The organism is Staphylococcus caprae (assembly GCF_003966625.1).
GTDB lineage: Bacteria > Bacillota > Bacilli > Staphylococcales > Staphylococcaceae > Staphylococcus > Staphylococcus caprae.
On the sequence record NZ_AP018587.1, the window covers coordinates 1,038,087 to 1,268,772 of the forward strand.

Consider the following 230,686-nt stretch of genomic DNA (forward strand, 5'->3'; position numbering starts at 1 on the left):
AAGTAATCGGTGTGATTTAATAGACATAAAGCGTACGATAATATGTGGTTGACCGAAATATCCTAATCCCCAAGAGAATAATGAGATAATCCCTAATACAGTTGTACCTCTAAATAAATCTAAGTTGGTTGGTTTCATCTGTGCAACTTCACTAAACGTATCCCATCCGTTTAATTTCATTAAAGCAACGACAGGAACCATCACCATTGCAATAAGCATAATCACACCTTGAAAGAAGTCTGTGATAGATACGGCTAAATATCCTCCGAAGAAAGTGTAAAAAATGACTATCACTGCAACTAAAATTAATCCAAAGTGATAGTTAAGACCAAATGCACTTTCGAATAATTTCCCACCTGAAACAAATCCTGAGTGCGTATATAACGTAAAAAAGATCACAATAATCAATCCAGAGATAATCTTAATAATATTCTGTTTATCGTCTAATCTGTTCTTAAAGAAGTCAGGTAAAGTGATGGCATCTCCAGCAATTTCTGTGTATACACGTAACCTTGGTGCTACAACGAAATAGTTAATATATGCGCCTAATGTTAAGCCAATCGTAATCCATATAGCTGAAAGACCAGTGCTATAGACAGAACCTGGAAGCCCCATAATCATCCAACCACTCATATCTGAAGCACCTGCTGATAAAGCTGTAATATAAGGACCAATATTACGTCCTCCTAGCATAAATTCACTTAAGTTACCTGTAGCTTGCTTATAACCATAGAAGCCGATAATTAGCAAAATAATAAAATAAACGGCAATCATTATATAGGTTTGCCAGTTTGCGTCGACTTGATTACTAAGTGTGGAACCTAATGTCAGCATCGTAAACACTCCCTTTATGTAGTTTTAATTTAGTTACATGTAATATTATACAATATAACTAAATGTTCAGAAAAGTAAAATTTTAATTATAATGCAAATATAAACTGTTGTAACAATTAAGTAAGCGCTTTCTATTTAAATGTTAGAATTCTTGAAAATGAATATAACTGTATATATATCACATTATTTAATTATTAACTGAATTGAGTCACTATAAGAAAATCCAAAATATATAAATATGTAACTTAATATAATAATGAGTATAAATGCTGATATATCAAGCATTGATTTTATGCATGATAATCAGAAATACTTAGATTTTTATTGCGAAATTTGATACAATTTGGTGATGAATGAGTATTAAGGAGGCTATTATTTAATGACTAAAGTTACACGTGAAGAAGTTGAACACATTGCTAATTTAGCTAGACTTCAAATTACTTCTGAAGAAACAGAAGAAATGGCTAACACTTTAGAAAGTATTTTAGATTTTGCAAAACAAAATGACAGTGCTGATACTGAAGGTGTTGAGCCAACTTATCACGTATTAGATTTACAAAACGTGCTACGTGACGACAAAGCAATCGAGGGCATTCCTCAAGAATTAGCATTGAAAAATGCAAAAGAAACAGAAGATGGGCAATTTAAAGTGCCATCCATCATGAATGAGGAGGACGCTTAAGATGAGTATTCGTTATGAATCTGTTGAGAAATTAACAGAAATGATTAAGAACAAAGAAATTAAACCTTCTGATGTGGTTAAAGATATTTACGCAGCTATCGAAGAAACTGATCCTACGATTAAATCTTTCTTAGCATTAGATAAAGATAATGCTATTAAAAAAGCAGAAGAATTAGATGAATTACAAGCGAAAGACCAAATGGAAGGTAAATTATTTGGTATCCCAATGGGTATCAAAGACAATATTATTACAAAAGATGTTGAAACAACTTGCGCAAGTAAAATGTTAGAAGGTTTCGTACCTATTTATGAATCAACAGTAATGAATAAATTATACGATGAAAATGCTGTATTAATTGGTAAATTAAACATGGATGAATTTGCGATGGGTGGTTCAACAGAAACATCTTACTTCAAAAAGACATTAAACCCATTTGACCATACAGCAGTACCAGGTGGTTCTTCTGGTGGTTCTGCAGCAGCGGTTGCAGCTAGCTTAGTGCCATTCAGTTTAGGTTCTGATACTGGTGGTTCTATTAGACAACCAGCAGCTTATTGTGGTGTTGTAGGTATGAAACCTACTTATGGTCGTGTGTCACGTTTTGGTCTTGTAGCATTCGCATCTTCATTAGACCAAATCGGACCTATCACTCGTAATGTAAAAGATAACGCACTTGTACTTGAAACGATTTCAGGTGTAGATGCAAATGATTCAACGAGTGCTCCTGTAGAAGATGTAGATTTCACTTCTGATATCGGTAAAGATATTAAAGGGCTTAAAATTGCTTTCCCTAAAGAATATGTAAGTGAGGGTATAAGTGAAGAGGTTAAAGACGCTGTTAAAAATGCAATTGAAACTTTAAGATCTTTAGGTGCTGAAGTAGAACAAGTTTCACTACCAAATACTAAATATGGCATTCCTTCATACTACGTGATTGCTTCATCTGAAGCATCAGCAAACTTGGCTCGTTTCGATGGTATTCGTTACGGTTACCACTCAAAAGAGGCGCAATCATTAGAAGAATTATATAAAATGTCTAGATCAGAAGGATTTGGTGACGAAGTTAAACGTCGTATTTTCCTTGGTACCTTCGCATTAAGCTCTGGTTATTATGATGCATTCTATAAAAAGTCTCAAAAAGTAAGAACATTAATTAAAAATGACTTTGATAAAGTATTTGAAGAATATGATGTTGTTGTAGGACCAACTACACCAACAACTGCATTTAATATCGGCGAAGAAATTGATGATCCATTAACAATGTACGCTAACGACTTATTAACTACACCAGTTAACTTAGCTGGTTTACCTGGTATTTCTGTTCCTTGCGGACAATCTAACGGACGACCAATTGGTTTACAATTCATTGGTAAACCATTCGATGAAAAGACGTTATATCGTGTAGCTTATCAATATGAAACACAATACAACTTACATGACGCATACGAAAATTTATAAGGAGTGGAAATCATGCATTTTGAAACAGTTATAGGACTTGAAGTTCATGTTGAGTTAAAAACAGACTCAAAAATGTTCTCTCCATCACCAGCGCATTTTGGAGCTGAACCTAACTCAAACACAAATGTTATCGACTTAGCATATCCAGGTGTATTACCAGTCGTAAATAGACGCGCAGTAGATTGGGCTATGAGAGCTTCAATGGCATTAAATATGGATATCGCTACGAATTCTAAATTTGATCGTAAAAACTATTTCTACCCAGATAATCCTAAGGCATATCAAATTTCACAATTTGATCAACCGATTGGTGAAAATGGTTATATCGATATCGAAGTAGACGGAGAAACTAAACGTATCGGTATCACTCGTCTTCATATGGAAGAAGATGCTGGTAAATCAACACATAAAGATGGTTATTCATTAGTTGACTTAAACCGTCAAGGTACGCCGTTAATTGAAATTGTTTCTGAGCCAGACATTCGTTCTCCTCAAGAAGCGTATGCTTATTTAGAAAAATTACGTTCAATTATCCAATATACAGGTGTATCAGATTGTAAAATGGAAGAAGGTTCACTTCGTTGTGATGCCAACATTTCATTACGTCCTTATGGTCAAAAAGAATTTGGTACAAAAACAGAATTGAAAAACCTTAACTCATTTAACTATGTAAGAAAAGGTTTAGAATATGAGGAAAAACGACAAGAAGAAGAATTGTTAAATGGTGGAGAAATCGGTCAAGAAACACGTCGTTTCGATGAATCTACTGGTAAAACAATTTTAATGCGTGTAAAAGAAGGTTCTGATGATTACCGTTACTTCCCAGAACCAGACATTGTACCTTTATACGTTGATGAAGAATGGAAAGAACGTGTTCGTCAAACAATCCCAGAACTACCGGATGAACGTAAAGCTAAATATGTAAATGATTTAGGATTACCTGAGTATGACGCACATGTATTAACACTTACGAAAGAAATGTCAGATTTCTTCGAAGGTGCGATCCAACATGGTGCCGACGTTAAATTAACTTCTAACTGGTTAATGGGTGGCGTAAACGAGTATTTAAATAAAAATCAAGTTGAATTACAAGATACTCAGTTAACTCCTGAAAACCTTGCCGGCATGATTAAATTAATTGAAGACGGTACGATGAGTAGTAAAATTGCTAAGAAAGTCTTCCCAGAACTTGCTGAAAATGGTGGAGATGCTAAACAAATCATGGAAGACAAAGGTTTAGTTCAAATCTCTGACGAAGCGACATTATTAAAATTTGTTAATGAAGCTTTAGATAATAACCCTCAATCTGTTGAAGATTATAAAAATGGTAAAGGGAAAGCGATGGGCTTCTTAGTTGGACAAATTATGAAAGCTTCAAAAGGCCAAGCAAATCCTCAAAAAGTAAATGGCTTATTAAAACAAGAACTAGATAAACGTTAATCAATCATATACTTACTTTAAAGCTTCTACTGTATGTTTAAAAACATGTGGTAGAAGCTTTATTTTTTGAAAAGTAGAGATTAAGTTATTTCTAAAAAATCATCATAATATAATACAAAAATTGAAAAAAGAAATCATTTTCCAATTAAAAAGACTTGGCAAAGCAGATTAGTTAAGAGAATTAGTAATAAATACTTTCAACTGATGTTTAAATCATTTAATATAATGTATGAGTATATGAAGTCGAGGGATTAACAATGAGAAAACGTGCAAGAATTATATATAATCCGACATCAGGGAAAGAACTATTTAAACGCGTATTACCAGATGTATTAATTAAATTGGAGAAAGCTGGTTACGAGACTAGCGCATATGCAACGGAAAAGGCTGGAGACGCTACAATTGAAGCAGAAAGAGCGTTAAGTAGTCATTATGATTTACTTATTGCTGCAGGTGGCGATGGAACGTTAAATGAAGTCGTCAATGGGATTGCTGAACAACCTAATCGTCCTAAATTAGGAATTATACCAATGGGTACAGTCAATGACTTTGGACGTGCACTACACTTGCCTAACGACATTATGGGTGCAGTTGATGTCATCATTGATGGTCATACAACTAAAGTAGACATTGGTAAGATGAATAATCGTTACTTTATTAATCTTGCGGCTGGCGGTCGATTAACTCAAGTATCGTATGAGACGCCAAGTAAACTGAAGTCTATTGTAGGCCCATTCGCATACTACATTAAAGGATTTGAAATGTTGCCACAAATGAAGGCAGTTGATATTCGTATTGAATATGATGATAAAGTATTCCAAGGCGAGGCATTACTCTTCCTTCTTGGTTTAACAAATTCTATGGCTGGCTTTGAAAAGTTAGTACCCGATGCGAAATTAGACGATGGTCATTTTACTTTAATTATTGTGGAAAAGGCCAACTTAGCAGAGTTAGGACATATCATGACATTAGCTTCAAGAGGAGAACATACGAAACATCCGAAAGTAATCTATGAAAAGGCTAAATCAATTAATATCTCATCCTATACAGAGATGCAACTTAATGTCGATGGAGAATATGGTGGTAAACTACCTGCCAATTTCTTAAATCTAGAGCGTCATATTGAAGTCTTCACACCGAAAGACGTTTTCAATGAGGAATTATTAGATAATGGTACGACGCCAGATATTACTTCTGAAAAGCAACAAACAACGACCGAGCAATGAGAATATAAATCAAAAGGTTAGGAGACCCAGAATTTGCTGTCCTAACCTTTTTGCATGTGGGGGAAACGTTTTGGAAACATTAAAAAAGAACGATGTGAGAATTGGGAACGTTGTCGATTTAACACACGAAGGGCATGGTGTAGTGAAAATTGATCGTTATCCAGTATTTGTACCGAACGCATTAATAGATGAAGAGATCGAATTTAAACTCATTAAAGTTAAAAAGAACTTTGCGATAGGGAAGTTACTTGAAGTTAAAAAGGAAAGCAAAGATAGAATAACTCCACCGTGTATGTATTATTACAAATGTGGAGGTTGTCAGCTGCAACATATGACATATCAGGCACAACTTGATATGAAGAAAGAACAAGTCGTCAACCTTTTTCATAGAAAGGGACCTTTCAAAGATACGCCAATAAATCCCACGGTAGGTATGGAACAACCGTGGAGATATCGTAATAAATCTCAAATACCTGTAGGCAAGAATAAAGATGGGCAAGTGATCATGGGATTCTATCGTCAAAGAAGTCATGACATTATCGATATGGATCATTGCTTAATTCAAGATGAACAACACCAAGAAGTGATGAATCATGTTAAACAATGGCTTAATGAACTGAATATTAGTATCTATGATGAACAATCTAAAACAGGATTAATCAGACATCTCGTTGTGAGAACTGGGCACCATACTAATGAAATGATGGTTATATTTGTAACAAATGGTAAGAAATTTAAGCATTCTGAAATGCTTGTTGAAAAGCTTAAAAATGCCTTTCCTAATATTACGAGTATCAAACAAAATATCAATGACAGTCATTCAAATGTCATTATGGGCCGTCATTCTGTGACATTGTATGGTAAAGAGAAAATTGTCGACCAATTGAGTGAAGTGACGTTCAATATCTCAGACCAATCATTCTATCAAATTAATTCTGCCCAAACTGAAAAGCTCTATCAAAAAGCAATCGATTACGCGCAGTTAACTGGCGAAGAAATTGTATTAGATACGTATTGTGGCATTGGTACAATTGGTTTATACATGGCACCACAAGCGAAACATGTATATGGCGTCGAAGTCGTACCTTCTGCAATTAAAGACGCAGAAGAGAATGCGACTAAAAACCAATTAAATAATACGACTTTTGAATGTGGGAAAGCAGAAGATATTATTCTAGAATGGAAAGCACAAGGAATTAAACCAGACGTTGTCATGGTTGATCCACCAAGAAAAGGTTGCGATGAGACGTTTATCAAAACATTACTCAAATTGAACCCTAAACGTATCGTGTATATATCTTGTAATCCATCTACTCAACAAAGAGATGCACAAATGTTAGCGAGTCATTATCATTTAGTTGAAATAACGCCAGTAGATATGTTCCCGCAAACCACACATATTGAGACCGTGGCATTGTTTGAGCGAATGTAAAAGATTATATAAATAGAATGCAATTAATTGCAAATGTATATTGAATGTTAAGGTTATATTACAAGCAACTTACTTTCTTGAAAAGAGTCTTTTTTAACCTAAATAAAAGTTGTATACTATGGTTGAAAAATAGAGTATTGGAGGGTTGGTTGTGCATAAAATAGATTTATCAGAAAATAAATTTCAACTTCAGCGATTTATTTTATTGCAAATTGTTTTAGGATTATTTGTCGTACTATTCACTTATAAATGGGCATATAAAGTCACGCACGTGATTGAACAAAATTTAGTAATGAATCTGCTATATGGCTTTATTGGATTTATTGTTCTATTGATTGTTCACGAATTGATTCATCGTGTATTATTTATCGTGTTTTCAAAAGGTGAAAAGCCTATATTGAAATATAAGAAAAGTACTATTATCGTACAATTCTCTAATACTTGTTTTAATAGATGGCAATTTACAACGATTCTATTAGCACCACTTGTAATTATCAGTGTAGCATTACTCACTTTGATACAACTCTATTCCTATTCTTCATTAATCTTTATGTTTAGTATACATACTAGTTACTGCATGATTGATGTATTTTTAGTCGCACTTGCTCTTACAAGTAAATTTAAATATATTCAAAAATATGATGAAGGTTTATATTTATATCAAAATAAACCAACCCAAGCCAATCACGAATAATCAATAGGCCACTTATCCATTGAAGCGGATAAGTGGTTTTTAGTTTTCGAAAATAATGGAATGATAATCATAGTTAAAATACGAAATATAGAAATATTCGTTTTATATAATTACTTCGTATTGGATGGCCGCGCTTTCCTAGGGACAACTTCAGCCTGTAGTCTTCAGTTTGTTCTGTTCCCTCAGGAGTCTTGCCATCCATACTTCATTTGTTAAGAATATAAGGTTTGGCTTTAACTTATTTTTTAATTAAAGTTGGGTTATGGTATTTAAAGTGTGCACAATACATGTAAAATATCTATTTAAAGCGTATAATAATATAAAGCTATTTTGAGAATCGTGGAAAGTGGGGTGAGACAATGGCAGAAAGAAGGATTATTCATATTGATATGGATTATTTTTTCGCACAAGTTGAAATGCGAGATAATCCCAAATTAAAAGGCAAACCCGTCATCGTTGGAGGTAAAGCAAGTAATCGTGGTGTCGTATCGACAGCATCTTATGAAGCAAGAAAATACGGTGTACATTCCGCAATGCCAATGTCTCAAGCTCACAAACTTTGTCCTAATGGATACTATGTCACAAGTCGCTTCGGTGCTTATAGAGAAGCTTCTCAACAAATTATGGAAATATTCCGCAGCTATACAGAAATTGTAGAACCCATGTCACTTGATGAAGCTTACTTAGATATTACGCATCTAGTTAGACCCGATATGCCAGCTTCAAGAATTGCTAATTATATTCGACGTGATATATATGAACAAACGCAACTTACAGCATCTGCTGGGGTTTCATATAATAAATTTTTAGCTAAATTAGCAAGTGGGATGAATAAGCCTAATGGCATGACGGTGATTGATTATCAGAATGTGCATGAGATTCTAATGCATTTAGATATTGGAGATTTTCCTGGCGTGGGTAAGGCTTCAAAGAAAGTGATGCATGATAATGGAATCTTTACAGGACAAGATTTATATAATAAAGATGAATTTGAACTCATTCGCTTATTTGGGAAAAGGGGACGAGGTCTATATAACAAAGCGCGGGGCATTGACAATAATGAAGTTAAAGCGACACGCGTACGGAAATCAGTGGGTACCGAGCGTACATTTTCAACTGATGTGAATGATGATGATGAAATCTTGAGAAAGGTCTGGGAGCTATCTGGAAAGACAGCAGAAAGACTCAATAAATTGCAGAAATCTGGTAAAACTGTAACTGTTAAAATTAAAACATTTCAATATGAAACACTCTCAAAACAAACAAGTTTAAGAGATTCTGTTCAATCTGAAACAGATATTTATAACATTGCTTATTCACTTTATAATGAGTTAAAAGATCCTGATGTTCCGATTCGTCTTATCGGCGTAACTGTCGGCAATTTAGAACAATCGAGTTATCGAAACATGACCATATATGATTTTATATAAAAAATAAGGCTGATTATCACTTGAACATAGTGGTAAATCAGCCTTTATCTTTAAGATTCTTCCCATAAATATTGAGCATACTTGGAAGATCATCATAATGTTTAAGCAATCTAAATGTAATCATAGCACAAGCTTTCGCATCATTTAGTGCATCGTGGTGACCATGAAAATCTAATTTATAATGATTCATCAGGTGTTTCAAACCATAACGATATGCATCAATCGTGCGTTTAGCAAGTTGATACGAACAAAAATAAGTCATCGAGGGCGTTTCTATATTAAGTTGCTTTAAACTTTGGTGTAAGACATTCATATCAAAAGCTGCATTATGGGCAACAACTGGTAATTGATCGATAAATTGTAACATGTACGGATAGACATATTCGAAACTTGGAGCACCTTCAACATCCTCTGGCTTAATACCATGAACGTTAATATTTGTTTCAGTAAAATAATCAAAAGGATTCACAAGCGTGTAGAATGATTCGGTTATTTGATTATCAATGACCTTAACCATCCCAACAGAACAAATACTCGTGCGTTTTCCATTAGCTGTTTCAAAGTCTAACGCTACAAATGCATTATGATTCATTGCAACATTCCTTTCAATATAACCATTTAATACTTTGTGATTAAACGTTTTAATTATATATTTTATAACACTTCTTACAACCTGCATAGTAAAAACAATTGCACATTCACATCATCAATTCATTTTCATCACAGAAAGGGAACTCCATAACAACGCGCTATAAAATTAAAAAATAAACTGTCAACGAAGCGTATCACTTCATTAACAGTTTAGTTAAATCACTCTCTCATAAAAATACGAGTATTAAATTAAAATTACTCTTCGTCAAAAGAACGTGCAGCTAATTCTTTTTCATATAAGTAAAGTGTATTGCAATCATCGCCAATACGAGTTAGATAATCAATGTGTGTTTCAAAAGTTGATTCTTCTTCAACTTGTTCATCTAAGAACCAATTTAAGAATGAAATTGTAGCATAGTCTTTATCTTTGTGTGCAAGTTCAGATAAGTTATAGAAACGTTTAGTTACATCTCTTTCTTGATCTAAACCATCTTTAAAAGTTTCTAAAATAGATGAGAATTCTACTTTAGGCGCTTTTAATGTATCGAATACTGCATGTTCGCCACGGTCGTTGATATAGTCGTAGATTTTTTTACCGTGATAACGTTCTTCTTTAGCTTGTTCAATATAGAAATTCGCAAATCCTTCATAAGACTCTTTATCGCAATAAGCAGCCATTGCCATATAAGCATGCGCAGCGAAATATTCGTGGTTCATTTGTTCATTTAATGCTTTGAGTAGATCTTTACTTAACATCTTTTTTCACCTCATATAAAAATTTAATTAATTAATAACACTTATGAGTATAACAGACCTTTTCTCAATAGTAAATAATAATTATTCTAATCTAGAGATAACCATTCTCAATTACAGATAATAATTATTCTAATCTATAAATAGCTAGCCCCATAAGAATTGAGAATCTTTTTTGTTATACCCTTTACATGTTATAATTATGCGAGTGGAATTAAGAGGAGGAAACGCATGAGACAATGGACTGCAACCCACATGGCTAAGTTGGCTCGTAAGGCAAGTATCGCTGTTGGTAAAAAGGGAACGGACTTACCTGGGCAAATTGCACGTCGTGTGGATCAAAATATATTAAGAAAATTGTCTGAACAAGTAGATGATATTGTGTTTATTAGTGGGACAAATGGAAAGACAACAACATCTAACTTAATCGGACATACGTTAAAAGCAAATCAAATTAAGATTATTCATAATAACGAAGGCGCAAACATGGCTGCTGGGATTACATCTGCCTTCATTATGCAAATTTCTAAAGAAACTAAAATCGCCATCATAGAAATCGATGAAGGTTCAATTCCGCGTGTGTTAAAAGAAGTCACACCGTCAATGATGGTGTTTACGAACTTCTTCAGAGATCAGATGGATAGATTTGGTGAAATAGATATTATGGTTAACAATATTGCGAAATCAATTAGTAATAAAGGAATTAAATTATTGTTAAATGCCGACGATCCATTTGTTAGTCGTTTGAAAATCGCAAGTGATTCACTTGTATATTATGGTATGAAAGCACATGCACACGAATTCGAACAAAGTACGATGAATGAAAGTAAATATTGCCCTAATTGTGGTCGTCTATTGCAATATGATTATATACATTACAATCAAATCGGCCATTATCATTGTCAATGTGGTTTCAAACGTGAAGATCCTACATATGAAGTATCATCTTTTGAAGTTTCACCGTTTTTAAATATGACAATTAATAATCATTTATTTAATATGAAGATTGCTGGAGACTTTAATGCATATAATGCAATCGCTGCGTATACTGTATTACGAGAATTAGGTCTTAGTGATGAATCAATTGAAAAAGGTTTTGAAACGTACACTTCAGATAATGGACGGATGCAGTATTTTTCTAAAGATAATAAAGAAGCGATGATTAATTTAGCTAAGAATCCGGCTGGTATGAATGCAAGTTTATCCGTTGGAGAACAGCTAGAGGGCAAGAAAGTCTATGTGATTAGTTTGAATGACAATGCTGCAGATGGCCGTGATACTTCATGGATATATGATGCTGACTTTGAAAAGTTAAGCAATCAAGATATTGAAGCAATTATAGTGACAGGTACGCGTGCCGAAGAACTTCAATTGCGTTTAAAGCTGGCTGAAGTTAATGTACCTATTATCGTTGAAAAGGACATTTATAAAGCAACTGCTCAAACAATGAACTATACATCGTTTACGGTGGCTATACCAAACTATACATCTCTAGCACCTATGTTAGAGCAACTCAATCGCTCATTTGAAGGAGGGCAGTCGTAAATGAATGAATTAACGGTTTATCATTTTATGTCGGATAAATTAAATTTATATAGTGATATTGGTAATATTATAGCGTTAAGACAACGCGCTAAAAAAAGAAATATTAAACTTAACGTCAAAGAAATTAATGAAACTGAAGGCGTAACATTCGACGATTGCGATATCTTCTTCATTGGCGGAGGTAGTGACAGAGAACAAGCACTTGCTACTAAAGAATTAAGTAAGATTAAAACGTCTCTTAAAGAAGCGATTGAAGATGGGATGCCAGGACTCACGATATGTGGAGGATACCAATTCTTGGGTACTAAATATATTACGCCAGATGGTACTGAGCTTGAAGGTTTAGGTGTGCTAGATTTTTACACTGAATCTCAAACGGATCGTTTAACAGGTGATATTGTCATTGAGAGTGACACTTTTGGAACGATTGTAGGTTTTGAGAATCATGGTGGAAGAACATATCATAACTTTGGAACATTAGGACATGTGACACATGGATATGGTAATAATGACACTGACCGTGAAGAAGGTATCCATTATAAAAACTTGTTAGGCTCCTATTTACATGGTCCTATTTTACCTAAGAACCATGAAATGACAGATTATCTCCTTGAAAAAGCATGCGAACGTAAAGGTATTCCTTTTGAACCTAAGGAATTAGATAACACCGAAGAAGAAGCAGCTAAAAGCGTCCTCATCGAACGAGCAAAAGGAAACAAACACTAATGTGTAAATAAAGTGAAAATCGAATATTTTTATAGAGAGTTAGGTTGAATGACCAATTGTGGTTTTCAATTTAACTCTTTTTTTATGAGACACTTAGGATGCTTAGATGTCCTAAAAATTTTATATTTAGACAGTAAAGTGCTAAAACGCTTAATATAAGAAATATAATTAATTATAAATTAATCGATTGATATACTGAACTCGTAAGGGAGAATTTTAAATTTATACAACTAAAATAGGAGTGAGAAAATGAAAGGTTTAAAATTGATGGGTCTGACACTCGCTGCATCAACGATTGCTTTTTCACTTTCGCAAGTTGCACACGCTGAACAAATGGTTAAAGGGGAAAATAACGAAACACATTATGGTGTTCACATGAACGAAGCTGAAGGTGGTTATACACATAAAGGTAACGCTGGACAAAACGCTTCATATCTTGCAGATTCAGATTTTGTTAACGCATTAGATAGTGGACAGTTGAATTTTAACGGCTACTCTATCGATCAAGATAACGACGACAATGTAGAATACAAAAAAGTTTATGACCAAGAAGTTAGAGCAACAAGCGACGATACTGCTGTGAGTATTCGCTTTAAAGTAACAGATCAATCAGTCACTTTAGATCAGATGAAAGATGCTTATCCTAGTGATAAATTAAATCATATCCCACACACAAGTTCGAATGCAGATCAACCTGATGACGGTACATACGTATATCACGGTGATCAAATCAAATTACAATTCAAAGTTGAAGACGGTTATGTAACTTCAGTTACAATCGGTCAAGGCGAAACAGAATAAATTTTACTAGTAAATCATAAAATAATACCTCAGAAAGACGTATAATGATTCAGTCTTTCTGAGGTATTTGTATGTTCAGAGCTTTTCATTGTTAATCATGCTATTTCATTTTGCCCCCCAAAAAAACTCCTTTTAATATCTTTTTATTTGGCATAGCGTGAATCTAAAATTTTATAAATCAGTAGCATTTCATATATGAGATGACTTTTCATTTGATTTTGATCAAATTCCTCTAAGCGCTTCACTGATGTCTTCAAAGTTGAAGCTGATTTCTTCTGCCGTTTAAAGCTGCCATTACTAATAATTTCATTGATACTATTGCTAATATTAATGATTGCCATTTTTTCATTAGGTGTAAAAGCAACGTGCGTGTTCTTAGGTAAATAGATGATATTAGATAAATGTGAAATAAATAAACGATTATTATATGCACGATTTGTTATTTTATTTAGCAACTTCCAGTCGTCTTCTTTATTTTTATGATAATGGAGTTCATCTCTTTGATAGCTTGTTAATGTTTCAATTTTTTGAGCGATAATATTTAATTTAGTGAGTTGTTTATTACTCTTTTCTGAGCTGAACTTACCTAGTAATAACTCTTGGCAACGTGCGTAAAATAACTCGTACATCTTTTTCTCTGAAAGTGATAATTGGTCTTCAAGTTGATGATAATACTTGGGAGGTAAGATGATAAAGTTAACTAAGCCAGCCGTCACAAGTCCTATCAGGGCAGTTAATAATCTAGAAAAGAAATTGAAATAGTACGCTTCATGGATACCTGGGATCATTGCGACTGATGTAAGTACAGCAACATTTGTCCCCACTTGTAAATTGAGCTTAGTGCAAACTAAAATTGTAAATGTTGCAGCTAGCGCATAACTTAGAGGGGATTGATCTCCAAAAATATATGTAAAGATTACCGCAAATAACGCACCTATTACCGTTGCAGGAAGACGTTTATATCCTTTTTTGATGGAAGCCTTAGCAGTAGGTTCAATGGTTACAATCGCAGTTAATATTGCGAATATCGGGGTGAGGTTAAGCAACATACAAAACACCGTTGTTAGGAAAGTTGCAAGACCGGTTTTAATTGTCCTAGCCCCAATAATATGTTTATACCATTTTACGTTCATACTTATATGACCCCTTTGCAGTAAAAGGGAATTCGAAAAGCTAATACTTTATACAAATTCTCTTTCTCTTAAAAATAATTTTACAATGTAACGTGATATATGATTCATGTTTAGTATATCAAAAAAAATTTGCTATAATAAGATGTAATAAAATTTATAAAGGAACGGGATAAAATGATTGTTAAAACTGATGAAGAATTACAAGCGTTAAAAGAAATAGGATACATTTGTGCTAAAGTCAGAGACACAATGCGAGAAGCAACAAAACCTGGTGTCACAACTCGAGAGTTAGACAATATCGCCAAAGAATTATTCGAAGAACATGGTGCAATCTCTGCGCCAATCCACGATGAGAACTTTCCAGGTCAAACATGTATTAGTGTGAACGAAGAGGTAGCACACGGCATTCCTGGTAAACGTATGATTCGTGAAGGCGATTTAGTAAATATTGATGTGTCAGCATTAAAAAATGGCTACTATGCCGATACAGGCATCTCATTTGTCGTTGGTGAATCAGATAATCCTATGAAACAAAAAGTGTGTGATGTAGCAACGATGGCATTTGAAAATGCAATGACTAAAGTTAAACCTGGTGCGAAATTAAGCAACATTGGTAAAGCTGTGCATGCTACTGCACGTCAAAATGACTTAACTGTCATTAAAAATTTAACTGGACATGGTGTTGGACAATCATTACATGAATCACCAAAACATGTCATGAATTATTATGATCCTAAGGATAAAACGTTATTAAAAGAAGGTCTTGTTATCGCTGTAGAACCTTTTATTTCATCACGTGCTACATATGTGACTGAAGGTAAAAACGAATGGGCTTTTGAAACAAAAGATAAAAGTTTTGTGGCTCAAATAGAACACACAGTCATTGTTACAAAAGACGGTCCAGTATTAACAACTAAAATTGATGACTAATCGTTGCATCATTTTCAGATTTAATGAAGTAACTAAAATAATCATATAAAATCCTCGTCGGACTAAAGTATGAACTCAATATGGTTCCGGAGCCTATTACGTTAGGTTTCGGAATTGTTTTATAATAAAGCTTAATCAGTGACGAGGTGGTACTATGAATTATATGGATTTATACTTACAACATTTTCTAAAATCAACAATTAAAGTTAGTATCAATGAATACAGAATGATACTCGATAAAAAATTAAAAAGTATTGAGAGTTATATTAATTATTTAAGTGAAAAAAGAACGCAACTCAAGAAGTTAATTGACAGCTTAACACTCTCATTAGAAAATAAATATATCGACATCGTAAATAATCATGACATTTATTGTGCTGAGGAAATTCATGATACAGAAATTGAAAGTATTAAAACAAAACTTGATGATATAGAAGCGTATTATGCGAGAATAGAAGCGGATATTCATCAACAATCTAAAGAAAAAATTACTACAGAAAATGAATGTAACTTAATTTATCATATGAGTGCTGTAGCATAGAAAGGTGGCGAAACATGACGCATAAATATATATCAACTGAAATGTTGATAATTTTTACAGCTTTAATGATTATCGCTAATTTTTATTATATATTCTTTGAAAAAATTGGCTTTCTTCTCGTCTTATTATTAGGATGCGTGCTCGTGTATGTGGGGTATGTATTCTTTCATAAAGTAAGAGGTTTACTGTCATTCTGGATAGGTGCGTTACTTATCGCCTTTACTTTATTATCAAATAAGTACACGATTATCATTCTTTTTATATTCTTAGTTGTACTCATTATCCGCTATTTAATTTATAAATTTAAACCTTTAAAGGTAGTTGCAACAGATGAAGAAGTGACATCACCTATTTTTATTAAACAAAAATGGTTCGGTGAACAACGTACACCCGTATATGTGTATAAATGGGAAGATGTGCAAATTCAACATGGAATTGGTGACATCCATATTGATATGACCAAAGCGGCTAATATTAAAGAAACGAACACAATTGTCGTGCGTCACATCTTAGGTAAAGTACAAGTGGTTGTGCCGTTAAATTACAACATTAATTTACATACAGCTGCTTTTTACGGAACGGCATATGTAAATGACAAATCATATAAAATTGAGAATAATCATATCCAAGTTGAGGAAAAAACTAAAGATGACAACTATACAGTCAATGTTTACGTTTCAACATTTATTGGAGACGTTGAGGTGATTTATAAATGAATCACTACTTAAGAGCAATTGGATCGATGCTAATACTTGTCTATAGCATGCTCACTGCTTTTTTATTCATTGACAAAGTTTTTGTTAATATTATTTATTTTCAAGGGATGTTTTACACCCAAATATTTGGAATCCCTGTGTTTTTATTCTTAAATATATTAATTATCTTATTATGCATCATTGTAGGGTCTGTGTTAGCGTACAAAATCAATCAACAAAATGATTGGATTAAATCTCAAATTGAAAGATCGATTGAAGGGGAAACAGTTGGTATTAACGATCAAAATTTAGAGTTATATAGTGAGACTTTAGATATTTATCATACATTGGTACCCTTAAATCAAGAATTGCATCGATTGAGAATGAAAACGCAAAACATGACGAATGAAAACTATAATCTAAATGATGTGAAAGTGAAAAAAATTATAGAAGATGAACGCCAGCGCTTGGCTAGAGAATTACATGATTCGGTAAGTCAGCAATTATTTGCCGCAAGTATGATGCTTTCAGCGATTAAAGAATCTAAATTAGAACCGCCTTTAGACCAACAAATTCCTGTTCTAGAGAAAATGGTTCAAGATTCACAGCTTGAAATGAGGGCGTTACTTCTACACTTAAGACCTATAGGATTAAAAGATAAGTCTCTAGGTGAAGGAATCAAAGATTTAGTCATTGATCTTCAAAAGAAAGTGCCTATGAAAGTAGTTCATGAAATTCAAGATTTCAAAGTACCTAAAGGTATTGAAGATCATTTGTTTAGAATTACTCAAGAAGCGATTTCCAATACATTAAGACATTCGAATGGTTCGAAAGTAACGGTAGAATTATTTAATAAAGAAGATTATTTACTGTTAAGAGTTCAAGATAATGGTAAAGGTTTCAATGTAGATGAAAAATTTGAACAAAGTTATGGTTTAAAAAATATGAGAGAACGCGCATTAGAGATTGGTGCCACATTCCATATCGTATCGTTACCAGATTCAGGTACACGTATAGAAGTCAAAGCACCATTGAACAAGGAGGATGAATCAAATGGCGATTAAAGTATTATTTGTGGATGATCACGAAATGGTTAGAATAGGTATTTCTAGTTATCTTTCTACACAAGAAGATATTGAGGTAGTAGGCGAGGGTGCTTCAGGAAAAGAAGCCATTGAGAAAGCACACGAATTAAAGCCAGATTTAATTTTAATGGACCTACTGATGGACGATATGGATGGTGTAGAAGCCACAACCGAAATAAAAAAGGATTTACCTCATATTAAAGTCGTGATGTTAACAAGCTTTATTGAAGATAAAGAAGTTTATCGTGCGTTAGATGCCGGTGTAGATAGTTATATTTTAAAAACAACAAGCGCAAGTGATATTGCTGAAGCAGTACGTAAAACATATCAAGGTGAATCAGTGTTTGAACCTGAAGTACTTGTGAAAATGAGAAATCGAATGAAAAAACGTGCGGAATTATATGAAATGTTAACAGAACGTGAAATGGAAATCTTATTATTAATCGCAAAAGGGTATTCAAATCAAGAAATTGCGAGTGCATCTCATATTACAATTAAAACTGTTAAAACGCATGTGAGTAATATTCTAAGTAAATTAGAAGTACAAGATAGAACACAAGCTGTTATCTATGCTTTCCAACACAATCTTATACAATAAAATAACAAAAATAAAAGGCGAAAGTCACGGTGAAACGTGTCCTTCGCCTTTTTTAGTGGTTTATTTTTGATTTTTTTCATCGTTGTCATGGTTGTTTTTAAATTTATCAACGATTTTATCTTTAAGTGTTTCCTGATCTTCAGGTTTCTCATTATCAGCATTTTGATCTATATTATAATTTTCATCTTTATTCTGAGGTGTGTCATTGTTGTATTCATAAGTTGTGTCTTCATTATAATGATTTTGATTGTTGTCATCATGGAGTAACGCAGCTTCTTCAGGAGTATGACCTTTGATGACTTTTCTTTGGTGAATAATCGCATTGATTTCTGCACCAATGATGATAATGAAGCTTGTAATGTACAACCATAAGAATAAGATAATGATGCCGGCTAAACTTCCGTATGTTTTGTTGTAATTACCAAAGTTTGAAATATACCAACCAAATAAGAATGAACCAACTAACCAAATAATAGATGTAAATAAAGCACCAGGAAGTACTGAACGTAATTTCGTTTTTACATTCGGTGCAACAGAATATAATACTGTGAATAGAATAATGATGATAATCAGAGGTAGTACGATTCTCACTACATCGAAGATCCATTCTACTTGTTTATCTAAGCCTAAAGGTCCAAATAAGAATTTGCTAATCACAGGTCCTAATGTAATCAACACAATTGCCACTACAAATACGATGCCTAAAACGAGTGTATAAATGACACTTAGAATCTTAAGCACAATGCCATTTCTTGCATCTTCTACGTCATAAGCGACATTAAATGAATTGATAATGGCAGACATACCATTAGACGCAGACCAAATGGCTAAGATTAAACCAATGGATAGAACGCCACCATTGGCACTATCTGAAATACTACTAAATATCTTAGTGACAACATCAGCAGTACTTTGATCAGGTATATATTGACTGACCTTGTGGTTGATTTGGTCAGTGTTAATAGTTATAAATTGTCCTAATAAAGTAAGTAAGAAGATGAGCATAGGGAACATTGCGAGCACGAAATGATAAGTCATTTGAGCCGCTAGACCGGATGCATCGTCTTTACCGATTCTATAAATTAAGTATTTTAGAAAATTAGAATCTTTCGTGTACTTTGCTGGCTTGTTTAAACGAGATAGAAAGAATACTTGGTCCTTTTTCTTAGGTGACTTTGACTTGAACTCTTGAGGTTCAATGTATGTACGATCGACTTTAATTTGTTTGTCTTTATCGTCATTCTTTTTGTGTTGACGTTCTTCTTGTTCCTTAGCTGAATTAAGGAATTTTGAAGTCGTTTTTTCTTGTTTTGACATGACAATCTCCTTTGCTTTGTATAATCGAAAAATGTATGACTGTTATATTCCCAAGTTAAGTTAGAATTAAAACAATAAATGGCAAATTATGTCATTTATTTTAATCATCACCTTAAAGTTATAAGTAAATTAATATTTCATTCAATATTTTGTCTTAAATTGATAGGAAAGGCAATAGCTATAAAGTGAATTTTAAACAGAATATCTTTCAAATCAATTCAATGTATGAAATATATGAAGACAATTAGATTTCAATATATAGTCACTCACGATGAGTCAATATAAAAAGACGCCCATAAAGCGAGATATACAATCTCTAACAATAAAGGCGTCTTGTTATAAAGTATAGCTAAGTCGTGCTTGTTCTATCGATTATTTACCTAAACGTTGGTTTTTACGATTAACGAATGTATCCTTAGCATCTTTGATAGAACGTTCTAATTCTGGATTGTTACGACGAATTTCTTCAATCGTATCTTTCCAGTACATTACTTCATCTTTAATGCTATTAAATTTAGAAGGTTTACGTGAACGATTGCCTTCTTTAGCATCTTTGAATGATTGTTTTAAAGCGTTACGTGTAGATTTATCGGCTAAAGTAGCAGCGCCGCCGATAATTGCACCAATTAGAATACCAGGAACTAATTTATTTTCCATAGTGATTACCCCTCTTTCAAATTTGCATCTTTAACGATGTAATCAATTAAATTATCACATGATGATTGTACCATTTCAAATACACCTTCAAAATTGTTTGTGTAATACGGATCTGGCACATCACTTTCTTCCATGTTACTAAATTCTAGCAATTTGAACAATTGTCCGTGTAGATTTGGATTGATTTGGCGAATATTATCCACGTTACTTTGATCCATTGCTATAATATAGTCAAAATCATCATTTGGTTCAAAAAGTTCACTAATCATATGATCGAAGGGGATATTGTGTTCTTTCAATATCGCTTGGGTACCTTCGTGAGGTGGTTCGCCTAAATTCCAACGTCCTGTACCTCGTGAGTGAACTGTAATACCTGAAATGCCTCTGTCTTGCAGCCTTTGTCTCATGATAGCTTCAGCCATTGGAGAACGACATATATTACCGAGACATACAAATGCTACGTCTACCATAATTATTCCTCCAAACTATGTAACTATATCCCCATTTTATAGAGTATTTAAACAATAAGAAAGTACTTAACCTCAAATTCTATTAAAGTTTAATAAAGTATGGTAATTTGATAGAATATTGAATTAAAGAGGTGAATCCCATGTCATTATCAAATGAAGAAATGATTGCAGAAATCAGAAAGAAATTAAATATAGTCAATCAAGGGTTACTGAATCCAGATAAATTCAAATCTTCAAATCATGAAGAAATCACTGAAATATATGAATTTGTAATGTCTAAAGATTCGTTTTCTCCGAGTGAGGTCACTGCGATTGCAGACCATTTAGGACAACTTAGACAAGATTAGGGGGACTACAGTATGGCTAATTATCATGAAAAGTTACAACAATATGCAGAACTACTTGTTAAAGTAGGCATGAATGTTCAAGAGAATCAACCTGTATTTATTCGCTCTTCAGTTGAAGCCTTAGAATTAACGCACTTAATAGTTGAAGAAGCTTATAAAGCAGGTGCATCTGATGTTCGAGTAAAATATGCTGATGCGCGTTTGAAACGTCTTAAATTCGAACATGAATCTGTTGAGCACTTTGAAAATAATGAATTAAAGCAATATGATATTGATGAACGTTTAGATTATGTTAAACGTGGTGCGGCTAATTTAGCATTAATTGCTGAAGATCCAGATTTACTTAATGGTATTGATGTGAATAAATTAAAAGCATATCAAGCTCAGTATTCAAAAGGCTTTAAACCATATATGGAAGCGAGTCAAAAAAATCAGTTCCCATGGGTAGTTGCAGCATTCCCAACAAGAGATTGGGCACGCCGTGTTTATCCAGACTTGGATGAAGAAGAAGCATATGAAAAATTCATAGATGAAGTATTCGATATTGTGCGAGTGGATGGCAATGATCCTATCGAAAACTGGAATGCCCATGTAAAATCTTTAAGTGTTCATGCCAAAAGACTTCAAGAAAAGAATTATAAAGCACTTCACTATATCTCTGAAGGTACAGACCTAACAGTTGGTTTACCTAAAGGACACTTATGGGAAGATGCGACAAGTTATGTCAATGGAGATGGACAACCGTTTATTGCCAATATTCCTACAGAGGAAGTGTTTACTGCACCTGATAGAAATAATGTGAATGGTTATGTCACAAACAAATTACCTCTAAGTTATAATGGTAATATTATCGACGGATTCACATTAACATTCAAAGATGGTGAAATCGTTGAAGTTAAAGCTGAAAAAGGCGAAGAAGTTCTTAAAGATTTAATTAACACAGACGAAGGCTCAAGAAGATTAGGCGAAGTCGCTTTAGTACCTGATGATTCGCCAATTTCAAATCGTCGTACTATTTTTTACAATACACTATTCGATGAAAATGCTTCTTGCCATCTCGCTATCGGTTCTGCATATGGTTTCAATGTTAAAGGTGGTACCGAAATGACGACAGAAGAAAAAATTGCAAGTGGATTAAATGATTCGAACGTCCATGAAGACTTTATGATTGGTAGTTCTGATTTAACGATTTATGGCATTCTACAAGATGGTACGAAAGAGTTAGTCTTCGAGAATGGTAATTGGGCCTAGTAATGCAGTACGCACATTACTTTTCAAAATTAAAAAGGTATAATAATAATTAATGAATTTAGCTTACTGGGAGTTAAAGTTCTGGTATATAAAGATGGGGAGAAATAGAGTATGTCTAATGAAAATAGAAAAATGAAAGCAATGTCTGAAGCAAAATGTATCAAACATAGACAAGTATTTCCACAAGATACGAATCATCATCATACAATGTTTGGTGGTTCTTTGATGGCAAATATTGATGAAATAGCAGCTATTTCAGCTACAAAACATGCGGGCGCACAAGTGGTGACTGCTTCCACAGACTCAGTAGATTTCTTAAGACCAATTAAAACAGGAGACATTCTTTCTTATGAAGCGATGGTGTCATATGCTGGAACAAGTTCAATGGAAATTTGTGTGCAAATTATTATAGATGATGTCTTTAATAATGAGCGTCATCTCGCAGCCTTAAGTTTTCTAACATTTGTAGCACTAGGCGAAGACGGGAAACCTATAAATGTTCCAGGTGTCTATCCTGAAACAGATGTTGAAAAGTGGTTCCATGAAAGTGCACCTTCACGTGTTGAAAGACGCAAAGAACGTCGTTCAGAAAGCAAGAAAACGATTGAATATCTATCCAGAGTTAGACATATTGAAAAATAAACAATCAGTCAGAGTCATCATTCTCATAAATAATAGCAGTAAGAGGATTTCAGTTAGAAACTTCTTACTGCTACTTTTATATTTTATACTTCGTATTGCTTGGCTCCCTTGCCGCGGGCATGGCTTGGGAGTGATCCAGAATTCTAGAATTTAAGAATTCGTATTATCACCCCCGCAAGGATGATTAGATGTTGAGCCATTTTATGAGCTCAATATCAATCAGCTACTGCGTAGCCTGTCTTTTAAAAATCGACTGACTTACAAGTAGTCTCAAGACGCATGCTATTCCTGCAGGCGTGTCGCCATCAATACTTTGTTTATCTTTTAAGAATAATGCTACTTATTCTAACGTCTTTGTATGTTGTTATTACTTAAGAAAAAATGTGGCGTGAATGCATTTCTTTTTCTTTGAGTTTGAAGTCTGTTTGAGGATAGTACATATTTTTAACTAATACATTAGGACCTAGACATTGGAATTCAGGGCAATGACAGTTAAGTGATTGTGCTAATTCTGAATTAAGCCATTGATCAAATACATCAGTGAGTTTATCTTTTTGAATGTTTGAAATTGTACCATTTTCATCACCGAAGTCAGTTACAATAACATTGCCTGTAAAGACATTGACATTTAATCGACTACGTCCATCAGGGTCATTTCTCATTGTGACATTCTTCGCGTTTCTTAATCTCTGTAGTAATTTTTGGTCATTTTCATCATTAATACAAGGATAAATAGGTAAAGTTCCAAATAGCATCCAAGTCTCTTCATCGCGAATATCTAATAAGTAATGAATGGCGTCTTTCATTTCTTTAAGTGAAAGAACATTCAGTTGACTCGCGAAATCAGCAGGATACATAGGATGTACTTCGTGACGGCTACACTTCATATCATTAACAATTTCATGATGAATTTTATCTAAATAAGGCAATGTACTTTGATTCAGCATTGTTTCAGCAGAAACAAACATACCTTGTTCCGATAAAGTTCTCGAATTATCTAACATTTGTTCATATAATTTAAGTTTTGCTTTTAAAGGTGGTTGCTTCTTCATTGCTCCGAAACCAACATCGGTAAACTCTTGTATTGTTCCCCAGTTATGAGAAATATGCATGACATCGATATACTCTGCAATATCTAAGTATCTGTCTTGTGGCAATGTTAAATTTGAATTCATTTGAACGTAAATGCCTCGATCATAAGCATACTTAAGTAAAGGTTTAACAACATTTTTAATCGATTTCTTGGAGAACATTGGCTCGCCACCAGTAATCGACATCGTTCTTAAGTTCGGGATTTCATCCAGTCTTCGATAAATAATATCCATTGGAAGAGGGTCTGGATCTTTTGTTTGAAGTGTATAGCCAACTGCACAGTGACTGCAGCGCATATTACACAGATTGGTTGTTGTAAATTCTATATTACTCAGTGTTAATCCACCATGATCAATGATATCGTTATACGCTTCCCATGGGTCATTTTGGATAGAAATAGGTTTTTTATTTGTGATCAACATGAATTATTACTCCTAAATATAAACTTTCCATCTACTTTGTTTATTACGTAAAAAGTACAGTAAACATTATTAAGATTATATCGCTTTTTGTCAAATTCTGTTAGGATATGAGTATCTTAAAAAAATATTTAAAGAAGGAGCGCTTATTTTAAATGAATGAACAACAAACAATTGATCAGATTAAAACACGTCTAAATAAATTTATAGAGGATATTGACCATGTGAATCCTGACGAAGTACGTGTAGAAGATATTGACGAATGGATTGGTCTATTAGATCAATTAGAAGAGAAAGTAAAGCAAGTTTCAAAATAAGGCTCATACTATAATAATGATGTATATTTAACAAGAGGCTGGGACATAATTCATTGTCTCAGCCTTCTTAACATATTGGCAGTAGATGTCTGAATTAAAAGTGCGCTTATATCAAGCTTCTTTTAATCCTAGCCATCCTTGCCGGCGGGGCCCCAACATAGAGAATTTCTTAAAAAGAAATTCTACAAACAATGCAAGTTGGGAGAGGGACAACGAATATAATTTTGTTAAATTATATTTCTGTCCCACTCCCTTGTTTTTTATTTTAAGAAAAGTGATAAATGAAAGGACTTAACATCTTATGTTTAAACATTAATCATCTTGTCTATATATAGATTAGAATTAATTAGAGAAAGGTGATTATTAATTATGACTAAAAAAGTAGCAATCATTCTTGCAGATGAATTTGAAGATATTGAATTAACAAGTCCTAAAGAAGCTTTAGAAAATGCTGGATTTGAAACTGAAATCATTGGGGATACTGCAAAACATGAAGTTGTAGGTAAACATGGTGAAAAAGCGACAGTTCAAGTAAGCATTGCAGATGCTAAACCAGAAGATTATGATGCATTATTAATTCCTGGTGGTTTCTCACCTGACCACTTACGTGGCGATGCTGAAGGTCGATATGGCACATTTGCTAAATACTTCACTAAAAATGATGTTCCAACATTTGCAATTTGCCACGGTCCATTAGTATTAATCGATACTGATGACTTAAATGGCCGTACATTAACTGGTGTATTAAATGTACGTAAAGATTTATCAAATGCGGGTGCGCAAGTTGTTGATGAATCAGTAGTTGTTGATAACAACATCGTAACAAGCCGTACACCTGATGATTTAGACGATTTCAATAGAGAAATTGTTAAACAATTAGAAGCATAATTCAGTATTCTAAATTATTTAATATGAGATATGAGGCTGTCGACAGAGTATTCACTCTGTCGGCAGTTTTATTTTTATTTAAAAGTGATTGAAATAAGCATTCTTAGCTATTTTGGAATATAGCTAAGCCAACGGGTCCAGACACGGATACACCTTGGGACTGATTTTTATCATAAGCTATAGCTAAACGATGAAACTACTGGTAAACTCACTTTAAGAGGGTGAGTTTAAGAAAAAAGGAGCAAACGCATGAAAAGAAGCGAAAAGTATGCGGATTCTTATAATGATCAACGTAATGAAATGCGAAGACCTCATTATAATACGTATTATCAACCAGTAGGTAAACCACCAAAAAAGAAGAAAACTAATAAAATCATATTAAAAATATTGTTCGTCATCATTATCGTGTTTGTTTTATTTGTAGGTTTGATGTATTTCTTATCTTCAAGAGCGAATGTTGATGATTTGAAGTCAATTGAAAATAAAAATAGTTTCGTACCTGCAGATAACATGCCTAATTATGTTAAGGGCGCATTTATATCGATGGAAGATGAACGTTTTTATAAACATCATGGTTTTGATTTAAAAGGAACAACACGTGCATTATTTTCAACCATTAGTGACCGAGATGTTCAAGGCGGTAGTACCATCACACAACAAGTAGTCAAAAATTATTATTACGACAATGAACGTTCATTTATGAGAAAGATTAAAGAATTATTTGTTGCGCATAAAGTTGAACAACAGTATAACAAGAACGAAATTTTAAGTTTTTATGTGAATAATATTTATTATGGTGACAATCAGTATACGGTTGAAAGTGCAGCAAATCATTATTTTGGTACAACAGTGAATAAAAATAATCAAAGTATGCCACAAATAAGTGTATTACAAAGTGCCATTTTAGCGAGTAAAGTGAACGCGCCTAGTGTATATGATGTCAATGATATGTCTGAGAATTTTAAAAACCGTGTTAAAGCTAATTTGGAAAAGATGAAACAGCAAGATTATATCACAGACGCACAATATAAAGAAGCTATGTCACAATTAGGAAATTAATTACAAAATCAAGCACCTGCTTTCTACAGAAAATGATAGAGCGCAGGTGTTTATTTATATCGTTACATAATGGTTCTCAAAAAAGGCATAGTTGTTTATGAATATGTAATAAATGTGCCATAATAATGGTAATTCATGTTTAAAACATTTTCAGGAAAGGGAGGGTGAGACGTGCCTAAAGTTACAAAACTTGAAGTTCAGAAAAAGAACAAAGAACGATTTAACTTATATTTAGACGGTGTATTTGAAATGGGTATTGATATCGATACGCTCGTTAAATTTAATTTAAAAAAAGATCAAATACTAGAAGCGGCTGATATGGAACAAATTCAAAAATACGATCACTATAGACGTGGTGTAAATATGGCGATTCAGTATTTATCTTATAAAAAACGTACTGAGAAAGAAGTTCGGCAATACCTAGAAAAAAATGAAATTTCTGAAGATGCAATTGAGCAAGTAATTGATTATTGCTATAAAGAAAAGTTTATTGATCATGAAGATTATGCTGAAAGTTTGAAAAACACAATGATTCGTACGACAGATAAAGGACCAGAGATTTATAAACAAAAGCTTTATCAATTAGGTATTGAACCTAAAATCATTGATCACTATACAGCGCTTTATGAACAAGAACAACATCTTGAAGATGTCATTAAAGTAGGCAATAAAATAATGAAAACGAAGAAGGGGCCTGAAGTTAAAGTAAAACAAAAAGTTTCACAAGCTTTAATGCAAAAAGGCTTCACATTTGAGACGATTCAGGCTGCGATGTCTGAGCTCAACTTTTCCCAAGATGAAGAGACATTAGATAATTTATTGCAACGTGATTTAGAGAAAGTCTATAATAAAAATTGTAGAAAATACGATGGTCAAAAATTAATGATGAAAACCATTGAAGCGCTTATGAGAAAAGGTTATAAGTATGATAAAATTAAAACAAAATTAGAAGAAAGTGGTATTACAAATGGTACAGAAGAAATTGAGTGAGATGTCAGAACAAGAATTAAGACATGAAATTCAGACATATAAAGAAAAAATGCGTAAAGCTGAAATGAATGGCATTATGAATGAATACGATGTGTACCAAAGTAAAGTCATCATTGCAGAAAGTTATCTGGTTGATCGTAATAAAGTTGAAATAGGAAAGATTTATAAATTAAACGATGGCAGTGAACAATACTTCAAAGTAGAAAGACTGAAAGGTGTTTTTGCTTGGGGGTTCAGAATTAAAAGTAGTGAACCAGAAGAAGGTCTACCATTAGCATTATTAAAAATTTAGAAGGATGTTTAATCAATGGGAAGCTCAATTGTATTAAGGTTACTTAAAGTGACACATTACTATAGAAATAAAAGCTCAAAGAAATGGTATCTGCCCTTTGGATATGATGCAGAAGATATCAATTTAAATAATATCTCTTTACATATTTATCAAGGTGAATCACTTGGTATTATTGGTGAACCAGGATCCTCGAAGACGTTAATTGGTAGAATTTTGAGTGGGACTGTTAAACCTGATAAAGGGAAAGTCATTCGTACTGAGAATCTATTTTACGGAGATATGGAGCACCGTCATGTTACATATCAAACTGTTCAAGATTTTGTAGACAGCGCTGTGCAATTATTTCCTTACAAAGTAAATGACCACAAGGCAGAACAAATCATTCAATGGGCACATTTAGGAGATAAAGCGAAGACAAGTATTTCAAATTTATCTCCAACTGAGTATGCTCAATTATTACTGAGTATCGCCCGTTCTTCTAAAAATAAAATCATCATACTTAGCCACGTATTGACACATTTAGATGATGTATTCTTCAAAAGAGCAATTGAATTATCAGATGATTACATACAAAGTAACCAAACATTAGTATTGATTGATAATGATATAGACAAGATTAGTGAAACAGCTAACTATATCACTTGGGTGTCTCATGGACAAATTCGTAAAGAGGGTTCGCTAAATCAAGTTTTACCTGTGTTTAGAGAACATGAAAAGGACCGTCAAAGTATTGATTCTAAGACGCAATTGGAAAGCTTCGATTTAGACTGGAAGAAAAGCCGTACACGTATACCAGAAATGACGTATAACTTTAAGAGAATTGAGCGCTATAATCATGCTAAACCACCTGTTTTTTTAGTAAGGTTCTGGACATTATTTGCGAGTTTCTTAATCGGTCTAGCATTGATGGGGGTATTACTCTTCAACAATTTAGGCAAAGTTCATATTTCTGAAAATAATACCCAAGCCGCAATACAAAACCAAAGCAAAGATCCATATGAAGATAAATTAGCTTATGGCCTTGCGCTTGATGGTTCTACCACATTAAAAGGTACAAAGAATACGGAATTACCTAAATATGGATTAGCGACAATTACAGGTGAGAATAGTAAAAAATATCGAATAGAAATGAACCAAAAGACGTATACGGTTGGAAAAAGCGACTTATTCTATTTTAACCCAGCTGGTTTATATGAATCACACAGTTTTAAAAAGCTTTCACCTTATATTAAAACCAACTATAGTACATACATAGAGTATTTCAATAGTCATTTACACCAAAAGCATGACAAAGTTACGAAGACCCTTGTTCCAGAGAAAGATAGTCGTTATGTCGTACCAATCACTCAACAACCGATTAAAATGATTTTCGGAGATGAAGATACACTTTCAGGATTTGTGGTACCTATGGAACATAAAACAGAATTGAAGAAAAAATATAATATAAAAAAAGATGTATGGATTACGAAATCTGGCAATGGTTATTTCATAGCAGATATGAAAGATAACAAATGGATATATATTGAATTGTAGGTGTGAAAATGATAGATAATATAATCTTATACTTTAAAAACTTGCCACATCTGATAGGTTACTGTACTCAACGGATAAAGCAAACTTGGCATTGGTTTGTCATTAGTTTTGTAATAGGTCTTGTGTTTATTTTAGGTTTAGAAGGCATCTTCAATTTGAATCATAATACTGAATTGGTACAAGTGCGTTGGTTATTCAGAGTAACAGCGCTTGTTGTCTTTGGGCTTATAGTGTTTTCTATATACTTAGGCTATAAATATTATAGAAAAGATTATATGGTAATGAAGTCTTTCCATATTTCAGCTGTCACACCGTTAATTGTCATTGCATTGATGACTTTAGTGACGATGTTAGTTCTTGGTTTAATTATCGCATTTTTAAAGCCAGTCAATTTTGATACTTCAATCTTTGCGTTTATTTATTATAGCGTCATGGCAAGTATATTTATTGTAATTGCAGCTGTCATGTGTGGTTTATTACAATTCATTGTTAAACGATTTCATCTGCTATACTTAATTGCTAGTGCGATTTGTTTCTTTATCGTGCCGATATTATTTATACCTAAGACACATTCAACAATAATTGAACATATATTAATGTTGAATCCAGTTTATTATCTTGTGAATGGTAGTGCAGAGTCGGTGGTATTTGGAGCAGTAAGTATGAATAATATTCCGTATCATATTTATTTTATTTTCCTTCTGGCAATCATGTGTGTGATAAATTATGCGCTAGTTCGTCACATTGCTTTTGATAAATATGATAGTCAAATTACTTTGGGTGATAATGACACTTCAAAAGCTATCGAACATGAAGATGAAGACAAGAAGAAAGATGAGCATATTAAAGGTGAAAATGGACGTCATGATGGTAGCGTGAAAGGGCATGTCACTCGTGATGTAGATGATTATGATGGTAAACGTTAACGTTAAGGTGAATGGTGGTTTGAAGGTAAGTGGTCATTGGTCATTTGAAGGAATGTGATCATTTGCAAGTTAACGGTAATTTGTTAGCGTATTGAAGATAGGTTAATCATATATTTGTTTACAGTTTGAAAATACTTAGACATTAAGTGTTTAGATAAATTTAGATAAAAGCCAAGGCACCCCTTATCATTGGTTGGAGGAAGGGGTGCCTTGGTTTCTTTGTATGTTATTGTGAGTATAGTTTGCGTTGTAGTTTGTCTTCGCTGAAGACCCAGCCGATGTAGGAGTGGTCGATTTCGTTATCTTGCGTTAAATGTGCTATTGCGACGAATGAGTATCGACCATTGTTAAGATATCTTAAATCCATTAATCGTATTTCTGTTGCACCATCTTCTAAAGGTGTTGTTTGCCAACGATAAATAGAAGAGAAGTTTAAGAAAGTAAAGATATCTTTGTTTCCTTTTACTTTCCATAGTAATGTGTCTGGCGTCATAGATTGACGTTTTACTTTATCAGTAAATTCAACGTCTTTCCAACGTGCAGTACCTACATAATCATGTTGTTCAGTTTGAATCGCAACACGCCAAACATGAAATTTGATTGTAGGGGCGACAAAGACTTTCACAGCATTATGCGAACGATCGATGCGTTTGAGCGCTTCTTTTTTAATTGTTGCTTGCATCATGAAACGCACGATATAATAAACGATTAAAATTGCGACGATAGGAAAGAAAGCAAGATAAGGATGAACACCAACAATCCAAAGTAAGACGCCAATACATAGTAGAGTGAAGATAATTGGATCAAAGGTGCTTATCACACTTAGTTGTATCCACTTATTTGTAATAGGTCTTAGTGCCTGGGTGCCGTATGAATTAAATATATCTACAAATACGTGTAAAAAGACGGCAAGTTGTGCCCATAGCCACACGTGTAGTGGCTCAGTATGATTAAAAATCACAAATATTAGAAATGTTATTAAAATCGGCCATAAAATGGTAAAAGGTATAGAATGTGTAATTCCTCTATGGTGGGAGATATAGGTCGCGTTATCCTTTAATTTTAGTACTGTATCGCCATCAGGTATTAATGAACCTGCTACTAATGTTGTAGCAGTAGCTGCAAATGAGCCTGCCATAACTGGATCTTGAGTAGCTAACGCAGTGAGACCCACACCCATAACAATGTGCGTGGCTGTGTCCATAATTGTTCACTCTTTTCATCTTTATTTAATATATATTATAATCTAAAAGTCACAATAACAAAATTAACTTACTTCAATCGATTATTGTTTTTAAAAGTAAAGACTAACATCAAATGAATCAAAATTGAAAGAGTAAAGAAAGGATTAATTGCATGTATCAAAACGAATCTTTTAAAAAGAATATTGTAGATTGGTTTGAGAAGAATCAACGGGATTTGCCATGGAGAGAAACGACAAACCCTTACTATATATGGCTGAGTGAAGTAATGTTGCAACAAACACAAGTCAATACAGTGATCGATTATTACTATAGATTTATTCATCGCTTCCCGACAGTTGCAAGTTTAAGTGAAGCTCATGAAGATGAAGTGCTAAAGTATTGGGAAGGTTTAGGCTATTATAGTCGAGCTCGAAATTTCCACACTGCTATTAAAGAAGTTGAAGCACAATATGATGGTGAAGTCCCTTCTGAACCAGAACTTTTCAAAAAGTTAAAAGGAGTGGGACCTTATACGCAAGCGGCAGTGATGAGTATCGCATTTGATCAACCGCTTGCAACTGTTGATGGCAATGTCTTTCGTGTATGGTCAAGGTTGAATAATGATTATCGTGATACGAAGTTGCAATCGACACGTAAAGCATTCGAGCAGGAATTAAATCCTTATGTACAAGAAGCCTCAGGGACATTTAATCAAGCAATGATGGAGTTGGGTGCATTAATTTGTACTCCGAAATCACCATTATGTCTATTTTGCCCAGTTCAAGAAAATTGTGAAGCTTTCCACGAAGGGACCACACAGGAACTTCCTGTAAAAACGAAAAATATTAAAAAGAAAACAGTAAATCAAAAGGTTCTACTTATTAGAAATAGTAAAGGACAATACCTTCTCGAAAAACGACAAGAAAAATTATTAAATGGTATGTGGCAATTTCCTATGAGAGAAGAAAGTGATGCAGATGCGCAACTTTCTGATTATCTTGGATTACATGTTCAATCTTTAGAAGAACCTATTTATGAACTTCGACATCAATTTACGCATATGACATGGAATATTAAAGTATATAGTGTACCTGAGACACATGACATTCCAGATGATGAATTGCCTTCAAATATGAAATGGTTTGATTTAGATGATAGAGAGGCTCATACTTTTCCAGTTTCAATGGATAAAATATACCGTTTCATAGTGGGATAGATGTGTTAATTCACTTATAATGGAAGCGCCTTTATTTATTAAGCATGTAGATTAAAATATGATATAATCTAAATGGCTAAAAATATTAAAGGTGGTGTGGAGTATGGTTAAGGAATCCATACCGAAAGAAGGAGAATCAATTAAGATTCAAAGTTACAAACATGATGGAAACATTCATCGTGTGTGGTCGGAAACAACAATCTTAAAGGGTACTGACCATGTGATTATAGGTGGAAATGATCACACGTTAGTGACTGAGAGTGACGGGCGTACATGGATTACTAGAGAGCCGGCAATTGTATACTTCCATTCAGAGTATTGGTTTAATGTTATCTGCATGTTTAGGGAAGACGGCATTTATTATTATTGCAATTTATCATCACCTTTCGTGTGCGATGAAGAGGCACTTAAATATATTGATTATGATTTGGATATTAAAGTTTATCCAAACGGTAAGTATCATTTATTAGATGAAGATGAGTATGAACAACATATGAATCAAATGAACTATCCTCATGATATTGATGTGATTTTAAGAAGAAATGTTGATATCTTACAACAATGGATAGAACAGAAGAAGGGGCCATTTGCGCCAGATTTTATTAAAGTATGGAAAGAACGTTATAAAAAGATTAGAGATTATTAAGCAAAATAGATGTAATACATGGAGCAATGCTTTATATTGTTAAAGGTGTTAAACAATAAATCGTATTCATGATTTAAATGTATTACAATCTTGCAATGAGACTATTCCACCATTATAAAGAATGACTTAACATCGTAATATAAGCTTGTATAGTATTTTATATCAGAGGTTGAAACATTATCATGACGTGGCTTACAAATAGAGGTAAGCGATTGAAATGTGTTCAACCTCTGTTCATTTTTGATAAATAAAATCTGCGTGCATCACAGGGGGTAAATACGCATGATTAAACGATATTTAAAATTCGTTCAACCGTATAGATATCGTATTATAGCAACAATTATCGTGGGTATTATCAAATTCGGTATACCTATGTTAATTCCATTGCTTATTAAATATGCGATTGACGGCGTGATTAATAATCACTCACTTTCAAATAGTGAGAAATTCAGTCATCTCGGTGTGGCGATTGGCATAGCGCTATTTATATTTTTAATTGTTCGACCACCTATTGAGTATATAAGACAATATTTAGCTCAATGGACAAGTAACAAAATTTTATATGATATTCGTAAACAATTATATAATCATCTACAGGCATTAAGTGCACGTTTTTATGCTAATAATCAAGTGGGACAAGTCATTTCTCGTGTCATTAATGATGTAGAACAAACGAAAGACTTCATCCTTACAGGATTAATGAACATTTGGTTAGATTGTGTAACAATTATTATCGCTCTATCAATCATGTTCTTCTTGGATGTGAAATTGACAATTGCAGCGATATTCATCTTCCCATTCTATATTTTAACGGTCTATTTCTTCTTTGGAAGATTAAGACAATTAACTCGCGTACGTTCACAAGCGCTAGCAGAAGTTCAAGGATTCTTACATGAACGTGTTCAGGGTATGTCTGTGATAAAAAGTTTTGCAATTGAAGATAATGAAGCGAAAAACTTCGATCATCGAAATGGTCACTTCTTAAAGCGTGCTTTCCAGCACACACGATGGAATGCATATTCCTTTGCAGCAATTAATACTGTTACAGACTTAGGGCCAATCATTGTCATTGGTGTTGGCGCTTATTTAGTGATTAATGGCTCTATTACTGTTGGTACTCTAGCAGCTTTCGTAGGCTACTTGGAACAACTTTTTGGACCATTAAGAAGACTTGTATCATCATTTACGACATTGACTCAAAGTTTCGCCTCAATGGATAGGGTATTCCAATTGATGGACGAAGATTATGATATTAAGAATGGCATCGGTGCACAACCTATCGAAATTAAAAAAGGTCAAATTGATTTGAATCATGTGAGATTTAAGTATAATGAAAATGAATCAGAAGTGTTACATGACATTAACCTTACAATTAATAAAGGTGAAACAGTGGCCTTTGTTGGTATGAGTGGTGGCGGTAAATCGACACTCATTAGTTTAATACCTAGATTTTATGATGTAACTGCTGGAGAAATAAATATTGATGGAAATAACGTTAAAGACTTCTTAACTGGCAGTTTAAGAAATCAGATAGGGCTCGTACAACAAGACAATATTTTATTTTCAGATACAGTGAGAGAAAACATCTTGCTAGGTCGACCTGACGCGACAGAAGAAGAAATCGTCGAAGCGGCTAAGATGGCAAATGCGCACGACTTTATTATTAATTTACCAGAAGGTTACGACACTGAAGTTGGAGAACGAGGTGTGAAACTTTCCGGCGGTCAGAAACAACGTCTTTCTATTGCTAGAATCTTCTTAAATAATCCGCCTATACTAATCTTAGACGAAGCAACGAGTGCACTTGATTTAGAAAGTGAAGCCATCATTCAGGAAGCACTTGATGTATTAAGTAAAGATAGAACAACCTTAATTGTGGCACATCGTCTATCTACGATTACACATGCTGATAAGATTGTTGTTATGGAAAATGGACAAATCGTGGAAACGGGTACACATCAAGAATTAATTGCGAAAAAAGGTGCTTACGAACATCTATACAGCATCCAAAATTTATAATGAGAATGATGCAACTTTAACGCTAATATAATTATTTATAAACAAAACCACCTTTATTCTATGGTTGATTTTTAGAATAAAGGTGGTTTTGACATATGTTACAAATCAAAATCTTCGTCGGAAATATCAATGTCTGAATCTGAACGATGATAGGTGAAGAAACTTAATCGAATTCTATCTAAATGTTCAAGGTGATATCTGTATTCCTCGATTGCTGCAATAATCTGCATCATATTACCATAGGAATAACGAGTTTGATGAGGATTGTTAATTAATTCTTGTTGGAAGGCATCCATCAAGTTTTTCTTTTGTGGATTATCTACTTCGTAATCTAGCTGTGTAACATCATATTTTGCCTTTTTAGATAGACTTTTATAAATTTGTTCATGAACTGCAACTAACGAATCCAATTCAAGTTTAATTTGTAATAATAATTGATTGTTAAGTTGATGTAAGTCATTTTGAAAACGTGACATACGATTTAATACTTCATAGGCTTGTCTAGTCGTTCTTACTACTTCTTTAAATAGTATCTTCTTTCTATTCTGTTGATAGATATGCTTCTTAGTTAAAGGTTTCTCTTCATTATAATAATCATAGATTTGCTCTAATTTAGTGATACGTGAGTTAAGTTGTGAACAGTCTTGCTTAATATTATGAAATTCTGAAGTATCATTAAGCACAAGTTTAAACCACACAAAGATATCAGATGAAATATTCATTGAGTTGTAATAAATTTTGGTTTCAAATTTTGGAGGTAGAAATACTAAATTGACAATTGAGGAACTTAGTACACCTATCATTACGAGAGCGAATCTAAAGAATGCCGCTACATAGAAAGAACCAGTGTGTTGCCCCATAATTACTAGAGCAGTCACACTTGCTAGGGTAGCAACGTGGGCTAGGTTAAATTTGAATAGAATTGCGATTAATAAGATAACCGTAACACCCATTATGATGAAGTTATTACTAAAAATAGTTACCATGGTCACGGCAAGTATGGCACCAATAATATTACCTATGGCTTGTTCTGAAACAGTTTTAATAGAGCGATAAACACTGGGTTGCATCGCTACAACTGCACTGACACCAGCGAGTGCTTTCAGACCAATATTTGCCGGAAGTAAAGAAGCGATAGACATAGCTAATATGATGGCTATACCAGTTTTGAAAATCCGAGCTCCTAGTCTCAAATATAACGCTCCTTCGATTTAATTTTGAATTATATAATTATATATTCTCATTCATTATTGTTATACACCGAGATGCTAAAATTTTCAAGTTAATACAAATGATCTTTGCACATTCTTTTTGAAAATTTTGTGATACAAAAAAGACCTCTGCCCGGATTGAGCAGAGGTTTGAATCTAAGACTATGATTATAAACACTTCGTATTGTTTAGCTCCCTTGCCGCGGGCATGGCTTGGGAGTGATACAGAATTCTAGAATTTAAGAATTCGTATTATCACCCCCGCAAGGATGATTAGATGTTGAGCCATTTTATGAGCTCAATATCAATCAGCTACTGCGTAGCCTGTCTTTTAAAAATCAACTGACTTACAAGTAGTCTCAAGACACATGCTATTCCTGCAGGCGTGTCGCCATCAATATTAAGTTTATCTATCCTCAATAAAGTTTTTGTTCTGGCCAATAAGATTATTTTTAAGAAGGGTGATTAATTTTTCATTTGGCTAAATGCATAATCAGCTGCTTCGAGTGTTTGATCAATGTCTTCTTCTGTGTGTTCTGTAGTTAAGAACCAAGCTTCAAATTTTGAAGGTGCTAAATTAATACCTTGATGTAACATTAATTTGAAGAACTTAGCAAAGGCTTCGCCATCTGAATTTTCAACTTGTTCATAATGCGTAATTTTTTCATCTGTGAAGTACAATGTCAGTGAGCCATATATTCTATTAATTGTGGCTGTAATATTGTGTTTTTCGATTAATTTAAGTAATCCTTCTTCGAGGCGTCGACCTAATTGATCTAATTTTTCATAGACACCGTCTTGTTCTAATACTTCTAATAAAGCAATACCTGCTCTCATAGATAATGGATTTCCAGCCATCGTTCCAGCTTGATACGCAGGTCCTAATGGCGCAACATGTTCCATAATATCTTGGCGACCGCCGTAACCACCAATAGGTAAGCCACCTCCAACGATTTTACCGAATGCAGTTAAGTCAGGTTTAACACCTAATAAATCTTGGGCAGCACCATAATGGAAACGGAATGCTGTAATCACTTCATCGTAAATTACTAATGTACCATTATCATGTGAGATTTTATTCACTTCTTCTAAAAATCCTGGCTGAGGCATAACCATACCAAAGTTACCAACAATCGGTTCAACAAGTACAGCCGCAATTTCATCTCCCCAATAATCGATTGCTTCTCTGTATGATTCGATATCATTGAAAGGTACAGTAATTACCTCTTGAGCAACGCTTTGAGGGACACCTGCTGAGTCTGGAGAACCTAATTGAGAAGGACCACTTCCAGCAGCAACAAGAACTAAATCAGAATGACCATGATAAGATCCGGCAAACTTAATAATTTTATTTCTCTTAGTATAGGCACGAGCAACTCTGATCGTTGTCATCACTGCTTCAGTACCTGAATTGACGAAACGTATTTTCTCTAGTGAGGGAATAGCTTCTCTTAACTTTTTAGAGAAATCAATTTCAAGTTCAGTAGGCGTGCCATATAGAACACCTTTAGCAGCTTGATCCTGAATTGCCTCAGTAATATGTGGATGTGCATGACCAGTAATGATTGGTCCATATGCTTGAAGATAATCAATAAATTTATTGCCATCTACATCATATAAATAAGCACCATGACCTTCTTTCATCATAACTGGAGCGCCGCCACCAACTGCCTTATAAGAACGTGAAGGTGAATTAACGCCACCTAATATATATTCATTAGATAGTTCCTGAAGACGTTCGCTTTCAGTAAAATTCATATCTATCAACCTCTTTTAATTTAATATTTTCATCTAATATCGTATCATAAAATCAACATTATTAAGAAATAGGTGAGCATATGTTAAATAAAGGCGAACAATTTCCTTCATTTTCATTAGAAAATCAAAATGGAGAGGTAATTACTAATGAAACATTAAAAGGGCGTAAAGCAATCTTATATTTCTATCCAAGAGACAATACACCGACATGTACAACTGAAGCATGTGACTTTAGAGACCATTTATCAGATTTTAATGAACTTGACGTAGATGTTTATGGAATTAACGGAGATTCTAAAAAGAAACATCAAAACTTTATCGAAAAGCATCAACTTAACTTCGACTTATTAGTCGACGAAGATTATAAGTTGGCAAATGAAGTAGGTGTTTACCAATTAAAGAAATCTTTCGGCAAAGAAAGCATGGGTATTGTTAGAACGACGTTTGTGATTGATGAAAATGGATATATTATGGATGTTATTGAAAAAGTTAAAGTCAAAACTCAGATAGAGGAATTAAAAAATATCCTGGGGTGATTTAAGTGAAAATCGTAAGCCTGATTAGATTGAAAGATTTAGAAGATGAACTTATTAAAAAGTTTCCTAATGAGGAGTTTAAGTTTTATAAAAAAGCGGAAACCATTCCAACTGAAGATAGGGAAACATTAGATATACTCATTGGGTATGATGGAAGTATAGATAAAGCATTCATAGAAGAATGTAAAAATTTAAAATGGATTGCTTGGTATGCTACAGGAGTAAATAACCTTCCATTAGACTATATTAATGAAAGAGGAATTATCGTTACAAACGGGAGAGGCGTACAAGCTAAACAACTATCAGAGTATATTATTGCATTTATTTTAGATGATTATAAAAAAATGCGAACTTCATATGAGAATCAATTGGCACATCGATTTGACTCTAAATTGACAGGTCATAGGGTGAACGGTGAAACACTTTTATTTTTAGGCACTGGTGCTATTGCGCAAAAAACTGCGTATTTGGCCAAAGCGTTTGGAATGAAAATTGTCGGAGTCAGTAAATCAGGTCATATGAAAGATCACTTTGACGAAACATATACTATAGAAGAAATTGATAAAGTGATTGGAGAAGCAAATATTATTGTTAATTCTTTACCTGAAACGAATGAAACAATACACTTGCTTCAGAAACACCATTTTGAACAAATGAGAGACGATGCATTGTTTATTAATATAGGACGAGGTACTGTCGTCGATGAATTACTATTAATAGATGTTTTAAGAAATCAAATCATTAGACATGCCTATTTAGATGTATTTGAAAATGAACCGCTCGCAAGCGATAATCCATTATATGATTTAAATAATGTAACAATTACAGCTCATATCACAGGTAATGATAAGCATATTAATCGAGATGTTACAGCAATTTTTGAGAAGAATTTAAAGCATTTTCTCAATAAGAATGATGTAATTGAGAATAGGGTGGACTTAAATAAAGGCTATTGACTGAAAACAATACGTACTTATTGACATTCATTATTACGAACAGTTATATTAATATTAAGTAATAATAATTATTAATTAGAAAGATGGTGAATTCAATGAGTGCGGATTTAGAGTCAATTGAACATGAACTTGAAGAATCAATTGCGTCTTTAAGAAAAGCAGGCATACGTATTACACCACAAAGACAAGCAATTATACGTTATCTCATTTCTTCACATTCACATCCAACTGCGGATGAGATTTACCAAGCACTTTCACCTGATTTTCCTAATATAAGTGTAGCAACTATCTATAATAATCTAAGAGTATTTAAAGATATTGGCATAGTTAAGGAACTCACATATGGTGACGCATCAAGTAGATTTGATTTCAATACACATAATCATTATCACGTTATATGCGAAAAATGTGGTAAAATCGTAGACTTCCATTATCCTCAACTTGATGAAGTTGAACACTTAGCACAACATGTTACTGACTTCGATATTACACATCATCGAATGGAAATTTACGGCACATGCAAAGAATGTAAAGAAAAAGATAATAACTAAAAACTTTAGACTAATGAACTAGGCAACTTCTCTTGAGAGGTTGCCTATTTTTCTGTATGAACTCATGTAATTGTGAGGCAAATTAGAAACAGATGATAAATGGATAAATGGGTGCGTAGAAAAAGCTAATTACACTATAAAGTCTAATTGTTCTTAATGAAGAAATTAATTCACTGATAAGGTAAATTTAACCTTAAAAACTCTAATAAATTGATTGACGATAGTCTTATTACTTGATACTATATAAAAGTCGTCAAAAACAGATTAATTAATTGAAAACTTTAAGTAAAAACCTTAAAGTTAATGTTAATAAAGTGTAATTTTGACTATTGAACTTTTAAACGAAACATTATAAGATATTATTTGTTGAATTAATTAACAAGAAACAAGAAATAAACGAAAGAATTTATTCTTGACTTATTAAATTGATTTAGATACAATAATGTATTGTAAGTGTTAAATGAACATTGAAAACTGAATGACAATATGTCAACGTTAATTTCAAACAAACAGTAACGAGAGTTACAAACTATTTAGTATTTATGAGCTAATCAAACATCATAATTTTTTATGGAGAGTTTGATCCTGGCTCAGGATGAACGCTGGCGGCGTGCCTAATACATGCAAGTCGAGCGAACAGACGAGGAGCTTGCTCCTCTGACGTTAGCGGCGGACGGGTGAGTAACACGTGGATAACCTACCTATAAGACTGGGATAACTTCGGGAAACCGGAGCTAATACCGGATAACATGTTGAACCGCATGGTTCAACAGTGAAAGACGGTCTTGCTGTCACTTATAGATGGATCCGCGCCGCATTAGCTAGTTGGTAAGGTAACGGCTTACCAAGGCAACGATGCGTAGCCGACCTGAGAGGGTGATCGGCCACACTGGAACTGAGACACGGTCCAGACTCCTACGGGAGGCAGCAGTAGGGAATCTTCCGCAATGGGCGAAAGCCTGACGGAGCAACGCCGCGTGAGTGATGAAGGTCTTCGGATCGTAAAACTCTGTTATTAGGGAAGAACAAATGTGTAAGTAACTATGCACGTCTTGACGGTACCTAATCAGAAAGCCACGGCTAACTACGTGCCAGCAGCCGCGGTAATACGTAGGTGGCAAGCGTTATCCGGAATTATTGGGCGTAAAGCGCGCGTAGGCGGTTTTTTAAGTCTGATGTGAAAGTCCACGGCTCAACCGTGGAGGGTCATTGGAAACTGGAAAACTTGAGTGCAGAAGAGGAAAGTGGAATTCCATGTGTAGCGGTGAAATGCGCAGAGATATGGAGGAACACCAGTGGCGAAGGCGACTTTCTGGTCTGTAACTGACGCTGATGTGCGAAAGCGTGGGGATCAAACAGGATTAGATACCCTGGTAGTCCACGCCGTAAACGATGAGTGCTAAGTGTTAGGGGGTTTCCGCCCCTTAGTGCTGCAGCTAACGCATTAAGCACTCCGCCTGGGGAGTACGACCGCAAGGTTGAAACTCAAAGGAATTGACGGGGACCCGCACAAGCGGTGGAGCATGTGGTTTAATTCGAAGCAACGCGAAGAACCTTACCAAATCTTGACATCCTCTGACCCCTCTAGAGATAGAGTTTTCCCCTTCGGGGGACAGAGTGACAGGTGGTGCATGGTTGTCGTCAGCTCGTGTCGTGAGATGTTGGGTTAAGTCCCGCAACGAGCGCAACCCTTAAGCTTAGTTGCCATCATTAAGTTGGGCACTCTAAGTTGACTGCCGGTGACAAACCGGAGGAAGGTGGGGATGACGTCAAATCATCATGCCCCTTATGATTTGGGCTACACACGTGCTACAATGGACAATACAAAGGGTGGCGAAACCGCGAGGTCAAGCAAATCCCATAAAGTTGTTCTCAGTTCGGATTGTAGTCTGCAACTCGACTACATGAAGCTGGAATCGCTAGTAATCGTGGATCAGCATGCCACGGTGAATACGTTCCCGGGTCTTGTACACACCGCCCGTCACACCACGAGAGTTTGTAACACCCGAAGCCGGTGGAGTAACCTTTTGGAGCTAGCCGTCGAAGGTGGGACAAATGATTGGGGTGAAGTCGTAACAAGGTAGCCGTATCGGAAGGTGCGGCTGGATCACCTCCTTTCTAAGGATATATTCGGAACATCTTCTACGAAGATGAAAGGAATAACGTGACATATTGTATTCAGTTTTGAATGTTTATGACATTCTTTTTAATAATGGGCCTATAGCTCAGCTGGTTAGAGCGCACGCCTGATAAGCGTGAGGTCGGTGGTTCGAGTCCACTTAGGCCCACCATTAATTTAATATTGATACGGGGGCTTAGCTCAGCTGGGAGAGCGCCTGCTTTGCACGCAGGAGGTCAGCGGTTCGATCCCGCTAGTCTCCACCATGATATATTGTACATTGAAAACTAGATAAGTAAGTAAATTAGATTTTACCAAGCAAAACCGAGTGAATAGAGTTTTAAATAAGCTTGAATTCATAAAATAATCGCTAGTGTTCGAAAGAACACTCACAGATTAATAACATATCTTAAAGATTAAGTTATTAAGGGCGCACGGTGGATGCCTTGGCACTAGAAGCCGAAGAAGGACGTTACTAACGACGATATGCTTTGGGTAGCTGTAAGTAAGCGTTGATCCAGAGATTTCCGAATGGGGGAACCCAACATGAGTGATGTCATGTTATCGACATGTGAATTCATAGCATGTCAGAAGGCAGACCCGGAGAACTGAAACATCTTAGTACCCGGAGGAAGAGAAAGAAAAATCGATTCCCTGAGTAGCGGCGAGCGAAACGGGAAGAGCCCAAACCAACAAGCTTGCTTGTTGGGGTTGTAGGACACTCTATACGGAGTTACAAAAGAACATGTTAGACGAATCATCTGGAAAGATGAATCAAAGAAGGTAAAAATCCTGTAGTCGAAAACATATTCTCTCTTGAGTGGATCCTGAGTACGACGGAGCACGTGAAATTCCGTCGGAATCTAGGAGGACCATCTCCTAAGGCTAAATACTCTCTAGTGACCGATAGTGAACCAGTACCGTGAGGGAAAGGTGAAAAGTACCCCGGAAGGGGAGTGAAAGAGAACTTGAAACCGTGTGCTTACAAGTAGTCAGAGCCCGTTAATGGGTGATGGCGTGCCTTTTGTAGAATGAACCGGCGAGTTACGATCTGATGCAAGGTTAAGCAGCAAATGTGGAGCCGTAGCGAAAGCGAGTCTGAATAGGGCGTTGAGTATTTGGTCGTAGACCCGAAACCAGGTGATCTACCCTTGGTCAGGTTGAAGTTCAGGTAACACTGAATGGAGGACCGAACCGACTTACGTTGAAAAGTGAGCGGATGAACTGAGGGTAGCGGAGAAATTCCAATCGAACTTGGAGATAGCTGGTTCTCTCCGAAATAGCTTTAGGGCTAGCCTCAAGTGATGATTATTGGAGGTAGAGCACTGTTTGGACGAGGGGCCCCTCTCGGGTTACCGAATTCAGACAAACTCCGAATGCCAATCAATTTAACTTGGGAGTCAGAACATGGGTGATAAGGTCCGTGTTCGAAAGGGAAACAGCCCAGACCACCAGCTAAGGTCCCAAAATATATGTTAAGTGGAAAAGGATGTGGCGTTGCCCAGACAACTAGGATGTTGGCTTAGAAGCAGCCATCATTTAAAGAGTGCGTAATAGCTCACTAGTCGAGTGACACTGCGCCGAAAATGTACCGGGGCTAAACATATTACCGAAGCTGTGGATTGTCCGTAGGACAATGGTAGGAGAGCGTTCTAAGGGCGTTGAAGCATGATCGCAAGGACATGTGGAGCGCTTAGAAGTGAGAATGCCGGTGTGAGTAGCGAAAGACGGGTGAGAATCCCGTCCACCGATTGACTAAGGTTTCCAGAGGAAGGCTCGTCCGCTCTGGGTTAGTCGGGTCCTAAGCTGAGGCCGACAGGCGTAGGCGATGGATAACAGGTTGATATTCCTGTACCACCTAGTATCGTTTTAATCGATGGGGGGACGCAGTAGGATAGGCGAAGCGTGCTGTTGGAGTGCACGTCCAAGCAGTAAGGCTGAGTGTTAGGCAAATCCGGCACTCGTAAGGCTGAGCTGTGATGGGGAGAGGAAATTGTTTCCTCGAGTCGTTGATTTCACACTGCCGAGAAAAGCCTCTAGATAGATAACAGGTGCCCGTACCGCAAACCGACACAGGTAGTCAAGATGAGAATTCTAAGGTGAGCGAGCGAACTCTCGTTAAGGAACTCGGCAAAATGACCCCGTAACTTCGGGAGAAGGGGTGCTCTTTAGGGTTCACGCCCAGAAGAGCCGCAGTGAATAGGCCCAAGCGACTGTTTATCAAAAACACAGGTCTCTGCTAAACCGTAAGGTGATGTATAGGGGCTGACGCCTGCCCGGTGCTGGAAGGTTAAGAGGAGTGGTTAGCTTCTGCGAAGCTACGAATCGAAGCCCCAGTAAACGGCGGCCGTAACTATAACGGTCCTAAGGTAGCGAAATTCCTTGTCGGGTAAGTTCCGACCCGCACGAAAGGCGTAACGATTTGGGCACTGTCTCAACGAGAGACTCGGTGAAATCATAGTACCTGTGAAGATGCAGGTTACCCGCGACAGGACGGAAAGACCCCGTGGAGCTTTACTGTAGCCTGATATTGAAATTCGGCACAGCTTGTACAGGATAGGTAGGAGCCATTGAAACGTGAGCGCTAGCTTACGTGGAGGCGTTGGTGGGATACTACCCTAGCTGTGTTGGCTTTCTAACCCGCACCACTTATCGTGGTGGGAGACAGTGTCAGGCGGGCAGTTTGACTGGGGCGGTCGCCTCCTAAAAGGTAACGGAGGCGCTCAAAGGTTCCCTCAGAATGGTTGGAAATCATTCACAGAGTGTAAAGGCATAAGGGAGCTTGACTGCGAGACCTACAAGTCGAGCAGGGTCGAAAGACGGACTTAGTGATCCGGTGGTTCCGCATGGAAGGGCCATCGCTCAACGGATAAAAGCTACCCCGGGGATAACAGGCTTATCTCCCCCAAGAGTTCACATCGACGGGGAGGTTTGGCACCTCGATGTCGGCTCATCGCATCCTGGGGCTGTAGTCGGTCCCAAGGGTTGGGCTGTTCGCCCATTAAAGCGGTACGCGAGCTGGGTTCAGAACGTCGTGAGACAGTTCGGTCCCTATCCGTCGTGGGCGTAGGAAATTTGAGAGGAGCTGTCCTTAGTACGAGAGGACCGGGATGGACATACCTCTGGTGTACCAGTTGTCGTGCCAACGGCATAGCTGGGTAGCTATGTATGGACGGGATAAGTGCTGAAAGCATCTAAGCATGAAGCCCCCCTCAAGATGAGATTTCCCAACTTCGGTTATAAGATCCCTCGAAGATGACGAGGTTAATAGGTTCGAGGTGGAAGCGTGGCGACACGTGGAGCTGACGAATACTAATCGATCGAAGACTTAATCAATTTTAAAACGTTTTGCGACGCAAAATCATTACTTACTATCTAGTTTTGAATGTACAATTCATTCACTTGTCTGGTGACAATGGCAAGGAGGTCACACCTGTTCCCATGCCGAACACAGAAGTTAAGCTCCTTAGCGCCGATGGTAGTCGGGCTTACGTCCCGCTAGAGTAGGACGTTGCCAGGCAATATATAATTGGAGAATTAGCTCAGCTGGGAGAGCATCTGCCTTACAAGCAGAGGGTCGGCGGTTCGAACCCGTCATTCTCCACCATTTAATTAAATAAGCCGGCCTAGCTCAATTGGTAGAGCAACTGACTTGTAATCAGTAGGTTGGGGGTTCAAGTCCTCTGGCCGGCACCATCTATAGAGCCATTAGCTCAGTTGGTAGAGCATCTGACTTTTAATCAGAGGGTCAGAGGTTCGAATCCTCTATGGCTCACCATTAGATACGCGGGTGTGGCGGAATTGGCAGACGCACTAGACTTAGGATCTAGCGCCTTCACGGCGTGGGGGTTCGACTCCCTTCACCCGCATATGCGGAAGTAGTTCAGTGGTAGAACACCACCTTGCCAAGGTGGGGGTCGCGGGTTCGAATCCCGTCTTCCGCTCCATTATTTTGCCGGGGTGGCGGAACTGGCAGACGCACAGGACTTAAAATCCTGCGGTGAGAGATCACCGTACCGGTTCGATTCCGGTCCTCGGCACCATCTTTTAAATTATATGCGCCCGTAGCTCAACTGGATAGAGCGTTTGACTACGGATCAAGAGGTTATGGGTTCGACTCCTATCGGGCGCGCTTATTCTACGGGAAGTAGCTCAGCTTGGTAGAGCACTTGGTTTGGGACCAAGGGGTCGTAGGTTCGAATCCTGTCTTCCCGATAGTACATATTAATATGGGGGCTTAGCTCAGCTGGGAGAGCGCCTGCTTTGCACGCAGGAGGTCAGCGGTTCGATCCCGCTAGTCTCCACCATATTTAATTTATAAACTACATAACGGCGGTGTAGCTCAGCTGGCTAGAGCGTACGGTTCATACCCGTGAGGTCGGGGGTTCGATCCCCTCCACCGCCACTACTTATTAGTTGTAGGATTATATTTAGGACCTTTAGCTCAGTTGGTTAGAGCTAACGGCTCATAACCGTTCGGTCGCAGGTTCGAGTCCTGCAAGGTCCATATAATTTTGGAGGAATACCCAAGTCTGGCTGAAGGGATCGGTCTTGAAAACCGACAGGGGCTTAACGGCTCGCGGGGGTTCGAATCCCTCTTCCTCCGTTTATCAATGGTCCCGTAGTGTAGCGGTTAACACGCCTGCCTGTCACGCAGGAGATCGCGGGTTCGATTCCCGTCGGGACCGCCATTTTAATTAATTTAATAGCGATTTACCTATAAATAATGGGGAATACCCAAGTCCGGCTGAAGGGATCGGTCTTGAAAACCGACAGGGCCTTAACGGGCCGCGGGGGTTCGAATCCCTCTTCCTCCGCCATTATTATTATCGCGGGATGGAGCAGTTCGGTAGCTCGTCGGGCTCATAACCCGAAGGTCGGTGGTTCAAATCCGCCTCCCGCAATATTTTCTTTATAGGTCTCGTAGTGTAGCGGTTAACACGCCTGCCTGTCACGCAGGAGATCGCGGGTTCGATTCCCGTCGAGACCGCCATTACGATTTATTTATTACGGTTCAGTAGCTCAGTTGGTAGAGCAATGGATTGAAGCTCCATGTGTCGGCAGTTCGACTCTGTCCTGAACCATTTAAGCAAGCCGGCCTAGCTCAATTGGTAGAGCAACTGACTTGTAATCAGTAGGTTGGGGGTTCAAGTCCTCTGGCCGGCACCATCTCATGGAGGGGTAGCGAAGTGGCTAAACGCGGCGGACTGTAAATCCGCTCCTTCGGGTTCGGCAGTTCGAATCTGCCCCCCTCCACCATCTGAATAGGGGCATAGTTCAACGGTAGAATAGAGGTCTCCAAAACCTTTGATGTGGGTTCGATTCCTACTGCCCCTGCCATGGCGGTTGTGGCGAAGTGGTTAACGCATCGGATTGTGGTTCCGACACTCGAGGGTTCGATTCCCTTCAACCGCCCTTATTATTAATGGGCTATAGCCAAGCGGTAAGGCAACGGACTTTGACTCCGTCACGCGCTGGTTCGAATCCAGCTAGCCCAGTTATTGGCGGCATAGCCAAGTGGTAAGGCAGAGGTCTGCAAAACCTTTATCACCGGTTCAAATCCGGTTGCCGCCTCCATGTTAATTAAGCGGGAGTAGTTCAACTCTTAGAACACATTCCTTCCCGGAATGAGATATAGGTGCAAGTCCTATCTTCCGCTCCATTAAATTTTATATTAAGCGGGAGTAGTTCAACTTTTAGAACACGTTCCTTCCCGGAACGAGGTATAGGTGTAAGTCCTATCTTCCGCTCCATAGTATACTTCCAGAGGGAAGTTTTTTATTTATCTATTGAGCCGGTGTGGCGGAATTGGCAGACGCGCGGGACTCAAAATCCCGTTCCTTTTTTGGAGTGTCGGTTCGATCCCGACCACCGGTATTATTTTATATACTTTTAGGAACTTTTAGAGTGAGAATGTTGTTAAATCAACGTTTTCACTCTTTTTTTATTCATTTAGACACATATAGGCATTATTTTTTGGTCACATCGTGGTCACAAAACTATTAATTTAAGATTAATTTTGGTCACAAATTTTCAATCAATTTTAGTGCTTTTTTATTGTCTTGTTCGTATGTTTCTTTTAATAAATGTCCGTAATCTTTTAATGTTACGTTTATAGATGAGTGGCTAATCTTTTAGAGATATGATATATATTTAATCCCTCATGTATGAGCATAGAAGCGTGTGTATGTCTAAATGCATGACTAGTTAAATTTCTATGTATATTTAATTTGGAACATGCTTCTCTAATAGATTTATTAACAGAAGAGTTAGTTATTTGTTTATCATTGTTTATAAAAACATATCCCTCAATAGATGAAGTGTGATGATCAATGTAATTAAGTAATAACTTTATTAAAGATTTAGAAACTGAAACATATCTAGGTGCAGATTTATTTTTGGTACTGTTTAAAAATATTTCTAACTTTAATTCTGTAAATCATTTAATTGCTTATTACATGATATTACTTAGTTTTGTTAATTTCATGTTGTAACTTTCTTCAAAAAAATAAGGTAGACTAAGCTACCTTATTACTTTGTTTATTTTTTTTCTAAACTTACTGAATACATGTGATTAAGAATTAAAATTTGTCCACTTTTCAATGTAACAGCGCCTTCTGTATCATATGGTCGGTCTGAATCTTTGCCTACAAGAATGTATTCTTTGTCTAGACTACCGTCTCTATTAAATATTTTGAAATTTCCTCCTATATCATGGCTAAATGTAGTGTAAATTTTATACTTACCAGGTTTAACATCTTTACCAACAATCCATACGCCTGTGGAAATTGGATTTGTAAATGTTTGATGTTTTGGTTTAAAAGTAGTTAGTTCAGCTTTATCAAGATTAATTTTGTCTCCTTCCATTAAATAAGTTGTAATAGTTGGAGTTGTTGCATTATCTAATGTACCGTAATCTTTTCCGAATTTTTCTTCAAATGACCAGTCTTCTACAGTTTTAATTTCAATATAACCTTTATTATTTTTTGATGAAATCGTATAGTGACCTGGTTCGAGATCTTTACCTACTTCATATGAACCATCTTTTAATTCCACAGTTTTTGGCGGATACATTTCTTTTTTATTTCTTTCGTTAATATGATGGAAAAAGATAGTTAAAACTAAAAATATTATTGTTAATACTAAAGTTATACTAGTGCTTATCACATAAGGTTTAATACTTTTCTTATTAACCTTGCTAATGATAAGTAGAATGATTAATACTACAGTAGATACTGCAAAAATGATTAATAGTGTAAAGAATAAATATAATAACATTGATGTCACTTCCTAGATGTTGAAATTTAAAAAAATTATTACTTAAGATAAGACTTTCTATTTTATAAGTGTTCTTCTTGTATTTAATATTAATATCATCGACCAACTCCTATTAGAGGTTAAATAGTGCATGTTTTTTATAAAAAAGAGAACACACCTATACTAATAGTTATTTATTAGTAAATGAGCGTTCTCTTTATTTATCGCTATTTCATTTGCTTTTTATGTATTCTATGAAATTTATAATTTCTTTCATTTCTTCTTCAGTAACATCGGGAGTTATATAAGCTGCTATTGCATTTTTGGTTACAATACTATGTTCTTCAGTCAATTCCGATTTAGGAACGTTAAAATAATCAGCCAATAATTGTATTCTCTTAATTCTAGGATATTTGATTTCTTTTATCCAATTAGAGATTGTAGGTTGTGTTACTCCTATTGTTTCAGCTAATTCTTTTTGGTCTACGTTTTTATTTCTCATTAATCTTTGAAGATTTTCAGAAAAAATTGTTCTAGCACTTTTAGCACTCATATTAAAACTCCTTATTAGCATAAGAATTTAATTTCAAATTAGCACGTCCAAGAAATAATTACAACAACTTAATTAAAATTATATAAAATAAGTTGTTTAAATTTATCGAAACTTTAAAAGATAGCTATTATTTTAATTTTTTCTTCACAGGAATAAATAATTCCAAAGTTTCTTTAACTCATTGGTCTTGCTTGAATAAATTCTATAATACTGCCTTTCAGAAGTAAAAGGGCTTACTATCTAATCATTTTTATAATTCTCAATATACAGTTTCAATAATTAGTTATTGTTTATCTGGTTTATCTATAATACTATTAATCTAATGTGATATTTGGAGGATTCAGAATGAGTAATTCGCATGTTAATGGAAAGTCTTTTTTTAATAATATATTAAATGCTGTAGGTGCTGGAGTTGTCATTGCACTTTTGCCTAATGCTTTGTTAGGAGAATTATTAAAGTTCTTTAAGGAAGGGAACCATTTATTAGAAACTGTATATCAGCTTGTCATTGTTATTCAGTCATTTATGGCATTTATTATTGGTGTATTAGCTGCACATCAATTTAAATTTAAAGGTGCTGGTGCAGCAATCATTGGTACGTCAGCAATGCTTGGTTCCGGTGTTGTTCATTTTAGTAACAAAGGAATTGAATTAAAAGGTATTGGAGATATCATCAATGTTATTGTTGTAGTTGCATTAGCTTGTTTTATTTACATGTTCTTAGAAGGAAAGCTCGGTTCATTTGAAATGATTATTCTTCCAGTTTTAGTCCCAGTCATAAGTGGAGTCATTGGGTTACTTACTTTGCCGTATGTACAAGTGATTACTCAATCAATTGGAAGAGTTGTGAATGGATTTACCGAGTTAAATCCTTTGTTAATGTCTATACTAATATGTGTAACTTTTTCTTTATTAATGGTTACACCAATTTCACTAGTGGCTATCGCTACAGCAATTAGTTTGACTGGTTTAGGTAGTGGGGCAGCGAATATGGGAATTGTTGCCGCATGTGTCACATTCTTATTCGGATCTTTGAGAGTGAATTCAATTGGAGTGAACTTAGTGTTATTAATTGGTGCTGCGAAGATGATGATACCTGTTTATTTAAAGCATCTCATTATCGCTATTCCTCTAACTGTGAATGGCATTATTTGCGGAATTGTGGCATACGTATTAAATATTAAAGGAACGCCTTTATCAGCAGGGTTTGGATATACTGGTTTAGTCGGACCAATTAATGCACTTAATCGTATGTCAGGAGACACGTCTTTTAATATCATCATGCTCATCATTGGTTATTTTGTCGTGCCTTTTACTGGAGCATTTATTGTTCATCATTTATGTAAGAAATTTATTCATTCTTATAGTGATGAAATTTACCAATTTGAAATACCTAAAGAATAATAAGATGAGCTGGAAAGCAATGTGTTCAACATAAACGTTGAGACATTGCTTATTTTTTTGCCTTAATTTTCAGAAAAAGAATTGCATAAAAATAAATAAAAATGTATAATAATGTATATTTATTAAGGAGGGCTCATTAAGTATGAACAAAACTTTCAAGATAATTATAGTCATCGCTATACTTATAAGCTCTGCAATGATATACATAAATCCTATTGCTAGTGCTAAAGAAGATTCAAATTGGAACAAAATTAAACAGCGTGGAGAAATAAGAGTGGGGTTATCAGCAGATTACGCACCTTTAGAATTTGAGAAGACAGTCCACGGGAAAACTGAATATGCGGGTGTAGATATTGAGTTAGCTAAGAAAATAGCAAAAGATAATCACTTAAAATTAAAAATTGTGAATATGCAATTTGATAGCCTCTTAGGTGCTTTGAAAACTGGGAAAATAGACATCATCATTTCTGGTATGACAACAACGCCTGAAAGAAAAAAGGAAGTTGATTTTACAGAACCATATATGATGACAAATAATACTATGTTAGTTAAAAAATCAGAAAAAAATCAATACAAAAGTTTAAAAGACTTTGACGGCAAAAAGATAGCAGCTCAAAAAGGGACAGAACAAGAGAAAATTGCTCAAAATGAAATCAATAATGGTCAAATCTCTTCTTTAAGTCGTTTACCTGATGCGATATTAGCATTGAAAAGTGGTAAGGTTGTCGGTACCGTTATTGAGAAACCAGTAGCCGAAGCTTATTTAAAACAAAATCCTGAGTTAGATTTTGCAGATGTTAAATTTAATGAAGAAAAGAAACCTACGTGTATTGCTTTACCAAAAGATTCACCAGAGTTACTTAAACATCTTAATCAAACGATTGATGAAGTTAAAAGTAAAAACCTAATCGATAGTTATATGAATAAAGCTGCTGAAGATATGCAAGATGATGGTAACTTCTTTACTAAATATGGAAGTTTCTTTATTAAAGGTATTAAAGATACAATTCTCATTTCATCTATTGGGGTCATCTTAGGTTCAATCTTAGGTGCATTGATTGCTTTAATGAAATTAAGTAAATTTAAACCTTTATCTTGGTTAGCAAGTATATACATTGAATTCTTAAGAGGAACACCTATGCTAGTTCAAGTGTTTATCGTCTTCTTTGGAACAACTGCGGCGTTAGGACTAGATGTGTCAGCACTTATATGCGGAACCATTGCGCTTGTGATTAACTCATCAGCATATATTGCTGAAATTATAAGAGCAGGAATTAATGCAGTTGATAAGGGACAAACAGAAGCAGCAAGAAGTTTAGGTTTAAATTATAGCCAAACAATGAAATTTGTGGTCATGCCACAAGCAATCAAAAATATATTGCCTGCTTTAGGAAACGAATTTGTGACCCTTATTAAAGAATCTTCAATTGTTTCAACGATTGGTGTTGGAGAGATTATGTTTAATGCACAAGTTGTGCAAGGTATTTCATTCGATCCGTTCACGCCATTACTCATTGCCGCAGTCCTTTACTTTATTTTAACGTTTGCACTTTCACGCATCATGAGTTTAGTTGAAGGGAGAATGAAGGCTAGTGATTAAAATTAAAAATTTAAACAAAACATTCGGACATAACGAAGTACTTAAAGATATTAATTTAGAAGTGAAACAAGGAGAAGTTGTAGCTATCATTGGGCCATCTGGTAGTGGTAAAAGTACGTTGCTACGTTGTATGAATTTACTCGAAACGCCAACAAAAGGGCAAGTCATTTTTGAAGGTAATGATTTAACTGAAAAGAACGTTCATTTGGACGAATTAAGACAGAAAATGGGAATGGTCTTCCAAAGCTTTAACTTATTTCCACATAAAAAAGTAATTGAAAATATCATGCTAGCTCCTAAGCTTTTACATAAAGATAATCAAGGCACAATTAAAGAAATAGCTTTAAATTTACTAGACAAAGTTGGATTAAAAGACAAAGCAGAGGCTTATCCTAATCAATTATCTGGAGGTCAAAAACAGAGAGTCGCGATTGCGAGAGCTTTAGCAATGAAACCAGATGTGCTTTTATTTGATGAGCCCACATCTGCTTTAGACCCTGAAGTTGTTGGTGATGTATTGAAAGTAATGAGAGATTTAGCCAAAGACGGTATGACGATGGTTATTGTCACGCATGAAATGAACTTTGCTAAAGAAGTCAGTAACAAAGTAGTATTTATGGCAGATGGGGTGGTTGTCGAATCAGGCTCGCCAGTAGATATATTTGAACACCCTCAACACGAAAGAACACAAAACTTCTTATCACGCGTATTATAATATATAAATACTTTTTAAGTAGGGCAGAATTTTGAAATCATTCTATGAGAATTTGATTTCGGTTCTGCTCTTTTTTGTAAAAAATAAAACCCTAAAACGCTATGAAAAGCGAACATGTGTTAAAATGGCATATGTAATTTTTTGTGAGGGGGCAAAGCTGTGGATTACAAGCAGTTAAAAAGAGAGATAATAGACTATGCTCATTCTATAGGTATTGATAGTATAGGTTTCACAACTGCAGATCCATTTGATGAGCTAAAACAGAAATTAGAAAGTTATCATTCCAGAGGGTACGCATCTGGATTTGAAGAGTCCGATATAGCTTTAAGAACTGAACCTAAATTAAGTTTACCAAGTGCGCGTTCTATTATTGCTATTGCGGTAGGTTATCCGAATAAATTGAAGGGTGCACCTAAAAGTGTAAGAGGAGACAGACGAGGTATGTTCGCAAGAGCTTCTTGGGGACAAGACTACCATACAATTATGCGGAAAAGACTTGATAAACTGAGTGAATTTCTTAGAGAACGAGTGCCAAATGTTGAAATACAATCTATGGTAGATACTGGTGTCTTATCTGATAGGGCAGTAGCTGAAAGAGCTGGATTAGGTTTTGTAGGCAGAAATGGTTTTGTTATCTCACCTGAATTAGGTACATGGACATATTTAGGAGAAATGTTAGTAAGCATACCATTTGAGCCTGATGACCCTATTTTAGATAGTTGTGGAGACTGTACGATATGTGTAGACCGTTGTCCTACCGGTGCTTTGGTGGGAAATGGCCAATTAAACAGTCAAAAATGTATTAGCTTTTTAACTCAAACGAAAGGCTATTTAGAGGATGAGTATCGTTATAAAATTGGCAATCGTTTATATGGATGTGATACTTGCCAACAAGTATGTCCTAAAAATAGAGGTATTAATACGCAACATGACGATATCGTTCTTGAACCAGAAATATTAAAGCCGCGATTAGTCCCATTACTTCAAATGAGTAACAAAGAATTTAAAAATACTTACGGGCATTTAGCTGGTGCTTGGAGAGGTAAAAAGCCAATTCAACGAAATGCGATTATCGCCTTAGCGCATTTTAAGGAAGAAAATGCGATTCCTGAACTTAAAGAAGTCGCCTTAAATGATCCTAGACCAATGATTAGAGGAACAGCTTATTGGGCTATAGGACAAATTCAAGGAGAAGACGCACGACATTTTATAAATGAAAATTTTGAAAAAGAAATAGAGGAAGTCCAAGTTGAAATGAAAAAAGGCTTGGAAATGAGGAGAGACTAACTATGACGAATCATATCGTTTTATTCCAACCAGAAATACCTGCAAATACAGGCAATATTGCTAGAACGTGTGCAGGAACACTTACACATTTACATCTTATTAAACCTTTAGGATTTAGTACAGACGATAAGATGTTAAAAAGGGCTGGTTTAGATTACTGGGAGCATGTAAATATTACTTATCACGAAAGTATTGAAGCGTTCTTTGAAAGTACTGAAGGAAATTATTACTTGTTAACTAAATTTGGAAAACAAACTTATAGTGATTTTAATTTTTCAAATACTGAAGAGGAACATTATTTTATTTTCGGTAGAGAAACAACTGGTCTTCCTAATTGGGTGAAAGAGAAATATGCAGATACAGCATTAAGAATACCTATGAGTGATAAAATTAGATCTTTGAACTTATCTAATACAGCCGCATTACTTATTTATGAGGCGTTGAGACAACAACAATTTCCAAATCTTTCATAAATTAATTTTCAGGAAAAATAAAAGTGAATGTAATAATGTAGATAGAAATGTTATATTTAAACATGAAGAATTGACATTAAAGCGTAATAGTTTGGTTTGACAAATAACTCAAAAGGGTATATTTGAAATTAATATCAATCATTCTATGTAAAGAGCAAACTTAGAGGAGTGTAATGAATATGGCAATGAACTTTAAAGTATTTGATAATAATGAAAGAGTAGCAGAATACGCTGCTGATATTATTCGTAAACAATTTAATAACAATCCTACAACAATTGCAGGATTTCATTTAGACAAGGACCAAGCGCCTGTTTTAGATGAACTTAAGAAAAACGTTGATACACACGCTGTAGACTTTAGTCAAATCAATATCTTAGATTATGACGACAATCGCTCTTATTATGAAGCTTTAGGAGTACCTGAAAGTCAAGTTTATTCAATCTCTTATGAAAAAGATGCAATTGAATTTATCTCAGATAAAATGAAAACGAAAGAAAATAAAGGAAAATTAATCCTTCAAGTTCTTTCTATAGATGAAAGTGGCAAATTAGATGTTAGCGTACGACAAGGTTTAATGGAAGCTAGAGAAATCTTCTTAGTAGTCACTGGTAGCAATAAACGTGATGTGATTGAGAAATTATATCGTGAAAATGGTAAATCTAGTTATGAACCAGCAGATTTAAAAGCACATCGTATGGTTAATGTTATCTTAGATAAAGAAGCGGCTGCAGGTTTACCTGAAGACGTTAAAGAGTACTTCACAGCACGTTTTGTCTAACCATAGAGATTGTGGGGGAAAACAATGGCTAAAGAACAAGAATCTAAATTGAATTATCATGAAGAAGAAAATGCAATGGTGACAGATTTAGATGATTTGAAAGAATTAGGTAAAGAAATGGAGCAAATTTCAGAAGAGAATGATGAAGACAAACTGAATCAATCTCATGACGAAGACGTACGTTCCGACCTACAAGATAAATAATTTAATAATGAGGCAAGAAGGATGGATAAAATTGTAAGAAGCTTGTTATAAGCACACTTTCAATTTCACCATCTACTGCCAAAATGTTTAAGGAAACTGAGATCATTAATACATCTCAGTTTTTTTATTTTTGAAAATTTATGTCACCAATCAACTTTGAACAATGCTTATCTCCCTCATCAATCACAATTGTGATATCATACTTAATAGTGATTAACACAAGGAGATTTAAAATATGCTAGGAAAATATTGGATACATTTAATGATAGCGACTGTGATTATAAGTTTAATCTCAGTCAAAGGCTTTCCTCTTGCTTTAGGAGCACTATACTTGCCCTTACTTTTTAAAATTGTGCAATTACAACTTAATCTCTCTAAAGGATTAGTAGATGACGTGAGTGCACAAACGTTTATTAAAAGTAATCAATCTGGTGTAATCATTAGCGTCATTTGTTGTTTAGCAATTACAGGTATACTGATTTATACCTTGAATGATTTTTATAGCCGGCTTACTGGCATTTTAGGATTTTTAGTCCAAATAAGTCCTATTACAATAGTAATAAGCGCCATATTATTCATATTATTAGCAATTGCGATTGTTCAAGCGACTAAAACTAAATATAAACATTCTTAAATTTCACATAGTTGAGACCTTAATTATTTTAGTAGATAAGCAAAGTAATTAGGGTCATTTTTATTATGTAAACGTTTCACCTCATCGTTGCCCATCTAAATTAAATAGTGCTATACTACAAATAAATAAAGACAATAAGGGGAGAGAAATGTATGTCAGTCAGAATTGAACATGATACTTTTGGAGAAATTGAAGTACCTGGAGATAAATATTGGGGTGCTCAAACTGAAAGAAGTAAACGTAACTTTCCAGTAGGTAAAGAACGTATGCCAATTGAAGTCGTTTATGGGTTTGCACAATTAAAAAGAGGTGCTGCGTTAGCCAATCATGAACTTGGTAAGTTAAGTGATGAAAAGAAAGACGCAATCGTATATGCTTGCGACCGTATTTTAAAGGGAGAGTTAGATGAACACTTCCCATTAGTCGTTTGGCAAACAGGTAGTGGTACACAAAGTAACATGAATGTGAATGAGGTTGTCAGCTACGTAGCAAATGAATACTTAAAAGAACATCATAGTGATGAATCAATTCACCCAAATGATGATGTTAATAAATCACAAAGTTCTAATGATACATTTCCTACAGCTATGCATGTCGCTTTATATCATGAAGTTGAAACAAAATTAGAACCAGCACTTAAAAACTTACGTAATACATTAAAAGAAAAAGAAGACCAATATCAATCAATTATTAAAATTGGACGTACACATTTACAAGATGCAACACCAATTAAATTAGGCCAAGAAATCAGTGGTTGGCGCTACATGTTAGACAAATGTGAAGAATTGCTAAGCGAATCTAAAAAACATATCCTTAGCTTAGCTATTGGTGGAACAGCTGTAGGTACAGGTATTAACGCGCATCCAGAATTTGGTGATAAAGTTGCAAAATTCATCTCAGATAATACAGGTTATCCATTTGTTTCATCTGAAAACAAATTCCATGCATTGACAGCCCATGATGAAGTTGTTCAATTACATGGCACACTTAAAGCTTTAGCTGGCGATTTAATGAAAATAGCTAATGATGTGAGATGGTTAGCTTCAGGTCCACGTGCTGGTTTAGCTGAAATTTCTATTCCTGAAAATGAACCAGGTTCATCTATCATGCCGGGTAAAGTTAATCCTACTCAATGTGAAATGTTAACGATGGTAGCAGTACAAGTGATGGGTAATGATACTGTTGTAGGTTTCGCAAGTTCACAAGGTAACTTTGAACTGAACGTGTTTAAACCAGTTATTCTTCATAATACGCTACAATCAATTTATTTATTAGCTGACGGTATGCAAACGTTTAATGATAATTGTGCTGTAGGTATTGAGCCAATCGAAGAGAACATTAATAATTACTTAAATCAATCATTAATGTTAGTTACTGCACTTAACCCTCATATTGGTTATGAAAAAGCAGCTCAAATTGCTAAAAAAGCTCACAAAGAAGGTTTAACTTTAAAAGAATCAGCTATTAATAGTGGCTATGTGACAGAAGAACAATTTGAAGAATGGATTAAACCAGAAGATATGGTTGATCCTCACTAAAATTCATTTAAATAACTAAAGTAAAGGAACATTAGACATTTATAATTTGTCTAATGTTCCTTCTTTGCTTTTATTTTGGTATCGAGCTTCAATCCTCAACTATTTCTTATCATCTAAACTTACTGAAATCAGTTCGTGTGTAAGTGGATGAATGAATTCGATTTGATGACTGTTTAATTCTAATTGACGTAATGTAGAATCGCCATACAGAGGGTCACCAATGACAGGATGACCTATTTCAGCCAAGTGTACACGTATCTGGTGTGTACGCCCCGTGTCTAATTTAATATCAAGTTGACAGACGCCTTCTTTAATCATTTGAGAACTTAAGATATGTGTAATCGCACGTTGGCCAGTATTTGAAATTCTGCGTTTATTAGGATGAAATTTATCCTTACCAATAGGCATATCTATCGTTTGTGGTTTAATAGGCAACAATGCTTTTACATTTGCTTTATAGACACGCGTAATTTGATTATCTTCTAACATTCTATCCAATATTTTCTTCATGATAGGATTCTTTGCTACGATCAGTAAGCCCACTGTTTCTTGGTCAAGACGATGGATTGGCTCAACATAGTCACTATCTATCGTATAAATAATGTGATTCATTAAAGTGTTACTTTCTTTTAAATCATTAGGATGCGTTTTAACACCTTTAGGTTTCATAACGATGGCTAAATCATTATCTTCATAATAGATTTGTGCGTAACGATAACTAGGTAAATAATTACTTTTTTCTTTTGGCGTAGGCACAATGACTTCGTCCCCAGTGACAACTTTGTCAGTTAATTTAGCTTGTTGCTCATTGATTTTTATCTCTTTTGACATATTCAGTTGATGTAAATCCTTCTTAGGAAGTTTCAATTGTTGAAATATCTCTCTTAACGTATATTCATTATATTGTTCAGGTATCGTAAATTTCATAATATCCTCCTATAGTTTCTATATCATCATATCACAAATTATTTATTCTCTATATCATGTTTATTTTTTGAAAAATGAATCCTCAAACACTTTTCAATGATGTATTTAACTCTATTTTTAAAATAAAGCGAACCCATGTATAATGTAAATAATATGGATAAAGTATTGGGGCGATAAAATGGAGAAGCCAACTAGACTCGCATTGCTAAAGGAAATAGCAGAGTTTCTTAATGAGGAAACTGAAATGTATAGCATGATGCATGGGGGTTTACGTTCACTGATAGATGGTAGTGACTTCACTACGGGATGGATATTCTTCATCAATCAGGAAGGTGAGCATGAACTTGTATCAGCAGTTGACCTCCCTGGTGCATTATCGAAAAAAGAGTGCCATTATATGACAGAAGGAAGCTGTTGGTGTGTACAGGCATATCATAATAGGAAGCTAACGAAGGCTTCTAATATCATCAATTGTTCGAGAATTAATTTAGCAAATCGTGCATATCATGAAGAAACGGAAGGTATTACGCATCATGCAACTGTGCCTCTTCGTTCCGGTGAAGAACAATTTGGACTACTTAATGTCGCTTCTTCGAACAAACAACATTATAGTGAAGAAGATTTAGAATTACTGGAGTCCGTAGCATTTCAAATCGGTTCTGCAATTAAACGTATTTTACTTACGGATAGAGAGAAAGAGGCAGCTAAAATTAATGAACGGAATAGGTTAGCACGTGATCTTCACGATTCGGTCAATCAGATGTTATTCTCATTAAAATTAACTGCCCATGCAGCTCAAGGTATGACTGAAGATGAATTCTCTAAAAAGGCCTTTAAAACAATTGAAGAAACAAGTCAAAATGCTGTGAATGAAATGAGAGCACTGATATGGCAGTTAAAACCTGTCGGGTTAGAACATGGGCTGGTGCATGCTTTAAATAACTATAGCCATGTCTTAAATCTTGATTTAGAAGTGCATGTTGATGGTCTGATTGATTTATCCAATTATATTGAAGAAAATGTCTATCGTATGATACAAGAAGCAATGAATAATGTTCGAAAGCATGCGGATACCAATGAAGTATTCTTGCATTTAACACAAGATAAAGCACATTTAATCATTCAAATTGTTGATTCAGGAAAGGGATTTGACCTTAACTCAATCAATGATAATACTTCTAATGGTTTGAAGAACCTTAAGCAACGTACACATGCGATGGATGGTAAAATAGACATCAATTCAACGCCTCAACAGGGTACGTCGATATCAATTAGGATACCTTTAAAGTAATTAAAAAGGAGAAACATTATGCATAAAGTAGTATTAGTAGATGATCATCATATCGTACGACAAGGATTAGAATTTTTACTTTCAACAGTTGAAGATTTAGAAGTAGTCAAAGGCTTTTCTGACGGGCAATCGTTCTTATCATTTTTAAAGGAAAATGAACAACCTGACATCGTATTGTTAGACTTAGTTATGCCGGAAATGAACGGGATAGAGATTACAGAAATACTAAAAAAACAATATCCACAAATTAAAGTATTAGTATTAACGAGTTACGTGGATGACGAACATGTGATTTCAGCCATCGATAAAGGCGCAGATGGTTATGAGATGAAAGATGTCGAACCTCAGAAACTTATTGAAACGATACATAAAGTTTTAAACGGTGAACGTATTATTCACCCAGAAGCTAAAAATGTAATTGAAGCTGTATCTAAGAAACCTCATTTTACAAATAAATTATCCAAGCGCGAAGTAGAGGTCTTGAGAGAAATGGTGAAAGGGAAGACGAATAAAGAAATTGCTCAAACCCTGTTTGTCTCGGAAAAGACTATCAAAACACACGTCAGTCATATCTTTAATAAGTTGCAAGTCACGGATAGAACACAAGCAGCAATTTATGCGATGGAAAATAAATTAATTTAATTGTCATAAAAAGTTCAATTTATTAGTACTCAATTTAAAATTCAAATTAAAGTTGAGCGGATACCGTTAAATGTAAATATTTAATTATTTTGATAATTTTGCCTTTAATAAAAATAGGTAGAAAAACACGATTCACTCTTTTATTTTTATTAAAAATATATTAAGATGTAATTTGTGTTTCAAGAAATGTGTATAATTGCAATTTCTTGTGTCCGGATAAAATATTTCCAATTAGAAAGGTAGATAAATAGAATGGATAGACAGAGTTTCACAGATTTAATTCAGACAAAATTTAAAATGGTTCGTATTGAAGCGGGTTATACGCAAGATACAATGGCCCAAACAATTGGCCTTTCAAAGAAAACATTAGTACAAATTGAAAAAGAAAGAGTTTTACCTAACTGGACGACATGTGTATCAATTTGTGCATTATTTAGAGATTCAGATGTATTAAATAGCACATTTGGATGTGATCCTTTAGAAATCGTACAAACGATTTCAAGAAATCATTGTGCGTATCCAAATCACGCAACAACAAGCGATATTTATTGGAATACAATCGAAACACGTAATGGCTTTATTTTACAAAGCAATAAAGTGAGCAATATTTACCGTGTGTTAAACGCTGATAAACAACCTATCTTCGGTACTTCTAAAATGAGAGAAGCAGAAACATATTTCAACAGAAATGCTAAAGAAGAATTAGTACACATCTAATTCTCTTTGAAAAGTGATAGTAGAATCTAGAAACGATTTAGTCACTTTATTAAAATGATAGATTAACGCTATGATAATAATATTTACACGTAACGATGAACTCAATCTTTTGATTTCATCGTTTTATTTTTATTATTTTAGTTTAAGTCAAAGTTTAATAGCACGAGTGAAAGGTTAAATGGTGTTATAATCGAAACACATTTAAAATGATACAAGGGAGTCAAGGATATGCATGCCTTTTTAATTATTGTTTTTATGGCCATTATTGGCGCTTTAATCGGTGGTATTACAAATGTTATCGCAATACGAATGTTATTCCACCCATTTAAACCATATTATATTTTTAAAATGCGAATCCCATTCACACCTGGATTAATCCCCAAACGACGAGATGAGATTGCGAATAAAATAGGCCAAGTCATTGAAGACCATTTAATTACAGAGGAAATGATTCGCGAGAAACTCAACCAACCTCAATCAAGAGACGCGATTCATGATTTAGTTCTTACACAAATTCATAAACTCAAAGGTAAAGATGCAACAATTGAAAATTTTGCACAGTTCTTTGATATTAATATTCATGAAGTGATAGATGGAAAGGTTAGCCCCGCAATTGAAGGGCAATTGAACGCCTTCTATTATAATCATCAACACGAAACAATACACCATTTGCTTCCCAAAGAACTTATCGAATTAGCTGACCATAAAGTAGAAGATATAGCAGATTTATTATGTGAACGAGCAAAGGTTTATTTAAACTCAGATAAAGGTGCGCATGATATTTATGATATGCTGGATACCTTTTTCCAGGAAAAGGGAAAAATAGTAGGTCTTCTACAAATGTTTATGACAAAGGAAAGTATCGCGGAGCGTATACAGCATGAATTGATTCGTCTTACTCAACATCCGAAAGCACGTACGATTATTAATCAAGTGATTCGAAACGAATATGAGACGCTAAAGAATAAAACATTAATTGAATTAATTGATAAAGAACAATTTGAAAATATTTCCAAGTCAACAAGTGAACTTGTTTTATCGTATATGAATTTGAATGATAAAGCACGAATGCCTATAAGCGAATTAGCACCTCAATTGATTCATTATTTGGAAAATGAAGCAGCAACTAAAATAACATCTGTCATTGTGCATAATATTTCTCAACATCTTACAAAAATTATGCAAAAGATTAATTTACGACAACTCATCGAAGATCAAATTAACACGTTCGAATTAGATTATATTGAAAATTTAATTATAGAAATTACCAATAAAGAATTAAAATTAATCATGTCATTAGGTTTTATTCTTGGAGGTATTATCGGTTTATTCCAAGGTGTGATTGCAATCTTTGTCTAACGGTGACATATATGTTAAAGTTATTTGTGAGTGGTTAAAACACAAATTAACTCAAAGGAGTGCAATGAACTATGGCAGTAAATTTATATGATTATGCAAATCAATTAGAACAAGCTTTAAGAGACAGTGACGAATATAAAGCGATTAAAGATGCATTTGCAAAAGTTAAAGAAAACGAAGAATCAAAAAAATTATTTGATGAATTCCGTGAAACTCAAATCAGTTTCCAACAAAAACAAATGCAAGGTGAAGAAATTCCTGAAGAAGACTTACAAAAAGCTCAAGAACAAGCTCAAGAAATCGAAAAAGATGAAAATATCTCTGAATTAATGAATGCTGAGCAAAAAATGAGCCAAGTATTCCAAGAAATCAACCAAATCATCGTAAAACCATTAGATGAAATTTACGCTGACTAATTGATAGGTCTTTAGATTTAGTTTGGAAGATACAACTTCTAGACTTAATATTTGCCTTAGAAAGGTTATGATTATAATCTTTCTAAGGCTTTTTTCATATGATTAGGCACCATCATTTGAGTTAAATTTCGTATTCAGTTCAATTCCATTATATGACGCCTAATTTTCAGATGAATGATACTCTTAGTCGTCGACTGAACTTTAAGTGTTATGGTAAAATAATTAAATATAAAGTAAAGTTATTTTTCATGATACATAGTTTATTAATTTATTGTCATTCATCTATCTTAATGCTAACTTTTTTTATTTTTATCAATAATTGAAGTACATTCAAATTGCATTATATCTTTTAACTTTACGGCTTTTCTAAGGAGAATTAAACTTATGGTTAAATTTATACACTGTGCCGACTTACACTTAGACAGTCCCTTCAAATCTAAAAGTCATTTGAGTCCTAAAATATTTGAAGATGTTCAAAAAAGTGCATATGAAAGTTTTAAAAATATTGTAGATTTAGCATTACAAAAAGAAGTAGATTTTATCATTATCGCGGGTGATTTATTTGATAATGAGAATCGTACGCTCCGTGCGGAAGTCTTCCTAAAGGAACAATTTGAAAGATTGCGTAAAGAGCAAATATTTGTATACGTATGTCATGGAAACCACGATCCTTTGACTTCAAAAATATCTGCAAATTGGCCTAACAATGTTTCTGTATTTTCGAATCAAGTAGAAACCTATCAAGCCATCACTAAAGACGGGGAAACCATTTTTATACATGGATTTAGTTATCAGAATGATACGAGTTATGAAAATAAAATTGATTCCTATCCTTCAAGTCAGGGACAAAAAGGAATACATATCGGCGTTCTACATGGCACTTATAGCAAATCGTCTATAAATAATCGCTATACTGAATTCCGATTAGAAGATTTAAATAGTCGCCTCTATCATTATTGGGCGTTAGGACATATTCATGAACGTGAACAATTAAGTGATATGCCTGTGATTAACTATCCAGGTAATATCCAAGGTAGACATTTCAACGAGCTAGGAGAAAAAGGATGTTTGCTCATAGAGGGTGACCATCTCAAATTGACTACAGAATTTTATCCTACACAGTATATTAAATTTGAAGAGGCCACGATCAATACAGATCATACCTCTAAACAAGGTTTATATGAGGACATTCAATCATTCAAAGACAAGGTAAGACCTGAAGGTAAAGCGTTCTATCGATTAAAGGTAATGGTTAATAGTGAAGATACCATTGCCCCTCAAGATCTTATCCAAGTGAAAGAAATGATTACAGAATTTGAAGAAAATGAAAATCAATTCGTATTCATAGAGGATTTAAATATTCAATATGTTCAAAATGATGAATCACCTCTTGTGAAAGAATTTTCTTCTGATTTATTAGAAGATGCCTCAGTATTTAATTCTGCTATGAGTGACTTGTATCTTAATCCAAGAGCTTCAAAATTCTTAGATGATTATACAGAATTTGATAGAACTGAATTAGTCAATCATGCGGAAAGTCTGTTAAAAGATGAGTTGAGAGGTGAACAAAATGATAATTAAATCGCTTGAAATATATGGATATGGTCAATTTGTTCAGCGTAAAATCAATTTTAATAAAGGATTCACTGAAATTTTTGGTGAAAATGAGGCAGGTAAATCAACTGTACAAGCATTTATCCATTCTATTTTATTTGGTTTCCCTACTAAAAAGTCTAAAGAGCCTAGACTTGAGCCACGTTTAGGTAATCAATACGGTGGAAAGTTAGCCTTAATATTTGATGATGGTATAGAAGCTGAAGTAGAAAGAATCAAAGGTAGTGCACAAGGCGATGTTAAGGTATATCTCGCTGACGGTACAGTGCGTGATGAGGCTTGGCTTAATAAGAAATTAAATTATATTTCTAAAAAGACATATCAAGGTATATTCTCATTTAATGTATTAGGTCTACAAGACATACACCGTAATCTCGATGAAAAGCAATTACAAGATTATTTATTACAAGCGGGTGCACTTGGATCTACTGAATTCACAAGTATGAGAGACACAATTGGTCATAAAAAGGACGAGTTATACAAGAAATCAGGCAAGAATCCAATTATTAATCAGCAGATAGAACAACTTAAACAACTTGAAAGTCAAATACGTGAAGAAGAGAGTAAATTAGATACGTATCATCGATTAGTAGATGAAAAAGACAAATCCTCACGTCGTTTAGAGCATTTGAAACAAAACTTAAATCAGTTGTCTAAGATGCATGAAGCTAAACAAAAAGAAGTGGCACTTCATGATCAAACTCAAGAATGGAAAGATTTAGAACAAGTGCTTAATATTCAGCCTATCCATTTTCCTGAAAAGGGCATAGATCGATATGAAACTGCGAAGTCTCATAAGCAGTCACTAGAAAGAGATATTGGTCTTAGAGAGGAACGTTTAGCGCAATTAAATAAAGACGCTGAAAGCATTCATCCTGTAGAGCAGAAAGATATCGATGCGTTTAATGGACTGTATCAACAAGAAGAGGAAATTAAACAAAAAGAATATGAACTACGTTCAATTGAAAAAGATATTTCAGATAAACAACGAGAGAAGGACAGTCTACAAGCAAATATAGGATGGAATGAACCTCATCATGAAGTGGACAGTTCTGAAGCAATGAAAAGTCATGTAAGTGAACAAATTAGAGGTAAGCAAGAACAAAGTGCCTATATTTTACAATTAGAGCGTGGCATTGAAGATAATAAAATTGAACGTAATTCCAATACCAATGAGCTCGATCAACTTGAAAATGATTTAGTTCCTGAAGAAACATTTGAGAAGAAAAAAGAATACGCACAACAAGTGTTGGAACTTCATGAAAAAGAGAATTTATATGAAAAATTAAAAGAATCATTTGAAGAAGAACAGGTTCGTAAAAATCAACGTCAGAAACTATTGAGAATTTCATTTATAGTACTAGCACTGATTGGTGCGGCACTTACTGTCTTTTCATTTGTAACAGCAAATATGATATTTGGTATTATTTTTGCAATTTTGACTGTCATCTTTATTGTAGGTATTTTCCTATCAAAAACTAAAGATGTTGATTACAGTACAGCAATGGCTCAAGAAATTAATGACTTAGAGAATCAACTCGATCAACTTGAAAGCAACTATGATTTAGAATTTGATTTAGATCATCAGCATCGTATTCGTGAACAATGGCAAAATGCTATTAAAACTAAAGAAATGTTAGATGAAAAACATAACTATTTAAATCAAACGATGAACGAAGCACAACATCGTCTTCATTCATTAACAGAAAGCATCGATAAAGTAAAAGAAGAATTACATTTATCGCCTAAGATTTCTGATGAACTTATTGTCGATAGCATTACAACAATGGGGAATATCAAATCACATGATAAATACGTACAAGCGTTAAATCAGAAGCGCACACAACTAGTTAATGAAATCGACCAATTTTACCAACATGCTGAAGATGTTACACAATCTCATTTTACTTATTTTAATAAAATGTCATTCTTCCATGATGTTAAACAGTGGTTGAAAAACGCTGAAGAAAATAACGATAGTTGGCGTAAAAATCAAGATGAAACACAATTACTCTCAAGTGAACTTAAACAACTTAAAACGCGTTTAAATGAAAACAACAGTGTCATTAAGGAATTATTTAATCATGTGAGTGTTGAAGATGAAGAAAGCTATTATAAGCATCATCAAGACTATGAAACGTATCATAATAATTTAAATCGTTTTAATGATTTAACAAAATATCTTGAGAATCAAAACTATTCATACGAAATGAGCTCAAAATTAAGTGAAAAAACAACAGCTCAATTAGATGAGGAAGATAGTACTTTAGCTAGACAAGTTGATGAATATAATGACCAATATCTCGAGATGCAAGCTGAGGTAAGTGATTTAAATGCACAAATTAATCACATGGAAACAGATACAACATTAGCGCATTTAAGACATGAATATTATAGCTTGAAAAATAGACTCAACGATATTGCGAGAGATTGGGCAAGCTTAAGTTATCTTCAAAACTTAGTAGAGGAACATATTAAACAAATTAAAGATAAGCGTTTACCTCAAGTTATTAATGAAGCAATTTCAATATTTAAATACTTAACTAATAATGCTTATACGATGATCAATTATTCAGAAGATGATACGATTCGCGTTAAACATGCCAACGGACAAGTATTTGAACCAATGGAATTAAGTCAATCTACTAAAGAGTTGTTATATGTTGCTTTAAGAATTAGTTTAATTAAAGTTTTAAAACCGTATTATCCTTTCCCAATTATTGTCGATGATGCATTCGTTCATTTTGATAAACATAGAAAAGAAAGAATGTTAAATTATTTAAGAGATTTATCTAAAAATTATCAAGTGCTTTATTTCACTTGCACTAAAGATAATATGATTCCATCTAAAGAAATGATTATTTTAAATAAACTAGAGGAAGGCGGGAAATAATGAGAAATGTAGAGAATTTAAATCCCGGCGATTCAGTTGATCACTTTTTCTTGATTCACCGTGCAACGCAAGGTGTAACTGCACAAGGTAAGGACTATATGACGCTTTACCTTCAAGATAAAAGTGGCGATATAGAAGCTAAATTATGGACTGCGACCAAAGAAGATATGCAAACATTAAAACCTGAGGAAATTGTTCACGTTAAAGGTGATGTGATTAATTATCGTGGTCGTAAACAAATGAAAGTGAATCAGGTGCGCTTAGCGAAACCAGAAGATAACTTATCGACGAAAGATTTTGTTGATGGCGCACCTATGACACCCGGGGAAATTCAAGAAGAGCTCTCTCATTTTATGTTAGAAATTGAAAACGCAAGTTTACAGCGCATTACACGACATTTAATAAAGAAATATCAAGATAGTTTCTTTACGTATCCTGCTGCAAGTTCACATCATCATAACTTTGCGAGCGGTTTAAGTTATCACGTGTTAACAATGTTACGTGTAGCTAAGTCGATTTGTGATATATATCCGTTGTTGAATAGAAGCTTATTATACAGTGCGATTATTTTACATGACTTAGGAAAGGTAAGAGAATTAAGTGGTCCTGTTGCAACAACTTATACAGTTGAAGGTAATTTGCTTGGACATATTTCTATCGCTAGTGATGAAGTAGCTGAATCAGCTAAAGAATTAGGTATAGAAGGTGAAGAGGTGATGTTGTTAAGACATATGATTTTAGCGCATCACGGTAAAATGGAATTTGGATCACCTAAATTACCACATTTAAAAGAAGCTGAAATTTTGTTCTTTATTGATAATATCGATGCTAAAATGAACATGTTTGAGAAAGCCTTCAAGAAAACAGACAAAGGGCAATTTACTGAAAGAATTTTTGGTTTGGAAAATAGACAATTTTACAATCCAACAAGTTTAGATTAATTAGAATTAGAAGTGCAAAGCTTTCCTATGAATAATGGTACGAATTTACATCAAATTTGTGACCAAATCATTATTTACATAGATATAGAAGCTTTGCACTTTTTTTATTTCAAATTTAATCCAAGAAAGTTCAATGTTATAATATATAAGTCGCCTATCTTCTCTTCTCAGGCGTCAATATGACAAGGGAAGGAGGTGCATATATGCTTTTTGATATCTTTGTACACATCATGACCACAGCAACAAGTGGTTGTATCGTTGCATTATTTGCGCATTGGCTACGCAACCGCAACGGTAAACGCAAATAGGCGACACACAAGAATAGCCACACCATAAAAAATCCCCTCACTACTGGCATAGTGAGGGGATTTGGTGCATATACGCTTGATATCTTTGTTAACTATAGTATAACACTTTAACGCTTAAATGCAAAAGTTTAAACCATTTAACAACGTTTAGTAAGTTTTAAGAAGCACTGCTTGTTAAACCAGAAGAGCCTGACGCGCCACCTTGAGATGATTGTTGTTGCTGTTGTTGTTGTTTGATTTTATCTGGGTCTAAGATAGAATCTTCTACAGCTTTTTTAATATCTCTGTCTTTATAATCAACTTTGTAATCATCTAGTAAGTCTTTGTAAGCATCAGTTAATAATTTAGGTTTTTTCTGTACTTTTTGTTCAATAATTTTTTCTTTAAGATTAGATTTTTCTTTATTAAAGTCTGTTTCTTTATCTGCTTTGATAATATGGTAACCGTAGTCTGTTTTAACTACTTTAGAAACTTGACCTTCTTTTAATTTAAATAGCGCTTTTTCGAAGCTATCTACCATTTGACCTTTAATGACATAACCTAATGAACCATCTTTCTTAGCTGAAGAACTATCCATTGATTCTTTCTTAGCTATTTCACCAAACTTGCTAGGATTTTTTTCTACTTCTTTTTGGATTTTTTCAGCTTTTTCTTTAGCTTTCTTATCAGATAAGCCTTCTTTATCGCTAGATTTTGATTTTACTTTTATTAAAATATGAGAAGCTTTCTTAGAGTCATCTTTAATTTCTTTATCAGAAACTTTTACTTTATCTAGAAGTAATTGTTTTTGGTAGGCAGATAGTTTTTTCTGTTCTTTATAATCATCTAGTGACATACCTTGTTGTTTAAGCATACTTTCAAATTGATCTTTACCACCATATTGCTTTTCTTCTTTTTTAATATCTTCATCAACATCTTTAGTATTCACTTTATCCTTATATTTATCTACTAAGATTTTGTTTAAAACGATATTGAATGAAGTATTCGCAATTTGCTCTTTACCAATTTTCTTCATTACGTCAGCAACTTTTACATCACCTGCTTTTGAAGAAATAAGCGTGTTGTCTTTAGATTCAGTTGCGTTTGAACCACAAGCACCTAGTAACAGTGCACTAGCAGTCACGGGAACAATAATTTTATTCATTAATTTCATAAGTTGATAGCTCCTTTATGTATTAATCATCGTAAATATAACATATTATTGAATGACTACCAATTAGAAACCCCCTTCCTAGGACTATAGTATGACTAGGAAAGGGGGAGAATGAACTAAATTTTATAATGTTCTAAATTGAATACTATGTTTATATTTATGAAAATTCAATATAAATTCACAAATGAATGTTTAAATACTTTTTAAAGAGATGTTCTAGTGGCACGAGGATTATTTACTTTATTTAAAATATGAAGCCCAGACTGATGTTCTTCGACATAATGACCATCATTTGAAAATAGCAATATTTTTAAATATAAAATATCCATCATTGAGAACCCAATATTTAACGAAAGTAAGAACATGAAGTAATGACCATACTGTGGAAAATGAATACTCAATAATATGAATATGCCAGATAATACAATAATAGGTAAAATTAAATTAATACAATAATAAATTTTATGGATAGGTGTATTCACATATGTATTAAAATATGGAAGCCACTTTTTATTTACTAATTTATGAACTCTAAACGATTTATAAAATGGTAAAAAGAAAACTAAATGCATCACTTTATGAATAGGGTACATGAGTACGATAAATAATAATAAAATCAGAAAGTGTTTGTCAGAGAGTGGTGTGTTAGAGAAATAATACATGATCTCGTAACTGACTAAAAAAGTGATGATTGTAGCTACAATACTTATAAATGTGATTCTCTGAATACCGAATCTCGCATGAATATCAATTTGTCGAGTACATAAAAACATAATTTAATCCTCATCTCTATGTTAATGTTCGTTACGTATTATCTACGTCTTTATGAGAATAGTCAAGGCCTTATAAGTATAGACATTGATAAAAAGAGGGCGCTTAAATATCATTCGTGTTTATACGCGTTATTATAGTTGAAAATAAAAAAGCTATGGGCTCGACCCATAGCTCACAATAATTTAATTACTTATCTTTTGAGAAAGCATTACTCATGTCTTCTCCGCGATTTTGTAAATTCTCTATATGTGATTGTAGTTTTTCGATATTAGGATTAATGTCTGATTTAAAGTTACCAATTAAGTCTTTAAATTCATCACCAATTGAACTACCATATTCAACGCTTTCATTTTTGATTTGTGAACCATAATTAAGAATATCGTTAAATGTTTGTTTCATATTCTCAATTTCACGTTCAAGTTCTGATTGTGCACCAGTGGGTTGGCTAGCATCAATCGTATTATGTTTTACACTATGGTCGTCACGGTTTCTTAAAGCGACTGCAAATCCAGCTGCAGCACCTACACCTAAGCCAAATAATATTCTTGTGACTTTCATTCTTATTCTCCTCACTTTATATGTCGGATAATTGTATTATTTTTATCATACCCAGTATAACAAGGAATATGCATGATTATTAAAATTGTGCTTGAATTTGTTTAGCGATTTCTTTTTTAGCCTCATCATCAATTGTATCTTCATGAGTTTCCCATTTATAACCAAAGCCATCTATATCATTCTCATATCTTGGAATAAGATGGAAGTGTAAATGGAAGACAGATTGATCTGCAAATTCTCCATTATTTTGTATGATATTTAAGCCATCCGGGTTAAAAGCAGCTTTAATCGCATTTGCTACTTTTGGTAAAGCTACGCCAATATGTTTCATTGTTTCTTCATCTGTCTCATAAATATTTGCTGAAGCCTTTTTTGGTACCAATAATGTATGACCTTTAGTCACTTGTGAAATATCAAGAAAGGCATAAACGTAATCATTTTCATAAATTTTAAAACTTGGAATCTCTCCAGAAATAATTTTACTGAAAATAGTTTCTGACATAGCACGACACTCCTCTATAACATGTGATAGTCATTATTATAGCATTCCTACATATAAAACAACATCATAGCAATGCTAATTTTAGGTTTGCAGCACTTTTTTTGGTACAATAGTTGGCATGGAGGTGCCTTATGACAGTAAAAGTTGAACATCTTACCGGGGGATATGGCAAACGACCTGTGATTAAAGATATTAATTTTGAATTGAATAAAGGCGAAATCGTTGGCTTAATAGGTCTTAACGGAGCAGGAAAAAGTACAACGATTAAACACATGCTAGGATTACTGAATCCTATGGAAGGATCTTTATCCATTTCAGATACAAATATTAATGATGATATTGAAGTTTATAGAAGAAAATTATCTTATATACCAGAAGCACCAGTGATATATGAAGAATTGACATTAGAAGAGCATATTGAAATGACAGCAATGGCTTATCACTTAAGTAGAGAAGAAGCTATGCGACGTGCAGAACCGTTATTAAAGGTTTTTCGTTTAGAAAATGAATTAAAAGTGTTTCCTAGTCACTTTTCTAAAGGTATGAAGCAAAAGGTAATGATTATCTGTGCATTTATCGTCGATCCTGAATTATATATCATTGATGAACCATTTTTAGGTTTAGACCCATTAGGAATACAATCCATGCTTGATTTAATGGTAGAAAAGAAAAATGAAAATCGCACAGTTTTAATGAGTACACATATATTAGCTACTGCAGAGCGCTATTGTGATCGATTTATTATTTTAGACCATGGAAAAGTGGTGGCATTCGGCAATCTTGAAGAATTGCGTGAACAAACAGGATTAAAAGAGCAGTCGTTAGATGACATCTATATCCATGTGACACAAGGTGGCAATGCCTATGACTAATGAAGCATTAACCTTGTTCAATAAAAGATACAAGGCGATTCGTAAAGAAAAAAGCTATTATAATAAATTTATATTTAATGGTCACTTTACTGTGTTTTTACTTATTTTATTAGGCGCGTTTATTTTTGGTTATGGTGAATGGCTACAGCATATTCCTAAACACATTGATTATGCTTTATTCTCAAGTATAGTAGTAGCGTTTATATCATTATTTCCAATACGTACATTATTGAAGGACGCCGATAGAATTTTTCTATTACCATTTGAAAAGCATATGCAAGATTATATGAAAGTAAGTTTAATTTATAGCTATAGTGCTAGAATTTTCTTGCAAATCATACTTATTATTGTGCTATTTCCACTTTTTTATAAATTAAATAACCATCATTTTGGATTTTACATTGCATTTGCTATAAGTGCCTTAATATTTCCTTATATAGGCTTATTGGTCAAGTGGCAATGGTTGAAATTGAAATTATCGACGTGGACTGTTAATTTAACTTTATTTGTATTATTTGCTTTAATGTATTATTTAACTTTAAGATTTCATAATTATTTGGCGATTATTTTTATTCTTATTTTAGTTGGTCTTTTCTTTATTTTGAAAATGAAAAGCAAAAAGCAATTGTATCCATGGGAAAAAATGATAGCGATTGAGCAACAACATCACACAAATTATTATAAATTCGTAAATATGTTTACGGATGTGAAACATTTAAGAGCAACTGCAGTACGAAGAAGTTATTTAGATTTCTTACTTTCTAAACCTAAAGGTAAGAAGTTTAATGAGAATCGTATGTACTTATTCTTATTTGTGAGAAGCTTTGTGAGAGGGAGAGATGCGTTTAGTATCATACTTAGATTAGTCATCATTGCTTTAGTGCTAATGATATGGCTATCTAATCCTTTCGTTTCTATAATAATAGGAAGCTTATTTATGTATATTACCTTATTACAAATGTCTCAGTTTTATACACAACAAGCTTATGGATTATGGCCTCAAGTGTGGCCAGTACCTGACACAAAAGTGATTAAAGGATATGAACAATTTTTATATCGTCTGATGATCATAGTAGGAACGATATTTACCATTGCATTCGTGATTAAACATCCTGCATTATTCTTTTTCGCAATCGTATTCTTTATAGTAGGGTGGTTAACGATTAGAAGTACTGTGAAGAAACTGAAATACCAAGAAACACTATTAAGAGATTAAAAATTTTGGGCAACAAGCCCATTTTTTAAAGATAAGCGAAGTATTGATGGCGACACGCCTGCAGGAATAGCATGCGTCTTGAGACTACTTGTAAGACAGTTGATTTTTTAAAAGACAGGCTACGCAGTAGCTGATTGATATTGAGCTCATAAAATAGCTCAACATCTAATCATCCTTGCGGGGGTGATAATACGAATTCTTAAATTCTAGAATTCTGTATCACTCCCAAGCCATGCCCGCGGCAAGGGAGCTAAGCAATACGAAGTATTGAATTAAAAAAAGCAGTAAGAAGATTTCTAATTGAAATCAACTTACTGCTATTATTTTTGGACAACGCTGTCCAAAGCTATTTTATGTTATTACTGTTCTTCAATTGGATATAAGTATCTTTCGAAATAGCTAGAATGCTGCCCACTTGCACCAAAGAATTGACTTAAAGCCACTTTTGAGAAATTATCATTGAAAATATCAGAAGCTTTAAAATCTTCGTAAGCAGTGCGACTCGCAAATCCAAAATAAATTTTATAAGTATTACCTTCTAACGGTCTAAGTAATCGATAACTTTTGAATCCAGCAAATGATTCAAATGGTGCACCTAAATGCAATAACTTTTTCTCTAATTGATTACTATGATCCTCAGAAGAAGGAATAAACATTGCACAGTAGAAATGATCTTCATTAAAATCTCCAACACTATAAAGCACATTATAAGAGCTTGGATGTTTGAGAACAGATTTTTCATCTGTTTCTTCTAAAATGACTGAAGTATCAGATGCTGAGAATTGGAATAGTTGATGATCAGGATTATTAAGTTTAATTTGATTTAAAAATCCGTATGTCCCATAAGATGTATATAAATTCATGATACATTCCTCCCTTGTTTTAATTTATTATACGATTATAATATTTCTTTTGCTACAACAAAACTCTAGATTTTCTAATAAAAAGTAATAGAATTCTTCATAAAATTACAAATTCAACTAAAAATATAATTAAATATTTAGTTTAACTTTATTAGAATGTCCACGAAATAAATACCCGATTTTTAATAAAAATAAAGTATTATTTTAAACTTTATAAAACTAGGATTTACAAATAAAAGTACTATGTCTTTTTTATGACATTTAAGCATAATAAAATACGAAATTGCGTACAATATGCTATTATAGATAAGAATGATTTTAATGTAGGAGGACGCGAAGGTGCATAGTAAAAACGATACGATTTTAAAGACAATAAAAGGTGAAACAACGTCACACACACCCGTGTGGTTTATGCGTCAAGCAGGACGTTCACAACCTGAGTATCGCAAATTAAAAGAAAAATATTCACTTTTCGAAATTACGCATCAACCAGAATTATGTGCTTATGTCACACAGTTGCCTGTGGACAATTATCAGACTGATGCGGCAGTTCTTTATAAAGATATTATGACACCTTTAAAACCAATAGGTGTAGATGTAGATATTAAATCTGGTATAGGGCCAGTGATTTCTAATCCTATTAAATCGGTTCAAGATGTTGAAAAGTTATCTCAAATAGACCCTAAACGTGACGTGCCTTACGTGTTAGATACGATTAAGCTTCTTACAGAAGAGAAACTTAATGTACCATTAATTGGATTCACAGGTGCGCCATTTACATTAGCATCTTACATGATTGAAGGGGGTCCTTCTAAGAATTATAATTTCACTAAAGCGATGATGTATAGTGATGAAGAAACATGGTTTGCTTTAATGAATCATCTTGTTGATATTTCAATCACATATGTAGTTGCTCAAATTGAAGCAGGTGCTGAATTGATTCAAATCTTTGATTCATGGGTAGGTGCATTAAACACACAAGATTATAATTACTATATTAAACCTGCCATGGAAAAATTAATCAGTGGAATTAAAGCCCACCATGATGTACCGGTGATTCTTTTCGGAGTAGGTGCGAGCCACTTAATTAATGAATGGAATGATTTACCAATAGATGTGCTAGGACTTGATTGGAGAACTTCAATTAAACAAGCTGATGATATGGGAGTCAAAAAGACATTGCAAGGTAATCTAGATCCTTCATTATTATTAGCACCTTGGGATGTTATAGAAACACGTTTGAAGGAAATACTTGACCAGGGGATGAATCGTGGTAAACATATATTCAATTTAGGTCATGGTGTATTTCCTGAAGTGAAACCAGAAACATTAAGAAAAGTGAGCGCGTTTGTTCATCAATATACTCAAAAATAGTTCTTTTGAAGATTTGGTGTCTCCCAAACCTTACTTAAGTAACGATAACTAACAATTAAAGGAAGGTTTTATCAATGAGTAAAACAATTGGATTATTAGTAATGGCATACGGTACACCGTATAAAGAGAGTGATATCGAGCCGTATTATACTGATATTAGACACGGTAAAAGACCAACTGAAGAAGAACTACAAGATTTAAAAGATCGTTATGAATTTATCGGAGGTTTATCACCTTTAGCAGGGACTACAGATAGACAAGCTGAAGCGTTAACTCAAGCTTTAAATGAAACGTATAATGATGTGAATTTCAAATTATATTTAGGCTTAAAACATATTTCTCCGTATATTGAGGATGCAGTCAAGAAAATGCATGAAGATGGTATTGAAGAAGCTGTCACAGTAGTTTTAGCACCGCATTATTCAAGTTTCTCTGTCGGTTCATATGATGATCGTGCGCAAGAGGAAGCGGACAAATATGGTATGAAGCTTACGCACATTAAGCATTATTATCATCAACCTAAATTTATTAAATACTGGACTGATCAAATTAATGAAACATTGAATCAAATTCCAGAAAATGAGCATGATGAAACGGTGTTAGTTGTTTCAGCTCACAGTTTACCTAAAGGATTGATTGAGCGTAATAATGATCCTTATCCAGACGAATTACATGAAACTGCTCAGATACTTAAACAAGATTCCAATATCATTCACGTGGCTGAAGGTTGGCAATCTGAAGGGAATACTGGAACACCTTGGTTAGGACCAGACGTTCAAGATCTTACTCGTGATTTATACAATAAACATCATTTTAAAAACTTTATCTACACGCCAGTCGGTTTCGTATGTGAACATTTAGAAGTTCTTTATGATAACGACCACGAATGTAAAGTCGTGTGTGATGAAGTAGGCGCCAATTACTATCGTCCAGATATGCCGAATACGGATCCTTTATTTATCGGTGCCATTGTTGACGAAATTAAAGCGCATTTTTAAAATAATGTTAAAAGCATATATATATAATGTTGAATAGGAGCGGAACACAAATAACATTTAGCAATATTATTTGTATTATCGCACCTTGGTAGTGATGGCAGGTATTGAGAGAAACTTAAAATAAGAATATTTTCAATTTGGAGTTCTATTGCCAATATGTTAAATGAGGCTGAGATAATCAATGATGTCCCAGCCTCATTTTTGAGGAAATTAAATTTAAGAATAATACACATTTTCAGGATAGATTTTTACGGGTCTGAAAGGAAGCGTGAAACAATTGAGTAAAAGAATTGCAATTATTGGAGCTGGAATTACAGGTTTATCGAGTGCATATTTTATTAAAAAGCAAGATCCTTCAGTAGAAGTAACGATATTTGAAGCGTCCAATCGTCCAGGTGGTAAAATACAAACATATCGCGAGGATGGATATACAATTGAATTAGGTCCAGAATCTTATTTAGGACGTAAGACGATTATGACAGATCTTGCTAAAGACATTGGTTTGGAAAACGATTTAATTACCAATACTACAGGTCAATCGTATATATTTGCTAAGAACAAGTTATATCCGATTCCAGGTGGTTCAATCATGGGCATACCTACGGATATTAAGCCATTTATAAAAACGAAGTTAATCTCACCACTTGGTAAATTAAGAGCTGGTCTTGATTTGTTTAAGAAACCGATAGAAATTGAAGATGATATTTCTGTAGGGGACTTCTTTAGACAAAGATTAGGCGATGAAGTGCTTGAAAACTTAATCGAGCCATTGATGGGTGGAATTTATGGTACGAATATTGATGATTTAAGTTTAATGAGTACGTTTCCTAATTTTAAAGAGAAGGAAGAACAATTTGGAAGCTTGATTAAAGGGATGAAAGATGAGAAAGAACAACGTGTGAAACGACGTCAACTTTATCCTGGAGCACCAAAAGGTCAGTTTAAACAATTTAGGCACGGGCTTAGTTCATTTATTGAAGCACTTGCTAAAGATGTGCAAAATAAAGGCGTCAATATTCGTTACAATACGACAGTTAATGATATTAAAGTCTATCAAAAAGATTACGAAATCGTGTTAGATAATGAGAGCGAGCGTTTCGAAGGCGTGTTAGTTACAACGCCACAACAAGTGTTTATGAAATGGTTCAATCATGATCCAGCATTTGATTACTTTAATAATATGGATTCAACTACTGTAGCAACTGTCGTGATGGCATTTGACGACAAAAATATTGAAAACACATACGATGGCACAGGATTTGTGATCGCACGTACCAGTAAGACTGATATCACAGCTTGTACGTGGACATCTAAAAAATGGCCATTTACCACTCCAGAAGGGAAAGTGCTTATCAGAGCATACGTAGGTAAGCCAGGCGATACTGTAGTTGATGATCATACGGATGACGAAATCGTCTCTATTGTAAGACGAGATTTAAGTCAGATGATGACGTTTAAAGGTGATCCTGATTTTACAATTGTTAATCGTTTGCCGAAAAGTATGCCTCAATATCATGTTGGTCATATTAAGAATATTAAAGCAATTCAACAACATATTAAAAACACGTACCCTAGATTACGTATCACAGGAGCTCCTTTTGAAGCTGTAGGATTACCGGATTGCATTCAACAAGGTAAGAACGCTATCGAAGAAATTTTAGAAGAATTGTAAATCTTATATAACACTTTAATAAGAATGATTGCATTTAACTTGGCTCTATGAAAGAGTGATAGTTTATCGCAGTAGTATCATTCCTTTTAAAGTGTTTTTATTTTAAAATAGAGATGAAGTGAATCAACTTATGAGGTGAAGAACATGACAGATGTGATTATCGTACATTCAAAATATGGAAATGCCACAAACCATTGGTATGAATGGTTAAAGCATAATTTAACATTAGAAGGTTATCACGTGACTTTATTTAATTTAGACGCGGATGCACATGCTCAAATCGATGAGTGGGTAAGCCAAATGAAAGATCAAATTCGAATTCGCAAATATGATACATACTTTGTCACTCATGGCTTTGGTACCATTGCAGCGTTAAAATTTATTGAAGGCACAGACCATCATATAGAAGGATTATTTAGCATCGCAGGTTTTAAAGAAGATGCTCATGATATCGATGAGAATGTAAATTTAGATGGCATTTCTATTAATTATGAAAAAGTGAAATCACAGGTCGATCATTTTTATGGACTTTCTTCAAAAGATGACAAATACGTCTCTTATAAAGAAACGAAAAGATTAATGGATACGTTGAATGGAAAAATACGTATCGTTGAAGAGGGCGGACACTTTCTAGAAGATGAGGGGTTCACAACATTTACTTCTTTACAATCAAGAATGCAAGGTTATATGACAAGGTAAATTGTATAGTCTCAATGCTAAGCGTGCTTTAAAAGTAGTAGATGAACTTGTGAAATATATATTTTAGTAAAGAAAAATATAAAAAGATATATGAGGTAATTTTTTACACAATTTAATTTCAAAACAATATTGACGAAATGTATTGTAATTTATATACTAATAAAGTACTTATTTGAGACGTCATTCATTTCAATTATCACAAATTGATTTAAAGTTGAAATGAACGAAATGTTAAATTTCTTTAAAAAAGTATTGACATTGTAAAGACGAAAATGGTAAGATAATAAGGTAGTCAAAAATAATATTGGCGCGGGATGGAGCAGTTCGGTAGCTCGTCGGGCTCATAACCCGAAGGTCGGTGGTTCAAATCCGCCTCCCGCAATACATCATTTTAATAGGTCTCGTAGTGTAGCGGTTAACACGCCTGCCTGTCACGCAGGAGATCGCGGGTTCGATTCCCGTCGAGACCGCCATTACAATTGTGGTTCAGTAGCTCAGTTGGTAGAGCAATGGATTGAAGCTCCATGTGTCGGCAGTTCGACTCTGTCCTGAACCATTCGCTATTTTTGGCGGTTGTGGCGAAGTGGTTAACGCATCGGATTGTGGTTCCGACATTCGAGGGTTCGATTCCCTTCAACCGCCCCATAATCGTATTACACAGTGCGGGTGTAGTTTAATGGCAAAACCTCAGCCTTCCAAGCTGATGTTGTGGGTTCGATTCCCATCACCCGCTCCATTTTTTATTAATCCACAGTAGCTCAGTGGTAGAGCTATCGGCTGTTAACCGATCGGTCGTAGGTTCGAATCCTACCTGTGGAGCCATGGCTCCTTGGTCAAGCGGTTAAGACACCGCCCTTTCACGGCGGTAACACGGGTTCGAGTCCCGTAGGAGTCATACAAACAGAAGTGAAATATCGCTTCTGTTTTTTTATATCTTGATTAAAATAGAATAGGGGAAGGTTGTCCGAGCTGGCCGAAGGAGCACGCCTGGAAAGTGTGTAGGCGCCACAAGCGTCTCGAGGGTTCGAATCCCTCACCTTCCGTTAAGACGCTTATAGTGATTGATTTCATTATAGGCGTTATTTTTATGTGAACTATGTTATACGTTACGTGTACGGTTCAGAATGGTTCTAAGTTTATAAAAAAGCATCTCCTCAAGCTAAAATTAATTGTGGTCAGCCAACCAAAATTTAATCAAGTTGAGGAGATGCTATTTAATGTCATCTGACATAGATAATTTAGCACATACTAATTAAAATTGTAAGTAATGAACGGAGGGGGACGTCATTATTTCTTATCTTTTTTAAAGTACATGAGTGTGATGACAATTGAGTAAACAAACAGAAAGATCATTATCATCGTTGCCATATTAAGTTCCTCCTTTTATCTGTCTGAACTTATTTTGATTTTTTAATGAAATGAATTTAATTAACCATTTTTAGTTATTCATTTTTATTTATTAATTTAACATAGTTAACTTTACTTCATAATATAACATTTATAAAAATTTAGTGAGTGGTGTTCACTAAATTTAAACTATTTACTTTTCAGCACCCTTAATAACTAGATAAACGTGAATTCCACTTTTCAAAATATATATTCGACTACATATACCTCCAACTTATATCCATTTCTTCAATCATAATTTCAAGCTAAAGTACTGATAAATATGTTCTGAATCGTTATAATATACATTGTATTTATTTTTGGAGGAATGTCGTGTGGATTTTTGGTTAAAAGAACAATCTCATATTAATAAAGATAAAATAGCGATAATGACAGATGACCAATCGCTTACATTTGAAGAATTGTATACGCAAGTTTATCAATTAGCGCAATGTATGACATCACTTCGCCAAAACAGAGTAGGGCTATATATTAAGAATGATTTAGATTCTATCATACTGATTCACGCATGTTGGCTTGCGCGTGTTGAAATTGCGATGATTAACACACGATTAACAGAACAGGAAATCATCAATCAAATGCATTCTGTTAATGTCGATACGATCTTACATACGATTCCTCTCGAATTAGACAATTTTAACCTTTATGATATCGATGCAATTAATAAATTAAAGGCTCAAAACATTGAGTCTAGTCAATTTAATATGAATGATATTGCATCTATTATGTTTACTTCCGGTACAACTGGTCCTCAGAAAGCTGTACCTCAAACCTTTCATAATCACTTCGCAAGTGCGACAGGATGCAAACAAAGTTTAGGTTATGACCAAGATACGAAATGGTTATCAGTGCTGCCTATTTATCATATCTCTGGACTTAGTGTCATATTAAGATCAGTTATTGAAGGTTTCACAGTACGAATAGTTGAAAAATTTAAAACCAAAAAAATGCTTAAAATCATTATTAATGAAGACATCACGCACGTCTCATTAGTACCACAAACATTAAAGTGGTTAATGGATGCTGGATTAACTCAACCTTATTCAATAGAAAAGATTTTGCTTGGTGGTGCGAAGCTTTCATCTCATCTTATCAATCAAGCTCTGAACTACCAATTACCTATTTATAATTCATTTGGAATGACGGAAACATGTTCCCAGTTTCTAACGGCTTCGCCTAAAATGTTATCTCAAAGATATGACACTGTAGGTAAACCTAGTGATAATGTAAAGGTTAAAATTAAAAATCCGAATCATTTAGGTCACGGAGAACTCCTTATAAAAGGGGAGAATGTAATGAATGGTTATTTGTATCCTGAGCATTTGACTGATACATTTGAAGATGGTTTCTTTAAAACTGGTGATATTGCAGAAATAGATAATGAAGGCTTTGTCATGGTATATGACCGTCGCAAAGATTTAATTATCAGTGGTGGAGAGAATATTTACCCTTATCAAATTGAATCTGTTGCTAAGCAATTTAACGATATTTCTGATGCAGTTTGTATTGGCGTTTCTGATGAGACGTGGGGTCAAGTTCCAGTGCTTTATTTTACTGCTGAAAATGAAATTAACAAGAGCGAATTAGTTGATTATTTTCAACAAAATTTAGCCAAATATAAAGTACCTAAAGCGTTTTATCAAGTAGAGACGTTACCTTATACATCAACGGGGAAATTACAGCGAAATAAAGTTACAAATGAAGGTATAAAATATGAAAATTAAAGCTATCAATCTCTTTGAATATGAAGAACCCTTTCAATCTCCAATGATTACGCCGAAAATTAAGCTAAACGAACGTAAAAGTTTAATTATCGAAATACTAACGCATGATGATCAATCTTATTATGGAGAGTGTAATGCATTTGCCACGAATTGGTATGATAATGAAACCATCGAGAGAGTAATCGAAACAATCAATACTTGGAAATCGCAAATTATTGGAAAGGTGTTTACATCTTTCGACGCATGGTTACCTTATTTAAGTGAATTGGATTCTATGCCAGCGACACGTGCAACTGTTGTTATGGCAGTGTATCAGATGTATCACACACTACCTTCTTTTTCAGTTGAATATGGTGCAACAGTAAGCGGTTTATCCAACTCGCAATTGTTAACGTTATATCGAACTAAGCCGAAGCGAATTAAACTTAAATGGTCTTCTCAATTAGCTGAAGATTTAAAACGTATACGTCAACTTGATTTCGAGTGTGATATTGCAATTGATGCTAATGAATCGCTAACAGTTGATTCATTTTCAGAAATAACAGAGCTAGAATCGGAAGATATTCTGTATATTGAAGAACCGTTTAAGTCGTTGGATACATTAAATGAATTGAATGCTAGTCATTATCCTTCTATTGCAATTGATGAAAAAGCAACATCTATCAAGCACATTGTATCCATCGTCAATCAATACCCAGTTAAAGTGGTCGTACTGAAGCCATTTAGATTGGGTGGTATCGATAAAGTCATCGAAGCAATGAAGATATTAAAGGCGAAAGGAATTCAATTCGTCGTGGGAGGCATGTATGAGTTTGGCTTAAGTCGGTATTTTACAGCGATGTTAGCTAAAGAGGGGGATTATCCTGGAGATATTACGCCTTCAGGGTATTACTTTAAAGAAGATTTAGCTAAAGATTCAGGCATATTAAAAGAGGGAATGATTGAATTCACTCCCCCTAAAGTTGAGCTATCGAAATTAAAGCCACTTTAATGTTTATGTTCGGTAGATGAATGCTTCTCTTTCTTTAAAGGTACGGGATCAAAGCCGCCTTTATGAAATGGATGACATTTAAGTATACGTCTGATGCCTAGATAAAGGCCTTTAAATGCACCATGATATTGAATTGCTTCTCTAGTATATTCTGAACATGTTGGATAAAATCGACAGGTCGGTGGTGTCAATGGCGATATAAAGCGCTGATAAAACACTACCATCGCTAGAAATAATTTTTTCATCATCGAAATTACGCCTCCAACAATTAATTTAATAAATTTAGTTTAACATAGTATGAGGGGATGTGTGGAATGTGAAGTTTCGTGATAAAGATAATAGAGAAGTAACGCTTACTTATAAGAATCATACAAATGTACCAAATGGAAATCACGTGCTTAGCATTCCAGTGTATAACGATCAGTTATTATTTACACAACATAAAATCCGAGGCATTGAATTTCCGGGAGGTAAAGTAGAGAAAGGTGAAACGCCTTCAGAAGCAGTTTTAAGAGAATTGTATGAAGAAACAGGAGCGATTGCTCGAAGTTGTAATTACTTTGCACAATACGAAGTGACAACAAATGATGATGAATTATTTTTAAAGGATGTCTTTTTCATAGAAGTGAGTCATTTTGAAGCCCATCATACTTATTACGAGACGAACGGTCCTTCTCTTTTTGAAAATGTAACTGATATACCCCATGAGAAACAAAGTTTTCTAGTGCAAGATGCGACAATTTTAAAATGTCTTGAAAGGGTGAGAGCGCTTGGATTTTACAAAAATTAAGAAAATGCCTATAGACGCTCATACACATCGATTTGAGGAAGTTACTTATCAAGTAGACCATTTAAATGTTAAAGCATTGATGATGACACCATATCAATCTGTAGATCGAATTGCCGTTTATCTTAGAGGCGGAAAGGGACAAGTAGGGCGTGTCAGAGCAGCAAGGTTAATGCAGTTTGCAGATGCGCATACATTGGTTGTTGGTCCTTATTATCGCGGTAACAACGGCAGTGAAGGCAAGGATGAATTCTATCGTGGAGATTTAAATGATGTAACACAATTGATAAGATTATTACATCATCAATATCCTAATGCGCATGTTCATATGATTGGATTTTCTCGTGGTGGGCTTCAAGGATTATTAACGTTTCAAGATTTACCTGTAGATAGCTATATTATTTGGGGCGGTGTATCTGATATTCACTTAATGTATGAAGAGCGAGTGGATTTAAGAGGAATGCTACGTCGAATGGTGGGGCATCCTAAGAAAGATATAGACGCTTATAATAAAAGAGATGCATTAAAAAATATTGATGCACACAGTCCTCCTATACTCATTATTCATGGTGGAAAGGACTGGCAAGTTGGTATTCATCAAGCATATGATTTAGAGGAAAAATTAGAAGCCAAAGGAACATATTACGAGACGTTCTATCAATTTAACGAAGGTCATGTGCCAAGACCACCAGCTATGAAAGAGACACTGAATAAAGTGCGTCAATGGATAGAAAATATTGAAAATCATAAACGTAAAAACTGCTAGCAAATGCTAGGTGAATAAATAGAAAAAAGGTAGAAAGCCCAAATTACGTGCTTTCTACCTTTTTCAATTCTGTCAATTTTATTTATTAAAAGCGCCATTTTCAGCAATATGTTCAACTTCAGAACCGAATTTTTTGAAGTTTTCTTCAAAACGGTTAATTAAGTCTTGAGCTTGTTCTTGATATTTATTCGCATCGCTCCAAGCATTGACTGGATCTAAGATTGTTTTAGGAACATCTTTAATTTCAACTGGAATATTTAAACCGAATGTATCATCTTTTTTGTATTCGACGTCTTTTAATTGACCTGAAATCGCTTGGTTCACCATTTGACGAGTATAATGCAAGCTAATACGACGGCCTACACCGTATTTTCCGCCAGTCCAACCAGTGTTAACTAAGTAAACATCTACGTTATGTTTGTCGATAAGTTCACCGAGTAAATCAGCGTAAACTGTTGGATTTAATGGTAAGAAAGGTGCGCCGAAACAAGTTGAGAATGAAGGTTCCGGTTCAGTGACACCGCGTTCAGTACCAGCTAATTTAGATGTGAAACCACTTAAGAAATGATACATTGCTTGATCTTTGGTCAATTTAGAAATTGGAGGAATGACACCAAAGGCATCAGCAGTTAAGAAAATAATTGTATTTGGATGTGCTGCTTTAGAAGGTAGAACGATATTATCAATATGTTCAATAGGATAAGCGGCACGCGTATTTTCAGTAAATTTATTATCATCAAAATCTACCGTACCATCTTCTTTAACGACTGTATTTTCTAAAATAGTACCGTATTCAATTGCATTATAAATTTGTGGTTCTTTTTCTTTAGAGAGGTTAATGGCTTTGGCATAACATCCGCCTTCAATATTGAACACGCCATTTTTATTCCAACCGTGTTCATCATCCCCAATTAATTTACGTTCTGCATCAGCAGAGAGCGTTGTTTTACCTGTACCTGAAAGACCGAAGAATAAAGCAACATCACCTTTTTCTCCAACATTTGCTGAGCAATGCATACTCATAATATCTTGCATTGGTAATAGGTAGTTCATTACTGAGAAGATACCTTTTTTCATTTCACCAGCGTATTCAGTACCGCCGATTAAAATCACTTTATGTTTGAATGAAATGATGACAAATGTCTCTGATTTAGTCCCATCTACTTCTGGGTCTGCTTTAAAGTGTGGGGCAGAAACAATTGTGAAGTTAGGTTTGATATTCTTAGCTTCCTCTTTTGAATCTGGACGAATAAACATATTATGTGCAAATAAGTTATGCCACGCTAATTCGTTGATGACTGTTAGCTTTAAACGTGAATCTTTATCACTTCCCGCATAACCATTGAATACATAGAGTTCATCTTTCTTACCCAAATAATCTAAAACTTTATTGTAAAGTTTTAAAAATGTTTCTTCATCAATCGGTTGGTTGATGTCTCCCCAATTGACATTATCTCTATATGAAGGTTCAGTTACGATGAATTTATCTTTAGGTGAACGGCCAGTATATTTCCCCGTACTTGCGTTAACTGCACCTAATTCAGTTAATTGTCCTTCATTGTTGTTTAAAATCTTGTTGTAAAGTTGAGTTGTTGAGAGTTGAAACTGAGTTGATGGTTTTTCTAGTAAATTTTTAATTTTAATTGTTTCTGTGTATGTGTCTACTGACATACTCAATCCCTCCAAAGCAATAGTAGTTATGTAAGCCTTTACATTTAAATAGTATAACACAACACAATGATTAATCCACAGTAAATATAAGCTATAGAGCGAAATCATAAATTGACATTAAACTATGAATTCGGTAGTATTAATTTTAACGGATTCTCTTATCCTGAGTGGTGGAGGGACATGGACCCAACGAAACCCAGCAACCTCTTTTTAGTAAAGAAAGGTGCCAAACCGTTTGCAGACATATATCGTCTGAACGATAAGAGCGAATGGACGTTTAAGAGCCTTCTCTCTATCTTGATAGTGTAGAAGGCTCTTTTATTTAGCTCACACATAAAAGAGAATTTTCGTAATCAATATATAAAGGAGCAAAACATGACTTATAATAAACGATTATTTACTTCAGAATCAGTCACTGAAGGTCATCCCGATAAGATTGCAGACCAAGTATCTGATGCCATTCTTGATGAAATTCTTAAAGATGATCCTAATGCACGTGTTGCATGTGAGACAACAGTAACCACAGGTATGGCACTTATTTCTGGTGAAATTTCAACTTCTACATACGTAGATATTCCAAAAGTAGTTCGCGAAACAATAAAAAATATTGGCTACACAAGAGCTAAATATGGATACGATTACCAAACAATGGCTGTATTAACAGCAATTGATGAACAATCTCCAGATATCGCACAAGGTGTAGATAAAGCGCTAGAATATCGTAATGAAATTTCTGAAGAAGAAATAGAAGCTACTGGTGCAGGAGATCAAGGTTTGATGTTCGGTTACGCTACAAATGAGACGGATACTTACATGCCACTTCCAATCTTCTTATCACATCAACTTGCTAAACGCTTATCCGATGTACGTAAAGATGAAATTTTAAATTACTTACGTCCTGATGGTAAAGTTCAAGTAACTGTAGAATATGATGAGAATGATCAACCTAAACGCATTGATACCATCGTTGTATCTACTCAACATGCAGAAGATACAGAACTTAAACAAATTGAAGCGGATATTAAAAAACACGTCATTTATCCAACAGTATCTGAAGATCTATTAGATGAAGAAACGAAATTCTTTATTAATCCTACTGGACGATTTGTGATTGGTGGACCACAAGGTGATGCTGGTTTAACAGGACGTAAAATCATTGTTGATACGTATGGTGGTTATGCTCGCCACGGCGGCGGTTGCTTCAGTGGTAAAGATCCTACTAAAGTAGACCGTTCTGCTGCATATGCTGCAAGATACGTAGCTAAGAACATTGTAGCTGCAGAATTAGCTGATCAATGTGAGGTACAATTAGCGTATGCCATAGGTGTTGCAGAACCTGTGTCAATTTCTATTGATACGTTTGGTACAGGTAAAGTTTCAGAAGCTGAATTAGTAGAGGCAGTTAGAAATCACTTCGATTTAAGACCAGCAGGAATTATTAAAATGTTAGATTTAAAACAACCTATTTATAAACAAACTGCTGCTTATGGTCATTTTGGTCGTACAGATGTTTTACTACCATGGGAAAAGTTAGACAAAGTGAATTTACTTAAAGATGCGGTTGAAGCATAACCATTGCTTTCAATTGAGTGAAAGGAAATATCAATTAAATGTCGATAAATTGAGTGTTTTCTATTATAATGGAAGTTATTGAAATGGTTAAAGGAGCGTTGTTGTGATGAGTTTATCTTCACCGATAGTTATAGGCTTAATCGTTGCAATTGTTGTGGCAATTCTTTTCTTTATTCTCTTTTTAGTTGCAATTAGCAGTAAAAAGAAAATTAAAAATCAAACAGAAGCCCAATATAAAGAAAAAGAGCAACATTTGAAAGAATCTCATGAAGAAGCCTTAGAAAAAGAAAGAGTAGAAAATAAAAAGGCTGTCACTAAACAAAAAGAAGATTTTGATGCGACAGTAAATAGTAAAGATAGAGAAATTGATGCATTAAAGCTATTTTCTAAGAATCAAAGTGAATACGTTACAGATATGAGATTAATTGGCATTCGTGAACGACTTGTCAATGAGAAAAGAATTCGTCCCGAAGATATGCACATCATGGCGAATATCTTTTTACCAAGTAATGAATTTAACAATATAGAGCGTATCAGTCATTTAGTATTAACTAGAACAGGATTATATATCATTGACTCTCAACTATTGAAAGGGCATGTATATAATGGTATTAGTGGCGCTCAATTCAAAGAGTTGCCAACCATGTCACAAGTGTTCCAAACACTTGATTTAGATCAATCAAGTCCACAAACATTAGTTTTAGATCAAAATGAGGATCAAAAATCATTGTCATTTGTGAATTACTCTGAAAAGATTCAACAAATTCAAACTCTTGCGGGTGATTTACAAAGTGAGTTAAATACGAAATATACGCCAACATCAATTTTATACTTCAATCCTAAAGATGAAGGCGATGTGACAATTTCTAATTACGCACAATCATCGAATGTCAAAGTGCTTGTAGGTCCTGAACAACTAGATGAATTCTTTAATAAGTTTGTCTTCCACGGACGTATTCAGTACAATGTTGATGATTTACAAACAATTATGGATAAAATCGAATCATTTAATTAAAGCATACAAACGTAAGGAATAGATTTTCTTACGTTTGTATTTTTTTGTTAGAAAAGGGTATAAAGACATTGAGAAACCATGATGAGTTAACATTTTTTACATCAAAAAATGAAGATAGTAACATGTACATCATAGCTTAATAAGGAGTGAGCGTAATGGAAACAATTCAATTTTATAATGGAAGGGAAATGCCTAAGGTAGGATTAGGTACTTATAGAGTTGAGAACAGTGATGAATGTAAGGATGCAGTTAAGCATGCGATTGAAAGTGGATATAGAAGTATAGATACAGCCAGAATATATGGGAATGAAGAAATGGTCGGACAAGGGATTAATGAGGGGCTAGAATCGACAGGTTTAAATCGTGAGGATTTATTTATTACGTCTAAATTGTGGCTTGAAGATTATGGTCGTGCGAATGTAGACCAAGCTTATAATCATTCAATCCAGCGCCTAGGCTTAGATTATTTAGATTTATACTTAATGCACTGGCCGGGGACAAATGAAGCTGTCATGATAGATACTTGGCAAGGTATGGAAGACTTGTATAAGGAAAGTAAGGTTAAAAATATTGGAGTGAGTAACTTTACTCCAGAAAATTTTGAAGCTTTACTTGCGCAAGTTTCTATTAAACCTGTCATTAATCAAGTTGAATTTCATCCTTATTTAATTCAAAAAGAGTTACGTCAATATTTAGAAGCGCAAAGCATTGTAATGGAATCTTGGTCACCATTAATGAATGCGCAAATTTTAGAAGATGAAACAATTAATGATATTGCTAATGAGATAGGGAAATCACCTGCACAGGTCATCATAAGATGGAATGTACAACATGGCGTTGTGGTGATACCAAAATCTGTAACGCCTAGTCGTATAGAAGAAAATTTAAACGTCTTTGACTTTGAATTATCTGATGCTCATATGGAAAGAATTGATCAATTGAATAAAGATGAAAGAATGGGACCTCATCCAGCTGATTATAACGGACATTAATTTATAAACGATTCCAACATCTGATGAGATTTGCTCGTTATGGGTGCAAATCGATAAAACGCGATAGTATAAAATAAGCTCTAAGACATTTTTGTTAATGTATTGTCTCCTTAAAGTTGAGTAACATTCCAACTTTGAAGAGATATAGAACATTTCAGAATTTGTCTTAGAGCTATTATTTTAGTATTTAATCTTAATTTTCATGGATATGATTGGTTTCATACGAAATGAATACATATCATTGATTGGAAATTGGGCGATGCATTACCTTTAATATTAAATGTGAAAGCCGAGATAACAAGCGATAAAGCCAATTAAAAATTGTAGTAATGAATAACCAATAAAATGACCTAATTTAAATTTAGGTGTAAGAAAATGAACCAGCTCGTTTGAAAGTGTGGAAAAAGTAGTTAAACCACCAAGTACACCTGTAATAAAGAAAGGTGAAATCCAATGATGAGAAATTGAAATCCCCATTATAATTCCTATTAAAAAGCTACCAATGATATTGACGATAGGTGTTGCGATTGGGATTGTTGAATTAAATTTACGATTACAAATATCTGTAACAAGTGCACGTAACACTGCTCCAATACCTCCGCCAAGCATAACAAGAAGTATAGCAATCATGATAGACGACCTCCAACTTTAACGCCTAGATAACAAAGTACAATTCCTAAAATGTAACTTGTTAATCCATAAGTGAAGAGCATGATAAAATGCTGCTGATCAAATAGATGTACAAGTTCAAATTGAAAAGTAGAAAAAGTAGTTAATGCGCCTAGGAAACCAGTGGTAATTGCCTTTTTAATGAGGGGATATCTCTGAAATAGAGAAATTGCTAAGGTACCAATCAATCCCATTAAAAATGCGCCTGTAAGGTTGGCTATCAATGTGCCAATCGGTAATGATGATCCTTCATTGAATATAGAGAGGCCATAACGCAAAAGTGCGCCAAACGCACCACCAATAAATACATATAAATATTGCATCGCAAATCACCTTAATATAAATTTGATATCTTTTTAACCATTTTCATAAAAGTCATTATCTTCACAATAACTATTAGATTTAGCTATAAAGTCGTTACTATTTAAAAATAAAACCAAAAGTATGTAACGAAGATAGGATATGAAAAATAATAACAATAAAAATGATTAACGGTAAGAGTCTACTCGCTACTTTAATCCAATCTGTGCTTTCTCTAGAATGTTTAATTGATTTATCTGCAAAAATGATAGATAAAATTAAAATAATAATATTTACTAGTGTTGTAGCAACCATTATTTTCATAAATGAATTGAAAATATGACTTAATAAAGTATTATTAGTGTTAAAAAAGAAACTAATAATAATCATTAGCAAACTCAAGTAAAAGTATTTTTTTGAACGTGCCATATGTTGCCTCCTTGATTAACATCATTACAATATACTATCACATTTTAAGAAGATGAGAATAGTAAAACTCATTTTATTACAATAAACTTATTTGATGCACTTTTTTATAAAATGCGATTTCTAGGCAAATTATTCGCTTACATCATTTACGCATGTTATAAATATGATATAAAGTTTTTATGACTCAACGTGATAATAAGAATTCTATTTACTTTGTAAGTATACATATAGATATGAGTTTCATTTACATATAGATTATCGTTTTGAGCGTAATGTTTAGGAGGAATAGCGAAATGGCGAAATTAAATGTAGAAGTTTTTGCGGATGGCGCAGACATCGAAGAAATGAAGGCAGCATACGCTAATAAACAAGTTGATGGATTTACTACGAATCCTAGTTTAATAGCTAAAGCAGGTGTTAGAGATTATAAAACATTTGCTGAAGAAGCGGTTAAAGCAATTCCAGATGCATCCATTTCATTTGAAGTCTTTGCAGATGATTTAGAAACAATGGAAAAAGAAGCAGAAATATTAAAACAATATGGTGATAATGTATTCGTTAAAATACCAATTGTTACGACAAAAGGGGAGTCCACTCTTCCACTAATTAAGAAATTATCTGCGAACAATGTGAGATTAAACGTTACTGCTGTTTATACAATTGAACAAGTTAAAGCTATTACAGACGCTGTTACAGAGGGGGTCCCAACTTATGTATCTGTATTTGCCGGTAGAATTGCAGATACAGGGGTAGATCCACTTCCTTTAATGAAAGAATCAGTTGAAGTGACACATAGTAAAAAAGGCGTAAAATTACTTTGGGCTAGCTGTCGTGAAGTGATTAACGTGATACAAGCTGACGAAATCGGTGCAGATATCATCACATGCCCTGCTGACGTCGTAAAGAAAGTTAACACGAACTTAGGACGTGACATCGAAGAACTTTCAGTGGATACTGTTAAAGGATTTGCGAAAGATATTCAAAGTTCAGGACTTTCTATTCTTTAAAATATTTGATAAAAATACGGAAAAGCAATCGAGTGTGAATTTAACTGTCTCGATTGCTTTTTTAATTTGTAGAGTCAATTAAGTGATAATTGAAACCTTTTTATAATTAATATATGATTTATAGAAAATGAGAAATATTGAGGAGCGAACTCCAAAAAATGAACAAAAATAAATTCACAGAAAAAGTTCAGAAACAATTATGGTTCTTAAATAGAAAAGAAAAGGACCAATTGAAGCAAAAATTAAATGCTTTAGATGAAAATCAAAATGTTGATTTTAATAAACCGATTAAATTCTCTAATCAATATTTAAAGGACTTTGTATTCAAGGAGAAAACAACGTCTTCTGGAAAGATATTCATGTTGCTTATTGGGATTGTATTGGCTTATGCAGTCTTATTAGGATTATTTTTATTAGGTTTAATTACAAGTTTAGCTGCGGTGCATTATTTTATAAATCCTAAAGTAGCATTATCTAGTATTGTTGTAGTGCTCATTATTGTGGTGGCGATTATAATAATGATTCTAAGTCTGTATTTGATTAAAATAGCTACCGCATTGTTTACGAAGAAATTACTCGAATTGAAGTTTAATAGAAGCTAGTTTTTTCTATGATTTGTCCGAGGGCGAGGCTTTCTTGCCATTTTTTAGTGACTAGGGTATAAGGTGTATCAATATTAAGTGTTGTTGAATTTTCAAAAATAATGATTGTAGCATTAACAGAAGAATGAATACCTATGATTTTACGTGCGTTAATAAAATACTTTATTGACGCGCGTTTTTGCGTAATTGGAAATAAAATCGTGTCGTTATCTATAAAGATAGGGATAAGCTTATTAATGTTTAGAACTCTTTTAGCTCGTGCATTTTGGACTTGTAAAGAGGTGTGATTGAGTTCGAGAATATAATTTATCAATTTATGAGGAGGAAAAGGTAAAGTCATCTCAAAATTTGCGTATTGAATATCTGTAGCTATATTCGTTGAGATAGCAGTTTTTAAATAGAGGAGATTATACGTAGATAGTGATTTCATGATGTTCATTCCTTTATAAATAATTAAATTTGCTTAAACATTTATGTCGAGTATGGGCTTTTATTTTTTTAATTGTTGTTTTTGATAAATGCATGATTTGTGCAATTTCATATTGTTTGTAGCCTTGAAGGTGTAATGAGAGCCAGCGTTTTTCTTGGGAATTAAGATGAAGTGTAATATCTTCTAAATGTAAATTGAAATCGTTGAGGACAGTTGAGGGTTCTTGAAAAGATTCTGTTGTATAGGTGGAACCCATCATTTCCATTCTATAACTTTCTTTTCTAAAAATGTCGATTAAATAATACTTTAATCTAACGAAAAGATATGTGTGTAGCACTGAAGCCTTTTGATTGTCATAGTCTAAAATGAGTTCCCACATTTTAATAAGTAAGAGTTGATAAAATTCATCATAATTATAAGTGATTTGATTGCTTTTTAACAAATGATGAATGATTTTGTTATATTTTTCGTAAGCTAGGTCAAATTCCATGTTGTGTACTCCTATTTATGTACATAAATGTTATTTCCGGATAAATAGAAGTTAACTTAAATTATAAAAATTATCATTTGCGTAATTTTCAAATAAGGTGTTAAATAGTAACCATAGACTTAATAAAACTAAAATATTTAACATGAAAAAGACTGTAAAATAACAATTCGACATAAATAAATTCTGATAAATATTAAGGGAGGTAAACATGGATTACGCACACTTAAACTTAGAACACTTTTTCGCACGTAATGATGATTTAGATGTGATTAGAGATCGTTCTGATTTCGTAATGATTAACAACTTTACGAATGAAATGAAATATCGTGATGGGGAGATCGAGGGAACGATTGATTTAAATCAATATTATTATAAAAATCGTTCTCAAGCAGCAAGCTTCATCATGATGGAATATAAAAAATCATAATCTAATCGTAATAAAATCGAGGTAACTTATCGTCATTAAATGATATTCTGAACTTTAGTTTCACTGTTTATAGAAACAATTGATAGACTGATTTCTACATTATATATGTTGATAGAAATGCATGTTTAAAGGACTATTATTAATGATGATCAAGTAAGACCTCTATTTTTATATAAAGTTTCAATTTTATTACTTTTTATTTATGAATTTGTAACAATACTAATATAAAATTGTGAATCCGAATCAATAATGTTAAACTTTATTATCGTAATGAAATTGAATAGTTTAACAACAATGACCTAAGAGGTGTGAATATGATTAAGCACAAAAAGGGCTCTATTATTTCTATAATAGGACTACTTATAGTATTCGTTGTTGCTGCTTTTATTTTCTTTTCAATGATTTCTGATCAAATTTTCTTTAAACATGTGAAATCACAAGAGAAAGTAGTTAAGTTGGATAAAACTTTAGATAAAGCAGCAAAGAAACAAATACATAATTATACGAGCCAACAAGTATCTAATAAGAATAACAATGCTTGGCGAGATGCATCTGATACTGAAATCAAAACAGCAATGGATAGTAGTAAATTCATTGATAATGACAAACAAAAATATCAATTTTTAGATTTATCAAAATACCAAGGTATCGATAAAAATAGAATTAAACGTATGTTGTTTGATAGACCAGTTTTATTAGAACATACTGATGACTTTATTAATGCAGCGAAAGCCAAACATGTGAATGAAGTTTACCTTATTTCTCACGCGCTTTTAGAGACTGGGGCAGCGAAAAGTGAACTTGCAAAAGGTGTAGAAATAGACGGTAAGAAATACTATAACTTCTACGGTGTAGGCGCGTTAGATAGTGATCCTATCAAAACGGGAGCTCAATACGCTAAAAAACATGGTTGGGATACACCTCAAAAAGCCATTTACGGCGGAGCGGATTTCATTCATAAACATTTCTTGTCACATGAAGACCAAGATACGTTATATAGTATGAGATGGAACCCTAAAAATCCTGGTGAACACCAGTACGCAACAGATATTAAATGGGCAGAAAGTAATGCCAGTATCATTGCTGATTTCTATAAAAACATGAAAACTGAAGGTAAATACTTCAAGTTATATGTTTATAAAGATGACAAAGAACATCAAAAGTAAACGATGAAATGAATAAAGCATCACTATTAAGATAAGTTAACCTTGATAGTGATGCTTTTTCTAATTCATGTCGAATATGCATTATAAATGAGAAAATTATTTAGCTTTATTTTTGTTAGTGAACCATGCGAATAAAACAATAAATACGATAATGATTTTAGTAATTAATTTCATATTTTCACCTCAGTAAAATGATTTTAGCATATCTTTTAAAGATTAAAAGTAGTTAGATAAGGATATGTTAATAGGGAGTCAATGTTTAGATCGTTTAAACACATTCATAAAAGAAGCGAATACATAGATAGAAGGTTGATAAAATGCGTGTAGCAATTATTGGGATGGGAACAGCTGGCGTGAGTGTCTTGCGACAACTCGTTAAACATGAAGAATTCTCAAAATTAAAAGTAGATGTTTATGATGATGAAAAAAATATGGGACAAGGCGTTCCGTTTCAAAATGATAGTAGTGAATTATTAATTAATATGCCATCCAAAAAGATGAGTTTAAATTTAGATGATGATGAAGAATTCTGGAAATGGTATCAAAACCAAAATGATTTTGAATTTCAAAACCCACAATATCTACCAAGATTTGTTTTTGGTCATTATATGAAATCATATTTATCACAATATGACGAGCAATATGAGAATTTAACAATTATTAATGATAAAGTACAGGAAATATTTACTAATTCCGATGTGGATGATACAAAATTGAAGTATTATGTCTGTACATGTGAAGATGATAAGGAATGGAGAGAGTATGACTATTTATTTTTAACATTCGGGACCTTTAGCTACCATGATCCTTATCATTTAAAAGGTAAAAAAGGATTTATTAAAACACCATATCCTACATATAATACATTAGACGATGTGGAAGATTCAGATAGAATCGCTATTGTAGGAACTGGATTGGCAAGTTTAGATGTTGTGAGATATGTTACAGCGCATCACCCTAATTTACCTATAACGATGACAAGTCGCTCAGCGTCTTTGCCTAGTGTAAGAGGGAAGATGATAGACATTCAATTCACGCATTTAACGAAAGACCATTTTAATGGTATTAAGGAAAATCATTACGGGAATGTTCCATTGGATCAAGCAGTAGCATTGTTCTTGAAAGAGTGTGAGGATTATGGCATTGATTTTCAAAAATTAATCCATCGTCGTACTGGAAATCACATTCAAGATTTGAAGTATGATTTAGAGCATGAAACTGAAATGGGGATATTCCAAAGTATTATCGAATATTTGAAAGAAAATTTAAATTGGATTTGGAATAGTTTAAGTGTTAAAGACCAAGAGGAATTTAATCGTAAATATACTAAGATGATACAATTGAACTCAAATCCAATGCCACCTCGAACAGCGAAGTTATTAATTCAATTAATTCAAAAAGGTGAGCTTGAAATTAAAAAGAATTTACATGATGTGCAACACAAAAATAATCAATTCTACTTGACGTTTAATGATGATTCACAGCGCACTGAAGCCTTTGATATTGTCATCAACGCAACAGGATCTAAGACACACTTAGAACAGTTAGATGAAGATGATCAATTAGTGTTGAATCTTGAAAATCGACAAATCGTACAACGTCATCCGATGGGTGGAATTCAAATTATTCCTGAAACCAATCAAGTGATTAGTCCACGATATGGTACTTTGACAAATGTGATTGCAATTGGACAAATGACGAACGGTGTCAATAAACTTCGAAATGGGGTTAAAATGATTGTTGATCAAGTGGTCAATACAGTATCTCAATTATATTTAACTCAAAAAGAAATGGATAAAAAAGAGTAGAACCATTTACAAAGTATAAAATTTCACAATTAATTGAGCTTGATTAAAGCGACTAAATTGAGTTTTCAAAATAATTATAGTACCATTTAACTTGTAGTAATAAACTACAATCACTCAATTAACCAATAACAATTTCATAGCATTCTTTCGGGGCAGGGTGTAATTCCCAACCGGCAGTAAATTAAGCCTGCGACCTGCTAACACATAATGTTAGTGGCTGATCTAGTGAGAATCTAGAGCCGACAGTTAAAGTCTGGATGGGAGAAAGAATAACAACTATCGACAAACACTAAAAAAGTGTAACGATAAGCCAATTTGTATCAGTATGTCTTCTGACATGCAAATCGGCTTATTTAAAGATATACAAGTCTCCTTATGCCTTTTACATTGGTATAAGGTTTTTTTATTTTATTGAGGTGATAAATTGAGTCGATTTATGAATTATGCCATTCAACTTGCACAAATGGTTGATGGCCAAACAGGTATAAATCCACCAGTAGGATCTGTTGTAGTTAAGGATGGTAGAATCGTTGGTTTAGGAGCTCATCTGAAGAAGGGTGACAAGCATGCGGAAGTTCAAGCGTTGGATATGGCTGGACAAGCTGCAAAAGATGCTACGATTTACGTCTCTTTAGAACCGTGTACGCATCATGGTTCAACACCACCATGTGTTGATAAAATTATCGAATTTGGTATTAAAAAAGTCATATATGCGATAAAAGACACGACGTTAGTTTCTAAAGGTGATGAAATTCTGAAAGAAGCAGGTATTGAAGTTGAATTTCAATTCAATGAAGATGCTGCTGAACTTTATAAAGATTTCTTTCCAGCTAAAAGGAAGGGCATACCTGAATTAACTGTTAAAGTTTCATCAAGTCTCGATGGCAAACAAGCCACTGATTTAGATGAAAGTAAATGGATTACAAATAAAGAAGTTAAAGAAGATGTGTATCGACTGCGTCATGAACATGATGCGGTAGTAACTGGTCGAAAAACAATCGAAGCAGACGATCCCTTATATACGACAAGGGTGCCAGATGGCAAAAATCCGATAAGGGTGATTCTATCGAAAACGGGAGATATCAATTTTGAACATCAGTTATTTAAAGATACAACTTCACAAATTTGGATTTATACTGAAAATGAAAAATTAAAAAATAACGATAAACATATAGAAATCATAAACATGCAAGAATGCGAAACGACAGAAATATTAAAAGATTTATATCGCAGAGGTATTGGCAAGCTGCTAGTCGAGGCAGGACCAAATATTACATCACAATTTCTCCAATCTGATCATTTAAATGAACTTATTCTCTATTTAGCCCCGAAATTAATAGGTGGTTCAGGTAAACATCAATTTTTCAAAACGGATGAAGTCATTGATTTACCAGAAGCTACGCAATTTGAAATTGTTTATTCCAAGTTAATTAATCAAAATATTAAATTGAAACTACGAAAGAAGTGAATAGGCATGTTTACAGGTATCGTTGAAGAAATTGGTACCGTTAAACAAGTTCACACCCAACAGTCAGTAAGAACATTAGAAATTAGTGCTAAACAAATTTTAGAAGATATGCATATTGGCGATTCTATAAGCGTCAACGGTGCATGTTTAACTGTCATTGATTTCAATGATTCAACTTTTTCTGTACAGGTGATTAAAGGTACGGAAAATAAAACCTACTTAGCTGACGTACAACGACATTCTGAAGTCAACCTTGAAAGAGCCATGAGTGGTAAGGGTAGATTCGGAGGACATTTTGTCTTAGGTCATGTGGATGAACTTGGAACAATTTCTAAAATTAATGAAACAGCTAACTCAAAAATCATTTCAATTAAAACTTCGAAAAATATATTGAATCAAATGGTAAAACAAGGTTCTATCACTGTCGATGGAGTCAGTTTAACAGTATTTGATCTTCATGAAACGACCTTTGATATTCATCTTATTCCTGAGACACGAAAGTCAACGATATTATCAGGAAAGAAAGTAGGCGATGCTGTTCATTTAGAAACAGACGTCCTTTTCAAATATGTAGAGAATATCATGAATAATAAGAAGAGCGAACTTACTGAAGATAAATTACGTGCATTTGGTTTTTAGGAGGAATTCACATGCAATTTGACAATATTGAGTTGGCTATAGAAGCTTTAAAAAATGGTGAAAGCATTATTGTAGTTGACGATGAGGATAGAGAAAATGAAGGAGATTTAGTCGCTATTACTGAATGGATGGCTGATGATACGATTAACTTTATGGCAAAAGAAGGACGAGGTCTTATATGTGCACCAATTGATCGTTCAATTGCGCGTCGTCTAGAATTAAATGCGATGGAAAGAAATAATACTGACGTATATGGCACTCATTTTACTGTAAGTGTAGATCATAAAACAACGACTACTGGCATTAGCGCGAATGAGCGCATGTTAACTGCAAGAGCATTGATAGATGACAATGCAAGTGCGACAGATTTCAATCGTCCTGGACATTTATTTCCATTGATTGCTAAAGACAATGGTGTATTAGAACGTAATGGTCATACTGAAGCGGCTGTCGATTTAGCCAAATTATCGGGGGCACGACCTGCTGGCGTCATTTGTGAAATAATGAATGATGATGGCACAATGGCTAAAGGCAATGATTTACAAACGTTTAAGGAACGCCATAATTTGAAAATGATTACGATTGAAAGTTTGATTGCGTATCGTAAACAAACGGAGTCTCATGTTGAATTGAATGCTAAAGTTAACATGCCTACGGATTTAGGTACATTTGATATGTATGGCTTCACTACTGATTTGAGTGATGAAGAAATTGTAGTCATTGCTAAAGGAGATATCCGCAGAAATGAAAATGTTCGTATTCACTCTGCATGTTTAACGGGCGATATTTTCCATAGTCAAAGATGTGATTGTGGCGCTCAACTTGAAGCATCAATGAAATATATTGATGAGAACGGCGGTATGATTATTTATCTTCCACAAGAAGGTCGTGGTATTGGGTTGATGAACAAATTACGTGCTTATGAACTCATTGAAAAAGGATACGATACAGTTACTGCGAATCTTGCTTTAGGTTTTGATGAAGATTTAAGAGATTATAATATAGCGGCTCAAATATTGAAATACTTTAATATTGAAAAGATTAAATTACTCAGTAATAATCCTAAGAAATTTGAAGGATTAAAAGAGTATGGTATTAACATTGAAGATAGAATTGAATTAATTGTTCCTGAAACTGAACATAATCATAGCTATATGGAAACGAAGAAGAGAAAAATGGGACACTTGATTTAAGTGACTATATAACAAACCGAACAAACGAGGAGGAAATTCAATCATGAATTTTGAAGGTAAATTAGTTGGTAAAAATTTAAAAATTGCTATTGTGGTAAGCAGATTTAATGATTTTATTACTGGACGTCTATTAGAAGGTGCGAAAGACACGTTAATTCGTCATGAAGTTGAATCGGATCAAATTGATGTAGCGTATGTACCTGGTGCATTTGAAATACCATTAGTTGCTAAGAAATTAGCTCAAAAAGGGGAATATGATGCGGTCATTACACTTGGTTGTGTAATCAGAGGTGCTACGTCTCACTATGATTATGTATGTAATGAAGTCGCTAAAGGTGTATCTAAGGCGAATGATGTTTCTGATGTACCAGTCATCTTTGGTATATTAACAACTGAAAGTATTGAACAAGCTGTTGAGCGAGCAGGTACTAAAGCAGGGAACAAAGGTTCAGAAGCTGCTGTAAGTGCAATTGAAATGGCTAATTTAATTAAACAAATATAGACAAAGCAATACGGCACGAAGAAGTTATCATGGCGGGTGCGTCGACTTCTTCGTGCCGTTTGGTTTGTTACCTTAACGCTTGAGTAGTTGTGTTGCTATGGCGAGGGTGCTGGCGACGCCTGCAGCGATGCCTCCGTAAAGGCCTACCTTTTTTAAAACTTTAGGGTTAGTAAATTCTTTAAAAGCAAGTGATAAATTTTGAGGTCTTTCAGCTAATCTTCTCATAAAGTATGCAAACCAATCATCACCGTATGGTACATAAACTGTAAAATGGTAACCCTCGTTAGCGATAGATTGTGCTAATTCAGAACGGAAACCATATAACATTTGGAATTCCATTTGGTCTTTTTCGATATGATTTTTCTTCATAAATTGTTTAACATGATTAATAATTTGATCATCATGTGTAGCAATAGATGTATAATTACGTGCATTTAATAAACGTTTCTCGATTATACGAATGTAATTTGCATCAATCTCTTCTTTAGTTTGGTATGCGATAGTTTCATTTTCTTTATACGCACCTTTAACTAAACGTAAGCGAAGATCGGGATACTTCTCTATTAAATCTTCAGCTTCATAAAGATATGCTTGTACTACAGTTCCAACATTTCTAAATTCACCTTTAAGTCTATCTAATACCTGTTGAATTTGTTGCAAACTGTCGTATTTTTCAGTATCTATGTTAATATGCATTTTGTCACATTCGTCTGCTTTGAGAAGTATTTCTCGCATATTTTCATAGGCAAGATCTAAATCAAATTCACTACCTAATTGACTTATCTTAACAGACATATGCGCCTCAACATCATAAAATTGTATTGCTTCGATAATTTCTAAAATTTGTTGTTTAGCATGCAAACTTTCTTCTCTAGTACCAACAAATTCACCTAAACAATCTACTGTCACAGCGATTTTATATTCATTTAAATATTGAATAGTTTCTATTAATTCAGGAATTGTATTTCCTGCTACAACTTTATTTGCGCCCATTCTTGGACCTACTTTTTTAGCGGTTTCGTTTAAATAAGTATTGTTAGATAATGCAATAAAGAAATCTCTAAAAAGTGACATATGTAATACCTCCCTTTGCAATGAAACATTTATGTTTAAAAATAGTGTATCACGAAACTTATATATGAGAAAGCGTTTACATAATGCGATAAAACAATATTTGGGTATAATTATACTTTTATTTTTATGTGAGATTTGTATCGTTTAATTGATTTTTAATTGAAAATAAGGCTATAAATGGTAATCAATATGTTCGTTTTGCTATAATTGTACTATTAAAGAATAAATAAAAAGGGGCAGTCTTAGAATGTGGAAATGGGAAACAGAAAATGATGCTAAAGGCATTGTGGTCATTGCTCATAATATTTTAGAACATACCGGACGATATGCGTACGTTATTACCATGCTTAGAAGAAATGGTTATCACGTTATCATGGGAGACTTGCCTGGACAAGGACAAACATCTCGCGCAAATAAAGGACAAATTGAGGATTTTAATACATATCATGAGCATTTTGTAGAATGGATAAAAATTGCCAATGAATATAAACTTCCTACTTTTGTATTAGGTGTTGGTTTAGGTGGATTAATCATATTAAATCTTTTAGAAAAAGTAGACCTACCAATTGAGGGGATGATGTTAATGTCCCCAATGTTAGAACTTCGCAAATCTGGTAAGGATCGTAAAAATAAGATTATATCTAATCTAGGTAAAATGTCTAAAGATACACGTTTTAAAGTTGGTATTACGACGCAAGATTTAACACGTAATGAGGAAATTATTGAAGAAACTGACAATGATGGATTAATGCTAAAGAAAGTGACTTATCGTTGGTATAATTTAATCGTTGAGAAGATGAAAGAAACAATGGATCATATTAAAGATATTAAACCATTACCTTCATTAATCATGTACGGTACAGAAGATAAAATTGTAGATACCGATGTCATTATTGAATTAAAAGATAAATTAGCTACAAATGAACTATACTTTAAATCTTGGGAAGGGTTATATCATGAAATTCAAAATGAACCCGAAAGAGACCAAGTGATGAGATATGTATTAACTTTCTTAAACAATAGTGTAAATACAATGGGATTTGTTGTCGAAGAGGAAGAAATTGAAGATATTTAAATTTTGAGGGAGTGAGACATAATTAAATGTATCAGCCTTCTTTAACATATTGGCAGTAGATGTCTGAATTGAAAGTGCGCTTATATCAAGCTTCTTTCAATCCTAGCCATCCTTGCCGGGGTGGGACAACGAAAATAATTTTGCTAAATTATATTTCTGTTCCACTCCCTTTTTTATTCATAACCACTTCATAAATAGAAATGATTGTTATAAAACAATATTACATTTAAAACTTTTATAGAAATAAATCACAAAAACGTTGCATTTTAATTGTGAACTTGATATATTTTGTTTATATAAATAATATAATTTTAATATGTATTTGGACTAGGGGATGACGTAAAATTATATTATTAATGTTAAAAATTTTCATGCTTTTTATATCTAATTTTCCTAGTCTGCATTGCTTTAAATAGTCTAAATTGATTTTAAATTAACTCGTTCAATTTAATAATTGGGAATGATTCAATCGTTTTTAAATTAGCCGGTGGTAAGTGTAAATTTGGGGAGCCGGTTAACTTAGAAAAATATTTAACAGTTATTTTATTTGGGAGATGTTAATTTTGGCTAAAAGTGAAAAAGATAGAGTTCATGGAATTTTGCAATTAGAAGCGTTACTTAAAGACATTAACTCCATTTTTGATGCAATCAAAAAAGAGTATAATATGTCTAAGGAAGAAATTTTAATTTTGCTCACTCTTTGGGAAGAGGGTTCAATGACACTTAAAGAAATGGATGATTTTGTTCATATCAAACCTTATAAGCGTACACGTACTTATAATAATTTGGTTAATCTTGAATGGATATATAAAGAAAGACCTCAAGATGATGAACGTACAGTAATCATTCATTTTAATGAAAAGCTCAGTAAGAAAAAGCAAGACTTACTTAACTTTATTGGTCAATCCATAGGTAGTAAATCTGAACCAATGCAAATGAGTTTAAAATCAATTTTAGCTGTTTAACCTGTCTTATAATTATTTATTAAAAAAGATCTTATTCCTTCTTACAAAAAGAGGGGATAAGATCTTTAACTTTTTAATTTCGTTTTTCGATTGCACATAAGAAAGGTGCATGGTTTTTCTGATTAATAAATTGATATTGTAATATGTGTGCTTGATGTTGATCAAATTGACTTAAATAATCAATTAAAGCATCTCTTTCAATTTTACCTTCTTCATGACCGTGATAAATAACGAGAATAATAATTCCCTCTACACTCAATACTTCAAAGATACTTTCAATCGCTTTAATAGTAGTCTTAGGTTGAGTCACAATGGCTTTATTACCTTTAGGTAAGTAACCTAAATTAAATATTGCCGCATCAATTTTACCAATATGTTCTTTTGAAATATGTTTTTTAATATTTTCGTGACCATCGAGAATTAATTTAACATTTTCGAAACCGTCAATTTTCAATCTTGTATTGTCTATTGCTTCTTGTTGAATATCAAATCCATAAACGAAACCACGCTCAACTTTACTTGCTAAATAATAAGTATCGTTGCCATTACCACAAGTGGCATCTATCACTATGCTTTCATCGTTAATATGGCTATCTATTAGTGACTTTGAAAAGGGAAGAATGCGTTCTAATTTCATGATTGAACCTTTTGTTTTTGTTCGTATTTTTTACCTTGGTATGAGCCTCTACGTTCTAATTCGTTATCAATTTCATTTAAAACTTCCCATTTATTTACACTCCACATTGGACCAACCATTAAATCAATAGGTCCATCTCCAGTGATACGATGTACTATCATTTCGGGAGGAATCACTTCAAGTTGGTCACATACTAATTGCGTATAGTCATCTTGACTCATAAACTCTAGCATTCCTTTTTCATATTGTTTAACCATTGGTGTCCCTTTTAATAGGTGAAGTAAATGAATTTTAATACCTTGAACATCCATTTGTGCAACTTCTTTAGCAGTTTCCATCATCATGTCATAGTCCTCACCTGGTAAACCATTAATGATATGCGTACATACGTTAATATTATGCTTTCTTAATTTAGCTACACCTTCGTAATACGTTTGCATATCATGTGCACGATTAATTAAGTCAGAAGTAGTTTGATGAACAGTTTGTAAGCCTAACTCAACCCATAGATACGTTCGTTCATTTAATTCTGCTAAATATTCAACAACATCATCAGGTAAACAGTCAGGACGGGTTGCAATAGATAAACCGACGACACCTTCTTCTTTAAGTACTGGTTCATATTTTTCCTTAAGCACTTCTACAGGTGCGTGTGTGTTTGTGAAGGCTTGGAAGTAGGCAATGTATTGTCCTTCACTCCATTTTTCATGCATACGTGATTTAATTTGTTGGAATTGCACTTCTATTGGATCAGCTCTGTTACCTGCGAAGTCGCCACTTCCTGCAGCTGAGCAAAATGTACAACCACCATGAGCAACAGTGCCATCTCTATTAGGGCAGTCAAAACCACCATCAAGCGCCACCTTAAATATTTTTTGTCCAAATTTATTTTTTAAATGATAATTCCATGTGTGATATCGTTTATTTTCAAAAGCATACGGGAAATAATTACCCATAATACATTTTCCTTTCTATTTTAGTTCTAAGTACAGATTTTAACATATTTTAGTGTTATAGTGTCTATTATAGATTGAGAAAAACATAAAGAGAGGGACTCAAGATATGAATATACCTAAATCAGTTTGGTGGCTAGTTATAGGCATGGCCTTAAATATCACTGGCGCCAGTTTTTTGTGGCCTTTAAACACTATTTATATGAAGGAAGAACTTCATAAGAGTCTCACAATAGCTGGTATCGTCTTAATGATTAATTCATTTGGTATGGTCGTCGGTAACTTATTAGGGGGCACCTTATTTGATAAACTAGGTGGCTATAAAACTATTTTAATAGGTACGTTTACATGTTTGTGCAGTACCACACTATTAAATCTATTTCACGGTTGGCCTTGGTATGCAGTTTGGCTTGTGTTACTAGGTTTTGGTGGCGGTATGATTGTCCCGGCAATTTATGCGATGGCCGGAGCAGTATGGCCAAATGGGGGACGTCAAACATTTAATGCCATTTATTTAGCGCAAAACATCGGTGTTGCTGCGGGTGCGGCACTAGGTGGATTTGTAGCGGAATTTAGCTTTAATTATATTTTCTTAGCTAATTTAGTGATGTATGTGTTATTCGCGCTTGTTGCGATTACGCAATTTAATTTAGAAATTCATGCGAAGGTAAAACATCAAGATGCGATTGATTTAAAAAGTAAGGAAAGTAAAAAACGTTTTACAGCAATGATGCTCATATGTGCCATGTTTGCGATTTGTTGGATAGCCTATATTCAATGGGAGACAACAATTGCATCATTTACGCAATCAATAAATATTTCGATGTCACAATACAGTGTACTATGGACAATTAACGGCATAATGATTCTTGTAGCACAGCCTTTAATTAGACCTATAATTGTTATATTAAGAGGAAACTTAAAACATCAAATGTTTGTTGGTATTTTTATTTTTATGAGTTCATTCTTAGTTACAAGTTTCGCACATCATTTTGCTATATTTGTTGTCGGAATGGTTATTCTTACTTTTGGTGAAATGTTTGTATGGCCTGCAGTACCTACAATCGCAAATAAACTTGCGCCTGAAGGGAAACAGGGACAATATCAAGGATTTGTAAACTCTGCTTCAACAGTAGGTAAAGCTTTTGGTCCGTTTATTGGTGGTGTACTTGTAGACACACTTAATATGAGTATGATGTTTATCGGTATGATTGTCTTATTATGTGTGGGCCTCATTTTCCTAAGTATCTTTGATAGAGGTTTGCCTAAAGATGACAATGAATCCCAAACACCTCGAAGACCTAGAAGAAAATCGAATGCTACGAAATAATACGCATTGATTATAAATAATAGGCCTTAACTACTTGCAATAATGGCTTTTATAACATAATATTAAAAATGTATAGATAGAAGTATTTAGAGGCTTTTCTACAGAGAACTAGTAAAGGTGAGAACTAGTGTTAAGGACTAAATGACTTACAATAATTTAATGAATTGAATGAGACATCTCTAACTATTAGAATGAAGTGCGCTATCTTAGCGAATAAGGGTGGTAACGCGGCAGTATCGTCGTCCCTTTAAATCCAATAGTAGAGGTGTCTTTTTTATGAAATAGGAGGAAATGTGTTGAATTACAATCACAAGGAAATTGAAAAGAAATGGCAAGATTACTGGGCAGAGAACAAGACATTTAAAACAAGTGACAATTTAGGTCAAAAGAAATTTTACGCGTTAGACATGTTTCCTTATCCATCTGGAGCTGGATTGCACGTAGGTCATCCAGAAGGTTATACAGCAACGGATATTATTTCTCGTTATAAACGTATGCAAGGATACAATGTTTTACATCCGATGGGGTGGGATGCATTTGGATTACCTGCAGAACAATACGCATTAGATACTGGTAATGATCCTAGAGAATTTACTAAGAAAAATGTACAAACATTTAAACGCCAAATCCAAGAATTAGGATTTAGTTACGATTGGGATAGAGAAGTTAATACGACAGACCCTGAGTATTACAAGTGGACACAATGGATTTTTATTCAACTTTATAATAAAGGTTTAGCATATGTAGATGAAGTTGCAGTTAACTGGTGTCCGGCATTAGGTACAGTTCTATCAAACGAAGAAGTGGTAGATGGTGTATCAGAACGTGGTGGACATCCTGTATATCGTAAACCTATGAAACAATGGGTCCTTAAAATTACAGAATATGCAGATCGTTTATTAGAAGATTTAGACGAATTAGATTGGCCAGAGTCAATTAAGGATATGCAACGAAATTGGATTGGCCGTTCTGAAGGGGCGAAAGTTTCATTTAATGTAGATGGTACAGATGATGAAATTGACGTATTCACAACACGTCCAGATACAATCTTCGGCACTACTTTCCTTGTGTTAAGCCCTGAGCATTCACTTGTAAATAAAATTACATCTAGTGATAAACTAGAAGAAGTCAAAGCTTACCAAGAAGAAGCATCTAAAAAATCAGACTTAGAACGAACAGATTTAGCAAAAGGTAAAACAGGCGTATTCACAGGTGCATATGCAATTAATCCACTTTCTGGTCAAAAATTACCAATATGGATTGCGGACTATGTATTATCAACATACGGTACAGGCGCTGTGATGGCTGTTCCAGGACATGATGAACGTGACCATGAATTTGCTAAGAAATTTGACTTACCAATTATTGAAGTGATTGAAGGTGGAGACGTTCAATTAGAAGCATACACTGGTGAGGGTAAACATGTTAATTCAGGTGAACTTGACGGTCTTGAAAATGAAGCAGCCATTAGTAAAGCAATTGAATTACTAGAAGCAAAAGGCGCGGGTGAGAAAAAAGTAAATTACAAACTTCGCGACTGGTTATTTAGTAGACAACGTTATTGGGGTGAACCAATTCCAATTATTCATTGGGAAGATGGTTCAATGACAACAGTACCAGAGGAAGACCTACCATTATTACTTCCTGAAACGGACGAAATTAAACCTTCAGGAACTGGTGAATCACCACTAGCAAATATTGATGACTTTGTTAATGTCGTTGATGAGAAAACTGGCATGAAAGGTCGTCGTGAAACTAATACAATGCCACAATGGGCAGGAAGTTGTTGGTACTATTTACGTTACATCGACCCAGATAATGAAAAGATGATTGCGGATCCTGAAAAGCTAAAACATTGGTTGCCAGTTGATTTATATATAGGTGGAGTTGAACACGCAGTACTTCATTTATTATATGCAAGATTCTGGCATAAAGTGTTATACGATTTAGGCGTGGTACCTACAAAAGAGCCATTCCAAAAACTATATAACCAAGGTATGATTCTTGGCGAAGGAAACGAAAAAATGAGCAAATCTAAAGGAAACGTAATTAACCCTGATGATATCGTTTCTTCACATGGTGCAGACACATTACGTTTATACGAAATGTTTATGGGACCTTTAGATGCTGCCATCGCTTGGAGCGAAAATGGTTTAGATGGTTCAAGAAGATTCCTTGATCGCGTATGGAGACTCATCGTAACTGAGGATGGCACATTAAATAATAAGATTGTTGACTCTAACGATAAATCATTAGATAAAGTTTATAATCAAACAGTTAAGAAAGTGACTGAAGATTTTAATGCATTAAGCTTTAATACTGCCATTAGTCAATTAATGGTATTTATCAATGATTGTTATAAAGCTAACGAGATTTATAAACCTTATATCGAAGGTTTCGTGAAAATGTTAGCACCTATCGCACCACATATTGGTGAAGAATTGTGGAGCAAGTTAGGACATAATGAAACAATTACGTATCAACCTTGGCCTACATTTGATGAAAGTTTACTTGTAGATGAAGAAGTGGAAATTGTCGTTCAAGTCAACGGTAAAGTACGCGCTAAATTAAACATTCCTAAAGATTTATCTAAAGAAGAAATGCAAGATTTAGCCTTAGTTAATGATAATGTTAAAGCGAGCATTGAAGGTAAAGAGATCAAAAAAGTGATTGCTGTGCCTCAAAAATTAGTTAATATCGTTGCTAAATAATATAGATAAAGGAGAGATTCAAAATGGAATCAATTACAGTAGATGAATTAAAGAAAAAAATATTAGATTCAAATCCGGTGAATATTGTAGATGTTCGCACAAATGAAGAAACAGCGCTTGGCGTGATTCCTGGAGCTAAACTGATTCCAATGGATGAAATTCCACATCATATCAATGATTTCAATAAAGATGAAACATACTACATTATTTGTGCAGCAGGTTCACGTAGTGCAAGAGTAGTACAATATTTAGAAGAACAAGATATTCATGCAGTAAATGTTGAAGGCGGCATGAATGAATGGGGAGACGAAGGTACTGTAATCGATAGTATTTAAGTCTTTAACAATGATTTAATTATTTAGGGAGTGGGACAGAAATATAATTTAGCAAAATTATTTTCGTTGTTCCTCTCCCAACTTGCATTGTTTGTAGAATTTCTTAAAAAGAAATTCTCTATGTTGGGGCCCCGCCGGCAAGGATGGCTAGGATTGAAAGAAGCTTGATATAAGCGCACTTTCAATTCAGACATCTACTGCCAATATGTTAAAGAAAGCTGAGACAATTAATTATGTCCCAGCCTTTTTTTATGCAGAAAATAATTACCGCAATATTTATCGCTTCGGAAATCAAAATTTTAATTATATTTTATTAATAGGTTAAAATTATTTTTACCAATACTAGATTTTGAATATTATAGATGATAAAATTAAAAAGACTTAAAAAGATTGTGTTTAATTATAAGGTGAGCAAACTTGAATTGAGTCAGTAAACATCATGTGATAAAAGACTACTTTCATTTAACAGACAACAAAGAATTAACATCTAGGAGGACAATTAAATGAATCTATTTAGAAAACAGAAATTCAGTATAAGAAAATTTAACATTGGTATCTTTTCTGCATTAATTGCTACTGTAACTTTTTTAGCGCATCCAGGACAAGCTTCTGCTGCAGAACTAGATTCGACTCAGTCTAATAATCCAGAAGGCGCTACATTGGATGAGACTGCGCAACCATCACAAGACCCTAATGTAAATCCACAAGCAAATAATGAAATTGACCAAAGCAATGTTAATCAAGCTACTGATAATCAATTACCAAATAATGCTCAAGACAATGCACAAGCTCAAAGTAATGATACAGAACAAACACAATCACAATCACAAAACGCTAATAATGAAATTAATCAATCCAATAAGGAAAATAATGCGTCTAACGCTAATACACTTCCAACAAATGAAAATAGTGAAAATGACATACATGTTGATAAATCAACACAACATCATATAGAAGCAAAATCTGAAACCAAATCTAAAAAAGATGTTAAAAATACATCTCAACCTATCACACCAGATGCTAAAGCAGTTATTGAAGAGTCTGATATTCCTAAGAAAAGAAGTAGAAGAGCTGTAGAGGGAAATAATGCTAGTGACGTCAATACTGTCACAAATAACACAGATCCTAATAGTAGTAATACTGGACCTAATAGCTTAAATACTGTACTTACGTTTGATGATTTAGGTATTAAAACGAGTACGAATAGAGTTCGTCCAGAAGTTAAAGTGCTTAATAGTTTAAGTGGCTTTACTATGGTAAATGGAGGACAAGTTGGATTATTAAATAGCGTATTAGAGAGAACGGGTGTATTTGATACGGGTGAAGCCAAAAACTATCAAGCAGTTGACAACGTTGTAGCATTAGGCCGTATTCATGGTAATGACCCTAATGATCATGGCGGTTTTAATGGTATTGAAAAAGAATTTACAGTTAATCCTAATTCAGAAGTTATTTTTGAATTTAACACAATGACTGCAAGAAACTATAAAGGTGGAACAAACTTAGTTGTCAGAAATGCAGAAAATAATCAAGAAATAGCTACAGCGGATATCCAAGGTGGAGGAGTTTGGAGATTATTTAAAATTCCTGAAAATGTAAATAGAATAAAAGTACAATTTTTACCTAATAATGATATTCAGACAAATTACCAAAGAATTCTTCAATTACAAGATGGTTATAGATACTACTCATTTATTGACACTATCGGGGTTTATTCAGGGTCACACCTATACGTAAAATCTAGACAAGTCAATAAAAATGTGAAAAATAGTAAAGAATTTGAAATTAATACTAGAATTGAAAATAATGGTAATTTTGCTGTTTCATTGAATCGAAATGAATTAACGTATACAGTCACATTACCTGAAAATTTCGAATACGTTGAAAATTCAACTGAAGCTTCTTTCCTAAATGGTAATGTACCTAATACTACAATCACCCCATTGTCTGTAAATTTCGATAGACAAAATAGAACGTTAACATTTACTAGTAATGGTTTAACTTCAAAGGGAAGTAATACTAGAGAGGCTAGATTTTTACCTAATAAAATATTAAATATCAGATATAAACTAAGACCAGTAAATATAGAGACTCCACGTGAAGTAACTTTTAATGAGTCTCTAAAATATAAAACTTATGCAGAAATATACGTTAATACAAATGATAATACTGTTATTGCGCAACAATCACCATTTAGCTTAAATGTAATAATGAATAAGGACAATTTAGAAGAACAAGTAAATAAAGAAATTATTCCTTCAAACTATACTTGGGCTTCATACACTAAATATAATAAATTGAAGGAAACTGCTCAAACTGTCCTTGATGAAGAAAATCAAAATGTTCCATTTGATCAAAGATATTCTCAAAGTCGAATTGACAATCTTTTACATGAATTACAAACTACATTAATAAATCGTGTGAATGCAACGCATGAAATAAATCATAAAGCTCAAGAAATGAGCGATAGCGCAGAAAATAATACCGAACTCACTTCTGAAGAAAGAGAAGCATTATTAGAACAAATAGATAATCATAAAAGCGAAATTTCTAATGATATCGATGATCAAACAACTGACCAAGGTGTAGAACAGGTTAAAAATGAAGGATTAACAACATTAGAAGGTGACGTTGGTCAACCAGTTGTAAAACCTAACGCTCGTAATGAAATAAATAATAAAGTAACTGAACAGAAAAATTTGATTAATCAAAACAATGAAGCTACTCAAGAAGAAAAAAATGAAGCTGTTACACAAGTAGATACTCATTCTGCTGATGCACTTAGAAAAATATCAGAAGCGGATTCAAATGATCAAGTAAATAATGCAAAAGATGAGGGGCTTAGATTAATAAATTCTGATGTACCGCAGCCTCAACAAAAAGCTCAAGCTCGAGCGGTTATTAATCAAAAAGTACAAGAAAAAATAAATGAAATTAATGGAAATGCACAAGCCACTCGAGATGAGAAAGATGCTGCTATTGGTAATGTAAATCAAGCAAAAGATCAAGCACTTCAAAATATTAATAACGCAGACACAAATGGTAATGTTACTTCCGCTAAAAACACTGGTGTAAATGCAATAGAGCAGTTAACAGTAACACCTGTTAAAAAACAAAGCGCCATTGATGAAATAAAAGCTAAAGCTCAACAACAAAAGCAAGCCATTCAACAAAATAATGAAGCAACGAATGAAGAGAAAGCAACAGCAGAAAATTCAGTAGATCAAGCTGTGACGACTGCAACAGCAAATATTAATAGAGCAAATACGAATGCTGAAGTAGACCAAGCTCAAAGTAATGGCGATAATGCAATTGTTGCAATAAATCCAGCTACGAAAGTCAAACAAGATGCGCGTCAAACGATTGAAGCAAAAGCTCAAGCTCAACAAGAACAAATTAATTCAAACAATAAAGCGACGACAGAAGAAAAAGAAGAAGCACTCAATAAAGTTAATACGCATAAGCAAAATGCATTAAGTAATATTAACAATGCACATTCAAACCAAGAAGTTCAGACTGCTCAACAAAATGGTGTGAACGCGATTAACCAAGATCAACCTGAAGCTTTGAAAAAGCCACAAGCAACTTCAGAATTGAATCAAAATGCTCAAACAAAAAAACAAGATATTAACCAAACACCTGATGCTACTGATGAAGAAAAATTAGCAGCTAATAATCAAGTGGACCAAGCTTTAACTGACGGCATTCAACAAATAAATAATGCCAATGGAAACAACGATGTTGATAACGCTAAAAATAATGCGACACAAGTAATTAATAACGTTACTGTAGATGTCCAAAAGAAACCTCAAGCTAAGCAAGCACTTTCAGCAAAAGCTACTGAAAAACTTAATGCGATTAATGCTGATAATGAAGGTACAAATGAAGAAAAAGCTACTGCTATACAAAATGTCACTGATGCAAAAAATAATGCTGATAATCAAATTTCACAAGCCACATCTAATCATGATGTAGACGTTGCAAAGAACGGTGGAATCACTAATATTAGTAGCATTCGCCCCGTATACACTAAAAAGCAACAAGCACGTGCTCAAATTAATGATAAATTTAACGCAAAAGAAGCCGAAATCAATAACACACCTAATGCAACACAAGAAGAGAAAAACGAAGCCATCACTAGATTAACTCAATCTAAAGATAATGCTTTACAACAAATCAACCAAGCACAATCGAATGATAATGTGGATGCGGCTCAAACTGGCGGTATTCAAGCTCTTGATAATGTAAATGCAAATGTTGTTAAGAAGCAGCAAGCTAAAGAGTCAATTAGAAACACCGCTGAACAACGTAAGCAAGCGATTCAGAATAATGATGATGCAACAAATGAAGAAAAAGAAGTAGCAAATCAACTTGTAGACGCAGCGATTAATAAAGTTAACACTAATATCGATAATGCGAATACTAATGACCAAGTAGACAATGCCGTTAATGTGGGCACACAAAATATCAATGCAATTACGCCTGCTACTACAGTTAAAACAAATGCTAAAAATGAAATAGATAGCCAAAGCGATAATAAAAAAGTTAAAAATGAAAAAGCAACTGATGCTACAGATGAAGAAATCCAAGAGGCAAATCGTAAAGTAGATGAAGCCCAAGCTGAAGCGAAAACTAATATACAAATTGCTAGTGCTAATGATTTAGTTAATGAGGCAAAATCAAATGGCATTAATAAAATCAACGCTATAACACCTGCAACTACAGTTAAAACAGATGCTAGAAAAGCAATTCAAGACAAAGCATTTGAACAAATAGAATTAATTAAAGCAACTCCTGATGCCACAAATGAAGAGAAACAAGCAGCAATTGCAAAAGTGAATAGTGAATTAGCAAAAGCGCAAGAACAAATCAATTCAGAACATACTACTCAAAGAGTGAATGACGCTAAGACTAATGCAGTATCAACAATTGGACAAATTACTGCTCAACCTATTGAAAAACAAGCAGCCAGAGATGCCATTAATCAAAAAGCAAATGAACAAACTACATCCATCAATGCTAATAATAACGCTACAGATGAAGAAAAAGCAGAAGCTAATACTAGAGTGAATGATGCTAAACAAACTGCTTTAAATGCTATCGACAATGCAACTACAAGTCATGATGTAAGTACTGCTAAGTCTAATGGAACAACTAGTATTGGAAATGTAGTTCCTTCAACTAACACTAAAACTAATGCCAAAAATGACATCGACACTGCTTTAAATAAACAAATTGAAACAATTAATGCTCATAATACGGCTACAACAGAAGAAAAAGAAGCAGCTGTTCAAATAGCTAACCAAAAAGCAACTGAAGCTAAAACGAATATTCAAAATGCGCATAATAATGAAGGTGTAAATCAAGCTAAAACTAATGGTATTGACCAATTAAATAATGTGGAGCCTAATGCAATACAAAAAGATGAAGCTAAACAAGCAATCCAAGATAAGAAAAATGCTCAAAATAATATAATTGACGCCACAACTAACGCAACGGATGAAGAAAAAGAAGCAGCTAAAGTGAAGGTTACTGAAGCTGGACAATTAGGTGACAGTAAAGTAGATCAAGCTCAGACTAATCAACAAGTTACTAATGCTAAAACTGAAACGGTCGACAATATAAATAATATTCGTCCAATCGTTGTTAAAAAACCAACAGCTAATAATGAAATTGATGCTAAGTTTGAAGAAGTGAAACAAGCAATTAATGCTACACCTAACGCAACTACTGATGAAAAGAATGAAGCAATACAACGATTAACTGCTAAAAAAGAAGAAATCAAAAATCAAATAAGCCAAGATACTAAAAATAATCAAGTAGAACAACACAAAGTAAATGGTTTACAAGAATTAGGAAACATTCACGTAAATCCAGTTAAAAAATCCGAAGCTATTCAAGCTGTTGAAGAAAAAGTTAATTCTCAAAATGGTTTAATAACTAATAATAATGACGCTACAGATGAGGAAAAAGCAAGTGCTAAACAACTTGTAGAAGCAGCTAAAAATAAAGCCGTTACTAATATTAATGAATCACAAACAAATGCCCAAGTAGATAATGCTAAAGATTCAGGAATGAACGAGATTAGTGCAATACAACCAGCTACAACAATTAAATCTGATGCAAAAACTGCTATAGACCAAAAAGCACAACAACAATCAACGATTATTGATGGAAATAATGATGCAACCGATGAAGAGAAAACTGAAGCTAAAAATTTAGTTGAAGCAGCTAAAACAGAAGCAAAAGGAAACATAACTTCTCAACATACAACTAGTGAAGTCAACGATGCAAAAGTAGCTGGTATGGAGAAAATTAATACTATTCAACCAGCAACAACCGTGAAAACAAATGCTAAACAAGATTTACAACGTAAAGCAAATGAACAAAAAGAACAAATTAATCAAACTCCAGATGCCACAGAAGAAGAAAAACAAGAAGCAATTTCTAGAGTTAACACAGCATTAGCTGAAGCTACTCAAAAGATTAACCAAGCGCATTCTACAAACGATGTAAATTTAGCTAAAGATGAGGGTATAAATACTATTAATGGTATCCATCCAACAGTTGCTAAGAAACAAAACGCAATTAATGAACTTACTCAAAAAGCAAGTGAACAAAAGACATTAATTTCACATAATAACGACTCAACAGATGATGAAAAAAATGACGCTAAACAATTAGTGGATGCTAAACTAGCCGAAGAAATTCAGAACATTAATAATAGTACAAGAGATGCGCAAGTAGATGCTGTTAAAGATCGAGCTATAAATGAAATTAATGCTATTAATGCTCAAGCTCATAAAAGACAAGATGCAATCAATGCACTAACTGCACAAGCTGAAAGTAAAAAAGCTGATATTAGAAATAATAAGGATGCTACAACTGAAGAGAAAAACACTGCGATTCAATCTATTGACGCTGCTCTTACTCAAGCTAGAAATAATATTAATGGAGCTCAAACAAATGCAACAGTTGATGAGAAATTAGAAGAAGCTAAACAATCATTACAGCAAATTGAAGTTACCCCTCAAACGAAACCTAATGCCAAAGCAGAGATTACAAATGCAGTTAATAAACAAAGAGAAGCAATTAATAGCAATCAAAATGCAACAACTGAAGAAAAAGAGGCTGCACTTCATCAACTAAATCAAGAAGCATCTATAGCAAACAATAATATTCAAGAAGCATTAGCAGATCAAAATGTTGCTGACGCTAAAAACAACTCGTTAACTGCCATTGCAAATGTTCAACCTATATTAGTTAAAAAACCTGCAGCTAACGATGTAATTAATAAGAAAGTATCTGAACAAACAGAATTAATTAATAATAATCAAGACGCTACAACAGAAGAAAAACAAGCAGCATTAACTAAACTAGATACAGTTAAAAACACAGCTTTAGAAAATATAAATCAAGCACATTCGAATGAAGATGTTCAAAATGCAGAAAATGCAGGAGTAGCAGAAATATCTAAAATTGTTCCAGAAACAACTGTTAAACAAAATGCTAAACAAGAAATAGAGCAAAGTGCTCAAAATCAAGTTGATATAATTAATGGCAATCCTAATGCAACAATTGAAGAAAAAACAGAAGCTATAAATAAAGTAAATACAGCGAAAGCAGAAGCAATAAAAAATATAACAAATGCTACAACAACTCAACTGGTTCAAGATGCCAGAGATAATGGAAATAACACTATTACACAAATCGAACCAGAAACAGCTGTTAAAACAAATGCAATTCAAGCAATTGCTACTGCAGCTAAAGATAAAAATAATCTTATCGATCAAACTGCAAATGCGACTGCAGAAGAAATGGAAGAAGCAAACAATAAAGTAGATCGTCTTCAAGAAGAAGCAGATGCAAATGTAACTAAAGCTAATACAACGGATGAAGTCAATAATATTAAAGCTCAAGCACTTCAAAATATTAATGCTGTCCAACCAGAAGTGGTTAAAAAGCAGAATGCTAAAAATGAGTTAAATCAATACGTTGAAAAACAAAAACAAGTCATTGAAAGTACTCCAGAAGCTACTAAAGAAGAAAAAGATGAAGCTAAAAAATTACTTAATAATGAATCAGCTTCAGCAACCGGAGCAATTAATAACGCATATCATAATAGTGAGGTAGAAACAGCGCTCAATGATGCGAAACCAAAAATAGAAGCCATTGTACCTAAAGTTAGAAAGAAACGTTCAGCTTTAGATGAATTACAGGCTTCTGCAGATAACCAAATCCAGAATATCAATCAAAACACTGAAGCTACAGTTGAAGAAAGAAATGAAGCATTAGCTAAAGTGAATACAGCGCTTGAAGAAGCTAAAGCCAACATTAATAATGCTCAAACTAATGATGAAGTAGATAATCTTAAAGCTACTAATACTCAAAAGATTGAACAAATTCAACCAGTGACTGAAGTGAGAGCAAATGCTAGAAAAGCATTAAATGAAAAAGCTCAAGAACAAAATGTCGCAATAGATAATAATCCAAATGCAACTATTGAAGAAAAAATTGCAGCGAAAGAATTAGTAAAACAAGAACTTGAAACTGCTAAATATAGAGTGAATCATGCAAATACAAATCAAGATGTTCAAGACGTGGTAACTTCTGATTCTAATACAATCGCTCAAATCCAGCCTGCTACTAAGATTAAAGATGATGCTAAAGCTGATGTGAATGCAGAAAATGCTAAAAAGCAACAAGAAATTGCTAATAATAATGAAGCTACTACTGAAGAAAAAGATGTAGCTCAACAGCAATTAAATCAAGTTACAAATAACGCTAATCAAGCTATTTTAGATGCGCCAGATACAAATCAAGTTAATGTAGAAAAAAATAAAGGCGTAAATTCTATTAGAGATATCAATCCTCAAATAGTCAAAAAGCCAACTGCTAAAGCAGAATTTGATAAAGTAGCTAAAACTAAGAAAGAAGAAATCAATCAAATACCAAACGCAACAACAGATGAAACACATCAATCTTTAAATCAATTAAATCAAGTTGTACAAGAAGCTAAAAATCAAGTTGACCAAGCTCAAACAAATGCACAGGTAGATCAAGCTCAACAAGATGGTGTAAATAAAATCACTAATTTAAGACCAGTTGTTGCTAAAAAACAATCAGCAATTGATGAAATAAACCAAGCAAAACAAAATAGAATTGATGAAATTAATCAAGCATTTAGTGCTACAGATGAAGAAAAAGAAACTGCTAAACAATTTATAAATGATGAAGCACAAAAAGCACTCAGTCAAATTAATAGTGCTAATACTAATGCTGATGTCGATACAGCTAAAAATTCTGGATTGAACACTATTAATCAATACACTCCTGATTTTAGTAAGAAGAAAAATGCTACTTTAAAATTATATGATGTGGTTGATGCGCAAGAGGCCATTATAAATGCTTTCCCTGATGCTACTGAAGATGAAAAGCAAGATGCAATTAATAAAGTAGAAGCACTTTTATTAGATGCTAAAAAGCAAATTGCACATGCTGAGAACAATAAACAAGTTGATGACATTTATAATGAAGCTTCAAATCAAATCAAAGCGATTTTACCTGATGTAATTACTAAATCAAACGCCAGAGATGTGCTTAAATCTTTAGCAAATCAACTTATTCGTACATTTGAACATACACCAGATGTTACTGATGAAGAGCGTAATGATGCTATTAGTCATGTTAAAGAGCAATTAAATGCCGTATTAGGTGCAATTGACAAAGATACGCGAGATGTTCAAGTTGCCCAAGAAAAAATATTTGGATTAAATGATCTAAATAGTATTGTTATCAACGTTATCCAAAAACCGACTGCTAGAAAAGCTGTAAATAAAAAAGCCGAAGAGATTAACGCTTCAATTAACAATACGCCGAATGCAACAGATGAAGAAAAACAAGTCGCATTGGATAAAGTGACATCCATTGTTAATGACGCTAATGATAGAATTCGTAATGCCAAAGCGGATAGTGAAGTTCTAACTGCAAAAACTGAAGCTATTACTTTACTTTCAGCAGTGAGTCCAGTGGTGGAAGCTAAGCCTTCAGCTTTATCTGAAATCCAACAACAAGCTACGAACCAAAAGGCTCAAATAAATCAAAATAGCGAAGCGACTAAAGAAGAAAAAGAAGCGGCTATTCAATTAGTAGATCAATATGTTAAACAGGGTGAAGATAGACTCGATGTAGCAACTAAAAATCAACAAGTACAAGAAATCAAAGATGATATCAAAGAAAAGATTTCAAATGTTACACCGTTAGTTAAAGTAAAACCTGAAGCATTAAAACAAATTTTAGCTAAGTTAGATAACCAAAGAGATTTAATCAACAATAACGCTGAAGCAACGGATGAAGAAAAAGCTGCCGCAATCGATAAAATAGTTGAAGCTTCAACTAAGTTTGCTACAACAATTGATAATGCAACTACAAATGAATCCGTAGAAAATGCTAAAAATCAAAGTATTGAAGAAATAGCGATGATTTTACCGGAAGTGAGTAAAAAACCTCAAGCTAAGTTAGAATTGAAACAAAAAGCAGATGAAATTCGTGCTACGATTAATTCAAATAACGATGCAACTACAGAAGAAAAGAACGCAGCTATCAATACTCTAGATGAATTATTAGCAAAAGCGAATGAAGCAATTCAAAATGCTCAAACAAATGCAGAAGTAGATAAAGCTAAAGAACTTGCATTACCAGATATTCAAGCCGTTAAAGTATTAGCAGTTGTTAAACCGCAGGCTAAAAATCAAATTCAAGCTATTTTTGATAGAAAACAAAGTAAGTTTGAAACAAATAAAGAAGCAACTAAAGAAGAAAAACAAAAAGCTTTAGATGAACTTTTGAGTGCTATTAAATCAATCAATAATTCAATTCAAAATGCTCATACAAATGCAGAAGTTACCGAATCCCTTAACGATGGTATTGCTAAATTAGATGCGATAGAAATCACAGCACGTAAAAAAGCATTAGCAAATACTTATTTACAAGGACTTAGTGATGAAAAAATTCATGAAATCGAATCAGATAATGACGCTACAATAGAAGAAAAACAAGTATTTACTAGTAAAGTTAAAGCGTTATTAAATCGAATTCAATTACAAATTGCTGAAGCAGAAACTAATGAAGATGTAGATAATAGCGTTAAAAACTTCAAAATTGAATTAAACAAATTAGACTTAAAAGCACATAAAAAACTAGCCGCTAAACAAAGAATTCAACAAAAAGCGAATGAAATCATCCAAATCATTGAAGCTAATAATAATGCGAGTGCACAAGCTAAATTAGCTGCAAAAGCTTTAGTTTCTAAGATATTAGATGACGCTTACGAAGAAATCAATGAAGCAAACCATGATGCAACAGTTGACGAAATAGTTAAAAAAGCGATTGAAAAACTGAATGCTGTCAAAGTTAAAGAAGATCTCAACGTTTCAAATGAGCCTTCTAAAGACACTTCTAATTGCGATAGTGAAACTAACACAACTCAAGAAACTGTTGATCAATTACCAGATACAGGAGATTCAAATGATTCTGCACCATTAGCAGGAGCAGCGCTTATCTCAGGATTAGCTTTATTAGCAGCACGTAAGTCTAAAAAAGATAAAAATGCATAAAAAATAGACTCATATCAATAATAAAAATTAAACCTTCTAGGTAACAAAACTTGTTACTTAGAAGGTTCTTTTTCAATTAGTTATTCGATTCTGTAGTGAAAGAGCCGGCGTACGTACCAGCTACATGACCAGTTACTAAAGCACTCGTAATATTGTAGCCACCAGTATAACCATGTATATCTAATACTTCACCACATAAAAATAATCCCGGTACAATCTTAGACATCATCGTTTTAGGTTGAATTTCTTTTAATGATACACCACCGCCTGTGACAAAGGCTTTATCTAAAGGTTGGGTACCATTAACAGTAAACGTAAATCCTTTTAAATTAGAGATAAAATCGTTGAACTGTTGATTAGATAAATGGTGCGAAGTTGTTTCATCATCTATTTGAGATTGTTCTAACATAAATAGTAAATATCGTTCTTCTATAAGACCACGTAAGCTATTTTTCAAGTATTTATCTGGTTCTGCATCTAATAAAGATTTTACTTTCTGAGTGAGTTGGTCATTATTTAAATCAGGAAAAACATCTAATTGCATTTTAATATCTTGCTTCTTCTGATTTTTTTGTTCTTTATATACGAATTGGCTACATCTTAAAGCAGCTGGACCGCTAACTCCAAAATGTGTGAAAATCATATCCATTTGATGACTAATTCTTTTTTTACCATTTTTCTTTAATACTGATAATTCGACATCTTTTAAGCTCAAACCTTTGAGTTGCTTTGATTTAATAAAAGGTTCGTTCGATGTAATAGGAACCTCAGTGGGGAAAAGCTCTGTGATTGAATGACCCAACGATTCGGCAAACTTATAGCCGTCACCTGTTGATCCAGTTTGAGGTACTGAAGTACCGCCAGTAGCAATAATTAATGAATGACTTTGAAATTCACCATTTTGTGTTTTGACATTGAAAATATCGTTCTCATAAGAAACGTTAGTTACTGGAGTCTCTTCCATCAGTTTAACTTGATTATTTTTGATTTGTTGGACTAACGTATCCACCACATCTTGAGCTTTATTTGATACTGGAAACATGCGTCCGTGATCTTCTTCTTTTAACTTAACACCACGACTTTCAAAAAAGTCGATGATTGATTCATTGTCAAAGACAGAAAAAGGGCTGTATAGAAATTTACCATTACCTGGAATATTTTTAATAATTTCCGCATAGGGGAGGCGATTTGTCACATTACAACGACCGCCACCTGAAATTTTTAATTTTCGACCTAAACCTTTTTTCTTTTCAATTAACAACACATTGTCACTAACTTCACTTGCGGCTACTGCAGCCATTGATCCACTAGGGCCACCGCCAATAATTATAGTTTGATACATTGAGTTACCTCCATATCTTCTTAGTACTATTGTATAAGACTGAATCAGTATATTCTAATAAAATTAAGGTATGAGATGACAAAGTGTAAAAATGTAATTATAATATAAAACTTGGAACCTTCTATATATTAAGAAGGAAAATAGCAACGTTTTTCTACAATTAACAAGCTTTTTAAAAACTTATTGACTTTAAAGTCTAAAAAGTAGGAATTAAAAGACAAACATCTATTATTTTGTGATATATTTTTAAGTAATGCAAGATAATAAGTCAGTTTAAAACAACATGAAACAAATAAACTTTAATAAATTTTTAAGATTGGAAGATAGGTAATGAGTGAAAGTAAAGAAATGGTTCGAGGAACCTTCTTAATTACATTGAGTATTTTAATTACTAAAGTATTAGGTGTCTTATTCATTATTCCATTCACTTCTTTAATAGGTGGACAAGAGAATATGGCTCCTTTTACTTATGCTTACGCTCCTTATAATATAGCAATTGCTGTAGCAACAGCCGGCGTACCTTTAGCTGCTTCGAAATATGTAGCTAAATACAACGCAATAGGTGCTTATAAGGTGAGCCAAAAGTTTTATAAGTCTAGTTTTATTGTAATGAGTATTACAGGTATCATAGGCTTTCTTATTTTATACTTCTTAGCTCCATACATAGCAGAATTAACTTTATCACGTAATTCTCATGAGAAAAATGGTTGGTCTGTTGCAGATATCACTTGGATTATAAGAATTATCAGTATGGTAGTTATATTTATACCAGTACTAGCAACTTGGAGAGGTATCTTCCAAGGTTACAAGTCTATGGGACCAACAGCAGTTTCTGAAGTTACGGAACAAATTGCTCGTATTATTTTCATTTTAGTTGGAAGTTACTTAGCTTTAAATGTATTCAACGGAACGATTTTACAAGCAAATGGTATCGCTACATTTGCAGCGGCAATTGGTGCTATCGCAGGTATCATCACATTATGGTACTACTGGATTAAACGTAGAAGAAATATTAAACAGATGGTTGAATCTGATACTGCTAATTTAGATGTATCATATGGCGCTATGTATAAAGAAATTATTGCTTATAGTATTCCGTTCGTCATTGTCAGTTTGAATTTCCCATTATTCAATTTAGTAGATCAATTTACACATAACGGTGCATTAAGTTTAGTAGGCGTAAATCCAGTATTACAAGATACTTTCTTTAATATGTTAAATATGTCTACAAATAAAATTGTTATGATTCCAACGTCATTAAGTGCAGGATTTGCGGTGAGCTTAATTCCATACATTACTAAGACTTACGAAGAAGGACGTCTTGATGAAATGCATAGACAAATTAGAACATCTATTGGGGTTCTAATGTTTATTACAGTTCCTGCAAGCATTGGTATCATGGCTTTAGCTCAACCTTTATTTACAGTTTTCTATGGTTACGATCCAATTGTTCACGGACATGATCCTAACTTTGACGGAAGTCGTTTATTATTCTACTATTCGCCAGTTGCGATACTTATTTCACTACTTAGTGTGACTGCTTCAATGCTTCAAGGTATTGATAAACAAAAATTAACAGTTTATGTTATTTTAGGTTCAGTTTTAATAAAACTAGCATTAAACTATCCATTAATTATGATGTTACACACGCCTGGTGCTGTTTTAAGTACGGCAATCGCATTATTATTCGCTAATGCATGTAACTTCTACATTCTTAAAAAATACGCTAAGTTTAAATTCAGCTATAGTTGGATTCATTTTGGAAAAATATTCTTATATTCTTTCATCATGATGATTGGCGTAGAAATCGTATTCTTTATACTTAAACTTTTCTTAGAACCAACACGATTTGGTTACCTTATTATCATAGCAGTGAGTGTTGTTGTGGGCGCACTCATTTACGGTGGTATTACAATTAAGAATAGATTAGCTGATGAGTTTTTAGGAGATATTCCTGGAAAAATTAGACGTAAAGTGACGTTTTTACAATGAGAATAGATAAATTTTTAGCAAACATGGGTGTAGGTACGCGTAATGAAGTTAAACAATTACTTAAAAAAGGTGCAGTCGAAGTAAACGATAAGAAAATTAAAACACCTAAAACGCATATCAATCCTAATGAAGACCATGTTACAGTGAATGGCTCAACCATTTCTTACATTGAGAATGTCTATATCATGCTAAATAAACCTAAAGGCGTGATTTCAGCCACAGAAGATGACTCGCATAAAACTGTCATAGATTTAATCCCTGAATATTCACATTTGGGGATATTTCCTGTAGGAAGATTAGATAAGGATACAGAAGGTCTATTATTATTAACAAATGATGGTCAATTTAATCACGAATTAATGAATCCGAACAAACATGTTTCAAAAACATATGAAGTCGTTTCTAAATATCCAATTAAACAAGCAGATATTGAAGCGTTTGAATCAGGTGTTGAACTTTCAGACGGAAAAGTTAAACCCGCAAAGCTTATTAAAGGAAATGACCATCTTTCATATGTTACGATTTACGAAGGCAAATATCATCAAGTTAAAAGAATGTTTCATAGTATAGAAAATGAGGTATTAGAATTGAAACGTATTAAAATCGCCAATTTAGAATTAGATCAATCTCTAAATGATGGTGAATTTCGTTTTCTAAATGAACAAGATTTTAACAATCTTAAAAACTAATAAAGGAGAAGGTGTTTTATTATGGGTAAATGTACAAACTTATTTAGAATTGCATTAGGTATCGGTGGTGCTGTTGCAGCAGTTGCTTTAACTCGTAAAGACAGCCGCGATAAACTAAAAAATGAATATAACAAATATAAAGAAAATCCTGAATCATACAAAGCGAATGCTAAAGATTTAGCTAACCAAATCGGTAGCAAAGCGAATGAAACGATTCAAGAAGTAAGAAATAATCCAAAAGATTATGTAGATCGTATTAAAAACGATCCTAAAGCATTCTTTGAAGAAGAAAAATCTAAATTCACTGATTTAGATGATAAAAAAGCAGACGACTTAGAAGAAGGTAAGTTTGACGACGAAGGTGGCGCAACAACTTCTAATAATCTTAGAGTAGTCTCTGAAGAAGATTTAAAAAATAATAAAAATGCTTTAGAAGATAAAAAATAAGGCAGTTTTATACAACATGTGTCATCAGATTAAATTCTGGTGGCATTTTTTTATGCAATTTTTCCCACATAAAAGATTATAAAATAATTTCTCACCTGTACTTTCAAATTTAAATTCAAATCCAAAATGAACACTCATTTTGTAAAAAAGATTCAATCAAAAGAAAAAAATTAAGTAATTTTTCTGACATCTTACTGTAGTTTCTCAGTAACATAATGTAAAATGGATATTAACTTATATAAAAAAAGGAAGTCGATCTCAAATGTGGAAAGAAAAGGTTCTAGAATATGAAAATCAAATGATTGATGATCTGAAAGGCTTATTATCTATTGAAAGTGTTAGAGATGATTCTCAAGCCTCAAATGAAGCACCAGTTGGACCGGGACCAAGAAAAGCTCTAGACTACATGTATCAAATTGCTGAGAGAGATGGTTTCTCAACACATGATGTGGATCACATTGCCGGACGAATTGAAGCAGGTAAAGGCGACGATGTTTTAGGTATTTTATGCCATGTCGATGTTGTGCCAGCTGGAGATGGATGGGATTCAGATCCGTTTGATCCAGTAGTTACAGATAATGCCATTATTGCTAGAGGTGCATTAGATGATAAAGGACCAACAATAGCTGCGTATTATGCTGTTAAGATTCTGAATGAGATGAATGTAGATTGGAAGAAACGTATTCATATGATTATTGGGACAGATGAAGAGTCTGACTGGAAATGTACAGATAGATATTTCCAAACTGAAGAAATGCCTACTTTAGGTTTTGCACCTGATGCTGAATTCCCAGCGATTCACGGTGAAAAGGGTATTACTACTTTTGATTTAGTTCAAAATAAAATGGCAGAAGATGCTGATGAGCCTGATTACGAACTCATTAGTTTTGAATCTGGTCAAAGATATAATATGGTTCCAGACCACGCAGAAGCACGCGTTCTAGTTAAAGAGAATATGACAGATGTCATTCAAAACTTTGAATACTTTATAGAACAACATCAACTTCAAGGTGAAAGTACAGTTGATAGTGGCATATTAATCTTAACTGTTGAAGGTAAAGCTGTTCACGGTATGGATCCTTCTCTAGGTGTCAATGCCGGTTCATATCTCCTTAAATTTTTATCATCACTCAACCTAGATAAAAGTGCTAAAGATTTTGTGGAATTTAACAATCGCTATCTGTTTAATTCTCATTTTGGTGAAAAAATGGGCATGAAATTCCATACAGATATCATGGGCGATGTAACTACAAATATTGGGGTTATAAAATATGACAACGAACAAGCTGGTAGATATGGCATTAACTTAAGATATCCAGAAGGGTTCGAATTCGAAGAAGCTATAGAAAGATTTACTAATGAAATTAAAGAACTTGGCTTTAGTGTTGAATTAGGCAAAGTTCAGAAACCTCATTACGTTGATAAGAACGATCCATTTGTAGAAAAGCTCGTTAAAGCATACAGAAATCAAACAGGCGATATGACTGAACCATATACTATTGGTGGCGGTACATATGCTAGAAATCTCGACAAAGGAGTCGCATTCGGTGCAATGTTTGAAGATACAGAAGATTTAATGCATCAAAAAAATGAGTACATGACTAAACAACAATTGATTGACGCAACAAGTATTTATTTAGAAGCAATCTATTCTTTATGTGTGGAGGAATAATCGATGACAAAAGTTTTTATTAATGGTGAATTTGTAGAGGAAAAGGACGCTAAAGTATCATACGAAGATAGGGGCTATGTTTTTGGAGATGGGATTTATGAGTACATTCGTGCTTATGAAGGCAAATTATTTACAGTAAAGGAACACTTTGAAAGATTTTTGAGAAGTGCGAATGAAATTGGATTAGATTTGGAATACTCAGTTGATGAGTTAATAGAATTAGTACGCCAATTATTACATGAAAACAATGTTAAAAATGGTGGGATATATATTCAAGCTACAAGAGGCGTAGCCCCACGTGAGCATTCATTCCCCACACCTCCTGTTAAACCAGTAGTTATGGCATTTACTAAAAGCTACGACAGACCATATGAACAATTAGAAAATGGTATATATACTGTTACAACAGAAGACATTCGTTGGCTTCGTTGTGACATCAAAAGTTTGAATCTTCTAGGAAATGTTTTAGCAAAAGAATTTGCTGTTAAATATAATGCGACAGAAGCGATTCAACATCGAGGAGAAACAGTTACAGAAGGTGCTTCAAGTAACGTATATGCTATTAAAGACGGTGCGATATATACACATCCTATCAATAATTTTATTTTAAATGGTATTACGCGTCGTGTAATTAAATGGATTGCTGAAGATTATAATATTCCGTTTAAAGAAGAAACATTTACTGTTGATTTCTTGAAAAATGCTGACGAAGTCATCGTTTCTAGTACTTCTGCTGAAGTTATGCCTGTCATCAAAGTTGACGGTGAAAATATTGGTGATGGAAAGGTTGGCGACGTAACACGTCAATTACAAGAAGGATTTAACAAATATATCAAATCTCATAGTATTTAAAGTTAAGAATATTAGAAATTTTAAAAACTTAAAAATCTTAATATAATTGTCTTATTTTTCCAGTATTTAGGAAGAAGAATGTGTTATAATTTAAAGCAAAGCGATTTAATGATTTTAAGGATGACGAACTAGTAAAATGTGTCATTTTGTTTCTCATTTTTAGTTGAAATGTACCCTTAAAAATTATAAAATCTTTTATGAGTGATAAATAAAGAACGGGCTGATTGATTAAAATATTTAGGGAATTTTATATTATCAAGCCAACTAAAAAAACTGTTATCTAAATATCAATTGAGCGTAAGAGACAAAAAGAATATGCGCTTTTCTATAAATTAGAATATATGGCTCTTGAAAAATATATTTCTAGAGCCATTTTCTAATTGAAAGTGAGGTGAACGTGTTGGAGCAGTTTTATCAGTTAGGGTGGACACTTGACTCTGCTGGAGGAGCTTCTGGTGAAGCTTATATGGCTGAGCAAGATGGACAGAAATTATTTTTAAAACGTAATTCTAATCCTTTTATTGCAGCATTATCTGCAGAAGGAATTGTACCAAAACTTGTATGGACGAAACGTATTGAAACAGGAGAGGTAGTCACTGCGCAACATTGGAAAAATGGTCGTGAGCTTAAATCCGATGAAATGGATCAAACGAGAGTAGCACAACTACTTAATAAAATCCACAGTTCTAAACCACTACTTACTATGCTTAAACGCATGGAAATGGAACCCATTACTCCTGAAATCATGTTAAATAAAATAAATGCTTCTCTTTCTAGAGAAGTTTTAACCCACCATGTTGTGAGAAAAGCTTTAACTTATTTAGAGGACCATATACCTAATTTAGATTCACGCTTTTTTACTGTCGTACATGGTGACGTCAACCACAATAACTGGTTATTATCTGATAGAGATGAGTTATATCTAGTAGATTGGGAAGGCGCTATGATTGCAGACCCAGCTATAGATATTGGCATGCTGCTTTATAACTACGTTCCTCAATCTAAATGGTCAAAATGGTTCAAAACCTATGGCGTAGAAGAGAGTATGAATTTAAACAAACGTATGAAATGGTATACAGTGATTCAATCCATTGGTATGGTTCAATGGTATGAAGAACAAAAGCGCTATAAGGATATGAACTTGTGGCTAAAATTCTTAAATGAAGTGATGAATAGCAACTTATTTATATAAGGAGAAATTAAGATGAGAGTTCGATACAAACCTTGGGCAGAAGACTACTTAAAAGAACATCCTGATCTCGTTGATATGGATGGCACACATGCTGGTCACATGTCTGAGTGGTTTGACAAAGAACAACCTATTTATATAGAAATTGGTTCTGGCATGGGACAATTTATAACTACTTTAGCTTCCCAACATCCAGAAATTAACTTTGTGTCAATGGAACGAGAGAAAAGTGTGATGTATAAAGTTCTTGATAAAGCTAAAGAACTTCAGTTAACTAATTTGAAAATGATTTGCAACGATGCAATAGAGTTAAATGAATACTTTAAAGATGAAGAGGTTTCTAGAATTTATCTTAACTTTTCTGATCCGTGGCCTAAAAAACGTCATGCTAAAAGACGTCTGACATATCATACATATCTTGCTTTATATAAGCAGATTCTTAAAGAAGATGGTGAAATACACTTTAAGACTGATAATCGAGGACTTTTTGCGTTTAGTTTAGAAAGTATGTCTCAATTTGGTATGTATTTTACTAAAATGAATTTAAATCTGCACGATGAAGATGACGAAGATAACATTCTTACTGAGTATGAAAAGAAATTTTCTGAAAAGGGTTCAAGAATTTATCGAATGGAAGCAAAATTTCATAAAAACTTTTAAATGTATTGGGAGTGGGACAGAAATATAATTTAGCAAAATTATTTTCGTTGTCCCTCTCCCAACTTTCATTGTTTGTAGAATTTCTTAAAAAGAAATTCTCTGTGTTGGGGCCCCGCCGACAAGGATGGCTAGGATTAAAAGAAGCTTGATATAAGTGCACTTTTAATTCAGACATCTACTGCCAATATGTTAAAAAAGCTGAGACAATTAATTATGTCCCAGCCTTTTTTATTAATTTTAAATCGTTCTAATTAGTTAAAAATCATTTGTTTGAATTGCGCTTAGATAATATTTGTAATACTTTTGAATAAAAGATGTAATTTACATCAATTTAGAATATAAATAACGTAGAGGAGGAGTTATTTATGAAATTAGGAAAGTTTACAATACATTATTTAAGAGGTGGGAACACAAATATTGATGGAGGAGCTATGTTTGGCGTCGTGCCCAAACCATTATGGACGAGAAAATATCAAGTCAATGATAAAAATCAAATTCACACGCCTACACATCCTATATTTATTCAAACTGAAGATAAGAACATATTAATAGATACAGGTATAGGTAATGGTAAACTTTCTGAAAAACAGCAACGCAATAGTGGTGTAGACTATGAAAGTCTCATTCAAGAAGATTTAGCTCAACTAGGATTAACTACCTCTGACATTGACATGGTATTGATGACACATCTTCATTTTGATCACGCAACTGGATTAACTGATAATCATGGACATGCAATTTTCGAAAATGCGACACATTTTATTCAGCAGGACGAATGGCATGAATTTTTATCACCTAATATAAGAAGCCAAGCAACTTATTGGGAAGAAAATCAAGGCGATTATAAGCAAAATCTTATTTTATTTGAAAATGACATAGAACCATATCCTGGAATTAAGATGATTCATACAGGTGGCCATAGCTATGGTCATTCTATTATTACAATTGAAAGCGAAGGGGAGCATGCTGTTCATATGGCTGACATTTTCCCAACGACTGCTCATCTCAATCCACTTTGGGTAACGGCATACGATGATTATCCAATGCAATCTATCCGTGAAAAAGAACGTTTGATTCCATATTTTATGTATCATAATTATTGGTTCTTGTTTTACCATGATGAAAATTATTTTGCAGTAAAATACAAAGATGACCATAAGACAATCGACACATACATTTCCAGATAAAAAAAGGGTTATAGTTTGAGGAATTTTAGTTAAATCTCAAACTATAACCTTTATTTATTGCATTCCGTATAAAATATTATAACTCTATAATATCAAGTACTTGTCCAGAAAGTGCATCTGCATAAAACTCATATTCTACTAATTCACCATGTTTGTATGCTGTAATACCGCCTTGATAGATAGGTTGATTCTGATTGACGTTATCTAAAACGATAGGCTGATGCACGATATAAGAGCCTTTAACTTCTCTAAAGTATGTTTTAACTTCTTCAAGTAATCGTTCTGCGTTATAAAATTTGTGCTTAGCTAAATAAATAATTGCACAGATAGAAACTATAACAGTTGTTGTAAATGTCATGAGTGCGATACTTTTTAAATTAAAAAACTTCATCATATATTCTCCTCTTAACGAAATTCTTATCATTAGTTTACCATATTGAAGATGATATAATAGAGTACAAGGAGTGAGATTTTGTATGACGATTGAAAATACGAAAACTTTAGAACGAATTAAAAATTTAACAGAACTTCATGGAGCCCCTGGTTTCGAAAATGAGGTTAGAGATTATATGAAAAAAGAAATGGCACCATACGTAGATGAATTTCTTCAAAATAAAATGGGCGGATTTTATGGTATTAAAAAATCTAAAAAAGCGAATGCACCAAAAGTAATGATTGCAGCTCATATGGATGAAATTGGCTTTATGATTACACATATCACAGATAAAGGCATGATACAATTCACTCAATTAGGTGGCGTTGCAAATGATATTTGGCAAGGTCAGAGACTTAAAGTGAAAAATAGAAATGGTGATCAAGTCGTGGGTGTAGTAGCCAACATACCAAAACATTTTAGAACAGGAAACGAAGCTGTTCCTGAAATTAAAGATTTGATGTTAGATATAGGTGCTACTTCCCAAGAAGAAGTAAGAAGTAGAGGGATAGAAATTGGCGACACCATTGTCCCAGATACAATCTTCACACAATTATCTGAGCATCGCTATAGTGCGAAAGCCTGGGATAATCGATACGGTTGTGTGCTTGCGATAGAAATATTAGAATTACTCAAGGATACAGAATTAGATGTAGATTTATATGTAGGTGCAAATGTGCAAGAGGAAGTTGGTTTAAGAGGTGCGAAAGCGGCAGCAGAACAAATTAATCCTGACATTGCCTTCGTTGTAGATTGTTCACCAGCAAATGATATTAAAGGCAAGCAACAACTCTCTGGTGCACTAGGGGAGGGCACACTCATACGTATTAAAGATGGTACGATGATATTAAAACCTCAGTTTAGAGACTATCTGTTACAATTAGCTGAATCTAATGATATTGCACATCAATATTACATTTCTCCAGGTGGTACAGATGGCGGAGAAATTCATAAAGCTAATGAAGGGATTCCAACAGCAGTCATTGGCGTTTGTGCGAGATATATCCACAGTACTGATGCAGTATTTGATATAAGAGATTATTATGCTGCAAGACAATTATTAAAAGAAAGTATTATGAACTTAACTGAACAACAAATTGAAACTTTAAAATTTGGATAAGGAGTATAGAGTATGAAACAACTTGAATCTGAAAAACAATTCGAAGAATTAAAACAAGGTAAAACGGTGTTTGAATTTACTGCTGGATGGTGTCCAGATTGTAGAGTTATCGAGCCTGATTTACCCAAGTTAGAAGAGAAATATCAAGAATTTGATTTTGTCTCTGTAGATAGAGATCAATTTATTGATTTATGTATAGATAACGATATTCTAGGAATACCGAGCTTTTTAGTTTTTAAAGAGGGCGAACTTTTAGGTAGCTATATTGGAAAAGAAAGAAAATCAATTGAACAAATCGACGAATTTTTAGCACAACACATCTAGATTTGTATAAATTTTAAAACTCACGAAATATACACACTGTATTTTAGTTTTTTCTGTTATATAACGGTTATTTATTGTAAACTGTTATAAGGTGCGAAAATAGGAGTGTTATAAATGAACGTCTTTCAAATGAGAGATAAATTAAAAGCACGTTTAAATCATTTAAATGTGGACTTTAAATTTGATAGAGAAGAAGAAACATTGCGAATCTATCGAACAGATAATCATAAAGGTGTAACAATTAAACTCAATGCTATTGTCGCTAAATATGAAGAGCAAAAAGATAAAATTATAGATGAAATTGTTTATTACGTTGAAGAAGCTATTGCTCAAATGGGGGATAACGCCATTGAACAACTGGATGATATAAAAATCATGCCAGTTATAAGAGCAACAAGTTTTGATAAGAAGACCAAAGAAGGTCAATCATTTGTCATTAGCGAACATACCGCTGAAACGAATATTTACTATGCACTGGATTTAGGTAAATCATATCGATTAATAGACAAAAGTATGTTAGAAACATTAAATATGACAGAACAACAAGTTAAAGAAATGTCATTATTCAATGTTAGAAAACTTGAAAATAAATACGCTACAGATGAAGTTAAAGGGAATATCTTCTACTTCATCAACTCTAATGATGGTTATGATGCCAGTCGCATAATTAATACATCTTTCTTAAATCAGATTCAAGAACAATGCGAAGGTGAAATGCTTGTAGCTGTACCTCATCAAGACGTTCTTGTTATCGCTGATATACGCAATAAAACAGGTTATGATGTCATGGCCCATTTAACTATGGAATTCTTTACTAAAGGGTTAGTACCTATTACATCATTGTCCTTTGGCTATGATAAAGGGCACCTAGAACCGATATTCATTTTAGGGAAAAATAATAAACAAAAGCGAAATCCTGATGTCATTCAGAGATTAGAAGCGAATAGAAAGAAATTCAATGATAAAGATAAATAATAGAAATGGAGTTTTATAAATGAACTTATTTTACAACCCACAAGGTGTAGGAGATGTGGCATTCTTACAAATTGAACCTACAGACGGTGCGTTTGAATACAATAAACAAAACGATGTCGTTGAAATTACAAAAGAAGGACAAGTCGTAGGATATAACGTGTTTGACGCATCTAAAAAGGTAAATATTGAAGGAAATGGACATATTAAATTAACTTCAGAAATCATTAACGCTTTACAACAAGCAATTTCAGATGCAGGATTTAATTATCAATTAGATACAGATCTATCTCCAAAATTCGTTGTAGGATATGTAGAAACTAAAGAAAAACATCCTGATGCTGATAAGTTAAGCGTACTTAACGTCAATGTTGGTAACGATACACTGCAAATTGTATGTGGAGCACCAAATGTTGAAGCAGGTCAAAAAGTCGTTGTAGCAAAAGTCGGCGCTGTGATGCCAAGTGGAATGGTCATTAAAGATGCTGAACTCCGTGGTGTTGCTTCTAGCGGTATGATTTGTTCAATGAAAGAATTGAATTTACCTAACGCGCCACAAGAAAAAGGTATTATGGTATTAAGCGACGATTACGAAATTGGGCAAGCATTTTTTGATTAATTAAGAAAGGTAGTGGAATTATGAGCTGGTTTGATAAATTATTTGGCGAAGATAATGATTCAAATAGCGACCTGTTACGTAAAAATAAAAAAAGAAGACAGAGTTCGCAATCACAACAAAATAATCAAGACTCATTACTGCCTCAAAATAATGACATTTATAATCGCCCAAGAGGAAAATTTAGATTTCCTATGCAAGTGTCTGAGGAAACATCTGCTCAATATGAGGAACATAGTTACGATGAAAGTGAAACTTCTGGATATCAGGCGTATTCTGACTCAAATTACACGCAAGACTATGGACAAACCTATACTACTGATAGCTACGGGAAAAGACATCGACGTCGTAGAGCTTCACAAATGACTGAAGGTAGTGCTAGCGATAGTTATCAAAGTAATCATGTCGATAAACAAACTTCTCATGAACCTAAACGTAATAGCAGAAGAAATACCTATAGTCAGTCAAACGCTCAAAAAGATCACAAGAAAGAGAACCATCATCCTCGTACGAAATTACAATCTGAGCGATTAAAATCTAAAAGTCAGTTACATTCACCTTCAAGTTCTGAATTTACATATCATCGTAGTAGCTTTAAAGCGAGTGAAGTTCCATCAGCTATATTCGGAACTAAGAAAAGACGACCAATTGAGAATGGTGTGATACCACCTAAACAAGAATCACAAAACGATGATTCAAAGGATAAGAATAATAAAGATTCTGATTCTAAGCAAAGCCAACGTCACGCTTCAAATGAATACGATGTGAACATGTATAGACAGTCAATTAATAGCCAAATGGGTTATCAACAAGAAGACTCGCTGCATTCTAATCAACCTGAGAATAGTGACAACAAACAGCAATCAATGAATTCAAGTCGTTCTCAGCAATCTTCACACGAACAACTGTCAACGCAAGAATCATCTCATCAATCAAAAGGGAAAACGCCGAACTATTCTAAAAGAGACAACACAATCAATATCGAAAATATCTACGCTTCTCAAATCGTTGAAGAGATTAGACGTGAAAGAGAACGAAAAGTACTTCAAAAACGTAGATTTAAGAAAGCATTACAAGCTAAAAGACAACAAAATCAAAACTCAGAAGAGGATAGTATTCAAAAAGCGATTGATGAAATGTATGCAAAACAAGCACATCAATACATTGGAGAAAGTTCTCTAGACGAAGATGACAATGAGAATCATATCGATGTAGAGTTAAATGATTCTTCAGATCATCCTTCAACAAAGTCTTTTGAAGAGGATCAAATTGGCGCGTCATCCTATAATTACGAAGAGATTAATCTAGATGATGAACATCATATTCAAAAGTTAAATGATGAAGATGTACAAGTGAACGATAGTCCGATTAATTCAGGTCAAGATAACGAAAATGAGCTTAACAAGAAAGATGAAGAGATTGAAGATGCACAATTCCACGAATTAGACGATAGCCAACAACAATCAGATGAAACAACTCATTCTGAACAAGAAGACTCAAAACAACATCAGTACAATGAGGCAATTAATCAAAGCGTGGACAATGAAACAGAATATGCGAAACATAGAGATATCGATGATACAGATCAATCTTCAAGTTCAAGTGAGTCGTTCAAAGAACAGCCAAGCGAAACTATTCAATCAAGTCAGACTTTAGAAAGTGAGCATGCAACTTCAACTAGCGAACCGCATTCAACGTCTTCAAGTCAAGAAAGTCAAAGCCAAGGTTCTGAAATGGATACAGAAGTATCACATTCAAAATCTGAAGCGCCAGCTAAACCGAAACAACGATTTGGTGGTAGCCGACCGTTCAACGTTTTAATGACGCCATCTGATAAGAAGCGAATGATGGATAGTAAAAAAGAGCATAGTGTAAATGTTCCAGAATTAAAACCTGAACAGCGTCATAAACAGAATGCTTCTTATAGCACTAACGAGTCGAGTCGATCTTCTGAGAGTGAATCAGGTTCTACTACTTACTCCACTTCATCAAATGAAGATAGTAACGATATAGAACATTCAGAATCAATGTCACAACAAGATTATCGTTATCCTAATCCTAAAGATGCAGCTTCGAATAATGGTAATGATGAAAATCTACAATCTAATAATGACGATCATGATTCGAATACAAATGATGTAGAAACATCGAATACTGATTTTCACTTTTCAGAAGCGCAGAATATAGAAGATGAACATGAATTAAACAGTCACATGAGTCATCAAGTAGAAGACCATGAAGAAACTACTACAACACACAATTCAAATGTGACACAAGAACAAGATTCAAATCATCATGAACATCAGAGCCAACAACAACCTCAACATCAAGGAATAAGAAAAGGGCCTAATATCAAACTACCTAGCTTTGATTTGTTAGAGGAGCCAGAACCACACGAAATCAACGAAGAGTGGATAGAAGAAAAGAAACAAGAACTAAATGATGCATTGTACTATTTCAACGTACCTGCAGAAGTTAAGAATGTGACTGAAGGTCCAAGTGTGACAAGATTTGAATTATCTGTAGAAAAAGGTGTTAAAGTTTCAAGAATTACTGCACTTCAAGATGATATTAAAATGGCTTTAGCAGCAAAAGATATTCGTATTGAGGCACCAATTCCTGGAACGAGTCTTGTTGGTATAGAAGTGCCAAACCAAAATCCAACTAAAGTAAACTTAAGGTCAATTATTGAGACGCCTAAATTTAAAAATACAGAATCTAAATTGACTGTAGCAATGGGTTATAGAATTAATAATGAACCATTACTTATGGATATCGCTAAAACGCCTCACGCTTTAATTGCAGGGGCAACGGGGTCAGGTAAATCAGTTTGTATCAATAGTATATTGATGTCACTATTATATAAAAATCATCCAGAAGAATTACGCCTATTATTAATTGATCCTAAAATGGTAGAACTTGCGCCATATAATGATTTACCACACTTAGTTTCTCCAGTAATTACTGATGTTAAAGCTGCCACACAAAGTTTAAAATGGGCAGTCGAAGAAATGGAGAAACGTTATAAATTATTTGCGCAATACCATGTGAGAAATATTACTGCTTTCAACAAAAAGGCACCTTATGAGCAAAGAATGCCGAAAATTGTTATAGTAATTGATGAGTTGGCCGACTTAATGATGATGGCGCCTCAAGAGGTAGAGCAATCCATTGCACGTATTGCTCAAAAAGCGCGCGCATGTGGTATTCACATGTTGGTTGCAACACAAAGACCATCAGTTAATGTCATTACTGGTCTTATCAAAGCGAATATTCCTACTAGAATTGCGTTTATGGTATCTTCAAGCGTTGATTCAAGAACAATTCTAGATAGTGGTGGCGCAGAACGTCTTCTAGGTTATGGAGATATGTTATACCTAGGTAGTGGCATGAATAAGCCAATTCGCGTTCAAGGGACATTTGTTTCTGATGAAGAAATTGATGATGTTGTTGACTTTATTAAACAACAACGCGACCCTGAATATTTATTTGAGGAAAAGGAATTACTTAAGAAAACACAATCTCAAGCACAAGACGATTTATTCGACGATGTGTGCGAGTTTATGGTAAATGAAGGACACATTTCAACTTCACTTATCCAAAGACATTTCCAAATTGGTTACAATAGAGCAGCTAGAATTATCGATCAGTTAGAACAGTTAGGCTATATTTCAGGCGCTAATGGTTCTAAACCAAGGGATGTTTATATTACTGAAGCGGATTTAAATAAAGAATAAATTGAGTAAGGAGTATTAAAATGACGCACTATCATTTTGTCGGAATTAAAGGTTCCGGCATGAGTTCATTAGCACAAATCATGCATGACCTTGGTCATGAAGTCCAAGGATCAGACATTGAAAAATACGTATTTACAGAAGTTGCTCTAAGAAATAAAGGCATTAAAATTCTACCTTTTGATGCTGACAATATAAAAGAAGGTATGGTAGTAATTCAAGGGAATGCATTTCCAGATACTCATGAAGAGATCGTTAGAGCACATGATTTAAAATTAGATGTAATTAAGTATCATGATTTTCTTGGTCATGTGATTGATCAATATACTTCTGTAGCGGTTACGGGTGCACATGGTAAAACTTCAACTACTGGCTTACTTTCACATGTGATGAATGGTGATAAAAAGACATCATTCCTCATTGGTGATGGTACTGGAATGGGTCTGCCAGGTAGTGACTATTTTGCATTTGAAGCGTGTGAATACCGTAGACACTTTTTAAGTTATCATCCAGATTATGCAATTATGACTAACATTGACTTCGATCACCCTGATTATTTCAAAAATATTGAAGACGTTTATGATGCTTTCCAAGATATGGCACATAACGTTAAAAAAGCAATTATTGCATGGGGCGATGATGATTATTTACGTAAATTAGAAGTTGATGTACCAATTTATTATTATGGTTTTAAAGAATCAGATGATATCTATGCTAAGAACATTCAAATTACTGAAAAAGGTACTCAATTTGATGTTTATATCAATGGTGAATATTATGATCAATTCTTATCACCACAATTTGGCGACCATAATATTTTAAATACGCTTTCAGTTATTGCGATAAGTTATTTAGAAAAAATGGATATTGAAAATATTAAAGAAGCGTTAGAAACGTTTGGTGGTGTAAAACGTCGCTTTAATGAAACAAAAGTATCTAATCAAGTATTAGTAGACGATTATGCTCACCATCCAAGAGAAATTAGTGCTACAATTGAGTCAGCTCGAAAAAAATACCCAAATAAAGAGGTAGTAGCTGTCTTTCAACCACACACTTTCTCTAGAACACAAGCATTTCTTGATGAATTTGCATCTAGCTTGAGTAAAGCAGATCAAGTATTCTTATGTGAAATTTTTGGTTCGATTAGAGAAAATACTGGTGACTTAACAATAGAAGATTTAATTAATCGTATTGACGGTTCGGCACTAATAGATGAAAATAGTATTGACGTATTAGAAAAATTTGAAAACGCTGTAATTTTATTTATGGGTGCGGGTGACATTCAAAAGTTACTTAAAGCATATTTTGAAAAATTAGGCGTAGAAAATGACTTTTAATATGTTTATATTAAAACATCATGGGTATTAAATATTAATGACTTTAATTTAAGGTATTTAGGAGGCGTTTTTAATGGATTGGATTTTACCAATTGCAGGAATTATTGCCGCGATAGCTTTCTTAATCTTATGTATCGGTATCGTTGTTGTTTTAATTTCTGTTAAAAAGAATTTAGATTACGTGGCTAAAACACTAGATGGTGTTGAAGGTCAAGTTCAAGGTATTACTCGTGAAACTACTGATTTACTTCATAAAGCAAATCGTTTAACTGAAGATATTCAAGGTAAAGTGGATCGTTTAAACTCAGTTGTAGATGCTGTTAAAGGCATTGGTGACTCAGTTCAAAATTTAAATGGTTCTGTAGATCGAGTAACAAACTCAATTACGCACAACATTTCTCAAAATGAAGATAAAATTTCTCAAGTAGTACAATGGTCAAACGTTGCAATGGAAATTGCAGACAAATGGCAAAATAGATACTACCGTAGAGGAAGTGCAAACTACAAAACAAACACTGTAGCTGACGATGCTAAGCATGGCTATACTCATTCAGATCACAATGCTGATCATAGCTACACTACACGTGTTAACAAATAATTAATACGAACGAATTAAATGCACTTAAATGAGGTTTTTACTTATTTAAGTGCTTTTGTTTTAGGAGGAATTGTTTATGGAACATTATAACCGCGATGATTTTGAGACAAATAATACAGGTCGTGATTTATATAACCGTACGTCACGTTATTCATCAAGAGCGCCTAAACGTAAGGATTTTGTAGTAAGCTTTATAGCTAGTGCCATCGTTGGTTCTGCTTTAGGTTTATACTATAAGAATAAAGTTTACAAAAAGACAGATGAATTAAGAGATAAAGAAAGAGATTTAAGAAACAAAGTTCTTGATTATAAAGAACAAGCTGAGAATACAGTTAATTCAGTTAGAGAAAAAGTGGAAGACTTTAGAAATCGCTCTAAAGATGGATTAACTTCTGAAGAATTGCAAGCTCAAAAAGTAGCGATTCAAAGAGAAGTGAACGATAACAACCTTGCAGATCAGTCTCCTGAAGCACAAGAAATTCAAGAGGCTAAACTAGAAGCTACGAAAGATGATTTTGACCAAGAGCAAGGACCATCAGCTTCAGAGTTAACTGCACAACAAAATGCAATTCAAGAAGAAACAGAACTCGCAGATCAATCACCAGAAGCGCAAAATATTCAAGACGCGAAAGCAGAGACACAACAACAAAGCGGTCCAACAGCTTCAGAGTTAGCTGCGCAACAAAATGCAATTCAAGAAGAAACAAAACTTGCAGACCAGTCACCAGAAGCGCAAGATATCCAAGAAGCGAAAGCTGAAACACAACAACAAAACGGACCATCAACTTCAGAGTTAACTGCACAACAAAACGCAATCCAAGAAGAAACAGAACTCGCAGATCAATCACCAGAAGCACAAAATATTCAAGAAGCTAAAAATGATGCGAAGGCTAAAGATAGCCAAGAAAACTCACATATTGATAGTGATAAAAAACCTTCTGCTGAAGAAATTGCTATCGCTCAAACAGCTGTTAAGAAAGAATCAAGCGATAATAATTTAGCTGATCCTACAACTAAAGAGGGTAAAAATGAAGATACAGCTAGTCATACACAAGCAGAAAAAATGGCAGTAGCTGCGCAAACTAAAAATGATAAAATCAATAATGATAGTCAAGTAGCTAAGAATACAAAAGATCTTACTACTGAACAAGATATTCCTAAATCTTCTAACAAAGAAGTTCCTAATTTAGTAACTAAAGATCAAAAAGAAAAAACATCATCTAATGAAGGTTCATTTGCTAACCGTTTAGCTACGGCAGCTAAGACTAAAAAATCCAAATTAACTAAAGGTTCTAAAGAAGCACAATTGACAGAAGCTCTATTAGCAGAACCAACGATTAAAAAAGGTAAGAAAAAAACAAATGTGCCAAACTTAGTCACTCAATCTAATAAGCAGTCTTCAAATGCAAAACAGAAAGATACTACTCAAAAAGGTACAACAACTCAGTCTCAAGCATCAGCAACATTTGAAAATGGTGTAGTGACACATGAGAAGTCAACAAAAGGTAGTCAAAAATCTAAGAATAGTGGCAATAAAACGAATGCTACCAACAAAAAGAAAAACACTAATAAAAAGACAACAAACAAAAAACAAAGTAATACACCTAAACAAAACAATAGAAATCAAAAACAACAAACTCAATCAGATAATAATCAACAAAAAGTAGAAAAAGCGAACAGCAAGATTGAAAAACGTACTTTTAATGATTAAACTGAATGATCATATTAATTAAAGATATGATTCAAAAGGCTGGGGCAACTTTTAAAGATTGTCTCAGCCTTTCTAAATTAAAATTAAATTTCGCCTACATATGAAACACATTAACAGTTTGAGCAAGTTATGACGTTTTTAGAAAATTTTTTATTTTCTGTAAACAACAACTTGAACTATAAAATTGAAATTGTTAAAATTAGGTCTAAATACTTTTAATTTATCGCTTTAAAGTAATATACTTTCATACATAATTATATCTTAGAGGTGAGTAGAAATGACTAATAAATTGGAACAATACCGTGAAGAGATTGTCTCATTAAATAACCAAATTTTAGATTTGTTATCTAAGAGAGGCGAGTTAGCTCAAAAAATTGGAGAAGAAAAAATTAAACAAGGGACTCAAGTATATGATCCACAGCGTGAAAAAGAAATGATTAACGAATTATTGGATAAAAACCAAGGTCCATTTAATGATAATGTAATTAAGCAGTTGTTTAAAGAAATTTTTAAAGCCTCTACTGATTTACAAAAATCTGAAAATGAAAAACACCTTTATGTCTCTCGTAAACTTAAACCAGAAGATACGATTGTAAAATTTGATAACGGTGGCATCATTGGTGATGGAAATAAATCATTTGTATTCGGTCCTTGTTCGGTAGAATCACAAGAACAAGTGGATGCTGTTGCAAGTGACTTACAAGCGAAAGGAGAAAAATTTATCAGAGGTGGTGCATTCAAACCTCGTACATCTCCTTATGATTTCCAAGGTCTTGGTGTAGAAGGATTAAAAATACTTAAAAATGTTAAAGATAAGTTTAATTTAAATGTAGTGAGTGAGATAGTAAATCCTAATGACTTTGAAATTGCAGATGAATACTTAGATGTGTTCCAAATTGGCGCTCGAAATATGCAAAACTTCGAATTATTAAAAGAAGCTGGACGCACAAATAAACCGATTCTTTTAAAACGTGGTTTATCAGCGACTATTGAAGAATTCATTTATGCAGCAGAGTATATTGCTTCTCAAGGAAATAGAAACATCATTTTATGTGAACGTGGTATACGTACTTATGAAAAGGCGACTCGAAATACTTTAGATATTTCTGCAGTACCTATCTTAAAACAAGGTACACATTTACCTGTAATGGTCGATGTTACACATAGTACAGGAAGAAAAGATATTATGTTACCAACTGCTAAAGCCGCATTAGCTGTAGGTGCAGATGGCGTAATGGCTGAGGTTCATCCAGATCCATCTGTCGCTTTAAGTGATGCAGGTCAGCAAATGGACTTAAATGAATTCAATCAATTTTATAATGAACTCAAACCACTTGCAGATATGTATAACGCTAAGAAATTAAAATAATTTTCGAGTGATAATTTTGTTGTAGTGACTGAGTAGGCTGCTTTATTATTCTCTAAACAGAATAGTAAAGTAGTCCTTTTTATTTTTTTAGGAAATTTATATTTATTAGAAATACTATTGATAGAAATATAATTTTTTTAAAATAGAAATACACAAAAACTAACGAATTGTACACGCTCTTTCTGACAGAAATGTGACAAAAGAACAAAATGATTTCGCAAACGTTTTAAATATGATAAACTTTGAAAATGATATGAAAGCACGATATAATAGCTAATAAAACGCTTACAAGGAGGATAATTATGACTGTAACAATTTATGATGTTGCAAGAGAAGCACGTGTGTCGATGGCAACTGTTTCACGAGTAGTAAATGGCAATCAAAACGTGAAGCCCGAAACTCGAAATAAAGTCAATGAAGTGATTAAAAAGTTAAACTACAGACCCAATGCCGTTGCTAGAGGACTTGCAAGTAAACGTACAACTACTGTAGGAGTGATTATACCTGACATTTCAAATGTGTATTATTCACAACTTGCCCGTGGTTTAGAAGATATCGCTACAATGTATAAATATCATTCAATTATTTCTAACTCAGATAATGATCCTGAGAAAGAAAAAGAAATATTCAATAATCTATTAAGTAAACAAGTAGATGGTATTATTTTCCTTGGTGGTACGATTTCAGAAGAAATTAAAGAATTAATTAATCAATCATCAGTTCCTGTTGTCGTTTCAGGCACAAATGGTAAAGATGACCACATCGCTTCAGTGAACATTGATTTCAAACAAGCAGCAGAGGAAGCAGCACAACATATGTTTGAACAAGGTGCTACTAAATTTGCTCTTGTAGGTGGGGATTATTCTAAAAAAGCACAAGACGATGTATTACAAGGATTAACTAAAGTTCTTGACCAACATCAACTAGAATTGGATGAAGCACTTCATTTCTCTGGGAAAGAAAGTTATAAAGAGGGCATTAAAGCATTTGAAAGATTACAAGATAATATGCCAGACGCAATACTTTCAATTAGTGACGAACAAGCAATAGGAATTTTACACAGCGCATTAGATGCTGGTGTGAAAGTACCTGAGGATTTACAAATTGTTAGCTTCAACAATACACGCCTTGTTGAAATGGTTCGTCCTCAATTATCAAGTGTCATCCAACCTTTATATGATATCGGTGCAGTAGGCATGAGATTATTAACGAAATATATGAACGAAGAAGATATTGAAGAGCCAAATGTGATTCTTCCACATAGAATAGAATATCGTGGCACTACGAAATAAACTATCGCCGATGAGCTCAGGCTCACGATATGATGAATTAAATATATATTAAAGCGGATGCATGATTTGAGATATAACTACTTTTCACTCAACACGCATCCGCTTTTTTATGCCTTTAATGGTTCGACTCGACTGCCAATTTATTTTTCATCTTTATAATGAGCGTACCAACTGGAGACTTGCTTTGCTATTCGAGCATTCTTTTCAGAAATTTCTTTAATTCTAGGAATGTAAGTATAATCATTTAGTCGGTCTTCCCAGCGTTTGGGGAGCTGAACAGGGCTATATAATTTCCATTTATTAATCCAGCTCAGAGGGAGATAACCTTGTTGAATGGGTTCACCGATTAAACTGAGAAAGACGTGACTCCAAGCACGAGGTACAACTCTCCATATATTATAACCACCGCCGCCAAACATGATTACTTTATGATGACAATAACGAGCTGCTAAATCTTGTATGATGTAGGGAATCGTATAGAGCGTGCTTAACGTACAACTGATATGTGTTAAAGGATCTCTATAATGGATATCTACGCCATGCACACTTAAAATAATGTCCGGTTTAAAAGCTGCTATAACTGGTTCCACAGTTTCTTTAAATACGTCTAAATATGAGTCATCTTCTGTATAGGGCTCTAATGGCACATTAACTGTATAACCATAACCGAGATCTTCACCACGTTCAGTATAATGTCCAGAACCTGGGAAAAGAAACTTGCCTGTTTCATGAATAGAATAAGTCATAATTTGATTATCTGTATAAAAGCTCCACTGTGTGCCATCGCCATGATGTGCATCAGTATCGATAATCATTACACGTTGATTGTAGCGTTCAACTAAATATTTTGCTGTAATCGCTACATCATTATAAATACAAAAGCCATTAGCCCGACCAGATTGAGCATGATGAAGTCCACCGCCTAAATGACAACCATTATCCAAAGAGCCATCCATCAATCGGTCCGCTAAATTAAGGGCGCCTCCTACAATACGAGCACTATGTCGATGCATATGTCTAAATTGCACGGTGTCCTCACTATTTAGTCCATATTTTTTAGCTTCTTCTTCACTTAAAATCCCATGTGAAGCGTGACGAATAGCTTGAATATAATCATATTTATGAATAAGTGCTAACTCATCATCTGTTGCTATTCTTGGTTTGATGATATGTTCAGGCTTAAGAAATTTTGCTTCTTTTAAGAGTTCCGTTGTTAACTTAAGACGCATTTGATTGAATGGGTGTTCGTTATTGAACCGATATTTTAAAATTTCATCTGAATAAACATATCCCGTTTTTATGTTTTTATTTTGCATCATGTCACCCCCTTATCAACATTTTTATTAAATTTTCTAAGTAGGGCGTGGGACAGCACAATTCATTTTCCTGAATGATATGTTTATCCCATCCCTTTTAAAAAGTAACCACAAACTATAATTTAGGACTTAAAAGAAGAATTTATTCTTATATCTAATATCATCAAAAGCTTGTTGTTGATCAAGGCTAATACGTTTACCAATACGAGCCATCAAACAATTAGCAGGGTGACTTGTAATTTCTGGATCATCAGTAGCAAAGATTTCAAGACCACCTTTAGCCATTAATTTCTGCATCAGTTTCTTATATTCAAACACATCAAGTTGAGCGTTATCTAAATCCCAGTGCCAATAATATTCAGTCGTCAGCACAATATAATCTTCAAATTCATCAGAGGATAAGCTTGTAGCAATAAGTTCGCCACCTAAGTGAAAGTGTCTGTATTTTGGACTGATTTCAATGGCACCTAATTCAATCAGATAAGGTAAGTGTCCTTTTGACCATCTTTCGAATTCATCAGGGTAGTGATAGGTAACATAACCAATAAGATGGTTGTGATGTCTAACTACATAAACACGCCCTTCAGGTAATTCAGTAATCTCTAACAGTGCTTCATATTGATCTTGAGGTAAACGAAATGAATCGAGTTGTTCATCGAAAGTAAGCGTTTTCAAAAAAGTGTATGAAACAGGCCCTTCGATAATGAAATTCTCACCATTGATTAACTTATTCTTAGTAACATAGGTTTTAACATGTCTCAAGATATCATCTCCTAATGTAACGCCGCTGATACTTATACTTATTATATAGAAAGTGGTTGTAATTAGACAATTAATTACTAAATACTACACGAAAAATTTTGAATAATGTGAAAATTATATGTATAATAACTTTTAAAGAAAGCGATTTCATTTACAAAGGGGGATTTACAATGAAAGTTGAAGTATATCAAAGTGAACCAGGACAATATAACTTAGATAATTACGCAAAAGCTTATCAAGAATTCAATTGGGAGGAAGTTGAAAAGTCATTTTCTTGGTATGAAACTGGAAAAATGAATATGGCTTATGAATGTATCGATCGACATGTAGATAGCGGAAAAGGAGATAAAACAGCTCTCAATTATAAAGATGAGAAGCGAAAAGAATCTTATACTTATAATGATTTAAAGCAGTTGTCTAATAAAGCGGCGAATGTACTTAAAGATAAGGCACAAGTTAAAAAAGGGGATCGTGTCTTTATCTTTATGTCTCGTACACCAGAATTATACTTTGCTTTCTTAGGTATCTTAAAAATTGGGGCAATTGTGGGTCCATTATTTGAAGCATTTATGGAGAAAGCAGTCGCAGATCGACTCGAAAATAGTGAAGCTAAAGTGGTGATTACGAATAAAGCGTTATTGCCTCGCATTCCAAAAGATAAATTGCCAAATCTAGAAACGATTATTGTCGTGGACCAAGATGTTGACAGTGAATATATTGACTTTAATAAAGAGATGGATGAAGCAAGTGATCAATTTGATATCGAATGGTTAGAACCTGATGATGGTCTGATTCTTCATTATACATCTGGCTCAACAGGTCAACCTAAAGGTGTCTTACATGTTCAAAAGGCCATGTTACTTCATTATATTTCAGGAAAATACGTATTAGATTTAAAAGATGATGACATCTATTGGTGTACTGCTGATCCAGGTTGGGTTACGGGTACATCTTATGGTGTATTCGCGCCTTGGCTCAATGGTGTCACAAATTGTATTGCAGGCGGTCGCTTCTCACCAGAAGCTTGGTACAGTATGTTGCAAGAATTTAAAGTTACAGTTTGGTATACTGCGCCAACTGCTTTACGTATGCTGATGAGTGCTGGAGACGATATTGTTGAGAAATATGATTTATCTTCAGTTCGTTCAATCTTGTCTGTAGGAGAACCTCTCAATCCAGAAGTGATTAAGTGGGCTAAAGATGTTTATGGTAAACGTGTCTTAGATACGTGGTGGATGACTGAAACAGGTGGACATATGATTGTTAATTATCCGTCAATGGATATTAAACTTGGTTCAATGGGTAAGCCACTTCCAGGCATTGAAGCAGCCATTATTGATGATGAAGGTAACGAATTGCCACCTAATCGTATGGGTAACTTGGCGATTAAGAAAGGTTGGCCTTCAATGATGTACGAGATTTGGAATAACCCTGAAAAGTATTACTCATACTTTATCGGTGATTGGTACGTTTCAGGAGATTCTGCTTATAAAGATGAGGATGGATACTATTGGTTCCAAGGTCGTGTTGATGATGTCATCATGACAGCTGGCGAACGTGTGGGTCCATTTGAAGTTGAATCAAAACTTGTTGAACATGAAGCGGTAGCTGAAGCAGGCGTGATTGGTAAACCGGATCCAGTACGAGGAGAAATTATTAAAGCTTTTGTTGCTTTAAGACAAGGATATGAACCAACAGAAGAATTGAAAGAGGACATCCGTAAATACGTTAAAGAAGGTTTGTCCGCACATGCAGCACCGCGTGAAATTGAATTTAAAGATAAATTACCTAAAACACGTTCAGGGAAAATTATGAGACGTGTACTTAAAGCATGGGAATTAAATTTGGACGCTGGCGATTTAAGTACAATGGAAGATTAAATATAAATAATGGGAGGTTGGGATATCATTTAATATCTCAGCTTCTTTTAATATTTTGACAGAAGATATCTGAATTAAAAGCGGACTTGTAACACGTTTATCTTAATCTTAGCTATTCTTTAGACAATGGAGCTCCACCATATTGTTATTAAATTAAAATAATTATTAAGAACGAACATTATATAAATATTTATTATAATTATTCGACAATCAAAATTGAGTCGGTTATCATAAATCATATAAGTAGTATAAATAAGCATGCATGATTTAAGATTCATTGATAAAAATTTCAAGGGGTTGAATAATTTGGCACATTTATCAGATTTAGACATTGCGAATCAATCAGAAATAAGACCAATTGGAGAAATTGCTAAAAAAGCAGGCATCTCTGCTGATGCACTCGAACAATATGGACATTATAAAGCTAAAATTGATATTAATCAGATTAAGCCTAAAGAAAATAAAGGTAAAGTGGTATTAGTGACTGCGATGAGTCCAACACCTGCAGGAGAAGGGAAATCGACTGTAACAGTTGGCTTGTCCGATGCACTAAATGAACTGAATCATAATGTCATGGTTGCTTTACGTGAACCAGCGCTTGGCCCTACATTTGGTATTAAAGGTGGCGCAACAGGTGGCGGTTATGCACAGGTATTACCAATGGAAGATATTAATTTACATTTCAATGGCGATTTTCATGCGATTACGACTGCTAATAATGCGTTATCAGCGTTTATCGATAACCATTTACATCAAGGTAACGAACTGGGCATTGATCAACGTCGAATTGAATGGAAGCGTGTGTTAGACATGAATGATCGTGCGCTACGTCATGTCAACGTTGGATTAGGTGGTCCTACGAATGGTGTACCTAGAGAAGATGGTTTCAACATTACGGTTGCATCAGAAATCATGGCTATTTTATGTTTAAGTCGTAGCATTAAAGACTTAAAGGACAAGATTAGTCGTATTACGATTGGTTACACAAGAGACCGTCGTCCAATCACAGTAGCAGATTTAAAAGTTGAAGGCGCACTTGCGATGATTCTTAAAGACGCAATTAAACCTAACTTAGTACAATCGATTGAAGGAACGCCAGCACTCGTTCATGGTGGACCATTTGCTAATATTGCGCATGGTTGTAATTCTATTTTAGCAACTGAAACTGCTAGAGATTTAGCTGATATTGTAGTAACTGAAGCAGGTTTCGGTTCAGATTTAGGTGCTGAAAAGTTCATCAATATCAAAGCACGTGAAGCAGGCTTTGAACCATCTGCAGTCGTTGTTGTAGCGACTATTCGTGCGCTCAAAATGCATGGCGGTGTAGCTAAGGATAATCTTAAAGAGGAAAATGTTGAAGCAATTAAGTCAGGTATTGTTAACCTTGAACGTCATGTCAATAATGTGAAGAAATATGGTTTAGAACCCGTTGTCGCACTCAATGCATTTATTCATGATACTGAGGCAGAAACTGAATTTGTTAAGCAATGGGCGAAAGAAAATGGTGTACGCATTGCTTTAACTGAAGTATGGGAAAAAGGTGGTAAAGGTGGCATCGATTTAGCAAACCAAGTTTTAGAAGTCATCGATCAACCACAAACATTTAAGCACTTGTACGAATTAGAACAACCTCTTGAAGCAAAAATTGAAATAATTGTAAAAGAAATTTATGGTGGTTCAAAAGTTACATTTAGTAATAAAGCGCAAAAACAGTTAAAACAATTCAAAGAAAATGGATGGGATAACTATCCTGTTTGTATGGCTAAAACACAATATTCATTTAGTGATGATCAAACAGCTTTAGGAGCGCCATCAGACTTTGAAATTACGATTCGAGAATTAGAAGCGAAAACAGGCGCAGGATTTATTGTCGCATTAACTGGTGCAATTATGACTATGCCTGGTTTACCTAAGAAACCTGCTGCACTTAACATGGATGTTACAGATGACGGACATGCGATAGGATTATTCTAATTTATAAAAAAGCAACTATCATGATAAAAGGCTCTAGCGAATGGGTGATTTCCGCTAGAGCCTTTAATAATATAATTATCGATTATGATGCATCTTGTTGTGGATGTGTTAGTAGGTGTGCTTTGATATTGTATTTTTTTGCTCGAATATATTGTTTTTTTGAAATTTTTCCTTCGACTAACATTCGTTTAAGAACATAGTGTTGGCGTTGAATACTATATTTAAATTCTTCATTACTTTTTAAATTTCCATTATCATCATACGGCGTATAGCCATAAGGACTTTGTAATAATCCTATTAAGTACGCTGATTGAGCGATATTTAATTCTTTAGGTGGTATGCCGAATAAACTGAAAGAAGCAGAAGATATACCCGTGATATTCGCACCATTATAATCATGACCAAATGGAACGATATTCAAATACGTATAAATAATTTCATTTTTTGATAAAATTTTTTCAAGTTTCATCGCTAATATGATTTCATTTGCTTTACGACTGTAAGTTTTCTTATTCGTTAGAACTTGATTCTTGATGAGTTGTTGTGTGATGGTACTACCGCCAGATGTTTCATGAGCATCAACGATATCTTGAAACATTGCTCTCATCAGTGCTTTAGGTAATATACCGTTATGTTTATAGAAAAGAGTGTCCTCTGAGGACGTAAGCGCATGAATCACATTTGGATTGACATGCTTAGGACCCACAATTAATGTATTTTGAGAATGATCATATTCTTCAAGAATATGATTATTACGATGATTGATAAGTTCGTCCCCTGGAATATGAAGTACTTTCTGCTTCAATTCACTATTACTTATAGAGGATGCCTCAGATGTGAGATGGTGGAAGTACAAGATGAATCCCATCAACAATAGAATACTGATGGAAAGTATAACTAGGAATATGCCAACGCAAACGTGTTTAATTTTCTTATAAATGCGTTCAAATTGCACGTATTTATCTGTTGTTTGTGGAATACTTTTATTGTGACGCATCGCATACCTCCTAAATTTAGATATAGTATACCATATTCATGAAGTTGACTTTTAAAATAATGTTATCTATAATTAAATTCAATTCGATATGTTTTGAATACGAGGAGAAGTAACATTTAAGGAAGATTTCAGAGAGTTAGTGGTGGCTGTGAACTAACAATTGCTTTAATGTGAATACACCTCTATCATGTTATTCAACGTTTCATTAATGAACGTCTCATTAATAAAGTAATCCGAGTGTATCAATACGCTCGATTAAGTATGGTGGTACCGTGCAATTGCGCCCTTACATTTCATGATGTAGGGGCTTTTTATTTTGTGAATGAATTTTTTTAGGCATTTTCACTATTCCAATAACTATGCTTTGGAAAATGAAATCCCTATACCACAATGATACAAAGGTACCTGTAAATGAATAACTTTTCAAAACAAACATTATGTAGAACAATGATTAAGGAGGATGTAAGTAATGACGAACGCATTAATTGATGATTTAAAGTGGAGAGGCTTAATTTATCAACAAACAGATGAACAAGGCATTGAAGATTTATTAAATAAAGAACAAGTGACATTGTATTGTGGTGCTGATCCTACAGCGGATAGTTTACACATTGGGCATTTATTACCATTCTTAACGTTGAGACGTTTCCAAGAACATGGTCACCGTCCTATCGTACTTATCGGTGGGGGAACTGGAATGATTGGGGATCCATCAGGTAAATCTGAAGAACGTGTACTTCAAACTGAAGATCAAGTAGAAGCAAATGTTCAAGGATTATCTAAACAAATGCACCGTTTATTTGAATTTGGGACTGATAAAGGTGCAGTTTTAGTTAATAATAAAGATTGGCTAGGTCAGATTTCATTAATTAGTTTCTTACGAGATTATGGTAAACATGTTGGAGTCAATTACATGTTAGGAAAGGACTCTATTCAAACACGTTTAGAACATGGTATTTCTTATACTGAATTCACATATACGATTTTACAAGCGATTGATTTCGGTCATTTAAACCGTGAATTGAATTGTAAAATCCAAGTTGGTGGTTCAGATCAATGGGGTAATATCACAAGTGGTATTGAGTTAATGCGCCGTATGTATGGCCAAACTGAAGCATTTGGTTTAACAATTCCATTAGTCACTAAATCTGATGGTAAGAAATTCGGTAAATCAGAATCAGGTGCTGTATGGTTGGACCCTGAGAAAACAAGTCCATATGAATTCTATCAATTCTGGATTAATCAATCTGATGAAGATGTTATTAAATTCTTGAAATACTTTACGTTCTTAGATAAAGAAGAGATAGATCGCTTAGAACAATCTAAAGAGGAAGCACCTCATTTACGTGAAGCTCAGAAAGCTTTAGCTGAAAATGTAACGAAATTTATTCATGGTGAAGAAGCGTTAAATGATGCGATTCGAATTTCTAAAGCTTTATTTAGCGGTGATTTAAAATCATTATCTGGTAAAGAATTAAAAGAAGGATTTAAAGATGTACCACAAGTTACATTATCTTCTGAAACAACAAATATTATTGAAGCGTTAATCGAAACAGGTATTGCTTCATCTAAACGTCAAGCACGCGAAGATGTGAATAACGGCGCGATTTATATTAATGGTGAACGTCAACAGTCAGTTGATTATGAATTCAGCAATGAAGATAAAATAGACAATGAATTTACGATTATTCGTCGTGGTAAGAAAAAATATTTCATGGTAAATTATCAATAAGACGTATCAGTCTATTTGGAGCCTCCTAATCATCTCGTGTGGTTGGGAGGTTTATTTTCAAAAAGGTAAGGGGTGAGTTGTATGAATAAAGAACAAGCGATAATGAAAAATTTCCGTGACATATTTAACAAAATTGCGTGGTTGAATAAAGGGAAAATGGAAGAAGCGCTTAAAGGGAATAAGCCAAGTGAAGTGCATTGTATTGAAGCGATTCAAGAATTAAATGAACCTAACGTGAGACGATTGACGGAAGCGTTATTTATGACGCGTGGTGCCGTTAGTAAATTGACTAAACGACTTGAACAAAGAGGTTTAATTGAAAGTTATAAGAATCCTGATAATAAGAAAGAAGTATACTTTAGGTTGACGGAAGCGGGTACAGAAATCTATCAAATACATGAAGACCTACATAAGGAATTTCAACGTAGAGACCAAGAAGTGTTTGACAACATTACAGATGAAGAATTTAAAACAATGATGCAATTTGTAGAAAAGTATAATGCACATCTTGATAAAGAAATAAAAGATCAAGGTCTATTACATTAAATATAAGGATGCTCAAATTCTTGTGACGAAAGAAATGAGGGTATCCTTAATTTTTTTGCGATAATTTTGTTGACAAGGAAACAAAACGCGTGTATATTTTGTTGACGAAGAAACAATTTAGATAAAGGAGAGTCTTTATGTCAGCATCTCGTTCACAATCTAACGACGTATCTAAAGAAGTAATGACCGCAGCGTGGGCCATTGCATTAGGTGCCATCGCTCCAATGTTAGATTCAACTATGATAAATATCGCAATTAAGCAACTTAATCATACATTTAATAGTCCCCTAGACGTTGTTCAGTGGGGAATTACCGGTTACGTTTTAGCACTTGCCATTGCTGTACCATTTTCTGGTTGGTTGATGAATCAATTTAATGGTAAGAAAGTGTTTATATTAGCAATGATTGCTTTTGGCTTTACGTCGATACTCGCTGGCGTGAGCTGGAATATCACCGTATTTAATATTTTTAGAATTTTACAAGGATTTAGTGCAGGGATTATCACTACTTTAATGTTTACTTTACTTGTAAAGACTGCAGGTCAAGACCATATAGGTAAGGTGATGGCTGTGGTAAGTACGCCTATGATTTTTGGTCCGATTTTAGGGCCTGTACTCGGAGGATTTATTATTCATTTTGCAAACTGGCGATGGATATTTTTTATTAATATTTTTATCGTTATCATTGCAGTACCGTTGATGAATAAATACGTGCCTCAATTTAAGCCTTTTAATAAAGAGAGTAAGCTAGATATCATTGGCATTATATTGTTATCACTTACGAGTGTGAGCATCATTTATGGCGTAACAAAAGCGTCCGATTATGGTACATTCTTTGCTATGCAACCTATGATGTATATCATCATAGGAATAGTTTTAATGATTGCATACTGCATTTATAATCGTATGAGACATTATCGTACAGTTCTACCAATCACATTATTTAAGCAGAAGAACTATGCTGCATCATCTATTGGCTTATTACTTGCTAATATAGGTATTATGGGCCCAATGCTGATTATTCCATTATTCTTTCAGAACTTTAAACACTACACTGCGATTGAAGCTGCTTTAGCTTTAATACCTCAGGGTCTAGGTATGTTAATCACGCGACCTTATATCGGGAAAACGATTGATCAAATCGGAGCGAAGTATGTTGTCATCGTGAGTATTGTGATAGCTATGTTTGGGACGATTCCGTTGATGTTCGTGTCAGATCATACACATATCGTGTGGTTGTCTATCATACTCTTTATAAGAGGGTGTAGCGTTGGCGGGATCAACCTTGGTCTTACAAGCGATGCATATCAAGGACTTGATGATAAGCAAATTGCTGAAGCAGGTGTAGGTATCAATATGATTGAAAATATTGGTTCTAGTCTTGGTACTGCAATCATCGCAACTGTAGTAGCGTCCATGTTAGCATTCAATCATCCATCAATTTTTCAAAGTTTAAAAGCTTATCATGCAGGTTTCTTAGTTTCTGTGATTGCATTATTGCTTATCGTGTTACCTGCGTTATTTCTTACACATAAAGCTAACCAAATTGAATCATAAATTCCCAAAAATAATAGCAGTAAGATGATTCCTAATTAAAATCATTTTACTGCTATATCTATATTCAATACCTTATTCAAGGCATTGTATTAGATTGTCATTTTAATGATATATCCTTATAAATAAGGTGCTTTCTTTAATTTGTTAAACAAAATTTATTGTGCGAATTGGCTTTGTGATTGAGCGGATGAAGATGTGCTTTCTTGTTTTTTCAGTTTGACATCAATATCTTTAGTTTTACCATCTCTAATCACTGTTAATGTAATTGATTCACCTGGTTTTTTATTTTCATAGAGATAAGATCTTAAATCAGTGTCATCTTTCACATTCTTACCATCAATTTTCGTAATAATATCGCCTTTCTTCACTGCGTTACCACTATCGGCTTTAGCTACATAGATACCTGAATCTCTAGTCGTATGAAGTTCCTTACGATATGATTCTGGAATTTCACTCAAGTTAATTAATCCGATACCGATAGAAGGGCGTTCGATTTTACCGTGTTTAACAAGTTGTTCAATGGTCACTTTCACTTCGTTACTTGGAATAGCGAAGCCGATGCCTTCAACTTGTTCAGAAGCAATTTTCATTGAGTTGATTCCTACAAGATTACCGTTGATATCAACTAAAGCACCACCAGAGTTACCTGGGTTAATGGCTGCGTCTGTTTGTAGTACATTCACTTTAGTGTTACCAGCTGTCGTATTCGCATCAATCGTACGTTCACTCGCTGAAATAATACCTGAAGTTACGGAATTCGCAAATTCAAGTCCTAGTGGATTACCCATTGCAAAGACGCTATCTCCAGTTTGAACTTTCGACGAATTAGCAAACTTGATAGATTTAATTCCTTTAGTATCATCAATTTTTAGCACGGCGATATCCGTAAGGGCATCTTTACCAATTAATTTCGCTTTGACTTGTTTTGAGTTATGTAATTGCACTTTTATTTCTGATGCACCATCAACAACATGATTATTCGTTACGATATAAGCAGAACCATTGCTAATTTGATAAATAACACCTGAACCGATTCCTGCTTCTTCAGGTTTTGAGGATTTGCCTTTTAATAAGTCATCTAAACTTGAAGATTTCTGCATATTGATAACACCAACAATGGCAGGTGACACGTCTTTAATCATATCGTGGACAGATTTATACTTATCACTTTTCCCATCCAGTTGATTGCCACCTTTACTATTTGTTACTTCTTGTACGGATGAGCCATCTTTGTTAAGTACGGTATGATTGAGTACCTTTCCGATACCTAATACAAGTAACGCACCTATAATACCGGCGATGAGTGCGACGAGTATCGTCTTAAACCATGGGAATCGTGGTCTTCTATGACGTGGTGGTTGGGGATGATTATCATAAGACTGATAATGTTGAGTTTGATCTGACATATTTAACCTCCAAATAATATTCTCTTATATATAATTATGTATTTTTTTATTAAATTTTGCTAGTAAACCACTATAAGACTTTAGATGTATCTTGAAATATATCTATTTTTAAAAATAAAACTTTAATCGCGTATAGGATACGTTCTATTGTTCTCGATTGTGGGAAATGATAAAATTTATATGTTAAAAAACAAAATCAAGAAGCAGGTGACATAATGTACGGCATTATTAGTAAAATTTTAGACGTTATATTAGTCAAAATGGCTAAATCATTATATGTAATCGGAAAAGAAAATATCCCGAAAGATAGTAAATACGTAGTGACATGTACGCATGAAAGTTATAACGAAGTGATTATGTTAGGTATGGCATTATTACCAAACCAAATTCACTATATGGCTAAAAAAGAGCTATTTAGTAATAAATGGGGTGGCAAATTCCTAAGTTCTTTAAATGCGTTTCCAGTTGATAGAGAGAATCCAGGACCAAGCACTTTGAAACGTCCAATCAACTTACTTAAAGAACATAAAACGGTTGGAATCTTCCCAACTGGTCATCGTACTTCTGTTGAAGGCGCACCATTGAAACGTGGCGCAGCTACAATTGCAATGTTAGGTAAAGCACCAATTTTACCAGCAGCGTACGTCGGACCTAAAAAAATTCATGGTTTAATTACAGGTCAAGCTATGATAAAAATTGGTGAACCTATTGATACAAGTGATATTCCAAAAGATTTAAAACGAAATGAAAAAGTAGATTATCTAACTAAAGAAATCGAAAGACGAACAGCACAATTACAAAAAGAATTAAACACGATTGTTGAACGATTATAAAGTTAAATTTTTAACTTTAAATAAGCAATTAAAAAGAACGTCAATTTAAATGTGATTGACGTTCTTAAATTTTGGCTTGTAAATGAAGCGTTTTCATGGAAAAGCCATAAACTCACGAAATAGTTATAATTATTTAAAAATATAGCCTGTATAAAGTCTTATTTTATGGTAAATTAATTAAGTGAAATTAATTACTATTACATAAAGGTTTAAGATAATGTTTATTTCAGGCTGTAGAGAGATTCTTTAATAGATAAAGTGAAGTTATCAATACTTCCCGTAATACAAATGCGGATACTTGATTCTTAAGATTTTCTATCAGTCTGCTTCATTAATTTTACATAATAGACAAACTTATTGATTACAGTTGTTAAATCATATAAAAGGGATGAAGTTTATGTACAAATTTTTTCAAAATTTAGGTAGGTCATTAATGCTACCCGTTGCAGTATTACCTGCTGCAGCAATTATTGTAGGTATAGGACATGTGCTAAATGCATTGTCAGTACTTCCTCAAGTTGCGATGTTCTTTACAAGTGTAGGGGAAACGATTCTCGAACAACTAGGGATATTATTTGCAATTGGTGTTGCGATAGGCATGGCAAAGAAAAACGATGGTGCAGTTGCATTAGCGGCGACTTTAGGATTTTTCATTGTTACTGTGGTATTATCACCAAAGAAACTAGCACCTTTATTACAAGTGAAAACGACAGATGTCAATACTGCTTTTGAGCAAATGACTAATGGAAATGTGTTTGTTGGAATTTTAATTGGACTTATTGCAGCTTATTGCTATAACAAGTTTAGTGAAACAGAGTTACCAGTGGCATTGTCATTCTTTAGTGGTAAACGCTTAGTACCAATTATGACAGCATTTTTCTGTACATTCTTAGCGATTATTTTACTCTTCGTTTGGCCGCCCGTATTTAATGCGATTGTTACTTTTGGTAAATGGATTGTAGGAATGGGACCATTTGGAGCACTACTCTATGGTTTCTTCAATCGACTATTAATTCCAACAGGTCTACATCATGCTTTAAATAACGTTTTCTGGTTTGACACAGCAGGTATCAATGACATTGGTAAATTCCAAAGTGGTAAAGATGCGGTGAAAGGGGTTACTGGTCGATATCAAGCTGGTTTCTTCCCAGTCATGATGTTTGGTATTCCTGCAGCTGCGCTTGCGATGTATCATACTGCGAAATCTAGTCAGAAGAAACAAGTATATGCTTGGTTCTTAGCAAGCTCTATTTCAGCATTCTTTGTCGGAGTCACTGAACCGATTGAATTTGCTTTCATGTTCGTAGCACCGGTTCTCTTTGTGATTCACGCTGCATTGACAGGTTTATCGCTATTTATTGCAGCTATTTTCCACTGGACAGCAGGTTTCTCATTTAGTGCAGGTTTAATCGACTTTGTCTTGTCACTAGTTAATCCAGTTTCCAATAAACCGTGGATGTTACTTATACAAGGCGTCGTTTTCTTCGTGTTATACTACGTGATATTTAGAGTGGTCATTCAAGTATTTAACTTGAATACAATTGGTCGAGGGGATAATGAACTTGCAGATCCAACGGCTAATGCTACTGCTGAAAATGGTTCTGCTAATCGTTCAGAATCTAAAGGAAAATATTATCATACTGCTTCACAAATTTTAGAGGGTCTCGGCGGTAGTGAAAATATTTCAAGTTTAACAAACTGTGCAACACGACTCAGAATGGAGTTAAATGATAATTCTATTATCGATGAACAAAAAATTAAAAACGCGGGTGCTGTAGGTGTTACTAAAAATGGTAAACATTCAACACAAGTAATCATAGGTACACATGTACAACAAGTTGCAGATGAAATCGAAAAGCAAATGCATGTGTGACATTTATAGTGACCTAATTTAAATCATTTGAAAATTAAAAGGGCAAATCCGCAAGGGGTTTGCCCTTTTATCACTAAACATGTAATATAAGTTGTATCAGAATTTTCTGAAAGGCAAGGTGTGAATAATGAAGTCCATTTTATTTGATGTTGATGGTGTGTTTTTAAGTGAGGAACGTTGTTTTGATGTTTCAGCAATAACCGTGGAAGAGTTATTAACGAATTATGGCACATTTCTAGGATGTGGAGAATACATAGATTTTGAAAATGACTTAGACGATGCGAAGATTCAGGAGATTCGTGCCCGCGTCTTCCAAAATGATAAAATATTAAACCAATTGAAATCTCTAGGTTTAAATTCAAACTGGGATATGTTGTTTATTGTGTTTAGTATCCATCTCATTGATATTGCTAAACAATTAAAGAAACCTCTTAGACGTGAGTTTCTAAGTTCAACTGCTTTTGATGAAAAAACCTTATTCGATATGAATAAACAATTAGTATATACGGATATCGATTATGAAAGACCTTTAAAAGTTATTGATTCCTTTAGAAATGGAAAAGATGCCATTTACGAAGATTTAGAAGCATATGCAAAAGAGGAATTAAAAATTGAAGATACAGCTTTATTCAGATTAAAAAGTAATTTATGGCAACTGGCTAAAGATACATATCAAGAATGGTACTTGGGGAAAGAATTATTTAATAAGGTTGAAGAAGGATATGCATTAAATGATTTCAAGAAGGGCTTCATTTATGAAGAGGTGATTCTTAAACCTAAAGAAGAAATCCAACTTTTATTACAACACTTGAAAGAGGCAGGATATCACTTAGCAATTGCTACCGGTCGCCCGCGTACAGAGACGATTATTCCATTCGAGTCGCTAGGATTGAAAACTTACTTTGATGATAAACATATTGTTACAGCAAGTGAAGTTTTAGATGCTGAAGAGGACTATCCGGAATATCAACCATTAGGTAAACCTAATCCGTTTAGTTACATTGCTACTTTAAAAGGCAATGATAGAGATCAATATAAAGAATATGTAACGCATCAAGAAAATATTGTGAATAAAGATGAAGTCTTTATCGTAGGGGATTCGCTTGCAGATTTATTAAGTGCTAAAAAGATCGGTGCCACATTTATTGGTACGCTCACAGGTCTAAAAGGAGATAAGGCACAGCCAGAGCTTGAAGCGTACGGCGCAGATTATATCGTTGAAGACGTAACGAAAATAAGAAATATTTTATTATAGATATTTGAAGAAGTTGAAATAAAATCATTATTCTTAGAAGATACACGAAGTATTGATGGCGACACGCCTGCAGGAATAGCATGCGTCTTGAGACTACAGGCTCAAGCCATGCCCGCGGCAAGGGAGCTTATCAATACGAAGTATTGAATATAAAAGTAGCATTAAGATGATTTCTAATTGAAATCATCTTAATGCTATTATTTTTTTGAAGTATGTTACAGACTATATGACTTTTGTATTAAATTGTTAATTTTGTACTAATAATTTTATTAAATCCGCCTGATTCTTCTAAAATTTTAATAACTTCATCAGTGGCTTGTTGATCAATAGACAGAATCATGAGTGCCTCTCCACCTTCATCATTTCGACCAAGTGTCATAGAAGCAATATTAATGCCGTGATTACCGAGGAGATTACCAGTATGACCTACAATTCCAGGTTTGTCCTTATGACATGTCACAATTTGATATTGGTTTGGTTTGAAATCAAGTGAGAAGTTGTTAATACGAACGATTCTTGGACCGAAACCGGCTAACACTGTAGCACCGATTTTAATTTGGTCTTTGTCGTTTTTTAATTCAAGTTCAATATAGCTACTGAAGTCAGAGTGTTTTTTCTGTTTTTCAATATTATAAGTCACACCTTGTTGGTTGAGTAATGCGAGCGCATTGATAATATTGACTTGATCACCTAAATCTTCTTTAAGCACACTTGAAACAATTGTTCTTGTGATTAAGCTTGTATCACTTGTTGTTAAATCTCCAGCGTAGGTAATTTTAATTTCACTTGGCGCACCTTCTAACAGTTGAATACCAAATTCACCAATTGTTGTGCTTAAGTCAACATATGATTGTATTGCTTCATCAACATGACTTAAGTCCATTTTCGGTGCGTTGACAGCGTGCTCAACAGTTCCTTTTGTTAATATGTCTACAATTTCTTTTGAGACTGAGACTGCTACTTTTTCTTGAGCTTCAACAGTTGAAGCACCTAGATGTGGAGTGACAATGATTTTATCGTGTTCAATTAATGGTGAATCAGTAGGAGGTTCATGTTCAAATACATCGATTGCAGCTCTGTCTATCAAACCATTATTTAATGCATTAACCAGTGCATCTTCATCGATAATGCCACCTCGAGCTACATTGATAATTTGTAAATTAGGTTTTGCTTTTTTGAAAAATGCCTCACCAATAATCCCACGTGTTTTAGGTGTGAGTGGTGTATGCACAGTAACGAAGTCTGCATTTTCAGCAATTTCATCTACAGTTGCACTTTGAATATCTAATGATTTAGCTTTATCTTCAGTCAAATAAGGATCAAATGCTAAAATCTTCATACCGAAACTTTGAGCGCGTTTCGCAACACCTAAACCGATACGTCCAGCACCAATGACACCTAGTGTCTTACCATAAAGTTCTATACCACGAAAGGCTTTACGATTCCATTCTTTATTACGAAGTGATTGATGCGCTTGAGGAATATTACGGGCCATTGCTAATATCATCGCAATAGAATGTTCAGTGGCTGAAATGGTATTTCCGTCAGGTGCATTAATGACCAAGATACCCTTTAAAGTGGCAGCATCAATATCAATATTGTCTACACCAACACCTGCACGAGCAATGACTTTAAGTTGAGATGCTGCTTGGATGACTTTCTCTGTCACCTGAGTTTGACTACGTACAATTAATCCTTCGTAACTACCAATTTGATTGACTAATTCTTCTTCGGATAAATCTGTTTGAATAGTCACTTCAAATTCATCATGATCAAGTAAACTTTTTAAACCTTCTTCTGAGATAGGATCTGAAACTAAAATTTTATGACGCATGTTTGATAACCTCCATAAATTGAGCAATACCTTTACCAATATAATTTTCTTTTCTAAAATCTGTTAAAAGAATTTCCAATGCTGAAACAACTGAGAGGATATCAAAAGGAGAGACCTTTCCCATATGGCCAATACGTAAAATATGACCTTTTAGATGACCTTGACCACCCGCAATTGTAATATTAAAACGAGATTTGAGCTGATCTTTAATATAACTTAGTTCTTCTTTATTATTAGGCACAAAGGATGTCACAGTAGGAGAGGCGTATGAATCATCTTTTACAAGTAACTCTAATTCTAGTGATGTTAGGGCAGTGCGTAATGCATCACGAATCGTATAATGACGTTGAATGACGTGATTAAATCCCTCGTGTTTGACTAATTCAACGTATGCATTCACACCTCTAAATAAAGCAACATTAGGTGTAAACGGCGTAGAATTTTGTTCTTGAGAATTAAGATATTTATTTAAATCGAGATAGAATCTTGGTGTAGTGACTTCAGCAAAACGTTCTTTAGCTCTATCACTATAAGCAACAAACGCAAGCCCTGGAGGTAGCATAATTGCTTTTTGGCTACCTGATACGAGGACATCGATTTTATCCTTTGTTAAATCGACTTCAACTGCACCAATACAACTTACGCCATCGACTACAAAATATAATGAATCGTCATATTTTTTAAGTGCATGTCCTAAATTGTGAACAGGGTGCAAAACGCCTGTAGATGTCTCACAAAATTGTGTGAATACCGCTGAAACCTTAACATCTAATTCCTTTAAGTAGTTGATAAATTCATCAACTTTAACAGCTTCTCCCCAAGTGACTTCATAAATATGTACATTTTTAAAGTATGATTCAGCAATTTGTTTAAATCTGTTACCAAATGCGCCAGATACGATGATGACAATGTGATCTTCAGGATTAGCAATATTGAGCATACTTGCTTCTAAAACACTTGTGCCACTTGAAGTTAAGATAAGCACTTCATTTTTAGTTCCGAAAATAGGTTTGAGTCCTTTGAATGCCTCATCGGCTATGTCTTCAAAGTCTTTAGAGCGGTGGCCAACCATTGGTAATTGAATTGCACTCATAATTGAGTCAGGTACTGGCGTTGGACCTGGAGTTAATAATAAGGGTTGATAATACTGCATAAAACATTCCTCCCACTGTGTAAGATTTTTCTATTTTAGCAAATATTCTGAATATTTTAAAGTCTAATAAAGAGCTATCACTATTGTAAAACGTTTACATTTTTAAATATGTAATAGCTCTTACGATTTATAATATTGTAGGTTCGATATCAACTTCTACATTATTTCTTATAGAATTAGAAATCATACAGTTACGATCTGCAATCTCTAAAAGTTTAGATAATCTTTTTTCAAGGTTCTCTTTATTAGCTTCATTCACATGTATTTCTGGATAATGAGTAATACAATCCATTTGGAATTTTCCATTTTCAAAGGAAGCTGTACCAATGGATTGCTGGTGAATTTGAATATCGGTATAACCAGCTCTTTCTAAAGTAGCAGCAAGTGAAATGATATAGCATGACGATGCAGCTGATACTAACATTTCGTCTGGATTTGTTCCGATTCCCTTGCCACCTAAAGAAGAGGGGATTGAAATTTGTGATTCGATGATATCGCCTTTCACAGTTCCTACTTTGTCACGCCCACCTTGCCATTTTGTTTTTACTTTGAAATCGTGCTTGACCATATAGATTGACCTCCTGTGAGAATGTGGTAATTTAAGTTTAGAGTAATTTAAAAAAGATTAAAAGAAAGGTGACTTTCATGAAAATCGCACGTCCAAATCATTCTTTTCAAATTGTAGCGCATAGAGGTTTGTCTGAAGATTATCCTGAAAATACTCTAATCGCCTATAAACATGCGCTGATGTTACATATTGATATGTTAGAAATTGATGTACATTATACTAAAGATAAACAACTTGTTGTTATTCACGACGATACGATAGATCGAACTTCGAATGGTAAGGGGAAAGTCATAGATTATACTTTAGATGAATTGAGAGAATTTGATTTCGGAGCGTATAGAGGGGATAAGTTCAAAGGTGAACGTATTCCAACACTTGATGAAGTGTTAGACTTGGTTGATCATTTTTCAAAAAAATTACTTCTAGAAATTAAAAAACCATCTCAATATCCTGGGATTGAAGAAATGATTGTTGAGAAGTTAAAAGAACGTGGCATGCCTAAACATAAGGTGATTCTCCAATCGTTTGACTTTGATTGTGTAAAAAAATTAGCTGAGATGAATTTAGAGTTTGAGTTAGGCGTGTTATTGAGTAAGAAACAATATTGGTATAAGTTGCCTAACTTTAAAGAAATTGCAAAAGTCGCAGATTATGCGAATCCTAATTATGCATTAGTGACAAAACGTTTTATGAAACATGCGCATGAGGAAATGTTGAAGGTGTTACCTTATACGGTTAATGAGTCTAAAGCGGTTAAGAAATTAATCGATGTTGAGGTGGATGGTGTGATTTCAGATATTCCAGAAGATATCTTTAAATTATAAGAAGAAGAGGGAAGGAGAGGTGTGAATGGGAGTAATTACATAACTGGCTGAAGAAAGGAACGCCTAAGCTAAAGCTTATGCATAAATGCCACTAACCTCAATCGTTGAGGAAGTGGCATTAAAAAGCCCCGATTCCAAAATGGAACCGGGGTAAAATTTGTAATCGATTATCTTGAGTAGTACTCAACGATTAATTGTTCATTGATTTCAGCTGGTAACTCGCTACGTTCTGGGAAGCGAACGAAAGTACCTTTTAAGCTGTCAGCATCGAAGTCTAAATATTCTGGTACGTAGTTGTTGATTTCAACTGATTCTTTAATGATATTTAAGTTTTGTGATTTTTCACGAACTGTAATCACTTGACCAGGTTTTAATGAGTAAGATGGGATATCAACGCGACCACCATCTACTTCAATGTGACCATGGTTAACTAATTGACGTGCTTGACGACGTGTACGTGCTAAACCTAATGAGTAAACTACTGCGTCTAAACGACTAGCAAGTAAAATCATGAAGTTTTCACCGTGTACACCGTATTGCTTACCAGCAATGTCAAATGTGTTACGGAATTGTCTTTCAGTCATTCCATATAAGTAACGTAATTTTTGTTTTTCACGTAATTGTAAACCATATTCTGATAATTTTTTACGTTGGTTAGGACCGTGTTGTCCTGGAGCGTAAGGGCGTTTTTCTAATTCTTTACCAGTACCGCTTAAAGAGATACCTAAACGACGAGATTTTTTCCAGTTTGAACCTCTGAATCGAGCCATGTAAGACTCCTCCTTTTTCTTTTTTGTTGTTATGAATAAACAAAAAAGAGTGTTATATGCTTATCGAGATATATTGTTTTATGTGTCTTCACCTTATAGCGTCAGTTACGTGACACGTCCGCATCGGGAACAACATAGAGCTTGATAATATATAACTGCTATTTTCGTTAATTCACACAAAGTTCATTGTATCAGTTTATTCAAAAGTGTCAATACTTTTTTATGATTGGCTTAACTGTTTTTCAAGAATATGAACAATTTGTTCCAAACCATCTTGATCTTCTTGAGAAAATCTATCTTTAATTGGTGCATCGATATCTAAAACACCAATCACTTCATTATTAATACGTACCGGAACGACAATTTCTGATTGACTATTTGCATCACATGCAATGTGTCCTGGAAATTGATGAACATCACTTACACGTTGTGTTGTATTTTCAGAAACTGCAGTGCCACATACGCCTTTACCAATTGCAATATGTACACACGCCGGATGACCTTGAAATGGTCCTAAGATTAATCCATTTCCTTCTATTAAATAGAAACCAACCCAGTTGACTTGATCAAGTGCATCATTAAGTAGGGCAGAGGTGTTACTAAGTATCGCAATTAAATTTGTTTCTCCTTCAATTAAGCTTGATAACTGCTTTGTTACCATTGAATAATTTGTTTCTTTCACGTTCATTGTTACCGCACCTCTTCATAAGAATTTTTTAATAGTATAAAGTTTTGAAAATAATCTAGCAATTAATTCATTTTCTGATTTAATGAAAAGAGAAATTACGTTATAATAAGAGATGATAAAATAGGAGGAGAAGTATATGGTGTTATTTATCATATTAGCAATACTCGTAATTATATTAATTGCTATAGGCATATTGTTCTATATGCGCTCGAATAAGAGAAATTCAGTTGGAAAAGTTGAAGAGCGCAAAAATGAAATTGAAAAGCTACCTTTTGATGACAATCTTAGAAAATTGCATGATTTAAACTTGAAAGGTGAAACAAAGACTAAGTATGATGCGATGAAAAAAGACAACACAGAAAATACAAATAAATACTTAGCTCCCGTTGAAGAGAAAATTCAAAATGCAGAAGAACTTTTAGACAAGTTTAAATTTTCTGCAGCACAAACTGAAATTGATGATGCAAATGAACTCATGGATCAATATGAGAACAATTATAATCATCAAGTCACTCAGGTTGATGAAATCTTAACTTTACATAAGGAAAATGAAGGTTTATATGAGAAATGTAAGGTAGATCATCGTGAAATGAAGCGTGATGTATTGGCTAACCGTCATCAATTCGGAGAAGCTGCTCAACCATTGGAAAAGGAAATCGAAAAATTCGAGCCTAAACTCAATGAGTATGAAACATTAAAATCCGAAGGTAACTACGTCCAAGCACACAATCATATCGCAGCGTTACATGATGAAATTGAAAACCTAAAAGGTTACATGGAAGAAATTCCAGAACTTATTCGTGAAACGCAAAAAGAATTACCTGGTCAATTCCAAGACTTGAAATATGGTTGTAGAGACTTAAAAGTTGAAGGTTATGATTTAGATCACGTCAAAGTAGACGGAACTGTACAAAGCCTTAAGACAGAATTAAGTTTCGTAGAACCTATGATTAGTCGCTTAGAATTAGATCAAGCGAATGACAAACTTGAAAGTATTAACGACAAGTTAGACGAAATGTACGACCTTATCGAACATGAAGTTAAAGCTAAAAATGAAGTCGAAGAAACTAAAGATGTGATTACTGACGACTTATTTAAAGCGAAAGATATGAATTACACGCTTCAAACAGAAATCGAATATGTGCGTGAAAATTACTATATTAATGAATCAGATGCACAAAGTGTTCGTCAGTTTGAAAATGAAATTCAAAACTTAATTTCAGTATATGATGACATTTTAAAAGAAATGTCTAAATCAGCTGTTCGATACAGTGAAGTTCAAGATAATTTACAATATCTTGAAGACCACGTTTCAGTCATTAATGAAAAGCAAGATAAGCTTCAAAATCACCTTATTCAGTTACGTGAAGATGAAGCGGAAGCAGAAGACAACTTATTAAGAGTTCAATCTAAAAAAGAAGAAGTATACAGACGTTTATTAGCTTCAAATCTCACGAGTGTACCTGAACGTTTCATTATTATGAAGAATGAAATCGATAATGAAGTACGTGAAGTGAATAATCAATTTAGCGAACGTCCAATTCATGTGAAACAATTGAAAGACAAAGTTGCTAAAATTGTTATTCAAATGAATACATTTGAAGATGAAGCAAATGATGTATTAATCAATGCAGTATACGCTGAGAAATTAATTCAATACGGTAATAGATATCGTAAAGATCATCATAGTGTTGATAAGAGTCTTAATGAAGCGGAACGTTTATTCAAAAATAATCGTTACAAACGCTCAATTGAAATTTCAGAAGAGGCACTTGAAAGTGTAGAACCTGGAATTACTAAACACATTGAAGAACAAGTCATTAAAGAATAATCATCACTCATTAGAGGGTAAGACAGTGAAATCCTTCCTTGGAAGAAAAGATTTCAGTCTTACTCTCTTTTATTTTTGCGAGAAAATAGTATAATGCTTGAGTATCCAAATTTTAAAAAGAATGATTTGCGCGTGTAAAAATCATTTTCAAATAAATGAATTTAATGTGAAAGAGAAGTGTTATCAGTGATTTATTTAGACAATGCAGCCACAACTAAAGCTGATGAAAGTGTTGTGGATTCATTTGTAAAAGTGAACCAAACATTATACTTCAATCCGAATAGTCCACATCAAGCAGGATTACAAGCAGAGAAATTATTAGTACAAGCTAAAGAAGAAATTAATCGTACTTTGGATTTAGCGCATCAATATGAAATCATATTTACGAGTGGTGCTACAGAATCTAACAATATGGCGCTTAAAGGCATTGCATATAGAAAAAAAGAAACAGCAAATGAAATTATCACATCAGTGCTTGAGCATCCATCAGTACTTGAGGTAATGAGATATTTAGAAGAGAAGCAGGGATTTGAACTCAAATATATCAATGTAAAAGAAGATGGCACAATTGATATTGACCATTTGAAATCATTAATGAGTGACAAAGTTGGCCTTGTGACTTGTATGTATGTGAATAATGTCATGGGACAAATACAACCGATTCAAGACATTGCTGACATTTTAAAAGATTATCCACGTGCGCATTTTCATGTGGATGGCGTGCAAGCATTAGGTAAAATCCCAATGAACTTCAACGGTATTGATAGTTTGAGTTTAAGTGGACATAAATTCAATGGTTTGAAAGGTCAAGGTTTACTGTTAATTAAAAATATACAAAATATTGAACCAGTCATTCATGGTGGCGGACAAGAGTATGGTTTAAGAAGTGGTACGGTCAATTTACCGATGGCGATTTCTATGGTTAAGGCGATTAAACAAGCTGTTCAGGGGACAGAAGAGACAAATCGTAAGCTGAAATTGTTCAATCAAGCTATTGTGACGTTTTTAAAAGATTTTAAAGGTGTTTATATCAATTCTCCTGAAAATGGAGCGCCACATATTATCAATATTGGCTTTCCAGGCGTTAAAGGTGAAGTACTTGTGAATGCATTTTCAAAACATGGTGTAATGGTTTCAACAACGAGTGCATGTTCATCTAAACGAGGTAAGCTAAATGAAGTGTTATTAGCGATGGGTCTTTCTGATTCAAGAATAGAAGGCAGCATCAGAATTTCATTAGGTGCTCAAACAAGTGAAGCGGATATACAGACGTTCAAAGATATTTTTAAAATGGTATATGAAGAAGTGAAGGAGTTGTTAAAGTAATGCATTACGATCATTTGCTCGTAAGATATGGTGAGTTGACATTAAAAGGAACAAACCGTAAAAAGTTTGTTAATCAGTTAAAAGACAATGTTAAACGTGCGTTAATCCCGTTAGATGGCTATCACGTCAAAGGGAAACGTGACCGCATGTATGTAGAATTAGATGAAAACGCGGACATGAAAGAAATTATTCGACGTTTATCAAAAGTTTATGGCATTAAGTCCATTAGTCCTGTAATCAAAACAGATAAAACTGAAGAAGCAATCAATGAATCAGCAGTTCAACTCGCTCAAAGTTTTGAGAAAGACACCACGTTTAAAATCGATGTTAAACGTGTTGATAAATCATTTCCACTCGATACGTATACTTTACAGCGTGAAGTTGGGGGCAAGATATTGAGTCAAACTGAGGATTTAACAGTTAATGTGAAACGTCCTGATCATGAAATTAAAGTAGAGATACGTTTAGACGCAGTCTATATTTATGAAGAAATTATTCCTGGATCTGGAGGACTACCAGTGGGTACTGGAGGCAAAACTTTACTTATGTTAAGTGGAGGCATAGATTCTCCTGTAGCAGGTATGGAAGTCATGAAACGTGGTGTTACAATTGAAGCAATTCATTTTCACAGTCCACCGTTTACGAGCGAGAAAGCCAAAGATAAAGTCATCGAATTGACTCGTATATTGTCAGAACGTGTCGGGCCTATCAAACTGCACATCGTGCCTTTCACTGAATTACAGAAACAAATCAATAAAGTTGTTCATCCACGTTATACGATGACATCGACGCGAAGAATAATGATGCGTGTGGCAGATGCTTTCGTGCATAAAATTGGCGCACATGCGATTGTAAATGGGGAGAATCTAGGTCAAGTTGCTAGTCAGACTTTAAAAAGTATGTATGCAATCAACCACGTGACTTCTACACCTGTGTTGAGACCTTTACTAACACTTGATAAAGAAGACATTATTAAAAAAGCGAAAGAGATAGGTACTTTTGAAACGTCTATTCAACCTTTTGAAGATTGCTGTACAATCTTTACACCGAAGAATCCAGTAACTGAACCAGACTTTGATAAAGTCGAAAAATATGAAAGCGTCTTTGATTTTGAAGACATGATTCAAACAGCTGTGGACAATATTGAAACATTAACCATAGACCCTAATTATAAAAGTGAAAAAGAACAATCTACTGATGCATTAATTGAAGATTTATTTTAAAATAAATTTATTAAACATAGGTGAACGTTTTTGAATAACTAAGGGGAGAAATAAATCATGGATTGGCATCTTTCAGTAATTTTTATGATTATATTTTTTGGGTTTATCGCTTCATTTATAGATTCAGTCGTTGGGGGCGGAGGATTAATTTCAACACCAGCACTTCTTGCAGTTGGGTTGCCACCTTCTGTTGCGCTTGGCACAAATAAATTCGCAAGTTTTTTTAGCACCCTAACAAGTGCTTATAAATTTTTACGCTCAGGTAAAGTAGATTTAAAGGTAGTCGGGAAATTGTTTCCATTTGTATTTATTGCTTCAGGAGGTGGGGCAATCCTTGCTACTTATTTACCTGCAGAGGTTTTAAAGCCACTCATTATCGTCATTTTAACACTTGTGATTATCTATACCGTTTTTAAAAAAGACTGGGGTAGTGTGAGAACTTTTACTTCACTTACTATTGGTAAAGCAATTATCTTAGTTATATTATTTTCAATTTTAGGTTTTTATGATGGATTTTTAGGCGGAGGCACTGGATCATTCATGTTGTTCGCTTTATTAATGTTTGGTTTTGACTTTTTAAGCGCTGCTGGAAATGCTAAAGTTTTGAACTTTGCTTCAAATGGTGGAGCGATATTGCTTTTTATTATCTTAGGACAAGTCAACTATGCATATGGTCTTTTGATGGCAGTGAGTATGATTGTTGGTTCATATTTAGGAGCCCATTTTGCTTTGAAAAAGGGTGTAGGATACGTCAAAATTTTATTTATTGTAGTAACCGCAGTACTTATTATAAAAAATGTATATGATTATGTAATACAATTAATGAATCATTAGATGCTAGAACTGAAATCGAGATTTTAAATAATCTTGAAATCAGTTCTTTTTTATTGCCCACCTTTTTATTTGTATGAAAATTAGAGCTATGTGAGAAGTATTATTCAAAATTTTAAATCTTGTACTTTAAAAAATTGAATTAACAGTAAATTTTGTCGTATGATTATATTAAATACTTAGTTTATGGGAGGTCATCAATATGACTGCAGTTACATTTAAAAATAATCCTGTTACATTATTAGGACAACAAGTAAACGAAGGAGAGACTGCTCCTAATTTTACTGTATTAGACAATGGTTTGAATCAAGTTACATTAGATAACTATAAAGGGAAAAAGAAATTAATTAGTGTTGTGCCTTCTATTGATACAGGTGTTTGTGACCAACAAACGCGTAAATTTAATGAAGAAGCATCTCAAGAAGATGGGGTAGTATTAACAATTTCAGTAGATTTACCATTTGCGCAAAAGAGATGGTGTGCGTCGAATGGTTTAGACAATGTAATTACGTTGAGTGACCACAAAGATTTATCATTTGGCAAAAACTTTGGTGTAGTAATGGAAGAATTAAGACTTTTAGCACGTTCAGTTTTTGTATTAAATGAAAATAATAAAGTGGTTTATAAAGAAATTGTTAGCGAAGGAACAAACTTCCCTGATTTTGACGCAGCATTAGAGGCTTATCGCAACATTTAAGTTATATTGATATGATTGACAGTGTAAAACAAAGTGTCCATACTTATTCGAGAAGTAGAAAGAGTAAAAAAGTATATGCGCTCTTATGAATGAAGAATGGGCACTTTTTATTAGAAAGGATTTTTTTATGACTGAGAAAAATACAATTATGGAACGCTTATTCCATACGTTAGATGAAAAAGCAAAATCCTTAAACGAAGAGAACGGGCAAAGTTTCATAGAAAACTTAGGATTAGCTATGGAAGATATTTATACAAATAAAAGAGATCTTCTCGAACAGGCAACATTACAAGATAGAAGAAAAGCCTTTCAGTTTGCATATTTAAGTATAATGCAAGAGGAAAATATCCAAGCTAATCATCAGATTACGCCAGATTCAATTGGGTTAATACTTGGCTTTTTAGTGCAACGATTTATGCAAGATAAGGAAGAAATGCATGTGGTTGATATCGCAAGTGGAGCTGGTCATTTAAGTGCATCTGTTAAAGAAGTGCTTTCTGATACGACAATTATGCACCATTTAATAGAAGTTGACCCAGTTTTATCACGTGTAAGCGTTCATTTGGCTAATTTTTTAGAAATACCATTTGATGTTTATCCTCAAGATGCAATCATGCCTTTACCTTTAGAAGAAGCTGACGTAGTGATTGGTGATTTTCCAATTGGATATTATCCAGTCGACGAAAGAAGTAAAGAAATGAAGCTTGGTTTTGAAGAGGGGCATAGCTATTCACATTATCTACTCATTGAACAAGCGATTAATGCGTTAAAAGGGGCAGGTTACGCATTCTTAGTTGTTCCAAGTGATATTTTCACAGGAGATAAAGTGAAACAGTTGGAAAAATTCATTGCAACAGAGACAGAAATGCAAGCATTTTTAAATTTACCAACGACGCTGTTTAAAAATGAAAAAGCACGTAAATCTATATTAATCCTTCAGAAAAAACAACCGCAAGAAACCAAACCAGTTGAAGTATTTTTAGCGAATATACCTGATTTTAAAAATCCTCAACAATTCCAAGGATTTATTAGAGAATTAAATCAATGGATGGTCACAAATCATACAAAAAATTAATCTGTAACAATATAGTATTCAAACTGTATTAATGATAAAATAGTGTATGTGAAAAAAATAACTAAACAAATGATGGAGGACAATGACCTATGTCAAAATTAATTTTGGCGGTAAATGCTGGTAGTTCATCTTTGAAATTCCAGTTAATTAGAATGCCGGAAGAAAAGTTAGTAACCAAAGGCGTTATTGAACGTATTGGTTTAAGCGATTCTATTTTCACGATTGTTGTTGAAGGGGAAAAGCTTACTGATGTTAGAGATATAAATGATCATGAACAAGCAGTTAATATTATGTTAGAAAGCTTTAAAGAACATCACATGATTGAAGATATTAATGAGATTGAAGGTACAGGTCACCGAGTTGTACATGGAGGGGAGAAATTCCCTAAATCAGTCGTTGTAACTGATGAAGTAGAATCTCAAATTGAAGAATTAAGTGAGTTAGCACCGCTACATAATCCTGCGAATCTTATTGGGATTAGAGCATTTAAAAAATTATTGCCTAACATTCCACATGTGGCAGTATTCGATACTTCATTCCACCAAACAATGCCTGAACAAGCATATTTATACAGCTTGCCATATCATTATTATGAAGATTATGGTATTCGTAAATATGGATTCCATGGTACAAGTCATAAATATGTCTCTAGAAGAGCAGCTGATATCTTAGGTAAACCAATAGAAGATTTGAGAATTATTTCATGCCATATTGGTAATGGTGCTTCAATTGCAGCGATTGATGGTGGCGAGTCCATTGATACTTCTATGGGATTCACACCGCTAGCAGGTGTGACGATGGGTACACGTTCAGGTGATTTAGACCCTGCATTAATTCCTTTTATTATGGAAAAGACTGGCAAAACAGCTGATGAAGTTTTAAATATTTTGAATAAAGAGTCAGGATTACTTGGTTTAACAGGTACATCAAGTGATTTACGTGATTTAACAGAAGAAGCTAAACATGGTCGTCAACGTGCACGTGTCGCATTAGATTTGTTTGCATCTAAAATTCATAAATATATTGGCTCATATGCAGCTAGAATGCAAGGCGTAGATGTGATTGTATTTACAGCTGGAATTGGAGAAAACTCTCATATTATTCGCGGCAAAGTGCTAGAAGGCTTAGAGTTTATGGGCGTTTATTGGGATCCTAAGAAGAATGAAAGCCTACATGGCGAGGAAGGTTATATTAACTATCCGCATTCACCTGTTAAAGTACTTGTCGTGCCAACAGATGAAGAAGTTATGATTTCACGAGATGTGATTAAATATGGTGGTCTTAAAGACGAGTCAAATGAAACAGTAAATGAAAATACTGAAGCACAAGATGCTTAAAATATAGTAGCATGTCAAATGAACCGCATGGTTTCCTCATAGGAGATTATGCGGTTTTTATTATCAAGATGTAAATCAGTGATTTAATAAAGGGAAATGGCTTTGAATAGAGGATTGAAATAGAGGAAATTGTTCGATAGTTTTCTTCTATGATGAAGTAGTTTTAAATAGATTGTCTTTCAAAAATAAAAAGAGTCAGTAATTAACTGACTCTCATAAAAATAAGAATATATTTAATCTTAATCTTGATATCTTTCGCGTAGTTTAGGTGTAGCAACTTGTGGTTGGAAATCTTCAGGAATTTCTTCAGTACGTACGACTAATACATCACATGGCGCATGACGTACGATTGCTTCAGAAACTGAACCTACAATAAAACGTTCTACAGCATTTAATCCTGACGTACCACTCATAATTAAATCTGCACCCACTTCATGAGCTAATTTCTTAGGTATAATTGCTTTTGGTGAACCAAATTCTAGGCGTGTTTCTACATTTTTAACACCTGCGTTTGAAGCCACTTCTTTATAACCTTTGAGTAATTCTTCAGAGAAATGTTTAGATTTCTCAGTAAACTGAGCATCATAGACTTCATAAGAAGAGTAAGTTCTTGAATCGATGACATTAACAATTGTCAACTTAGCATCGTTACGTTTAGCAACTCCTACAGCTTTATTAAAAGCCCATTCTGCTTCATGTGAACCATCGACTGCGATTAAAATGTTTTTATAAGTAATCATCGCTAGTGCCCCCTTCATCTTTCTTATTCTTATTTTAACACAATTTACAGAATATTTAATTATTAATAATTACAATTTTGTGTATTTTTTCTGATTGCGCTTTCATTGCTTTCGCGTTAGGATGTAATAGGAGGTGGATGGAATGAAAATTGGTATTCCTAAGGAGATAAAAAATAACGAAAATAGAGTGAGTTTATCACCAAGTGGTGTACATGCACTCGTTGAACAAGGACATACAGTTTTAGTAGAAACTAACGCAGGACTAGGTTCTTATTTTGAAGATGTTGACTACAAAGAAGCTGGTGCTGAGATTGTATCAGAACAATCTAAAATTTGGGATGTAGATATGGTAGTCAAAGTTAAAGAACCATTAGAATCAGAATATCAATTCTTTAAAGAAGGGTTAATTCTTTTCACATATTTACATTTAGCTAATGAAGAGAAATTAACACAAGCTTTAGTAGATAATAAAGTAATTGGTATTGCTTATGAAACGGTTCAATTACCTGACAAATCATTACCGCTTTTATCACCAATGAGTGAAGTTGCTGGTAGAATGTCAGCTCAAATTGGCGCTGAATTCTTACAAAAAGTTAACGGCGGTATGGGTATTTTACTAGGCGGTGTACCTGGTGTTCCTAAAGGAAAAGTCACTATCATTGGTGGGGGTCAAGCAGGTACGAATGCTGCTAAAATTGCTTTAGGATTAGGTGCAGATGTTACGATTCTTGACGTTAATCCTAAACGTTTACAAGAACTTGATGACTTATTTAATGGAAGAGTGCATACGATTATGTCCAATCCACTAAATATAGAAATGTACGTTAAACAAAGTGATTTAGTTATCGGTGCAGTATTAATTCCAGGAGCTAAAGCACCAAGCTTAGTTACTGAAGATATGATTAAGCAAATGAGAAGTGGCTCTGTGATTGTAGATATCGCTATTGACCAAGGTGGTATTTTTGAAACAACAGATAAAATCACAACACATGATGATCCAACGTATACAAAACATGGCGTTGTACATTATGCGGTTGCGAATATGCCTGGTGCAGTTCCACGTACTTCAACATTAGCTTTAAATAATGCAACTTTACCGTTTGCACAAATCTTAGCTAATAAAGGATATCGAGAAGCTTTCAAATCTAATCATGCACTTTCTTTAGGTTTAAATACGTATAAAGGTCATGTTACAAATAAAGGTGTAGCTGAAGCATTTAATTTAGAATATACTTCAGTGGAAGATGCACTTAATAAATAGTTTAAGATAGATAAACTCGGCTGATTATTAAAATCAGCCGAGCTTTTTATTTTTCATAATGTGTAAGTATTTCGTAGCCATTTTCAGTAACTAATATGTCATCTTCGATACGTACGCCTGCGATTCCGGGTACATAAATTCCAGGTTCAATTGTAATCACCATGCCCGCTTCTAATGTATTTTCGTTTACACTTGAAACGTCTTGATATTCATGTTCTTCTAATCCTAACCCGTGACCAAGTCTATGCGGGAAATATTCTCCGTAACCTGCATTGCTAATAATATCTCTAGCGATTTTATCGATATTTTTTATTGTCACTCCAGGTTTGATTGCTTCTATTGCAGATTGTTCAGCTTTTAATACAACGTTATAGATATTTTCAGCTTCTTGACTAGGGTTTCCAAATTTTACTGTTCGTGTCATATCACTACAATAATGTTCATAAACTACGCCTAAATCAAATAGCACATATTCATTATTTTGAAGCTTTCTGTCTCCAGGAGTGCCGTGAGGAGAAGCTGCATGGTCTCCAAATAATACCATTGTGTCGAAACTCATTTCATTTACGCCGTACTTTTTGATTTCATTTTCAATGTGATTAACGACTTCGCGTTCCTCAACGCCTTCTTTAAGATAAGACACGCCAATTTCTATACATTTGTCTGCGAGCTCCGCAGCTTTTTTAATTTTTTCAATTTCTTCTTGAGATTTAATGTTTCTTAAATCTTTAATTGATTGGTCAAGGTCACTATAGACTTGAACATCGAATGCTTGAGACAATTCACGTTGACGTTTAACAGTTAAATGTTCACTTTCGATAAGTAATGTCGTAAATGTTTTCGGATATAAGTCGAATGGGTTTTCAGTATCTAAATAACCAATGATTTTCCCGTCGAAAGGTGAAGCTTTGACTTCTTCAACCTCCATTTTCGGACAAAATAAAACATCTTCGCCATTTGCTTGGACGAGTAATGCGAATAAACGTTCATGTGGTTCACTACGATATCCAGTAAAGTAATATACGTTAAGTGGGGTAGTAATCCAAGCTGCATCGGCATTTTGTTGTTGTAAGACTTTTCTGATTTCTTCTGTTTTAGTCATATCAAACATCCTCCATTGTATTAGTTTAGTTTAATTTTATTCTAATTCGTTATCCTTTTCAAAAATTGAGGTACTATCCCTTTCTGTTAAAGCATTTTCAGAAACAGTGTTATAAACAAGGGTAGCTAGGGTATACTGATGACAGAGAACATTTGAGGAGGGCTATATAAATGAAATTATCATTTCATGGTCAATCAACAATTTATTTCGAGGGAAACGGTAAAAAGGTCATCGTCGATCCATTTATTTCTGGTAATGATAAATGTGATTTAGATGAACAAACATTAGATGTAGATTATATTATTTTAACGCATGGACACGCTGATCACTTTGGTGATGTGGTAGAGCTAGCCAATCGAAATCACGCGGTAGTGATAGGTTCAGCAGAATTACAAGGTTATTTATCAACTTATCACGGTGTTGAAAATGTGCATGGTATGAATATCGGCGGTAAAGCTGAATTTGACTTTGGTACTGTGAAATTTGTGCAAGCATTCCACAGTTCAAGCTTTACTCATGAAGATGGTATTCCGGTTTATCTAGGTATGCCAATGGGAATTGTTGTTGAAGCAGAAGGTAAAACAATTTACCATACGGGAGATACTGGATTATTTAGTGATATGAAATTAATTGCTGAACGTCATCCAGTGGATGTATGTTTCGTACCTATCGGTGACAACTTTACGATGGGAATTGATGATGCAAGTTATGCAATCAATGAATTTATTAAACCGAAAATTAGTGTACCTATTCACTACAATACGTTCCCATTAATTGAACAAGATCCTCAACAATTTAAAGATGCAGTAAATGTAGGGGAAGTACAAATCCTTGAACCAGGTCAATCTGTAGAATTTTAATTTAGAATAGTAAATTAGTAAATATAACATATAGAAAAAATCCCGATTTTTAAACGACTTAATTTAAAAATCGGGATTTCTTTAAATGATTATTTAACAATTAATACAGGGATTGTAGCACGTTTAGCTACTTTGTGGCTGACGCTACCAAGTACAAATTTCTTCTTGTCTTCTGCTTTACGGTTACTTAATACAACGATGTCATATTTTCCACTGTTAGCGTATTTTAATAATTCTTCTTTAGGATTTCCTCTAACAATAATTTGATCGTAATTAATTCCGTATTCTTCTAATGCTTTTCTTGTTTTTTCTAAACGTTTACTTCTTTCTTCAGTTAACTTATCTAAGTGGACTCCTGCTTTGATAGAAGCTTGAGCATCTTGCTCATTAATGGCATTTAAAATAGTTACAACTGTATCTTTCCCAGCTAAATTTGACACTTCTTTTAATGCTTTTTCATTTTTTAATTGAGTGTCTACGCCTAGTAAAATATGTTTATACATAACTACATCCCTCCTCACTTATATTTTAATAGAGTTTTAATGGAATTTCCATTTATATTCACATTTTCTTTACAAAATCAATTTTAAACGGAATATTTTTGGTAAGTGAGAAAACGATCAACGATGAGCGAGGTTGTTCAATGATTTTTTTCGAGTTAAAAGTTATAATATAACAAAGACTGTTCTATAGAAATAAGAGGTAATGGGATGACGAAACACGAGCAAATTTTAAATTATATTGAATCTTTATCTATAGGTTCTAAAATTTCAGTTAGAAAAATAGCAAAGGTATTAGAGGTATCAGAAGGAACTGCTTACAGAGCGATTAAGGATGCAGGACAATTAGGAATTGTAGCAACTATTGATCGTGTCGGTACAGTAAGGATAGAAAAACGTAATCGAGACAATATAGATAATTTAACTTTTAATGAAATTGCGAACATAGTGGAAGGTCAAATTTTAGCGGGTAAAAAAGGACTTGGAAAAACAGTTTCTAAATTTGCGATAGGCGCTATGAAACTTCAAGATATTTTAAAATATATAGAGAAACACACTTTATTAATAGTGGGTAACCGTGAAGATGTTCAAATTGAGGCATTAAAACGAGGAACAGCTATCCTTATTACTGGAGGCTTTCACCCATCGAAATTTGTCATCGATTATGCGAATGAGCATGAATTACCCATTATTTCATCAAGTTATGATACATTTTTAGTCGCAAACATTATCAATAGAGCAATGTATAACCAAAAGATTCGTAAAGAAATACTTGTTGTCGAGGATATTGTAAAACCTATAAACGAACTATCCGTATTATTTGATTATATGAAAATTAATGACTATAAAAAATTAGCTAACGAAACAGGTCATACAAGATTTCCTATTGTAAATAAAGATTTTAAACTTGTAGGTATTGTAACGAGTAGAGAAATTATAAATATGAACGAGGATGATGAGTTAGGCAAGATAATGACTCGAAATCTTTTAAGCGTCAAACTGACAAACACTGTTGCGAGTTGTGCACATATGATGATTTGGGAAGGTATTGAGTTATTACCGGTAACCAATAATAATAAAAAAGCTGTAGGTGTCATCAACAGACAAGATGTGTTGAAATCAATGCAACTTTTAGGAAGACAACCACAAATAGGTGAAACGATTAACGATCAGATAGCAAAACATATTACCATTAATTCGAATAACATCAGTGTTGAAGTATCGCCTTTAGTCACAAATCATTACGGCACATTAAGTAAAGCCGTATTTGTAGGTATTATTGAAGAAACAATTCGACATGAGATGAGGAAATATAAAAAGGGTAATGTAATGATAGAAAACTTAAACATTGTTTATATCAAAACAGTGCCTATTGAATCATCCATTGAAGTCTATTACGAAATGTTAGATGTTGGTAGAAATTTCGCGAAACTAGAAGTAACCATGTTTAATAATAATGAGAAAGTTGCCAACGCTTTAGTGATATGTCAGATGTTCGAAGGTTTTTAATAAAAAGTAAAATTTAGTTTTAAGGGAGTATTCAGAATGGAAAAAATTATGAACGATATCATGCATGAGGTTGAACAAGCAGACACAATCATTATTCATAGACACGTGAGACCTGATCCTGATGCATACGGGTCACAGTTGGGACTTAAATATTATTTAAAAATAAAATATCCAGATAAGAATATTTATGCCGTTGGTAACAATGAGCCTTCATTAGATTTTATAGGTACATTTGATGAGATATCAGATGATGTTTACGAAGATGCGCTTGTCATTGTTTGTGATACAGCAAATGCGCCACGTGTAGATGACCAACGCTATCACACTGGAACGAAGGTTCTAAAAATAGATCATCATCCGGCAGTTGATCAATACGGAGACATTAATTATGTAAATACAGAAGCTTCTTCAACAAGTGAAATTATTTATGATTTTATTACTCATTTTAATGATGAACGTATCATTGATGAAAGCGTAGCACGTGTTTTATATTTAGGAATTGTAGGAGATACTGGTCGCTTCTTATTTAATAATACAACTCAACACACGATGGAAGTTGCTGGTAAATTAATTGCTTTTCCGTTTGACCACAATGCTGAATTAAATAAAATGTCTGAAAAAGATCCTAAATTATTACCGTTTCAAGGTTACATCTTACAAAACTTTGAATTAGATGATGAAGGATACTGTCAGGTGAAAATTACGAGAGATATTCTAGAAAAATATCAGATTCAACCGAATGAAGCATCACAATTTGTGAATACAATTGCTGATATTCAAGGTTTGAAGATTTGGATGTTCGGTGTGGATGAAGGTGAAGAAATTAGATGTCGCATTCGTTCAAAAGGTACAATGATTATCAATGATGTCGCAAACGATTTTGGAGGTGGAGGCCATCCAAATGCATCAGGCGTGTCAGTTTATAGTTGGGAAGAGTTCGACCGTTTAGCCGATGCATTGCGTCAAAAACTTTAAAAAGATATATCTAAAAGGAGGATACAAACATGGTTGCGCATTTAAATATTCATACTGCTTATGATTTATTGAACGCCAGTCTGAGAATTGAAGATGTAATCAATAAAGCTAAAAATGAAGGCTATACTGCGCTTGCAATTACAGATACCCATGTTTTGTATGGTTTTCCAAAATTTTACGATGCCTGCATTGCTGCTGATATTCATCCCATTTTCGGAATGACTTTAATATTAACGGATGGTCTATATAAAGTTGAAACAGTAGTACTCGCACAGAATAATGAGGGACTCAAAGCACTCTATCAACTTTCATCTGCCATTAAAATGAAAGAAAAGGAAGAAGTTCCTTTAGAATGGTTAAAACGTTATGATGACAATTTAATTATCATTTTTAAAGATGTAGAATCGACGCATTTACAAATTTTAGAAGCATTCAATGATCATACCCATGTTTACATGAATCATACGAGTGACGATATTATTGATAGAAAAAAGGTATGGTTACAATCAGCGAGATATTTAAATAGAGAAGATGCAGATACGATATCTGCTTTACAGGCAATTAGAGATAATTCTAAATTAGATTTAATTAATGAAAGTAAAGATTTTGGTGAGCACTTTCCTGATCAAAATGAACTTAAAAATATTTCAGATGATGTAGACGAAGAAGTGATAAAAAATACGCAAACGATCGTTGATTTATGTCAGGCGGAACTTGTTTATCATCAATCATTATTACCGCAATTTGTCACGCCTAATGGTGAAGTTGCAAAAGAATATTTATGGTCGGTATTAATAGATAAATTAAATGAGTGGAATTTACATAATGATCAATATTTAGAACGGCTTAAGCACGAATATGAAATTATTACAAATATGGGTTTCGAAGATTATTTCCTTATCGTTAGTGATTTAATCCATTATGCTAAAACACATGATGTAATGGTTGGTCCAGGCCGTGGCTCTTCAGCTGGTTCACTGGTAAGTTATTTGCTAGGGATTACAACGATTGATCCGATTAAATTTAACTTGCTTTTCGAGAGATTTTTAAATCCTGAAAGGGTTACGATGCCAGATATTGACATTGACTTTGAAGATACGAGACGCGAGAAAGTGATTCAGTATGTTCAAGATAAATATGGAGATCTCCATGTGTCAGGAATAGTGACTTTCGGACACTTATTAGCAAGAGCTGTCGGTCGTGATGTTGGAAGAATTATGGGCTTTGATGAAACCACATTAAATGAAATTTCAAAGTTAATACCTCATAAATTGGGGATTACGCTTGATGAGGCTTATCAGCAAGATAATTTTAAAGCGTTTGTTCATCGAAATCACAGAAATGAACTTTGGTTTGATATGAGCAAGAAGCTTGAAGGACTTCCAAGACATACGTCAACGCATGCGGCGGGTATTATTATTAATGATCAACCGCTATATAAATTTGCACCGTTGACGCTAGGTGATACGGGTTTACTGACTCAGTGGACAATGACAGAGGCAGAACGCATAGGTTTATTAAAGATAGACTTCTTAGGATTACGTAACTTATCGATCATCCACCAAATTGTGACGCAAGTGAAGAAAGATTTAAACATTGATATAGATGTTGAAACCATTCCTTTTGATGATAGAAAAGTATTCAAGTTATTATCTCAAGGAGATACGACTGGTATTTTCCAACTAGAATCTGATGGGGTACGTAGTGTATTAAAGAGACTTCAACCAGAACATTTTGAAGATATCGTAGCGGTCACATCACTTTATCGACCAGGACCTATGGAAGAAATACCTACATATATCACACGTCGACACGATCCATCTAAAGTTGAATATTTGCATCCTGATTTAGAACCCATTTTAAAAAATACCTACGGCGTCATTATCTATCAAGAACAAATAATGCAAATTGCGAGCAAATTCGCTAACTTTAGTTATGGTGAAGCGGATATTCTTAGAAGAGCGATGAGTAAGAAAAATCGTGCAGTGTTAGAAAGTGAACGTCAGCACTTTGTCAATGGTGCGAAAGACAACGGCTATGATGAACAAATGAGTAAACAAATCTTTGATTTAATACTCAAGTTTGCTGATTATGGTTTCCCTAGAGCGCATGCAGTAAGCTACTCTAAAATTGCTTATATTATGAGTTATCTAAAAGTGTATTATCCTAATTATTTTTACGCTAATATTTTAAGCAATGTCATTGGTAGTGAGAAGAAAACAGCTAATATGATTGATGAGGCTAAACATCAAAAAATTAATATTCTACCACCTAATATTAATGAAAGTCATTGGTTCTATAAAGCTACTTCACAAGGAATATATTTGTCGTTAGGAACGATTAAAGGTGTGGGCTATCAAAGTGTTAAACTGATTGTCGATGAGAGATATAATAACGGAAAGTTTAAAGACTTTTTTGATTTTGCGCGCAGAATTCCAAAGCGGGTTAAAACTAGAAAATTATTAGAAGCATTGATACTTGTCGGTGCTTTTGACAATTTTGATAAGAATCGTGCTACTTTATTACAGGCTATCGATCAAGTATTAGACACTACATCAGATGTAGAACAAGACGATATGCTTTTCGATATTTTAACGCCAAAACAAGTCTATGAGGACAAAGAAGAGTTACCAGATAAATTGTTGAGTAATTATGAAAAAGAATATCTGGGCTTTTATATTTCTAAACACCCGGTTGAAAAAGAATTTGAAAAGAAACAATATCTAGGCATTTATAAATTAAGTAACGCTCAAAACTTTCAACCAATACTTGTCCAATTTGATACAATTAAGCAAATTAGAACTAAGAACGGTCAAAACATGGCATTTGTAACACTTAATGATGGGATGACGCTAATGGACGGTGTGATATTCCCGGATAAATTCAAAAGATATGAAGCTTCTATTTCTAATGAAGAAATGTTTATCGTGATAGGTAAATTTGAGAAACGGAATCAGCAACTTCAACTTATTATTAATCAAATTATTGAAATCAATACCTATAAAAATGAAAAAATAAATGCTTCTAAAAAAGTCATTATACGAAATGCGCATCATCTTCCTTCAAACATCCAAGAATTAATCATGAATGAGAAAAGTGGAGATCAGCATTTATTAGAAGTGAATGCATTTAATGAACGCAATAATAGCATGAATCGCTTAGGATTCTTGAGTAAAGATGAAGTTACAATTCAACAGTTGTTTGACTCTTTAAATCCTAGTGATATTAGGTTTATATAACTTTTATCACAATTTAAACTATGGTATAGTTAACTGATGGTTAAGATAATAATCATCAGTTTTTCTTTTGTTATTGTTTTTTGTTCTGGTTATACACTGATTAATTTTATAATCAGAAGAAAGAATAATTTCAAAAAATTAGAATAGGCCGATCAAGTTCATAGCATCAATATGATGCATGACCTTTGTCTATTCTTAATTTATCATGTATTGGGTATACTTATACTAGTAAATTAGATTCAACATACACGATTTTTAATTAATTAGGAACGGTTATTTTAACTTAAAATTATTTAAAATAGGGGTTGATTCCATGTCTTTAAGAGATGATGCATTGGAAATGCACAGAGAACATCAAGGTAAATTAGAAATCACACCAAATATAAAAGTAACTAATAAGGAAGAATTGAGTTTAGCATATTCTCCTGGCGTTGCTGAACCATGTAAAGAAATTCATGAAAATCCAAGAAAAGTATATGAATATACAATCAAGGCAAATACTGTTGCAGTTGTAACTGACGGTACTGCAGTTTTAGGACTGGGCAATATTGGAGCTGAAGCAAGTATACCTGTTATGGAAGGTAAAGCGGTTTTATTTAAAAGTTTTGCCGGAATAAATGGCGTACCAATCGCTTTAGATACAACAGATACTGATGAAATTATTAATACAGTGAAATTATTACAACCAAATTATGGCGGTATTAATCTTGAAGATATTTCAGCGCCAAGATGTTTTGAAATCGAAGAAAAATTAAAAAAAGAAACAAATATTCCAGTATTTCATGATGATCAACACGGCACTGCTATTGTTACAATGGCCGGCTTGATTAATGCTTTAAGAATTGTCGATAAAGATTTATCAGATATTAAAGTTGTCTTAAATGGTGCAGGTGCTGCAGGTATAGCAATTGTGAAATTGTTACATTCATACGGTGTTAGAGACATGATTATGTGTGATTCTAAAGGCGCTATTTACGAAGGACGCCCTCATGGCATGAATGATACTAAAGAATATGTTGCTAAATGGACTAACAAAGATAAAATTGATGGTTCATTGAAAGAAGTTATTAAAGATGCAGACGTATTTATCGGTGTTTCTGTTGCAGATTTATTAGATAAAGAAATGGTTGAGAGCATGGCAGATGACCCAATTATTTTTGCCATGGCCAATCCAAATCCTGAAATTAAACCTGATGATGCAAAAGCAGCAGGGGCTAAAGTAATTGGAACGGGTCGTTCTGATTATCCTAACCAAATCAATAATGTGTTAGCTTTCCCTGGTATCTTTAGAGGTGCATTAGATGTTGAAGCTACACATATTAATGAAGATATGAAAAAAGCCGCTGTTGAAGCTATTGCAGATTTAATCGAAGAAGACGAACTCAACCCTGATTATTGTATTCCTGGACCATTTGATAAGAGAGTTGCTCCATCAGTGGCACGTAGCGTAGCTAAAGCAGCTATGGAATCAGGTGTAGCAAGAATTGAAATTGATCCACAAGAAGTTTATGACAAAACAATGAAAGCAACTGATTTAAAATAATTGTATATAGTAATTCTTTGAGAGACATTTTCAAGAAATAACATCTTGATAAATTTTTCAGGAGAATATATAAATGGTAGTAACAGAGGTTATTTGGAGGTTTACCAATGTTTAAAGATTTTTTTAATCGAAGCAAGAAAAAGAAATATTTAACAGTTCAAGATTCTAAACAAAATGATGTGCCAGCAGGGATTATGACTAAATGCCCGAAGTGCAAAAAGATCATGTACACTAAAGAATTAGCTGAAAATTTAAATGTGTGCTTCAATTGTGATCATCATATTGCACTTACTGCACATAAAAGAATAGAAGCGATTTCAGATGAAGGAACATTTACAGAATTCGATAAGGGCATGACCTCTGCGAATCCATTAGATTTTCCTGGCTACATTGAAAAGATTGAAAAAGATCAGCAAAAGACTGGATTAAATGAGGCAGTTGTCACTGGGACTTCTGAATTAGATGGTATTAAATACGGTGTTGCAGTGATGGATGCACGTTTTAGAATGGGAAGTATGGGTTCAGTTGTTGGTGAAAAAATTTGTAGAATCATTGATTATTGTACTGAACATCATTTACCTTTCATTCTATTCTCAGCTAGTGGTGGCGCTAGAATGCAAGAAGGTATTATTTCACTCATGCAAATGGGTAAAACAAGTGTATCACTTAAGCGCCATGCTGATGCTGGATTATTATATATTTCGTACATAACGAATCCAACAACCGGTGGTGTGTCTGCAAGCTTTGCCTCAGTGGGTGACATTAACTTAAGTGAACCTAAAGCGCTCATTGGATTTGCTGGTAGACGTGTCATTGAACAAACAATTAATGAGAAATTACCAGATGATTTCCAAACAGCCGAGTTCCTTTTAGAACATGGTCAATTAGATAAAGTAGTTCATCGTAAGGATATGAAAGAGACGTTATCTAATATTCTAAAAATCCATCAAGAGGTGAGTCGATAATGCTAGATTTTGAAAAGCCACTTTTTGAAATTAAAAATAAAATTGAATCATTAAAAGAATCCCAAGAAAAGAATGAAGTGGATTTACAAGAAGAGATTGATATGTTGGAAGCGTCTCTAGAAAGAGAAACCAAAAAAGTTTATACCAATTTAAAGCCGTGGGATCGTGTGCAAATCGCACGTTTACAAGAACGACTTACATCTTTAGATTATATTCCATATATTTTCGATTCATTTATAGAACTTCATGGGGATAGAAACTTTAGAGATGATCCTGCAATGATAGGCGGGATAGGTTATCTTAATGGACGTGCTGTAACTGTTGTTGGTCAACAACGCGGTAAAGATACCAAAGATAATATTTATCGAAATTTTGGTATGGCACATCCTGAAGGTTATCGTAAAGCGCTACGCTTGATGAAGCAGGCTGAAAAGTTTAATCGTCCAATTTTTACATTTATTGATACAAAAGGCGCTTATCCTGGTAAAGCAGCAGAAGAACGTGGTCAAAGTGAATCAATCGCTACGAATTTAATTGAAATGGCATCATTAAAAGTACCTGTCGTCGCTATTGTTATCGGTGAAGGTGGTAGTGGTGGCGCATTAGGAATTGGTATTTCTAATCGTGTACTTATGCTTGAAAATAGTACGTATTCAGTTATTTCTCCTGAGGGTGCTGCTGCACTTTTATGGAAAGATAGTAATTTAGCAAAAATTGCTGCTGAAACGATGAAAATTACAGCAAATGATCTTAAAGGATTAAATATTGTAGACGAAGTGATTAACGAACCACTAGGTGGTGCCCATAAAGATGTTGAATCACAAGCTGCTACGATTAAAGACACATTTGTTAAACATTTAAATGAATTAGAGCAAATGTCTAAGGAAGAATTAGTCAATGATAGATTTGATAAATTTAGACACATTGGCTCAGTTGTAGAATAATTTAGTTACTTGCTAATAGTCATGATTACGGCTATTAGCTCTTTTTTATTTATTTTAGAAAAAATTCATTATTTAAAACGTTTACATCAATTCAAAGCCTTTCTTTTGATGGAACAGTAAAAAAAATTGTGGTAATTTATAGTTAAAGATAAATCTAGTTAAAGAAAGGTATGTCGTCATGAAAAAAATTGCAGTTTTAACTAGCGGAGGGGATTCTCCAGGTATGAATGCTGCCGTTCGTGCAGTTGTTCGTACAGCAATTTACAATAATATTGAAGTTTATGGGATTTATCATGGTTACCAAGGTTTACTAGACGATGACATTCATAAACTTGAGTTAGGCTCAGTTGGGGATACAATCCAGCGCGGAGGTACGTTCCTATTCTCTGCTAGATGTCCTCAATTTAAAGAAGAAGATGTACGTAAGAAGGGGATTGAAAACTTACGTAAACGAGGCATCGAAGGATTAGTTGTTATCGGCGGAGACGGAAGTTATCGTGGTGCGCAACGTATAAGTGAAGAGTGTAAGGAAATTCAAACGATTGGAATTCCAGGTACAATTGATAATGATATTAATGGTACGGACTTCACTATAGGTTTTGACACAGCGTTAAACACAATTATTGAATCCGTCGATAAAATTAGAGATACTGCATCAAGTCACGCACGTACATTTATCGTTGAAGTTATGGGACGTGATTGTGGAGATTTAGCTTTATGGGCAGGACTCTCTGTTGGTGCTGAAACTATTGTAGTACCTGAAGTTCATACCGACATTAAAGATGTTGCTGAAAAAATTGAACAGGGTATTAAAAGAGGTAAGAAACATTCTATTGTTATGGTCGCTGAAGGTTGTATGAGTGGTCAAGAATGTGCTGATGAATTAATGAAATATATCAATATTGATACACGCGTGTCAGTATTAGGACATATTCAGCGTGGAGGAAGCCCATCAGGTGCTGACCGCGTATTAGCTTCACGTTTAGGTGGTCATGCCGTTGAATTACTTAAACAAGGTGTGACAGCTAAAGGTGTAGGTATTAAAAATAACCAATTAACTGCTACACCATTTGAAGATATCTTTGGTGAAAGTCATCATAAATTTGACAAAGATATTTATGAATTAGCTAAGGAATTATCAATATAAATTTTTGGGAGGATTATATAATGAGAAAGACTAAAATTGTTTGTACAATTGGACCAGCTTCAGAATCTGAAGAAATGATCGAGAAATTAATAAATGCAGGAATGAACGTGGCGCGTTTAAACTTTTCTCATGGCAGTCATGAAGAACATAAAGGTAGAATTGATACAATTCGTAAAGTTGCAAAACGTTTAGATAAAACAGTTGCACTTTTATTAGATACAAAAGGACCTGAAATTCGTACACATAACATGAAAGATGGTGTTATCGAATTAGAAAAAGGTAAAGAAGTCATCGTGAGTATGAATGAAGTAGAAGGTACGCCTGAGAAATTCTCTGTAACATATGAAGACTTAATCAACGATGTTCATGTTGGCTCTTACATCTTATTAGATGATGGTTTAGTAGAGTTACAAGTTAAAGAGATTGATAAAGATAAAGGCGAAGTTAAATGTGACATCTTAAATACTGGAGAATTAAAAAATAAAAAAGGTGTTAATTTACCTGGCGTAAAAGTTAACTTACCTGGTATTACTGATAAAGATGCTGATGACATTCGTTTCGGTATCAAAGAAAATGTTGACTTTATCGCTGCAAGTTTCGTAAGACGTCCTAGTGATGTTTTAGATATTCGCCAAATTCTTGAAGAAGAAAAAGCACATATCACAATTTTCCCTAAAATTGAGAACCAAGAAGGTATTGATAACATTGATGAAATCCTTGAAGTTTCTGATGGATTAATGGTTGCTCGTGGTGACATGGGTGTTGAAATTCCACCTGAAAAAGTACCAATGGTTCAAAAAGACTTAATTAGAAAATGTAATAAATTAGGTAAACCAGTTATCACTGCAACTCAAATGTTAGATTCAATGCAACGTAACCCTCGTGCTACTCGTGCGGAAGCAAGTGACGTAGCTAACGCAATTTACGATGGTACTGATGCTGTGATGTTATCAGGTGAAACAGCTGCAGGATTATATCCAGAAGAAGCAGTTAAAACAATGAGAAATATCGCAGTTTCAGCAGAAGCGGCTCAAGATTATAAAAAATTATTATCTGACCGTACGAAATTAGTTGAAACTTCATTAGTTAACGCTATTGGTGTTTCTGTTGCACATACAGCACTTAACTTAAATGTTAAAGCTATCGTTGCGGCTACTGAAAGTGGTTCAACAGCACGTACTATTTCTAAATATCGTCCTCATTCAGATATTATCGCTGTAACACCTAGTGAAGAAACAGCACGTCAATGTGCAATTGTTTGGGGTGTTAACCCAGTCGTTAAAGAAGGGCGTAAAAACACTGACGCATTACTTAACAATGCAGTAGCGACAGCAGTTGAAACTGGTAGAGTTTCTAACGGTGATTTAATCATTATTACTGCTGGTGTTCCAACTGGTGAAAAAGGCACAACTAATATGATGAAAATTCACTTAGTTGGCGATGAAATCGCTCGTGGACAAGGTGTAGGTCGTGGCTCTGTAGTAGGACATGCCATTATTGCTGACAGTGCAAGTGACTTAGAAGGTAAAGATTTATCTGATAAAGTTATCATCACTAATTCAGTAGACGAAACGTTAGTTCCATATGTTGAAAAAGCAATCGGTTTAGTAACTGAAGAAAATGGAATTACATCACCAAGTGCAATCGTTGGTTTAGAAAAAGGCATTCCAACAGTAGTAGGTGTTGAAAAAGCAACAAAAGAAATTAAAAATGATATGTTAGTTACAGTTGACGCAGCTCAAGGTAAAATCTTTGAAGGATATGCAAACGTACTTTAATAATCAATTTAGAGAAAACACTCTCCGACATGATGTTGGAGAGTGTTTTTTATTGAGTATGTAGAGATAGATATACGCTTGATATTAGCAAGCTCTCAATTCAGACATTTACTGCAAATACATTAAAGGAGGATGAGATCACTTATAATCTCATCCTCCTTTATGATTATTTATGCGTGTTTGCTTTCTTTTCTATATCTCAAATACATTAATCCTAAAATAAAGAACCATACAGGAGTTATATAAATGGCTCTTCTTGTATCAACATTAACAAATAATAATGCGAATACGAAGATAAAGAAAATTAAAATTGCATAACCCATAAATTGCCCGCCTGGTAATTTATAAGTAGCTTTCTTGTGTAATTCAGGATTCTTTCTACTGTAATTAATATAGGCAACGATGATTAAAGCCCATACAACCAAGAATAATACAGTAGAGATTGTCGTAACATACGTAAACACTTTTGTTGCGTCAGGGAAGATATAATTTAATAACGCTGCAATTAATAATAATGCAGATGACGCAATAATAGCTGTGTGTGGTACACCATTTTTGTTTGTATTGGAGAACGCTGGTGGCGCTTGTCTTTGATTAGATAATCCATACAACATTCTGCTATTTGAAAATATACCACTATTACAAGATGATGCTGCGGCAGTTAATACTACGAAATTGATTAAACCAGCAGCGAAAGGTACACCTATTAAAGTAAATAGTTTAACAAATGGGCTATTATCAGGGTCAACTTTGTACCAAGGAATAATAGACATGATGACTGCTAAAGCACCAACATAAAAGATTAATATTCTAATAGGTACGCTATTAATTGCCTTAGGAATTGTTTGTTCAGGATCCTTGGTCTCACCAGCAGTAACACCTATCATTTCTATTCCGACAAATGAGAAAAGTGCCATTTGGAAAGACATAAAGAATCCAGATGCTCCTTTAGGGAATATTCCGTGTTGATATAAGTTAGTTAGACTTGTGTGTCCAAATTGAGTTTTAAAGGCAAATAAAATCATAACAATACCAACAACTATTAATGCAATAATTGTAGCTATTTTGATGATAGCAAACCAAAACTCTAATTCGCCGAATAATTTGGCACTTAACAAGTTGAATGACATTAAAATAAGTACACAGAATAACGCGCTAATCCAGTTAGGAATCTCTGGGAACCAGAAACTTACGTATTTAGCAACAGCTGTAACCTCAGCCATACCTGTAATAATCCAACATAACCAATAAGTCCAACCAGTAACAAAGCCAGCAAATGGACCTATGTATTTGTTCGTAACATCCGCAAATGATTTGAAATTAGTGTTTTGAATGATGATTTCTCCCAATCCACGCATAAACATGAATAACATAAAACCTATAATGATATAGGTGAGTAATATTGAGGGACCCGTCATTGCAATTGTTTGACCAGCACCAAGGAATAACCCCGTTCCTATAGCGCCTCCGATGGCGATTAATTGAACATGACGATTGCTCAATTCTCTTTGTAAATTTTCAGCCATAAGACATCTCCCTTACTATAAGATAATATATATTATGCACTTATAAGGCTATTTATACAATTCTTTTCGCAAAAAAGTGTGAAAATTCACTAAAATGTATATTTCTTTTTTGTAATCATTCTTGATAACTAAACGAAAATATAACTACATTTTTGAAATTTAATAATTATAGTATGGTTTGAAGTTGAATTTCACGCTCTTTTAGAGATAATAACACACAAAAAGGTCAAGCCAATATACCATTTTTACATGTTTAAAGTGATTTATAATGTTTCACAAATTGTTTGAATTTAGCTATAATACTAGTTGAAAGCCATTTCATAAAGAAACAGTAAAGGGGAAATTTATCATGGCAGAATTACAAAGAGGTTTAGAAGGGGTTATTGCAGCTGAAACTAAAATCAGTTCAATAATTGACAGTCAATTGACATATGCGGGCTATGATATTGACGATCTCGCAGAAAATGCCCAATTCGAAGAAATCATTTTCTTATTATGGAATTATAGACTTCCTAATAAAGATGAACTTAAAGAATTGAAAGAGAAATTATTCGAGTACATGACTCTTAATCCAAGAGTTTACAAACACTTTGAAGAGTACGTAACTGATGATGTTCATCCTATGACAGCAGTTCGTACATCTGTATCTTATATTGCTCACTTTGATCCAGATGCTGAAGATGAATCTGATGAGAAGAAATATGATAGAGCAATTCGCATTCAAGCGAAAATTGCTTCATTAGTAACGGCTTTCGCAAGAGTTAGAGAAGGGAAAGAACCTTTAAAACCAAATTCAAATTTAAGTTACGCAGCAAACTTCTTATATATGTTAAGAGGAGAACTTCCTACAGATATAGAAGTTGAAGCATTTAATAAAGCATTAATTTTACATGCTGATCACGAATTAAATGCATCTGCGTTCACTGCACGTTGTGCGGTTTCATCACTTTCAGATATGTATTCAGGTGTTGTTGCTGCAGTTGGTTCATTAAAAGGACCTCTTCACGGTGGTGCAAACGAACGTGTTATGGCTATGTTAAAAGAAGTAGGAAGTATTGAAAATGTTGATAGCTATTTAGACGAAAGATTCGCGAATAAAGATAAAGTCATGGGCTTTGGTCACCGTGTATACAAAGATGGCGATCCTAGAGCTAAATATTTACGTGAAATGAGCCGTAAAATCACTGAAGAAACAGGTCAAAGTGAATTATTTGATATTTCACTAGCAATCGAAAAACGCATGAAAGAAGAAAAAGGTTTAATTCCAAATGTAGACTTCTTTAGTGCAACTGTTTATCACAGTATGAATATTCCTCACGATTTATTCACACCAATTTTCGCAGTAAGTCGTACATCAGGTTGGATTGCTCATATCTTAGAACAGTATAGAGACAACCGAATCATGAGACCAAGAGCACAATACATTGGTGAAAAAAATCGTAAGTATGTTCCTATTGAAGAAAGATAATAAAATCACATATAGTATTAATTGAAAGCTTAAATATACTTGGAGGTTAGATTTATGTCAGCAGAAAAAATTACTCGTACTAATGAAGGTTTAAATGTACCTAATGAACCAATTATTCCATTTATTATTGGCGATGGAATTGGCCCAGATATCTGGAAAGCGGCTAGCCGTGTTATCGATGCAGCTGTTGAAAAAGCTTACAACGGTGAGAAACGTATCGAATGGAAAGAAGTTTTAGCTGGACAAAAAGCTTACGATGAAACTGGAGAATGGTTACCACAAGAAACATTAGACACAATTAAAGAATATTTAATTGCTGTTAAAGGTCCTTTAACTACTCCAATCGGTGGCGGTATTCGTTCACTTAACGTAGCTTTAAGACAAGAATTAGATTTATTTACTTGCTTACGCCCTGTACGTTGGTTCCAAGGGGTTCCTTCACCAGTTAAACGTCCAGAAGATGTTGACATGGTTATTTTCCGTGAAAACACTGAAGACATTTATGCAGGTATCGAATTTAAAGAAGGTACTTCAGAAGTTAAAAAAGTAATTGATTTCTTACAAAACGAAATGGGTGCAACAAACATTCGTTTCCCAGAAACTTCAGGTATTGGTATTAAACCTGTATCAAAAGAAGGTACAGAACGTTTAGTAAGAGCTGCAATTCAATATGCATTAGATAATAATCGTAAATCTGTTACTTTAGTTCATAAAGGTAACATTATGAAATTTACTGAAGGATCATTTAAACAATGGGGTTATGATTTAGCTCATAACGAATTTGGTGACAAAGTATTCACTTGGCAACAATATGATGAAATTGTTGAAAAAGAAGGTAAAGACGCAGCTAATGAAGCTCAAGATAAAGCTGAAAAAGAAGGCAAAATTATTATCAAAGATTCAATTGCTGATATCTTCTTACAACAAATCTTAACGCGTCCAGCTGAACACGATGTTGTAGCGACTATGAACTTAAACGGTGACTACATTTCAGACGCTTTAGCTGCACAAGTTGGTGGTATTGGTATCGCTCCAGGTGCAAATATTAACTACGAAACTGGTCACGCTATTTTCGAAGCTACACATGGCACAGCTCCTAAATATGCTGGTTTAAATAAAGTTAACCCATCTTCTGAAATCTTAAGTTCTGTATTAATGTTAGAACACTTAGGATGGCAAGAAGCTGCTGATAAAATCACTGATTCAATCGAAGCTACTATCGCTTCTAAAATTGTAACTTATGACTTTGCTCGTTTAATGGATGGTGCAAAAGAAGTTTCAACTTCAGAATTTGCTGATGAATTAATCAAAAACTTAAAATAATAACGCTTTAATCGATAGTGTTATCAAACGGATTGGCTCTTGCCAATCCGTTTTTTTAAAGATTATGTAAATTTTTAATTTATCAATATCTTTTTGATTCAAAAGGTGATAACTTAATTAATGTTAAGGCAATATTAAAGAAATATTTTCTTAATATAACTATAAATCTATATGTTTTGTTAAGTTTATGTAAAATTGATGTGTAGCTATGTTATTTTTATTTGAACTTCAGTTATAATGTAAATGTAATAAAAAATAGGGAGGCACACCATGTCACAAAAAGTACTAGTGGTTGATGATGAACAATCAATCGTGACCTTACTAAAGTATAATTTAGAAACAGCAGGATACATAGTTGAAGTCGCTTATGACGGCGAAGAGGCACTACAAAAGGTTGAAGATGAACAACCTGAGCTAATAGTATTAGACGTCATGTTACCTAAAAAAGATGGTATTGAGGTGTGTAAATCAATTCGATCTGATAAAAATTTAGTACCTATTTTAATGTTAACTGCTAAAGATGACGAATTTGATCGTGTTTTAGGACTTGAATTAGGTGCTGACGATTATATGACTAAGCCTTTCTCACCTAGAGAAGTGGTTGCGAGAGTAAAAGCTATTTTAAGACGTTCAAAATTTGTTAGTGAAATTGAAAAAGAAGATACGGATGAGGAAGATATTATCATTGATTCCATTCGTATTCGTCCTGAATTTTTCGAAGTATATAAAGATGAAGAATTGTTAGAACTCACACCTAAAGAATTCGAATTATTATTATACTTAATCGAAAGACAAGGGCGCGTGATTACAAGAGAACATATGTTAAATTCTGTATGGAATTATGAATTTGCTGGAGATTCTAGAATTGTAGATGTACATATTAGTCACCTAAGAGATAAATTAGAAGAAAATCCTAAACAACCTAAATTAATTAAAACGGTACGTGGTTTAGGATATAAATTGGAGCGACCTAAAGCTTAATGCTAAAATTTCATCACCGTTTATTATTATTAATTAGTACGATAACGATCATCAGTTTTATTGGTTTAGGTGCGATTATTCATAATACGATTTATCAAACTTTAACTAGCAATCAAACTAGTGAATTAAGAAACGAAGCACATAACTATGTGAACCTTCTTAATCATAATAAAGGTCAAGAAATCGATAACCTTGCTGATAATCAACAAAATGTCGTTGTCATTAAGAATGCAGATGATAATCACGTCATATTCTCTTCTGGTGATAAAAGTAAAATTGATCAAAGAATTGACAATGAAGCTAATCCTTCCGATTTAATATCTAAAAAAACGAAAATCGGTATGCGCTATACTTTTAAAGAAAGTATAGGTAATAAAACTGTATACATAAGTGGTATTAATGATGAAATTATTAATCTTCAAAGAGAGATGTGGAAATACTTATCTATAATAGGCGTCATCGTGTTGTTCACAGTTTATTTAGCTTCACGAAGTATTAATCGAACATATATAAGACCTATTAATGAAGTGACGTATGCGACATCTCTATTAGCAGATGGTTATTATCATGTTCGTGTCCCTGAAAGTAATGTTAAAGAAACACGCGCATTATTTGTGACTACGAATGAGTTAGCTAGAAGGTTACAGAAGTTAAATAATCGACAAAAGATACAGTCAAACCGTTTGAAAACGACACTTGAAAATATACCGAGTTCTGTTTTAATGATCGACAAGCATGGAGAAATCGTTGTTGCCAACCATGCCTATTATGAAGTTTTTAGTCCAGAGCAAATTGTTGAAAATAAGAGCTATATTGGATTTCTTGATGATAGTATTGAAAAGTTCATTATCGAGAGCTTCAGAACTGAAAAGGTTATCTACGATCAAATAGAGGTAGATATTAATAATGTACATACGAAATACTTTGATGTTTCTTGTGTGCCAATACTATCTAAATCTAAGAAGAAATTACAAGGTATGGTTGTTGTTCTTCATGATATTACGAATCTCCAAAAGTTAGAAAATCTTAGAAGAGAATTTGTAGCAAATGTTTCTCATGAATTAAAAACACCAATTACTTCTATCAAAGGTTTTGCTGAAACCCTCATTGAAGGGGCTAAAAATGATGAGCAATCACTCGAGATGTTTTTAAATATTATTTTAAAAGAATCGAACAGAATTGAATCATTGGTCATGGATTTATTAGATTTATCGCATATAGAACAGCAAAATGAAATTGAAACAAGCTATATGAATTTGTCTGAGTTAGCTTATAATACGATTGATAATTTACAAACTCAAGCTACGAATAAAAATATCGAAATTAAGTCAGAAATTGAGAAAGATGTGATTATCGAAGCGCATGAGAATAAAGTTGCTCAAGTGATTACAAATTTACTTTCTAACGCAATTAATTATTCTCTTGAAGACAGTAAAGTTATTGTTCGAGTTTATAGAGAAGGTAAAAAAGTTAATTTAGAAATTCAAGATTTTGGTATTGGAATTAGTGCCAAAGATCAAAAACATATCTTTGAACGTTTCTATAGAGTGGATAAGGCACGTAGTAGAGATTCTGGAGGTACAGGTCTTGGACTGTCTATTACGAAGCATATTGTTGAAGCGCATAATGGTCGAATTAGTGTAAGTAGTAAGCCAGGAGAAGGTTCAACATTTAAAGTAACGTTTATAGATGAATAAATTTTTAAAGGAGCTGAGACAATTAAGTCTCAGCTTTTTTATTAAGAGGTGGTAGATCTAATGTTTGCATTTAACTTCAGTTTAAATGCACTAAGAACTGCTAAATGATAAATCATTAACCATTTCTATGATGCACTAAGGGAAGCTAAACGCACTATAGTCGTTAAGCTTCCCTATGTATGCTAAAATGTATGTAAATCTGTTCTGGAGGTTACGTATTTTGGATAAATTAGTGTTAATAGATGGTAACAGTTTAAGTTTTAGAGCGTTTTATGCTTTGCCATTACTTTCTAATAAAGCTGGTATTCATACAAATGCTGTGTATGGCTTTGCAATGTTACTTGAAAAAATAATTAAAGAAGAACAACCTAATCACTTTTTAGTTGCATTTGATGCTGGTAAAACGACTTTCAGACACTCAAAGTACAGTGAGTATAAAGGTGGTAGACAAAAAACACCACCTGAACTAAGTGAACAATTTCCTTATATCCGTCAATTATTAGATGCGTATCATATTAAAAGATATGAACTTGAGAATTATGAAGCGGATGATATTATCGGTACTTTAAGTAAAGAAGCAGATCAATCGGGTTACGAAACAATTATTATTACTGGGGATCGTGACTTAACACAATTGGCTACTGATAATGTCACTATTTATTACACCAAGAAAGGTGTTACGGATGTCGATCACTATACGCCAAGTTTTATTGCTGAAAAATATAACGGCTTAGAACCTAAGCAAATTATCGATATGAAAGGTCTCATGGGAGATACTTCTGATAATATACCTGGTGTTCCAGGCGTAGGTGAGAAAACGGCAATTAAATTACTTAATCAATTTAATTCTGTTGAAGGCGTTTATGACAATATCGACGAAGTCACTGCTAAAAAATTAAAAGAAAAACTTATCAATAGTAAAGATGATGCATTGATGAGTAAAGACCTAGCTACAATCAATGTTGAGAGTCCAATTGAAGTTTCTCTTAAAGATACAAAATTGGAAAACCAAGATGATAATCATGAAAAAATAGAGTTATTTAAAAAGCTAGAATTTAAGCAATTGTTATCAGATATTGATGAAGATGCGAATAACGAGGAAGTTACAGATAAAACGTTTGACGTTGAAACAGATTTTCAACACATTGATTTTAAAAATTTATCTCATGCCACAATTCATTTTGAGTTAGAAGACACCAATTATCTAAAAGATAATATATTAAAATTTGGATTATACACAGATGATACGCACATCGTAATCAATGCAGAAGATATTAAACAACATTCAGACTTAATCGAATGGTTAGAAGATGCACAAACTGTTAAGACTGTATATGATGCTAAGAAAACGTATGTAGCTGCACATCGTTTAGATATTAACATCCAAAACGTTCAATTTGATGTTATGCTCGCAAGCTATATTATTGATCCATCGCGTGCAATTGATGATGTGAAATCAGTCGTCTCTTTATATGGACAGAATTACGTTAAAGATAATGTTTCTATTTATGGAAAAGGAAAAAAACATCATATTCCAGAAGACAATATTTTAAATGAACACGTTGCGTCAATTACAGAAGCCATTGCGAGTGCTAAACCATTAATGGAAGAACAATTAAAAGAGTATAATCAAGTTGAACTTCTTGCAGATCTAGAACTTCCGCTTGCTAAAATTTTAAGTGAAATGGAAGAAATTGGTATCTACACTGATGTGAATGATTTGAAGCATATGGAAAATGAGATTCAAGAAAAATTAGATGTTCTTATTAAAAATATACATGAAGCTGCCGGAGAAGAATTTAATATTAATTCACCAAAACAATTAGGTGTCGTATTATTTGAAACATTAAAACTTCCAGTGATTAAAAAAACAAAAACCGGATATTCAACGGCTGTTGATGTACTTGAACAATTAAAAGGTGAGCATCCAATTATTGAACATATCTTAGAATATAGACAACTTTCTAAATTACAATCTACCTACGTAGAAGGCTTACAAAAAGTAATCAGCAAAGATAATAGAATTCATACGCGCTTCAATCAAACGCTTGCACAAACAGGTCGTTTATCAAGTGTAGATCCGAACTTACAAAATATTCCTATCCGCTTAGAAGAAGGTAGAAAAATTAGAAAAGCGTTTAAACCTACTTCAGAAGATAGTGTGATATTATCAGCTGACTATTCACAAATTGAACTACGTGTGCTTGCGCATATTACTCAAGATGAAAGTTTAAAAGAAGCTTTCATACATGGCCATGATATTCATACAGCTACTGCGATGAAAGTTTTCAATGTAGAGGCAAATGACGTAGACAGCCTTATGCGTAGACAAGCTAAAGCTGTTAATTTCGGTATTGTTTATGGAATTAGTGACTATGGCTTAAGTCAAAGTCTAGGTATTACGCGTAAGAAAGCGAAAGCATTTATTGATGATTATTTAGCTAGTTTCCCAGGCGTTAAGCAATATATGTCAGATATCGTCAAAGATGCTAAAGCGCAGGGTTATGTTGAAACGCTGTTACATCGTCGCCGTTATATTCCAGATATTACAAGCCGAAACTTCAATTTAAGAAGTTTTGCAGAAAGAACTGCTATGAATACTCCAATTCAAGGTAGTGCAGCAGATATTATTAAATTAGCTATGGTTAAATTTAATGAAAAGGTAAAAAATACGAACTACCATGCAAAATTATTATTACAGGTTCATGATGAATTAATCTTTGAATTACCTAAATCAGAAGTTGAAGACTTTAGTGAATTTGTTGAAGAAATTATGGAAAATGCGCTTGATTTAGATGTACCGTTAAAAGTAGATTCAAGCTATGGACCAACATGGTATGATGCCAAATAAAGAAAGGACATAAATATGCCAGAATTACCAGAAGTAGAACATGTGAAACGAGGCATAGAACCTTATATTAAAAACGAAAGAATTAAAAAAGTAATTTTTTCAGATAATGTCATTAAAGGTAAGAAAGACAATAGAGAAACAATCATTAAAGGTATGGAGTTAGATAGCTTTGCAAAGCTTACCGAAGGCTACACAATTACTCAAGTGTTAAGACGTAGTAAATATATTGTGCTTCATATCGAAAGAGATAACGATCAAAGAATTTTAATTAGTCATTTAGGCATGGCGGGTGGATTCTTCGTTGTTGACGACCTAGAGGACATTGCTACACCTAATTACCGTAAACATTGGCAAGTTATTTTTGAACTTGAAAATGAGAAAAAGTTAGTCTACTCAGACATCAGACGTTTCGGTGAAATTAGAAATGTCGCAGGATTTGAAAGTTATCCTCCATTTTTAGAAATAGCACCTGAACCATTTGAAGAAGAAGCGTTAGCACATTATTTAAGTTGCTTTGATATCAATAAATACGCAAACAAACCTATTAAGCAAATGATACTTGATCACAAAGTGATTGCAGGTGCCGGTAATATTTATGCTTGTGAAGCACTTTTCAGAGCGGGAGTTCGTCCTGATAAAATTGCACACACGTTGACACATCAAGAAAGAGAAATGTTATTTTATTATGTTCGAGAAGTGTTAAAAGAGGGTATAAAATACGGTGGAACGAGTATCTCTGATTATCGCCATGCTGACGGTAAAACAGGAGAGATGCAATTACATTTAAATGTATATAAACAAAAGTACTGTAAAATTTGTGGGCATGAAATAGAAACAAAAGTGATTGCCACTAGAAATAGTCATTTTTGCCCAAATTGTCAGAAATAAAGGAAGCGTGAGACTATGCCAAAGATTATCGGACTAACAGGAGGCATCGCAACTGGGAAATCAACAGTGTCAGAATTATTAACAGCATATGATTTTAAAGTTGTCGATGCAGACCTTGCTTCCCGTGAAGCGGTTAAAAAAGGATCAAAGGGTTTAGAACAAATTAAAGAAAAATTTGGCCCAGAGGCGATTGATGAAAATGGAGAAATGAATCGTAAATATATGGGAGAACTTGTATTTAAACATCCAGAACAACGATTAGAACTTAATAAGATTGTTCATCCCATAGTACGTGAAATCATGGAAAATGAGAAAAATCGTTATTTAAATGAAGGATATCATGTGATTATGGATATTCCTTTACTTTATGAAAATGATTTGCAAGATACTGTAGATGAAGTATGGGTGGTATATACATCCGAAAGTATTCAAATAGAACGTTTAATGGAGAGAAATAACTTATCTCAAGAAGATGCGAAAGCACGTGTGTATAGCCAAATTTCTATAGATAAGAAAAGTAGAATGGCCGATCATGTGATAGATAATTTAGGAGATAAACTTGAATTAAAACAAAACTTACAACAACTTCTTGAAGAACAAGGATATATCGATTCTTCAATTAAATAAGAGTATGAGCGTATGCGAATTAAGATATCGTGTACGCTTTTTGTTTGTATTACGTGAAAACAGAAAATCACTCATAAGTATAACTTATTTAAAATGATAGCTAAACGTAATTTATTTCAATTAGTAAACGCTTTCAAAAATAAATAATTATGTTATACTAATCCTATAAAGTATAACATATAAATAAATGCTCAAGGGGTGCTTTTAATGTCAACGAATATCGCAATTAATGGAATGGGTAGAATTGGAAGAATGGTATTACGTATAGCTTTAAAAAATGAAAATTTAAATGTAGTTGCTATCAACGCAAGCTATCCTTCTGAAACAATTGCACATTTAATTAATTATGATACAACTCATGGTACATATGATAAGAAAGTAGAACCAACAGAAAATGGTATCAAAGTTGGAGATCATGAAATTAAATTAGTATCTGATAGAAACCCTGAAAACTTACCATGGAGAGAATTAGATATTGATCTTGTTATCGAAGCAACTGGTAAATTTAATCATGGTGATAAAGCGATTGCGCATATTAACGCAGGGGCTAAAAAAGTATTATTAACAGGACCTTCAAAAGGCGGAGAAGTGCAAATGATTGTAAAAGGGGTTAATGATGATCAACTAGATATTAATCAATATGATATCTTTAGTAACGCTTCATGTACAACCAATTGTATAGGTCCAGTAGCCAAAGTCTTAAATGATAAATTTGGAATTGTAAATGGTTTAATGACAACGGTTCATGCTATTACAAATGACCAAAAAAATATTGATAATCCACATAAAGATTTACGTAGAGCACGTTCATGTAACGAAAGTATTATACCTACTTCAACTGGTGCAGCTAAAGCACTTAAAGAGGTATTACCAGAAGTTGAAGGCAAACTTCATGGTATGGCACTACGTGTTCCAACGAAGAATGTTTCCCTAGTGGATTTAGTGGTTGATTTAGAGAAAAATGTAACCGCTGAAGAAGTAAATGATGCATTCAGAAATTCAGGCTTAGATGGCATATTAGACGTTGAAGATGCACCTTTAGTGTCCGTTGATTTTAATACAAACCCTAATTCAGCAGTGTTAGATGCACAATCTACAATGGTGATGGGAGATAATAAAGTTAAAGTTATCGCTTGGTACGATAATGAATGGGGATATTCAAACCGAGTTGTTGAAGTTGCTGAACAAATTGGTCAACTTATTGAAGATGAAGCAACAGTTAAAGCAGTTTAATTAAATATTTAGTTAATCAATTTGGTATATAAAATCCGATACGATAGCTCTAAGATAATTTCAGTTTAGAATTGTCTTAGAGCTTTTTTATTACTACACTCATTTTTAAAGTAGTAAAATCCTGTTGTGTCATGGTGATTTTCTACGTCAAAAAATTTATATTGTCTTATAAAAGTGAAATTTTAATTTGTGACATGCATTTTTATTATTATTGTATTTATCTACGACATCCACTCTAAAATATTTCAGTTATTAAGTATAATAATTCGATTATTAGTCTAAAGGACCTTTCTTTTTTACAAGCCAATTTTATAGTATAATGAACGATAATCAAACTTAAGAGGGTGACATAAATGAAATGCCCAAAATGTAATTCAACGCATTCAAGAGTAGTCGATTCGAGACATGCTGATGAAGCTAATGCAATAAGACGTAGAAGAGAATGTGAAAATTGTGGCACTAGATTTACCACATTTGAACATATTGAAGTAAGTCCGCTTATCGTTGTTAAAAAAGATGGCACTAGAGAGCAATTTTTAAGAGAAAAAATATTAAATGGCCTAGTAAGATCTTGTGAAAAAAGACCGGTAAGATATCAACAATTGGAGGATATAACGAATAAAGTAGAGTGGCAATTAAGAGATGAAGGACAAACTGAAATATCTTCCCGAGATATTGGAGAACATGTAATGAAATTATTGATGCATGTAGATCAAGTTTCCTATGTAAGATTTGCTTCCGTCTATAAAGAATTTAAAGATGTGGACCAACTACTTGCTTCCATGCAAGGAATTTTGAATGATAACAAACGGAGTGATTAATCAATGGGATTACAATCCTATGAATATGGTTTGAGGCCTCAAGATGGCTTTGAAGTGATTAAAGAATTTCAAATAACGACAGAACACTTAGAAATACTAAATCGCCTGTTTACGCCTTTAATTGGGCCCCAGTCTATTGGACTTTATCATTTTATGAATCAGTTTACTGATGACAATAATCATTATCCGCTAACACATTATGTATTTATGAATGAATTAAAAATTAACCTTCTAGATTTTAGGAAGCAAATGGATTATCTAGAAGCAATAGGATTGGTCAAAACTTTCGTAAATCACGAAGAGAAACAAACACATTTTGTGTATCAATTAATTCAACCTCCAACAGCATATCAATTTTTTAATGATCCAATGCTTTCTGTATTTTTATATAGTGAGGTTGATAAGAATCGTTATCAAATGCTTAAAGCTCATTTTGAAAGGGATAAAAAAGATTTAAGTAGTTATCAACAAACAACACGAAAGTTTACTGAAGTATTTAGCGTTCCTAAGAAAATGATGGACCAAGATTTATCTAAACTTAAACAAATTAAGCACTATGATGGTGTTGATTTATCTAATGAGACATTCGATTTCGATTTATTAAAACAAATGTTAAATCATCATTTTATCAGTAATGAAATCATTGATAAGGATGCTAAAGAACTCATCATTCAACTCGCTACATTATATGGATTAACCCCAGATGGTATGAAAAAGGTTATATTAAATTCAATTACTAGTGCGCAACAATTATCTTTTGAAGAGATGCGGAAACAGGCGCGTTCTTACTATCTAATAGAACATGAAAATCATCTACCCAAATTACAATTAAAAGAGCAACAATCAGAAGTCTCATCAAATAGTGAAGAAATCTCACCTCAAAATGATACTGAAGCATGGTTGAAATTACTTGATGAAACAAGTCCAATTGATATGTTGGCAAGTTGGTCTGGGTCAGAGCCTACACAATCTCAGAAAAGTATGATTGAAGAATTAATGAATAGAGAGAAGATGAATTTTGGTGTCATTAATATTCTATTGCAATTTGTTATGCTTAAAGAAGATATGAAGTTGCCGAAATCTTATATATTTGAGATAGCGTCAAATTGGAATAAAAAAGACATTAAAACTGCGAAACAGGCTTATGATTATGCACTTCAAGTCAATCAACCTAAAAATTATGAGCAGAATTATAAAGGAAGTAGAAATTATTCAAGACAAAACAAACAATTGATATCTAAAGAAAAAACACCAAAATGGTTAGAAAATCGAGATAATCAATCTGCAAACACTTCTGAAAAACAATCAAAACAAAATGACGATAAATTAGAAAAAGACCGTCAAGCATTCCTAGAGAAATTAAATAAAAAATGGGAGGAAGGTGATGAGTGATGAAAAGCTTCAAAAATATTATGGGGTCGTCACAAGACTTAGATAAAAGAATTGAAAAAATAAAAAAAGACGTAATAAATGACCCAGATGTTAAGCAATTTTTAGAGCACCATCAATCTGAACTTACTAATGCGATGATTGATGAAGATTTAAATGTATTGCAAGAATATAAAGATCAACAAAAGCATTACGATGGTCATCGCTTCGAAGATTGCCCCAATTTTGTAAAAGGACATGTACCTGAACTCTACATAGAAAATGATAGAATAAAAATTCGATATTTAATGTGTCCTTGCAAAATTAAACATGACGAAGAACGGTTTAATTCTCAACTCATAACCTCTCATCATATGCAACGAGATACATTAAATGCCAAGTTGAAAGACATCTATATGGACCAACGCGATCGTTTAGATGTAGCGATGGCTGCAGAAGAAATCTGTACTGCTATTGCTAATGATGAAAAAGTAAAAGGGCTATATTTACATGGTCCGTTTGGTACAGGTAAATCATTCATACTAGGCGCAATTGCCAATCAACTTAAGTCTAAAATGATTTCCTCTACTATCGTGTATTTACCTGAATTTATACGTACTTTAAAGAGTGGATTTAAGGATGGTAGCTTCGAAAGGAAATTAGAACGTGTGCGAGAAGCTAATATATTAATGTTAGACGATATTGGTGCTGAAGAAGTTACGCCATGGGTAAGGGATGAAATCATAGGACCATTGCTACATTATAGAATGGTACATGAACTACCAACTTTCTTTAGTTCTAACTTTGATTATAGTGAACTTGAGCATCACTTATCTATTACAAGAGATGGATCTGAAAAAACGAAAGCCGCTCGTATTATCGAACGTGTTAAGACGCTATCCAACGCATATTATCTTGAAGGTAAAAATTATAGAAACAATTGAATTTTATTATATGAGGTGTATAATAGACTTAAATCTAAATCGTTGAAACTATTGAAGACAAGATAATTTAATCACTGTTACACAGAAAGTCATTAGCTAATGAGAATATGGCTAACATATTAAATGATTACTACTTCAGTAAATGATATTTGTAATGAATATCCGGCTCAAGACCGTTATCTTATGTAGAGAAGTTTAACTCTTTAATGAGAATAAGAGTTAAACGACTAGGGTGGTACCGCGATAATCTCGTCCCTTGTTTGGGGCGGGATTTTTTGTGTTTTATGGATATTTATTAAACAAGTCAACGATCAGATGCTTTATTATTTAGGAGGGTTAAGTATGGATCAAATTAATATTCAATTTCCAGATGGTAATTCAAAGGCGTTTGATAAAGGTACGACTACAGAAGATATCGCTCAATCTATAAGCCCAGGTTTAAGAAAGAAAGCTGTAGCAGGTAAATTTAATGGTCAAATGGTCGATTTAACTCGTCCGCTTGAAGAAGATGGATCAATTGAAATTGTTACACCTGGAAGTGAAGAAGCACTTGAAGTATTACGTCATTCAACTGCTCACTTAATGGCTCAAGCCTTAAAACGTTTATATGGAGATGTGAAGTTTGGTGTAGGACCGGTTATTGAAGGTGGGTTCTATTACGATTTTGATATGGATGAAAAGGTATCATCAGATGACTTTGACAAAATCGAAAAAACAATGAAACAAATCGTCAATGAAAATTATAAAATTGAAAGAAAAGTAGTAAGTAGAAACGAAGCTAAAGAATTCTTCAAAGATGATCCTTATAAATTGGAATTGATTGATGCAATTCCTGAAGATGAAAATGTTACTTTATACACACAAGGTGAGTTTACTGATTTATGCCGCGGTGTTCACGTACCTTCAACTTCAAAAATTAAAGAATTTAAGTTATTATCCACTGCTGGCGCTTATTGGCGTGGTGATAGTAATAACAAGATGTTACAACGTATTTACGGTACTGCATTTTTCGATAAAAAAGATCTAAAAGCGCACTTACAAATGCTTGAAGAACGTCGCGAACGAGATCATCGTAAAATTGGTAAAGACTTAGAGTTATTTACTAATAGCCAACTCGTAGGTGCAGGTTTACCTCTATGGTTACCTAATGGGGCTACAATTCGACGTGAAATTGAACGTTACATTGTTGATAAAGAGGTAAGCATGGGTTACGACCATGTATATACTCCTGTGCTCGCAAATGTTGATTTATATAAAACTTCAGGACACTGGGACCATTATCAAGAGGATATGTTCCCACCAATGAAATTAGATGAAACAGAAGAAATGGTATTAAGACCAATGAACTGTCCACATCATATGATGATTTATAACAATAAACCACACTCTTATCGTGAACTACCTATTCGTATTGCTGAATTAGGTACAATGCATAGATATGAAGCAAGTGGTGCTGTTTCTGGATTACAACGTGTTCGTGGTATGACTTTAAATGACTCTCATATTTTCGTAAGACCTGATCAAATTAAAGAAGAGTTCAAACGAGTTGTAAACATGATTCAAGAGGTATATGAAGATTTCGGTTTCGAAGATTATACTTTCAGATTAAGCTATAGAGACCCTGAAGATAAAGAAAAATACATGGACGATGATGAAATGTGGAATAAAGCTGAATCAATGCTTAAAGAAGCAGTTGATGAAATGGGCTTACCATATGTAGAAGCTATAGGGGAAGCGGCTTTCTACGGTCCAAAATTAGACGTTCAAGTTAAAACAGCTATGGGTAAAGAAGAAACATTATCTACAGCTCAACTTGACTTCTTATTACCAGAACGCTTTGAACTTACTTATATAGGAAGCGATGGCGAACAACATCGCCCTGTTGTTATCCACCGTGGTGTGGTTTCAACTATGGAACGTTTTGTTGCATTCTTAACTGAGGAAACTAAAGGGGCATTCCCAACTTGGTTAGCGCCAAAACAAGTTGAAATTATTCCTGTAAATGTTGATATTCATTATGACTATGCGCGTCAATTACAAGATGAGCTCAAATCACAAGGTGTACGTGTCGAAATTGATGACCGTAATGAAAAAATGGGATATAAAATACGTGAAGCACAAATGCAAAAAATCCCATACCAAATTGTAGTCGGTGACAAAGAAGTGGAAAATAACGAAGTGAATGTTAGAAAATATGGTTCAGAAGACCAAGAATCACTTGAAAAAGATGAGTTCATTTGGAATCTTGTTGATGAAATCCGCTTGAAAAAACATAGATAAGCTTGAAAAGACAGGCTGTATCATGTATATTACAATTGAATCAAATATAAATTAGAGTTAGAGGTTGCATTGTTAATCAGTAGCTAATCAGAAGTTGTATGGAACATATGTTGAATTAGCAAAAGGTAACAATGCCGAAACAAATGTAAAACCATAATTTACATTTGTTGGGACAGTTTTCGATAAGAAGCTGTACTGTCACTGAATGTGATGTGCTACCTTATATAGATAAAAGCAAAGTGGTTGCATATCTTAAAGGTATGTAACCACTTTTTTTGTTTGAGTTCTGTGTGTAACTAAAGTTCGTATAATTTCAATTCAATGATGATGAAATTAAGCCTACTCATAACTATGTATGATTTTAATCGAATTTTCATACAAGAAGTGTATAGTTATTCTACACAGAGAAATAGTTACATGTTAGCCTCTAAGACAAGGAAAGGGAACTTCTATGAGTAAAAATGAAAATCAAAATGGCGGTGTTCAAAGAGGATTAAAAGATCGTCATATTTCTATGATCGCAATTGGCGGTTGTATTGGGACAGGTCTATTTATGACTTCAGGTGGTGCCATTCATGATGCTGGTGCATTAGGTGCATTAATTGCGTATGCGATTATTGGCGCGATGGTATTCTTCCTAATGACTTCACTAGGTGAAATGGCGACATATTTGCCGGTTTCAGGATCTTTTAGTACGTATGCTACAAGATTCGTAGATCCTTCTTTAGGATTTGCTTTAGGTTGGAATTATTGGTTTAACTGGGTTATTACAGTTGCAGCTGATGTAACGATTGCAGCTCAAGTTATACAGTATTGGTCTCCAATGCAAGGGATGCCTGCTTGGGTTTGGAGTTGTATATTCTTAGTTATTATTTTCGCATTAAATTCTTTATCAGTGAGAGTGTATGGCGAAAGTGAATATTGGTTTGCTTTAATTAAAGTTGTTACTGTAATTATCTTTATTGTGATAGGTTTATTAACAATACTAGGTATCATGGGTGGAGAATTTGTAGGATTCGATACATTCACTAAAGGTGACGGTCCTATCCTAGGTGGAAACCTTGGAGGTAGTCTTCTCTCTATTTTAGGTGTATTCCTAGTAGCTGGATTCTCATTCCAAGGTACTGAATTAATAGGTATTACAGCTGGTGAATCTGAAAATCCTGAAAGAGCTGTTCCAAAGGCGATCAAACAAGTATTTTGGAGAATCTTATTATTTTATATTTTGGCAATATTTATCATAGGTATGTTGATTCCTTATGATAGTAAGGCATTAATGGGTGGCGGAGATAGTATTTCTACTTCACCATTTACACTTGTATTTAAGAATGCAGGTCTTGCCTTTGCAGCTTCGTTCATGAACGCTGTTATACTTACATCAGTACTATCAGCCGGAAATTCAGGAATGTACGCGTCTACTCGTATGTTATATTCAATGAGTAAAGATAAACTTGCATTTGCTTCATTTGGCAAAACAAACAAAAGTGGTGTACCTTATTTATCATTAATTGCTACTGGCGTACTAGTTGTACTTATTTTCGCTTTACAACACCTCAGTGGCGATGCATATGAATATATTGTTGCGGCGAGTGGAATGACAGGATTTATTGCTTGGGTAGGTATAGCGATTAGTCACTTTAGATTTAGACGCGCTTTTGATAAACAAGATTACGATAAAAGTAAGCTTAAATATAAAGCCAAACTTTTCCCATTTGGTCCTATATTCGCAGGTATATTATGTGTGATTGTTATTATCGGGCAAGATGTTGATTTTATTAAAACTGGACATTTTGACCTAAATAGATTTGTAATTACCTATATGGGTATACCTGTATTTTTAATCTTCTTCCTTTATCATAAATTACGCTATAAAACTAATATGATTCCACTTAATAAAGTGGATCTAAGACAAGATGTTTCAATGGAAGAAATTAGACATCATGATAAATAATAAAAAAACAATTGACTTACATGTTTATTACTGATATGATTGTAAACGTTGAATACGAAACGAACCAAGTAGAAGCACCCGCTTCTCACCTGTAGCGACGCTAATGCAGTTGGCAGGTTAATCATGTTACACAATAAATGTGTGAAAGAAGAGCGGGTAGTGATACTCGCTCTTCTTTTTTGCTTGGGACAATTTCGTAAAACTTTAGGAGGTGTCAACCATAGCAAAAGATCAAACTCAAATTAATGAGAAAATTCGTGCAAAAGAACTACGTTTAATAGGCCAAGATGGAGAACAAATTGGTGTGAAACCTAAACGTGAAGCGTTAGAAATGGCTGAACGTGTAGATTTAGATTTAGTTGTTGTAGCGCCAAACGCTAAACCACCTGTTGCGAGAATTATGGACTACGGTAAATATAAATTCGAACAACAGAAAAAAGAAAAAGAAATGAAAAAGAAACAAAAAGTTATCAATGTTAAAGAAATACGTTTAAGTCCAACTATTGAAGAACATGACTTCCAAACTAAGTTGAAAAATGGACGTAAATTCTTATCTAAAGGCGATAAATGTAAAGTTTCTATTCGTTTCAGAGGACGTGCAATTACGCATAAAGAAATTGGTCAACGCGTATTAGAAAAATTTGTAGATGAATGTAAAGATATCGCAACTGTTGAACAAAAACCTAAAATGGAAGGGCGCCAAATGTTCATTATGTTAGCGCCTGTCAATGAAAAATAATCGTCAATTAATAGGAGGAAATGAATCATGCCTAAAATGAAAACTCACCGTGGAGCAGCTAAACGTGTTAAAAGAACTGGTTCAGGTCAATTAAAACGTTCAAGAGCTTTCACATCTCACTTATTCGCAAATAAAAACACTAAACAAAAACGTCAATTACGTAAAGCTAAATTAGTGTCTAAAAGTGATATGAAACGTGTAAAACAATTATTAGCATACAAAAAATAAGAAATAGTACGATAGTTAATATCTAAGGAGGAATTTATTATGCCACGAGTTAAAGGTGGAACAGTTACAAGAGCCCGTCGTAAAAAAACGATTAAATTAGCTAAAGGTTACTTCGGTGCGAAACACACATTATACAAAGTAGCTAAACAACAAGTAATGAAATCAGGTCAATATGCTTTCCGTGACCGTCGTCAACGTAAACGTGATTTCCGTAAATTATGGATCACTCGTATTAATGCGGCTGCACGTCAACATGACATGAGCTATTCTCGTTTAATGAACGGCTTGAAAAAAGCTGAAATCGACATTAACCGTAAAATGTTATCAGAAATCGCTATTTCTGACGACAAAGCTTTCGGTGAATTAGTATCTAAAGCTAAAGAAGCTTTAAAATAATAATTGATTAAGAGATGATGTAGAGGTCATCTCTTTTTTTATTGCCAAATCGCAAGTGTTAAATCGCAAAATATAATGATTTTTGCTAAAATGACAGGTATAAAAGTATAAATTCAAAAGGAGATAAAAATGTCTAAATTTGATGAACAAATTATCGTTGTACCAAGAAGTGTATTATTTAATGATGATAAAAATGCTTTCAATGGTTTTTTACATAAAAATAATATTAAAGGAAAAGACATCTTTAATGCTTTAAGTGAATATGAAGTCAAAAGACGTGGTGATATGGAAGAAGATCCTACGTTTAAACAGCTTATCTCTTATTGTTTATTAGAAAATGAAAAAGGAGAAATTCTTGTCTACGAACGTCTATCTGGTGGCGGAGAAGAGAGATTACACGGTCAATCTTCTATTGGTGTAGGAGGTCACATGAATGACGTCGTTGGTGCAGATTCTATTAATGAAGTTTTAAGAGTTAATGCGCAAAGAGAATTGGAAGAAGAAGTAGGTCTAGCTAGTGAAGATTCACAAAATATGGAATATATTGGTTTTATTAATGATGATACTAATGAAGTAGGTAAAGTTCATATGGGTGTTGTGTTTAAAATTACTGTCCATACTTCTGATGTTGAAGCAAAAGAAACTGATACACTTAGAATAAAGTGGGTAGAAAAAGGAAGTATTGAATCTTACGATGATTTTGAGACATGGAGTGCTTTAATTCTTCAAGACCTATAAAGATTGGAGTGCATAATAATTGTCAAATGTAATTCCTTTTCCACAATCTGAACAAAAAATAATCACGAAAATAAAAAATGCTCAACACAATCATGATTATGAAGAAATGTATGATCTATTTGAAACCTACGAAAGACATTTCGAACTTACTGAAGATCTTGCTTTGAAAAAATGTTGGATGCTTAATCAAATGAGTTCATTTTTAGAATTAAGAGAAGAAGCCATTATATTATTGAAGCGTGGATTGAGTTGTTATGATGACTTAATGATTTATTACGTTAAGAGTTTAAATGGTTTAGGTCAATATTATCAGACAGTTGAAGTAATCAATCAAATTATTGATGAAGTGCGTGATCATAAAACAAGAATGGCACTCTTTCCTTTAAAAGAGTATGCACAATCTAAATTAGATGAAGATCGACAAATGATTTCATCATCTCTTGCAAAATTCGAAGATTATAATAGTAGAGAACAAACAGCATTAGTTTTACAACTGATTGATAATGGACATTATCAATTTAAAGAGAGTGTTGCGCATTTATTATCAATATTGAAATTACCTCATAATATTATGAGCCTCATGTTAGAATATTTAAGATTTGCTGAATACGATAATGAAATTGTAATCAGAAAGTATGGTCAAGAGGTAAGCGTCATACCTTCAAACCTAACTGGATTAGAACATACAACGATGAAAGAAACTGTGATTCCTCAAGTGATACAAAGGCTTGAAGAAGGCGCATTACACATTGTAGATGAAGCGCATCATATTATGAATAATCATTCAATACTCTTATATCCATTAGAAATTAAATCTCTATACCATATTGATGAATGGATTAATGCTTATGATGTTTATTTTAAATCATTAATTGGTATAGAAATAACTGTTGAGAATTTAAACACATTAGAATTTATTAAATCTTTAGATATTGAGAACTGAAATTCATTTGTTGCAAATTTAGAAAAAGAAATTTAATATAGTATCTATTGAAAATAAATAAACTTGAAAAACTCAGTGTTTTCAATGTTTGTTTACGATTTAAACCTATGATATAATAGGGAAGTTGAAAAAAATAAATTAGTCAATCATGGAGGTATTTATACATGACAGCAACTTGGGAAAAAAAGGAAGGTAACGAAGGCGTATTAACAGTTACTGTTCCTGCAGAAAAAGTAGACAAAGCATTAGATCAAGCATTTAAAAAAGTAGTTAAACAAATTAATGTGCCTGGTTTCCGTAAAGGTAAAGTGCCTCGTCCAATCTTTGAACAACGTTTTGGTGTAGAAGCATTATACCAAGATGCAGTAGATATCTTATTACCTGAAGCTTATGGAGAAGCTATTGATGAAACTGGTATTAATCCAGTAGCACAACCTGAAGTAAGTGTTACTCAAATCGAAAAAGGTAAAGACTTTATCTTCGATGCTACAGTTACAGTTGAACCAGAAGTTGAATTAGGTGAATATAAAGGTCTTGAAATTGAAAAACAAGACACTGAACTTACTGATGAAGAATTACAAGAATCTATCGATCACAGTTTAGGCCACTTAGCTGAAATGGTTGTTAAAGAAGATGGCGCTGTTGAAAATGGCAACACAGTAAACATTGACTTTAGTGGTTCAGTTGATGGTGAAGAATTTGAAGGCGGTCAAGCTGAAGGCTATGACCTAGAAGTTGGTTCAGGTTCATTCATCCCAGGATTCGAAGAGCAATTAGAAGGTATGAAAACTGGAGAAGAAAAAGACGTTGTTGTAACTTTCCCAGAAGAATATCATGCTGAAGAATTAGCAGGTAAAGAAGCTACTTTCAAAACAAAAGTAAATGAAATCAAATATAAAGAAGTGCCTGAGCTTACTGATGAAGTAGCAAATGAATTAGATTCAAATGCTGAAACTGTAGATGAATATAAAGAAAACTTACGTAAACGTTTATCTGAACAAAAAGCTACAGAAGCTGAAAATACTGAAAAAGAAGAAGCAATCAACAAAGCTACTGACAACACAACAATTGATATCCCAGAAGCTATGGTTAACACTGAATTAGACCGTATGATTCAAGAATTCGGTCAAAGAATTCAACAACAAGGTTTAGACTTACAAACGTATTATCAAATCTCTGGTCAAAACGAAGAACAATTAAGAGAGCAAATGAAAGATGATGCTGAACAACGTGTTAAAACAAACTTAACGCTTACAGCTATTGCAGATGCTGAAAATGTTGAAGTTTCTGACGAAGATATCGATAAAGAACTAGAAAAAATGAGTGAACAATTTAATATCTCAGTTGAAGATATTAAATCAACTTTAGGTAATACAGATATCGTGAAAAATGATGTACGTATTCAAAAAGTTATCGATTTATTAAGAGATAACGCTAAATATGTTGAATCAACAAAAGAAGACTAATTATTAGGTGAAGTTACTTTGACGATATCGTCAATAAAGTATAATTAATCAAAGATTGTTCATATTTAATGACTAAGTGAAAAAGGTAGCAGATACATGTAATGTGTATCTGCTATAACTATTTAAGCAGATAAATTGTAAATGCACAAAGTTGCATTGTAGAATGCAATCTAGTATAGTCTTTAAGGAATAGGGGTGTAAAAAAGAATGTTCAAATTCAATGAAGATGAAGAAAACTTAAAATGTTCTTTCTGCGGTAAAGACCAAGATCAAGTTAAAAAATTAGTCGCAGGAAGTGGCGTATATATTTGTAACGAGTGTATTGAGCTTTGCTCAGAAATCGTTGAAGAAGAATTAGCTCAAAATACGTCAGAAGGATTTACTGAATTACCAACTCCTAAAGAAATTATGGATCATTTAAATGAATATGTCATTGGCCAAGAAAAAGCAAAAAAATCATTGGCTGTTGCAGTTTATAACCACTATAAACGTATTCAACAATTAGGCCCTAGCGAAGATGATGTAGAGTTACAAAAAAGTAATATCGCATTAATTGGTCCTACAGGTAGCGGTAAAACATTATTAGCGCAAACATTAGCTAAGACGCTTAATGTACCATTTGCGATTGCAGATGCTACAAGTCTTACTGAAGCAGGCTATGTAGGCGACGACGTTGAAAATATTCTATTACGTTTAATCCAAGCTGCTGACTTTGATATAGATAAAGCTGAAAAAGGTATTATATATGTCGATGAAATTGATAAAATAGCTCGTAAATCTGAGAATACTTCTATTACACGTGATGTGTCTGGTGAAGGTGTTCAACAAGCCTTACTTAAAATTTTAGAAGGTACAACTGCAAGCGTTCCTCCACAAGGTGGACGTAAACATCCAAACCAAGAGTTAATCCAGATTGATACTACGAATATTTTATTCATCTTGGGTGGTGCCTTTGACGGAATTGATGAAGTAATCAAACGTCGTTTAGGAGAGAAAGTAATTGGATTTGCTAGTAATGAAGCTGATAAATATGATGAAGAAGCTTTATTAGAACAAATTCGACCAGAAGATTTACAATCATATGGTTTAATTCCTGAATTTATTGGACGTGTACCAATTGTTGCTAACCTTGAAACATTAGATATTGCAGCACTTAAAAATATCTTAACGCAACCGAAAAATGCGTTAGTTAAGCAATATACTAAGATGCTAGAATTAGATAATGTTGAATTAGAATTTACTGATGAAGCATTATCAGCAATTAGTGAGAAAGCAATCGAACGTAAAACAGGTGCACGTGGCTTTCGTTCAATTATTGAAGAAGCACTTATCGATATCATGTATGATGTTCCTTCAACTGAAAATGTAAGCAAAGTTGTTATTACTGAACAAACAATTAATGAAGAAATTGAACCTGAACTATACGATTCTGAAGGTAATCTTGTTAACGAAAGTAAAACTTCAGCATAATTCATATTGATGAAACATACTGAGCCACATAAGTTGTGGCTCAGTTTTTTTATGTAAATCACACCGTAATATGATTTCAAACATATCTTATCGACATAAAATCATTTATAATGTTAGAGTTAAGTTAAATTTAAGTGATAAAGAGAGGATAAAATATGAATATCAATCCTAATAATATCGAATTAATCATCAGTGCTGTGCAAAAATCTCAATACCCTGAAACAGAGATGGCCGAAGTTGCATTAAGCGGACGTTCTAATGTGGGTAAATCGACTTTCATTAATAGTATGATAGGACGTAAGAATATGGCTCGTACTTCCCAACAACCGGGGAAAACGCAAACGCTCAATTTCTTTAATATAGATGAACAGCTTATCTTTGTCGATGTACCTGGATATGGTTATGCAAAGGTGAGTAAAGTTCAAAGAGAAAAGTTTGGTAAAATGATTGAAGAGTATTTAACACAACGAGAAAATCTACAACTTGTTATTCAACTGGTCGATCTACGACATAATCCAACTGAAGATGATGTACTCATGTATAATTATTTGAAACATTTTGATATTCCTACATTAGTGATTTGTACCAAAGAGGATAAAATTGCTAAAGGTAAAGTTCAAAAACACATTAAAAATATTAAAGAAAAATTAGATCTTGAACCGGAAGATGAGATAATCAGCTATTCTTCTATTAAAAATAGTAATCAACAGCAAGTTTGGGATATCATTGCTTCTTATTTATAACTATTCTTATGTATAAATAATTAAAATCACAGAAATATAAAATCTTGTAAATTTGATTGAATGATTTGTTACTATTTTGACAAAATTTTGAAGTTACATTAGAATATTTCTAATTTATTTGAGCATTCAACTTAATTGTGTAAATAAATGTGTTATACTTGTTTTATTGTTAGTATATGGAGGGCGTTATAAATGCATTTTATTGCAATTAGCATAAATCATCGTACTGCTGATGTAGCACTAAGAGAGCAAGTTGCTTTTAGAGATGATGCCTTGCGATTAGCCCATGAAGATTTATATGAAACGAAATCCATTTTAGAAAACGTCATATTATCTACATGTAATCGTACTGAAGTATACGCCGTAGTTGACCAAATTCATACAGGACGTTACTATATTCAACGTTTCTTAGCACGTTCTTTTGGATTTGAAGTAGATGATATTAAAGAAATGTCAGAAGTCAAAGTGGGGGACGACGCAGTAGAACATTTATTGCGTGTGATTTCTGGCCTTGATTCAATAGTACTTGGAGAAACTCAAATTTTAGGTCAAATGCGTGATGCATTTTTCTTAGCACAAGAAACAGGTACTACTGGAACAATATTTAATCATTTATTCAAACAGGCGATTACTTTTGCTAAACGCGCACATAGTGAAACTGATATTGCAGATAATGCTGTCAGTGTTTCTTATGCTGCCGTTGAATTAGCTAAAAAGGTATTCGGAAAATTGAAAAGCAAACATGCTGTCATTATTGGTGCAGGGGAAATGAGCGAATTATCACTCTTAAATCTGTTAGGTTCTGGAATTTCAAATATCACTATCGTCAATCGCACAGTAGCTAAAGCTGAAGTGTTAGCTAATAAGCACAATGTCTCTTACGATTCTTTAGATGCTTTGCCATCATTATTAGAGCAAACTGATATTGTGATTAGTTCTACAAGTTCTCAAGACTATATCATTACCAATCACATGATTGATCAAATTTCTGATCGTAGAAAAGGCGATTCATTAGTCATGATTGATATTGCGGTTCCTCGTGATATCGAACCAGGAATTGATGCGATTACGAATATCTTCAATTATGATGTTGACGATTTAAAAGGTTTAGTCGATGCAAACTTAAGAGAACGTCAACTTGCAGCCGAAGCAATTGCACAACAAATCCCTGATGAAATTGATTCCCACAATGAATGGGTCAATATGTTAGGTGTTGTCCCTGTTATTCGTGCTTTACGAGAAAAAGCGATGAATATACAATCTGAAACGATGGAAAGTATCGATCACAAGTTGCCGAATCTTTCAGAAAGAGAAAGAAAGGTTATTTCAAAACATACAAAAAGTATTATTAACCAAATGTTGAAAGATCCAATCAAACAGGCTAAAGAATTAAGCAGTGATAAGAAAAGTACTGAAAAATTAGAGCTATTTCAAAACATTTTTGACATTGAAGCCGAAGATCCTAGAGAGAAGGCTAAGCTAGAAAAAGAAAGTAAAGCAAAGGAAATTTCTGCTCGTCGAATTTTTAGTTTTGAATAAGCATATTAATATGGTGATAATATGCAAGAAACCCTGTTTATTAGATTTCATGAATTTATATTAATTATTTATATATTGAGCATAGTATGCTACTTTGTGGACTTTATAAGAAAAAGTTATAAAGTTAGGACTTTAGGCGTTTATTCACTAGGGATTGTTTGGATATTACAAACAATCTCTTTATCTGTTTTTATCATTCAAACAGAGAAGGTCCCTTTAAATTCTATATTTGATGTCTTTTTCACGTTGACGTGGATTATTATAACGATTTCTCTAGTATTGAATTTAATTAAAGTACTTAATTTTTCTGTATTTTTCTTGAATCTTATAGGATTAATACTTATGGCAATGAATACGTTCCAGCCGAAAAATTATCAAACCCAAATCCAACAAGTAGCAGTTATTAATGAATTGTTGCTTGTGCATATTGGATTAGCTGTATTAAGTTACGCTTTCTTTGCCGTAGCATTTGTGAATGCATTATTATATATTATTCAATATAGAAACTTAAAAGAGAAAAACTTTGATCAAAATTATTTTAGAATCGGTAGTGTGGGTACTTTAGAGTCAATTATTTTTTATTCAACTCTAACAGGTTTTATTGTACTCATTTTAAGTATTATATTAGGCGCGCAATGGGGCGTTTTCGCAGTAGGTAATAAAATATTTATAGATCCTAAAGTCATACTTTCTTCAGTCATTACATTCTTATATGGCGTTTACATTTTTTTACGTATCAAAAAATGGATTACTCAAAGAAATTTAGTGTATTTTAATATCATTTTATTTTGTCTTTGTATGATTAATCTGTTCTTTACAGCCCACTTTACTTAAAAATAAATTTAAGCACTTAAGGACGAAGCAAAATAAACAAAACAGACTGTTAATAATCTTTTGTTAAAATAAAAGAGTATTGAGATTTAAGTTATGTGTTTAAAAGAGTTATCTACAGTCTGTCATCTATTTCAATCATTTTAAGAAGATACTAGTACCTAGGAGGCATTCAACATATGCGTAAACTCGTTGTTGGATCACGTAGAAGTAAATTAGCTTTAACACAGAGTCAACAGTTTATAGATGAATTAAAGGAAATTGAACCTGATTTAGATATTGAGATTAAAGAGATTGTTACCAAAGGTGATAAAATAGTTGATAAACAATTATCTAAAGTTGGGGGCAAAGGACTTTTTGTTAAAGAAATTCAAAACGAATTATTTAATAAAGATATCGATATGGCTATCCATTCATTAAAAGATGTACCAAGCATTATCCCTGAAGGGCTTACGTTAGGATGTATACCGGATAGAGAAGTACCATTTGACGCATACATTTCGAAGAATCATACACCTTTAAGTGAATTACCTGAAGGTAGTATTGTGGGCACAAGCTCATTACGTCGTGGTGCACAAATTCTTTCCAAGTATCCACATTTAGAAATTAAATGGATTCGTGGAAACATTGATACTCGCTTAAATAAATTAGAAACAGAAGACTATGACGCTATTATTTTAGCGGCAGCTGGCTTAAGACGTATGGGCTGGTCAGATGATATCGTTACCACTTATTTAGATAAAGATATTCTCTTACCAGCAATCGGACAAGGCGCATTAGGTATAGAATGTAGAAGTGATGATGAAGAACTTCTTGATCTACTTAAAAAAGTTCATAATCACGAAGTTGCACAATGCGTGACAGCTGAACGTACTTTCCTATCTGAGATGGATGGTAGTTGCCAAGTTCCTATCGGAGGTTATGCAACGATTGACGGTAATAGTCAAATTGAATTTACGGGATTAATTATGACACCTGACGGAAAAGAGCGTTATGAACATACCGCTAGAGGTCACAATCCTGTTGAGTTAGGACAAGAAGTAAGTCGTGTTTTAAAAGAACAAGGTGCTTATGAAATCATTAGAAAGTTAAATGAAGAAAATTAATAATATAACCATACCTTAGAGGTGGCACTAAAATGATGAAACCAGTGATAGTTATGACGCAAACAAGTAAAGTTCAAAGTGATTTAGTGAATATTATTCACAAACCATTGATACAAATTCAAGAACTTTCTTTTAATGAACATTTGCTCAATCATAGCTATGACTGGCTTATTTTTTCGTCAAAAAATGCAGTTAAATACTTTTATGCATATTTAAAAAGCGTTAAAGTTAAAAAGGTAGCAGTTATTGGAGCTAAAACTGCTCAATACTGCCAAGATTTAAATATTCATGTTGACTTTCTTCCACAAGATTTTTCACAAGAAGGATTTTTAGCAGAATTTCAAAATAAGGACCAAAAAATATTACTTCCATCAAGTCAGTACGCACGGCCTAAATTAGCAAATCAATTGAACAAATATAATGATGTTACTAAGATAGATTTGTATCGACCTGTAGCGCATCAACAACATATTGAGGAAGTAAAACAATTAGTAAAAGAAAAACACATTGATGCTATTACTTTTTCTAGTTCATCGGCTGTTAGATTTTATTTTAGTGATAATAATATTCCAGAATTTAATCATTATTATGCGATAGGAAAACAGACGGCTGATACGCTGAAAGAATATCATCAAAATGTGCGGATTGCTGATCAACAAACTTCAGAATCATTAATAGATAAAATTTTAGAAAGTAGGGACAATAATGAAATTTGATAGACATAGAAGATTACGTTCTTCACAAACAATGCGTGATTTGGTAAGAGAAACACATGTGAGAAAAGAAGATTTAATTTATCCAATCTTTGTGGTTGAAAAAGATGATGTTAAAAGCGAGATTCAATCTCTTCCAGGTGTATATCAAATTAGTTTAAATTTATTACATGAAGAAATTAAAGAAGCTTATGACCTAGGCATAAGAGCAATTATGTTCTTTGGTGTTCCGAATGAAAAAGATGATGTAGGTTCTGGCGCATATGATCATAACGGCGTTGTTCAAGAGGCAACTCGAATTGCTAAAAAAATGTATAATGATTTATTAATTGTTGCTGATACATGTCTTTGTGAATATACAGATCATGGTCACTGTGGTGTGATAGATGATCATACACATGATGTAGATAATGACAAATCATTACCTTTATTAGTGAAAACTGCAATTTCTCAAGTAGAAGCAGGAGCAGATATTATTGCTCCAAGTAATATGATGGACGGCTTTGTTGCTGAAATCAGAGAAGGTTTAGACCAAGCAGGTTATGAAAATATTCCAATCATGAGTTACGGTATTAAATATGCATCTAGTTTCTTCGGTCCTTTCCGAGACGCTGCAGATTCAGCACCATCTTTTGGAGATAGAAAAACATATCAAATGGATCCTGCCAATCGTCTAGAGGCTTTAAGAGAATTAGAAAGTGACCTTAAAGAAGGTTGCGATATGATGATTGTTAAACCTGCATTAAGCTACTTAGATATTGTGAGAGATGTTAAGAACAATACTAATGTACCTGTAGTAGCTTATAATGTCAGTGGTGAATATAGTATGACTAAAGCTGCTGCACTTAACGGTTGGATTGACGAAGAAAAAATCGTAATGGAACAAATGGTTTCTATGAAGCGTGCAGGCGCTGACTTAATCATTACGTATTTTGCAAAAGATATTTGTCGTTATTTAGATAAATAATAATACGCTACTAAGGAGGCACTTAATTATGGGTTATGAAAAATCTATTAAAGCAATGGAAAAAGCGGAACAACTTATGCCTGGTGGGGTGAATAGTCCTGTAAGAGCATTTAAATCAGTTGATACGCCTGCAATTTTTATGGATCATGCTGAAGGTTCCAAAATATATGACATCGATGGCAATGAGTATATAGACTATGTTCTAAGTTGGGGACCTCTCATTTTAGGACATAAAAATAAACAAGTTATAGAAAAACTTCATGAAGCAGTAGATAATGGTACAAGTTTCGGTGCTTCAACTTTACAAGAAAATAAACTTGCAGAACTTGTCATTGACCGTGTTCCATCAATAGAAAAGGTTAGAATGGTGTCATCAGGTACTGAAGCTACATTAGATACATTGCGTCTTGCAAGAGGTTATACTGGTCGCAACAAAATTATTAAATTTGAAGGTTGCTACCATGGGCATAGTGACTCGCTACTAATTAAAGCTGGTTCTGGTGTAGCAACATTAGGCTTGCCGGACTCTCCAGGTGTACCAGAAGGTATTGCTAAAAATACTATCACTGTACCTTACAATGATTTAAATTCTCTTAAACTCGCATTTGAAAAGTATGGCGACGACATTGCAGGTGTGATTGTTGAGCCTGTTGCTGGGAATATGGGCGTTGTACCTCCTGTCGAAGGATTTTTACAAGGTTTACGTGATATTACAAATGAATATGGTGCATTACTCATCTTTGATGAAGTTATGACAGGTTTCCGTGTAGGTTATAATTGTGCTCAAGGTTACTTTGGTGTAACACCAGATTTAACTTGTTTAGGAAAAGTCATCGGTGGCGGTTTACCAGTTGGTGCCTTTGGCGGTAAAAAAGAAATTATGGATCAAATCGCTCCTGTTGGAAATATTTACCAAGCAGGTACGTTATCAGGTAATCCATTAGCTATGACGAGTGGCTATGAGACATTAAGTCAACTTACACCTGAGTCGTACGAATATTTCAATGAATTAGGAGATATTTTAGAAAAAGGTCTTAAAGAAGTATTTGGTAAGCATAATGTGCCTATTACAGTTAACAGAGCTGGTTCAATGATTGGTTATTTCTTAAATAAAGGTCCAGTAACTAATTTTGATGAAGCTAATCAAAGTGATTTAGAACTATTCAGTAATATGTATAGAGAAATGGCAAAAGAGGGCGTATTCTTACCACCTTCACAATTTGAAGGAACATTCCTATCAATGGCTCATACTAAAGAGGACATTGAAAAAACGATTCAAGCATTTGATAATGCCTTAAGTCGCATTGTATGATAAATTTAATTTAATATAAGATAACAATTTAGTGAGGCTGAGACATGATTGATTATCTCAGCCTCATTTAACATATTGACAGTAAATGTCTGAGTGGAATAATCAAGGAATCATATATTTTAAGATTCAACGATTTCTATTTAACTTCTGTACTCAAGAAAGCGGCGTGATAGGATGAATAAAATACAAAGAAATAACTTTATTGTCTTAGTTTTAGCCATTATTTTAAGTTTAATTTTAAAATTTTCACATATATTATTACCGTTCATGTTTGGTCCGATGATTGCAGCAATTTTATGTGTGAAAGTTTTCAAGTTAGAAATCAAATGGCCATTTTGGTTAAGCCAAACTGGTTTGATATTTTTAGGTATACAAATTGGTTCTACCTTTACGAAGACAGTCATAGGTGATATTAGGAATGATTGGTTAACCATCATCATTATTACGGTACTATTACTAGTCCTAGCGTTATTCATTGCTTACTTCTTTAAAAAGATCGCTCAAGTTAACACAGAAACAGCTATTTTAAGCGTGATTCCAGGCGCGCTAAGTCAAATGTTGATTATGGCGGAAGAAGATAAAAGAGCAAATATTTTAGTAGTCAGTTTAACTCAAACCTCACGAATTATATTTGTTGTGATTTTAGTACCGCTGATTTCTTACTTTTTCAGAGATTCTAGTAGTTCTTCTGAAGGAGCTAGCATGAAAGTAGCGCCATTCACGCAAGCGTTAGAAATATGGCAAATTGCACTTCTACTATTATTAGTTGCAATTGTTTATATTTTAATGGCTAAAATTAATTTTCCTACGAAACAGTTACTTGCACCGATCTTGGTACTTATAGTTTGGAACATGACAACAAATCTTACTTTTACATTAGATCATTGGTTATTAGCGTCTGCACAAGTTGTGTATATGATTCGCATCGGAATACAAATTGCGTATTTGCTGAATGACTTAAAGGGCAGGATAGCTGTAGCAATTGCATTTCAAAATATCATGTTAATTCTATCTGCATTTATCATGGTTGTCATTGTGCATGTGTTTACCAATAATTCCATCAATGAATTATTCTTAGGTGCAGCGCCAGGTGGTATGAGCCAAATCGTACTTGTGGCTATGGCAACAGGTGCTGACGTTGCAATGATATCAAGCTATCATATATTTAGAATCTTCTTTATTCTATTTGTTATCGCACCATTAATTGGTTACTTCTTAAAATACAGAGCAAGATATAATGAAAAGTAAAAGAGGCGGGAAACCTTATCGTTTATACTCTGGGAAACCGATTAACGGTGTCCCAAAAGCAGGATTTTCGGCAGTAACACTCACAATTCGACAAAATTTGAGAAACAATTTTGCTCATTGTTCGGTTCTGCTCAAATCCTAAACGCTTTTGTCCCGACCTCTTTTTAATTTTATGCATGTGAAGGTTTGACTGGACAACCTTCTAAATGTGAATCGTATAAGCCAGCAGCCTCTAAAAAAGAAAAGACAGTCACTGGACCTAAAAATTTAAAACCGTATTTCTTAAGATCTTTCGAAAGTTTCGTTGCACGTTCATCAACAGTTATTCGATCACTTGGTTTTTTATATCCCATATCAATAGGCTTATTGTTTACATATGACCACAAGAAATCACTAAAACTATTATAATCTTGTTCGATTTTTAAATAACCTTGAGCTTGACTCACAATTGCTTCTAGCTTCTTTCTGTTATGAACGATGTTAGGAAATTCCATTAATCGGTCGATATCTTTGCTCGTCATTTGAGCAACCTTTTCAGGATCAAAGTTATAAAAAGCTTCTTCGTATGCATCTTTTTTCTTTAAAATAGTTAGCCATGATAAACCTGCATGTTGTGACTCTAAAGCAATCAGTTTAAACAATTCCTTACTATCGTATAATGGTTGCCCCCAAAATTTATCGTGATATTCTAAGTATGTTTCATCCTTTGTACTAAAGGCACACTCATTCATAAATTTTACCTCCAATACATTGACTTATTGATATATCCATTATACTATAAGTGAGTAAATGAATATAATGTTAGGGAAGAGTAAATTCTAATCATTTTATAGAGAGCATATATTTGGTGGAAATATGTAAGTGGTTTGAATTGAAGGTAGCCCGTTAATTACTTTCACTGAACATATATATAGTAGGTGAAAGCGTGTTTGAGCGTTAATCTAATACTTAAGTGCTTGAAGACATTACATGTAACAAATTGAGAATGTAATTCTTCTTGAATATAGGTGGTACCACGGAACATCCGTCCTATTTTTATAGGGTGGGTGTTTTTAATTTATTAGGAGGATTTTTTATGGAAATGAAACCGAAATACGATCCAAGAGAAGTTGAAGCGGGTCGTTATGAAGAATGGGTAAAAAATGGTTATTTTAAACCGTCAGAAGATAAATCGAAAGATACATATACGATTGTGATTCCACCACCCAATGTAACTGGGAAGTTGCATTTAGGACATGCATGGGATACAACGTTACAAGATATTATTACACGTATGAAACGTATGCAAGGTTATGACACTTTATATCTTCCTGGTATGGATCATGCTGGGATTGCAACACAAGCTAAAGTTGAAGCAAAATTAAACGAACAAGGTATTTCTAGACATGACCTTGGACGAGATAAGTTCTTAGAGCAAGCATGGGATTGGAAAGAAGAATATGCGTCATTTATTAGACAACAATGGGCTAAGCTTGGTCTAGGTTTAGATTATAGTAGAGAGCGTTTTACTTTAGATGAAGGATTAAGTAAGGCTGTTCGAAAAGTGTTTGTCGATTTATATAATAAAGGTATTATCTATCGCGGTGAAAGAATCATTAACTGGGATCCTCAAGCAAGAACAGCGTTATCTGATATAGAAGTTATCCATGAGGACGTTCAGGGTGCATTTTATCATTTTAAATATCCATTTGCAGATGGCGAAGGGTATATTGAAATTGCGACAACACGTCCGGAAACAATGCTTGGAGATACAGCCATTGTCGTCAATCCTAATGATGAACGTTATAAAGACGTTATTGGCAAAAAGGTAATTCTACCTATAGTAGGTAGAGAGTTGCCTATTCTTGCAGACGAATATGTTGATATCGAATTCGGTTCTGGTGCAATGAAAGTCACTCCAGCACATGATCCAAATGACTTTGAAATTGG

General features: G+C 33.9%; 196 protein-coding genes, 35 tRNA genes, 3 rRNA genes, 3 riboswitches and 2 other annotated features (2 of these 239 only partly in view). Of the genes, 188 read left to right on the top strand and 46 right to left on the bottom strand.

Going from position 1 to position 230,686, the window contains the following annotated elements; translation table 11 throughout:
- Positions 1-834: the 5' portion of a sodium/proline symporter PutP gene (putP, locus tag JMUB898_RS04925; protein ID WP_044466839.1), read on the bottom strand. The gene continues 702 nt to the left of window position 1, outside the view; only the first 834 of its 1,536 coding nucleotides appear in the window; the start codon lies at positions 832-834; its stop codon lies off the left edge, out of view.
- Positions 835-1,213: 379 nt separating this feature from the next.
- Here putP and gatC point away from each other — a divergent pair, with 379 nt between their 5' ends.
- The 7 genes from gatC (at position 1,214) to dinB (ending at position 9,197) form a co-directional block, all read left to right on the top strand.
- Complete coding sequence (gene gatC, locus JMUB898_RS04930; RefSeq protein ID WP_002445445.1) at positions 1,214-1,516, top strand: Asp-tRNA(Asn)/Glu-tRNA(Gln) amidotransferase subunit GatC; 303 nt, start codon at positions 1,214-1,216, stop codon at positions 1,514-1,516.
- 1 nt (position 1,517) lies between these two features.
- Entirely contained in the window at positions 1,518-2,975 is a 1,458-nt protein-coding gene (gene gatA, locus JMUB898_RS04935) for an Asp-tRNA(Asn)/Glu-tRNA(Gln) amidotransferase subunit GatA (protein ID WP_126501939.1), read from the top strand.
- Between the two features lie 12 nt (positions 2,976-2,987).
- Positions 2,988-4,415: an Asp-tRNA(Asn)/Glu-tRNA(Gln) amidotransferase subunit GatB gene (gatB, locus tag JMUB898_RS04940; protein ID WP_002445449.1), complete on the top strand. Its 1,428-nt coding sequence runs from the start codon at positions 2,988-2,990 to the stop codon at positions 4,413-4,415.
- A 257-nt stretch (positions 4,416-4,672) separates the two neighbouring features.
- Positions 4,673-5,641 (top strand): diacylglycerol kinase, encoded by a 969-nt coding sequence (locus tag JMUB898_RS04945; RefSeq protein WP_002445451.1) that lies wholly within the window; start codon positions 4,673-4,675, stop codon positions 5,639-5,641.
- 70 nt (positions 5,642-5,711) lie between these two features.
- Positions 5,712-7,073: a 23S rRNA (uracil(1939)-C(5))-methyltransferase RlmD gene (rlmD, locus tag JMUB898_RS04950; RefSeq protein ID WP_002445453.1), complete on the top strand. Its 1,362-nt coding sequence runs from the start codon at positions 5,712-5,714 to the stop codon at positions 7,071-7,073.
- A gap of 151 nt (positions 7,074-7,224) precedes the next feature.
- Entirely contained in the window at positions 7,225-7,767 is a 543-nt protein-coding gene (locus tag JMUB898_RS04955) for a DUF3267 domain-containing protein (protein WP_002445455.1), read from the top strand.
- Positions 7,768-8,126: 359 nt separating this feature from the next.
- Complete coding sequence (dinB, locus tag JMUB898_RS04960) at positions 8,127-9,197, top strand: DNA polymerase IV (RefSeq protein ID WP_002445457.1); 1,071 nt, start codon at positions 8,127-8,129, stop codon at positions 9,195-9,197.
- Between the two features lie 37 nt (positions 9,198-9,234).
- Here the strand turns inward: dinB and JMUB898_RS04965 are convergent, their stop codons facing one another.
- A complete protein-coding gene (locus JMUB898_RS04965; RefSeq protein ID WP_037541847.1) occupies positions 9,235-9,789 on the bottom strand; it encodes a 3'-5' exonuclease in 555 nt (184 codons plus the stop codon).
- Positions 9,790-10,043: 254 nt separating this feature from the next.
- Positions 10,044-10,544 (bottom strand): H-type ferritin FtnA, encoded by a 501-nt coding sequence (gene ftnA / locus JMUB898_RS04970; RefSeq protein WP_002445463.1) that lies wholly within the window; start codon positions 10,542-10,544, stop codon positions 10,044-10,046.
- 228 nt (positions 10,545-10,772) lie between these two features.
- Between ftnA and murT the strand changes: the two genes are divergently transcribed.
- From murT to isaB, 3 genes are all read left to right on the top strand, one after another.
- Positions 10,773-12,086, top strand: coding sequence for a lipid II isoglutaminyl synthase subunit MurT (gene murT / locus JMUB898_RS04975; RefSeq protein WP_002445465.1), 1,314 nt, complete (start codon positions 10,773-10,775; stop codon positions 12,084-12,086).
- Positions 12,087-12,812, top strand: coding sequence for a lipid II isoglutaminyl synthase subunit GatD (gene gatD / locus JMUB898_RS04980; RefSeq protein WP_002445467.1), 726 nt, complete (start codon positions 12,087-12,089; stop codon positions 12,810-12,812).
- Positions 12,813-13,061: 249 nt separating this feature from the next.
- Complete coding sequence (isaB, locus tag JMUB898_RS04985) at positions 13,062-13,613, top strand: immunodominant staphylococcal antigen IsaB family protein (RefSeq protein ID WP_002445468.1); 552 nt, start codon at positions 13,062-13,064, stop codon at positions 13,611-13,613.
- A 143-nt stretch (positions 13,614-13,756) separates the two neighbouring features.
- Here the strand turns inward: isaB and JMUB898_RS04990 are convergent, their stop codons facing one another.
- Positions 13,757-14,746 (bottom strand): FUSC family protein, encoded by a 990-nt coding sequence (locus JMUB898_RS04990; protein ID WP_002445470.1) that lies wholly within the window; start codon positions 14,744-14,746, stop codon positions 13,757-13,759.
- Positions 14,747-14,920: 174 nt separating this feature from the next.
- Between JMUB898_RS04990 and map the strand changes: the two genes are divergently transcribed.
- The 5 genes from map (at position 14,921) to vraR (ending at position 18,595) form a co-directional block, all read left to right on the top strand.
- Entirely contained in the window at positions 14,921-15,676 is a 756-nt protein-coding gene (gene map / locus JMUB898_RS04995) for a type I methionyl aminopeptidase (protein ID WP_002445472.1), read from the top strand.
- Between the two features lie 154 nt (positions 15,677-15,830).
- A complete protein-coding gene (locus JMUB898_RS05000; protein ID WP_002445473.1) occupies positions 15,831-16,217 on the top strand; it encodes a hypothetical protein in 387 nt (128 codons plus the stop codon).
- 14 nt (positions 16,218-16,231) lie between these two features.
- A complete protein-coding gene (gene vraT / locus JMUB898_RS05005; RefSeq protein ID WP_002445474.1) occupies positions 16,232-16,933 on the top strand; it encodes a cell wall-active antibiotics response protein VraT in 702 nt (233 codons plus the stop codon).
- Complete coding sequence (gene vraS / locus JMUB898_RS05010; RefSeq protein ID WP_002445475.1) at positions 16,930-17,976, top strand: sensor histidine kinase VraS; 1,047 nt, start codon at positions 16,930-16,932, stop codon at positions 17,974-17,976. The genes vraT and vraS overlap by 4 nt, the downstream gene beginning before the upstream one ends.
- On the top strand, positions 17,966-18,595 hold the full coding sequence (vraR, locus tag JMUB898_RS05015) for a response regulator transcription factor VraR (protein ID WP_037541848.1): 630 nt from the start codon (positions 17,966-17,968) through the stop codon (positions 18,593-18,595). Before vraS ends, vraR begins: the two co-directional genes overlap by 11 nt.
- Before the next feature lie 60 nt (positions 18,596-18,655).
- On the opposite strand, the gene JMUB898_RS05020 is transcribed toward vraR, so the two are convergent.
- From JMUB898_RS05020 to JMUB898_RS05030, 3 genes are all read right to left on the bottom strand, one after another.
- Complete coding sequence (locus JMUB898_RS05020) at positions 18,656-19,912, bottom strand: YihY/virulence factor BrkB family protein (protein ID WP_002445478.1); 1,257 nt, start codon at positions 19,910-19,912, stop codon at positions 18,656-18,658.
- Positions 19,913-20,284: 372 nt separating this feature from the next.
- Complete coding sequence (locus JMUB898_RS05025; RefSeq protein ID WP_002445480.1) at positions 20,285-20,569, bottom strand: hypothetical protein; 285 nt, start codon at positions 20,567-20,569, stop codon at positions 20,285-20,287.
- Positions 20,570-20,574: 5 nt separating this feature from the next.
- Positions 20,575-21,039, bottom strand: coding sequence for a low molecular weight protein-tyrosine-phosphatase (locus JMUB898_RS05030; RefSeq protein WP_002445482.1), 465 nt, complete (start codon positions 21,037-21,039; stop codon positions 20,575-20,577).
- Positions 21,040-21,179: 140 nt separating this feature from the next.
- Here JMUB898_RS05030 and JMUB898_RS05035 point away from each other — a divergent pair, with 140 nt between their 5' ends.
- The 3 genes from JMUB898_RS05035 to JMUB898_RS05045 all read left to right on the top strand — a co-directional run bounded on the left by JMUB898_RS05035 (position 21,180) and on the right by JMUB898_RS05045 (position 23,279).
- Positions 21,180-21,386 carry a DUF1128 domain-containing protein gene (locus JMUB898_RS05035; protein WP_002445484.1) on the top strand — a complete coding sequence of 69 codons (207 nt, stop codon included), beginning with the start codon at positions 21,180-21,182 and terminating at the stop codon, positions 21,384-21,386.
- Positions 21,387-21,398: 12 nt separating this feature from the next.
- Complete coding sequence (locus JMUB898_RS05040) at positions 21,399-22,637, top strand: aminopeptidase (protein WP_002445487.1); 1,239 nt, start codon at positions 21,399-21,401, stop codon at positions 22,635-22,637.
- Positions 22,638-22,748: 111 nt separating this feature from the next.
- Positions 22,749-23,279, top strand: coding sequence for an acyl-CoA thioesterase (locus JMUB898_RS05045; protein ID WP_002445489.1), 531 nt, complete (start codon positions 22,749-22,751; stop codon positions 23,277-23,279).
- A gap of 371 nt (positions 23,280-23,650) precedes the next feature.
- Here the strand turns inward: JMUB898_RS05045 and yfkAB are convergent, their stop codons facing one another.
- Positions 23,651-24,793 (bottom strand): radical SAM/CxCxxxxC motif protein YfkAB, encoded by a 1,143-nt coding sequence (gene yfkAB / locus JMUB898_RS05050; protein WP_002445673.1) that lies wholly within the window; start codon positions 24,791-24,793, stop codon positions 23,651-23,653.
- Between the two features lie 152 nt (positions 24,794-24,945).
- Between yfkAB and JMUB898_RS05055 the strand changes: the two genes are divergently transcribed.
- The 7 genes from JMUB898_RS05055 (at position 24,946) to JMUB898_RS05085 (ending at position 30,795) form a co-directional block, all read left to right on the top strand.
- Entirely contained in the window at positions 24,946-25,107 is a 162-nt protein-coding gene (locus JMUB898_RS05055; RefSeq protein WP_002445674.1) for an SE1561 family protein, read from the top strand.
- 369 nt (positions 25,108-25,476) lie between these two features.
- Positions 25,477-25,995 (top strand): type 1 glutamine amidotransferase domain-containing protein, encoded by a 519-nt coding sequence (locus JMUB898_RS05060; RefSeq protein WP_002445490.1) that lies wholly within the window; start codon positions 25,477-25,479, stop codon positions 25,993-25,995.
- 249 nt (positions 25,996-26,244) lie between these two features.
- A complete protein-coding gene (gene sgtB / locus JMUB898_RS05065) occupies positions 26,245-27,054 on the top strand; it encodes a monofunctional peptidoglycan glycosyltransferase SgtB (protein ID WP_002445492.1) in 810 nt (269 codons plus the stop codon).
- Between the two features lie 171 nt (positions 27,055-27,225).
- The gene (gene recX, locus JMUB898_RS05070; RefSeq protein ID WP_002445494.1) at positions 27,226-28,044 is read left to right on the top strand and encodes a recombination regulator RecX; all 819 of its coding nucleotides are present in this window, start codon (positions 27,226-27,228) and stop codon (positions 28,042-28,044) included.
- The gene (locus JMUB898_RS05075; RefSeq protein ID WP_002445497.1) at positions 28,022-28,336 is read left to right on the top strand and encodes a YfhH family protein; all 315 of its coding nucleotides are present in this window, start codon (positions 28,022-28,024) and stop codon (positions 28,334-28,336) included. The genes recX and JMUB898_RS05075 overlap by 23 nt, the downstream gene beginning before the upstream one ends.
- A gap of 15 nt (positions 28,337-28,351) precedes the next feature.
- A complete protein-coding gene (locus JMUB898_RS05080) occupies positions 28,352-29,869 on the top strand; it encodes an ATP-binding cassette domain-containing protein (protein ID WP_002445499.1) in 1,518 nt (505 codons plus the stop codon).
- A gap of 8 nt (positions 29,870-29,877) precedes the next feature.
- Positions 29,878-30,795: a hypothetical protein gene (locus tag JMUB898_RS05085; RefSeq protein WP_002445502.1), complete on the top strand. Its 918-nt coding sequence runs from the start codon at positions 29,878-29,880 to the stop codon at positions 30,793-30,795.
- Between the two features lie 226 nt (positions 30,796-31,021).
- Here JMUB898_RS05085 and JMUB898_RS05090 read toward each other — a convergent pair whose 3' ends face one another.
- Positions 31,022-31,999, bottom strand: a complete 978-nt coding sequence (locus JMUB898_RS05090) for a metal-dependent hydrolase (RefSeq protein ID WP_126501940.1) — start codon at positions 31,997-31,999, stop codon at positions 31,022-31,024.
- A 152-nt stretch (positions 32,000-32,151) separates the two neighbouring features.
- Here JMUB898_RS05090 and mutY point away from each other — a divergent pair, with 152 nt between their 5' ends.
- The 3 genes from mutY (at position 32,152) to JMUB898_RS05105 (ending at position 35,860) form a co-directional block, all read left to right on the top strand.
- Positions 32,152-33,195, top strand: coding sequence for an A/G-specific adenine glycosylase (gene mutY, locus JMUB898_RS05095; RefSeq protein WP_002445504.1), 1,044 nt, complete (start codon positions 32,152-32,154; stop codon positions 33,193-33,195).
- Positions 33,196-33,298: 103 nt separating this feature from the next.
- Positions 33,299-33,841: a nucleoside tri-diphosphate phosphatase gene (gene ntdP, locus JMUB898_RS05100; RefSeq protein WP_002445505.1), complete on the top strand. Its 543-nt coding sequence runs from the start codon at positions 33,299-33,301 to the stop codon at positions 33,839-33,841.
- A gap of 282 nt (positions 33,842-34,123) precedes the next feature.
- Positions 34,124-35,860 carry an ABC transporter ATP-binding protein gene (locus JMUB898_RS05105; RefSeq protein WP_002445506.1) on the top strand — a complete coding sequence of 579 codons (1,737 nt, stop codon included), beginning with the start codon at positions 34,124-34,126 and terminating at the stop codon, positions 35,858-35,860.
- 98 nt (positions 35,861-35,958) lie between these two features.
- Here the strand turns inward: JMUB898_RS05105 and JMUB898_RS05110 are convergent, their stop codons facing one another.
- Positions 35,959-37,053, bottom strand: coding sequence for an FUSC family protein (locus tag JMUB898_RS05110; protein WP_002445508.1), 1,095 nt, complete (start codon positions 37,051-37,053; stop codon positions 35,959-35,961).
- A gap of 483 nt (positions 37,054-37,536) precedes the next feature.
- Positions 37,537-38,829, bottom strand: coding sequence for a glutamate-1-semialdehyde 2,1-aminomutase (locus JMUB898_RS05115; RefSeq protein ID WP_002445510.1), 1,293 nt, complete (start codon positions 38,827-38,829; stop codon positions 37,537-37,539).
- An 80-nt stretch (positions 38,830-38,909) separates the two neighbouring features.
- On the opposite strand from JMUB898_RS05115, the gene bcp reads away from it, so the two are divergent.
- From bcp to JMUB898_RS05280, 33 genes are all read left to right on the top strand, one after another.
- Positions 38,910-39,365, top strand: a complete 456-nt coding sequence (gene bcp, locus JMUB898_RS05120) for a thioredoxin-dependent thiol peroxidase (RefSeq protein ID WP_002445512.1) — start codon at positions 38,910-38,912, stop codon at positions 39,363-39,365.
- A 5-nt stretch (positions 39,366-39,370) separates the two neighbouring features.
- Positions 39,371-40,321, top strand: a complete 951-nt coding sequence (locus JMUB898_RS05125; RefSeq protein WP_002445514.1) for a phosphoglycerate dehydrogenase — start codon at positions 39,371-39,373, stop codon at positions 40,319-40,321.
- Between the two features lie 95 nt (positions 40,322-40,416).
- A complete protein-coding gene (gene perR, locus JMUB898_RS05130; protein WP_037541849.1) occupies positions 40,417-40,872 on the top strand; it encodes a peroxide-responsive transcriptional repressor PerR in 456 nt (151 codons plus the stop codon).
- A gap of 567 nt (positions 40,873-41,439) precedes the next feature.
- A 16S ribosomal RNA gene (locus JMUB898_RS05135) occupies positions 41,440-42,990 on the top strand.
- 96 nt (positions 42,991-43,086) lie between these two features.
- Positions 43,087-43,163, top strand: a tRNA-Ile gene (locus JMUB898_RS05140).
- Positions 43,164-43,181: 18 nt separating this feature from the next.
- Positions 43,182-43,257, top strand: a tRNA-Ala gene (locus JMUB898_RS05145).
- A gap of 148 nt (positions 43,258-43,405) precedes the next feature.
- Positions 43,406-46,327, top strand: a 23S ribosomal RNA gene (locus JMUB898_RS05150).
- Positions 46,328-46,396: 69 nt separating this feature from the next.
- Positions 46,397-46,511: ribosomal RNA gene (rrf, locus tag JMUB898_RS05155) — 5S ribosomal RNA — on the top strand.
- Together the 16S, 23S and 5S rRNA genes with 27 tRNA genes alongside form the textbook arrangement of a ribosomal RNA operon.
- Positions 46,512-46,522: 11 nt before the next feature.
- Positions 46,523-46,598: transfer RNA gene (locus JMUB898_RS05160), tRNA-Val, on the top strand.
- Positions 46,599-46,611: 13 nt separating this feature from the next.
- Positions 46,612-46,687: transfer RNA gene (locus JMUB898_RS05165), tRNA-Thr, on the top strand.
- A gap of 6 nt (positions 46,688-46,693) precedes the next feature.
- Positions 46,694-46,769, top strand: a tRNA-Lys gene (locus tag JMUB898_RS05170).
- Between the two features lie 8 nt (positions 46,770-46,777).
- A tRNA-Leu gene (locus JMUB898_RS05175) sits at positions 46,778-46,860 on the top strand.
- 3 nt (positions 46,861-46,863) lie between these two features.
- Positions 46,864-46,938 (top strand) — tRNA-Gly (locus JMUB898_RS05180).
- Between the two features lie 7 nt (positions 46,939-46,945).
- Positions 46,946-47,034: transfer RNA gene (locus JMUB898_RS05185), tRNA-Leu, on the top strand.
- A 15-nt stretch (positions 47,035-47,049) separates the two neighbouring features.
- A tRNA-Arg gene (locus JMUB898_RS05190) sits at positions 47,050-47,123 on the top strand.
- A 9-nt stretch (positions 47,124-47,132) separates the two neighbouring features.
- Positions 47,133-47,206, top strand: a tRNA-Pro gene (locus JMUB898_RS05195).
- A 16-nt stretch (positions 47,207-47,222) separates the two neighbouring features.
- Positions 47,223-47,298: transfer RNA gene (locus tag JMUB898_RS05200), tRNA-Ala, on the top strand.
- A 24-nt stretch (positions 47,299-47,322) separates the two neighbouring features.
- A tRNA-Met gene (locus tag JMUB898_RS05205) sits at positions 47,323-47,396 on the top strand.
- A gap of 28 nt (positions 47,397-47,424) precedes the next feature.
- Positions 47,425-47,498: transfer RNA gene (locus tag JMUB898_RS05210), tRNA-Ile, on the top strand.
- A gap of 9 nt (positions 47,499-47,507) precedes the next feature.
- A tRNA-Ser gene (locus tag JMUB898_RS05215) sits at positions 47,508-47,597 on the top strand.
- 9 nt (positions 47,598-47,606) lie between these two features.
- Positions 47,607-47,682, top strand: a tRNA-Asp gene (locus tag JMUB898_RS05220).
- A 139-nt stretch (positions 47,683-47,821) separates the two neighbouring features.
- Positions 47,822-47,895 (top strand) — tRNA-Met (locus JMUB898_RS05230).
- Between the two features lie 13 nt (positions 47,896-47,908).
- Positions 47,909-47,984 (top strand) — tRNA-Asp (locus tag JMUB898_RS05235).
- An 18-nt stretch (positions 47,985-48,002) separates the two neighbouring features.
- A tRNA-Phe gene (locus JMUB898_RS05240) sits at positions 48,003-48,075 on the top strand.
- 9 nt (positions 48,076-48,084) lie between these two features.
- A tRNA-Thr gene (locus JMUB898_RS05245) sits at positions 48,085-48,160 on the top strand.
- Positions 48,161-48,166: 6 nt separating this feature from the next.
- Positions 48,167-48,250 (top strand) — tRNA-Tyr (locus tag JMUB898_RS05250).
- A gap of 7 nt (positions 48,251-48,257) precedes the next feature.
- A tRNA-Trp gene (locus JMUB898_RS05255) sits at positions 48,258-48,331 on the top strand.
- Positions 48,332-48,333: 2 nt separating this feature from the next.
- Positions 48,334-48,406 (top strand) — tRNA-His (locus tag JMUB898_RS05260).
- Between the two features lie 11 nt (positions 48,407-48,417).
- A tRNA-Gln gene (locus JMUB898_RS05265) sits at positions 48,418-48,489 on the top strand.
- Positions 48,490-48,494: 5 nt separating this feature from the next.
- Positions 48,495-48,568, top strand: a tRNA-Cys gene (locus tag JMUB898_RS05270).
- Between the two features lie 10 nt (positions 48,569-48,578).
- A tRNA-Gly gene (locus JMUB898_RS05275) sits at positions 48,579-48,653 on the top strand.
- A gap of 16 nt (positions 48,654-48,669) precedes the next feature.
- Positions 48,670-48,744 (top strand) — tRNA-Gly (locus JMUB898_RS12640).
- 40 nt (positions 48,745-48,784) lie between these two features.
- Positions 48,785-48,868: transfer RNA gene (locus JMUB898_RS05280), tRNA-Leu, on the top strand.
- Between the two features lie 235 nt (positions 48,869-49,103).
- Here JMUB898_RS05280 and JMUB898_RS12770 read toward each other — a convergent pair.
- The 3 genes from JMUB898_RS12770 to JMUB898_RS05295 form a co-directional block, all read right to left on the bottom strand.
- A complete protein-coding gene (locus JMUB898_RS12770) occupies positions 49,104-49,409 on the bottom strand; it encodes a tyrosine-type recombinase/integrase (RefSeq protein WP_306460900.1) in 306 nt (101 codons plus the stop codon).
- 122 nt (positions 49,410-49,531) lie between these two features.
- Positions 49,532-50,269, bottom strand: a complete 738-nt coding sequence (locus JMUB898_RS05290; RefSeq protein ID WP_002443584.1) for a hypothetical protein — start codon at positions 50,267-50,269, stop codon at positions 49,532-49,534.
- 211 nt (positions 50,270-50,480) lie between these two features.
- Positions 50,481-50,801, bottom strand: coding sequence for a helix-turn-helix domain-containing protein (locus tag JMUB898_RS05295; protein ID WP_002443581.1), 321 nt, complete (start codon positions 50,799-50,801; stop codon positions 50,481-50,483).
- A gap of 345 nt (positions 50,802-51,146) precedes the next feature.
- On the opposite strand from JMUB898_RS05295, the gene JMUB898_RS05300 reads away from it, so the two are divergent.
- The 9 genes from JMUB898_RS05300 to fumC all read left to right on the top strand — a co-directional run bounded on the left by JMUB898_RS05300 (position 51,147) and on the right by fumC (position 59,435).
- The gene (locus JMUB898_RS05300) at positions 51,147-52,205 is read left to right on the top strand and encodes a PTS sugar transporter subunit IIC (RefSeq protein ID WP_002443579.1); all 1,059 of its coding nucleotides are present in this window, start codon (positions 51,147-51,149) and stop codon (positions 52,203-52,205) included.
- A gap of 142 nt (positions 52,206-52,347) precedes the next feature.
- Positions 52,348-53,805 carry an ABC transporter substrate-binding protein/permease gene (locus tag JMUB898_RS05305; protein WP_044466434.1) on the top strand — a complete coding sequence of 486 codons (1,458 nt, stop codon included), beginning with the start codon at positions 52,348-52,350 and terminating at the stop codon, positions 53,803-53,805.
- Positions 53,798-54,520, top strand: a complete 723-nt coding sequence (locus JMUB898_RS05310; protein WP_002443573.1) for an amino acid ABC transporter ATP-binding protein — start codon at positions 53,798-53,800, stop codon at positions 54,518-54,520. The genes JMUB898_RS05305 and JMUB898_RS05310 overlap by 8 nt, the downstream gene beginning before the upstream one ends.
- 159 nt (positions 54,521-54,679) lie before the next feature.
- Entirely contained in the window at positions 54,680-55,807 is a 1,128-nt protein-coding gene (queG, locus tag JMUB898_RS05315) for a tRNA epoxyqueuosine(34) reductase QueG (RefSeq protein WP_002443571.1), read from the top strand.
- Positions 55,808-55,809: 2 nt separating this feature from the next.
- Positions 55,810-56,280 carry a tRNA (uridine(34)/cytosine(34)/5-carboxymethylaminomethyluridine(34)-2'-O)-methyltransferase TrmL gene (trmL, locus tag JMUB898_RS05320; RefSeq protein WP_002443570.1) on the top strand — a complete coding sequence of 157 codons (471 nt, stop codon included), beginning with the start codon at positions 55,810-55,812 and terminating at the stop codon, positions 56,278-56,280.
- A gap of 179 nt (positions 56,281-56,459) precedes the next feature.
- Positions 56,460-57,059 (top strand): 6-phosphogluconolactonase, encoded by a 600-nt coding sequence (locus JMUB898_RS05325; RefSeq protein ID WP_037541523.1) that lies wholly within the window; start codon positions 56,460-56,462, stop codon positions 57,057-57,059.
- 24 nt (positions 57,060-57,083) lie between these two features.
- Positions 57,084-57,263, top strand: a complete 180-nt coding sequence (locus JMUB898_RS05330; protein ID WP_002443566.1) for an SAS053 family DNA gyrase inhibitor — start codon at positions 57,084-57,086, stop codon at positions 57,261-57,263.
- 235 nt (positions 57,264-57,498) lie between these two features.
- Positions 57,499-57,897: a hypothetical protein gene (locus tag JMUB898_RS05335; protein ID WP_002443564.1), complete on the top strand. Its 399-nt coding sequence runs from the start codon at positions 57,499-57,501 to the stop codon at positions 57,895-57,897.
- A gap of 152 nt (positions 57,898-58,049) precedes the next feature.
- The gene (gene fumC / locus JMUB898_RS05340; RefSeq protein WP_002443562.1) at positions 58,050-59,435 is read left to right on the top strand and encodes a class II fumarate hydratase; all 1,386 of its coding nucleotides are present in this window, start codon (positions 58,050-58,052) and stop codon (positions 59,433-59,435) included.
- A gap of 99 nt (positions 59,436-59,534) precedes the next feature.
- Here the strand turns inward: fumC and JMUB898_RS05345 are convergent, their stop codons facing one another.
- Positions 59,535-60,362, bottom strand: a complete 828-nt coding sequence (locus JMUB898_RS05345; protein WP_002443561.1) for an RluA family pseudouridine synthase — start codon at positions 60,360-60,362, stop codon at positions 59,535-59,537.
- A gap of 178 nt (positions 60,363-60,540) precedes the next feature.
- Here JMUB898_RS05345 and JMUB898_RS05350 point away from each other — a divergent pair, with 178 nt between their 5' ends.
- The 9 genes from JMUB898_RS05350 (at position 60,541) to JMUB898_RS05390 (ending at position 70,543) form a co-directional block, all read left to right on the top strand.
- Positions 60,541-61,653, top strand: coding sequence for a GAF domain-containing sensor histidine kinase (locus JMUB898_RS05350; RefSeq protein WP_002443558.1), 1,113 nt, complete (start codon positions 60,541-60,543; stop codon positions 61,651-61,653).
- 18 nt (positions 61,654-61,671) lie between these two features.
- Positions 61,672-62,295 (top strand): response regulator transcription factor, encoded by a 624-nt coding sequence (locus tag JMUB898_RS05355; RefSeq protein WP_002443556.1) that lies wholly within the window; start codon positions 61,672-61,674, stop codon positions 62,293-62,295.
- Positions 62,296-62,547: 252 nt separating this feature from the next.
- On the top strand, positions 62,548-63,012 hold the full coding sequence (gene xdrA / locus JMUB898_RS05360; RefSeq protein WP_002443555.1) for an XRE family transcriptional regulator XdrA: 465 nt from the start codon (positions 62,548-62,550) through the stop codon (positions 63,010-63,012).
- A 228-nt stretch (positions 63,013-63,240) separates the two neighbouring features.
- On the top strand, positions 63,241-64,371 hold the full coding sequence (locus tag JMUB898_RS05365) for a DUF445 domain-containing protein (protein WP_126501941.1): 1,131 nt from the start codon (positions 63,241-63,243) through the stop codon (positions 64,369-64,371).
- A 71-nt stretch (positions 64,372-64,442) separates the two neighbouring features.
- Positions 64,443-64,787 carry a YlbF/YmcA family competence regulator gene (locus JMUB898_RS05370; RefSeq protein WP_002443551.1) on the top strand — a complete coding sequence of 115 codons (345 nt, stop codon included), beginning with the start codon at positions 64,443-64,445 and terminating at the stop codon, positions 64,785-64,787.
- A 384-nt stretch (positions 64,788-65,171) separates the two neighbouring features.
- Positions 65,172-66,368 carry a metallophosphoesterase family protein gene (locus JMUB898_RS05375; protein WP_002443549.1) on the top strand — a complete coding sequence of 399 codons (1,197 nt, stop codon included), beginning with the start codon at positions 65,172-65,174 and terminating at the stop codon, positions 66,366-66,368.
- Positions 66,358-69,294, top strand: a complete 2,937-nt coding sequence (locus JMUB898_RS05380; RefSeq protein WP_044466433.1) for an ATP-binding protein — start codon at positions 66,358-66,360, stop codon at positions 69,292-69,294. Before JMUB898_RS05375 ends, JMUB898_RS05380 begins: the two co-directional genes overlap by 11 nt.
- Positions 69,294-70,235 (top strand): 3'-5' exoribonuclease YhaM, encoded by a 942-nt coding sequence (yhaM, locus tag JMUB898_RS05385; RefSeq protein WP_002443545.1) that lies wholly within the window; start codon positions 69,294-69,296, stop codon positions 70,233-70,235. The genes JMUB898_RS05380 and yhaM overlap by 1 nt, the downstream gene beginning before the upstream one ends.
- 203 nt (positions 70,236-70,438) lie before the next feature.
- Positions 70,439-70,543, top strand: a complete 105-nt coding sequence (locus JMUB898_RS05390) for a type I toxin-antitoxin system Fst family toxin (protein WP_037541522.1) — start codon at positions 70,439-70,441, stop codon at positions 70,541-70,543.
- A 157-nt stretch (positions 70,544-70,700) separates the two neighbouring features.
- On the opposite strand, the gene prsA is transcribed toward JMUB898_RS05390, so the two are convergent.
- From prsA to JMUB898_RS05410, 4 genes are all read right to left on the bottom strand, one after another.
- A complete protein-coding gene (gene prsA, locus JMUB898_RS05395; protein WP_002443543.1) occupies positions 70,701-71,696 on the bottom strand; it encodes a peptidylprolyl isomerase PrsA in 996 nt (331 codons plus the stop codon).
- A gap of 203 nt (positions 71,697-71,899) precedes the next feature.
- Entirely contained in the window at positions 71,900-72,469 is a 570-nt protein-coding gene (locus JMUB898_RS05400) for a DUF3267 domain-containing protein (protein WP_002443541.1), read from the bottom strand.
- A 187-nt stretch (positions 72,470-72,656) separates the two neighbouring features.
- Positions 72,657-73,028 carry a YtxH domain-containing protein gene (locus JMUB898_RS05405; protein WP_002443539.1) on the bottom strand — a complete coding sequence of 124 codons (372 nt, stop codon included), beginning with the start codon at positions 73,026-73,028 and terminating at the stop codon, positions 72,657-72,659.
- 79 nt (positions 73,029-73,107) lie between these two features.
- The gene (locus JMUB898_RS05410) at positions 73,108-73,530 is read right to left on the bottom strand and encodes an HIT family protein (protein ID WP_002443538.1); all 423 of its coding nucleotides are present in this window, start codon (positions 73,528-73,530) and stop codon (positions 73,108-73,110) included.
- A gap of 131 nt (positions 73,531-73,661) precedes the next feature.
- Here JMUB898_RS05410 and ecsA point away from each other — a divergent pair, with 131 nt between their 5' ends.
- Complete coding sequence (ecsA, locus tag JMUB898_RS05415; RefSeq protein ID WP_002443536.1) at positions 73,662-74,402, top strand: ABC transporter ATP-binding protein EcsA; 741 nt, start codon at positions 73,662-73,664, stop codon at positions 74,400-74,402.
- Positions 74,395-75,618 (top strand): ABC transporter permease EcsB, encoded by a 1,224-nt coding sequence (ecsB, locus tag JMUB898_RS05420; RefSeq protein ID WP_002443534.1) that lies wholly within the window; start codon positions 74,395-74,397, stop codon positions 75,616-75,618. Before ecsA ends, ecsB begins: the two co-directional genes overlap by 8 nt.
- A gap of 359 nt (positions 75,619-75,977) precedes the next feature.
- Here the strand turns inward: ecsB and traP are convergent, their stop codons facing one another.
- The gene (traP, locus tag JMUB898_RS05425; protein WP_002443532.1) at positions 75,978-76,481 is read right to left on the bottom strand and encodes a signal transduction protein TRAP; all 504 of its coding nucleotides are present in this window, start codon (positions 76,479-76,481) and stop codon (positions 75,978-75,980) included.
- 339 nt (positions 76,482-76,820) lie between these two features.
- Between traP and hemE the strand changes: the two genes are divergently transcribed.
- The 14 genes from hemE (at position 76,821) to menC (ending at position 85,346) form a co-directional block, all read left to right on the top strand.
- Entirely contained in the window at positions 76,821-77,855 is a 1,035-nt protein-coding gene (hemE, locus tag JMUB898_RS05430; protein ID WP_002443529.1) for a uroporphyrinogen decarboxylase, read from the top strand.
- A 74-nt stretch (positions 77,856-77,929) separates the two neighbouring features.
- On the top strand, positions 77,930-78,853 hold the full coding sequence (hemH, locus tag JMUB898_RS05435) for a ferrochelatase (RefSeq protein WP_002443527.1): 924 nt from the start codon (positions 77,930-77,932) through the stop codon (positions 78,851-78,853).
- Positions 78,854-79,130: 277 nt separating this feature from the next.
- Positions 79,131-80,525, top strand: coding sequence for a protoporphyrinogen oxidase (gene hemY / locus JMUB898_RS05440; RefSeq protein ID WP_044466431.1), 1,395 nt, complete (start codon positions 79,131-79,133; stop codon positions 80,523-80,525).
- A 144-nt stretch (positions 80,526-80,669) separates the two neighbouring features.
- Complete coding sequence (locus JMUB898_RS05445) at positions 80,670-81,224, top strand: RBBP9/YdeN family alpha/beta hydrolase (RefSeq protein ID WP_002443520.1); 555 nt, start codon at positions 80,670-80,672, stop codon at positions 81,222-81,224.
- Between the two features lie 308 nt (positions 81,225-81,532).
- Positions 81,533-81,606 (top strand) — tRNA-Met (locus JMUB898_RS05450).
- A gap of 15 nt (positions 81,607-81,621) precedes the next feature.
- Positions 81,622-81,697 (top strand) — tRNA-Asp (locus JMUB898_RS05455).
- Between the two features lie 10 nt (positions 81,698-81,707).
- Positions 81,708-81,780: transfer RNA gene (locus JMUB898_RS05460), tRNA-Phe, on the top strand.
- A gap of 13 nt (positions 81,781-81,793) precedes the next feature.
- Positions 81,794-81,869, top strand: a tRNA-His gene (locus JMUB898_RS05465).
- 17 nt (positions 81,870-81,886) lie between these two features.
- Positions 81,887-81,960: transfer RNA gene (locus tag JMUB898_RS05470), tRNA-Gly, on the top strand.
- Between the two features lie 11 nt (positions 81,961-81,971).
- Positions 81,972-82,046 (top strand) — tRNA-Asn (locus JMUB898_RS05475).
- A 1-nt stretch (position 82,047) separates the two neighbouring features.
- Positions 82,048-82,119, top strand: a tRNA-Glu gene (locus tag JMUB898_RS05480).
- A gap of 59 nt (positions 82,120-82,178) precedes the next feature.
- A tRNA-Ser gene (locus tag JMUB898_RS05485) sits at positions 82,179-82,267 on the top strand.
- 678 nt (positions 82,268-82,945) lie between these two features.
- Positions 82,946-84,355, top strand: coding sequence for an o-succinylbenzoate--CoA ligase (menE, locus tag JMUB898_RS05495; RefSeq protein WP_002443518.1), 1,410 nt, complete (start codon positions 82,946-82,948; stop codon positions 84,353-84,355).
- Positions 84,345-85,346 (top strand): o-succinylbenzoate synthase, encoded by a 1,002-nt coding sequence (gene menC / locus JMUB898_RS05500; RefSeq protein WP_002443516.1) that lies wholly within the window; start codon positions 84,345-84,347, stop codon positions 85,344-85,346. The genes menE and menC overlap by 11 nt, the downstream gene beginning before the upstream one ends.
- Here menC and yidD read toward each other — a convergent pair.
- Complete coding sequence (yidD, locus tag JMUB898_RS05505; protein ID WP_037541567.1) at positions 85,343-85,591, bottom strand: membrane protein insertion efficiency factor YidD; 249 nt, start codon at positions 85,589-85,591, stop codon at positions 85,343-85,345. The two genes, menC and yidD, sit on opposite strands and share 4 nt — an antisense overlap.
- 71 nt (positions 85,592-85,662) lie before the next feature.
- Between yidD and ytkD the strand changes: the two genes are divergently transcribed.
- Complete coding sequence (gene ytkD, locus JMUB898_RS05510; protein ID WP_037541521.1) at positions 85,663-86,136, top strand: RNA deprotection pyrophosphohydrolase; 474 nt, start codon at positions 85,663-85,665, stop codon at positions 86,134-86,136.
- On the top strand, positions 86,117-86,899 hold the full coding sequence (locus tag JMUB898_RS05515; protein WP_002443510.1) for an alpha/beta hydrolase family protein: 783 nt from the start codon (positions 86,117-86,119) through the stop codon (positions 86,897-86,899). Before ytkD ends, JMUB898_RS05515 begins: the two co-directional genes overlap by 20 nt.
- Positions 86,900-86,977: 78 nt before the next feature.
- Here the strand turns inward: JMUB898_RS05515 and pckA are convergent, their stop codons facing one another.
- Positions 86,978-88,570, bottom strand: coding sequence for a phosphoenolpyruvate carboxykinase (ATP) (gene pckA / locus JMUB898_RS05520; RefSeq protein ID WP_002443508.1), 1,593 nt, complete (start codon positions 88,568-88,570; stop codon positions 86,978-86,980).
- Between the two features lie 155 nt (positions 88,571-88,725).
- Positions 88,726-88,836, top strand: a riboswitch (SAM riboswitch).
- 109 nt (positions 88,837-88,945) lie between these two features.
- On the opposite strand from pckA, the gene metK reads away from it, so the two are divergent.
- The 3 genes from metK to JMUB898_RS05535 all read left to right on the top strand — a co-directional run bounded on the left by metK (position 88,946) and on the right by JMUB898_RS05535 (position 92,149).
- Positions 88,946-90,142 carry a methionine adenosyltransferase gene (gene metK / locus JMUB898_RS05525; RefSeq protein ID WP_044466753.1) on the top strand — a complete coding sequence of 399 codons (1,197 nt, stop codon included), beginning with the start codon at positions 88,946-88,948 and terminating at the stop codon, positions 90,140-90,142.
- A 106-nt stretch (positions 90,143-90,248) separates the two neighbouring features.
- Positions 90,249-91,157: a nuclease-related domain-containing protein gene (locus tag JMUB898_RS05530; RefSeq protein WP_002443505.1), complete on the top strand. Its 909-nt coding sequence runs from the start codon at positions 90,249-90,251 to the stop codon at positions 91,155-91,157.
- 155 nt (positions 91,158-91,312) lie between these two features.
- Positions 91,313-92,149 (top strand): aldo/keto reductase, encoded by an 837-nt coding sequence (locus JMUB898_RS05535; RefSeq protein ID WP_002443503.1) that lies wholly within the window; start codon positions 91,313-91,315, stop codon positions 92,147-92,149.
- 276 nt (positions 92,150-92,425) lie between these two features.
- On the opposite strand, the gene JMUB898_RS05540 is transcribed toward JMUB898_RS05535, so the two are convergent.
- The 3 genes from JMUB898_RS05540 to JMUB898_RS05550 all read right to left on the bottom strand — a co-directional run bounded on the left by JMUB898_RS05540 (position 92,426) and on the right by JMUB898_RS05550 (position 93,547).
- Entirely contained in the window at positions 92,426-92,779 is a 354-nt protein-coding gene (locus JMUB898_RS05540) for a fluoride efflux transporter FluC (RefSeq protein ID WP_002443502.1), read from the bottom strand.
- A complete protein-coding gene (gene crcB / locus JMUB898_RS05545) occupies positions 92,776-93,141 on the bottom strand; it encodes a fluoride efflux transporter CrcB (protein WP_002443500.1) in 366 nt (121 codons plus the stop codon). Before crcB ends, JMUB898_RS05540 begins: the two co-directional genes overlap by 4 nt.
- Positions 93,142-93,238: 97 nt before the next feature.
- Positions 93,239-93,547: a hypothetical protein gene (locus JMUB898_RS05550; protein WP_044466752.1), complete on the bottom strand. Its 309-nt coding sequence runs from the start codon at positions 93,545-93,547 to the stop codon at positions 93,239-93,241.
- A 293-nt stretch (positions 93,548-93,840) separates the two neighbouring features.
- On the opposite strand from JMUB898_RS05550, the gene JMUB898_RS05555 reads away from it, so the two are divergent.
- Positions 93,841-94,554 carry a transaldolase gene (locus tag JMUB898_RS05555; RefSeq protein WP_126501942.1) on the top strand — a complete coding sequence of 238 codons (714 nt, stop codon included), beginning with the start codon at positions 93,841-93,843 and terminating at the stop codon, positions 94,552-94,554.
- Between the two features lie 158 nt (positions 94,555-94,712).
- The gene (locus tag JMUB898_RS05560) at positions 94,713-95,156 is read left to right on the top strand and encodes a hypothetical protein (protein ID WP_044466751.1); all 444 of its coding nucleotides are present in this window, start codon (positions 94,713-94,715) and stop codon (positions 95,154-95,156) included.
- Here the strand turns inward: JMUB898_RS05560 and JMUB898_RS05565 are convergent.
- Both JMUB898_RS05565 and JMUB898_RS05570 read right to left on the bottom strand, forming a co-directional pair.
- The gene (locus tag JMUB898_RS05565) at positions 95,143-95,586 is read right to left on the bottom strand and encodes a competence protein ComK (RefSeq protein ID WP_002443492.1); all 444 of its coding nucleotides are present in this window, start codon (positions 95,584-95,586) and stop codon (positions 95,143-95,145) included. The genes JMUB898_RS05560 and JMUB898_RS05565 overlap by 14 nt on opposite strands.
- 13 nt (positions 95,587-95,599) lie before the next feature.
- Positions 95,600-96,076, bottom strand: a complete 477-nt coding sequence (locus JMUB898_RS05570; protein WP_002443491.1) for a sigma-70 family RNA polymerase sigma factor — start codon at positions 96,074-96,076, stop codon at positions 95,600-95,602.
- Between the two features lie 208 nt (positions 96,077-96,284).
- Between JMUB898_RS05570 and JMUB898_RS05575 the strand changes: the two genes are divergently transcribed.
- The 7 genes from JMUB898_RS05575 to ribH all read left to right on the top strand — a co-directional run bounded on the left by JMUB898_RS05575 (position 96,285) and on the right by ribH (position 103,279).
- Positions 96,285-96,503: a hypothetical protein gene (locus JMUB898_RS05575; RefSeq protein WP_002443489.1), complete on the top strand. Its 219-nt coding sequence runs from the start codon at positions 96,285-96,287 to the stop codon at positions 96,501-96,503.
- A gap of 314 nt (positions 96,504-96,817) precedes the next feature.
- Positions 96,818-97,669, top strand: coding sequence for a peptidoglycan release complex glucosaminidase SagB (locus tag JMUB898_RS05580; protein ID WP_002443487.1), 852 nt, complete (start codon positions 96,818-96,820; stop codon positions 97,667-97,669).
- Positions 97,670-97,986: 317 nt separating this feature from the next.
- Positions 97,987-99,477, top strand: coding sequence for an FAD/NAD(P)-binding protein (locus tag JMUB898_RS05585; protein WP_002443485.1), 1,491 nt, complete (start codon positions 97,987-97,989; stop codon positions 99,475-99,477).
- 139 nt (positions 99,478-99,616) lie between these two features.
- Positions 99,617-99,750: riboswitch (FMN riboswitch) on the top strand.
- A gap of 151 nt (positions 99,751-99,901) precedes the next feature.
- Positions 99,902-100,945 (top strand): bifunctional diaminohydroxyphosphoribosylaminopyrimidine deaminase/5-amino-6-(5-phosphoribosylamino)uracil reductase RibD, encoded by a 1,044-nt coding sequence (gene ribD, locus JMUB898_RS05590; RefSeq protein WP_002443483.1) that lies wholly within the window; start codon positions 99,902-99,904, stop codon positions 100,943-100,945.
- A gap of 6 nt (positions 100,946-100,951) precedes the next feature.
- Positions 100,952-101,584: a riboflavin synthase gene (gene ribE, locus JMUB898_RS05595; RefSeq protein ID WP_002443481.1), complete on the top strand. Its 633-nt coding sequence runs from the start codon at positions 100,952-100,954 to the stop codon at positions 101,582-101,584.
- 11 nt (positions 101,585-101,595) lie between these two features.
- The gene (gene ribB / locus JMUB898_RS05600) at positions 101,596-102,777 is read left to right on the top strand and encodes a 3,4-dihydroxy-2-butanone-4-phosphate synthase (RefSeq protein ID WP_002443479.1); all 1,182 of its coding nucleotides are present in this window, start codon (positions 101,596-101,598) and stop codon (positions 102,775-102,777) included.
- A gap of 43 nt (positions 102,778-102,820) precedes the next feature.
- Positions 102,821-103,279 (top strand): 6,7-dimethyl-8-ribityllumazine synthase, encoded by a 459-nt coding sequence (gene ribH, locus JMUB898_RS05605; RefSeq protein ID WP_002443477.1) that lies wholly within the window; start codon positions 102,821-102,823, stop codon positions 103,277-103,279.
- A 72-nt stretch (positions 103,280-103,351) separates the two neighbouring features.
- On the opposite strand, the gene JMUB898_RS05610 is transcribed toward ribH, so the two are convergent.
- On the bottom strand, positions 103,352-104,353 hold the full coding sequence (locus tag JMUB898_RS05610) for a proline dehydrogenase family protein (protein WP_002443476.1): 1,002 nt from the start codon (positions 104,351-104,353) through the stop codon (positions 103,352-103,354).
- 247 nt (positions 104,354-104,600) lie between these two features.
- On the opposite strand from JMUB898_RS05610, the gene JMUB898_RS05615 reads away from it, so the two are divergent.
- Positions 104,601-105,428, top strand: a complete 828-nt coding sequence (locus tag JMUB898_RS05615; protein WP_002443473.1) for an alpha/beta fold hydrolase — start codon at positions 104,601-104,603, stop codon at positions 105,426-105,428.
- 563 nt (positions 105,429-105,991) lie between these two features.
- Positions 105,992-106,393, top strand: coding sequence for a SarA family transcriptional regulator (locus JMUB898_RS05620; RefSeq protein WP_037541517.1), 402 nt, complete (start codon positions 105,992-105,994; stop codon positions 106,391-106,393).
- 73 nt (positions 106,394-106,466) lie between these two features.
- Here JMUB898_RS05620 and JMUB898_RS05625 read toward each other — a convergent pair whose 3' ends face one another.
- Both JMUB898_RS05625 and JMUB898_RS05630 read right to left on the bottom strand, forming a co-directional pair.
- Positions 106,467-107,030: a tRNA 5-(aminomethyl)-2-thiouridylate-methyltransferase MnmM gene (locus JMUB898_RS05625; RefSeq protein WP_044466750.1), complete on the bottom strand. Its 564-nt coding sequence runs from the start codon at positions 107,028-107,030 to the stop codon at positions 106,467-106,469.
- Entirely contained in the window at positions 107,027-107,986 is a 960-nt protein-coding gene (locus JMUB898_RS05630; protein WP_002443468.1) for a tRNA modification radical SAM protein MnmL/YtqA, read from the bottom strand. Before JMUB898_RS05630 ends, JMUB898_RS05625 begins: the two co-directional genes overlap by 4 nt.
- Before the next feature lie 106 nt (positions 107,987-108,092).
- Here JMUB898_RS05630 and JMUB898_RS05635 point away from each other — a divergent pair, with 106 nt between their 5' ends.
- The 4 genes from JMUB898_RS05635 to JMUB898_RS05650 all read left to right on the top strand — a co-directional run bounded on the left by JMUB898_RS05635 (position 108,093) and on the right by JMUB898_RS05650 (position 123,974).
- Positions 108,093-109,313 carry an MDR family MFS transporter gene (locus JMUB898_RS05635; RefSeq protein ID WP_044466749.1) on the top strand — a complete coding sequence of 407 codons (1,221 nt, stop codon included), beginning with the start codon at positions 108,093-108,095 and terminating at the stop codon, positions 109,311-109,313.
- Between the two features lie 293 nt (positions 109,314-109,606).
- Positions 109,607-112,024, top strand: coding sequence for a leucine--tRNA ligase (leuS, locus tag JMUB898_RS05640; protein ID WP_095323269.1), 2,418 nt, complete (start codon positions 109,607-109,609; stop codon positions 112,022-112,024).
- Between the two features lie 23 nt (positions 112,025-112,047).
- The gene (locus tag JMUB898_RS05645) at positions 112,048-112,359 is read left to right on the top strand and encodes a rhodanese-like domain-containing protein (RefSeq protein WP_002443464.1); all 312 of its coding nucleotides are present in this window, start codon (positions 112,048-112,050) and stop codon (positions 112,357-112,359) included.
- A gap of 503 nt (positions 112,360-112,862) precedes the next feature.
- Positions 112,863-123,974 carry a SasC/FmtB family protein gene (locus JMUB898_RS05650; RefSeq protein WP_126501943.1) on the top strand — a complete coding sequence of 3,704 codons (11,112 nt, stop codon included), beginning with the start codon at positions 112,863-112,865 and terminating at the stop codon, positions 123,972-123,974.
- A 76-nt stretch (positions 123,975-124,050) separates the two neighbouring features.
- Here the strand turns inward: JMUB898_RS05650 and JMUB898_RS05655 are convergent, their stop codons facing one another.
- Positions 124,051-125,316 carry a BaiN/RdsA family NAD(P)/FAD-dependent oxidoreductase gene (locus JMUB898_RS05655; RefSeq protein ID WP_002443462.1) on the bottom strand — a complete coding sequence of 422 codons (1,266 nt, stop codon included), beginning with the start codon at positions 125,314-125,316 and terminating at the stop codon, positions 124,051-124,053.
- Positions 125,317-125,646: 330 nt separating this feature from the next.
- Between JMUB898_RS05655 and JMUB898_RS05660 the strand changes: the two genes are divergently transcribed.
- The 8 genes from JMUB898_RS05660 (at position 125,647) to JMUB898_RS05695 (ending at position 134,004) form a co-directional block, all read left to right on the top strand.
- Entirely contained in the window at positions 125,647-127,308 is a 1,662-nt protein-coding gene (locus JMUB898_RS05660; protein WP_002443461.1) for a putative polysaccharide biosynthesis protein, read from the top strand.
- Positions 127,305-127,997, top strand: coding sequence for a pseudouridine synthase (locus JMUB898_RS05665; protein ID WP_002443460.1), 693 nt, complete (start codon positions 127,305-127,307; stop codon positions 127,995-127,997). The genes JMUB898_RS05660 and JMUB898_RS05665 overlap by 4 nt, the downstream gene beginning before the upstream one ends.
- Positions 127,998-128,018: 21 nt before the next feature.
- Positions 128,019-128,444 carry a YtxH domain-containing protein gene (locus tag JMUB898_RS05670; RefSeq protein WP_002443458.1) on the top strand — a complete coding sequence of 142 codons (426 nt, stop codon included), beginning with the start codon at positions 128,019-128,021 and terminating at the stop codon, positions 128,442-128,444.
- A gap of 262 nt (positions 128,445-128,706) precedes the next feature.
- Positions 128,707-130,116 carry a dipeptidase PepV gene (pepV, locus tag JMUB898_RS05675; RefSeq protein WP_002443456.1) on the top strand — a complete coding sequence of 470 codons (1,410 nt, stop codon included), beginning with the start codon at positions 128,707-128,709 and terminating at the stop codon, positions 130,114-130,116.
- Positions 130,117-130,119: 3 nt separating this feature from the next.
- A complete protein-coding gene (gene dat / locus JMUB898_RS05680) occupies positions 130,120-130,968 on the top strand; it encodes a D-amino-acid transaminase (protein WP_002443454.1) in 849 nt (282 codons plus the stop codon).
- Positions 130,969-131,368: 400 nt separating this feature from the next.
- Positions 131,369-132,160, top strand: coding sequence for a phosphotransferase family protein (locus tag JMUB898_RS05685; RefSeq protein ID WP_037541515.1), 792 nt, complete (start codon positions 131,369-131,371; stop codon positions 132,158-132,160).
- 12 nt (positions 132,161-132,172) lie between these two features.
- A complete protein-coding gene (trmB, locus tag JMUB898_RS05690) occupies positions 132,173-132,817 on the top strand; it encodes a tRNA (guanosine(46)-N7)-methyltransferase TrmB (RefSeq protein WP_002443451.1) in 645 nt (214 codons plus the stop codon).
- Positions 132,818-133,182: 365 nt separating this feature from the next.
- Positions 133,183-134,004 (top strand): YtnP family quorum-quenching lactonase, encoded by an 822-nt coding sequence (locus tag JMUB898_RS05695; RefSeq protein WP_002443449.1) that lies wholly within the window; start codon positions 133,183-133,185, stop codon positions 134,002-134,004.
- Positions 134,005-134,080: 76 nt separating this feature from the next.
- On the opposite strand, the gene JMUB898_RS05700 is transcribed toward JMUB898_RS05695, so the two are convergent.
- Positions 134,081-134,395 (bottom strand): peptidase, encoded by a 315-nt coding sequence (locus JMUB898_RS05700; protein WP_037541514.1) that lies wholly within the window; start codon positions 134,393-134,395, stop codon positions 134,081-134,083.
- An 85-nt stretch (positions 134,396-134,480) separates the two neighbouring features.
- Here JMUB898_RS05700 and JMUB898_RS05705 point away from each other — a divergent pair, with 85 nt between their 5' ends.
- The 10 genes from JMUB898_RS05705 to ccpA all read left to right on the top strand — a co-directional run bounded on the left by JMUB898_RS05705 (position 134,481) and on the right by ccpA (position 147,510).
- Positions 134,481-135,557, top strand: a complete 1,077-nt coding sequence (locus JMUB898_RS05705) for a M42 family metallopeptidase (protein ID WP_002443445.1) — start codon at positions 134,481-134,483, stop codon at positions 135,555-135,557.
- Positions 135,558-135,569: 12 nt separating this feature from the next.
- Positions 135,570-135,881 (top strand): thioredoxin family protein, encoded by a 312-nt coding sequence (locus tag JMUB898_RS05710; RefSeq protein ID WP_002443444.1) that lies wholly within the window; start codon positions 135,570-135,572, stop codon positions 135,879-135,881.
- Positions 135,882-135,995: 114 nt separating this feature from the next.
- The gene (locus tag JMUB898_RS05715; protein WP_002443442.1) at positions 135,996-136,856 is read left to right on the top strand and encodes a DUF1444 domain-containing protein; all 861 of its coding nucleotides are present in this window, start codon (positions 135,996-135,998) and stop codon (positions 136,854-136,856) included.
- 19 nt (positions 136,857-136,875) lie between these two features.
- Positions 136,876-137,472 (top strand): YtpR family tRNA-binding protein, encoded by a 597-nt coding sequence (gene ytpR, locus JMUB898_RS05720; protein ID WP_002443440.1) that lies wholly within the window; start codon positions 136,876-136,878, stop codon positions 137,470-137,472.
- A gap of 20 nt (positions 137,473-137,492) precedes the next feature.
- Entirely contained in the window at positions 137,493-141,206 is a 3,714-nt protein-coding gene (locus JMUB898_RS05725; RefSeq protein ID WP_044466746.1) for a DNA translocase FtsK, read from the top strand.
- Between the two features lie 20 nt (positions 141,207-141,226).
- Entirely contained in the window at positions 141,227-142,540 is a 1,314-nt protein-coding gene (murC, locus tag JMUB898_RS05730; RefSeq protein ID WP_044466745.1) for a UDP-N-acetylmuramate--L-alanine ligase, read from the top strand.
- A 73-nt stretch (positions 142,541-142,613) separates the two neighbouring features.
- On the top strand, positions 142,614-143,138 hold the full coding sequence (locus JMUB898_RS05735; RefSeq protein WP_002443433.1) for a DUF948 domain-containing protein: 525 nt from the start codon (positions 142,614-142,616) through the stop codon (positions 143,136-143,138).
- Between the two features lie 76 nt (positions 143,139-143,214).
- Positions 143,215-144,849, top strand: coding sequence for a coiled-coil domain-containing protein (locus JMUB898_RS05740; protein ID WP_002443431.1), 1,635 nt, complete (start codon positions 143,215-143,217; stop codon positions 144,847-144,849).
- Between the two features lie 277 nt (positions 144,850-145,126).
- The gene (locus JMUB898_RS05745; RefSeq protein WP_002443430.1) at positions 145,127-146,218 is read left to right on the top strand and encodes a bifunctional 3-deoxy-7-phosphoheptulonate synthase/chorismate mutase; all 1,092 of its coding nucleotides are present in this window, start codon (positions 145,127-145,129) and stop codon (positions 146,216-146,218) included.
- Positions 146,219-146,520: 302 nt separating this feature from the next.
- Positions 146,521-147,510, top strand: a complete 990-nt coding sequence (gene ccpA, locus JMUB898_RS05750) for a catabolite control protein A (RefSeq protein ID WP_002443428.1) — start codon at positions 146,521-146,523, stop codon at positions 147,508-147,510.
- A gap of 140 nt (positions 147,511-147,650) precedes the next feature.
- On the opposite strand, the gene JMUB898_RS05755 is transcribed toward ccpA, so the two are convergent.
- Together JMUB898_RS05755 and JMUB898_RS05760 are read right to left on the bottom strand one after the other, a co-directional pair.
- Positions 147,651-148,826: an acetoin utilization protein AcuC gene (locus tag JMUB898_RS05755; RefSeq protein ID WP_002443426.1), complete on the bottom strand. Its 1,176-nt coding sequence runs from the start codon at positions 148,824-148,826 to the stop codon at positions 147,651-147,653.
- Positions 148,827-148,955: 129 nt separating this feature from the next.
- Positions 148,956-149,588: a GNAT family N-acetyltransferase gene (locus JMUB898_RS05760; protein WP_002443423.1), complete on the bottom strand. Its 633-nt coding sequence runs from the start codon at positions 149,586-149,588 to the stop codon at positions 148,956-148,958.
- A 170-nt stretch (positions 149,589-149,758) separates the two neighbouring features.
- Here JMUB898_RS05760 and acsA point away from each other — a divergent pair, with 170 nt between their 5' ends.
- On the top strand, positions 149,759-151,468 hold the full coding sequence (gene acsA / locus JMUB898_RS05765; RefSeq protein ID WP_037541512.1) for an acetate--CoA ligase: 1,710 nt from the start codon (positions 149,759-149,761) through the stop codon (positions 151,466-151,468).
- Positions 151,469-151,774: 306 nt separating this feature from the next.
- Positions 151,775-153,442: a formate--tetrahydrofolate ligase gene (locus JMUB898_RS05770; protein ID WP_095323272.1), complete on the top strand. Its 1,668-nt coding sequence runs from the start codon at positions 151,775-151,777 to the stop codon at positions 153,440-153,442.
- 82 nt (positions 153,443-153,524) lie between these two features.
- Here JMUB898_RS05770 and JMUB898_RS05775 read toward each other — a convergent pair whose 3' ends face one another.
- Positions 153,525-154,439 (bottom strand): transglycosylase domain-containing protein, encoded by a 915-nt coding sequence (locus JMUB898_RS05775; RefSeq protein ID WP_002443417.1) that lies wholly within the window; start codon positions 154,437-154,439, stop codon positions 153,525-153,527.
- A 469-nt stretch (positions 154,440-154,908) separates the two neighbouring features.
- On the opposite strand from JMUB898_RS05775, the gene tyrS reads away from it, so the two are divergent.
- The 3 genes from tyrS to JMUB898_RS05790 all read left to right on the top strand — a co-directional run bounded on the left by tyrS (position 154,909) and on the right by JMUB898_RS05790 (position 158,273).
- Positions 154,909-156,171, top strand: a complete 1,263-nt coding sequence (gene tyrS, locus JMUB898_RS05780; RefSeq protein ID WP_002443415.1) for a tyrosine--tRNA ligase — start codon at positions 154,909-154,911, stop codon at positions 156,169-156,171.
- Positions 156,172-156,252: 81 nt separating this feature from the next.
- The gene (locus tag JMUB898_RS05785) at positions 156,253-156,717 is read left to right on the top strand and encodes a MarR family winged helix-turn-helix transcriptional regulator (protein WP_002443413.1); all 465 of its coding nucleotides are present in this window, start codon (positions 156,253-156,255) and stop codon (positions 156,715-156,717) included.
- Positions 156,718-156,854: 137 nt separating this feature from the next.
- Complete coding sequence (locus JMUB898_RS05790) at positions 156,855-158,273, top strand: DHA2 family efflux MFS transporter permease subunit (protein ID WP_044466742.1); 1,419 nt, start codon at positions 156,855-156,857, stop codon at positions 158,271-158,273.
- A 155-nt stretch (positions 158,274-158,428) separates the two neighbouring features.
- On the opposite strand, the gene JMUB898_RS05795 is transcribed toward JMUB898_RS05790, so the two are convergent.
- Complete coding sequence (locus JMUB898_RS05795; RefSeq protein WP_002443408.1) at positions 158,429-159,679, bottom strand: S1C family serine protease; 1,251 nt, start codon at positions 159,677-159,679, stop codon at positions 158,429-158,431.
- A gap of 215 nt (positions 159,680-159,894) precedes the next feature.
- Here JMUB898_RS05795 and JMUB898_RS05800 point away from each other — a divergent pair, with 215 nt between their 5' ends.
- The 3 genes from JMUB898_RS05800 to JMUB898_RS05810 all read left to right on the top strand — a co-directional run bounded on the left by JMUB898_RS05800 (position 159,895) and on the right by JMUB898_RS05810 (position 163,640).
- A complete protein-coding gene (locus tag JMUB898_RS05800) occupies positions 159,895-160,512 on the top strand; it encodes a lysophospholipid acyltransferase family protein (RefSeq protein ID WP_044466741.1) in 618 nt (205 codons plus the stop codon).
- 397 nt (positions 160,513-160,909) lie between these two features.
- Positions 160,910-162,385 (top strand): N-acetylglucosamine-specific PTS transporter subunit IIBC, encoded by a 1,476-nt coding sequence (gene nagE, locus JMUB898_RS05805; RefSeq protein ID WP_037541510.1) that lies wholly within the window; start codon positions 160,910-160,912, stop codon positions 162,383-162,385.
- A gap of 127 nt (positions 162,386-162,512) precedes the next feature.
- Complete coding sequence (locus tag JMUB898_RS05810; RefSeq protein ID WP_002443402.1) at positions 162,513-163,640, top strand: HAD family hydrolase; 1,128 nt, start codon at positions 162,513-162,515, stop codon at positions 163,638-163,640.
- Positions 163,641-163,878: 238 nt separating this feature from the next.
- Here the strand turns inward: JMUB898_RS05810 and serA are convergent, their stop codons facing one another.
- The 3 genes from serA to JMUB898_RS05825 all read right to left on the bottom strand — a co-directional run bounded on the left by serA (position 163,879) and on the right by JMUB898_RS05825 (position 167,195).
- Positions 163,879-165,474, bottom strand: a complete 1,596-nt coding sequence (serA, locus tag JMUB898_RS05815) for a phosphoglycerate dehydrogenase (RefSeq protein ID WP_002443400.1) — start codon at positions 165,472-165,474, stop codon at positions 163,879-163,881.
- Positions 165,464-166,627, bottom strand: coding sequence for a pyridoxal-phosphate-dependent aminotransferase family protein (locus JMUB898_RS05820; RefSeq protein ID WP_002443398.1), 1,164 nt, complete (start codon positions 166,625-166,627; stop codon positions 165,464-165,466). The genes serA and JMUB898_RS05820 overlap by 11 nt, the downstream gene beginning before the upstream one ends.
- A gap of 127 nt (positions 166,628-166,754) precedes the next feature.
- Positions 166,755-167,195, bottom strand: a complete 441-nt coding sequence (locus JMUB898_RS05825) for an OsmC family protein (protein WP_002443396.1) — start codon at positions 167,193-167,195, stop codon at positions 166,755-166,757.
- Between the two features lie 77 nt (positions 167,196-167,272).
- Here JMUB898_RS05825 and JMUB898_RS05830 point away from each other — a divergent pair, with 77 nt between their 5' ends.
- Positions 167,273-168,019 (top strand): glycerophosphodiester phosphodiesterase, encoded by a 747-nt coding sequence (locus tag JMUB898_RS05830; RefSeq protein WP_126501944.1) that lies wholly within the window; start codon positions 167,273-167,275, stop codon positions 168,017-168,019.
- A gap of 167 nt (positions 168,020-168,186) precedes the next feature.
- Here JMUB898_RS05830 and rpsD read toward each other — a convergent pair whose 3' ends face one another.
- Together rpsD and JMUB898_RS05845 are read right to left on the bottom strand one after the other, a co-directional pair.
- The gene (rpsD, locus tag JMUB898_RS05835; RefSeq protein ID WP_002443392.1) at positions 168,187-168,789 is read right to left on the bottom strand and encodes a 30S ribosomal protein S4; all 603 of its coding nucleotides are present in this window, start codon (positions 168,787-168,789) and stop codon (positions 168,187-168,189) included.
- Positions 168,790-169,009: 220 nt separating this feature from the next.
- Entirely contained in the window at positions 169,010-169,477 is a 468-nt protein-coding gene (locus JMUB898_RS05845) for a GAF domain-containing protein (RefSeq protein ID WP_002443390.1), read from the bottom strand.
- A gap of 136 nt (positions 169,478-169,613) precedes the next feature.
- Here JMUB898_RS05845 and ezrA point away from each other — a divergent pair, with 136 nt between their 5' ends.
- The 7 genes from ezrA (at position 169,614) to JMUB898_RS05880 (ending at position 177,797) form a co-directional block, all read left to right on the top strand.
- Positions 169,614-171,308 (top strand): septation ring formation regulator EzrA, encoded by a 1,695-nt coding sequence (gene ezrA, locus JMUB898_RS05850; protein WP_044466740.1) that lies wholly within the window; start codon positions 169,614-169,616, stop codon positions 171,306-171,308.
- 186 nt (positions 171,309-171,494) lie between these two features.
- A complete protein-coding gene (locus JMUB898_RS05855) occupies positions 171,495-172,634 on the top strand; it encodes a cysteine desulfurase family protein (protein ID WP_002443386.1) in 1,140 nt (379 codons plus the stop codon).
- Positions 172,634-173,857, top strand: a complete 1,224-nt coding sequence (gene thiI / locus JMUB898_RS05860; RefSeq protein WP_002443384.1) for a tRNA uracil 4-sulfurtransferase ThiI — start codon at positions 172,634-172,636, stop codon at positions 173,855-173,857. Before JMUB898_RS05855 ends, thiI begins: the two co-directional genes overlap by 1 nt.
- Positions 173,858-173,914: 57 nt before the next feature.
- Positions 173,915-174,691, top strand: coding sequence for a sulfite exporter TauE/SafE family protein (locus JMUB898_RS05865; RefSeq protein ID WP_002443383.1), 777 nt, complete (start codon positions 173,915-173,917; stop codon positions 174,689-174,691).
- Between the two features lie 199 nt (positions 174,692-174,890).
- On the top strand, positions 174,891-175,385 hold the full coding sequence (tpx, locus tag JMUB898_RS05870) for a thiol peroxidase (RefSeq protein ID WP_002443381.1): 495 nt from the start codon (positions 174,891-174,893) through the stop codon (positions 175,383-175,385).
- A 127-nt stretch (positions 175,386-175,512) separates the two neighbouring features.
- On the top strand, positions 175,513-176,460 hold the full coding sequence (locus tag JMUB898_RS05875) for a class I SAM-dependent methyltransferase (RefSeq protein ID WP_126501945.1): 948 nt from the start codon (positions 175,513-175,515) through the stop codon (positions 176,458-176,460).
- Between the two features lie 89 nt (positions 176,461-176,549).
- Complete coding sequence (locus tag JMUB898_RS05880) at positions 176,550-177,797, top strand: acetate kinase (RefSeq protein WP_002443374.1); 1,248 nt, start codon at positions 176,550-176,552, stop codon at positions 177,795-177,797.
- Positions 177,798-178,036: 239 nt separating this feature from the next.
- On the opposite strand, the gene JMUB898_RS05885 is transcribed toward JMUB898_RS05880, so the two are convergent.
- Positions 178,037-178,537, bottom strand: coding sequence for a universal stress protein (locus JMUB898_RS05885; RefSeq protein ID WP_037541509.1), 501 nt, complete (start codon positions 178,535-178,537; stop codon positions 178,037-178,039).
- A 142-nt stretch (positions 178,538-178,679) separates the two neighbouring features.
- Between JMUB898_RS05885 and ald the strand changes: the two genes are divergently transcribed.
- Positions 178,680-179,798, top strand: coding sequence for an alanine dehydrogenase (gene ald / locus JMUB898_RS05890; RefSeq protein ID WP_037541508.1), 1,119 nt, complete (start codon positions 178,680-178,682; stop codon positions 179,796-179,798).
- A gap of 46 nt (positions 179,799-179,844) precedes the next feature.
- Here ald and JMUB898_RS05895 read toward each other — a convergent pair whose 3' ends face one another.
- Positions 179,845-180,900: a M24 family metallopeptidase gene (locus tag JMUB898_RS05895; RefSeq protein ID WP_037541507.1), complete on the bottom strand. Its 1,056-nt coding sequence runs from the start codon at positions 180,898-180,900 to the stop codon at positions 179,845-179,847.
- Positions 180,901-181,070: 170 nt separating this feature from the next.
- Here JMUB898_RS05895 and JMUB898_RS05900 point away from each other — a divergent pair, with 170 nt between their 5' ends.
- The gene (locus JMUB898_RS05900; RefSeq protein WP_002443366.1) at positions 181,071-181,760 is read left to right on the top strand and encodes a metal-dependent hydrolase; all 690 of its coding nucleotides are present in this window, start codon (positions 181,071-181,073) and stop codon (positions 181,758-181,760) included.
- Between the two features lie 89 nt (positions 181,761-181,849).
- On the opposite strand, the gene JMUB898_RS05905 is transcribed toward JMUB898_RS05900, so the two are convergent.
- A complete protein-coding gene (locus JMUB898_RS05905) occupies positions 181,850-182,263 on the bottom strand; it encodes a universal stress protein (protein ID WP_037541506.1) in 414 nt (137 codons plus the stop codon).
- A 207-nt stretch (positions 182,264-182,470) separates the two neighbouring features.
- Here JMUB898_RS05905 and JMUB898_RS05910 point away from each other — a divergent pair, with 207 nt between their 5' ends.
- The 8 genes from JMUB898_RS05910 to pyk all read left to right on the top strand — a co-directional run bounded on the left by JMUB898_RS05910 (position 182,471) and on the right by pyk (position 194,360).
- Positions 182,471-183,769: a DRTGG domain-containing protein gene (locus tag JMUB898_RS05910; RefSeq protein WP_126514786.1), complete on the top strand. Its 1,299-nt coding sequence runs from the start codon at positions 182,471-182,473 to the stop codon at positions 183,767-183,769.
- Between the two features lie 36 nt (positions 183,770-183,805).
- Complete coding sequence (locus tag JMUB898_RS05915) at positions 183,806-184,744, top strand: DHH family phosphoesterase (RefSeq protein WP_002443360.1); 939 nt, start codon at positions 183,806-183,808, stop codon at positions 184,742-184,744.
- Between the two features lie 29 nt (positions 184,745-184,773).
- Complete coding sequence (locus tag JMUB898_RS05920; protein WP_002443358.1) at positions 184,774-187,983, top strand: DNA polymerase III subunit alpha; 3,210 nt, start codon at positions 184,774-184,776, stop codon at positions 187,981-187,983.
- Positions 187,984-188,296: 313 nt separating this feature from the next.
- The gene (locus JMUB898_RS05925) at positions 188,297-189,526 is read left to right on the top strand and encodes an NADP-dependent malic enzyme (protein ID WP_002443355.1); all 1,230 of its coding nucleotides are present in this window, start codon (positions 188,297-188,299) and stop codon (positions 189,524-189,526) included.
- Positions 189,527-189,633: 107 nt separating this feature from the next.
- On the top strand, positions 189,634-190,491 hold the full coding sequence (accD, locus tag JMUB898_RS05930; RefSeq protein ID WP_002443352.1) for an acetyl-CoA carboxylase, carboxyltransferase subunit beta: 858 nt from the start codon (positions 189,634-189,636) through the stop codon (positions 190,489-190,491).
- Positions 190,491-191,435 carry an acetyl-CoA carboxylase carboxyltransferase subunit alpha gene (locus JMUB898_RS05935; protein ID WP_126501946.1) on the top strand — a complete coding sequence of 315 codons (945 nt, stop codon included), beginning with the start codon at positions 190,491-190,493 and terminating at the stop codon, positions 191,433-191,435. Before accD ends, JMUB898_RS05935 begins: the two co-directional genes overlap by 1 nt.
- A 178-nt stretch (positions 191,436-191,613) precedes the next feature.
- Positions 191,614-192,582 (top strand): 6-phosphofructokinase, encoded by a 969-nt coding sequence (gene pfkA / locus JMUB898_RS05940; protein WP_002443348.1) that lies wholly within the window; start codon positions 191,614-191,616, stop codon positions 192,580-192,582.
- 20 nt (positions 192,583-192,602) lie between these two features.
- Positions 192,603-194,360 (top strand): pyruvate kinase, encoded by a 1,758-nt coding sequence (gene pyk, locus JMUB898_RS05945; protein ID WP_126501947.1) that lies wholly within the window; start codon positions 192,603-192,605, stop codon positions 194,358-194,360.
- Positions 194,361-194,530: 170 nt separating this feature from the next.
- Here the strand turns inward: pyk and JMUB898_RS05950 are convergent, their stop codons facing one another.
- Positions 194,531-195,886, bottom strand: coding sequence for an amino acid permease (locus JMUB898_RS05950; RefSeq protein WP_002443344.1), 1,356 nt, complete (start codon positions 195,884-195,886; stop codon positions 194,531-194,533).
- Positions 195,887-196,235: 349 nt separating this feature from the next.
- On the opposite strand from JMUB898_RS05950, the gene JMUB898_RS05955 reads away from it, so the two are divergent.
- From JMUB898_RS05955 to JMUB898_RS06090, 28 genes are all read left to right on the top strand, one after another.
- Complete coding sequence (locus JMUB898_RS05955) at positions 196,236-197,354, top strand: citrate synthase (RefSeq protein ID WP_002443342.1); 1,119 nt, start codon at positions 196,236-196,238, stop codon at positions 197,352-197,354.
- 54 nt (positions 197,355-197,408) lie between these two features.
- On the top strand, positions 197,409-198,677 hold the full coding sequence (gene icd, locus JMUB898_RS05960) for an NADP-dependent isocitrate dehydrogenase (RefSeq protein WP_002443340.1): 1,269 nt from the start codon (positions 197,409-197,411) through the stop codon (positions 198,675-198,677).
- A gap of 270 nt (positions 198,678-198,947) precedes the next feature.
- On the top strand, positions 198,948-199,658 hold the full coding sequence (locus JMUB898_RS05965; RefSeq protein ID WP_002443337.1) for a response regulator transcription factor: 711 nt from the start codon (positions 198,948-198,950) through the stop codon (positions 199,656-199,658).
- Positions 199,658-201,355, top strand: a complete 1,698-nt coding sequence (gene pnpS, locus JMUB898_RS05970; protein ID WP_126501948.1) for a two-component system histidine kinase PnpS — start codon at positions 199,658-199,660, stop codon at positions 201,353-201,355. Before JMUB898_RS05965 ends, pnpS begins: the two co-directional genes overlap by 1 nt.
- 220 nt (positions 201,356-201,575) lie before the next feature.
- A complete protein-coding gene (gene polA, locus JMUB898_RS05975; protein ID WP_037541505.1) occupies positions 201,576-204,206 on the top strand; it encodes a DNA polymerase I in 2,631 nt (876 codons plus the stop codon).
- 15 nt (positions 204,207-204,221) lie between these two features.
- Positions 204,222-205,094, top strand: coding sequence for a bifunctional DNA-formamidopyrimidine glycosylase/DNA-(apurinic or apyrimidinic site) lyase (mutM, locus tag JMUB898_RS05980; protein WP_002443333.1), 873 nt, complete (start codon positions 204,222-204,224; stop codon positions 205,092-205,094).
- A gap of 15 nt (positions 205,095-205,109) precedes the next feature.
- Positions 205,110-205,721 (top strand): dephospho-CoA kinase, encoded by a 612-nt coding sequence (gene coaE / locus JMUB898_RS05985; RefSeq protein WP_002443332.1) that lies wholly within the window; start codon positions 205,110-205,112, stop codon positions 205,719-205,721.
- Positions 205,722-205,928: 207 nt separating this feature from the next.
- Positions 205,929-206,954, top strand: coding sequence for a type I glyceraldehyde-3-phosphate dehydrogenase (gene gap / locus JMUB898_RS05990; RefSeq protein WP_002443330.1), 1,026 nt, complete (start codon positions 205,929-205,931; stop codon positions 206,952-206,954).
- A gap of 353 nt (positions 206,955-207,307) precedes the next feature.
- Positions 207,308-207,775 (top strand): transcriptional regulator NrdR, encoded by a 468-nt coding sequence (gene nrdR, locus JMUB898_RS05995; protein WP_002443329.1) that lies wholly within the window; start codon positions 207,308-207,310, stop codon positions 207,773-207,775.
- Positions 207,776-207,778: 3 nt separating this feature from the next.
- Complete coding sequence (locus JMUB898_RS06000; RefSeq protein WP_002443328.1) at positions 207,779-209,167, top strand: replicative helicase loading/DNA remodeling protein DnaB; 1,389 nt, start codon at positions 207,779-207,781, stop codon at positions 209,165-209,167.
- A complete protein-coding gene (dnaI, locus tag JMUB898_RS06005; RefSeq protein WP_037541503.1) occupies positions 209,167-210,087 on the top strand; it encodes a primosomal protein DnaI in 921 nt (306 codons plus the stop codon). The genes JMUB898_RS06000 and dnaI overlap by 1 nt, the downstream gene beginning before the upstream one ends.
- Positions 210,088-210,429: 342 nt before the next feature.
- Entirely contained in the window at positions 210,430-212,367 is a 1,938-nt protein-coding gene (thrS, locus tag JMUB898_RS06010; RefSeq protein ID WP_037541501.1) for a threonine--tRNA ligase, read from the top strand.
- Between the two features lie 50 nt (positions 212,368-212,417).
- Positions 212,418-212,593: riboswitch (Lysine riboswitch) on the top strand.
- 225 nt (positions 212,594-212,818) lie between these two features.
- The gene (locus JMUB898_RS06015; RefSeq protein ID WP_002443323.1) at positions 212,819-214,318 is read left to right on the top strand and encodes an amino acid permease; all 1,500 of its coding nucleotides are present in this window, start codon (positions 212,819-212,821) and stop codon (positions 214,316-214,318) included.
- A 60-nt stretch (positions 214,319-214,378) separates the two neighbouring features.
- Positions 214,379-214,502, top strand: a sequence feature (ribosomal protein L20 leader region).
- Positions 214,503-214,529: 27 nt separating this feature from the next.
- Positions 214,530-215,057, top strand: a complete 528-nt coding sequence (gene infC, locus JMUB898_RS06020; protein ID WP_002443322.1) for a translation initiation factor IF-3 — start codon at positions 214,530-214,532, stop codon at positions 215,055-215,057.
- Between the two features lie 27 nt (positions 215,058-215,084).
- Positions 215,085-215,285 (top strand): 50S ribosomal protein L35, encoded by a 201-nt coding sequence (gene rpmI, locus JMUB898_RS06025; RefSeq protein WP_001830767.1) that lies wholly within the window; start codon positions 215,085-215,087, stop codon positions 215,283-215,285.
- A gap of 39 nt (positions 215,286-215,324) precedes the next feature.
- Positions 215,325-215,681: a 50S ribosomal protein L20 gene (gene rplT, locus JMUB898_RS06030; protein WP_044466739.1), complete on the top strand. Its 357-nt coding sequence runs from the start codon at positions 215,325-215,327 to the stop codon at positions 215,679-215,681.
- A gap of 129 nt (positions 215,682-215,810) precedes the next feature.
- A complete protein-coding gene (locus tag JMUB898_RS06035; RefSeq protein WP_002443316.1) occupies positions 215,811-216,419 on the top strand; it encodes an NUDIX domain-containing protein in 609 nt (202 codons plus the stop codon).
- Between the two features lie 19 nt (positions 216,420-216,438).
- A complete protein-coding gene (locus tag JMUB898_RS06040; protein ID WP_002443314.1) occupies positions 216,439-217,362 on the top strand; it encodes a hypothetical protein in 924 nt (307 codons plus the stop codon).
- 164 nt (positions 217,363-217,526) lie between these two features.
- Complete coding sequence (gene tig, locus JMUB898_RS06045; protein ID WP_002443312.1) at positions 217,527-218,828, top strand: trigger factor; 1,302 nt, start codon at positions 217,527-217,529, stop codon at positions 218,826-218,828.
- A 207-nt stretch (positions 218,829-219,035) separates the two neighbouring features.
- A complete protein-coding gene (gene clpX, locus JMUB898_RS06050; RefSeq protein ID WP_126514787.1) occupies positions 219,036-220,298 on the top strand; it encodes an ATP-dependent Clp protease ATP-binding subunit ClpX in 1,263 nt (420 codons plus the stop codon).
- A gap of 155 nt (positions 220,299-220,453) precedes the next feature.
- Complete coding sequence (yihA, locus tag JMUB898_RS06055) at positions 220,454-221,041, top strand: ribosome biogenesis GTP-binding protein YihA/YsxC (RefSeq protein ID WP_002443309.1); 588 nt, start codon at positions 220,454-220,456, stop codon at positions 221,039-221,041.
- 192 nt (positions 221,042-221,233) lie between these two features.
- A complete protein-coding gene (gene hemA / locus JMUB898_RS06060; protein ID WP_002443307.1) occupies positions 221,234-222,580 on the top strand; it encodes a glutamyl-tRNA reductase in 1,347 nt (448 codons plus the stop codon).
- Between the two features lie 21 nt (positions 222,581-222,601).
- Positions 222,602-223,414, top strand: a complete 813-nt coding sequence (locus tag JMUB898_RS06065) for a cytochrome C assembly family protein (protein WP_002443305.1) — start codon at positions 222,602-222,604, stop codon at positions 223,412-223,414.
- A 176-nt stretch (positions 223,415-223,590) separates the two neighbouring features.
- Positions 223,591-224,517 (top strand): hydroxymethylbilane synthase, encoded by a 927-nt coding sequence (hemC, locus tag JMUB898_RS06070; RefSeq protein WP_002443303.1) that lies wholly within the window; start codon positions 223,591-223,593, stop codon positions 224,515-224,517.
- Positions 224,518-224,552: 35 nt separating this feature from the next.
- Positions 224,553-225,233, top strand: a complete 681-nt coding sequence (locus JMUB898_RS06075) for a uroporphyrinogen-III synthase (protein WP_037541563.1) — start codon at positions 224,553-224,555, stop codon at positions 225,231-225,233.
- Positions 225,223-226,197: a porphobilinogen synthase gene (hemB, locus tag JMUB898_RS06080; RefSeq protein WP_002443299.1), complete on the top strand. Its 975-nt coding sequence runs from the start codon at positions 225,223-225,225 to the stop codon at positions 226,195-226,197. Before JMUB898_RS06075 ends, hemB begins: the two co-directional genes overlap by 11 nt.
- 28 nt (positions 226,198-226,225) lie before the next feature.
- Positions 226,226-227,509 carry a glutamate-1-semialdehyde 2,1-aminomutase gene (hemL, locus tag JMUB898_RS06085; protein ID WP_002443297.1) on the top strand — a complete coding sequence of 428 codons (1,284 nt, stop codon included), beginning with the start codon at positions 226,226-226,228 and terminating at the stop codon, positions 227,507-227,509.
- 174 nt (positions 227,510-227,683) lie between these two features.
- Positions 227,684-228,757, top strand: coding sequence for an AbrB family transcriptional regulator (locus JMUB898_RS06090; RefSeq protein ID WP_002443295.1), 1,074 nt, complete (start codon positions 227,684-227,686; stop codon positions 228,755-228,757).
- A gap of 170 nt (positions 228,758-228,927) precedes the next feature.
- Here the strand turns inward: JMUB898_RS06090 and JMUB898_RS06095 are convergent, their stop codons facing one another.
- Complete coding sequence (locus JMUB898_RS06095; protein WP_002443292.1) at positions 228,928-229,488, bottom strand: DNA-3-methyladenine glycosylase I; 561 nt, start codon at positions 229,486-229,488, stop codon at positions 228,928-228,930.
- Between the two features lie 58 nt (positions 229,489-229,546).
- Positions 229,547-229,792 (top strand) — a binding site (T-box leader).
- Positions 229,793-229,832: 40 nt separating this feature from the next.
- On the opposite strand from JMUB898_RS06095, the gene JMUB898_RS06100 reads away from it, so the two are divergent.
- A protein-coding gene (locus tag JMUB898_RS06100; RefSeq protein ID WP_037541499.1) for a valine--tRNA ligase crosses the window boundary here: on the top strand, positions 229,833-230,686 show its 5' portion. It continues 1,777 nt past the right edge of the window; the window shows 854 of its 2,631 coding nt (coding positions 1-854); the start codon lies at positions 229,833-229,835; its stop codon lies beyond the right edge, outside the window.

What these genes read in the sequence shown, in the direction of transcription:
- gatC (WP_002445445.1), top strand. Translation starts at nt 1,214, where the DNA reads ATGACTAAAGTTACACGTGAAGAAGTTGAACACATTGCTAATTTAGCT.
- gatA (WP_126501939.1), top strand. Translation starts at nt 1,518, where the DNA reads ATGAGTATTCGTTATGAATCTGTTGAGAAATTAACAGAAATGATTAAG.
- gatB (WP_002445449.1), top strand. Translation starts at nt 2,988, where the DNA reads ATGCATTTTGAAACAGTTATAGGACTTGAAGTTCATGTTGAGTTAAAA.
- JMUB898_RS04945 (WP_002445451.1), top strand. Translation starts at nt 4,673, where the DNA reads ATGAGAAAACGTGCAAGAATTATATATAATCCGACATCAGGGAAAGAA.
- dinB (WP_002445457.1), top strand. Translation starts at nt 8,127, where the DNA reads ATGGCAGAAAGAAGGATTATTCATATTGATATGGATTATTTTTTCGCA.
- JMUB898_RS04965 (WP_037541847.1), bottom strand. Translation starts at nt 9,789, where the DNA reads ATGAATCATAATGCATTTGTAGCGTTAGACTTTGAAACAGCTAATGGA.
- ftnA (WP_002445463.1), bottom strand. Translation starts at nt 10,544, where the DNA reads ATGTTAAGTAAAGATCTACTCAAAGCATTAAATGAACAAATGAACCAC.
- murT (WP_002445465.1), top strand. Translation starts at nt 10,773, where the DNA reads ATGAGACAATGGACTGCAACCCACATGGCTAAGTTGGCTCGTAAGGCA.
- gatD (WP_002445467.1), top strand. Translation starts at nt 12,087, where the DNA reads ATGAATGAATTAACGGTTTATCATTTTATGTCGGATAAATTAAATTTA.
- isaB (WP_002445468.1), top strand. Translation starts at nt 13,062, where the DNA reads ATGAAAGGTTTAAAATTGATGGGTCTGACACTCGCTGCATCAACGATT.
- JMUB898_RS04990 (WP_002445470.1), bottom strand. Translation starts at nt 14,746, where the DNA reads ATGAACGTAAAATGGTATAAACATATTATTGGGGCTAGGACAATTAAA.
- map (WP_002445472.1), top strand. Translation starts at nt 14,921, where the DNA reads ATGATTGTTAAAACTGATGAAGAATTACAAGCGTTAAAAGAAATAGGA.
- JMUB898_RS05000 (WP_002445473.1), top strand. Translation starts at nt 15,831, where the DNA reads ATGAATTATATGGATTTATACTTACAACATTTTCTAAAATCAACAATT.
- vraT (WP_002445474.1), top strand. Translation starts at nt 16,232, where the DNA reads ATGACGCATAAATATATATCAACTGAAATGTTGATAATTTTTACAGCT.
- vraS (WP_002445475.1), top strand. Translation starts at nt 16,930, where the DNA reads ATGAATCACTACTTAAGAGCAATTGGATCGATGCTAATACTTGTCTAT.
- vraR (WP_037541848.1), top strand. Translation starts at nt 17,966, where the DNA reads ATGGCGATTAAAGTATTATTTGTGGATGATCACGAAATGGTTAGAATA.
- JMUB898_RS05020 (WP_002445478.1), bottom strand. Translation starts at nt 19,912, where the DNA reads ATGTCAAAACAAGAAAAAACGACTTCAAAATTCCTTAATTCAGCTAAG.
- JMUB898_RS05025 (WP_002445480.1), bottom strand. Translation starts at nt 20,569, where the DNA reads ATGGAAAATAAATTAGTTCCTGGTATTCTAATTGGTGCAATTATCGGC.
- JMUB898_RS05030 (WP_002445482.1), bottom strand. Translation starts at nt 21,039, where the DNA reads ATGGTAGACGTAGCATTTGTATGTCTCGGTAATATATGTCGTTCTCCA.
- JMUB898_RS05035 (WP_002445484.1), top strand. Translation starts at nt 21,180, where the DNA reads ATGTCATTATCAAATGAAGAAATGATTGCAGAAATCAGAAAGAAATTA.
- JMUB898_RS05040 (WP_002445487.1), top strand. Translation starts at nt 21,399, where the DNA reads ATGGCTAATTATCATGAAAAGTTACAACAATATGCAGAACTACTTGTT.
- JMUB898_RS05045 (WP_002445489.1), top strand. Translation starts at nt 22,749, where the DNA reads ATGTCTAATGAAAATAGAAAAATGAAAGCAATGTCTGAAGCAAAATGT.
- yfkAB (WP_002445673.1), bottom strand. Translation starts at nt 24,793, where the DNA reads ATGTTGATCACAAATAAAAAACCTATTTCTATCCAAAATGACCCATGG.
- JMUB898_RS05055 (WP_002445674.1), top strand. Translation starts at nt 24,946, where the DNA reads ATGAATGAACAACAAACAATTGATCAGATTAAAACACGTCTAAATAAA.
- JMUB898_RS05060 (WP_002445490.1), top strand. Translation starts at nt 25,477, where the DNA reads ATGACTAAAAAAGTAGCAATCATTCTTGCAGATGAATTTGAAGATATT.
- sgtB (WP_002445492.1), top strand. Translation starts at nt 26,245, where the DNA reads ATGAAAAGAAGCGAAAAGTATGCGGATTCTTATAATGATCAACGTAAT.
- JMUB898_RS05075 (WP_002445497.1), top strand. Translation starts at nt 28,022, where the DNA reads ATGGTACAGAAGAAATTGAGTGAGATGTCAGAACAAGAATTAAGACAT.
- JMUB898_RS05080 (WP_002445499.1), top strand. Translation starts at nt 28,352, where the DNA reads ATGGGAAGCTCAATTGTATTAAGGTTACTTAAAGTGACACATTACTAT.
- JMUB898_RS05085 (WP_002445502.1), top strand. Translation starts at nt 29,878, where the DNA reads ATGATAGATAATATAATCTTATACTTTAAAAACTTGCCACATCTGATA.
- JMUB898_RS05090 (WP_126501940.1), bottom strand. Translation starts at nt 31,999, where the DNA reads ATGGACACAGCCACGCACATTGTTATGGGTGTGGGTCTCACTGCGTTA.
- mutY (WP_002445504.1), top strand. Translation starts at nt 32,152, where the DNA reads ATGTATCAAAACGAATCTTTTAAAAAGAATATTGTAGATTGGTTTGAG.
- ntdP (WP_002445505.1), top strand. Translation starts at nt 33,299, where the DNA reads ATGGTTAAGGAATCCATACCGAAAGAAGGAGAATCAATTAAGATTCAA.
- JMUB898_RS05105 (WP_002445506.1), top strand. Translation starts at nt 34,124, where the DNA reads ATGATTAAACGATATTTAAAATTCGTTCAACCGTATAGATATCGTATT.
- JMUB898_RS05115 (WP_002445510.1), bottom strand. Translation starts at nt 38,829, where the DNA reads ATGAATTTTACTGAAAGCGAACGTCTTCAGGAACTATCTAATGAATAT.
- bcp (WP_002445512.1), top strand. Translation starts at nt 38,910, where the DNA reads ATGTTAAATAAAGGCGAACAATTTCCTTCATTTTCATTAGAAAATCAA.
- perR (WP_037541849.1), top strand. Translation starts at nt 40,417, where the DNA reads ATGAGTGCGGATTTAGAGTCAATTGAACATGAACTTGAAGAATCAATT.
- JMUB898_RS05290 (WP_002443584.1), bottom strand. Translation starts at nt 50,269, where the DNA reads ATGTTATTATATTTATTCTTTACACTATTAATCATTTTTGCAGTATCT.
- JMUB898_RS05295 (WP_002443581.1), bottom strand. Translation starts at nt 50,801, where the DNA reads ATGAGTGCTAAAAGTGCTAGAACAATTTTTTCTGAAAATCTTCAAAGA.
- JMUB898_RS05300 (WP_002443579.1), top strand. Translation starts at nt 51,147, where the DNA reads ATGAGTAATTCGCATGTTAATGGAAAGTCTTTTTTTAATAATATATTA.
- JMUB898_RS05305 (WP_044466434.1), top strand. Translation starts at nt 52,348, where the DNA reads ATGAACAAAACTTTCAAGATAATTATAGTCATCGCTATACTTATAAGC.
- trmL (WP_002443570.1), top strand. Translation starts at nt 55,810, where the DNA reads ATGACGAATCATATCGTTTTATTCCAACCAGAAATACCTGCAAATACA.
- JMUB898_RS05325 (WP_037541523.1), top strand. Translation starts at nt 56,460, where the DNA reads ATGGCAATGAACTTTAAAGTATTTGATAATAATGAAAGAGTAGCAGAA.
- JMUB898_RS05330 (WP_002443566.1), top strand. Translation starts at nt 57,084, where the DNA reads ATGGCTAAAGAACAAGAATCTAAATTGAATTATCATGAAGAAGAAAAT.
- JMUB898_RS05335 (WP_002443564.1), top strand. Translation starts at nt 57,499, where the DNA reads ATGCTAGGAAAATATTGGATACATTTAATGATAGCGACTGTGATTATA.
- fumC (WP_002443562.1), top strand. Translation starts at nt 58,050, where the DNA reads ATGTCAGTCAGAATTGAACATGATACTTTTGGAGAAATTGAAGTACCT.
- JMUB898_RS05345 (WP_002443561.1), bottom strand. Translation starts at nt 60,362, where the DNA reads ATGAAATTTACGATACCTGAACAATATAATGAATATACGTTAAGAGAG.
- JMUB898_RS05350 (WP_002443558.1), top strand. Translation starts at nt 60,541, where the DNA reads ATGGAGAAGCCAACTAGACTCGCATTGCTAAAGGAAATAGCAGAGTTT.
- JMUB898_RS05355 (WP_002443556.1), top strand. Translation starts at nt 61,672, where the DNA reads ATGCATAAAGTAGTATTAGTAGATGATCATCATATCGTACGACAAGGA.
- xdrA (WP_002443555.1), top strand. Translation starts at nt 62,548, where the DNA reads ATGGATAGACAGAGTTTCACAGATTTAATTCAGACAAAATTTAAAATG.
- JMUB898_RS05365 (WP_126501941.1), top strand. Translation starts at nt 63,241, where the DNA reads ATGCATGCCTTTTTAATTATTGTTTTTATGGCCATTATTGGCGCTTTA.
- JMUB898_RS05370 (WP_002443551.1), top strand. Translation starts at nt 64,443, where the DNA reads ATGGCAGTAAATTTATATGATTATGCAAATCAATTAGAACAAGCTTTA.
- JMUB898_RS05375 (WP_002443549.1), top strand. Translation starts at nt 65,172, where the DNA reads ATGGTTAAATTTATACACTGTGCCGACTTACACTTAGACAGTCCCTTC.
- JMUB898_RS05380 (WP_044466433.1), top strand. Translation starts at nt 66,358, where the DNA reads ATGATAATTAAATCGCTTGAAATATATGGATATGGTCAATTTGTTCAG.
- yhaM (WP_002443545.1), top strand. Translation starts at nt 69,294, where the DNA reads ATGAGAAATGTAGAGAATTTAAATCCCGGCGATTCAGTTGATCACTTT.
- JMUB898_RS05390 (WP_037541522.1), top strand. Translation starts at nt 70,439, where the DNA reads ATGCTTTTTGATATCTTTGTACACATCATGACCACAGCAACAAGTGGT.
- prsA (WP_002443543.1), bottom strand. Translation starts at nt 71,696, where the DNA reads ATGAAATTAATGAATAAAATTATTGTTCCCGTGACTGCTAGTGCACTG.
- JMUB898_RS05400 (WP_002443541.1), bottom strand. Translation starts at nt 72,469, where the DNA reads ATGTTTTTATGTACTCGACAAATTGATATTCATGCGAGATTCGGTATT.
- JMUB898_RS05405 (WP_002443539.1), bottom strand. Translation starts at nt 73,028, where the DNA reads ATGAAAGTCACAAGAATATTATTTGGCTTAGGTGTAGGTGCTGCAGCT.
- JMUB898_RS05410 (WP_002443538.1), bottom strand. Translation starts at nt 73,530, where the DNA reads ATGTCAGAAACTATTTTCAGTAAAATTATTTCTGGAGAGATTCCAAGT.
- ecsA (WP_002443536.1), top strand. Translation starts at nt 73,662, where the DNA reads ATGACAGTAAAAGTTGAACATCTTACCGGGGGATATGGCAAACGACCT.
- ecsB (WP_002443534.1), top strand. Translation starts at nt 74,395, where the DNA reads ATGACTAATGAAGCATTAACCTTGTTCAATAAAAGATACAAGGCGATT.
- traP (WP_002443532.1), bottom strand. Translation starts at nt 76,481, where the DNA reads ATGAATTTATATACATCTTATGGGACATACGGATTTTTAAATCAAATT.
- hemH (WP_002443527.1), top strand. Translation starts at nt 77,930, where the DNA reads ATGAGTAAAACAATTGGATTATTAGTAATGGCATACGGTACACCGTAT.
- JMUB898_RS05445 (WP_002443520.1), top strand. Translation starts at nt 80,670, where the DNA reads ATGACAGATGTGATTATCGTACATTCAAAATATGGAAATGCCACAAAC.
- menC (WP_002443516.1), top strand. Translation starts at nt 84,345, where the DNA reads ATGAAAATTAAAGCTATCAATCTCTTTGAATATGAAGAACCCTTTCAA.
- yidD (WP_037541567.1), bottom strand. Translation starts at nt 85,591, where the DNA reads ATGAAAAAATTATTTCTAGCGATGGTAGTGTTTTATCAGCGCTTTATA.
- pckA (WP_002443508.1), bottom strand. Translation starts at nt 88,570, where the DNA reads ATGTCAGTAGACACATACACAGAAACAATTAAAATTAAAAATTTACTA.
- metK (WP_044466753.1), top strand. Translation starts at nt 88,946, where the DNA reads ATGACTTATAATAAACGATTATTTACTTCAGAATCAGTCACTGAAGGT.
- JMUB898_RS05530 (WP_002443505.1), top strand. Translation starts at nt 90,249, where the DNA reads ATGAGTTTATCTTCACCGATAGTTATAGGCTTAATCGTTGCAATTGTT.
- JMUB898_RS05535 (WP_002443503.1), top strand. Translation starts at nt 91,313, where the DNA reads ATGGAAACAATTCAATTTTATAATGGAAGGGAAATGCCTAAGGTAGGA.
- JMUB898_RS05540 (WP_002443502.1), bottom strand. Translation starts at nt 92,779, where the DNA reads ATGATTGCTATACTTCTTGTTATGCTTGGCGGAGGTATTGGAGCAGTG.
- crcB (WP_002443500.1), bottom strand. Translation starts at nt 93,141, where the DNA reads ATGCAATATTTATATGTATTTATTGGTGGTGCGTTTGGCGCACTTTTG.
- JMUB898_RS05550 (WP_044466752.1), bottom strand. Translation starts at nt 93,547, where the DNA reads ATGGCACGTTCAAAAAAATACTTTTACTTGAGTTTGCTAATGATTATT.
- JMUB898_RS05555 (WP_126501942.1), top strand. Translation starts at nt 93,841, where the DNA reads ATGGCGAAATTAAATGTAGAAGTTTTTGCGGATGGCGCAGACATCGAA.
- JMUB898_RS05560 (WP_044466751.1), top strand. Translation starts at nt 94,713, where the DNA reads ATGAACAAAAATAAATTCACAGAAAAAGTTCAGAAACAATTATGGTTC.
- JMUB898_RS05565 (WP_002443492.1), bottom strand. Translation starts at nt 95,586, where the DNA reads ATGAAATCACTATCTACGTATAATCTCCTCTATTTAAAAACTGCTATC.
- JMUB898_RS05570 (WP_002443491.1), bottom strand. Translation starts at nt 96,076, where the DNA reads ATGGAATTTGACCTAGCTTACGAAAAATATAACAAAATCATTCATCAT.
- JMUB898_RS05575 (WP_002443489.1), top strand. Translation starts at nt 96,285, where the DNA reads ATGGATTACGCACACTTAAACTTAGAACACTTTTTCGCACGTAATGAT.
- JMUB898_RS05580 (WP_002443487.1), top strand. Translation starts at nt 96,818, where the DNA reads ATGATTAAGCACAAAAAGGGCTCTATTATTTCTATAATAGGACTACTT.
- JMUB898_RS05585 (WP_002443485.1), top strand. Translation starts at nt 97,987, where the DNA reads ATGCGTGTAGCAATTATTGGGATGGGAACAGCTGGCGTGAGTGTCTTG.
- ribE (WP_002443481.1), top strand. Translation starts at nt 100,952, where the DNA reads ATGTTTACAGGTATCGTTGAAGAAATTGGTACCGTTAAACAAGTTCAC.
- ribB (WP_002443479.1), top strand. Translation starts at nt 101,596, where the DNA reads ATGCAATTTGACAATATTGAGTTGGCTATAGAAGCTTTAAAAAATGGT.
- ribH (WP_002443477.1), top strand. Translation starts at nt 102,821, where the DNA reads ATGAATTTTGAAGGTAAATTAGTTGGTAAAAATTTAAAAATTGCTATT.
- JMUB898_RS05610 (WP_002443476.1), bottom strand. Translation starts at nt 104,353, where the DNA reads ATGTCACTTTTTAGAGATTTCTTTATTGCATTATCTAACAATACTTAT.
- JMUB898_RS05615 (WP_002443473.1), top strand. Translation starts at nt 104,601, where the DNA reads ATGTGGAAATGGGAAACAGAAAATGATGCTAAAGGCATTGTGGTCATT.
- JMUB898_RS05625 (WP_044466750.1), bottom strand. Translation starts at nt 107,030, where the DNA reads ATGAAATTAGAACGCATTCTTCCCTTTTCAAAGTCACTAATAGATAGC.
- JMUB898_RS05630 (WP_002443468.1), bottom strand. Translation starts at nt 107,986, where the DNA reads ATGGGTAATTATTTCCCGTATGCTTTTGAAAATAAACGATATCACACA.
- JMUB898_RS05635 (WP_044466749.1), top strand. Translation starts at nt 108,093, where the DNA reads ATGAATATACCTAAATCAGTTTGGTGGCTAGTTATAGGCATGGCCTTA.
- JMUB898_RS05645 (WP_002443464.1), top strand. Translation starts at nt 112,048, where the DNA reads ATGGAATCAATTACAGTAGATGAATTAAAGAAAAAAATATTAGATTCA.
- JMUB898_RS05650 (WP_126501943.1), top strand. Translation starts at nt 112,863, where the DNA reads ATGAATCTATTTAGAAAACAGAAATTCAGTATAAGAAAATTTAACATT.
- JMUB898_RS05655 (WP_002443462.1), bottom strand. Translation starts at nt 125,316, where the DNA reads ATGTATCAAACTATAATTATTGGCGGTGGCCCTAGTGGATCAATGGCT.
- JMUB898_RS05660 (WP_002443461.1), top strand. Translation starts at nt 125,647, where the DNA reads ATGAGTGAAAGTAAAGAAATGGTTCGAGGAACCTTCTTAATTACATTG.
- JMUB898_RS05665 (WP_002443460.1), top strand. Translation starts at nt 127,305, where the DNA reads ATGAGAATAGATAAATTTTTAGCAAACATGGGTGTAGGTACGCGTAAT.
- JMUB898_RS05670 (WP_002443458.1), top strand. Translation starts at nt 128,019, where the DNA reads ATGGGTAAATGTACAAACTTATTTAGAATTGCATTAGGTATCGGTGGT.
- pepV (WP_002443456.1), top strand. Translation starts at nt 128,707, where the DNA reads ATGTGGAAAGAAAAGGTTCTAGAATATGAAAATCAAATGATTGATGAT.
- dat (WP_002443454.1), top strand. Translation starts at nt 130,120, where the DNA reads ATGACAAAAGTTTTTATTAATGGTGAATTTGTAGAGGAAAAGGACGCT.
- trmB (WP_002443451.1), top strand. Translation starts at nt 132,173, where the DNA reads ATGAGAGTTCGATACAAACCTTGGGCAGAAGACTACTTAAAAGAACAT.
- JMUB898_RS05695 (WP_002443449.1), top strand. Translation starts at nt 133,183, where the DNA reads ATGAAATTAGGAAAGTTTACAATACATTATTTAAGAGGTGGGAACACA.
- JMUB898_RS05700 (WP_037541514.1), bottom strand. Translation starts at nt 134,395, where the DNA reads ATGAAGTTTTTTAATTTAAAAAGTATCGCACTCATGACATTTACAACA.
- JMUB898_RS05705 (WP_002443445.1), top strand. Translation starts at nt 134,481, where the DNA reads ATGACGATTGAAAATACGAAAACTTTAGAACGAATTAAAAATTTAACA.
- JMUB898_RS05710 (WP_002443444.1), top strand. Translation starts at nt 135,570, where the DNA reads ATGAAACAACTTGAATCTGAAAAACAATTCGAAGAATTAAAACAAGGT.
- JMUB898_RS05715 (WP_002443442.1), top strand. Translation starts at nt 135,996, where the DNA reads ATGAACGTCTTTCAAATGAGAGATAAATTAAAAGCACGTTTAAATCAT.
- ytpR (WP_002443440.1), top strand. Translation starts at nt 136,876, where the DNA reads ATGAACTTATTTTACAACCCACAAGGTGTAGGAGATGTGGCATTCTTA.
- JMUB898_RS05725 (WP_044466746.1), top strand. Translation starts at nt 137,493, where the DNA reads ATGAGCTGGTTTGATAAATTATTTGGCGAAGATAATGATTCAAATAGC.
- murC (WP_044466745.1), top strand. Translation starts at nt 141,227, where the DNA reads ATGACGCACTATCATTTTGTCGGAATTAAAGGTTCCGGCATGAGTTCA.
- JMUB898_RS05735 (WP_002443433.1), top strand. Translation starts at nt 142,614, where the DNA reads ATGGATTGGATTTTACCAATTGCAGGAATTATTGCCGCGATAGCTTTC.
- JMUB898_RS05740 (WP_002443431.1), top strand. Translation starts at nt 143,215, where the DNA reads ATGGAACATTATAACCGCGATGATTTTGAGACAAATAATACAGGTCGT.
- JMUB898_RS05745 (WP_002443430.1), top strand. Translation starts at nt 145,127, where the DNA reads ATGACTAATAAATTGGAACAATACCGTGAAGAGATTGTCTCATTAAAT.
- ccpA (WP_002443428.1), top strand. Translation starts at nt 146,521, where the DNA reads ATGACTGTAACAATTTATGATGTTGCAAGAGAAGCACGTGTGTCGATG.
- JMUB898_RS05755 (WP_002443426.1), bottom strand. Translation starts at nt 148,826, where the DNA reads ATGCAAAATAAAAACATAAAAACGGGATATGTTTATTCAGATGAAATT.
- acsA (WP_037541512.1), top strand. Translation starts at nt 149,759, where the DNA reads ATGAAAGTTGAAGTATATCAAAGTGAACCAGGACAATATAACTTAGAT.
- JMUB898_RS05775 (WP_002443417.1), bottom strand. Translation starts at nt 154,439, where the DNA reads ATGCGTCACAATAAAAGTATTCCACAAACAACAGATAAATACGTGCAA.
- tyrS (WP_002443415.1), top strand. Translation starts at nt 154,909, where the DNA reads ATGACGAACGCATTAATTGATGATTTAAAGTGGAGAGGCTTAATTTAT.
- JMUB898_RS05785 (WP_002443413.1), top strand. Translation starts at nt 156,253, where the DNA reads ATGAATAAAGAACAAGCGATAATGAAAAATTTCCGTGACATATTTAAC.
- JMUB898_RS05790 (WP_044466742.1), top strand. Translation starts at nt 156,855, where the DNA reads ATGTCAGCATCTCGTTCACAATCTAACGACGTATCTAAAGAAGTAATG.
- JMUB898_RS05795 (WP_002443408.1), bottom strand. Translation starts at nt 159,679, where the DNA reads ATGTCAGATCAAACTCAACATTATCAGTCTTATGATAATCATCCCCAA.
- JMUB898_RS05800 (WP_044466741.1), top strand. Translation starts at nt 159,895, where the DNA reads ATGTACGGCATTATTAGTAAAATTTTAGACGTTATATTAGTCAAAATG.
- nagE (WP_037541510.1), top strand. Translation starts at nt 160,910, where the DNA reads ATGTACAAATTTTTTCAAAATTTAGGTAGGTCATTAATGCTACCCGTT.
- JMUB898_RS05810 (WP_002443402.1), top strand. Translation starts at nt 162,513, where the DNA reads ATGAAGTCCATTTTATTTGATGTTGATGGTGTGTTTTTAAGTGAGGAA.
- serA (WP_002443400.1), bottom strand. Translation starts at nt 165,474, where the DNA reads ATGCGTCATAAAATTTTAGTTTCAGATCCTATCTCAGAAGAAGGTTTA.
- JMUB898_RS05820 (WP_002443398.1), bottom strand. Translation starts at nt 166,627, where the DNA reads ATGCAGTATTATCAACCCTTATTATTAACTCCAGGTCCAACGCCAGTA.
- JMUB898_RS05825 (WP_002443396.1), bottom strand. Translation starts at nt 167,195, where the DNA reads ATGGTCAAGCACGATTTCAAAGTAAAAACAAAATGGCAAGGTGGGCGT.
- JMUB898_RS05830 (WP_126501944.1), top strand. Translation starts at nt 167,273, where the DNA reads ATGAAAATCGCACGTCCAAATCATTCTTTTCAAATTGTAGCGCATAGA.
- rpsD (WP_002443392.1), bottom strand. Translation starts at nt 168,789, where the DNA reads ATGGCTCGATTCAGAGGTTCAAACTGGAAAAAATCTCGTCGTTTAGGT.
- JMUB898_RS05845 (WP_002443390.1), bottom strand. Translation starts at nt 169,477, where the DNA reads ATGAACGTGAAAGAAACAAATTATTCAATGGTAACAAAGCAGTTATCA.
- ezrA (WP_044466740.1), top strand. Translation starts at nt 169,614, where the DNA reads ATGGTGTTATTTATCATATTAGCAATACTCGTAATTATATTAATTGCT.
- thiI (WP_002443384.1), top strand. Translation starts at nt 172,634, where the DNA reads ATGCATTACGATCATTTGCTCGTAAGATATGGTGAGTTGACATTAAAA.
- JMUB898_RS05865 (WP_002443383.1), top strand. Translation starts at nt 173,915, where the DNA reads ATGGATTGGCATCTTTCAGTAATTTTTATGATTATATTTTTTGGGTTT.
- tpx (WP_002443381.1), top strand. Translation starts at nt 174,891, where the DNA reads ATGACTGCAGTTACATTTAAAAATAATCCTGTTACATTATTAGGACAA.
- JMUB898_RS05875 (WP_126501945.1), top strand. Translation starts at nt 175,513, where the DNA reads ATGACTGAGAAAAATACAATTATGGAACGCTTATTCCATACGTTAGAT.
- JMUB898_RS05880 (WP_002443374.1), top strand. Translation starts at nt 176,550, where the DNA reads ATGTCAAAATTAATTTTGGCGGTAAATGCTGGTAGTTCATCTTTGAAA.
- JMUB898_RS05885 (WP_037541509.1), bottom strand. Translation starts at nt 178,537, where the DNA reads ATGATTACTTATAAAAACATTTTAATCGCAGTCGATGGTTCACATGAA.
- ald (WP_037541508.1), top strand. Translation starts at nt 178,680, where the DNA reads ATGAAAATTGGTATTCCTAAGGAGATAAAAAATAACGAAAATAGAGTG.
- JMUB898_RS05895 (WP_037541507.1), bottom strand. Translation starts at nt 180,900, where the DNA reads ATGACTAAAACAGAAGAAATCAGAAAAGTCTTACAACAACAAAATGCC.
- JMUB898_RS05900 (WP_002443366.1), top strand. Translation starts at nt 181,071, where the DNA reads ATGAAATTATCATTTCATGGTCAATCAACAATTTATTTCGAGGGAAAC.
- JMUB898_RS05905 (WP_037541506.1), bottom strand. Translation starts at nt 182,263, where the DNA reads ATGTATAAACATATTTTACTAGGCGTAGACACTCAATTAAAAAATGAA.
- JMUB898_RS05910 (WP_126514786.1), top strand. Translation starts at nt 182,471, where the DNA reads ATGACGAAACACGAGCAAATTTTAAATTATATTGAATCTTTATCTATA.
- JMUB898_RS05915 (WP_002443360.1), top strand. Translation starts at nt 183,806, where the DNA reads ATGGAAAAAATTATGAACGATATCATGCATGAGGTTGAACAAGCAGAC.
- JMUB898_RS05920 (WP_002443358.1), top strand. Translation starts at nt 184,774, where the DNA reads ATGGTTGCGCATTTAAATATTCATACTGCTTATGATTTATTGAACGCC.
- JMUB898_RS05925 (WP_002443355.1), top strand. Translation starts at nt 188,297, where the DNA reads ATGTCTTTAAGAGATGATGCATTGGAAATGCACAGAGAACATCAAGGT.
- accD (WP_002443352.1), top strand. Translation starts at nt 189,634, where the DNA reads ATGTTTAAAGATTTTTTTAATCGAAGCAAGAAAAAGAAATATTTAACA.
- JMUB898_RS05935 (WP_126501946.1), top strand. Translation starts at nt 190,491, where the DNA reads ATGCTAGATTTTGAAAAGCCACTTTTTGAAATTAAAAATAAAATTGAA.
- pfkA (WP_002443348.1), top strand. Translation starts at nt 191,614, where the DNA reads ATGAAAAAAATTGCAGTTTTAACTAGCGGAGGGGATTCTCCAGGTATG.
- pyk (WP_126501947.1), top strand. Translation starts at nt 192,603, where the DNA reads ATGAGAAAGACTAAAATTGTTTGTACAATTGGACCAGCTTCAGAATCT.
- JMUB898_RS05950 (WP_002443344.1), bottom strand. Translation starts at nt 195,886, where the DNA reads ATGGCTGAAAATTTACAAAGAGAATTGAGCAATCGTCATGTTCAATTA.
- JMUB898_RS05955 (WP_002443342.1), top strand. Translation starts at nt 196,236, where the DNA reads ATGGCAGAATTACAAAGAGGTTTAGAAGGGGTTATTGCAGCTGAAACT.
- icd (WP_002443340.1), top strand. Translation starts at nt 197,409, where the DNA reads ATGTCAGCAGAAAAAATTACTCGTACTAATGAAGGTTTAAATGTACCT.
- JMUB898_RS05965 (WP_002443337.1), top strand. Translation starts at nt 198,948, where the DNA reads ATGTCACAAAAAGTACTAGTGGTTGATGATGAACAATCAATCGTGACC.
- pnpS (WP_126501948.1), top strand. Translation starts at nt 199,658, where the DNA reads ATGCTAAAATTTCATCACCGTTTATTATTATTAATTAGTACGATAACG.
- mutM (WP_002443333.1), top strand. Translation starts at nt 204,222, where the DNA reads ATGCCAGAATTACCAGAAGTAGAACATGTGAAACGAGGCATAGAACCT.
- coaE (WP_002443332.1), top strand. Translation starts at nt 205,110, where the DNA reads ATGCCAAAGATTATCGGACTAACAGGAGGCATCGCAACTGGGAAATCA.
- gap (WP_002443330.1), top strand. Translation starts at nt 205,929, where the DNA reads ATGTCAACGAATATCGCAATTAATGGAATGGGTAGAATTGGAAGAATG.
- nrdR (WP_002443329.1), top strand. Translation starts at nt 207,308, where the DNA reads ATGAAATGCCCAAAATGTAATTCAACGCATTCAAGAGTAGTCGATTCG.
- JMUB898_RS06000 (WP_002443328.1), top strand. Translation starts at nt 207,779, where the DNA reads ATGGGATTACAATCCTATGAATATGGTTTGAGGCCTCAAGATGGCTTT.
- dnaI (WP_037541503.1), top strand. Translation starts at nt 209,167, where the DNA reads ATGAAAAGCTTCAAAAATATTATGGGGTCGTCACAAGACTTAGATAAA.
- thrS (WP_037541501.1), top strand. Translation starts at nt 210,430, where the DNA reads ATGGATCAAATTAATATTCAATTTCCAGATGGTAATTCAAAGGCGTTT.
- JMUB898_RS06015 (WP_002443323.1), top strand. Translation starts at nt 212,819, where the DNA reads ATGAGTAAAAATGAAAATCAAAATGGCGGTGTTCAAAGAGGATTAAAA.
- rpmI (WP_001830767.1), top strand. Translation starts at nt 215,085, where the DNA reads ATGCCTAAAATGAAAACTCACCGTGGAGCAGCTAAACGTGTTAAAAGA.
- rplT (WP_044466739.1), top strand. Translation starts at nt 215,325, where the DNA reads ATGCCACGAGTTAAAGGTGGAACAGTTACAAGAGCCCGTCGTAAAAAA.
- JMUB898_RS06035 (WP_002443316.1), top strand. Translation starts at nt 215,811, where the DNA reads ATGTCTAAATTTGATGAACAAATTATCGTTGTACCAAGAAGTGTATTA.
- tig (WP_002443312.1), top strand. Translation starts at nt 217,527, where the DNA reads ATGACAGCAACTTGGGAAAAAAAGGAAGGTAACGAAGGCGTATTAACA.
- clpX (WP_126514787.1), top strand. Translation starts at nt 219,036, where the DNA reads ATGTTCAAATTCAATGAAGATGAAGAAAACTTAAAATGTTCTTTCTGC.
- yihA (WP_002443309.1), top strand. Translation starts at nt 220,454, where the DNA reads ATGAATATCAATCCTAATAATATCGAATTAATCATCAGTGCTGTGCAA.
- hemA (WP_002443307.1), top strand. Translation starts at nt 221,234, where the DNA reads ATGCATTTTATTGCAATTAGCATAAATCATCGTACTGCTGATGTAGCA.
- JMUB898_RS06065 (WP_002443305.1), top strand. Translation starts at nt 222,602, where the DNA reads ATGCAAGAAACCCTGTTTATTAGATTTCATGAATTTATATTAATTATT.
- hemC (WP_002443303.1), top strand. Translation starts at nt 223,591, where the DNA reads ATGCGTAAACTCGTTGTTGGATCACGTAGAAGTAAATTAGCTTTAACA.
- JMUB898_RS06075 (WP_037541563.1), top strand. Translation starts at nt 224,553, where the DNA reads ATGAAACCAGTGATAGTTATGACGCAAACAAGTAAAGTTCAAAGTGAT.
- hemB (WP_002443299.1), top strand. Translation starts at nt 225,223, where the DNA reads ATGAAATTTGATAGACATAGAAGATTACGTTCTTCACAAACAATGCGT.
- hemL (WP_002443297.1), top strand. Translation starts at nt 226,226, where the DNA reads ATGGGTTATGAAAAATCTATTAAAGCAATGGAAAAAGCGGAACAACTT.
- JMUB898_RS06090 (WP_002443295.1), top strand. Translation starts at nt 227,684, where the DNA reads ATGAATAAAATACAAAGAAATAACTTTATTGTCTTAGTTTTAGCCATT.
- JMUB898_RS06095 (WP_002443292.1), bottom strand. Translation starts at nt 229,488, where the DNA reads ATGAATGAGTGTGCCTTTAGTACAAAGGATGAAACATACTTAGAATAT.